Origin of the sequence: Enterococcus sp. DIV2449a (assembly GCF_051711225.1) — a bacterium.
In the GTDB taxonomy this organism is placed as follows: domain Bacteria; phylum Bacillota; class Bacilli; order Lactobacillales; family Enterococcaceae; genus Enterococcus_D; species Enterococcus_D casseliflavus.
In genome coordinates this window covers 1023466-1254151 of the sequence record NZ_JBIOME010000001.1, presented here as the reverse complement: position 1 = coordinate 1254151, position 230686 = coordinate 1023466, and the positions used below count along the sequence as shown (strand labels likewise).

General features: G+C 43.1%; 195 protein-coding genes, 1 pseudogene, 1 riboswitch and 1 other annotated feature (2 of these 198 running past the window's edge). Of the genes and pseudogenes, 46 read left to right on the top strand and 150 right to left on the bottom strand.

From position 1 onward, the window contains the following. The 18 genes from IGI76_RS05875 to IGI76_RS05790 form a co-directional block, all read right to left on the bottom strand. On the bottom strand, window positions 1-143 hold the beginning of the coding sequence (locus IGI76_RS05875; protein ID WP_074535111.1) for a PRD domain-containing protein. Its footprint begins 697 nt before the window's first position; 143 of the gene's 840 nt are visible here — the first part of the coding sequence; it begins with the start codon at window positions 141-143; the stop codon falls past the left edge of the window. 228 nt (window positions 144-371) lie between these two features. Further along, window positions 372-1682, bottom strand: a complete 1311-nt coding sequence (locus IGI76_RS05870; RefSeq protein WP_167826747.1) for an alpha-glucosidase/alpha-galactosidase — start codon at window positions 1680-1682, stop codon at window positions 372-374. Window positions 1683-1701: 19 nt separating this feature from the next. Continuing rightward, on the bottom strand, window positions 1702-2523 hold the full coding sequence (locus tag IGI76_RS05865) for a carbohydrate ABC transporter permease (RefSeq protein WP_270266556.1): 822 nt from the start codon (window positions 2521-2523) through the stop codon (window positions 1702-1704). 14 nt (window positions 2524-2537) lie between these two features. Beyond that, window positions 2538-3434 carry a carbohydrate ABC transporter permease gene (locus IGI76_RS05860; RefSeq protein WP_074535109.1) on the bottom strand — a complete coding sequence of 299 codons (897 nt, stop codon included), beginning with the start codon at window positions 3432-3434 and terminating at the stop codon, window positions 2538-2540. Window positions 3435-3484: 50 nt separating this feature from the next. Next, window positions 3485-4750 carry an ABC transporter substrate-binding protein gene (locus tag IGI76_RS05855; RefSeq protein WP_167826748.1) on the bottom strand — a complete coding sequence of 422 codons (1266 nt, stop codon included), beginning with the start codon at window positions 4748-4750 and terminating at the stop codon, window positions 3485-3487. Window positions 4751-4886: 136 nt separating this feature from the next. Continuing rightward, a complete protein-coding gene (locus tag IGI76_RS05850) occupies window positions 4887-5909 on the bottom strand; it encodes a LacI family DNA-binding transcriptional regulator (RefSeq protein WP_194192993.1) in 1023 nt (340 codons plus the stop codon). Between the two features lie 219 nt (window positions 5910-6128). Then, entirely contained in the window at window positions 6129-6821 is a 693-nt protein-coding gene (locus IGI76_RS05845; protein ID WP_270266555.1) for a response regulator transcription factor, read from the bottom strand. Between the two features lie 11 nt (window positions 6822-6832). Continuing rightward, window positions 6833-9433, bottom strand: coding sequence for a sensor histidine kinase (locus IGI76_RS05840; RefSeq protein ID WP_194192994.1), 2601 nt, complete (start codon window positions 9431-9433; stop codon window positions 6833-6835). A 12-nt stretch (window positions 9434-9445) separates the two neighbouring features. Further along, window positions 9446-9982, bottom strand: a complete 537-nt coding sequence (locus tag IGI76_RS05835) for a potassium-transporting ATPase subunit C (protein ID WP_194192995.1) — start codon at window positions 9980-9982, stop codon at window positions 9446-9448. Window positions 9983-10023: 41 nt separating this feature from the next. Next, on the bottom strand, window positions 10024-12054 hold the full coding sequence (kdpB, locus tag IGI76_RS05830; protein WP_194192996.1) for a potassium-transporting ATPase subunit KdpB: 2031 nt from the start codon (window positions 12052-12054) through the stop codon (window positions 10024-10026). A 12-nt stretch (window positions 12055-12066) separates the two neighbouring features. Beyond that, window positions 12067-13743, bottom strand: a complete 1677-nt coding sequence (kdpA, locus tag IGI76_RS05825; protein ID WP_194192997.1) for a potassium-transporting ATPase subunit KdpA — start codon at window positions 13741-13743, stop codon at window positions 12067-12069. A gap of 265 nt (window positions 13744-14008) precedes the next feature. Then, the gene (locus tag IGI76_RS05820) at window positions 14009-19936 is read right to left on the bottom strand and encodes a bacterial Ig-like domain-containing protein (protein ID WP_270266554.1); all 5928 of its coding nucleotides are present in this window, start codon (window positions 19934-19936) and stop codon (window positions 14009-14011) included. A gap of 27 nt (window positions 19937-19963) precedes the next feature. After that, the gene (locus IGI76_RS05815) at window positions 19964-20692 is read right to left on the bottom strand and encodes a LytTR family transcriptional regulator DNA-binding domain-containing protein (RefSeq protein ID WP_194192999.1); all 729 of its coding nucleotides are present in this window, start codon (window positions 20690-20692) and stop codon (window positions 19964-19966) included. A 616-nt stretch (window positions 20693-21308) separates the two neighbouring features. Further along, on the bottom strand, window positions 21309-22343 hold the full coding sequence (locus tag IGI76_RS05810) for a DUF916 and DUF3324 domain-containing protein (protein ID WP_194193000.1): 1035 nt from the start codon (window positions 22341-22343) through the stop codon (window positions 21309-21311). Between the two features lie 111 nt (window positions 22344-22454). Further along, window positions 22455-23102, bottom strand: a complete 648-nt coding sequence (locus tag IGI76_RS05805) for a WxL domain-containing protein (protein ID WP_167823390.1) — start codon at window positions 23100-23102, stop codon at window positions 22455-22457. Next, window positions 23099-23407 carry a hypothetical protein gene (locus IGI76_RS05800; protein ID WP_194193002.1) on the bottom strand — a complete coding sequence of 103 codons (309 nt, stop codon included), beginning with the start codon at window positions 23405-23407 and terminating at the stop codon, window positions 23099-23101. The genes IGI76_RS05805 and IGI76_RS05800 overlap by 4 nt, the downstream gene beginning before the upstream one ends. 14 nt (window positions 23408-23421) lie before the next feature. Further along, window positions 23422-24891 (bottom strand): adhesive domain-containing protein, encoded by a 1470-nt coding sequence (locus tag IGI76_RS05795; protein WP_194193003.1) that lies wholly within the window; start codon window positions 24889-24891, stop codon window positions 23422-23424. A 102-nt stretch (window positions 24892-24993) separates the two neighbouring features. Next, the gene (locus IGI76_RS05790; RefSeq protein WP_438781207.1) at window positions 24994-34359 is read right to left on the bottom strand and encodes an Ig-like domain-containing protein; all 9366 of its coding nucleotides are present in this window, start codon (window positions 34357-34359) and stop codon (window positions 24994-24996) included. Between the two features lie 987 nt (window positions 34360-35346). On the opposite strand from IGI76_RS05790, the gene IGI76_RS05785 reads away from it, so the two are divergent. Together IGI76_RS05785 and IGI76_RS05780 are read left to right on the top strand one after the other, a co-directional pair. Further along, window positions 35347-36801 carry an LPXTG cell wall anchor domain-containing protein gene (locus IGI76_RS05785; RefSeq protein WP_270266552.1) on the top strand — a complete coding sequence of 485 codons (1455 nt, stop codon included), beginning with the start codon at window positions 35347-35349 and terminating at the stop codon, window positions 36799-36801. 216 nt (window positions 36802-37017) lie between these two features. Further along, window positions 37018-37902, top strand: a complete 885-nt coding sequence (locus tag IGI76_RS05780) for a helix-turn-helix domain-containing protein (protein WP_142962533.1) — start codon at window positions 37018-37020, stop codon at window positions 37900-37902. A 70-nt stretch (window positions 37903-37972) separates the two neighbouring features. Here IGI76_RS05780 and IGI76_RS05775 read toward each other — a convergent pair whose 3' ends face one another. After that, window positions 37973-39535 carry a polysaccharide deacetylase family protein gene (locus IGI76_RS05775; RefSeq protein ID WP_270266551.1) on the bottom strand — a complete coding sequence of 521 codons (1563 nt, stop codon included), beginning with the start codon at window positions 39533-39535 and terminating at the stop codon, window positions 37973-37975. A gap of 291 nt (window positions 39536-39826) precedes the next feature. On the opposite strand from IGI76_RS05775, the gene IGI76_RS05770 reads away from it, so the two are divergent. Beyond that, window positions 39827-40444: a CPBP family intramembrane glutamic endopeptidase gene (locus IGI76_RS05770; protein WP_270266550.1), complete on the top strand. Its 618-nt coding sequence runs from the start codon at window positions 39827-39829 to the stop codon at window positions 40442-40444. A gap of 78 nt (window positions 40445-40522) precedes the next feature. On the opposite strand, the gene IGI76_RS05765 is transcribed toward IGI76_RS05770, so the two are convergent. After that, entirely contained in the window at window positions 40523-44125 is a 3603-nt protein-coding gene (locus IGI76_RS05765) for a MucBP domain-containing protein (protein WP_438781203.1), read from the bottom strand. Between the two features lie 636 nt (window positions 44126-44761). Here IGI76_RS05765 and IGI76_RS05760 point away from each other — a divergent pair. After that, window positions 44762-45376 (top strand): helix-turn-helix domain-containing protein, encoded by a 615-nt coding sequence (locus IGI76_RS05760; protein ID WP_270266549.1) that lies wholly within the window; start codon window positions 44762-44764, stop codon window positions 45374-45376. A 45-nt stretch (window positions 45377-45421) separates the two neighbouring features. Here the strand turns inward: IGI76_RS05760 and rfbB (IGI76_RS05755) are convergent, their stop codons facing one another. The 24 genes from rfbB (IGI76_RS05755) to IGI76_RS05640 form a co-directional block, all read right to left on the bottom strand. Next, a complete protein-coding gene (rfbB, locus tag IGI76_RS05755) occupies window positions 45422-46366 on the bottom strand; it encodes a dTDP-glucose 4,6-dehydratase (RefSeq protein ID WP_438781201.1) in 945 nt (314 codons plus the stop codon). Window positions 46367-46517: 151 nt separating this feature from the next. Further along, a complete protein-coding gene (gene galU, locus IGI76_RS05750; RefSeq protein ID WP_086338432.1) occupies window positions 46518-47390 on the bottom strand; it encodes a UTP--glucose-1-phosphate uridylyltransferase GalU in 873 nt (290 codons plus the stop codon). A gap of 21 nt (window positions 47391-47411) precedes the next feature. Further along, window positions 47412-48578, bottom strand: a complete 1167-nt coding sequence (locus tag IGI76_RS05745) for a nucleotide sugar dehydrogenase (RefSeq protein ID WP_270266547.1) — start codon at window positions 48576-48578, stop codon at window positions 47412-47414. 52 nt (window positions 48579-48630) lie between these two features. Beyond that, window positions 48631-49461 (bottom strand): dTDP-4-dehydrorhamnose reductase, encoded by an 831-nt coding sequence (rfbD, locus tag IGI76_RS05740; protein WP_270266546.1) that lies wholly within the window; start codon window positions 49459-49461, stop codon window positions 48631-48633. Window positions 49462-49511: 50 nt separating this feature from the next. Continuing rightward, a complete protein-coding gene (rfbB, locus tag IGI76_RS05735; RefSeq protein ID WP_270266545.1) occupies window positions 49512-50540 on the bottom strand; it encodes a dTDP-glucose 4,6-dehydratase in 1029 nt (342 codons plus the stop codon). Between the two features lie 14 nt (window positions 50541-50554). After that, window positions 50555-51136 carry a dTDP-4-dehydrorhamnose 3,5-epimerase gene (gene rfbC / locus IGI76_RS05730; protein WP_010747884.1) on the bottom strand — a complete coding sequence of 194 codons (582 nt, stop codon included), beginning with the start codon at window positions 51134-51136 and terminating at the stop codon, window positions 50555-50557. A gap of 2 nt (window positions 51137-51138) precedes the next feature. Continuing rightward, entirely contained in the window at window positions 51139-52008 is an 870-nt protein-coding gene (rfbA, locus tag IGI76_RS05725; RefSeq protein ID WP_010747883.1) for a glucose-1-phosphate thymidylyltransferase RfbA, read from the bottom strand. Between the two features lie 31 nt (window positions 52009-52039). Further along, complete coding sequence (locus IGI76_RS05720; protein ID WP_270266544.1) at window positions 52040-52981, bottom strand: glycosyltransferase domain-containing protein; 942 nt, start codon at window positions 52979-52981, stop codon at window positions 52040-52042. 36 nt (window positions 52982-53017) lie between these two features. Then, window positions 53018-54247: a hypothetical protein gene (locus tag IGI76_RS05715; RefSeq protein ID WP_270266543.1), complete on the bottom strand. Its 1230-nt coding sequence runs from the start codon at window positions 54245-54247 to the stop codon at window positions 53018-53020. 24 nt (window positions 54248-54271) lie between these two features. Then, complete coding sequence (locus tag IGI76_RS05710) at window positions 54272-55171, bottom strand: glycosyltransferase family 2 protein (RefSeq protein WP_270266542.1); 900 nt, start codon at window positions 55169-55171, stop codon at window positions 54272-54274. Window positions 55172-55246: 75 nt separating this feature from the next. Continuing rightward, window positions 55247-56377, bottom strand: coding sequence for a glycosyltransferase family 4 protein (locus IGI76_RS05705; protein WP_270266541.1), 1131 nt, complete (start codon window positions 56375-56377; stop codon window positions 55247-55249). 51 nt (window positions 56378-56428) lie between these two features. Continuing rightward, window positions 56429-57025 carry an acyltransferase gene (locus tag IGI76_RS05700; protein ID WP_438781195.1) on the bottom strand — a complete coding sequence of 199 codons (597 nt, stop codon included), beginning with the start codon at window positions 57023-57025 and terminating at the stop codon, window positions 56429-56431. A 78-nt stretch (window positions 57026-57103) separates the two neighbouring features. Further along, on the bottom strand, window positions 57104-58264 hold the full coding sequence (locus tag IGI76_RS05695) for a glycosyltransferase family 4 protein (protein WP_010747877.1): 1161 nt from the start codon (window positions 58262-58264) through the stop codon (window positions 57104-57106). 32 nt (window positions 58265-58296) lie between these two features. Next, complete coding sequence (locus IGI76_RS05690) at window positions 58297-59223, bottom strand: NAD-dependent epimerase/dehydratase family protein (protein WP_010747876.1); 927 nt, start codon at window positions 59221-59223, stop codon at window positions 58297-58299. A gap of 24 nt (window positions 59224-59247) precedes the next feature. Beyond that, window positions 59248-60492: a beta 1-4 rhamnosyltransferase Cps2T gene (gene cps2T, locus IGI76_RS05685; RefSeq protein ID WP_010747875.1), complete on the bottom strand. Its 1245-nt coding sequence runs from the start codon at window positions 60490-60492 to the stop codon at window positions 59248-59250. Window positions 60493-60535: 43 nt separating this feature from the next. Continuing rightward, complete coding sequence (locus IGI76_RS05680) at window positions 60536-61585, bottom strand: GDP-mannose 4,6-dehydratase (protein ID WP_010747874.1); 1050 nt, start codon at window positions 61583-61585, stop codon at window positions 60536-60538. Between the two features lie 21 nt (window positions 61586-61606). Then, window positions 61607-62086 carry a hypothetical protein gene (locus IGI76_RS05675; RefSeq protein WP_010747873.1) on the bottom strand — a complete coding sequence of 160 codons (480 nt, stop codon included), beginning with the start codon at window positions 62084-62086 and terminating at the stop codon, window positions 61607-61609. A gap of 77 nt (window positions 62087-62163) precedes the next feature. After that, a complete protein-coding gene (locus tag IGI76_RS05670; RefSeq protein ID WP_010747872.1) occupies window positions 62164-63573 on the bottom strand; it encodes a lipopolysaccharide biosynthesis protein in 1410 nt (469 codons plus the stop codon). Between the two features lie 47 nt (window positions 63574-63620). Then, window positions 63621-64322 (bottom strand): sugar transferase, encoded by a 702-nt coding sequence (locus IGI76_RS05665; RefSeq protein WP_228074072.1) that lies wholly within the window; start codon window positions 64320-64322, stop codon window positions 63621-63623. Between the two features lie 11 nt (window positions 64323-64333). Beyond that, entirely contained in the window at window positions 64334-65098 is a 765-nt protein-coding gene (locus IGI76_RS05660) for a tyrosine-protein phosphatase (protein WP_010747870.1), read from the bottom strand. A gap of 23 nt (window positions 65099-65121) precedes the next feature. After that, window positions 65122-65829, bottom strand: coding sequence for a CpsD/CapB family tyrosine-protein kinase (locus IGI76_RS05655; protein WP_010747869.1), 708 nt, complete (start codon window positions 65827-65829; stop codon window positions 65122-65124). A gap of 9 nt (window positions 65830-65838) precedes the next feature. Then, on the bottom strand, window positions 65839-66618 hold the full coding sequence (locus IGI76_RS05650; RefSeq protein WP_008378786.1) for a YveK family protein: 780 nt from the start codon (window positions 66616-66618) through the stop codon (window positions 65839-65841). 15 nt (window positions 66619-66633) lie between these two features. Beyond that, window positions 66634-67566 (bottom strand): LCP family glycopolymer transferase, encoded by a 933-nt coding sequence (locus tag IGI76_RS05645; protein WP_416242378.1) that lies wholly within the window; start codon window positions 67564-67566, stop codon window positions 66634-66636. 49 nt (window positions 67567-67615) lie between these two features. Beyond that, complete coding sequence (locus tag IGI76_RS05640; RefSeq protein ID WP_270266538.1) at window positions 67616-68485, bottom strand: hypothetical protein; 870 nt, start codon at window positions 68483-68485, stop codon at window positions 67616-67618. Between the two features lie 862 nt (window positions 68486-69347). On the opposite strand from IGI76_RS05640, the gene IGI76_RS05635 reads away from it, so the two are divergent. Beyond that, window positions 69348-70817 carry a helix-turn-helix domain-containing protein gene (locus IGI76_RS05635; protein WP_438781191.1) on the top strand — a complete coding sequence of 490 codons (1470 nt, stop codon included), beginning with the start codon at window positions 69348-69350 and terminating at the stop codon, window positions 70815-70817. 223 nt (window positions 70818-71040) lie between these two features. On the opposite strand, the gene IGI76_RS05630 is transcribed toward IGI76_RS05635, so the two are convergent. The 3 genes from IGI76_RS05630 to IGI76_RS05620 form a co-directional block, all read right to left on the bottom strand. After that, window positions 71041-72240 (bottom strand): 3D domain-containing protein, encoded by a 1200-nt coding sequence (locus IGI76_RS05630; RefSeq protein WP_270266536.1) that lies wholly within the window; start codon window positions 72238-72240, stop codon window positions 71041-71043. 205 nt (window positions 72241-72445) lie between these two features. Beyond that, window positions 72446-73213, bottom strand: a complete 768-nt coding sequence (locus IGI76_RS05625) for a putative ABC transporter permease (protein WP_086294928.1) — start codon at window positions 73211-73213, stop codon at window positions 72446-72448. 137 nt (window positions 73214-73350) lie between these two features. Beyond that, complete coding sequence (locus IGI76_RS05620) at window positions 73351-73728, bottom strand: DUF7006 family protein (protein ID WP_005234961.1); 378 nt, start codon at window positions 73726-73728, stop codon at window positions 73351-73353. Between the two features lie 487 nt (window positions 73729-74215). Here IGI76_RS05620 and IGI76_RS05615 point away from each other — a divergent pair, with 487 nt between their 5' ends. Further along, complete coding sequence (locus IGI76_RS05615) at window positions 74216-74839, top strand: hypothetical protein (RefSeq protein WP_270266535.1); 624 nt, start codon at window positions 74216-74218, stop codon at window positions 74837-74839. 62 nt (window positions 74840-74901) lie between these two features. Here the strand turns inward: IGI76_RS05615 and IGI76_RS05610 are convergent, their stop codons facing one another. The 3 genes from IGI76_RS05610 to IGI76_RS05600 all read right to left on the bottom strand — a co-directional run bounded on the left by IGI76_RS05610 (window position 74902) and on the right by IGI76_RS05600 (window position 79261). Next, window positions 74902-76788, bottom strand: coding sequence for a glucosaminidase domain-containing protein (locus IGI76_RS05610; protein WP_167823039.1), 1887 nt, complete (start codon window positions 76786-76788; stop codon window positions 74902-74904). 33 nt (window positions 76789-76821) lie between these two features. Beyond that, the gene (locus IGI76_RS05605) at window positions 76822-78273 is read right to left on the bottom strand and encodes a C40 family peptidase (protein WP_270266533.1); all 1452 of its coding nucleotides are present in this window, start codon (window positions 78271-78273) and stop codon (window positions 76822-76824) included. Between the two features lie 367 nt (window positions 78274-78640). Then, window positions 78641-79261 (bottom strand): TetR/AcrR family transcriptional regulator, encoded by a 621-nt coding sequence (locus IGI76_RS05600; protein ID WP_015509375.1) that lies wholly within the window; start codon window positions 79259-79261, stop codon window positions 78641-78643. 109 nt (window positions 79262-79370) lie between these two features. Here IGI76_RS05600 and IGI76_RS05595 point away from each other — a divergent pair, with 109 nt between their 5' ends. Beyond that, window positions 79371-79973 (top strand): ECF transporter S component, encoded by a 603-nt coding sequence (locus tag IGI76_RS05595; RefSeq protein WP_142962512.1) that lies wholly within the window; start codon window positions 79371-79373, stop codon window positions 79971-79973. Window positions 79974-80105: 132 nt separating this feature from the next. Here the strand turns inward: IGI76_RS05595 and IGI76_RS05590 are convergent, their stop codons facing one another. The 8 genes from IGI76_RS05590 to IGI76_RS05555 form a co-directional block, all read right to left on the bottom strand. Next, entirely contained in the window at window positions 80106-80465 is a 360-nt protein-coding gene (locus IGI76_RS05590; RefSeq protein ID WP_270266532.1) for a DUF1304 domain-containing protein, read from the bottom strand. Between the two features lie 2 nt (window positions 80466-80467). Continuing rightward, window positions 80468-80755 (bottom strand): putative quinol monooxygenase, encoded by a 288-nt coding sequence (locus IGI76_RS05585; protein ID WP_016608137.1) that lies wholly within the window; start codon window positions 80753-80755, stop codon window positions 80468-80470. 14 nt (window positions 80756-80769) lie between these two features. Further along, on the bottom strand, window positions 80770-81405 hold the full coding sequence (locus IGI76_RS05580) for a nitroreductase family protein (protein WP_240937507.1): 636 nt from the start codon (window positions 81403-81405) through the stop codon (window positions 80770-80772). 14 nt (window positions 81406-81419) lie between these two features. After that, on the bottom strand, window positions 81420-81827 hold the full coding sequence (locus IGI76_RS05575; protein WP_008378808.1) for a MarR family winged helix-turn-helix transcriptional regulator: 408 nt from the start codon (window positions 81825-81827) through the stop codon (window positions 81420-81422). Window positions 81828-82038: 211 nt separating this feature from the next. Beyond that, entirely contained in the window at window positions 82039-84705 is a 2667-nt protein-coding gene (locus tag IGI76_RS05570; RefSeq protein ID WP_270266531.1) for a cation-translocating P-type ATPase, read from the bottom strand. Window positions 84706-85470: 765 nt separating this feature from the next. Beyond that, window positions 85471-86385: a cation diffusion facilitator family transporter gene (locus IGI76_RS05565; protein ID WP_194185480.1), complete on the bottom strand. Its 915-nt coding sequence runs from the start codon at window positions 86383-86385 to the stop codon at window positions 85471-85473. A 175-nt stretch (window positions 86386-86560) separates the two neighbouring features. Then, window positions 86561-87715 (bottom strand): LCP family protein, encoded by a 1155-nt coding sequence (locus IGI76_RS05560; protein WP_034868433.1) that lies wholly within the window; start codon window positions 87713-87715, stop codon window positions 86561-86563. 192 nt (window positions 87716-87907) lie between these two features. Beyond that, a complete protein-coding gene (locus IGI76_RS05555; RefSeq protein WP_121261829.1) occupies window positions 87908-88372 on the bottom strand; it encodes a VOC family protein in 465 nt (154 codons plus the stop codon). 77 nt (window positions 88373-88449) lie between these two features. Between IGI76_RS05555 and IGI76_RS05550 the strand changes: the two genes are divergently transcribed. From IGI76_RS05550 to IGI76_RS05530, 5 genes are all read left to right on the top strand, one after another. Continuing rightward, a complete protein-coding gene (locus tag IGI76_RS05550; protein ID WP_438781186.1) occupies window positions 88450-89382 on the top strand; it encodes a helix-turn-helix transcriptional regulator in 933 nt (310 codons plus the stop codon). Window positions 89383-89452: 70 nt separating this feature from the next. Continuing rightward, on the top strand, window positions 89453-89812 hold the full coding sequence (locus IGI76_RS05545; RefSeq protein WP_270266529.1) for a hypothetical protein: 360 nt from the start codon (window positions 89453-89455) through the stop codon (window positions 89810-89812). A 150-nt stretch (window positions 89813-89962) separates the two neighbouring features. Then, entirely contained in the window at window positions 89963-90502 is a 540-nt protein-coding gene (locus IGI76_RS05540) for a GNAT family N-acetyltransferase (RefSeq protein WP_270266528.1), read from the top strand. 15 nt (window positions 90503-90517) lie between these two features. Then, window positions 90518-92248 carry an ABC transporter ATP-binding protein gene (locus tag IGI76_RS05535; protein ID WP_270266527.1) on the top strand — a complete coding sequence of 577 codons (1731 nt, stop codon included), beginning with the start codon at window positions 90518-90520 and terminating at the stop codon, window positions 92246-92248. After that, window positions 92245-93999 (top strand): ABC transporter ATP-binding protein, encoded by a 1755-nt coding sequence (locus tag IGI76_RS05530; RefSeq protein WP_010747846.1) that lies wholly within the window; start codon window positions 92245-92247, stop codon window positions 93997-93999. Before IGI76_RS05535 ends, IGI76_RS05530 begins: the two co-directional genes overlap by 4 nt. 66 nt (window positions 94000-94065) lie before the next feature. Here the strand turns inward: IGI76_RS05530 and IGI76_RS05525 are convergent, their stop codons facing one another. The 6 genes and pseudogenes from IGI76_RS05525 to IGI76_RS05500 all read right to left on the bottom strand — a co-directional run bounded on the left by IGI76_RS05525 (window position 94066) and on the right by IGI76_RS05500 (window position 100073). Further along, window positions 94066-94338, bottom strand: a complete 273-nt coding sequence (locus IGI76_RS05525; protein ID WP_010747845.1) for a GNAT family N-acetyltransferase — start codon at window positions 94336-94338, stop codon at window positions 94066-94068. Next, window positions 94326-94604: a (4Fe-4S)-binding protein gene (locus tag IGI76_RS05520; protein ID WP_015509363.1), complete on the bottom strand. Its 279-nt coding sequence runs from the start codon at window positions 94602-94604 to the stop codon at window positions 94326-94328. The genes IGI76_RS05525 and IGI76_RS05520 overlap by 13 nt, the downstream gene beginning before the upstream one ends. A 191-nt stretch (window positions 94605-94795) precedes the next feature. Continuing rightward, on the bottom strand, window positions 94796-96988 hold the full coding sequence (locus IGI76_RS05515; RefSeq protein WP_142964367.1) for an alpha-galactosidase: 2193 nt from the start codon (window positions 96986-96988) through the stop codon (window positions 94796-94798). A gap of 40 nt (window positions 96989-97028) precedes the next feature. Further along, window positions 97029-97844 (bottom strand): annotated as a pseudogene (locus tag IGI76_RS05510) (carbohydrate ABC transporter permease); the annotation flags it as partial. 2 nt (window positions 97845-97846) lie between these two features. Beyond that, window positions 97847-98722 (bottom strand): carbohydrate ABC transporter permease, encoded by an 876-nt coding sequence (locus IGI76_RS05505; RefSeq protein ID WP_005225588.1) that lies wholly within the window; start codon window positions 98720-98722, stop codon window positions 97847-97849. Window positions 98723-98783: 61 nt separating this feature from the next. Continuing rightward, on the bottom strand, window positions 98784-100073 hold the full coding sequence (locus IGI76_RS05500) for an ABC transporter substrate-binding protein (RefSeq protein WP_005234924.1): 1290 nt from the start codon (window positions 100071-100073) through the stop codon (window positions 98784-98786). A gap of 168 nt (window positions 100074-100241) precedes the next feature. Between IGI76_RS05500 and IGI76_RS05495 the strand changes: the two genes are divergently transcribed. Both IGI76_RS05495 and IGI76_RS05490 read left to right on the top strand, forming a co-directional pair. Next, window positions 100242-101765, top strand: coding sequence for a response regulator transcription factor (locus tag IGI76_RS05495; protein ID WP_121261843.1), 1524 nt, complete (start codon window positions 100242-100244; stop codon window positions 101763-101765). Then, window positions 101762-103465: a sensor histidine kinase gene (locus IGI76_RS05490; protein WP_142423666.1), complete on the top strand. Its 1704-nt coding sequence runs from the start codon at window positions 101762-101764 to the stop codon at window positions 103463-103465. The genes IGI76_RS05495 and IGI76_RS05490 overlap by 4 nt, the downstream gene beginning before the upstream one ends. Before the next feature lie 106 nt (window positions 103466-103571). On the opposite strand, the gene IGI76_RS05485 is transcribed toward IGI76_RS05490, so the two are convergent. From IGI76_RS05485 to IGI76_RS05445, 9 genes are all read right to left on the bottom strand, one after another. Further along, window positions 103572-104999, bottom strand: a complete 1428-nt coding sequence (locus IGI76_RS05485; protein ID WP_270266517.1) for a 6-phospho-beta-glucosidase — start codon at window positions 104997-104999, stop codon at window positions 103572-103574. A gap of 16 nt (window positions 105000-105015) precedes the next feature. After that, window positions 105016-106887, bottom strand: a complete 1872-nt coding sequence (locus IGI76_RS05480) for a beta-glucoside-specific PTS transporter subunit IIABC (RefSeq protein ID WP_194193043.1) — start codon at window positions 106885-106887, stop codon at window positions 105016-105018. Between the two features lie 115 nt (window positions 106888-107002). Then, on the bottom strand, window positions 107003-107839 hold the full coding sequence (licT, locus tag IGI76_RS05475; RefSeq protein ID WP_194193044.1) for a BglG family transcription antiterminator LicT: 837 nt from the start codon (window positions 107837-107839) through the stop codon (window positions 107003-107005). A 228-nt stretch (window positions 107840-108067) separates the two neighbouring features. Beyond that, window positions 108068-109114 (bottom strand): hypothetical protein, encoded by a 1047-nt coding sequence (locus IGI76_RS05470; RefSeq protein ID WP_333493946.1) that lies wholly within the window; start codon window positions 109112-109114, stop codon window positions 108068-108070. A gap of 241 nt (window positions 109115-109355) precedes the next feature. After that, complete coding sequence (locus IGI76_RS05465; protein WP_375852454.1) at window positions 109356-110090, bottom strand: carbohydrate ABC transporter permease; 735 nt, start codon at window positions 110088-110090, stop codon at window positions 109356-109358. A gap of 102 nt (window positions 110091-110192) precedes the next feature. Continuing rightward, window positions 110193-111077: a carbohydrate ABC transporter permease gene (locus IGI76_RS05460; protein WP_270266511.1), complete on the bottom strand. Its 885-nt coding sequence runs from the start codon at window positions 111075-111077 to the stop codon at window positions 110193-110195. 30 nt (window positions 111078-111107) lie between these two features. Next, window positions 111108-112418, bottom strand: coding sequence for an ABC transporter substrate-binding protein (locus IGI76_RS05455; protein WP_194193047.1), 1311 nt, complete (start codon window positions 112416-112418; stop codon window positions 111108-111110). Between the two features lie 170 nt (window positions 112419-112588). Then, window positions 112589-113701: an NADH-dependent flavin oxidoreductase gene (locus IGI76_RS05450; RefSeq protein ID WP_086294906.1), complete on the bottom strand. Its 1113-nt coding sequence runs from the start codon at window positions 113699-113701 to the stop codon at window positions 112589-112591. A gap of 172 nt (window positions 113702-113873) precedes the next feature. Then, window positions 113874-114245, bottom strand: a complete 372-nt coding sequence (locus IGI76_RS05445; RefSeq protein WP_010747832.1) for a MarR family winged helix-turn-helix transcriptional regulator — start codon at window positions 114243-114245, stop codon at window positions 113874-113876. Between the two features lie 308 nt (window positions 114246-114553). On the opposite strand from IGI76_RS05445, the gene IGI76_RS05440 reads away from it, so the two are divergent. Further along, complete coding sequence (locus tag IGI76_RS05440; protein WP_034868420.1) at window positions 114554-115210, top strand: hypothetical protein; 657 nt, start codon at window positions 114554-114556, stop codon at window positions 115208-115210. A gap of 43 nt (window positions 115211-115253) precedes the next feature. On the opposite strand, the gene IGI76_RS05435 is transcribed toward IGI76_RS05440, so the two are convergent. From IGI76_RS05435 to IGI76_RS05390, 10 genes are all read right to left on the bottom strand, one after another. Beyond that, window positions 115254-116630, bottom strand: a complete 1377-nt coding sequence (locus IGI76_RS05435) for a TrkH family potassium uptake protein (protein WP_270266506.1) — start codon at window positions 116628-116630, stop codon at window positions 115254-115256. Between the two features lie 78 nt (window positions 116631-116708). Continuing rightward, window positions 116709-117338: a V-type ATP synthase subunit D gene (locus IGI76_RS05430; RefSeq protein ID WP_270266504.1), complete on the bottom strand. Its 630-nt coding sequence runs from the start codon at window positions 117336-117338 to the stop codon at window positions 116709-116711. Beyond that, complete coding sequence (locus IGI76_RS05425) at window positions 117319-118716, bottom strand: V-type ATP synthase subunit B (RefSeq protein ID WP_010747828.1); 1398 nt, start codon at window positions 118714-118716, stop codon at window positions 117319-117321. The genes IGI76_RS05430 and IGI76_RS05425 overlap by 20 nt, the downstream gene beginning before the upstream one ends. Next, on the bottom strand, window positions 118700-120487 hold the full coding sequence (locus tag IGI76_RS05420; RefSeq protein ID WP_086292067.1) for a V-type ATP synthase subunit A: 1788 nt from the start codon (window positions 120485-120487) through the stop codon (window positions 118700-118702). Before IGI76_RS05420 ends, IGI76_RS05425 begins: the two co-directional genes overlap by 17 nt. A 15-nt stretch (window positions 120488-120502) precedes the next feature. Further along, on the bottom strand, window positions 120503-120811 hold the full coding sequence (locus IGI76_RS05415) for a V-type ATP synthase subunit F (protein WP_005225570.1): 309 nt from the start codon (window positions 120809-120811) through the stop codon (window positions 120503-120505). Then, the gene (locus IGI76_RS05410; protein WP_074535045.1) at window positions 120801-121787 is read right to left on the bottom strand and encodes a V-type ATPase subunit; all 987 of its coding nucleotides are present in this window, start codon (window positions 121785-121787) and stop codon (window positions 120801-120803) included. The genes IGI76_RS05415 and IGI76_RS05410 overlap by 11 nt, the downstream gene beginning before the upstream one ends. Before the next feature lie 3 nt (window positions 121788-121790). Beyond that, complete coding sequence (locus tag IGI76_RS05405) at window positions 121791-122375, bottom strand: hypothetical protein (protein ID WP_005225568.1); 585 nt, start codon at window positions 122373-122375, stop codon at window positions 121791-121793. Window positions 122376-122388: 13 nt separating this feature from the next. Then, window positions 122389-122859 carry a V-type ATP synthase subunit K gene (locus tag IGI76_RS05400; protein WP_005225567.1) on the bottom strand — a complete coding sequence of 157 codons (471 nt, stop codon included), beginning with the start codon at window positions 122857-122859 and terminating at the stop codon, window positions 122389-122391. Beyond that, window positions 122856-124817 (bottom strand): V-type ATP synthase subunit I, encoded by a 1962-nt coding sequence (locus tag IGI76_RS05395; RefSeq protein ID WP_413130522.1) that lies wholly within the window; start codon window positions 124815-124817, stop codon window positions 122856-122858. Before IGI76_RS05395 ends, IGI76_RS05400 begins: the two co-directional genes overlap by 4 nt. Next, on the bottom strand, window positions 124795-125127 hold the full coding sequence (locus IGI76_RS05390) for a V-type ATPase, subunit F family protein (protein WP_172462566.1): 333 nt from the start codon (window positions 125125-125127) through the stop codon (window positions 124795-124797). The genes IGI76_RS05395 and IGI76_RS05390 overlap by 23 nt, the downstream gene beginning before the upstream one ends. Window positions 125128-125237: 110 nt before the next feature. After that, window positions 125238-125291 (bottom strand) — a sequence feature (sodium ion sensor (DUF1646 type); this cis-regulatory element may regulate processes involved in with the transportation of sodium ions). Window positions 125292-125966: 675 nt separating this feature from the next. Between IGI76_RS05390 and IGI76_RS05385 the strand changes: the two genes are divergently transcribed. The 8 genes from IGI76_RS05385 to IGI76_RS05350 all read left to right on the top strand — a co-directional run bounded on the left by IGI76_RS05385 (window position 125967) and on the right by IGI76_RS05350 (window position 130765). Beyond that, window positions 125967-126179 (top strand): hypothetical protein, encoded by a 213-nt coding sequence (locus IGI76_RS05385; protein WP_005225563.1) that lies wholly within the window; start codon window positions 125967-125969, stop codon window positions 126177-126179. A gap of 24 nt (window positions 126180-126203) precedes the next feature. Beyond that, window positions 126204-126731 (top strand): GNAT family N-acetyltransferase, encoded by a 528-nt coding sequence (locus IGI76_RS05380; RefSeq protein WP_333493945.1) that lies wholly within the window; start codon window positions 126204-126206, stop codon window positions 126729-126731. 57 nt (window positions 126732-126788) lie between these two features. Continuing rightward, window positions 126789-127274, top strand: coding sequence for a tetratricopeptide repeat protein (locus tag IGI76_RS05375; protein ID WP_270266490.1), 486 nt, complete (start codon window positions 126789-126791; stop codon window positions 127272-127274). Between the two features lie 228 nt (window positions 127275-127502). Further along, window positions 127503-127874 (top strand): hypothetical protein, encoded by a 372-nt coding sequence (locus tag IGI76_RS05370; protein ID WP_270266488.1) that lies wholly within the window; start codon window positions 127503-127505, stop codon window positions 127872-127874. Between the two features lie 118 nt (window positions 127875-127992). Next, complete coding sequence (locus IGI76_RS05365; RefSeq protein ID WP_270266486.1) at window positions 127993-128577, top strand: hypothetical protein; 585 nt, start codon at window positions 127993-127995, stop codon at window positions 128575-128577. Window positions 128578-128680: 103 nt separating this feature from the next. Then, the gene (locus IGI76_RS05360) at window positions 128681-129103 is read left to right on the top strand and encodes a VOC family protein (RefSeq protein ID WP_270266484.1); all 423 of its coding nucleotides are present in this window, start codon (window positions 128681-128683) and stop codon (window positions 129101-129103) included. Between the two features lie 217 nt (window positions 129104-129320). Then, window positions 129321-129509 carry a hypothetical protein gene (locus IGI76_RS05355; protein WP_005225554.1) on the top strand — a complete coding sequence of 63 codons (189 nt, stop codon included), beginning with the start codon at window positions 129321-129323 and terminating at the stop codon, window positions 129507-129509. 404 nt (window positions 129510-129913) lie between these two features. Beyond that, window positions 129914-130765, top strand: coding sequence for an Rgg/GadR/MutR family transcriptional regulator (locus tag IGI76_RS05350; protein ID WP_074535038.1), 852 nt, complete (start codon window positions 129914-129916; stop codon window positions 130763-130765). A 73-nt stretch (window positions 130766-130838) separates the two neighbouring features. On the opposite strand, the gene IGI76_RS05345 is transcribed toward IGI76_RS05350, so the two are convergent. The 4 genes from IGI76_RS05345 to IGI76_RS05330 all read right to left on the bottom strand — a co-directional run bounded on the left by IGI76_RS05345 (window position 130839) and on the right by IGI76_RS05330 (window position 134566). After that, window positions 130839-132065: a glycoside hydrolase family 3 protein gene (locus IGI76_RS05345; protein WP_270266479.1), complete on the bottom strand. Its 1227-nt coding sequence runs from the start codon at window positions 132063-132065 to the stop codon at window positions 130839-130841. Between the two features lie 130 nt (window positions 132066-132195). Then, a complete protein-coding gene (locus IGI76_RS05340) occupies window positions 132196-132726 on the bottom strand; it encodes a folate family ECF transporter S component (RefSeq protein WP_005225551.1) in 531 nt (176 codons plus the stop codon). Between the two features lie 26 nt (window positions 132727-132752). Next, window positions 132753-132854, bottom strand: a riboswitch (THF riboswitch). Between the two features lie 232 nt (window positions 132855-133086). Then, the gene (locus IGI76_RS05335; protein WP_005225550.1) at window positions 133087-133269 is read right to left on the bottom strand and encodes a hypothetical protein; all 183 of its coding nucleotides are present in this window, start codon (window positions 133267-133269) and stop codon (window positions 133087-133089) included. Between the two features lie 31 nt (window positions 133270-133300). Continuing rightward, complete coding sequence (locus tag IGI76_RS05330) at window positions 133301-134566, bottom strand: MFS transporter (protein ID WP_144808338.1); 1266 nt, start codon at window positions 134564-134566, stop codon at window positions 133301-133303. A gap of 222 nt (window positions 134567-134788) precedes the next feature. Between IGI76_RS05330 and IGI76_RS05325 the strand changes: the two genes are divergently transcribed. Next, window positions 134789-135445 carry a Crp/Fnr family transcriptional regulator gene (locus IGI76_RS05325; RefSeq protein ID WP_008378905.1) on the top strand — a complete coding sequence of 219 codons (657 nt, stop codon included), beginning with the start codon at window positions 134789-134791 and terminating at the stop codon, window positions 135443-135445. 55 nt (window positions 135446-135500) lie between these two features. On the opposite strand, the gene IGI76_RS05320 is transcribed toward IGI76_RS05325, so the two are convergent. From IGI76_RS05320 to IGI76_RS05250, 15 genes are all read right to left on the bottom strand, one after another. Next, window positions 135501-135893, bottom strand: coding sequence for an OsmC family protein (locus IGI76_RS05320; RefSeq protein ID WP_010747810.1), 393 nt, complete (start codon window positions 135891-135893; stop codon window positions 135501-135503). Beyond that, window positions 135890-136780 (bottom strand): ATP-binding cassette domain-containing protein, encoded by an 891-nt coding sequence (locus IGI76_RS05315; protein WP_002316738.1) that lies wholly within the window; start codon window positions 136778-136780, stop codon window positions 135890-135892. The genes IGI76_RS05320 and IGI76_RS05315 overlap by 4 nt, the downstream gene beginning before the upstream one ends. After that, window positions 136780-137658, bottom strand: coding sequence for an ABC transporter ATP-binding protein (locus IGI76_RS05310; RefSeq protein WP_060791841.1), 879 nt, complete (start codon window positions 137656-137658; stop codon window positions 136780-136782). The genes IGI76_RS05315 and IGI76_RS05310 overlap by 1 nt, the downstream gene beginning before the upstream one ends. Before the next feature lie 3 nt (window positions 137659-137661). Beyond that, entirely contained in the window at window positions 137662-138492 is an 831-nt protein-coding gene (locus tag IGI76_RS05305) for an ABC transporter permease (RefSeq protein ID WP_005234832.1), read from the bottom strand. Continuing rightward, window positions 138492-139451, bottom strand: a complete 960-nt coding sequence (locus IGI76_RS05300; protein WP_167823003.1) for an ABC transporter permease — start codon at window positions 139449-139451, stop codon at window positions 138492-138494. Before IGI76_RS05300 ends, IGI76_RS05305 begins: the two co-directional genes overlap by 1 nt. A gap of 72 nt (window positions 139452-139523) precedes the next feature. Continuing rightward, window positions 139524-141104 carry an ABC transporter substrate-binding protein gene (locus tag IGI76_RS05295; protein ID WP_270266468.1) on the bottom strand — a complete coding sequence of 527 codons (1581 nt, stop codon included), beginning with the start codon at window positions 141102-141104 and terminating at the stop codon, window positions 139524-139526. Window positions 141105-141155: 51 nt separating this feature from the next. Next, the gene (locus IGI76_RS05290; RefSeq protein ID WP_167823002.1) at window positions 141156-141986 is read right to left on the bottom strand and encodes a MetQ/NlpA family ABC transporter substrate-binding protein; all 831 of its coding nucleotides are present in this window, start codon (window positions 141984-141986) and stop codon (window positions 141156-141158) included. Between the two features lie 256 nt (window positions 141987-142242). After that, a complete protein-coding gene (locus tag IGI76_RS05285) occupies window positions 142243-143337 on the bottom strand; it encodes an aminotransferase class I/II-fold pyridoxal phosphate-dependent enzyme (protein WP_194193059.1) in 1095 nt (364 codons plus the stop codon). Next, window positions 143327-144526 carry a MalY/PatB family protein gene (locus IGI76_RS05280; RefSeq protein ID WP_270266462.1) on the bottom strand — a complete coding sequence of 400 codons (1200 nt, stop codon included), beginning with the start codon at window positions 144524-144526 and terminating at the stop codon, window positions 143327-143329. Before IGI76_RS05280 ends, IGI76_RS05285 begins: the two co-directional genes overlap by 11 nt. After that, window positions 144516-145484 (bottom strand): homoserine O-succinyltransferase, encoded by a 969-nt coding sequence (locus IGI76_RS05275; RefSeq protein WP_270266460.1) that lies wholly within the window; start codon window positions 145482-145484, stop codon window positions 144516-144518. Before IGI76_RS05275 ends, IGI76_RS05280 begins: the two co-directional genes overlap by 11 nt. Window positions 145485-145883: 399 nt before the next feature. Next, complete coding sequence (locus tag IGI76_RS05270; RefSeq protein ID WP_270266458.1) at window positions 145884-146654, bottom strand: C39 family peptidase; 771 nt, start codon at window positions 146652-146654, stop codon at window positions 145884-145886. Window positions 146655-146792: 138 nt separating this feature from the next. Beyond that, the gene (locus IGI76_RS05265; RefSeq protein WP_005225537.1) at window positions 146793-147404 is read right to left on the bottom strand and encodes a hypothetical protein; all 612 of its coding nucleotides are present in this window, start codon (window positions 147402-147404) and stop codon (window positions 146793-146795) included. A 118-nt stretch (window positions 147405-147522) separates the two neighbouring features. After that, complete coding sequence (gene rsmA, locus IGI76_RS05260) at window positions 147523-148410, bottom strand: 16S rRNA (adenine(1518)-N(6)/adenine(1519)-N(6))-dimethyltransferase RsmA (protein WP_270266455.1); 888 nt, start codon at window positions 148408-148410, stop codon at window positions 147523-147525. Beyond that, window positions 148407-148979 carry a ribonuclease M5 gene (rnmV, locus tag IGI76_RS05255; protein ID WP_270266454.1) on the bottom strand — a complete coding sequence of 191 codons (573 nt, stop codon included), beginning with the start codon at window positions 148977-148979 and terminating at the stop codon, window positions 148407-148409. Before rnmV ends, rsmA begins: the two co-directional genes overlap by 4 nt. Then, window positions 148972-149742, bottom strand: coding sequence for a TatD family hydrolase (locus tag IGI76_RS05250; RefSeq protein WP_270266452.1), 771 nt, complete (start codon window positions 149740-149742; stop codon window positions 148972-148974). Before IGI76_RS05250 ends, rnmV begins: the two co-directional genes overlap by 8 nt. Before the next feature lie 185 nt (window positions 149743-149927). Here IGI76_RS05250 and IGI76_RS05245 point away from each other — a divergent pair, with 185 nt between their 5' ends. The 3 genes from IGI76_RS05245 (at window position 149928) to IGI76_RS05235 (ending at window position 151986) form a co-directional block, all read left to right on the top strand. After that, entirely contained in the window at window positions 149928-150644 is a 717-nt protein-coding gene (locus IGI76_RS05245) for a hypothetical protein (protein ID WP_270266450.1), read from the top strand. Window positions 150645-150817: 173 nt separating this feature from the next. Further along, on the top strand, window positions 150818-151678 hold the full coding sequence (locus tag IGI76_RS05240; protein ID WP_016608229.1) for a metallophosphoesterase: 861 nt from the start codon (window positions 150818-150820) through the stop codon (window positions 151676-151678). A 134-nt stretch (window positions 151679-151812) separates the two neighbouring features. Next, complete coding sequence (locus IGI76_RS05235; protein ID WP_270266447.1) at window positions 151813-151986, top strand: hypothetical protein; 174 nt, start codon at window positions 151813-151815, stop codon at window positions 151984-151986. A gap of 28 nt (window positions 151987-152014) precedes the next feature. On the opposite strand, the gene IGI76_RS05230 is transcribed toward IGI76_RS05235, so the two are convergent. Together IGI76_RS05230 and IGI76_RS05225 are read right to left on the bottom strand one after the other, a co-directional pair. Beyond that, entirely contained in the window at window positions 152015-153772 is a 1758-nt protein-coding gene (locus IGI76_RS05230; protein ID WP_270266445.1) for a metal ABC transporter permease subunit, read from the bottom strand. Window position 153773: 1 nt separating this feature from the next. Next, complete coding sequence (locus IGI76_RS05225) at window positions 153774-154496, bottom strand: metal ABC transporter ATP-binding protein (RefSeq protein WP_060791832.1); 723 nt, start codon at window positions 154494-154496, stop codon at window positions 153774-153776. Window positions 154497-155068: 572 nt separating this feature from the next. On the opposite strand from IGI76_RS05225, the gene IGI76_RS05220 reads away from it, so the two are divergent. Next, on the top strand, window positions 155069-156583 hold the full coding sequence (locus tag IGI76_RS05220) for a flavocytochrome c (protein ID WP_034857667.1): 1515 nt from the start codon (window positions 155069-155071) through the stop codon (window positions 156581-156583). An 82-nt stretch (window positions 156584-156665) separates the two neighbouring features. Here the strand turns inward: IGI76_RS05220 and IGI76_RS05215 are convergent, their stop codons facing one another. The 4 genes from IGI76_RS05215 to IGI76_RS05200 form a co-directional block, all read right to left on the bottom strand. Beyond that, window positions 156666-158732 (bottom strand): beta-galactosidase, encoded by a 2067-nt coding sequence (locus IGI76_RS05215; protein ID WP_270266441.1) that lies wholly within the window; start codon window positions 158730-158732, stop codon window positions 156666-156668. Between the two features lie 9 nt (window positions 158733-158741). Continuing rightward, window positions 158742-159596, bottom strand: a complete 855-nt coding sequence (locus tag IGI76_RS05210; protein ID WP_081116596.1) for a sugar ABC transporter permease — start codon at window positions 159594-159596, stop codon at window positions 158742-158744. Window positions 159597-159599: 3 nt separating this feature from the next. After that, window positions 159600-160835: a carbohydrate ABC transporter permease gene (locus IGI76_RS05205; protein WP_270266589.1), complete on the bottom strand. Its 1236-nt coding sequence runs from the start codon at window positions 160833-160835 to the stop codon at window positions 159600-159602. Between the two features lie 138 nt (window positions 160836-160973). Continuing rightward, complete coding sequence (locus IGI76_RS05200) at window positions 160974-162245, bottom strand: extracellular solute-binding protein (protein ID WP_201688730.1); 1272 nt, start codon at window positions 162243-162245, stop codon at window positions 160974-160976. Window positions 162246-162499: 254 nt separating this feature from the next. Here IGI76_RS05200 and IGI76_RS05195 point away from each other — a divergent pair, with 254 nt between their 5' ends. Further along, window positions 162500-163498 carry a LacI family DNA-binding transcriptional regulator gene (locus tag IGI76_RS05195; RefSeq protein ID WP_270266436.1) on the top strand — a complete coding sequence of 333 codons (999 nt, stop codon included), beginning with the start codon at window positions 162500-162502 and terminating at the stop codon, window positions 163496-163498. Between the two features lie 82 nt (window positions 163499-163580). Here the strand turns inward: IGI76_RS05195 and IGI76_RS05190 are convergent, their stop codons facing one another. From IGI76_RS05190 to IGI76_RS05110, 17 genes are all read right to left on the bottom strand, one after another. Beyond that, complete coding sequence (locus IGI76_RS05190) at window positions 163581-164102, bottom strand: GNAT family N-acetyltransferase (protein ID WP_086294879.1); 522 nt, start codon at window positions 164100-164102, stop codon at window positions 163581-163583. Between the two features lie 17 nt (window positions 164103-164119). Beyond that, window positions 164120-164881, bottom strand: coding sequence for a YibE/F family protein (locus IGI76_RS05185; protein ID WP_167822994.1), 762 nt, complete (start codon window positions 164879-164881; stop codon window positions 164120-164122). After that, entirely contained in the window at window positions 164878-165909 is a 1032-nt protein-coding gene (locus IGI76_RS05180) for a YibE/F family protein (protein WP_005225525.1), read from the bottom strand. The genes IGI76_RS05185 and IGI76_RS05180 overlap by 4 nt, the downstream gene beginning before the upstream one ends. Window positions 165910-166077: 168 nt before the next feature. Further along, window positions 166078-167037 (bottom strand): D-2-hydroxyacid dehydrogenase, encoded by a 960-nt coding sequence (locus IGI76_RS05175; RefSeq protein WP_270266428.1) that lies wholly within the window; start codon window positions 167035-167037, stop codon window positions 166078-166080. After that, on the bottom strand, window positions 167034-168365 hold the full coding sequence (locus IGI76_RS05170) for an APC family permease (RefSeq protein WP_010747783.1): 1332 nt from the start codon (window positions 168363-168365) through the stop codon (window positions 167034-167036). The genes IGI76_RS05175 and IGI76_RS05170 overlap by 4 nt, the downstream gene beginning before the upstream one ends. 123 nt (window positions 168366-168488) lie before the next feature. Beyond that, window positions 168489-169709, bottom strand: coding sequence for an MFS transporter (locus tag IGI76_RS05165; protein WP_010747782.1), 1221 nt, complete (start codon window positions 169707-169709; stop codon window positions 168489-168491). Between the two features lie 188 nt (window positions 169710-169897). After that, window positions 169898-170497, bottom strand: coding sequence for a YczE/YyaS/YitT family protein (locus IGI76_RS05160; RefSeq protein ID WP_005225521.1), 600 nt, complete (start codon window positions 170495-170497; stop codon window positions 169898-169900). A gap of 107 nt (window positions 170498-170604) precedes the next feature. Then, on the bottom strand, window positions 170605-172089 hold the full coding sequence (locus IGI76_RS05155; RefSeq protein ID WP_270266423.1) for a response regulator transcription factor: 1485 nt from the start codon (window positions 172087-172089) through the stop codon (window positions 170605-170607). Continuing rightward, window positions 172082-173830, bottom strand: coding sequence for a sensor histidine kinase (locus IGI76_RS05150; RefSeq protein WP_270266421.1), 1749 nt, complete (start codon window positions 173828-173830; stop codon window positions 172082-172084). The genes IGI76_RS05155 and IGI76_RS05150 overlap by 8 nt, the downstream gene beginning before the upstream one ends. Beyond that, the gene (locus IGI76_RS05145) at window positions 173823-174443 is read right to left on the bottom strand and encodes a DUF624 domain-containing protein (RefSeq protein ID WP_060791823.1); all 621 of its coding nucleotides are present in this window, start codon (window positions 174441-174443) and stop codon (window positions 173823-173825) included. The genes IGI76_RS05150 and IGI76_RS05145 overlap by 8 nt, the downstream gene beginning before the upstream one ends. A gap of 278 nt (window positions 174444-174721) precedes the next feature. Then, on the bottom strand, window positions 174722-176191 hold the full coding sequence (locus IGI76_RS05140; protein ID WP_005225517.1) for an ABC transporter substrate-binding protein: 1470 nt from the start codon (window positions 176189-176191) through the stop codon (window positions 174722-174724). Between the two features lie 27 nt (window positions 176192-176218). Further along, window positions 176219-177139, bottom strand: coding sequence for a carbohydrate ABC transporter permease (locus IGI76_RS05135; RefSeq protein WP_005225516.1), 921 nt, complete (start codon window positions 177137-177139; stop codon window positions 176219-176221). A gap of 13 nt (window positions 177140-177152) precedes the next feature. Further along, window positions 177153-178034, bottom strand: coding sequence for an ABC transporter permease (locus tag IGI76_RS05130; protein WP_086294872.1), 882 nt, complete (start codon window positions 178032-178034; stop codon window positions 177153-177155). Window positions 178035-178274: 240 nt separating this feature from the next. Further along, window positions 178275-179666 carry a glycoside hydrolase family 1 protein gene (locus tag IGI76_RS05125; RefSeq protein ID WP_016608260.1) on the bottom strand — a complete coding sequence of 464 codons (1392 nt, stop codon included), beginning with the start codon at window positions 179664-179666 and terminating at the stop codon, window positions 178275-178277. After that, window positions 179659-180534, bottom strand: a complete 876-nt coding sequence (locus IGI76_RS05120) for an ROK family protein (RefSeq protein ID WP_270266416.1) — start codon at window positions 180532-180534, stop codon at window positions 179659-179661. The genes IGI76_RS05125 and IGI76_RS05120 overlap by 8 nt, the downstream gene beginning before the upstream one ends. 3 nt (window positions 180535-180537) lie before the next feature. Then, complete coding sequence (locus IGI76_RS05115) at window positions 180538-183216, bottom strand: alpha-mannosidase (RefSeq protein ID WP_270266414.1); 2679 nt, start codon at window positions 183214-183216, stop codon at window positions 180538-180540. 73 nt (window positions 183217-183289) lie between these two features. Further along, window positions 183290-184579: a glycoside hydrolase family 125 protein gene (locus IGI76_RS05110; protein ID WP_270266412.1), complete on the bottom strand. Its 1290-nt coding sequence runs from the start codon at window positions 184577-184579 to the stop codon at window positions 183290-183292. Between the two features lie 155 nt (window positions 184580-184734). Here IGI76_RS05110 and IGI76_RS05105 point away from each other — a divergent pair, with 155 nt between their 5' ends. Both IGI76_RS05105 and IGI76_RS05100 read left to right on the top strand, forming a co-directional pair. Beyond that, window positions 184735-185787: a GntR family transcriptional regulator gene (locus tag IGI76_RS05105; RefSeq protein WP_074535011.1), complete on the top strand. Its 1053-nt coding sequence runs from the start codon at window positions 184735-184737 to the stop codon at window positions 185785-185787. A gap of 5 nt (window positions 185788-185792) precedes the next feature. Beyond that, entirely contained in the window at window positions 185793-187943 is a 2151-nt protein-coding gene (locus IGI76_RS05100; RefSeq protein WP_074535010.1) for a GH92 family glycosyl hydrolase, read from the top strand. A gap of 85 nt (window positions 187944-188028) precedes the next feature. On the opposite strand, the gene IGI76_RS05095 is transcribed toward IGI76_RS05100, so the two are convergent. Beyond that, on the bottom strand, window positions 188029-188835 hold the full coding sequence (locus IGI76_RS05095) for a Cof-type HAD-IIB family hydrolase (protein WP_074535009.1): 807 nt from the start codon (window positions 188833-188835) through the stop codon (window positions 188029-188031). A 172-nt stretch (window positions 188836-189007) separates the two neighbouring features. Here IGI76_RS05095 and IGI76_RS05090 point away from each other — a divergent pair, with 172 nt between their 5' ends. The 5 genes from IGI76_RS05090 (at window position 189008) to IGI76_RS05070 (ending at window position 196193) form a co-directional block, all read left to right on the top strand. Next, the gene (locus IGI76_RS05090; protein WP_005225505.1) at window positions 189008-190003 is read left to right on the top strand and encodes an ROK family protein; all 996 of its coding nucleotides are present in this window, start codon (window positions 189008-189010) and stop codon (window positions 190001-190003) included. A gap of 37 nt (window positions 190004-190040) precedes the next feature. Then, window positions 190041-191882: an FAD/NAD(P)-binding protein gene (locus tag IGI76_RS05085; RefSeq protein WP_074535008.1), complete on the top strand. Its 1842-nt coding sequence runs from the start codon at window positions 190041-190043 to the stop codon at window positions 191880-191882. 191 nt (window positions 191883-192073) lie between these two features. Beyond that, complete coding sequence (locus tag IGI76_RS05080; protein ID WP_005225502.1) at window positions 192074-193012, top strand: AAA family ATPase; 939 nt, start codon at window positions 192074-192076, stop codon at window positions 193010-193012. A gap of 2 nt (window positions 193013-193014) precedes the next feature. Continuing rightward, entirely contained in the window at window positions 193015-194058 is a 1044-nt protein-coding gene (locus tag IGI76_RS05075; protein ID WP_167826819.1) for a DUF58 domain-containing protein, read from the top strand. Further along, complete coding sequence (locus IGI76_RS05070) at window positions 194055-196193, top strand: transglutaminase-like domain-containing protein (RefSeq protein WP_167826820.1); 2139 nt, start codon at window positions 194055-194057, stop codon at window positions 196191-196193. The genes IGI76_RS05075 and IGI76_RS05070 overlap by 4 nt, the downstream gene beginning before the upstream one ends. Before the next feature lie 58 nt (window positions 196194-196251). Here IGI76_RS05070 and IGI76_RS05065 read toward each other — a convergent pair whose 3' ends face one another. Then, window positions 196252-198903, bottom strand: coding sequence for a cation-translocating P-type ATPase (locus IGI76_RS05065; protein WP_167826882.1), 2652 nt, complete (start codon window positions 198901-198903; stop codon window positions 196252-196254). Window positions 198904-199252: 349 nt separating this feature from the next. Between IGI76_RS05065 and IGI76_RS05060 the strand changes: the two genes are divergently transcribed. Beyond that, window positions 199253-199996 (top strand): NADPH-dependent oxidoreductase, encoded by a 744-nt coding sequence (locus IGI76_RS05060; RefSeq protein WP_005225498.1) that lies wholly within the window; start codon window positions 199253-199255, stop codon window positions 199994-199996. Window positions 199997-200115: 119 nt separating this feature from the next. Here IGI76_RS05060 and IGI76_RS05055 read toward each other — a convergent pair whose 3' ends face one another. After that, window positions 200116-200466, bottom strand: a complete 351-nt coding sequence (locus tag IGI76_RS05055; RefSeq protein ID WP_270266405.1) for a hypothetical protein — start codon at window positions 200464-200466, stop codon at window positions 200116-200118. Between the two features lie 160 nt (window positions 200467-200626). Between IGI76_RS05055 and IGI76_RS05050 the strand changes: the two genes are divergently transcribed. Beyond that, window positions 200627-200935, top strand: a complete 309-nt coding sequence (locus IGI76_RS05050) for a DUF5960 family protein (protein ID WP_008378984.1) — start codon at window positions 200627-200629, stop codon at window positions 200933-200935. Window positions 200936-201063: 128 nt separating this feature from the next. Further along, complete coding sequence (locus IGI76_RS05045; protein WP_034857684.1) at window positions 201064-201270, top strand: hypothetical protein; 207 nt, start codon at window positions 201064-201066, stop codon at window positions 201268-201270. Between the two features lie 143 nt (window positions 201271-201413). On the opposite strand, the gene IGI76_RS05040 is transcribed toward IGI76_RS05045, so the two are convergent. Beyond that, window positions 201414-201707: a hypothetical protein gene (locus IGI76_RS05040; protein ID WP_005234725.1), complete on the bottom strand. Its 294-nt coding sequence runs from the start codon at window positions 201705-201707 to the stop codon at window positions 201414-201416. 310 nt (window positions 201708-202017) lie between these two features. Here IGI76_RS05040 and IGI76_RS05035 point away from each other — a divergent pair, with 310 nt between their 5' ends. Then, entirely contained in the window at window positions 202018-202473 is a 456-nt protein-coding gene (locus IGI76_RS05035; protein WP_016608275.1) for a type II toxin-antitoxin system HicB family antitoxin, read from the top strand. A gap of 162 nt (window positions 202474-202635) precedes the next feature. Here IGI76_RS05035 and pepV read toward each other — a convergent pair whose 3' ends face one another. Further along, window positions 202636-204060, bottom strand: coding sequence for a dipeptidase PepV (gene pepV, locus IGI76_RS05030; RefSeq protein WP_005225493.1), 1425 nt, complete (start codon window positions 204058-204060; stop codon window positions 202636-202638). A gap of 159 nt (window positions 204061-204219) precedes the next feature. On the opposite strand from pepV, the gene IGI76_RS05025 reads away from it, so the two are divergent. Further along, complete coding sequence (locus tag IGI76_RS05025; RefSeq protein WP_081116578.1) at window positions 204220-205056, top strand: NAD(P)H-hydrate dehydratase; 837 nt, start codon at window positions 204220-204222, stop codon at window positions 205054-205056. Window positions 205057-205130: 74 nt separating this feature from the next. Here the strand turns inward: IGI76_RS05025 and IGI76_RS05020 are convergent, their stop codons facing one another. The 9 genes from IGI76_RS05020 to IGI76_RS04980 form a co-directional block, all read right to left on the bottom strand. Beyond that, window positions 205131-207185 (bottom strand): beta-galactosidase, encoded by a 2055-nt coding sequence (locus IGI76_RS05020; RefSeq protein WP_270266395.1) that lies wholly within the window; start codon window positions 207183-207185, stop codon window positions 205131-205133. Next, on the bottom strand, window positions 207182-209419 hold the full coding sequence (locus IGI76_RS05015) for an alpha-galactosidase (protein WP_270266393.1): 2238 nt from the start codon (window positions 209417-209419) through the stop codon (window positions 207182-207184). Before IGI76_RS05015 ends, IGI76_RS05020 begins: the two co-directional genes overlap by 4 nt. An 8-nt stretch (window positions 209420-209427) precedes the next feature. Next, window positions 209428-209895 carry a hypothetical protein gene (locus IGI76_RS05010; protein ID WP_015509293.1) on the bottom strand — a complete coding sequence of 156 codons (468 nt, stop codon included), beginning with the start codon at window positions 209893-209895 and terminating at the stop codon, window positions 209428-209430. A gap of 53 nt (window positions 209896-209948) precedes the next feature. Next, window positions 209949-211283, bottom strand: coding sequence for a PTS sugar transporter subunit IIC (locus IGI76_RS05005; RefSeq protein ID WP_015509292.1), 1335 nt, complete (start codon window positions 211281-211283; stop codon window positions 209949-209951). A 100-nt stretch (window positions 211284-211383) separates the two neighbouring features. After that, entirely contained in the window at window positions 211384-212418 is a 1035-nt protein-coding gene (locus tag IGI76_RS05000) for a LacI family DNA-binding transcriptional regulator (RefSeq protein ID WP_438781167.1), read from the bottom strand. 141 nt (window positions 212419-212559) lie between these two features. Continuing rightward, complete coding sequence (locus IGI76_RS04995; protein WP_270266388.1) at window positions 212560-213162, bottom strand: hypothetical protein; 603 nt, start codon at window positions 213160-213162, stop codon at window positions 212560-212562. After that, window positions 213159-214019, bottom strand: a complete 861-nt coding sequence (locus IGI76_RS04990; RefSeq protein WP_005225484.1) for a carbohydrate ABC transporter permease — start codon at window positions 214017-214019, stop codon at window positions 213159-213161. The genes IGI76_RS04995 and IGI76_RS04990 overlap by 4 nt, the downstream gene beginning before the upstream one ends. Then, complete coding sequence (locus IGI76_RS04985) at window positions 214019-214930, bottom strand: carbohydrate ABC transporter permease (protein WP_005234717.1); 912 nt, start codon at window positions 214928-214930, stop codon at window positions 214019-214021. Before IGI76_RS04985 ends, IGI76_RS04990 begins: the two co-directional genes overlap by 1 nt. A 132-nt stretch (window positions 214931-215062) precedes the next feature. Next, window positions 215063-216379 carry an ABC transporter substrate-binding protein gene (locus IGI76_RS04980; protein ID WP_008379010.1) on the bottom strand — a complete coding sequence of 439 codons (1317 nt, stop codon included), beginning with the start codon at window positions 216377-216379 and terminating at the stop codon, window positions 215063-215065. Between the two features lie 242 nt (window positions 216380-216621). Here IGI76_RS04980 and IGI76_RS04975 point away from each other — a divergent pair, with 242 nt between their 5' ends. Next, window positions 216622-217140, top strand: a complete 519-nt coding sequence (locus IGI76_RS04975) for an isochorismatase family cysteine hydrolase (RefSeq protein ID WP_086338495.1) — start codon at window positions 216622-216624, stop codon at window positions 217138-217140. Between the two features lie 55 nt (window positions 217141-217195). On the opposite strand, the gene IGI76_RS04970 is transcribed toward IGI76_RS04975, so the two are convergent. Then, window positions 217196-217480: a hypothetical protein gene (locus IGI76_RS04970; RefSeq protein ID WP_005225480.1), complete on the bottom strand. Its 285-nt coding sequence runs from the start codon at window positions 217478-217480 to the stop codon at window positions 217196-217198. Window positions 217481-217767: 287 nt separating this feature from the next. Between IGI76_RS04970 and IGI76_RS04965 the strand changes: the two genes are divergently transcribed. From IGI76_RS04965 to IGI76_RS04950, 4 genes are all read left to right on the top strand, one after another. Continuing rightward, on the top strand, window positions 217768-218901 hold the full coding sequence (locus IGI76_RS04965) for an alcohol dehydrogenase catalytic domain-containing protein (RefSeq protein ID WP_074534994.1): 1134 nt from the start codon (window positions 217768-217770) through the stop codon (window positions 218899-218901). Window positions 218902-218920: 19 nt separating this feature from the next. Then, window positions 218921-219265: a YrhK family protein gene (locus IGI76_RS04960; protein ID WP_086338496.1), complete on the top strand. Its 345-nt coding sequence runs from the start codon at window positions 218921-218923 to the stop codon at window positions 219263-219265. Window positions 219266-219293: 28 nt separating this feature from the next. Continuing rightward, window positions 219294-219509, top strand: coding sequence for a DUF378 domain-containing protein (locus IGI76_RS04955; RefSeq protein WP_008379021.1), 216 nt, complete (start codon window positions 219294-219296; stop codon window positions 219507-219509). Window positions 219510-219689: 180 nt separating this feature from the next. Then, window positions 219690-220532, top strand: a complete 843-nt coding sequence (locus tag IGI76_RS04950; protein ID WP_086338497.1) for a hypothetical protein — start codon at window positions 219690-219692, stop codon at window positions 220530-220532. Between the two features lie 51 nt (window positions 220533-220583). On the opposite strand, the gene IGI76_RS04945 is transcribed toward IGI76_RS04950, so the two are convergent. From IGI76_RS04945 to IGI76_RS04900, 10 genes are all read right to left on the bottom strand, one after another. Then, complete coding sequence (locus tag IGI76_RS04945; RefSeq protein WP_086338498.1) at window positions 220584-221447, bottom strand: formylglycine-generating enzyme family protein; 864 nt, start codon at window positions 221445-221447, stop codon at window positions 220584-220586. A gap of 15 nt (window positions 221448-221462) precedes the next feature. Continuing rightward, window positions 221463-222239, bottom strand: a complete 777-nt coding sequence (locus IGI76_RS04940; protein ID WP_074534991.1) for a sulfite exporter TauE/SafE family protein — start codon at window positions 222237-222239, stop codon at window positions 221463-221465. Further along, complete coding sequence (locus IGI76_RS04935; RefSeq protein WP_270266372.1) at window positions 222236-223348, bottom strand: radical SAM/SPASM domain-containing protein; 1113 nt, start codon at window positions 223346-223348, stop codon at window positions 222236-222238. The genes IGI76_RS04940 and IGI76_RS04935 overlap by 4 nt, the downstream gene beginning before the upstream one ends. Window positions 223349-223377: 29 nt before the next feature. Further along, complete coding sequence (locus tag IGI76_RS04930; protein WP_270266370.1) at window positions 223378-224865, bottom strand: sulfatase-like hydrolase/transferase; 1488 nt, start codon at window positions 224863-224865, stop codon at window positions 223378-223380. 13 nt (window positions 224866-224878) lie between these two features. Further along, window positions 224879-226813: a beta-glucoside-specific PTS transporter subunit IIABC gene (locus tag IGI76_RS04925; RefSeq protein WP_270266588.1), complete on the bottom strand. Its 1935-nt coding sequence runs from the start codon at window positions 226811-226813 to the stop codon at window positions 224879-224881. Between the two features lie 111 nt (window positions 226814-226924). Then, window positions 226925-227746, bottom strand: coding sequence for a PRD domain-containing protein (locus IGI76_RS04920; protein ID WP_010747748.1), 822 nt, complete (start codon window positions 227744-227746; stop codon window positions 226925-226927). Window positions 227747-227960: 214 nt separating this feature from the next. Continuing rightward, window positions 227961-229274, bottom strand: a complete 1314-nt coding sequence (locus IGI76_RS04915; protein WP_438781162.1) for a DUF438 domain-containing protein — start codon at window positions 229272-229274, stop codon at window positions 227961-227963. Beyond that, the gene (locus IGI76_RS04910) at window positions 229271-229504 is read right to left on the bottom strand and encodes a DUF1858 domain-containing protein (RefSeq protein WP_010747746.1); all 234 of its coding nucleotides are present in this window, start codon (window positions 229502-229504) and stop codon (window positions 229271-229273) included. Before IGI76_RS04910 ends, IGI76_RS04915 begins: the two co-directional genes overlap by 4 nt. Window positions 229505-229616: 112 nt before the next feature. Then, complete coding sequence (locus IGI76_RS04905; RefSeq protein WP_128488147.1) at window positions 229617-230351, bottom strand: ABC transporter permease; 735 nt, start codon at window positions 230349-230351, stop codon at window positions 229617-229619. Continuing rightward, on the bottom strand, window positions 230348-230686 hold the end of the coding sequence (locus IGI76_RS04900) for an ABC transporter ATP-binding protein (RefSeq protein WP_241656060.1). Its footprint extends 381 nt past the window's final position; the window shows 339 of its 720 coding nt (coding positions 382-720); its start codon lies off the right edge, out of view; the stop codon is at window positions 230348-230350. Before IGI76_RS04900 ends, IGI76_RS04905 begins: the two co-directional genes overlap by 4 nt.

Below are 230686 nucleotides of genomic sequence, written 5' to 3'. Positions count from 1 at the left end.
ACATATTTTTTATCAATTTTCGTTTGATCAATCACCCCACTGCCTTTTACACCGAAACCAACACCGTTGCCAATCACTACACATTCTGTGCCATTATCCTCCACGAGGACGGCATTGTTATTGTAGATCGTGATTGGTTTCATCTTTTCTCCCCCCTTCAAACAGACAAAAAAACCGACAAAAATATACACTCCGAGCATAAATAAGCTAGTGTATATTTTGTCGGTGTCGCCTTTTCAGTAGCAATCCTAAGTCCGATTATAGCTTTGACCAATTTGGTTGTCAACAACTCTTTTGCCATATCTTTTCAAAAAAACCAAAGAAATGTTGGCGCTATCAGTATTCGTAAAAAAATGAGCGTCCATTTTTTATCAGTGATAATCTGGTAAATAATCCCCATGGGCTTCGATCAAATCATCGACTAATTGGGTAATGTCTGCCAATGATAGTTCTGATGATAAATGAGGATCGAGGTAAGCTGCTTGATAAATTTTGTCTTTCTCAAGGGTCAACGCTGCTTCGACAGTCAATTCTTGCACATTGATGTTGGTTCGGTTCAATGCAGCAAGCTGCGTTGGTAAAGCGCCGACGTAGGTTGGTTGGATGCCGTTCTTATCCACCAAACATGGAACTTCCACACAGACATCCTCTGGTAAATTGGTGATCAAGCCTTTATTCAATACGTTTCCAGCAATAACGGTTGGATTGCCAGTCTTAATGGCATCCATGATATAAGAGGCGTATTCCCGACTTCTCTTATGGGTCAAATCGCCATTATCGACGATATCCTCCCGCATCGTTTCCCAATCGCGAATCTGATTTTCGCAACGGGTTAAATATTCATCCAACGGAATCCCCAGTTCGTCGATCAATTCTGGGTATTTTGATTTAATGAAATAAGGGTGATACTCGGCATTGTGCTCACTAGATTCTGTAATATAATAGCCAAAACGTTTCATCAATTCAAAGCGGACTGAATCACGGTGGGGATTTTCTTTCTCTTCAGCCAACTGACGGATCGTTGGATAGAAATCTTCCCCATCTTTGGTAATTTCCAATAAAAATGCCATATGATTGATCCCAGCAATTTTCCACTGGAAGTCAGCCAGATCATATTGTTCTTTGATCCCTAAATGCTCGAATAATTCTGGAACACATACTTGCACACTATGACAAAGCCCAACCGTTTTGATGGATGTTGCTTTCAATACCCCCATCGTCAGCATCGCCATCGGGTTCGTATAATTCAGCAACCATGCATTTGGACAAACTTCCTCCATTTCTCGAGCAAATTCCAACATGACTGGTAACGTACGCAACGTCCGAAATATTCCGCCAATGCCCATCGTGTCACCTATTGTTTGGCGTAAGCCATATTTCTTCGGTATCTCAAAGTCAATGACGGTGGAAGGTTTGTAGCCACCTACTTGAATGGCGTTTACTACAAAGTCGGCATCTCTTAGTGCTTCTTTGCGGTCATGATAGACCTGTATTGCTGCTCGGTTTTGATTGGCATTTTTATTGATCGTCTTTAACATTGCCTCGGATTCACGAAGTCGTTTCTCATCGATGTCGTAAAGGGCGATGTGGGAATCTGCTAAGCTCGGGGTCAACATTGCATCTCCTAGAACATTTTTAGCGAAAATAGTGCTTCCTGCTCCGATAAAGGTGATTTTTGTCATTTTCTATTGCTCCATTCTTTTATAATTTACCGCCAGTAGTGGCAATTCCTTCAATAAATTTACGTTGAAAAATGATAAAGACAGCAACCATGGGCCAAATCGCTAGTAGCGAGCCTGCCATCAATTGTGGGAAATTGGTCGCATATTGTCCCTGAAGATTGGCTAACCCTGCTGCCAATGGCATTTGTCGAATTGATGTATTGACGATCAGTGGCCACATTAAATCTTTGAAAGCAAAGAGGGTTGTAAAAATACCTAGTGCGATCAACCCGGTTTTCGCCAATGGCAGCATGATTTTGAAAAAGATCGTCCATACATTTGCTCCTTCAAGGTGGGCTGCTTCCTCCAGCTCACTTGGTAAGCCTAGAAAAAACTGTCTAAGTAAAAAGGTTCCAAAAGCGCTGACAACACCTGGCAATATCAATGCCGGTACTGAATTTAGAATTCCTAATCTTTGCGCTAATAAATATTGGGGTGTGATAAAGATTGATGCGGGAATCATCATTTGGATAAGGACTAGAGCAAAAAAAAGATCTCGTCCAGGGAAGCGCAAGCGTGCGCAGGCATATGCTGCCATCGCTGAAAATAAAACGGAACCGATCACACGTCCAATGACCATCAAAAAAGTATTGAGATAGAAGGCACCAAAGGGTAAAAGATTTAAAACTGCCTGATAATTTGAAAGTTGAAAGGATTTAGGAAACCATGTTGGTGGAATCTGAGTCGATTCAACAAGTGTTTTTCCAGAAGTCAGAATCATCCATACAAAAGGCAATGCCATAATTATTCCGCCACTGATCAAAAGTAGATGGATAAGCCAATTCTTGCTAATTCGTTGCATCAAGAAACCTCCTTTTAGTAGTTGACCCATTTTTTTTGCAACTTCATTTGTAGTGCTGTGATCAGCAAAATAATACATAGAAGAAAGACGACGATTGCTGAACCATACCCTTTATCATTTAAAATAAAGGAATGTTTGTAAAACAAGTATGCTAATGATTGTGTCTTCAGCATTGCCTCACTTGAAGGTGCGATCATCATAAAAATCACATCAAATACTTGAAAGGCATTGATAACCGTTGTGACCACGACAAAGAATAGCGTTGGTGTCACAAGAGGTAAAGTGATTTGAAAAAATTGTTGCCATGAAGAAGCACCATCGATATCGGCTGCCTCATAATAATCTTTGGGAATCTCCTGTAGCCCCGCTAAGAAAAGCACCATGTTGTAGCCAATAGCACTCCATATGCCGACAATAATGACGGAATAAATCGCAACATTCGGATCGCTAAGCCATGCAGGACCCGTTAGACCAATTTTTGATAATAGCTCGTTGACTAATCCATAATCATCATTGAACATCCAACGCCAGATCATGGCGACTGCAGAGGGGGCTGCAACTACAGGTAGAAAATAAATCGTTCGATAAATCGACACGCCTTTGATTTTCTTATTCATTAGGACCGCGACTAAAAGTGATAACACTATGATTGATGGAATTGATACCACTGCATAGATCAAGGTATTGATCAAGGATTGCAACACCTCTCGATCCGTCAAAAGTTTCTGATAGTTGGCTAAGCCGATCCACTCGGTGTTACCAAAACCAATTGTTCGTTGAAAACTTAGAATGATTGTTTGGATCGCTGGCCAAATATTCAATAAAATCAATCCGACTGCTGTTGGGAGAATAAATAAGTATCCCCAGAAAAGGTGGTCTTTCTGGTAATTTCCAAGCATACGATTTTTCATAGAGGTCTCCTTTTGTTTAGGTGAGTTGATTAGCTAATTTTCCGTTTTGATCAATTACTTTCAGCTAAAATTGCATCAACTTCTTCCGCAATCTGTGCAGTCCCTTCCTCGACACTTAATTCTCCAGAAAATACCCGGTTCATAATTTCTGTCTCTATTTTTTCCGCATTCAAGCCATTTTTGTTATAGGGACGAGGCACGCCATACTCTAGCATTTCTGCAAAAACACTTAAATTGAAAGTATCCGCAGAACTTGCCCAAACTTCCTCAAATCCTTTTAGCGCTGGGATCGATGCCCCTGTTTCTGCTTGAATTTGGTTGGCTTCTTCACTTGCCAAGAATGCTAATAATTTTTTTGTTTCTTCAGGATGCTTGGTATTGGCACTAGCTGCCCAACCTAAACCATTTGTGATCGTCGCATTTTCTTTTCCTTTAGGTAAAACGGCAACATCCGCATGTTCAGCCAAGTATTCATTCTTTAAAAAACCTGGTGTTTGCCAGTTGCCCTCCACGATCATCGCCAATCTTCCTGCTTGAAAACGACCCACTTTATTCGTATCTTGCAATTCTTTCGCTGAAGGTGATGACTGATCATTTAGATAAAAATCAATATAATATCTTAATGCCTCTTGTACTTCTTCGCTATTCATTCCCGATTTCGTATTCTCATCAATAAAGACTTCTCCACCATTTTGATAAATAAATGGCCAATAGCCCCCCTCTGTTGAATTGTCCGCAGCAAATCCATAAATACCTGCTTCTTCATCTGTTAACTGAACAGCTGCTTCCTTCAATGTATCCCATGTCCACGTTGCGTCTGGATATGCAATTCCTGCTTGATCAAAGAGCTCTTTGTTGTACCACAATCCAATAACGGAGGCATCTTTAGGAATCGCGTAAAGTTCTTCTTCATACGTATAAGACTCTGCGATTCCTTCGGTGAAGTTTGTCATGTCAATGTTATTTTCTGCAATCAATTCATTTAGACCCATCAGCATCGATTGAGACATATATTTGTATGATTCAGTTGAATGCATCGTGACAATATCAGGCATATTTCCTCCAGTAGTAGCAGCTTCAAGCTTCACCCAATATTGATCCCATGGGGTGGTTTCCATTTCGACTTTAATATCTGGGTTTTGTTCTTCAAAAGCATCAAGCATTTTTCGCAGCCCCGGTGCTTGTTCAGTATCCCAACTCGCATAACTTAACGTGACCTGACCACCACTATCACCGTTGCCATTACCACAAGCTCCTAAAACCAAAGTTCCTAAAAGACTCAAACTAACAAGTGTTACTCTCTTGAAACAATTCATCTTTCATTCCTCCTCTAGTTCTGATTCATGTATCCGCTTTCTTTTCACAAAACAAATATACTGTTTACTAATAAATTTGTCAATACTTTTTAACTAAAATAAAAAGGTAAACACATTAAAGTGTTTACCTCGAACATTAATCTCTTTCTTTTTCACTTTCTCTGACGATCATCTTACTGGCTACCATGATTTTAACAGGTACTTGACGAATGCCTTTGATCCGCTCTTCTACCATCCGTAAAGCAATTTTTCCCAGTTCTTCCATATCGATGGCAACGGTACTTAAAGACGGGGTCAAAAATTCTGCAACTTCGATATTGTTGAAACTGACTACTGAAATATCTTCTGGTATCCGATACCCACGTTTTTGCAAGGAGCGATATGTACCAACTGCAATCGAATCATTGGCGACCATAATAGCTGAAGGAAGGCTCTCTTTGCATTGTTCAAGCAATTGCTCAGTGGCTTTGATACCGTCTAATGTGTTCCATCCTTCTAGGTAGACATTGATGTATTCTTCCAATCCTTTTTCTTTCATCCAATACACATAAGTGTTCATCCGCATATCATCTGGCGATTGATGTTTCTCACTGGATGCATCCAAACGTACCCGATATCCCCCAATAAAAGCGATATTTCGATGCCCTTTTTTATACAAACGCTCTAAGTGCTCGGTTGCTGCTATAGAGAAATCCGTATATACCGCATCCCATTCTGAAGACAAAGATGGATCATCGATCACAACGATATGAGGATTGACTGCTGCGATCTTTGCTAAAAAAGTTGGCAAGACTTGACCAATGACAAGGACTCCCTGATACTCTCTTAGCTCCTCAATGGCAACGGGGCGTTCAGACATATAATACGTTTTTTTTATGCGAAACTTATTTTGCTCTGCTTGTGCTTGAATGCCACGACGAATCGCCCGAAAATAGGGATCTTCTAGTTCAGCTTCTTCCGAAACAGTGGATACCACTGCAATATTCATTGCCTTTTTCACAGGTACTTTCTTCTTACTATAGTGAAAAAATTCCACGGCTTCATTGATCTTATTTTTTGTTTCTTGCGTGACAGATAACGTAGGATCTTCATTGAGCACCCTCGATACAGTTGCGATCGATACACCCGCTCGTTTTGCGACGTCTCTAATTCCTGCCATAATACTCTCCTTTTTTACTTTATACTATGATATAAACACAAAATGATCAGAATGAAAAGAAATTTTAGTTAACAACCTACCTACTTGTTTACCTACAGTTTCAAATCATCTATGGAGAAGCAATCAGTTCAACGTCTCTTCCCAATTAACAAAAAATAGAAACGTGCAGCGACCAAAGAGCCGCTGCACGTTTTTCCTCCTTATTTCCAATGACGACCGCTACTCTGCTGGATACTCCCGCAAGCGATACCCAACACCGATTTCAGTGATCAAATATTCTGGCTGCAGCGTATTGGTTTCGATTTTTTTGCGAATGTTTGAGATATTGACTCGCAAGGTTTGTGCATCCGCTGCAAAAGGTCCCCAGACTTCGCTAGTCAGGGTATCGTAAGTGACGACTTTGCCTAAATTCTTGAACATAACTGCCATGATGCGGTATTCGTTTTTGGTCAAATGGATCTCATTTTGATTCTTGTACAGGATTTTTTTCTCAAAATCGATCGTTAACTCCTTGTTTACGAGAATCGGGCTGCTGCTAAAGGCAGTTGTCTCCTTGTGCCGCAATGCCGTGCGAATGCGGGCAAATAATTCATTGGTACTGAAGGGCTTCGTTACATAATCATCGGCACCGAGGTCTAATGCTTGCACTTTGTCTTGTTCATCTTTGCGGGCAGAGATCACGATGATCGGTGTGTTCATGCGCTTACGAATGATTTTCAACAGCTCCATGCCGTCAATGTCCGGTAAGCCCAGATCCAGCAAGATGAACTCGATGGTTTCTTCCTGCAAGAGCATCAATGCCTCCATGCCAGTGCCGACTGACGTAAAGTTGTAATGCTCTCTTTGCAAGACGACCTCCATAAAATCAACAATATTCGAATCATCTTCAATCAATAAAAAATGTCGCTGCATGTTCTCCCTCCTTACTGCTTTAAATAAATACGAAAGATCGTACTGCCTGCTTTCGTTTCGATCGCCAATTTGCCTTCATGGGCATGGATGATGGTTTTGACGATACTCAGTCCGATACCTAATCCATTTTTTGAATCCACCGGCACTTCGGTGTCATTGGTCAAATTCGCTTGGATTTTTTGGTATTGTCCTAAGGGGATCTCCCCTTGGTTTTCGATTTCAATGACCACATCCTGCTCTTGAGAAACTCGCAAGAAAATCGGTGTATCGGCGGTTCCATGGCGAACCCCATTTTCAATCAAATTAAACAAGGCTTGTTCGATCAAGATGGGATCGACTTGAACAAAAATCAGCTGATCAGGCATTTTCACGATGATTTTTTGTTGCGGATAGACTTTTTTTAGGTGTGTCAAAACCGCTTCGATAATTTCTTCGATTGGTTCTTCACTGCGCTTGACCGCCATATTGGTCAAGTTGATGCGGGTCACCGACAATAAGTTTTCGACCATGCGAATCAACCACTGGGATTCACTTTGGATGTCTCCTAGCAGCTTTTGTTTCGTTTCCTTTTTGATCACGCCTTCGGTTTCGCTCAATGTTTCGGCAATGCCAGAAATTGTCGTCAAGGGGGTCCGCAAGTCATGAGAGACCGCACGCAGTAGATTGCTGCGGACTTTTTCCCGTTCGTTTTCTAATTGGATCTGTTCTTTCTCACTCGCTAATGAGACTTGTTCCAACACGGTCGCGATTTGGGTGATCACAAGGCGCAAGTAATTCAATTGACTATTGGCCAACTGATGTTCCTCGTTGCGTTCTACCCCAAGGGCGCCTAGTGGTTTGCCGTTTAAAACGATCGGCAAGTAGAACCCATTGGCACCAATCAGAGTATCTGTGCCGCGACCAGCTTCTTTTTGATTTTTCACGACCCAAAAAGCGACGGCTTTCTCATCCTTACCAGTCAGTTGAGACAGTGTTTCTCTTGAAGAATGCAGACTTCTCAAGTGGCCTTCTCTGTCATATAACGCCACTTCTCGCTGGAGTAAGCGTGCCAAATAGGTGGTCGTACTTTCATAGATTTCTTGCTCATTCCGCGTTTCCATGTATTGTTTGTTCAGTTCATACAATATCTCCATTTGATGCTCTTTTTCCTTGGCATTTTCTGCTTGGGTCTTCAATCGAACCATCAAGTTACTGATCATCAAGGCAACGATCAGCATGATCACTAATGTGATTGGATAGCCTGCTTTATAGACCGTCAAGGAATACAATGGTTCGACAAAGAACCAGTTGTAAGAAAGGACACTAATGATCGATGCCATGGCACTCCATAGATAGCCACTCGTGTAACGGGCCACTAAGAGAACAAAAAAGATATAAACTAGCATCAAATTCTGATCGCCGAAATGTAAGTACTGCATGCCTTCTGTCACTAAGGTGGCGAGCATGATCAGCCCAAAGGTCAAGGTGAAATCTCGACCGCCGCCTTCAAATAATTGCGAAAACGTCAGCCGTGGTCGCTGCATTTTTTCTTTAAAAGGAATCAAATGGATCTCAATATCATCTAGGCGCCGAATCAAGCGGTCTTCTAAATCCTCGACAAACAATTTTTGAAACCACTTTTGAGAAACCTGTTTCCCCATGATAATGTCACTGGCACCCGTCATTTTGGCATACTCTACGATGGTTTCAAAACTGTCATCCGCTTCAATGTTGATGACTTCTGCACCCAAACGCTCTGCCAACGGCACTTCGGTAGGTGTATCATCTAACGATCGAACTTGGATGACCGTCCATTCGGCACCGACTCCTTGGGCTAAGCGAGCGGTCCAACGAATGCATTTTTCTGCCATTTTCGGCAAGCGATCATCAATGATGGTCAAAAGCTTGCTTTGAACTCGTTTTCGACCGCCGTTCATTTGATTGATATGATTGGAAGCTTTTTGGATCGCTAATCCCCGCAGATGATCAAGTTTTTCTGGCGTAAAAAAATTTTTTAGCGCTCGTTTGGCATTTTCATCAGCATAGATTTTTCCTTGTTCCAATCGATCGATCAGTTCGTCTGGTTCAACATCCACCACCCGCAAGCTGGCATGCTGGAAAAAGGTGTCGGGGACTGTTTCTCTGACTTCCACTTCCGTGACCTTTTCCACGATATCATTCAGACTTTCGATATGCTGGACATTGATGGTCGTGTAGACGGTGATTCCTGCATTCAATAGTTCATCGACATCTTGGTAACGTTTTTTGTTTCGCGCACCAATGGGATTGGTATGTGCCAACTCATCGATCAAGACGATATCTGGTTTTAGTTGGATCAGTCGATCGATATCTGGCTCATAAAGGGTCAATTGCTTGTGCTGGTATTGCTTTAATGGTACTTGTGGTAACCCTTCAAGCAATCGATTGGTATCGGGACGTTTGTGAGGTTCGATATAGCCGATCACCACATTTTTGCCCATGAGTAAACACTCATGGGCTTCTGTTAACATCGTATAGGTTTTTCCAACACCGGCAGCAAAACCGAAAAATACCCGTAGCTTGCCACGTTTAGGTCCAAAGCCCGCTTGCAGCAGCATCTCTTCTGGGATCGTCTGCTGGTTGTTTTCACTCATAGATGCTTCCCCCTATTCTTCGGGTAATTGATCGAGCTGCTGATTCAAGGTCATGATATTGACATATTCTCTCGTGGAGAACAGATCAGCTACTTTATTCCTGTTTATTATATCATGAATTGTTTGTTCATCGATGCCTCTTGTGTCAGCGATCCGCGGCAGTTGAAAAAGTGCCGCTTCGACACTGATATCAGGATCAACGCCACTACCCGAAGCGGTCACGAGATCGATCGGCACACTGGTTTGGGTTGGGTTTTCTGCCAGTAACGCCGCTGTCCGCTCAGCTACAGTCTTTTTTTGGGTCGGATCATAGGGCGACAATTGCGAAACGGTTTGATCACGGCCTTGGAAGTAACCTGCTTGGTCAAAGGGTTGCGCAATTAGCTCAGACCCCTTGACCGCTCCATCTTCCACGATTTGACTGCCGTTGGCTTGATGGGCAAAAAAGACTTGTCCGACACCGGTGACCAACAATGTATAGAGACCGCCAAATAGCACGGTACTAACTAGTAAAAATTTGATACTGGCAAAGAGGGTGTTCTTCATCATGTTTTCCTCCTAAATGACTCTTTGACTCTGATGGACTTCTCTTATAGTAGAACAGCTGACAAAAGCAAATCTACTAGCTTGATACAAATGAATGGTGCGATGATGCCGCCTAGGCCGTAGACGACAAGATTGTGCCGCAGCATTTGGCTGGCTGGTTTTTCTTGGTACTTGACCCCTTTCAACGCCAGAGGGATCAAGGCGATGATCACGACTGCATTGTAGATGACTGCGGACAAAATCGCCGTTAAGGGACTACCAAGATTCATGATATTCAGCGCTGCGAGTTCTGGATAAATCGCATAAAACAGAACAGGGATCACTGCGAAATATTTGGCGATATCATTTGCGATACTAAAGGTCGTCAAAGCCCCACGGGTCATCAGCAGTTGTTTACCAATTTGGACTACTTGCAGTAATTTGGTAGGGCTGGAATCAAGGTCGATCATATTGCCCGCTTCTTTGGCTGCTTGCGTACCAGTGTTCATCGCCATTGCCACATCGGCTTGGGCGAGTGCGGGTGCATCGTTGGTTCCATCCCCCGTCATCGCCACCAAATGCCCCTTTTCCTGATATTCCCGAATCAGGTTCATTTTGTTTTCTGGTGTTGCTTCGGCTAAGAAATCATCGACGCCTGCTTCGGCAGCAATAGCAGCTGCCGTCAAAGGGTTGTCTCCGGTGATCATGATCGTCTTGATGCCCATTTTTCGCATGTCGGCAAATTTTTCTTTGACGCCGTTTTTCACGATGTCTTTTAAATAAACGACCCCGAGTACTTGGCCATTTTTCACTACGACCAATGGGGTTCCACCAGCTTTAGCGACTTTTTCTACGATCTCGTCACACGCAGTGGGATAGGTCTGACCTTTTACCGTCACATATTGCTTGATCGTATCCGCAGCTCCTTTACGGATCTCATCACCACGATAGTCGATCCCAGACATCCGTGTTTTGGCACTAAAATCGATCCAATGGACATCGGCTTGCTGAAATTCTCGTTCACGAATATTGAAGGCTTCTTTGGCTAAAATCACGATACTGCGGCCTTCCGCCGTTTCATCGGCAAAGGATGCCAACTGCGCTGCATCTGCCAACTCTTTGGCGGTGACCCCTGGTACTGGCAAGAACTCACTGGCACGGCGGTTCCCCAGAGTAATGGTTCCTGTTTTATCCAGTAGCAAAACATCCACATCTCCTGCAGCTTCAATCGCACGCCCACTCATGGCGATGACATTTTCTTTGGTCAAACGACTCATTCCAGCGATCCCAATCGAGGAAATCAAGGCGCCGATCGTGGTCGGTGCAAGACAAATCAATAAAGCGATCACGATCACACTGGAAATCGCCGTTCCCCGACCAGATAACTGACTGCTAAAATCGGTAAAAGGAATCAATGTGATGGAAACTGCCAAGAAGATGATGGTCAGTGTCACTAAGAACAACTGCAAGCCAATCTCATTGGGTGTTTTTTTCCGCTGTGTCCCTTCCACCATCGCAATCATCTTATCCAAAAAAGAATGACCATTTTCAGCGGTCACTTTGATGACCAAGTAATCGGAAACGACTAACGTTCCTCCGGTGACTGCACTGCGGTCGCCGCCAGATTCACGAATGACAGGTGCTGATTCTCCTGTGATGGCACTTTCGTCCACCGAAGCAGCACCTTCCACGACATCCCCATCGGCAGGAATTTGTTCGCCAGATGGAACATACACCAAGTCGCCTTTTTTCAAATCGGAGGAACGGACTTCGATAAAAGCTTCTTTGGCGACATCTTCCAGGGACATGACTTTGTAGGTCATGATTTCTTTTTTGGCTTGCTTCAAACTATCCGCTTGTGCTTTGCCGCGCCCTTCTGCCACTGCTTCGGCAAAATTGGCAAACAACAAGGTCAACCATAAGAAGACGGTCACACTGATGCTAAACCACAACGGGACTGTTTGTTCTTGAAAACATAAAACGGTTGTCAAGATCGCCCCTAAATAAACCACAAACATCACGGGGTTTTTGATTTGTTGGCGAGGATCCAATTTCTTAAAGGATTCGCCGATCGCCCATTGATAGATTTTTTTCATTTTTTCTCTCTCCTATTTCGTTGTAAAGAAGTCTGCGATTGGGCCTAAAGCCATCGCTGGTAAAAAGCTCAGTGCACCGATCACGATGATCACAATGATCAGCATCGTGACAAAGACTGGACTCGTGGTTGACAAGGTTCCTTCATTACGAACGGTTTTCTTTTTGGCCCCCATGTTTTCTGCCAGATACAAGATGGCTGCGATGGGAACGAAACGTGAAACGAACATCAAGATACTACCCAAACTATTCAGGAAAACAGTATCTGCGGTCAAGCCGCCAAAGGCACTCCCGTTGTTGTTGCTGAAGGAAGTTGCTGCATACAACAGTTCGCTAAAGCCATGGGCGCCTTGGTTGGTTAGCCAGCTCATGATGTCAGGATGCAAGGTCATCAACATAGCCCCGAAAAGCGTCAGTAGCAATGGCGTCAAAATAACGATGCTCGTCATTTTAATGTCAAAGGCTTCGATTTTTTTGCCGATATATTCGGGTGTTCGTCCGACTAATAAACCAGCGATAAAGACCGTCAATAATAGAAAAGCGATCATGCCATAAAGCCCGCTACCGACACCGCCAAAGATGATTTCTCCCAGCTGCATCAAGAACATCGGGATCGCACCCCCGAGTGGTGTGAAACTATCCAGCATGGCATTGACTGATCCACTGGAAGCGGCGGTGGTACTCACTGCCCAGAGACTCGACCAACCGACACCGAAGCGTACTTCTTTGCCTTCTAGATTGGCATTCCCAAGCACTTGACTGAATTGCGGTCCATAAGCTTCACTGATCACTACGCCAATAAAAGCTAGGATCAAAAAGACGGTTGCGGTGATCAAGATCGTACGTCCTTGTTTCCACTCTTTGATCCAAAAGCCAAAGGCAAAAATCAAAGCAGCTGGTAGCAACAAGATCGCTAAGTTTTCTATAAAATTACTGAACATCGTTGGATTTTCAAATGGATGGGCAGAGTTGGCACCAAAGAAACCGCCGCCGTTGGTCCCTAATTGCTTGATGGCGATTTGACTCGCTACTGGTCCGAGCGCCATCCAAAAGGATTCCCCCTCAAATCCATTGACTTCCACGCCGCTGCTCAACGTTTGGACAACGCCTTGAGACAGGAGCAAGATCGCTAAAATCAATGAAAGTGGCAAAAGGATATAGAGCAAGGAACGGGTGATGTCTTGCCAAAAATTCCCTACCGTACGTTTTTGTTTTTGCTGCAGCCCACGAATCAAGGCACACAGTACGGCTAATCCTACTGCCGCAGATAAGAAATTTTGCACTGTTAATCCTAATGCTTGGGAAAGATTGGTCAGTGCTTCTTCCCCAGCGTAAGCTTGCCAGTTCGTGTTCGTCACAAAACTGACGGCTGTGTTCAATGCTAAGTCAAAGGACATATTCTCAACGGCTGCCCCTTGCGGTAACCAGTGCTGAACCATCAATAATCCGGTCAAGCCGATGATGGAAAAGACACTGACGGCCAAGACGGAAAATAGATAGGTTTTGGCGGTCATTTCTTTTTTGCTGACCGAACCAATCACTCGATAGGTCAACCGTTCAATGGGTTGAATAAAGCGGACAAACCGCGGTGTTTTTCCTTGCATGATTTCTTTGATATACCAGCCCAAAGGAACCGCTGCTGCTAGTAAGATCAGTAAAAATAAAAAGCCTTGCACAAAATAGCTACTCATCGTTCTCCCCCCTCAAACAAGTACCAAAAGAGATAGATCATTACGATCACTCCGATTATTCCTAAAATAAGATTCATATTCTTCACTCCTTCATGACGTAAGCATACGCAAAAAGAAATAAAAATAGTGTAAATCTTCTGCTAGCATCTTTATATCTTCTTTATACGGCTGCTTATCGGACAAGAAAACCGCAATACAGCAGGTATTTTAAAAAACAAAAACAGCGGATATCCTTCACGATATCCGCTGTTAGAGTCATTGAGACTTATTTCGTTCTTCTGCTTTTGTTCGTGTGTTTCTTACGAAAGAAGACGATCCCCGCTAGTGCAACAAGGCTCACTCCTGCAATCGAATAGCCTTGAGTGATGGCTGTACCGGTCTTTGGTAACATCCGTTTGTCCTTTGCGGTCGCTTTGCTTTGTTTACCAGGCTGTCCTGCATCCGTTGGTTTTTCTTGCCCTTTATTAGAATCATCTTTCTCTGGCTGCTTATCGTTCTCCTCTGGTTCTTCTGCTTTTTCAACGACTTTGATCGTCGCTGTGGCGGTGACTGCTTCTTGTGAGCGAGTACCAAATAAACGTGCGAAAAAGTTAGGGGTTGCTGCTTCATCAGTGACGATTGAATAAGTGACTTGATAGGTGCCCGTTTTCTTCGTATCCACCGAACCGTCCACCAGCAGTTGCTCCAATGCGAGTGACTTACCGTCACGATCTGTAGCGGAGACAAAATTGTCGGCTGCTGTCCAGTTGTCACCGACATAAATCACGCTATCTTTCACAGTCACAGACGTTTGATCTGCCAACACGGTGATCGTGGCAGTTGCTTCGGCTTTGCCATTTCGATAGATGACTTGATATTTTCCAGGCACATCAGTATTGACTGTACCGCTAATCAATACTTGATCATAATCGACTGCTTGTCCGCTTTTATCTGTTGCCGAGACAAAATTATCGACGGCTTGCCACTTCTCTCCTTCATAGATTGTACTATCTTTTGCTACGACCGTTTCTTCGTGAGCAACCACAGTGATTGTCGCTATGTCGCTGACTTTTCCATTCGTATAAGTGACTTCGTATGTGCCTTCTTGATTGGTATCGACGGTACCAGTAACCATTACTCCTGATAATTCAACCGTTACTCCCGTTTTGTCTGTGGCTGAGACAAAGTTGTCGGCAGCTTGCCAGTCATCGCCGACATACAAGGTACTGTCTTTGGCTTTGACACTCGTTTGATCTGCCAACACGGTGATCGTGGCAGTCGCTTCGGCTTTGCCGTTGCGATAAATCACTTCATATTTCCCTGGTGTGGCGCTATCGACTGTACCTACTGTTGTGATATCAGCCAGTTTTACTGCGTTGCCGTCTTTGTCTTTTGCCGACACAAAGTTGTCGGCGGCTTGCCAGTCATCGCCTTCATAAATCGTACTGTCTTTAGCAACTACTGTTTCTTGGTTGGCAACAACCGTAATCGTCGCCGTTACTTTTACCTTGCCATTTTGGTAAACCACTGGATACTCGGCTTCTTTGGAGGTATCCACTGTTCCACTAACAACTACACTTGAAAATGGAACATTCGCTCCCGTTTTGTCTGTGGCTGAGACAAAGTTGTCGATTGCTTGCCAGTCGTCACCAACATACAAGGTGCTATCTTTGGCTTTAACTGATGTTTGATCAGCTAACACGGTGATCGTGGCTTTCGCTTCAGTTTTGCCGTTGCGATAAATCACTTCGTATTTCCCTGGTGTGGCGCTATCGACTGTACCTACTGTTGTGATATCAGCCAGTTTTACTGTGTTGCCGTCTTTGTCTTTTGCCGACACAAAGTTGTCGGCGGCTTGCCAGTCATCGCCTTCATAAATCGTACTGTCTTTAGCAACTACTGTTTCTTGGTTGGCAACAACCGTAATCGTGGCAATAGCTTCCGTTTTACCATTGCTATAAGTAACTTTGTACTGACCTTCTTTACTCGTATCAACTGAGCCACTAACGGTTAAATTTGAAAATGGTACATTCGCTCCTGCTTTGTCCGTTGCCGAAACAAAGTTATCAACCGCATGCCAATCGTCACCAACATACAAGGTGCTATCTTTGGCTTTAACTGATGTTTGATCAGCTAATACGGTAATCGTGGCAGTCGCTTCGGCTTTACCATTGCGATAAATGACTTGGTATTCTCCTGGTACTTTCGTATCCACGTCACCACTGGTGGTGAGCTCTGCCAAGCTTAACGGTTGCCCCTTCTTATCCGTTGCTGAAACAAAATTATCCGCAAGTTCCCATGAATCTCCAACATAAAGTGTACTATCCTTGGCAACGACTGTTTCTTGATTGGCAACCACGGTGATCGTCGCTGTTGCTTTTTGATTGCCGTTTTGATAAACCACTGGATATTGACCTTCTTTGGAAGTATCCACGGCTCCACTAACTGTCACTCCTGAAAATGGTACATTCGCTCCTGTTTTGTCCGTTGCCGAAACAAAGTTATCAACCGCATGCCAGTCGTCCCCGACGTATAAGGTGCTATCTTTTACCTTGATTGATGTTTGATCAGCTAACACGGTAATCGTCGCTGTCGCTTCGGCTTTGCCATTGCGATAAATGACTTGGTATTCTCCTGGTATGTCCGTATCAACTTCGCCGTTGATGGTCACTTCTGCGATTGTCACTGCGTTGCCGTCTTTATCCGTTGCCGATAGAAAATTATCAGCTGCTGTCCATGCATCGCCTACATATAACGTGCTGTCTTTGGCTGCTACCGTTTCTTGGTTGGCAACCACGGTGATCGTCGCTGTTTGGCTAACACTACCGTTGATGTATTTGACCTCATAGGTGCCAACGTTTGTCGTGTCGACCTCGCCATTGACTGTGATTTCCGAGAAAGTCAACGCATTGCCGTGTTTGTCTGTCGCTGAAACAAAGTTGTCTTCAGCATGCCATTCATCTCCCACGTAGATCGTGCTATCTTTGGCGTCGATCGTCGACAAGTCTTCTTCTGGTGTGATACCGACAGAAAGATGATTGCCCGTCCGATTCACTTGCACCTCTTTACCAAGTTGAAGTTCCTGTGGTATGACGTAACCTTCTGGGACGTAGGAAACATAAAGCGTATAGTTCCCCGTATAAATATCCGTTAATTGGTATTCTCCATTTTCATCCGTTACGACAGAAACGATATCTCCTGTCAATTGATTCCAAAGCGTCAAAGTAACCCCCGCAATCTTCTCAGTCGGCTCTTCGGTATTATAAACATCAAGCGTCGCATTGGTTTTGTAGATGATCCCGCTGGAATCGCCTGCCGAAAATTGCAGATTGGTCACCGTCGAGGTAGCCGTCCGTTTGGCTTCCGACAAGGTATCGATCGTATCAGAAACGATCGTGGCTGAGGCTGAGATTTGGCCGGCGTTTTGTGAAAGAACGTTGTAACTGATTTCGATATTTTTCGTTAGAACATAGTTTGAAAAGACAAGCTGTACGTTCCCATCAACTTCTTTGACTTCATAGCTGTCATCTGGCACATTCGAAACAGTGATCGATCCTAAATCGATTTCCCCATTAGTATTTCCTAACGATTTTAGAAGGATCGTTGGATTTGCAACCTTTTTCGAGCCATCATCGATATTTTTTGTCGTGACCTTGACCTGCGTCATGTTTTTCGTATTGTTCACGGTATTTTGCGTAATGCCAATAATATCTGTCGCTGTATTGGAAACGGAAACGGTAGTTGAGCCTTGCTGATTATTTGATAACGGTTCTTTTGCATAACCAGGTACATAAATCGTACTCATTTCCTGCCATCCATTGGCGTATTGATAGGAAATAATGTAGCGTCGATTGGTCGTCCCAAAGTCAAAGGTGTAATAGTTGGTTTCTTCATCATGGGTGATCGTTGGATAATTCGGATCGCTTTCCTTCATGGCTTGGTTATCATAATAGCCACGATCCCAATACTGTGGATAAATGCCACTGACTTGTTCATTGGAAACATCGATGATCGAAAACACGACATCGGTATTTTTCGGTACATGAGTTTCAACGGTCAAATCACTGATGGTATCTTGACGCGCGTTGACTAAAAACTGATTTTTACTACTTTGGAGCGTACGTTCAGAATACAGTTTTCTTCCGGTATAGACGGAGGTATTAACCGTGTCAAGTCCCGTTGCGGAAATCGTGATTGGAATTGTATCGTTAGGAATCGATTTTGTCGGTGCTAAACTGTCTGGCACGTAATTGAAGCCAATATCAAATTGAACGGAATAGGTAATGGGCGACGTAAAGGTGACCATCGTTCCGCCTGCTACTTCTTCAATCGTATAATCTTTTCCTAATGTGTAGTAAAAACTGACTTTTGGTACCTTTCTCAAAGAAAGATACTCTGGATGTTCAATAAACATTTGTAAATTTTCGATTGGTTGTGAGTTACTGCCTTCGATGTTGATGGAGGTATCACTCATGTAAGCACCATTTTGATCATAATTTCCCCAAGCCGTTTCAGCATTGTTGGGATTAAGAACACTGATTGGTTCGACATAGTTGTCTTCAACAATTTTGAATTCTCTATTGGCGATCAACGGTGTCGAGACATTGAGAATGATATCTTTCTGATCAAAGGGTACGGTTGTTTCCATCGAACCGAAAGTGAGGTTACTGTCTTTTGTTGCGGTCACAATCAGCTTATCCCCGGTATTTTCAACAGAAAAATAATCCGAAAAGGTCACATTTTGATAAAAAGCGTCTCTTGCTGTCAACTGCTTCGCCGTGATCGGCTGCCCGTTTTGACTCGAAAGAATGATTTGCTGACCCGCTTTCATCTCAGTCGGCATTTGATGGAAAGAAACATAATAGTTCCCCTTAGAAAGACCATTCTTAAAACTGGCAGAAGCAACACTCATAAAATACCTTGAATCGACTTCTTTTTCATCTTTGCTGGTTTTTGCTATAAAGGAGAACCCTCTGCTTTGGGCAGTTGTTTGCTTCAGTTGCACCGAACCAAAACCGGTCGTCGGATACCCTTTTGAAAAAGGAGAAGAGTAATCCGTCAGTTCGGTCAGGCTCATCGTAAATTGATAAGAAATGCCATACGCCTTTTGCTTGTCCATTTGTTTGACTTCAACGGCAGTATTGTAGAGACTATTTGAAGTGATCGTATAATCAGTCCCTTCAGCTAATGCTGTCTGCGTTTCTGGCTTGATTTTCCCATTGATATCGACCTCATAGCTGAAAACTTCTAATGGTTGAGTGTCAATCTTTTTGAACACTGCTCCCGGTGTATCAACCAATCGCAATGAGAGGGTCTCTGTCCCAGACAACATCCGATCGGTATTGTAGTAGACCATTCCTTCCATCCCAAAGACATTTTTTTCTGACACATATTGAATCGGATCGACCTCTTCATACAAATCAATCGCATAGCTTGTCTGGTTTTGATCGCCGATCTCAATCGTTAGCTGAGGCTTATCTTCTGAATATAGATAACTAGTCAACTCGATCGAAAAAGAGGCATCATGAACCGATTGATTAAACGTGATCATCAGTTGATGAGCTGCACTATCTACAGCCCACGATGCATTGATCGCTTCATTGGTTCCTTGCACATCACTAAAGCCAAGGCCTTGCGGCAAGTCAAAAACAGCAGTGGTGCCAGCGAAATAATCTTTGTCATTGATTTCAAAATCCAATTTCAGTTTCACTGGACTATTGTTTAAGATTCGTGTTTCTTCCGTTCGGCTGAATTCTTCGCCAGCAATTGTCAGCAGGGTGCCTTTTTCCAAAAGTTCTTGGTCATTGATGCGGGTGCTGACACGAGGTGTGTGTTGCTCTTCTTTGGTTTCTTTTGAATCGGATGTTGAAGAACTTTCTTGTATCGCATGGCTAGAATCTTCCGTTTTATTTGAGGAATCGGATGTGCTCGTTTCACTTGGTTTCGTGTTTTCTGAACCTGCTGATGATTCCTCTTTGCTCGCTTCGGAAGAATAATCTGTTTGAGCATCCTCAGCTGCTTGTGCTTCGTTTCCGTTAGCTTCATTTGTCGATTCAGTCATCGTTTCTAGTAGTTGATCGGATTTGTCTAGCGTGTTGACGGTCTGTTCTTGTTCGGTTGTTTCCGCTATCGCCATGATCGGAGTGATCACTTGAGTGATTCCTAGTGCGGTAACAACGATTCCATGACGAATTCTTTTGCTTCTCTTATTCATTTTTTCCTCCAGTAAATGTATGTAGTTTTAACTGATTGCCTTACGGATTTTTTTCCCGACTTCTAACTCTTCTCCATTAAAAAAGCACAAAACATTGTTTGTTCGATCGATCATTTTGATTTGTCGCACATTGATAATATAGGATTTGAAGACGTTATAATACTCTGGCAGCTCTAATTGTTTGATCACCTTCAAGGAAGTTTCGAGGAATTCGATCGACTTTTTTTGGTGAAAAGCGATTCGGTTTCGCTCTCCTTTGATCGTTGTAATATAGTTGATTGCTTCTGCATCAACCACCATCAACTCTCTTTTACTGACGATTTTTAATAAGTGCTTTTTTCCGAGTAATGATCGTTTGACTTCGATCGCTTCCCTTAATAAATTTCTTAGTTGCATTGCCACCTCCTTTTCTTTTGTATCGATGATCCCTAAAGGACAGATAAGATTCAGCTTCTTGATTTCGATTTTGGAGGCATAGGCACCATAAAAAGCAATTTGACACTTTTTGCATTGTTCCCTCAAGCTTCCCGCTAATTGAAAACTTCGATCAAATCCTTTCATTTCAATGGAAAATAAGAAGAGATCGTTCACATCTGTTAAGTATCCATCAAGAAAAGGGTTTAGTTCCTCCGGCGAAAGAATCTCAACTAAAGAATGCGGAACACGACTTTCCGTAATCATTTTCTTCATCAAATTCCCATTAAAAAAGTTGTCATCTACTATATAAACAGCGAAATTGCTCAAATTTGCAGACATCTTAATTCTCCTTTTTGCATCATTTCTAATTGTATTCTTAATCAAAAATGCCTGCTTGCACTTTCAAACGAATTAAAGAAACATTCATGCAAAAAAGGTAGTTTAAATTAAAAACAAAGTAAGAAAAGACGCTGTAATTGGTCTAAACCTATTATAGATAAAAAGACACGCTAAAGAGTTTTTTTAAAGCTTTTATAAAGGAGTAAGCGCAGTCAACAGAAAAATATTATGTTTTTTTAACAATATCTACGACAGACTTTTAGGGAAGCGGAAACATTATTATGTAAAGTTTTATGATAATTTCATGTGAAAAAAAACGATCAGAACCCAACATCACAAGCGTTATTTATTTTCCACTGGATGCTTCTTTCCTTTCAACGATTGAAGAACAATTATTCATCAGTCATGACATGACCTCCTATTGGTGAATGTCAAAATTTCCCCTTCACTGTTCTCAACAAAATGTGCGGAACACGAAAAAACCATTTATTCTCAATGATAAATGGTTTTTTTTACTGATTCTTTTTTATGAGAGGTGCTACTTTTAACTTTTTGAAAACATTTCTTACTATAATAGTAGACTTTTCCTGCAACCACCTTTGATTTCCGCTACCTGCTAATCATCACTTTTATTCAATGCTCGCTTCAGCTTGCGATTATGCCAAATCAAATAGGCGATGATCAGACATAAAACACCACCAATCGATAAATAGAGAAGGATCGGCGAAGAGGTTTCTTCAATACTGACATCTTGCTCGTTTCTTTCTTGCGCTTCTTGACTTGCAACTTGGAAGGTAGGCTCTCCTTGCCATTGTTGATCAGCTGCTTTGAGGGTCGTTTTTATTTCATACTCTCCTGATTGCAGTTCATTTCCATCTAATGGCAGTGCGTAATTCATTAACGCATTTGGCGCTAATTGGATCTCTTTTTCTCCTTTGATCGCTGTTGCTTGTCCATCATGAAACACTTCATAAGCAAGCGTGGCCTTACTAAGATAATTTGCCGCTGTATTTTCCACCGCTACGATGATGACATTGCGGCGATTGATTTCTTCCAGATGGGCTTCCTCAATTCGGACCGCTGGTGGGATGTCGGTCTCTTTGTTACGGAGCAACACCGCCACTTCTCTGGCTAGTAGATTTTGGACATTTCCTTGAAATTCTTCACTGCCGGTTTGCTGGACGTATAGTCCCCCTGCCAAAATCCCATCAAAGGATTCAGATGGCATCTGGACTGTTAAGTTGATTTCTTTTTGCTCATTAGGGGCTAACGAAAGAGTTTCATCACTTAAAGTGACGAGTTCTTCGATCGCGTATGGAGCAGAAGGCGTTGCTTCTTCATTTGCCCCAGAGTACTCAACGACACCCGTCATGTTCGTGACTGCTCGATTAAAGGATAGCTGTAGATTGATTGGTTGCTCGCTTTTATTGGAAACCATGACCGCTAGTTTTTCTTCTGCCTTGGGCTCCAGCAACAAATCATAGTACATCAGCTCTTTGTCCCGTTGTGACTCTGGCAATTTGATTTGAACATCGAAGGTATCAAGTGAATCTGCTGCCCCCGTACTGCTCGTACCAATGAAAAATAAGACCGTTAGAATACTTACTACCCAATACTGAAATCCTTTGCCTCGAACTTTCTTCTGATGCATCCTGTCAGATCCTTTCTACACAAAATAGGAAAGAAAAATCAGCTAGCATAAAAAGCAGCCGCTCAGGCAAGCTGCTTTTTTTCTGCTAACTGTTACGCAATGACTACTGCCCTATGGGGTCGTCGGCGCACTGCTGATCGTCCAAACGAGGGTCGTTTGGTAGGTTGCTGATTGTTTTTCCGTATTGGCTGGGATCGAAAGGGTAAATTGTTCTAAAGGCATCGACGTTTCACCGATCCCTTCGCCAGCATTGGCGGTCAAGAACGCATACTCATTGTTGATCGCCGCAAAATCAAGCTCGCCATTGGCAATATCACTGGTTCCTGTTGGCGGCGAACTCAAGTTATTGGTCAACGTCCCCGTATCTACCGTTAATACCGCACCGTCCAACGTGCTGTCTCCTGCTGTAAATTGGGTTGCTTGCCGTACTTTGATCGCCCAAGAAGAGTTCGCCTGTCCTCGATTATCGCTGACCGCAACTGCCCCTCTTTGCAGCGTTGACCCATCCCCAGGTAGTCCAGTCCCATCCGTAGTAGCCACCCACGTTTCGGCATTTTCTGTTTGGATTTCATGGGCACCAAAATCTAAATTCGTTGGTAGCTGCGTATTGGGATCACTCCCGCCTTTGTCAGGGTCAAACACGATGCCCCCAGAGGTATATTCTACGACACCAGTCGTGTCATCTGCTTGCACTGTCGCACCGAAGCTAAGTGCAGTCAATACCCCCAATGCGCCTATTATCGATTTCTTTGAAATCATTTTGCCATCCTCCTTTTTTTGATGCAAATGATCAATGTCAGACTAATGAAGAATCCGCCTATTACGGGCAGCCAAAAGTGATTGGTTTCTGCAAGCTGTGGCAGCGGTTCTTCTGCGTTAGTGACCGTTTCTTGACTGGTCGGTGGTTCAATTTCTTCATCAATGGAATCACTGCTAGCTGTTTCCGTTGGTCCTTCATAAAACTCAATGTTGCCAGTCGTCGTATTGGCTACTGCTGATGGAACGAAACTGCAGAAACTGCCGATCATCAAAATCAGAAGCAGCACAAGGGATTTTTTTTTCATTCTGCTCTTCCTTTTTAAGGTGTATCGGAAACGGTCCACACGACTGTGGCGCGATACTGACCTTGAAATTTAGGTGTTTTCTCAGGTACAAATAAATTGAACTGGGAAAAATTAACAGTCAGTCCACCAGTCGATGCCGCATTTTCCAACGTCACCACATTTTTTTCGACATTTTGCTGCAGGGCAATCGTTGCATTATCAGGTAAAACCACTCGACCGTCTGTAAATGTCGAATTGACAGTTCCAAGCTGAACCCTTAATTCGGCAGCTGGCAATGTTCGCGTGCCATTGACCCAATTGGTGGATTGTCTGACCTTGACTTGCCATTTTTTCTGCCGATTGCGGGTATCGTTGATCCGTAAAATCCCGGTTGTAGCAGCTGCGCTTTGGTCGCCGTTGGCGGTTGCCCGCCACGTCTCACTCTTTTTCGTTTGAATGGCATGTCGGCCAAAATTCAGCTGAGTCGGCAGATTCGTCCGATCCATCGTCAGTGCTTCGACCATGAAATAAATCATGGTTTGGCGACTGCTGATATTTAGCGCACTAAAGTTCAAGAGATTGATGTCCGTCGGCTTTGCCTTCAAAACAGAAGCGGAAAAATTAGCGGTCCAATTTGCAGTCAACTGACCCGGACCTGAAAGTAACGTCGGAATTTGAACATCCGTTGCTCCTAAAACAGCTGCATCCGCCAGCTGTTCTTGGACAGTTGCCAAATTGTTTAACGCTGACGTTACGGTGCTAAGCAGAGTATTGAGCAACCCTTGCAGCAAGGCGCGAACGACGCCGCCAATATCGATGCCGATCACTCGGATCTGGATATTTTGGATCGCCGTGCTTAAATTCCGTAAAATTTGCGGGACATTGGTTCCTAAAACGACACCGAGGTTTGAACTCATATTGGCATACAACGCTTCTCTTTGGGTAGTAAACTGCAACGGGCTAGTCATTTCTACATTTCCTAAATTACCAACGGTTTTTAGCAAGGAAATTTGCTGATTGACAGCCGTTAAATCGATTTGCACGATCCCGAGATTGAGATTTAAGGAGCTGGTCAAGGAATCAAGCGCTGTTAAAATCGCATTCAAAAGCGGGACATTGGCAATATTGACTGTGGTCGACGTTTTGATAGCTGCTGGCCCATTGGCACTGATGCTAGTTCTCAACTCTGTGGGGATCGCCAACAAAGCAAATTTATCCTCACCGTTGACATTCACAGAAGCATTCAAACCCCCGTTCCCTTTGATCGAAAAAGTCACTGGTCGATTTGTCACACTGCCTGGCCAAGGTGCACTTGCTGAAGTACCACTTGTATTGGCACTCGTTAAATTGCTTAAAATTTCCACATCTAATACGTTCACTGCCGCCTCAGCTTCTTTGGTCGTTGTTAAAAAATACAAATTGACGAAACTGATGCTGGTCAACAAGAAAATCACCTGAGCAATCGTCCATTTGTAAAAACGTTTTTCCCTCCTTCTGCTTTCCATACCATTTCTAACCCTTTCTTTACGAAACGATGATCAATGCTTCAAAGTTTTGATTCACTAGATATACCAGCGGAGGATGTCCACTCCGCTGGTAAAGTCATGCTATTTTTGCTGATCTTTTTTCTTTCTTGCTTTGAAGAACAAGCCGATTCCTCCGACAACGAAGACTGCTGCTCCGATTACTGAAGCGTACCAGGTTCCTTCTGATCCCGTTTTCGGTAAGAATTTACTTCCCCACCAGCTTTGGTTGTTATTGTTGCTGTTCCAGTTATTGTTTCCCCAATTGCCCCAGTTGCCCCAAGCGCCGTTGCTTCCGTCGGTACCATTCGTACCATCAGAACCATTGGTGCCATCCGTGCCATCGCTGCCATCCGTGCCATTGTCACCCGTTGGTACCACGATTGGTGTTGCAGCACTGCGGTATTCTCTGCCACCTGCTGTAACGATCGCCACAACGTTAAGGGTTTCTTCTGGTGAAACATCCTCTGGATCTAATGTGATGCTAAACGCACCATTTCCATTGGTCGTTCCAGTTCCGACAACATCACCTGCTTCATTCAAGATTTCGATCGCCGCATTGGCTGGTCCATTCCCGAAAACTGGATAGCCATCGGTAGGATTGCCAGTGATTGTAGCAACCGGTGCATCAACCGTCAAAGCATCGACTACGGTCGTCGTCGGATCACTTAGGGTTTCGCCATCTGCTAAAGCAAGAACCGTAACGGTTTCACCTTCCGTCGCTTCCGCGGATAGCTCAACACGCCAGTCGCCATTTTGATCGGCGATCGTTGTGATTGGTCCTTCAGCCGCGAAGATGGTCAGGAATCTACTTGTTAACGGATCGCTGATGGTAACGGTGATCGTAGCACCTGGCTCACTCGTTCCGCTGATCGTTGTATCACCAGCTGTAACTGGGTCAATAGTTGGTGTATCTGTCTTGATGATTTCATCATCGACAGGTACGACGATTGGTGTCGCATTACTGCGGTAGTCATCCCCGCCAGCAGTAATGATCGCCACAACCGATAAGTTTTCTTCTGGTGCGACATCCTCACTACTCAATGTGATCGTATAGTCACCATTTTCATCGGTAGTGCCTGTTCCAACAACATCCCCCGCTTCATTCAAAATTTCAATCGCTGCATTGGCAGGACCGTTCCCGGTTACTGGATAGCCTTCTTGGGAATTCCCAGTAATGGATGCTGAAGGTGCGTTGACCGTGATGCCATTAACAACGGTCGTTGCTGGTTCACTGGCGGTTTCTCCTTCGCTTTGCGCCACTGCTGTTACGATTTCATCTCGAGAAACTTCGGCAACGTCCACTGACCAATTTCCTGCTTCATCTGCTTCGGTTTCAACCGCTTCTTCGCCCGTTACCGTCACGGTGACCATCGCTCCCGGTACAGCAGTACCAGTGATAGTCGTGTCACCAGCTGTGACTGGTTCGATGATTGGTGTAGCGGTTTGATCGATCGTATTCTCAACGGGCACTACGATTGGTGTCGCATTACTCCGATAGTCTTTGCCACCAGCGGTGATGATCGCAACGACGTTCAGTGATTCTTCAGGAGACACTGCTTCACCAGAGAGCGTGATCGTGTAGTTGCCATTTTCATCGGTAGTGCCTGATCCAACGACGTCTCCCGCTTCATTCAAGATTTCAATCGCCGCATTTGGTGCTGCCATCCCTGTCACTGGGTAACCATCCTCTGGATTGCCAGTGATGGACGCGGTCGGTGCTGAAACCGTGATGCCATCCACACTCACTGTGATTGGTGCACTAGGATCTTTTTCAGGTGATTGTGCCACAACAGTGACGGTATCACCCTCCGCAACTTCAGGTACCTCGACTGTCCAATTGCCCTCTTCGTCCGTTTCGGTCGTGATCGGTTCATTTTCACCAATCGTTACCGTCACCGTTGAACCTGGTTCGGCAGTCCCGCTGATCGTCGTATCGCCAGCTTTGACTGGATCGATCGTTGGTGTTGCAGTTTGTTGCTCTTCTTGATCCAAAGGTACCACGATCGGTGTCGCGTTACTGCGGTATTCTTTGCCGCCAGCTGTCAGAACTGCAACGACGGTTAAGCTTTCCGCTGGTGCAACAGCTGTTGGTTCAAGAGTGATACTGTAGTTTCCTTCCGCATCTGCAGTTCCTGAACCGACGATTTGTCCATCGCTATTCAAGATTTGTACGGTGGCATTGGCTGGTGCCGTTCCAGTTACTGGATAGCCCTCCGTGCTATTCCCTGTGATAGTTGCACTAGGAGCAGTGACCGTCAACGCACCCACGCCAACTGTGACTGGAGCGCTTGGCTCTTTGTCAGGTGATTGTGCCACAACAGTGACTGCATCGCCTTCAGAAACTTCTGGTACTTCTGCCGTCCAATTGCCTTCGTCATCCGTTTCAGCCGTGATTGGTTCCGCATCTGGTACGGTGATCGTCACGGTTGAACCTGGTTCAGCCGTTCCGCTGATGCTGGTATCCCCCGCCGTGATTGGATCGATCGTTGGTGCAGCTGTCTGATCCACTACCGCATCTGCTGGTACGATGACCGCTGTTGGATTACTGCGATACTCTTTCCCACCAGCTGTAACGATGGCAACGACGTTTAAGGTTTCTTCTGGATCGACAGTTTCAGCAGTTAACTCCACTGTATAGTTGCCGTCTCCATCGGCAGTGCCTGTGCCAACGACTTCATTGGCTGCATTCAAGATCTCGATCGCTGCATTGGCTGGCGCTGTACCAGTCACTGGGTAACCATCCGTGCTGTTGCCGCTGATGGAAGCTGTTGGTGCTGCGACAGTCACTCCTTCAACGATGACAGTGATTGGATCACTTGGGTCTTTGCCGTCACTGTCTGCGACGACTGTGATGGTATCCCCTTCAGACAATTCAGGCACATCGACACTCCAGTTGCCTTCGTCATCTGTTTCGGCGGTCTCTTCTGTGCCATCAGGTAGTGTCACAGTTACAGTTGAGCCAGGTTCGGCCGTTCCGCTAACTGTTTCATCGCCTGCTATGATTGGATCAACCGTTGGTACTGTTGTTTGATTTTCACCCGGTTCAGTTGGCACCATGATCGGTGTCGCTGGACTGCGATAATCTGTACCACCAGCTGTGACCACCGCAACAACCGTCAAGTTTTCTTCAGGAGAGACATCTTCACTAGTCAAATCGATCGTGTAAAGCCCTGCATCATCGGTCGTACCCGTTCCAACTGTCTCGCCAGCTTCATTCAAGATTTCGATGGTCGCATTCGCTGGTCCTGTTCCGGTCACTGGATAGCCATCGGCTGCATTGCCGGTGATAGACGCACTAGGAGCCGCCACCGTTAATGCACCGACTGTGATCGTTGCTGGTGTACTTGGTGTTTCATTTTCTACTTCTGCCACTGCCGTAACAGTCGTCCCTTCGGAAAGCTCTGGCACATCAACTTGCCAATTGCCCTCTTCGTCAACTTCGGCTGAGATTGGGTCTTGCTCACCGACCGTCACGTTGACTATTGCTCCTGGTTCGGCTGTCCCGCTGATTTCTGTCGCGCCAGCCACTGCTGGATTGATCGTTGGTGTCGCCGTTTGATCCGCAGGTACCACGACAGCCGTTGGTTGACTACGGAAGTCATCCCCACCTGCTGAAACGATTGCAATGACACGGACCGTTTCTCCTGCTGATGCCTCTTCACTGGTCAAGGTAACGGTGTAAACACCATTCTCATTGGCCGTCCCTGTGCCAATCACTTGATCATCAGCATTTAAGATTTCGATTGACGCATTAGCTGGTGCTGTACCAGTTACTGGATAGCCATCTGCACTATTGCCAGAAATCGTTGCCGTTGGTGCTGCCACGATCAGCCCTTGCACCGTCACTGTTACTGGTAAACTTTCTGTTTTGCCGTCTGCCAAGGCAGTAACTGTCAAGACATCATCCAGAGAAACCGTCGGCACAGTTGCCGTCCACTCACCTTCGTCATTCGCTGCCACTGTAACAGTATCGCCGTTTGGTAGTTCCACCGTTACATCTGCCCCAGGTTCAGCCGTTCCGCTAACGGTTGTAGCCCCAGCAACCACGGGTGCGACAGTCGGTGCTGCTGTTTGGTCTTCTGCGTTATCTTCTGGCACCACGATAGTAGTTGCTGGACTGCGGTATTCTTGACCGCCAGCAGTTACCACTGCTACCACTCGCAAGTTTTCTGCTGGAGAAACACCTTCTGTCAAGGTGATCGTATACTCACCGTCTCCATTGGCAGTCCCACTGCCCACCACTTCATTGTCATCATTTAAGATTTCAATGGCTGCGTTGGCTGGTGCTGTCCCTGTGACTGGATAGCCGTCAGTACTGTTGCCAGTGATCGTTGCCGTTGGTGCTGCCACGTTCAAGGCACCGACACCGACACTGATTGGTTCACTTGGGTCTTTGCCTTCAGCTTCAGCAACCACTGTGACCGTGTCGACTTCTGAAAGCTCTGGTACGGTGACCGTCCAATTGCCTTCCTCATCCGTTTCGGCAGTCACTGGATCTTCTCCAGGAATCTCCACCGTTACCGTTGAACCAGGTTCGGCCGTTCCTCCGACTGATGTATCCCCTGCTTGCACTGGCTCGATCGTTGGTGTGGTCGTCTGGTCTGCTGGTACCACGATGGAAAGCGGCGCACTGCGGTATTCATCGCCGCCAGCTGTTACCACTGCCACCACCTGAAGTGGTTCTGAAGGATCAACATCACTACTGCTCAAGGTGATGTTGTAGGCACCTTCCTCATTTGCTTCGCCACTGCCGACAACCTCACCGGCTGCATTTAAGATCTCAATCGCTGCATTTGGCGTTGCCGTTCCTGTAACTGGATACCCCTCTGTACTATTGCCGCTGATCGCTGCTGTCGGTGTCGCCACACTGAGTGGATTTACGACGACCGTTGCTGCGTCACTTGGTGTTTCCCCATCAAGGGTCGCTACCACGGAAACTGTTTCACCTTGAGAAACCTCGGGCACCGTTGCCGTCCAATTGCCTTCGTCATCTGCTTCGGCAGTGACTGGCTCTGCGTCACCAATCGTTACCGAAACTGTCGCCCCAGGTTCAGCCGTTCCACTGATCGTAGTGTCGCCGGCTGTCACCGCTTCAATGGTTGGCACTGCGGTTTGATCCAATGGTACTGTGATTGGTGCAGCCGCACTGCGGTAGGCTTGACCACCGGCTGTGACTACCGCCACCACCCGTAAGGTTTCAGCTGGAGACGCATCATCACTCGTCAACGTGATCGTGTATTGGCCTTCGTCATTGGCGGTGCCAGTACCTACGACCTCGTCATCGGCATTCAAGATTTCGATGGCTGCATTGGCTGGTGCCGTTCCCGTTACTGGGTACCCATCGGTACTATTTCCGCTGATCGTCGCGGTTGGTGTAGCGATCGTCAACCCATTGACCCCAACACTGATTGGTGCACTTGGGTCTTTGTCTGGTGCTTGTGCGACCACTGTGACGGTTTCTCCTTCAGAAACTTCAGGAACTTCAACCGTCCAGTTGCCCTCGTCATCGGCTTCACCAGTCACCGGTTCTTCACCTGGGATCGTTACCGTCACCGTAGCGCCTGGTTCGGCAGTCCCACTGATCGTCGTATCCCCGGCGTTGATTGGGTCGATCGTTGGTAATTCTGTTTGTTCAAGCTCATCTGCTGGGACCGTCACTGGTGTGGCAGGACTGCGGTACTCATCCCCGCCAGCTGTTACGATCGCAACGACAGACAAGGTTTCTTCTGGTGCTGCATCGGCTGGTGTGATGGTTACCGTATAGTTTCCATCTCCATCGGCTGTGCCAGTACCAATCACATCGCCTGCTTCATTCAGCACTTCGATCGCTGCATTCGCTGGAGCAGTCCCCGTGATTGGATAGCCATCGGTACTATTGCCGCTGATGATCGCTGTCGGTGCTGCTACGGTCACTCCTGCGACTCCAACGCTGATTGGCGCGCTTGGCTCTTTGCCTTCGGCTTCCGCAACGACCGTAACTGTATCGCCACCAGAGACTGCCGGCACTTCTGCAAGCCAGTTTCCTTCGTCATCCGTTTCAGCCGTTACTGGTTCTTGATCGGTGATCGTCACAGTAACAGTCGACCCTGGTTCTGCCGTTCCGCTAATCGAGGTATCACCTGCTGTGACCGGATCGATCGTTGGTGTCCCTGTTTGTTCGATGTCTGCTGGCACCGTGATTGGCGTGGCATTACTGCGGTAGTCTTGACCGCCTGCTGTCACAACTGCCACTACCTGCAAGGCTTCTTCTGGCGTCACATCGGCTGGATCTAAGGTCACGGTATAAGCACCCGTGTCATCCGCCGTCGTGCTACCAACAACATCGCCTGCTTCATTCAAAATCTCAATGGCCGCATTCGGTGTCGTTGTTCCGCTGACTGGATAGCCATCCGTGCTATTGCCTGTGATGGAAGCGCTCGGTGCACTGACCGTAACACCATCAACGGTCACGGTAATCGGTGCACTTGGATCTTTGCCTTCGGCTTCCGCAACGACTGTTACCGTATCGCCTTCTGATAATTCAGGAACCGTCGCTTCCCAGTTGCCTTCGTCATCGGCTTCTGCCGTGATTGGATCGCCTTCAGGCAGCGTGATCGTCACTGTTGCCCCTGGTTCAGCCGTTCCGCTGATGGTCGTATCTCCAGCTGTTACTGGGTCGATCGTTGGTGTTTCCGTCAAGTTTTCTACATCATCTGCAGGAACTACAAGTGGTGTGCCTGTACTGCGGTAGTCTTCACCACCAGCCGTCACGATCGCTTCCACCCGCAAGTTGTCGCCAGCTGCCACCTCTTGAGGATCAAGAGTGATCGTAAAGTTGCCCTCGTCATCGGCTGTTCCACTACCAACAACATCGCCTGCTTCATTCAAAATTTCAATCGCTGCATTGGCAGTCGCTGTTCCCGTTACTGGATACCCATCTGTGCTATTTCCAGTGATCGTAGCTGTTGGCGCCGCCACGGTTAAACCGTTTACACTCACGGTGATTGGGGCACTCGGGTCTTTGCCCTCAGACTCGGCTACGACCGTCACGGAATCGCCTTCTGACAATTCAGGAACCGTTGTTTCCCAGTTGCCTTCATCATCGGCTTCAGCCGTGATTGGGTCGCCTTCAGGAAGCGTGATCGTTATCGTTGCCCCCGGTTCGGCTGTCCCACTAACGGTCGTATCTCCAGCACTGACTGGATCGATCGTTGGTGTTTCCGTCTGCAGGATATCTGCAGGCACCACAACAGGTGTCGGGTTGCTTCGATAGGTTTCGCCGCCAGCGGTCACAACCGCCGTCACATTCAGGGTTTCTTCCGCGGCAACATCTGCTGGATCTAACGTCACCGTATAAACGCCATTCTCGTTGGCAGTACCTGTTCCAACAATTTCGCCATCTGCATTGGTGATCTCAATGGCCGCATTTGGTGCAGTTGTTCCAGTCACTGGATAGCCTTCTTGACTATTTCCTGTGATTGAAGCCGTCGGAGCATTGACCGTTAAGGCGGACACGGTGGTGCTTGCTGGCTGACTTGGTGTTTGTCCTGCTAGTTCGGCAACAGCTGAAACTGTATCGCCCTCTGACACTTCGTCCACATCAACACGCCAATTGCCCTCTTCATCGGCTTCCGTCACGATCGGATCTGCCCCGTTGACGGTCACAGTAATCGAGGCACCAGGCTCAGCCGTTCCGCTGACGCTTGTATCCCCAGCAGTCACTGGTTGGATCGTTGGTGTTCCTGTTTGTTGCTCGGCATCGTCTGCTGGAACGACGATTGGCGTATTGCCACTGCGGTACGTTTGGCCGCCAGCAGTGACGATTGCAGCAACATTCAAGTTTTCATTTTCTGCTACATCTGCTGGGTTCAATGTGATACTGTAGTTGCCGTTCTCATTTGCCGTCCCAGTGCCAACGACTTCACCCTCGGCATTAGTGATTTCAATGGCTGCATTTGCTGCGGCTGTCCCCGTCACAGGATACCCATCGGTGCTGTTTCCTGTTATCGAAGCCGTTGGGGCATTGACCACTGGAGCCGCTACCGTTGCCGTCGCAGGTTCACTCGCCGATTCCCCATCCGCTTCCGCTACGGCTGTGACTGTAGCGCCTTCCACCAATTCAGGGACCTCCGCCGTCCAATTGCCGTCACCATCTGCGGTTGTGGTAATAGGTGCACCGCCGTTGATCGCCAATGTGATGGCTGCGCCTGGCTCAGCTGTTCCGCTGATCGTCGTTTCCCCTGCTGTCAATGGATTGATCGTTGGTGTATCGGTTTGATCTTCTGGTGTGTCTGGTGCAAACCAAATCGAGTTATTGCCGTCAGCATCCGTAAATAAATCAATGGTGATGAGGTCAAGCTGAGACATCGTTGCTTCGAAGCGAGCTTCGTAAGGAGTGGATGGATTCGCCACACCATTTTCAACCAATTGCGCATAGGTCGGACTGGTAACATTCGTTGGAATCACCACGTTGGTTTGACCTAAAACAGAAGCAGAAGCAACCTGATCTGCTAGATCTGTCGTAGCATTCAAGACATTTTGAGCAGTTTCAACCGTGCCATTTAAAGTCGCTTTGGCGGTATTGACCGTCGTTTGAACCAGTGTATTGATCCCGCTGATCAAGGTACCAATTCCTGGGATGCCGCTGGCACCATCTAGAATACTGACTTGGATCTGTGCCGCTTGTAAATTATCAAGAATTTGATTGATGCGCTGATTGACAACGATAAATAAACCATCATCCACATTGGCAATCAGGGCACGTTCGTTATCGGTTAGTCCAGCTGGAACTTCAAAATTCGCTTGGCCGAATTGTCCAAGTTGATTTAATAAGTCTAACTGGGTAGCAATTTCACTTAAATTGACGGTGATCACTTGGCTGACATCCACGATTGAAGCCGCCGTATACAACGGATTCGGCAAGCCCCCAACGATTGTTGGCGGAATATCCAATGCGTCAGCTAAATTTTGATTGACGATCCCATCCACCGTGCTGATCAAGGTATTGACTGCTGGTGTGACTGTCCCGATCAATGTTTGCAAGGCTGGGAAATTTCCCAATTGTAGTGTCACATTGGTGGAAATCGATGCATTTCCTGCCGGTTGAACCAAACCAGTAAGCCCTTGAGGAACCCCAACAACTGCGACTTTATCCCCATTCAAGACATCAACCGTTACTGCATTTGATCCAGAAATCGAGAAATTGACTTGGTTCGTTGCACCAGGAGTTGCGTAAGGTGCAGACGCACTCGTGCCTGAGTTATTAGACGCTGTGATGTCTGAGAAAAGTTCAGCTGAAACCAAAGCAGCTTCAACCGTCGTTGGTGCCCATAATAAACTTGCTGGCACGACCACGGTACTCGTCAACAACATCCCACTGACAGTTAAATTCGCAATAATATTTTTCTTTGTTCGAACGCGTGTGTTTTTCTTTGAATCCATGAGCTTTTTGTAATTTATGCCTTTCATTCATTCTCCTCCTGTTCGAAATAATTTAACCGACAAAAGATAAAACTGATGATCTCTGGAATGATTCCTGCCCCCTTTTAAACCAGATGAAAATCTATTTCAACCCAACACCCAAAGGCATAGAGAGAAAACAAAAGTTACCGATAGCCCAGCGAAGATTTTTTCGCATGCTTTCTGAAAAACCCAGTGATTTTTGTTCAAATCGTTTCACAGCACATTAGAATGCGCTTGTGAAAACCGAGAGATAAAATAACTAATCGAACACACTGTGTAACAAAATTCTAGCAAATTTATTTCTTTCCAACAAATTATAAACACGATAAATAATTAAAAAAACACTGAAATTAACCTTACATAACATAAAACATTTATTTTATAAACGAGCAAAAATTATTTATATTTCTCTGACAAATAAGTGCATATCTATAAAAAAACTATCATTTTTTATCATAAAATCATTTCATTTTTTATATTTAATCAACATAATGAATACGATTACATTTGTATGCTTATGCATTAAAAACGAGAAAAACGATGATGTTGTTTTTTCTTGTCTTCAACCTCGTTTTTTACCTCTGCAAATAAAAAAACAAAAATATTTAAGCCGTTTTTCACGATATCCCCTAAAATAACTCTTACTAATGATAAAAAGGAATCGAAACGCTCGTAAAAAGTTCTGTGAAAAAAGGAATGAAAATCCCCAATTAAAATTGAGCATGCGCCATCATGAAATAGAATTTCTTCAGATATCATTTGCTTCTTGTTTATCTGTGCTAAATTTTTCAGTAGCTATTTGGTCTTACATTTTGGACCTAAGCATTTATTAGATTCTTTTTGATTATACTTGCTGGTAAGAAGGAAACGCAGCTGCCCAATCGTCTTCTTCTAATATCACATAAGGAGCATAAGAAGATGGATTGGCTAGTAATGATTCTTGTATTGATATGTCTTAGCTTTGTCTGAGAAAGAAATGTAAGGGAGAAGATTATGAAAAAAGAAATAGTAACAAGTTTAGTGACCACTGCAATTTTAGGAACCTTCACTGTTGAAACCTGCTTCGCACAGGAAAAAGATCCATCCTATTTGACCGATCCAACCACCCATCATGTCTTATTAAAAGATGGTGACTATTGGTATGACGAAGGCAAAGCCGTTCCTAAGGAATACGCGGAGCAATTGATTGCAAACGAGCAATTAAGCAAACCTGCACAGGCGCCCGATCCTCATCCGACTTTGCAAGTTCCTTCGCAAAGACAACCAGCATGTGAACCGCAACAGATACCAGCGCTGAAAAAACAAAACGAGCAAACAGTTCCCCTTTCAAAAGAACCATTCCCCGTTCCAGAAATAAAACCTGACAATCCAGAGCAACAAGGATCGACTGAAGAACCCAGAAGAACACCACAAGCCGTACCTCCTGCTGTTCCAAAACCCTCAGGAAAAGTAGAGCAAGAGGTAGTACCTACGAGCGCTCCCTATGCTGTACCTGATGAACCAGCGGTATCTTCAATAAAAAAGAAAGACGATTCTGTCCCGACAAAAGCTCCGATAGCCGTACCTGAGAAAATTCCTGTTCCTTTAGTAACCTTTGATTCCTTAGTGTCGAATAAAGTGCCTTATGCTGTACCTGGTGCTACACCAACTGCGATTAACCAGAATCAGGAATTTCTGGTTCCGACGAAAATTCCGATGGCTGTACCTGAGAAAATTCCTGCTCCTTTAGTAACCTTTGATTCTTTAGTGCCGAATAAAGTGCCTTATGCTGTACCTGGTGCTACACCAACTGCGATCAACCAGAAGCAGGAATTTCTTGTACCGACAAAAGCTCCTATGACCGTACCTGAGAAAAGTCCGACTCCTTTAGTAACCTTTGATTCCTTGATGCCGAATAAAATACCTTATGCTGTACCTGGTGCTACACCAACTGCGATCAACCAGAATCAGGAATTTCTGGTTCCGACGAAAATTCCGATGGCTGTACCTAGTAAGATACCGACACCTTTAAGCCAAACGGAATTCCCGCAACCTGGAATTCCTGTCAATGCTGAACCTAAAGCATTGACGATTGTTCACCCTAACGGAAAAGAACAGATTGCAGCCCTTCCGTCATCTGAAGCAATGAAAACGAAAAATTTGGATAACGGCATTCATAGACAACAGAAAAGCAACACTCCTTCTAGAGTCAAATCGATCAGAAAAAAACTTGTTCAACAAAAACCTAAAGAACCATCTAAGAAAAACTTTGACAATAATGAAGAGCGCGAAAAAACCCGACTAAATCATAAGCAACAGATCAATTCATACACTGCAGCTGACAATCGCTATTTACCCAAAACAGGCGAAGATAGACTTTTATCCTTTTTGATGCAAGCTGTCGGGATAATGGTCATTGGAATTGCTGGTCTACTTTTCTTTCGAAAGAAAGGTCGCCATGAGAAATAAAAAAAACGTGAGAACCCAGCGTTCTCACGTTTTTACATTGGCTTAGTTTATTTTTGTATCTGTCTAACCAACAATCATCACAAAAATTGCCAACTGTTTTCTCATGAAACCGGAAGCGATCTGAAATATAAGACCTTTTTAATTTCTACACTGGACTTGTTTTACTATAATGGGGATACATGATTTCATTAATTCAATGAGAGCGGAGGCTTTCTTATGTATGGCGAAACGATCAGACAAATCCGATTGAAAAAAGGCTTCACCCAAAAAGAAGTCTATGGCACGATTATTTCAAAGTCTTATGCCATCGAATTTGAAAAAGGCAAGCATCAGATTGCTGCCAACCTGCTGTTGCAAATCTTAGAAAATCTATCAATGGATATCGATGAATTTCTCTATATCGCGAATGGCTATCGGCTGGATGAGCAAAACAGCTACAACCATCGGTACACGCAATATTCAAACAAGCACGATATCAACCAGTTACAAATTCTATTACAGGAACTACAACAAACCTCTAGCCGACTGAACAATGTTCGCATCGCAGAGGTCCGCTCACGGATTCGCATGTTGCAATGCTTGGCAGAGCATGGCGTCTATCGGAAACGAGCGGTTTTGGAATGTGATCGTCAAACGATTATCTCCTATCTCGTTGATGTTGAGAGCTGGACGTTACAAGAAATCCAACTATTTGGCAACACCATCGACCTGTTGGACAACGACCATAATTTCCTCTTCTTCAAAAAAGTATCCAAGATGCTCGAATACTACATCGATATGGAAAAAGGTCGGGAAATCTATTGCGCACTACTGATCAATTTGATCGAATATACGCTAAAACACCAGCAATACGATGCGACGGAAGTTCTCGTCGTCCAATTAAAACTTTTGGCGACAGACTACAAAGAATTTTTCCACCAAGCCGTCTGCAAGTTTTTCCAAGGCGTGTTGCTCTTAAGAACCGGTGACAAAAAAGCAGGCAAAAGGATTACCACAAAGATGCTAGCTATCATGCGAGAATTGGATCAAGGTGCCCTTGCCGATGATTTTGCTTTGCTGCTGGATGATGACTACCTCCGAGCATTTGCCTCCTCCGAGTGATAAAGCGGCAACTGCTGCGTTTGTTTAATAAAAAGGAAGTGATGATTGCCATCACTTCCTTTTTCAGCTATTAGCTAACACTGCGTTCATCTGTTGCACCAAAGTATTGATACATTGGTTTTTGGTTGCCATTGAGCAATTGATCGACCGTCACAAATTCATAGCCTTGCGCTTTGAGTGCTTTGATGATACCCGGCACGGCTTGAACAGATTTCGGATGAATATCATGTAGCAAAATAATCGATCCATCGTAAACATTGTTTTGGACGACCTTCAAAATCTTGTTTGGATCTTTTAGCTTCCAATCCTCGGTATCAACACTCCATTGAATGATTGATTTTCCTGCCGCTTGGGCGCTTTGTTGATCGATCGCCCCATATGGCGGGCGCAAATTCTTAGGCAAGACCCCTGTCGCCTGATAGATGGCTTTGTCCGTTTTGGTTATTTCCGCTTTGACCTCCTCTGGCGACAACGCATTTAATTGGGGATGAGAATAGGAGTGACTGGCAATTTCATGCCCTTCCTCATGGACTTTTTTCGCGACTTCAGGGTATCGATCCACCATTTGGCCTAATTCAAAAAACGTTGCCTTCACATCATTGTCTTTCAAGATTTTTAAGAGATCCAATGTCGAAGTATCATTTGGTCCATCATCAAAAGTCAACGCAACATATTTTTTGTTTTCGTCTAACATCGCTTGTCGCTCTTTCAATTGATCCGCATTGACCAGCTCTGGATCAATAAACGGCGCAATCTCTTTGTAAGCCAAAGTGATCTCGGATACGCCTGTTTGATTTTGCGGCAACTGGAGCGTTATTTTTTCAGGATCATAAGTAAACTTTGAATCATAGGTGATTCGGTCCATCCCCAAGACCGCATCAAGGATTTTAGTCGGTTCTTTGGCTTGATCCAAAAGCTTTTGTTGAATCACTTGCTGGATTCCTAGCAAGCTGCCTTCATCTGGAACCAAGTCTTTCAAGGATAATTCATTGCCGGTTTTCTCGGAAATAAAAATTGGATCGGCAACCACGCTATCCGCATCTTCAAACCGCCCAGTCTCCCGATTCCAAACATAGCTGTCCGCTTTTAAGGAATAGGTTGACACTTTTGATGCAACTGCTTGTGCTTGAATCCGAGCGATCGTAACGGTCTCTTTGTCGGCGTGCTTTTTGCATAGCTTGTTCGCCATGGTCGATAATTTCTGACTTGCATCCTTTACCGGGATGGCACTTTCTTCTTTTGGTCGGAAAATCAATTCTTTTTTGTCCCCATCAGACAATGTTTCAAGTTTTGCGGGAATTCCCTCTTTGGCCTGCTCTTCTTGGATGGATGCTAATAGCTTTTGCGCGGCAGCTTCATATTTTTCTCGTGCCAATTCTTCTTGCTGCTTCAAAGTAAAAGCGATATAGCCGCCAGTGGCGATAATGACGATTGTCAACAGCGTCATCAATGAAAAGAGATACTTGCGATGGGCTGGCTTCTTTTTAGAAACTTGACGATTGGCGGTTGGCGTGCGTCTTGTCGTTCCCGTTGTTTGCTTCTGATGTGATTCGACCCTTGAAATAGGTGCTTGTTTTTCAGAAGTCGCTTCTCTATGTTGTGAATTATTTGAATCATTGCTTGATTTCTTCATAAACATTCTCCCTCAAACATAATAACGTAAACAAAATGTAACATAAGCGTAATAATATTTCAACAGTGTTACAGTGATTCTTATAAACTTCTCTTTTTGTTCACAAATTTTGAGAATTGCTCTTAGAAATCCTTTATTCTGCTTTTAATAAAACCAATTCTGCCAAGTATGATATCGTGTTCACTGCTTTTTCTTTTTGTTTAAAAATAATGAGAGATATCTTTTTGTACATTGAAGTTTTTTCTGTTTATAATTCAGCATGTGGCAATTACTATGAAGGATGTGTTCAAAATGAAACACAAATCAGCAGTTTATTTATTCGTTCTTACCTTAATCATTGGGTTAACCTATCAATTACTTCCATATACTCCACTAAACGATTCCGTGTTATCGATCGTCGGTACCATCTGGAACCTGGTCTTCGCATTTAGCGCAGGGTATTTTCTCTTACGAACGACCTTTTTGGAGCAGTTCAAACATTTTGGTTTCACCGTTTTATTGTGGGGTATCCCTTTCGTCATTTTGACTGGCGTGTTCTTTTCCTTTATTTATGCCGCTATTTTTGGACAACCAACAACCAACTCGATCAGCGAAACCATCACTGTCCAAATGGTCTTTTTGCAAGTCCCCTTTATGCTGATGGGAGAAGAATTGCTTAGTACCAACCTCTTGTTGGCGTTGCAGAAAAGAGGCCTTTCTTTTGCCTGGTCATCCATCATTTGCAGTGTGCTGTTCGCTTTATGGCACATCCCAGCGTACGGCTTTCATCCAGCTCAATTATTGATCACCTTGATGCCTGCCAGATTGGCACTCAACTACGTTTGGAAAAAATCCAATAGCGTATGGGTCAGCTGGATTTGCCATTTTCTCTATGACTCTCTGGGATTCATTTCATTTTTAGGTAAATAAGCAACAAAAAGGACAGCTGAAGCCTAGCTGTCCTTTTTGATAGTTAGTAATGCCTTTACCCAAAGGCTTACTTGATCACTATTTACGCTTTCTGAAATAAAGCCAGCTTGCCGTGGCGATAAAGCACAAACCAACTACAAATGGGAACAACGTCCCCTGTTCATCGGTCTGCGGCAATCTTTGTGCAGAAGCGCTTTTTTTCGAAGTAACAGTCGCCGTTGGTTCTTTTTTATCAGAAATAACGACGGTTGCTGCATTTTCTTTTGTATAAACATACGTCACAGTTGCCTCTTCCTTACCGAATGTACCTTTGGCATTTTGCGGCAGCCGACTTTCGTCTAATATGTAGCCTTCGATTGTTAGCTGATATTTTTTTGTGCTGGCATCGTAAGACTCGCCCACGTTTCCACTAATTGTTTGTGAAGCGTGAATTTCTTTAGCTTCCGTATCCACGTACTCCACAGTGACATCCGTTGCTGGTATCGGATTTTTTGTGTAGATATACGTTACTGTTTGCGTTGTTTCGCTAAATATTCCTTTACTATTTTCTGGCAATTGGCTTTCGTCTAGTGTATAGCCATGGATTTTTAGTTGGTATTGATCTGTGCTTGCATCATAAGACTCGCCTACGTTTCCATTGATCTTTTGCGAAGAGCGAATTTCGTTGCCTTCTGTATCCACGTACTCGACCGTTATATCTGCTGCTGGTACGGGATTTTTTGTGTAGATATAAGTGACTGTTTGTACCGTTTCTCCAAACACACCCTTATTGTTTTCTGGTAATTGGGTTTTATCTAAGGTGTAGCCTTCGATTGTTAGTTGATATTTTTCTGTGCTAGCATCGTAAGAGTCGCCTACGTTTCCACTAATCGTTTGTGAAGCGTGAATTTCGTTGCCTTCTGTATCTGCGTACTCGACCGTTACGTCAGCTGCGGGGATCGGATTTTTTGTATAGATGTAAGTGATGGTTTGTGCTGTTTCACTAAACACACCTTTAAGATTTTCTGGTAATTGGCTTTCATCCAATGTGTAGCCTTCGATTGCTAGTTGATATGTTTCTGTACTAGCATCATAAGAGTCGCCTACGTTTCCACTGATCGTTTGGCTAGCGTGAATCTCGTTGCCTTCTGTATCCACATACTCGACCGTTACATCCGCTGCTGGTATCGGATTTTTTGTGTAGATATAGGTGACGGTTTGTGCCGTTTCGCTAAATACGCCTTTACTATTTTCTGGCAATTGGCTTTCGTCTAAGGTGTAATCTTCGATTGTAAGCTGATATTTTTCTGTACTTGCATCATAAGAGTCGCCCACGTTTCCACTGATCGTTTGTGAAGCGTGAATTTCTTCGCCTTCTGTATCCACATATTTGACCGTTATATCTGCTGCGGGTACGGGATTTTTTGTGTAAATGTAGGTAACGGTTTGCGCTGTTTCTCCAAACACACCCTTACTATTTTCTGGCAATTGGCTTTCATCCAATGTATAGCCATCGATTTTTAGTTTATATTGATCTGTACTAGCATCGAAAGTGTCGCCCACATTACCGCTAATCGTTTGAGAGGAGTGTATTTCGTTGCCTTCTGTATCCACATATTCAACAGTTACATCCGCTGCGGGTATCGGATTTTTTTTGTAGATGTAGGTGACTGTTTGCGCTGTTTCGCCAAATACACCCTTACTGTTTTCTGGTAATTGGCTTTCGTCTAAAGTGTAGCCTTCAATCACTAATTGATAGTTCTTCGTGCTGACATCGTATGGTTCGCCTACGTTTCCACTTATAATTTGAGAAGGATGAATTTCGTTGCCTTCTGTATCTACGTACTCGACTGTTATATCCGCTGCTGGTATCGGATTTTTTGTGTAGATATAGGTGACGGTTTGTGCTGTTTCGCTAAATACACCTTTACTATTTTCTGGTAATTGGCTTTCGTCTAGTGTATAGCCATCGATTTTTAGTTGGTATTGTTCTGTGCTAGCATCATATGAATCACCCACATTACCGCTAATCGTTTGGCTAGCGTGTATTTCGTTGCCTTCTGTATCCAAATACTCAATCGTTACATCCGCAGCTTGTATCGGATTTTTTGTGTAAATGTAGGTGACTGTTTGCGCTGTTTCGCTAAATACGCCTTTACTATTTTCTGGTAATTGGCTTTCGTCTAGTGTATAGCCATCGATTGATAGTTTATATTGATCTGTGCTTGCATCGTAAGAGTCGCCAACATTCCCGCTAATCGTTTGGCTAGCGTGGATTTCGTTGCCTTCTAAATCCACGTATTCCACTACTATATCAGCTGCGGGTATCGGATTTTTCGTGTAGATGTAGGTGACTGTTTGCGCTGTTTCGCTAAACACACCTTTATGATTTTCTGGTAATTGGCTTTCGTCTAAAGTGTAGCCATCGATCGATAGTTTATATTGATCTGTGCTTGCATCGAAAGAGTCGCCCACATTGCCGCTAATCGTTTGAGAGGAGTGTATTTCTTTGCCTTCTGTATCCACATATTCAACAGTTACATCCGCAGCTTGTATCGGATTTTTTGTGTAAATGTAGGTGATGATTTGTGCTGTTTCACTAAATACGCCAGTACTGTTTTCTGGTAATTGGCTTTCTTCTAGGGTGTAACCGTCAATTGATAACTTATACTCATTCGTATTAGCATCATATGAAGCACCAATGGTACCAGATAAAGTCTTCGTTTCATGGATTTCTTGCCCTTGAGTATCAAGATATCTGACAGTTACCTCTCCCACCTGCTCCGGATCAACAATGACATTGACTACATGGGTTGTATATACACTATATGAAGCTTGTCTAGCCATAAAAATTGCTACGTAAGTCCCCGGTTTGCTTGGATCAACATTTGTATAGTAAGGAATGATCTGTGAATCAGAAATACTTTTTTCTATGTTGCCGCTAAAATTTAACTTAAACGCCTCGATCCCTAATGCCTGTGTTGAGAAATCGAAGGTACTGTTTACAGGAATATGAATCGTATCGGGGCTATCTCCAAAAGCATACTCGCCTACAATTTGACGCTCATAAAGTGCCAATGTTTTGGTTTCTCCTGCTTGCAAATTGATAGAATTTCCAATCGATGTAAATGCGTAGTTCAATCTTTGATTCGTTGTACCCACTTGCTTAATAAAGTAGCCCCCTGAAGGAACCTGAATCGTTACCTTTCCTGAACTGTCCGTGACTAACAACGTCACTTCACCAGATGTCGAGGAGGTCAATGTGAAATAAGCGCCTTGGATTGGCTGGTTTGAATTACTATCTAAAACTTGAACCGTCAGTTGCGCATTGGTAGCTCTTGCAGACAATGCATTAACAGAAGATGGTACATTATCTAGATGGCTTGCAGCATATTCATCCTTATTTCCTGATCCAGTAATGGCTTCTTCACTGTCACTACTTGCTTGTGTTTGCTCATTCTTAGCATCCACGCGCGCTGAGGTCGTTGTTGTTAGCGTAGGATTTTCTACTTGAAAGGTAGCTTGTCCAGCATCCGCAGAAGCATTCGTATCATCAGATTGTACAGTTTTCACTTCTTCCTGATCCACCTGCGGAGATTCTGAAAACACTTGGCTTTCCGCCACTACCTGAAATGCTGGTGTTACCACCGCAGCACTTAATAAGATTACTAAAGATAGAATATATTTAAACTTCTTTTTCACAAACTTTCACCTTAACCTTCTTTTTCAAAATTAAAACCTTTTTATCCAAACTTTTTTCACGTCTAAAAATCATTATAATTTATTAATTTTTAATTTACAAACAATTTTTTATTTAGCGTATAATCCACTCCTATCAAAAATTTTTTATGCGGACACATGAAATACCATTGAGCGTATGTATACTTAATTCACTTGTCATCGCATTGCATCACCTCTTCAGAATTTTATAATTCAAGCACCCTTACCTTCAAGCAAATCCAGTGCAAATCAGCGCAAATCTTCTTTGCATCCTTGTTTTATCAACGATTTCATTTTCAAAAAAGGAAACTATTTTTTACTTGATCGTGGCTTTCTTTTTTGAATGATTCGAGTAAGACTGTCTTCTACTCTGAATATGTGCTATCTTTGAACATTTATCAGTTCATATATGACAATTGTTACTTATTACAGGTGAAGGATTCACTGAAAAAAATCGAGTAATTCCAAAAATTTTTTTAGAAACATCTGAAGGAATCTCATTTTAATTTAATCTTATAGGAACAAAGAAAATGACTTGTGCATTTTTTCGTTAAATCGAGCTTTACAATTGTTTCTTTGAACCGCTTTATGATAGGATAGGTCAGAAGGAGCATTGAAATGACTATAGCTAAAAAAATAAAAGAGAGTCGCTTGAAATTAGGACTCACCCAACAAGAAGTTTCCGAAAAATTATTTGTTACTAGACAAACGATCTCAAATTGGGAAAACAATCGAAGTACCCCAGACATCGATACATTGATCAAATTAAGTGATCTCTACCAAATCGATTTAGAGTCACTGCTAAAACCAGAACAATTAGCAGACGAACCAGAAATAAAGAGTGACGAAAAGAAACCAACCTTTCGCCTTCCTCTATACTTGCTCAATTTAACTGCAGTCGTCGCTTGCGTTTTCACCGACTTCTTAACACCTACAGGAACAATAACCTTATGGACAGCTGTTGCACATTTTTTGTTACTAGTTAACTTTGTCCTTTTATTCGGCTTTTTCCTCACAAAAAAAAAACCCCTCCCTGCAAAAACAATTGTCTTTGCATTAGGAAAAGGTCTGCTGATCTTAGCCATTATATTAGTTTTTACTCTTTGGTCGAATAAAGGAGCTTCCGCTGATGCGTTACATCTGATTGGCCATAATTATGGTCATTTTGTCTATTTGACGTTTAAAGCAATAGGAGTGATTTATTTGTTTGATTGGCGGAAGTTTGAGATGTAAGCCATGAAGGATTATCCAATGAAAGTCATGATATTATATGCTATTTCAACTTTCCAACCGTTTGGTTTCAGAGTACCACTTTACAGTTTTGATCAACCCTTCTTCTAGTTTTGTTTTTGGTTTCCAGCCAAGTGATTCTATCTTTGATGTTTCCATGGCATAACGATAATCATGACCTAATCGATCTTCAACAAATTCAATCATGCGTTCATCATATGAGCATAAGTGACATAACTTCTTTACTAAAGTAAGATTATCAATTTCTTCATGGGCGCTAACATTATAAATTTCACCCGTTTTTCCGCATTCTAATATGATGAAGATTGCCCTGCAAAAGTCTTCAACATATAGCCAGTCACGTTTATTCAAACCATTGTCATATACCGGCAATGGTTTATTATTGCTTATTTGATGTAACATCAACGGGATCAATTTTTCTTTGTATTGATTTGGACCGTAATTATTTGCTGCTCTAACAATATTGACATTCAAGTCGTAGGTTTTATGATAGGACATAACAAGATGATCTGCAGCAGCCTTCGATGCAGAATATGGCGAACTAGGATTCAAAAATGTATTCTCATCAGCATATCCTTCTGTTAAACTACCATAAACTTCATCCGTCGATATCTGTAAACATCTAATTTTGGATAATCTAGCACATTCTAACAAACTGGCAGTGCCAACTATATTGGTTTGAATAAAGTCTTCCGCATTTTTTATTGAATTATCTACATGAGACTCTGCGGCAAAATTTATTATACAATCAATTTTAAATTTTTGGATGGTCATCATAACCAACGTACTATCTTTAATATTTCCCTGAATAAAATGGTAATTAGGTAATTGTTGGATTTCTTTTAAAAATTCCAGATTTGCAGCATATGTCAATAAGTCTAAATTAACGATCGTACTCTCCGTTTTTTCCATTACAAATCTGATAAAATTACTCCCAATAAATCCAGCACCACCTGTAATTAATACGTTCATGTTTGTAGCCTCCTTTCTCTATAATCAATGCTGCCTGAGAAATATTCATTCAGAAACAGAATATCATATTACAATAGATAACATTTTTATAAGCAATCTTCAATATTATTATAAATAAAAAGCAATCAGTTTCATCTGATTGCTTTTTATTTTATATTCGCTCAGCTAACTCTTTGATATAACTCCGAAGTTCATCTTTGATTTCAGGATGTTTTAATCCGTATTCAATGTTTGCTTCCACCATTCCTAGCTTGTCACCAACATCATAGCGTTTGCCTTTAAATTCATGAGCAAATACCCGTTGGATCTTGTTTAGTGAATCGATCGCATCAGTAAGTTGAATTTCATTTCCTGCTCCTGGTTCTTGATCCTCTAGTATTCCAAAGATTTCTGGCCGCAAAAGGTAGCGACCAATAATTGCTAAATCACTCGGAGCATCTGCAGGTGATGGTTTTTCGATAAATTCGCTCACGCTATATAAATCTTTTGCGGCTTCTTCACTGGGATTAATGATGCCATATTTTGACGTGTCTTCATGAGGAACTTTCATGACCGCAAGAGTGGATGCGTTCGTTTTCTCGTAATTGTTGATCAGCTGCTTTGTTAATGGAACATCATCTTCCATAATATCATCTCCCAGCATGACGATAAATGGTTCATCGCCTACAAAAGCTTTTGCTTGGAGAACCGCATGTCCTAAACCTAAAGGACGTTTTTGACGAATAAAATGCAAATTGATTCCTGTCGTCTCTTCAACAAGTGCCAAAAGCTCTTTTTTTCCTTTTGATGATAGGTTTGATTCCAATTCAAAGTTTGAATCGAAATGATCTTCAATTGGACGTTTCGCTTTTCCTGTGACAACTAAAATATCTTCAATTCCTGAAGCAATTGCTTCTTCAACAATGAATTGAATCGTTGGCTTATCAACGATTGGTAACATTTCTTTTGCGATTGCTTTTGTTGCTGGTAAAAATCTGGTCCCTAACCCTGCTGCAGGAATAACAGCTTTACGAACTTTTTTCATTTTTGCCCCTCCAAAAGAATATTAGTTATCTCCAAAAATATCTCTCGTATATACCTTTTCTTTAACATCTTCGAGAATACTTTCAAAACGATTACTTACAATGATATCCGAAATGTCTTTAAATTCTTCAAAATCCTTAATCACTTTAGAATTAAAGAACGTTTCCTCGTTAAGGGATGGTTCATACACCACCACCTCGATTCCTTTTGCTTTAATACGCTTCATAATACCTTGAATCGATGAATATCTAAAATTATCAGAATTAGCTTTCATTGTTAAGCGATAAATCCCTACAGTTTTGGGGTTTTTAGCCAGAATCTGATTAGCTATAAAATCTTTTCTAGTTGTATTGGCATCGACAATTGCGCCAATAATATTACTTGGCACATCTTCATAATTTGCACGCAACTGCTTCGTATCTTTAGGTAAGCAATAACCACCGTAACCAAACGAAGGATTGTTGTAATGAGTACCTATCCTTGGGTCTAAACCTACCCCTTCGATAATTTGTCGACTATCTAAACCACGAGATTCAGCGTACGTATCTAATTCATTGAAATAAGCAACTCGCAAAGCTAGGTACGTATTTGAAAAGAGCTTAATTGCCTCCGCCTCAGTAGAGTTTGTTAGCAAAACAGTTACATCCTCATCCCACGCATTCTCTTTGAACAAACTGGCTACTTCTGCTCCCCGATCAGAAACTTCTCCTACAACGATACGAGAAGGATGCAAGTTATCATAAAGAGCTTTGCCTTCTCGAAGGAATTCTGGAGAGAAAATAATATTTTCAGTTTTAAATTTTTCTTTGACATCAAGGGTATATCCAACAGGAACAGTGGATTTTATGATAAACGTTGCATCAGGACGAATCTCCAAAGCTTTTTCTATAACATCTTCAACTGTAGATGTATTAAAATAATTCTTAACTTCGTCATAATCAGTTGGTGTTGCAATAATTAGATAGTCTGCAAAGTTTACAGCATCTTCAAAATCATTCGTAAATTCGAGATTTAAGTCATCACGTTTTAAAAATTCGTGTATCTCTTTATCTTCTAATGGTGATTTGGATTGACTTAAAAGATCAATTTTTTCTTTTACAATATCATATGCTTTAACCTGTTCATTTTGGGACAATAATAAAGCATTTGCTAGACCAACATAGCCTAGACCAAAAACAGAAATATTCATTTTCATTCCACCAATACATAAAATTTGGACTAATAGATTCAAAGCTATTAGTTTACTTTAGCATTTCTTTTAAAGCCTCTTGCCATGTTGGGATTTCAAATCCCAACTCTTTTGCTTTTGAAAGATTCATCACCGAATATTGTGGTCGCTTCGCCTTTTGTGGGAACTCGGAAGAAGGAATCGGCTTGACAACTACATCTGAATTTTTTAGTATTTCGCACGCAAATTCATGCCATGAGCAGCTGTTATCATTCGAAAGATGATAAATTCCAGTCGGTGCTTGCTTTTCGATAACATAAAGCATAAATTCTGCTAATGTTCGTGTCCAAGTTGGGCGCCCATATTGATCATTTACTACTGTTAAAGTCTTATGTTCCTTAGCTAATCGCTGCATGGTATAGACAAAATTGTGTCCGTACCGTCCAAAGACCCAAGAAGTACGAATAATATAGTAATCATCCAATATTTCTTGAACTGCTTGTTCCCCTAATAATTTGGTTCTTCCGTATTCATTTTGGGGATTTACTTGATCATCGACTTGGTATTCACCAACTTGCTTTTCTCCATCAAAAACATAGTCAGTACTGATATAAACAAGTTTTGCACCTATAGCTTTTGCAGCGAGGGCCACATTTCTTGTGCCAGTGACATTGATTAACTCATCTAATTCTTTGCCTTCTTCTTCTGCCTTATCAACTGCGGTATACGCAGCACAATGAAAGATAACTGATGGGCGGATTTCTTTTACTTTCTCCATCGTGACCGTTTCATCTGTGATATCCATCTCTTTTGCATCTGTAGACACGAAGTCAATTCCTTTTTCATCAAATAGATGACGTAATTCACTGCCTAATTGGCCATTTCCTCCTGTGATTAAGTACATAAATGATCGCTTCCTTTCAAAAAAGCAGGATCTCTCCTGCTTTTGATTCCTTATTGTCCTTGTTCTGCGTAACTTTTCTCTACTTGTGCTTTTTCATCTTGCCACCAAGAAGGATTGTTTCGATACCAGTCGATCGTATCAGCTAGACCTTCTTCAAAATCCGTGAAAATCGGCAGCCAACCCAATTCTTTTTTTAATTTTGAGGCATCAATGGCATACCGCAAGTCATGACCGGGGCGATCAGTCACATGATCATAAGCATCTTTTGGCTCTCCCATCAATGTTAAAATCGTTTCAATGACTGATTTGTTGTCTGCTTCTCCATCAGCACCAATCAAGTAAGTCTCGCCAATTCGACCTTTTGTTAAAATTGTCCATACCGCTGAAGAATGATCATTTGTATGGATCCAATCGCGAACATTTTTTCCTTCACCATATAATTTTGGTCGAATGCCACTCAGTATATTCGTAATTTGTCGTGGAATAAATTTTTCAATATGTTGGTACGGACCATAATTATTGGAACAGTTAGAAAGTGTTGCCCGCAAACCAAACGAACGAACCCAAGCTTTGACTAATAAATCAGAGCCAGCCTTTGTGGAAGAATAGGGACTAGATGGGTTATAGGGTGTTTGGTCGGTAAACTTCTCCCCTGGTCCTTCCCCATGCCCTGGAAGATCTTTTCGTAACGGCAGATCTCCGTACACTTCATCGGTTGATACGTGGTGATAACGCACATCGTATTTTCGACAAGCTTCAATCAATGTATAGGTACCAATAAGATTTGTCTGAACAAAAGGAAATGGATCTTTCAATGAGTTATCGTTATGAGACTCAGCCGCATAATGAACCACAGCATCTGCCTGTTTAACTAGTTCATCGACTAATGAAGCATCGGCGATATCACCTACCACTAGTTCAACACGATCTTCCGGTAGTCCCTCTAAATTTTCTTTGTTTCCCGCATATGTCAATTTATCCAAAACAGTAACATGAACATGCGGTTGATATTTTACAACATAATGAACAAAATTTGATCCGATAAAACCAGCTCCGCCGGTCACGATGATTCTTTTCATTCAATGAACACTCCTTAAATTTTTCCGTAAACAAATGGATTTTCAGCTTCAAACTCTTTTAACGTTGGATGGTGTTTATCCTTCTCAGAAAGAATTGCTTGTTCTTTGGCAATCGACCAATCAATTGCTAAATCTGGATCGTCAAACGCAATTCCTGCATCTGCATCTGCATTATAATAATTATCACATTTATAGAAAAAGTTAACGTTTGGGGTCAATGTAACAAATCCATGAGCAAACCCTTTCGGTACCAATAATTGACGATGGTTGATTTCAGATAAAATGAAGCCTTCCCATTTACCATAAGTGGAGCTTCCTTTTCGGATATCCACAATTACATCCAGCACAGCTCCTGTAATAACACGAATCAATTTCGTTTGAGCAGCTTCTCCTTTTTGAAAGTGTAACCCCCGTAATACTCCTGCTTCTACTGACAATGAATGATTATCTTGGACAAACTTATATTCTAAGCCTGCAGCGTTGAAGTCTTCTTGCGAATAACTTTCAGTAAAATAGCCTCGGTGATCACCAAAGACTTCTGGTTCAATAATTACAACATCTTTTAAATTTGTTTTTGTGATACGTAGTTTTCCCATGCTTATCCCTCACTTGCTAGGCGCAATAAATATTGACCATATTGATTTTTCTTTAATGGTTGCGCTAACTCAATCAAAGCTTCACAACTAATATAACCCATGCGATAAGCAATCTCTTCCAAACAGGCGACTTTTAAATTTTGACGTTTTTCAATTGTTTCAATGAAAGTCGATGCCTCTAATAAAGATTCATGGGTTCCAGTATCCAACCATGCGAAGCCTCTCCCCATTACCTCAACAGAAAGTTTCCCTAATTCAAGGTATCTCTGATTGACATCCGTGATCTCTAACTCACCACGCTCAGAAGGTTTAATCTGTTTTGCAATCTCAACCACCTCATTGTCATAAAAATACAGCCCTGTCACTGCATAATTAGATTTAGGTTTTGCTGGCTTTTCTTCAATTGAAACAGCTTGCATCTGCTCATTAAATTCGACCACACCAAAGCGTTCTGGATCATTGACATGATAACCAAACACCGTTGCACCTATGTCATTTTTCGCAGCACGTTGCAGCATTTTAGATAAGCCGCCACCGTAATAAATATTATCCCCAAGAATCAGACAAACACTATCATTTCCGATAAATTTTTCTCCAATCAAAAATGCTTGTGCTAAACCATCTGGATTTGGTTGTATCGCATATTCCAGACGGATCCCTAATTCCTGTCCGTCCCCAAATAACTCTTTAAATCGCGGTGTATCTTGTGGCGTAGATATAATCATAATCTCTCTGATTCCTGCTAACATCAGTGTGGACAGGGGATAGTAAATCATTGGTTTATCATAGATGGGCATTAATTGTTTAGATGTAGCTTTCGTTAATGGATACAGACGTGTGCCTGATCCTCCTGCTAAAATGATTCCTTTCATAATAACAATCTCCTCAACAAAATAATATTCTTCAATTGTGAAACAATACTCTAACTAATGGATTTTCATATACATTAGTTCCTAAGGTCGTAACTTCATCTACTTTAATAGAACATTTTTTTAAAGCAATCGGTAAATAAAGTTGATCTCTTTTCACATCACCATTGATAAATTCTTCCCACCATTCATTCATAGCTTTCAAACAAAGCGCGTTCGAATGCTGTCTAGCAATTATGTTACATTCTGCGAGACCTATATGCTTAGGTATATTTAAATTTTTCAAATAAGAATAAAATTTTTTTTCTGTTTTCTTATCAATTTTATTAAGCATTTCAGCAGCTTTTGCTTCTGAATATACACAATTTCTATGTCTATGAGCATGGAATGCCATCCCGCTTCTTCCTATTTTATTCACCATTGCAGTAAGATCACCAACAACCAATATATTCGAATCTAAGTAAATAGAATATTTATAATCAGAAAATAAAAGATCCGGTCTCATTTTAAAAAATCTATTCTTTTCAATATTATTAAAATAATGAATCTTAGATTCCAGGAAAGAAATATCAAGTTTATTCCAATGACTATTTGGGGGAATTTCTTGATCAGTTATGATATAGAAATCACAATTATCTGGCTGAAAAACCGGTTCATTTATGCAGTCATAATTCCCAAACAGCACACTATAAACTGCAATTCTTTCAGTGGAAAAATAATTATTTTTTTCTAGGTCATGCTTTTGATCCTTTTTAGAATCAATGGGTAATTTACTTATATTTCTTCTAACTCTTATCCTATTAAGAATATGTTTAAAATTTTTGGCTCTAAAATGCTTTTTAAAATTTTTAATCATAATATTCTTTCTTATAACTTGAGAATTTTCCAATACTAATAGTTCTTTATTTAATTCAACAATAGAATTTAATAGTGCATTAATATTTGATTCATATTTTTTATTATCACTGTTAAACACAATCTCACCAAATTTCTAATTAATAACTAACCTATATTACTTCAACATTTTTCTATTTGTTATCAAAGATAATTTTGCCCCAATTAAAAAGAAAAATATCAAAGCCGTTACTTGATATCCAAAACTTTCATAAACTAGAGACATTATAAAATTACAAATAAAAAGACTACTAATAATTCTAGATAATTTGTTTTCGGACGTTACAAATTCCTTAAGGGAATCAAAGAATAAATAAAAAATGAAAACGAACGCAATTAATCCAAAATCATATCCTAATGAAATAATTTGATTATCAACAACATACCTAAAACCGCTCAACGATATTCCGTTTTTTGCAAGAGCAACAGATGTTGATCCATAACCTGATCCAAACAACCAGTGAACTAAGTTAATGTTTTCAAGTCTGTCAAATAAAAGTGCTTGGATTGCTCTCAATCTATAGTTAGCCTCACCTTTGAATAAATAAAAGAAATGAGAAAAAATAGAATCAATTAGAGAATATACTCTTTGATTTAAACTAGGCATAAAAAGTATGAAACATGTCAGTAAGCAAAGTACAATTATAAAATTTAGCACTCTAAGCTTAGTTAATTTAATCTTATAATTTTGCTTTTTTAACTTATATAAAAAATTCAATGCTAAAAAAATTACTAAGGTTAACCATGCAGATCTTGCTTGACTCCAATAAAGGTTGGCAAGAAAAAGAACCCTTAGAACATTCTTTATATTCCCCTTATTAAAAAATTCATTTACTACAAATCCCAGTACTAGTACATGTCCCCAAACTATGTGCTGAAGAAAGATACTTACAGTCCCTTGATGCAACCCATCTCCCCAATAATTTAGGTAGTTTACAAATGTTATTTCTCCTGAGAAAAACTGAATCGTACCCTCAATACTTGAAAGAAATAATACAAAAAGAAATACACAAGCTAAGGAACTTTTATAGTCATGTTCTCTTGCCAATAATTTCCTTTTAATAAAATAATATCCTATTATTCCTTCAAAGATCCAAACAATAAATTTAAAGAGATCAGATGAATTCTGCTGAATAACTGATAATACAAAAATCGTTAGTATCGCTAAAATTATCACAAATAGTTTTCTGTTTATTTCGTGCATTTCTTTAATATTAAAAAGTAACGTTATAATTACAGTGATAATAAGAGTGAAGTTAAAAATTGAGTATTCACCGAAATTAGTCAAAACACAAGCGATTAGTGACAAACACATCAGTAAATCTAGAATTCTATACTTACTTTTCATTGAAAAATCCTCACTATATCGAAATTATTTATATTCATACACGTTTTCTAACAAAATTCTCCTAGCAGCAACATGATGTGTTAACGTGAACTTTGCTTTACTTAAATTATCACTATTTATTTTTTTCATAGTTGAACTGTCTTCATGCCATACTTGTACTGAAGGGTTATATTGAATATTATAATTTTTTTTCAAACATTTGTGATATAGAAGAATTTCTTCACAATAAAGAAAAGTTGCTGGTGAAAATAGCTCTTCTTCGCTATTCAAAAATTCTTTAGAAAGAATTATGCAGGCACCTTGTATACAACAATTGTGTGAAATTTTTGAGTAATTAATACTCTCTTTTTTTCTTAGATAATCATATACTTTTTTTACTATACTATTTGACTGATAGAATTTGTTTTTTATATCTTGTAATCTTCTTCTTACAACCCATCTTTCCGGGTGATTTAGATAATGTTCATACATTGATAATTCTTTTTTTAAACTTTCCAAAGAAGGAAAAGAAAGCATCATAGGGCTTTGGTGTACATTATTTGCTCGAACATAAATATCAGGTCCAAGAACATGAAATTTATATTGCTCATAAATTTTTTTTATACGAACATCTAAATCATTTTGGGGAAATAATACATCATTGTTTGTAACTATCAAGAAATCAGCATCCAAATTATCTCTTACATATTTATATCCTAAGTTATTTCCATTGGAAAATCCCAAGTTATACTTCGACTTTATTAAATGAATATTTTTTTTATCGTCATAAAGTGTTTCCATCTTCTTATAAGAATCATCAGTAGAACCGTTATCAACTATAACAGCTTCCCAATTTAATACTTTTGTTTGTGTGATTGAATCAATACACTTTTGTGTCTCTTCCATATTATTATAATTGAGTATTAAAAAAACTATTCTCACCATACCTTTTCTCCTATTTATATATTTTAAAAAATTCATAGAACGATCGATTACATGAGCAAACAATACAAGATCGTTCTAATCAACATCAAATTGGGATATCATTTTACCTACTATATGATTCCAAAGAAAATTTTCTTTTATCCGATTTGTAGCAGATTCTCCTATTTTTTTACTTAATTTTTGGTTGGAGAGCACTAAATGAATCAACTTAACCCACTCGTTTTCATCAAATGAATCAACAATGTAACCATTTTTCCCATTTTCTATTAATGTTTTTGCTCCCGCACTAGGGCTAGCTATTGTTGGTAGTCCAAAGTACATTGCCTCTAACAACACCATACCAAAAATTTCTTGTCGTGAAGGTAATAAAAATAGTTCCGCTCTCTTATAAAGGTATCTTAGCTGCGAATTACTCATACTAGAAATATTAAAAACAGAGCCTAGAGATTGTTTCTCAATTAATTTCATACATGTTTGTAAATATCCAGCTTCATCTGAACCTATCAAATAAAGTTGTAGATCATCGTTGTTTGGATCTAATTTCAATATATTAAATACCTTAATGATTAATTCTACGTTTTTCCTTTTACTTATTCTTCCAACATAAAGAAGTACTCGATTGTTAGCCATAGTTTGTAATATAATTTCAGTTTGGATATTTATTGTTACATCATCAGAAAAAGCACTTATATCTAATCCAACTCCGACTACACTTGTTTTTTTTAACCCTTTATCATTCAAAAAGTCTTGAGACATTTTAGTTTTGCAAAAAATATGTTTAACTTTTCTATTTAATAAATTCAAGAATAATTTATCATATATTTTTTCAGTTATTGGAATTTTAAATAAATTATAGTAAGGTCCGTTGTATAAATAAACATTTGGATGTATATTACTAATAATGACAGACATTATTTGACTATATTCAGAAATAATAATAGCATCATATTCCATTAAAAAATCTTTTTTTATTATTTGCGGATAAATTCCACTTCGTAATAATCGTATACCTTTTCTCCAAAAAATGTTTATCATATTTCCATTATGTTCAATTATTTGATCAAAATTTTTGTTTTGGTGATAGAATAGAACATCGCAAACTACTCCCACTTCTGCAAAAGCACTAGCAAGACCAATCTCTTGGATATTATACTTATCTAAATCTATTTGATAAGGACCACTCCGTATATATAGGACTTTTTTCATTTCTTCTCCTTAAATTCAAGTGATTTAGAACTTGATTCTTTTATATTAATATTAGTTAAGAACTCTACTACGGATTTGCTTATTCTTTTTATCTATTACTAGACTTCTTTGAGGAATACTTTTTGTAATAACAGCACCCGCAGCAATCACTGAACCTTTTCCGATAGTAACTCCATCGAGAATAATAACATTACTCCCAATCCAACAATCATCTTCAATTGTGATACCTTCATTGCGAACCCCTTGGCTTTTTATTGTACTATTATTATCCGAAAAAACATGATTCTCTGCAAATAAACTACACTTGGGTCCAAGCATTACATTTTCTCCGATAGTAATTTTTCCAGAACAACCAATATATCCATGAGGACCAATAGAACTATTTTTTCCGATATAAACACCTCGCCCTAAATCTTTTCCATAATAACTAGAGGGGCGAATCATAGTACCTCTGCTGATTGTAACATTATCCTCCAAAATTATACCATCTCTAGAAAGCCCATGTACCTCAACATAGTCTTCCAGTTTAACATTTTTCCCCATAAATATGTTCTTTGCATGAGAAATTCGTACATTTTTTCCTATAAATACAAAACCACTAACTTTCCCCAAAAAAACACTTTTTAGAATACCACGAAAAAGTTTCATAGAGATATTTTTTATTATGATTACTTTATCATAATATCTAATTTGTTTGTGAAACCACATTTAATCCTCACATCCCATTTATTTACGAACTAACTTGTTATATTCTCGTGAATAATTATCAATATATGCTTCCAAAGAAAATTTTTCTAATAGTCTCTCTCTTGAATTCTTTCCCATATTATTTCGTAATTTATCATTTATTAGTAAGATTTCAATCTTTTCTGCAAGATCATTAATATCACCAACTTCAGCCAATAAACCATTTGAATGATCATTTACCATTTCGCAAACTCCACCATGTCTATATCCCACGATTGGCTTTCCTGATGCCATAGATTCTAAAACAACTGTAGGAAGTGGATCAGGGTTAGTACTAGGCAAAACAAAAATATCAAATAAATTGTAAAAAGCTTCACTGTCAGTTCTATAACCCTTATTGATAATTCTTTCTTTAAACTTTGATTTTTTTATATCGCTTGCTAATTTATCTTCTCTCCACTCTTCTCCTTCAAATGCTGAACCGATAAAAACAGTGTAAACATTTGGATATTTTTCCATAACTATATTAGCAGCTTTAAGAAAATCTCCCTGTCCTTTCCAGCTATTCACTCTACCTGTCATACCGATTATTGTTGATTCTTTGGGTATACCAAACTCTTCATACAGATAATCGTAATTCTTTTGAGGTTTAAATCTGGTACTATCTACGCCATTATAAATAACTTTTATATCATTATCTTTAAAATATCCAGACGATAACAAGTGTCTTTTTACTGCCATAGAATCAGTAATAGTAATACTTGAAAACTTAGAAATACACTTACTTGTCATTTTAAACATGAAATTGGGTGTAACAATAATCTCGTGTATACTCCATAATAAAGGCACTTTTAATTTTCTGCTCACATAACACCCTTCCATAGTAGCAGCTGTATTTGCATGAACAATATCTACATTATTTTGTTTCGCCTTATTTGTTATAATTTTTGAATACTTCAAAAAATCTGCGCAATATTTTAATACACCTACAGGATTAAAATATTTCCTCCTCATAATCGGATATGGAACAACTTCTACATGAATATTTTCCTTCTCTAACGCCTCTAATAAAACACCTTGCGAAGGCAAAATTACATAAGGTTTAAATTTTTTTTTATCTAAGTGCTTCAACAGATCCAATAGAACTTTATCCGCTCCATACATCTCTGCCCCGGCATGCAAAAAAAGTATATTAATCATTTATTTCTCCTCTAGATTAAGACCATTAATTTTTAAATTCCATAATATTCACTCATAAAATCAGATGTTTTTAAAACTCCTTCATTAAGAGTTAATCCTTTTAATAATCCAAAATTGCGTTCATATCTCGTCATATCTAAAAAATTAATTGGCACATCAACTTTTCTGCCTGGAATATATGAAACATTCAAAGATTTATTTAAACATGATTCAATTGTTTTTATAACTTGATTAATACTTGTTCCATATCCACTTCCGAGATTATATAGTTTATCTTTATGTTCTCCAAAAGTAATTTTTATCATAGCAGTAATAGCATCTTCTATATAGATAAAGTCTCTAATGATAGAACCGTCACCATAGACAACTATTTCCTCATCTTTAAGAGCCTTATATACAAATGTTGTAACTACTCCTAATAAGCCATTGGGCCTTTGATAAGGGCCATAAGGATTAGCCATTCTAATTATTCTGTAATCTAGACCGTACATTTCATAGTAGAGATACAACAATTTTTCAATTGTTAATTTTTGTACACCATAAGATGTGATAGGGTTAGTTTCCATAGTTTCAGATAGCGGACAATTTGATGATTTACCATACACTGTTCCCCCGGAAGAAATAAAAACAATTTTTTTAGTTCCAGTTTTAACGCATGCATCTAATAATTTTGCAGTCATTAAAACGTTGGCATCTAATTCTTCAAGAATATGTTGGTTTGATGTAGTTGGAACTGTAGTACTAACTAGATGATAGATTATTTCATGATCATTAATTAATTTTTCAAAATCAGTATTTGAGTTTAATTGCGACTCTTTAAAAATAACATTCCCTTTTTTCAAATGAAAAAACTCTTTCTTTGCATCCACCACAGTTATTCTATCTCTTGAATTTCGAGCAAGACTTTCAGCTAGATTGGTACCTAAAAATCCTGCTCCGCCTAATAATAGTATATTCATTCATTAATCCCCTACAAAGTTGGTTTAAGTATTTGTTAATTTTGTGAAAACTTTTTCATATTGATCACTAATTATTTCCCAAGTATAAAAATTTGATACTCTATTTTTTGCTTTGCGTCCCAAATCAATGATTTCTTCATCACCTAATCTCTCTACTTCATTTATTAGTTCTGATAAAGATCCTTCTTCTTTTTTCCAGTATAATGCACAATCTTCTGCAACTTCCCTATTAAATCCAACTTCAACAAGCAAATTTAGATTGGTACTGCCTAATGCTTCTATAAGTGAGGGATTTGTCCCACCAACAGTATGTCCATGGAGGTAAGCAAAAGCATTCTCTCGAATTTTTTTTAATAATTGTTGATCATAAAGAGTTCCAACAAATTGAATTCTTTTATCATTCTTAAAATGAAGTTTTTGTTCTAATTGATTTAGAAATTTCTCATTTGCAGTAGTAATAATAGCAAGCTTCTTATTTGAATTTGAAATCATAAACTCTCTAATCATCTCTTCAAAAGAATTCTCTGGTACAAATCTTCCAACCACAAGATAATAATCTTTAACAGTTAAATTTTTTTCTTTATACCAATTAATTAACTTAAAATCATTTGAATCCAATTTACTTAGCGACAAGTCAGCCCCGTAAGCTATATAAGTTGTCTTCGGATTCGCTTTTTTTATCCCTTTTCCATCATAATTCTCATGTATATATTTTTCGATATTAATGGAATCACAAATAACCAGGTCAGAAAACTTAACCATTCTTTTTTCCGAAAACTTCCAATACCTACGTATTGGAAGAGACCATTTTTCACGCATCCACTCATGACCATCTGGATTCAAGAAAAGTTGACCACCAAGTTCATGGATTTTTTTATAAAAATAGCCAATAAAAGGTCCCACTCGACAAGCTAAAATGTACACAATAGGTTTTTCGATGTTGTGCTTATCAATATATTGACAGCAATTTGATAAAGCTTTCAAGTCATAATATATTGCTTGAGCGGACCCAATATTAGGTATTTTTATTTTGAAACATCTTGCGTTGTGATATAGAAATTCTGATGAAGAGATCTTTGTGACCCCATTAAGTTTGCTTTCGTCCATACTTCCGTCACCATTACCTTTACAATAAACAAAATAGTTAATTTTGCTATTATTTTGATGATATTCAGTTAACTTATCAACAAACGTTTCGTATCCCCCATATGCACCTAAACTTTTTGCACCAATAATAAAAACATTTTGTGCACCCTGATCATGTTTCATAATAAAACTCCTAATCTATATGATTTTTTCCAAATGCAAAAGTTTAATTATTTAGGCTTTCCTGATAATACGAGAAATACCATTCGGCAAATTTTTTCAAACCTTCTCTTAAACTTGTCTGAGGTCGATAATCAAAGTTACTCTCAAAGTCTGACATATCAGCATAAGTAACTGCTACATCACCAGGTTGCATAGGCACAAGATCCATATAGTTATTTAATTCAAAATCTTTATCTATAACTCCTGCCAAAATCAGTTCCTCTGATAAAATGTTTACAAAATCCATTAGATTTACAGGTTCATGATTTCCTATGTTATATAGTGAATAAGGAGGTATTGGTAACCCATCTTTGCCTAAATTTTTCTTGGGAGGGGCTGAGATTACACGAAATACTCCTTCAATAATATCGTCTATATAGGTAAAGTCTCTCTGACAATCCCCATAGTTAAAAATTTTAATTCTATTCTTATTGATAAGATTATTTGTAAAATTGAAATATGCCATATCAGGTCTACCAGCTGGACCATAAACAGTAAAAAATCTTAGACCAGTTACTGGAATATTATAAAGTTTTGAGTATGAATGTGCCATTAACTCATTAGACTTTTTTGTAGCCGCATAAAGACTGACTGGACTATCTGCTTTATCCTTTACGCTATAGGGTACTTTATTGTTCAACCCGTAAACACTTGAGGAACTAGCAAATATTAAATGCTTAATGTTTTCTGCATATTCCCTACAACTTTCTAAAATATTTTGAAAACCAAGTATATTCGATTCGATATAAACATTTGGGTTAGTTATTGAATAGCGAACACCTGCTTGAGCAGCGAGATTAACAACCACAGTTGGTTTCCATTTCTCGAAAGCATAGCTTACAATTTCTTTATCTGCTATATTTCCTTTTACAAAAACAAAATTATTGTATTTTTTCAAGTTAGCTAATCGATATTCTTTTAGCGACACGTCATAATAATCGTTCAAATTATCTATACCAACTATAATACAATCCTCATATTCTTTTAAAAGGCGTTCAACAAGATTTGAACCAATAAATCCAGCGGCTCCCGTAATTAAAATCGATTTTCTCATATAATTCTTCCTCTACTAATTTTAAATTTCCAAAATTGATCGTGCAGGATTTCCAGCATAAATCATTTTATCTGGAACATCTTTATTTACAAATGAATTTGCTCCTATAACAGAATATTCCCCGATACAAATTCCACCTGCAACTACAGAATTCGTATAGATAGTGGCCTTTTTTTTTATATAGGGATAATAATTATTTAGCTCATCTTCGTGAATAACTATAGTGCCATTTGAAGCACCGATAGTCACACCTTGGTAGATAACTACTTCATCTTCAATTACTACTCCTCTTCCTATAACAATATTTTGAGGATGAGGAAACTTCACAGAAGGAGATATTATAGCACCTGAAGAAATAGAAATTGACCACTTTTTTAGTCTTCTGATACAAATACTTTTCACTAAAACATTTTTTGTAGACCCATATAGCCAAATTAATCTTCTGGGATTTATAAAAGGTATCAGTAATATAAAAAGAAAATATTTTATATGGTATTTCATTATTTACCTCTCCTTGGATAGTTTTAAAATCCATTCACTTCTATTTTTAACGTGAACTAGATAACATTTATATAAAACTACCTATTTAATTTGTTTCTAATTTGATTAATTTCATATTTGATCCAGTTTTTATAAAGAAAACATACACTCGAAGAAGAAATAAAAAAGACAATGAACTGAATCCAGAGATTTCTCGTAAGTACAATTAAAGATACTAACAAAAACAGTAACGAATTAATAATCATTTTTTTCCAGTCAATTTCATATCTATTAATGGATCTGCCATAAAAATATCTTGTAAAGAACAAAACACTAGATCCCAAAATTTGACTGATAATAATACCCCACAGTCCAAAAAGATGTCCTAAAGCGACTGCACCCAGTATATTTACAAATCCAGAAAGTAATGTTGTCAGGAAAATTCTTGAGGTTTTATTGAATACAGAAAAAACATTACCTATAAGAGTTGAGGCGTTATTCATTAAAGTTGAGTACATAAGAATAGGTACCAAGACAAGAGATTTAGAAAAATCATTGTTGGTTACCGTATGAAAATATATGCCTATTAATGGGAGAAATATAAACGCAGCTCGAAAAAAAATATTGGTGACATCTACAATATTTTTCTCAAAACGTTTTGTCCAGTTTTCTGCCCCCGCAGTTTCTACAGCATCTTCTATCATTGTCATATTTACGATAGATGAAATTTGCAAAATAATGGTTGAAAATTTCATCGCAAAAGCGTAGATACCATTCTCTGTAGACCCGATCGTTGTGTTAATATAAAATCTAGAAAAACTTGATGTAAACCAACCAAATACTAAATTCAAAATTAGAGGCATAGAATAAGTTAGTAATATGATAGCTTGTTTTCTAGAAAAATTCCGGAAAGATATATAATTATATAGTTTAGATCCCAAAAATAAACTTAGGGCATTGCAAATATTTGCAGCTATTGTGGATAATAACATTCCCATTAAACCAAAATCTTTCCAAATCACAAATACCAGTATTCCCAATAAATTTATAAAGGAAGAAATAACGCCAGAGAATGCAAACACTGCTGTATTTCTAGTAGCTCTTGTCATATAACCTAATAGTGTAATAATTGGCATGAAAATAATCATTAATACATACAGAAAGCTTATAATATTAGTGCCGTATATATTAAAATACATCCCTAGCATTATTATAAAAGCGATACTTAAAGTTCCACAAGAAATAAAAGCTGCTGTAGAAATAATTTGATTTAATTCTTTTTTCTCTGCTTTTAGTCCAAATCTAAGTACTGCTTCCCAAATAGCAAGAGCAATAACTGGTTGAAGCAATCCAGCAATTGTTTGTTGAAAATCATATTCCCCTAACTGACTCGCACTTAGATATGTTGCATATATTGGTATAATGATAAACCCAAAAATTTTCGACGAAAAATTTCCTGCTAAATAAATAAGTGTTTTTTTTACCAAATTATCAGTCTTATGTTCCAACGAAATGCCTCCATACACTATACTTCCTATATTTGAAATACATAATCTTAAAAAGCCCCATTCGGTTTAAAGATCACGTTTATAGTCTTCACTATGATGCTTAAATCAGTTAAGAAGCTACATGTTTTGATATACTTTAAATCTAAGTAGACCATCTCATTAAATCCAACATGATTTCTACCACTCACTTGCCAGAATCCCGTGCAACCAGGTTTAATCAACAATCGCTGACGATCATAATCCGTATAATCTAAAACCTCTCTTGGCAACGGTGGTCTTGGTCCGACTAAACTCATTTCTCCTTTTAGTACATTCAAAAGTTGTGGTAATTCATCAATACTAGTTTTACGAATGAATTTTCCTATCTTAGTGATTCTAGGATCATCTTTCATTTTAAACATAGCACCTTCTACTTCATTATGTTGTAGTAGCATCTCTAATTTTTCTTCAGCATCCACACACATAGAGCGAAACTTGTACATCTTAAATAATTTTCCATTTTTTCCCACACGTTCCTGCGAAAAAAAAACGGGTCCTTCTGGTTCTTCTTTTTTTATTTTATAAGCAATAACTAAAAAAAGAGGTGATAAAAGCATCATACCGACAATACTACCAATGATATCAATGATTCTTTTTATGAAAAAGTATAAATATTTTGATTCAACGTCATCTTTGCAAAGGTAGATTTGATGTTTACCTTTTCTTATTACTTTCCCCTCATTAAGGTTAGATGCATCCAACTCATCCATTATTTTACCCCCTAAAATAATCCAAACTTTTTCTTTTTTATTATTGCGTATTCCGGATACTCAATTTGATCTCCATTTATCAAATCTTTTGCTACTTGTTTCATTAAAGCAACTTTGCTTTTATCAAAATCTTTTGCGATTTGCTCATAGGTTTCTTTCATATAAAAAGAACGTTTCTTGACTCCGTGAGCATCGGAAGCTACCATCTGTACCAAATTGTGCTCAACCATTATTTTAGATGTTCTTTGAATGTCTTTCCCAAAGACACCCACATAACTGGGAGCGGTCAGTTGTGCCAAACATCCCATTTCTAAAAACGGGATCAGGTTGTTTGGATCTTTTCTGAAATAAGCATTTCTTTCTGGATGTACGATAACTGGAATTTTACCAAGGCTGTTCAACTCAAAAAAGACTTGTTCGGAATAAGTTGGTACTTCCATTGTAGGAAACTCTATCAAAATATACGTATCGTAAAGATCCGTAAATAGAATATTACCGTTACGAATATCCTCAATTAAATCTCCCGTTATCCTAACCTCCTGCCCCTCAAGTACAGTCAAAGGCAAGTTCCGCGCATCCAATTCTTCTTGTAAATAAGTAACGAGAGAAATGACCTCAGACTTTGGATTGCGGTATTTTCCATTATTATGATGCGGGGTACAAAGGATATGCGTGATTCCTTGGCTAATCGCTTTTTCGGCCATAGCGATGCTCGCACTGATGTCTTCGGCCCCATCATCAATTCCTGGTAAAATGTGGCAATGTAAATCAATCATTTCTCTCGTCTCCTTTAAACTATTTAATTTCCATAATAATAGTAGTAACCTGAATCTTTCGAATGTTCGGCACCGTTATAAACGACACCAACAATTCTTGCTTGAACCATATTTAAAAGATCTCTCGCCTTTGTTAAGGATTCTTTACGAGCAACGTTTTCTCGAACCACTAAGATCGTCCCATCTGCTTTAGATGCCATAATTTGTGCATCGGTAACTGCTACAACTGGTGGCATATCAAAGATAACCACGTCGTAAAGATTTTTCGCTTCTTCGATTACTTGGTTCATTCGTGCTGACCCAAGTAGCTCGGATGGATTTGGTGGTTTTGGTCCGCTGGTTAAGACAGACAAATTATCGATCACCGTTTTTTGAGCCGCTTCGAGGACGCTCGTTGAGGTACTTAATACGGTACTCAATCCACTCGCATTGTTTAAGCTAAATGTCTTGTATACAGTAGGCTTCCGCATATCCGCATCAACTAACAATACCCGTTGTCCTGATTTTGCAAAAACAACCGCTAGATTAGCTGAAGTTGTCGATTTGCCTTCCCCTGGACCAGAAGAAGTAACAACAATGGTCTTAATTTGTTTATCTGCTGAAGATGCAAATTGAATGTTTGTACGAATCGTACGATATTGCTCTGAGATTGGCGAAGAAGGATCAATTAGCGTGATCAAACTTACTGCATGTGTCTGTGTCCCAGTACGTTCTTGTTTTTTTGCCATCATTGTTCCCTCCTAGACCCGACTACGACTTCGGCGTGATTCTGCCGTTTTGTCGCCTTGCGGTTTCTTAATAAATGGTGCACTTGGTTTTTTCTGAATGGTTGCAGCTAATTCTTTTGGTGACATTTGCGGAACAGTACCTAATACAGTGAAGCCTAATGTTTCGGTTACAAATTTATCATCTTTGACAGTTCGATCTAGTAGCTCCAATAAGAAGGCTAAACCGACACCGACCATGATACCTAATACCAGACCAATGGCTAAATTTAGTTTGTTATTAGGTGAAACTGGTGTAGTGCTAGCTACCGCACTTGAAATGATTGAGATTTTATCAACATTCATGACATCTTGGGCATTTTCTTGAAAGACTAATGCAGTCGTGTTGGCAATATTTTGTGCTGACACTGCATTGGTACTGGTTGCCTGAATGGAAAACATTTGTGAGTTCTGTGATTGGTTGATTGAAATGGACTCCTTCAATTGTCCTACAGTCAAATCAAGATTATTTTCAGACTCCAGACGATCTTTTACTTGTGTCATAACTAGATCACTGACGATCATATCCTTATAGGTGTTGATCATTTGCAGGTTTGTATTCACATCGTTGGCATTGGTAGTTTCGGATTGAGGCAATGTCACAATCAACTGGGCTTGTGAACTGTATTTTGGTGTAATGACAAAGAAGGTAAATATCCCTGCTAAAGCTAAACCAGCAAACATTGAAATAAAAATAGCAGCTAAGTGTTTCCGTAGAATTGCGAATATTTCTTTCAAGCTAATTGTTTCTTCCATCTTTTCTCCACTTTCCTATTCATTCTCTAGATTTAGTTGAGCTTTCAACTCTTTTTGAACTCTTGCTAGTTCCTCATCACTCACACGCTGATACGAGATACCATCTTGCATGAATCCTTCACCTTGAAGCTGGTCTTGTTTGATCGTTTGAAACGCACTGCGATAATTCATTGCCAATGTCCGCATATCATCAAAACTCATATCAGTTTTCATATTGTTCTCAACTGCATTCAAGATAGTCTGATATTGACTAACCCCATCTAGACTAAGAACTTTCTTTACGATTGCTTCAACCATCTTACGTTGTCGGTCTTGTCGCCCATAGTCTCCATTGGGATCATCATATCTCATTCTTGAATAAGCGAGTGCTTGTTCTCCGTTTAATTTTGTACGACCAATTGTAAAATCAAAGCCATCTTTTGAAAAAGTCAAATCATTATCAACTTCAATACCGCCGACTGCGTCAACTAATTCTTTCAAGCCTTCCATATTAAGGGACACGTAATGATCAATTGGAATATCTAAAAACTTCTCAACCGTGTTCATAGACATGGCTGCCCCTCCAAAGGCATAGGCATGATTGATTTTATCTGTTGTTCCATGTCCTACGATATCAACATAGGTATCGCGAGCAATACTCACCACCGTCGTCTGATTGTCTTGAGGACTGATGGTCGCCACCATCATGGTATCAGAACGGCCTTGTTCGACTCTGCCTAAATCACCGGTATCGATCCCCATCAGTAAAACCGAGAAGGACTCTTGTTGGGATAGATTGACATCATTTTCACGTAGGCGATCTTCTCGATCACGCTCAACTGATTGATAGGTTTCGTTAATTGAGTTTGACACATCAAAATATAGTTTAGCAGCAACACCGATCAATCCGATGACTAACACTGCAACGATTGTAAAGATAATTAAAAAGATTTTTTTTCCTTTTGACATTTGCTTTCCTCCAGTTATCTAAAATTTCCTTCAGCACGATTCAACTTATCTAATAGTAAGACGCTGAACTCATGTCTGTTCCAGTACCGTCTCCTGTTGATGTATCGTCAGAATAACTTTCAGTTGAAGCTGAGGGAATATAACTGGTATAGCCTGTATACCCCATTTGTGCCGCAATTGAATTAGCGGATTCTGTAAAAGAATCTTTGAGTACTTGATTTCGCACTTGATTGATGCTATCAATCAGAGCTAAATAGCCATCCAAAGTCACTTCGCTAGTTACAACATTTTCTTGCAGCATAGCATTCAAGCTGGCTTGAATTTGAGTAATGCGATCCAATTGAGCGGTCGCAAACTCTAAATAAGCAGAAACAAGGTCTTTCCATGGACCATCTTCAAGAAAATTTAAATCCTCACGTACATTCCCTAAGTCCGTTTCTTTTAAATCCTCTTTAATAGTGACATTGTTCTCAGCAGCTTGCCAATTCGAAACACCTTCAGTAAACAACGCTGCTGTCTTAGCTTGTACTTTCACTTTTGCCTCGATCTCTTTTAGTTGATCATCCAGCGCTTGTTTCTTTTCTTGAATCTCAACAGATTCGCTCGGCAATGCGCTCTCTTCGATTCCGTAATCATCTGCAGATACTTTTACTGCTGATAGTTTCGCGACAGTTTTCAAAACCTCTTCTTCGCTAAGATCACTTCGTAAAAACGTTTGCTCTTCGTTGCTGTACATACCAGCAATTTCTCCGGACAGTTCATTTAAGCGCTCTCGCTCGCTTGCAATCGCTGTCTGTGCGTATTCGACTCGTTGCTGATATTGTCTTTGGTTATTTTGTCGGTAACCTATCAAACATATTGCGATGGCTCCGATTCCCACAGCTAACACAGTCAAAGTCTTTATTAACGGCTTTCCCATGAACACACTCCCTAATTCAATTGTGCTTGTTTAAGCATTCTGCCTTCGTCTCACATAATAAAGGCAATTCTAGTTTATTATAAGAGAAATGTATCATTAAATAAAGGAAATTCCTGTTTTTTCTTTTTTAAGGTATATTTTTCATCAATAAAAGGCTTATTTAATGGCAAATATCAGTTATTTTAAATATACATAAATAACGTGTAGCATACTTGACAGTTTTTTTAAACCCTCATTTTAAATAATAAATAATTCAGTGATAATCGTTATTCTCATCGTCTTTGAGAGTTGTCACATCATAGAAAAATAACCTCGAGTGATTATATTCATTCATTTTCTCAACATCTTTTCATTATAAATAGAAAACATGAGAATTTCAGAAAGAAAAGTTAAATACTTTTGTTGTTATTATAAATCGGTTTGGCAAAATTGGATAATTTTCTTGGGGCACTTAGGGTTTCCTTCGCGGTTACTATTTATTTACACCAATCGTTCCTGTAAAAATTATAAGTTATCTTCCGTAAAGTGACTTTCCTCTTCACTTCCGTCCCCTTTCATCTTCTATTGGTTCCCCCGAAACATAATTAATCATTCAACTTTTATTTTTACGCCAAAAAGTTATTTCCTTGACACCTCTTTTGCTATTTAATTTCAATTTATTTTATTTTAGATGCTGAAAAAACGTGTTTCTACCTATATATATGCCGAACGACAGTTGATTTATAGAAAATGCACAAAATCTTGCACAGGAACAGGTATAGATTTCACCAACCGATGAAATACGTGATTTGTTTTTTCTTCCCTATCTTCATTAAGATGAATAAGTAAGATTTGCGATTTTATTCATGAAAGGAGCCACGTCTTGAGAAATTTTCAAATTAATTTTATTACCAACACTGCAACGATTCGATGGCTGAAAATTTTGATGGCATTCGAGAAAAATTATCAATGTTCGACTCAAGGTTTGGCAAAGATTTCAGGAAGTACCACGCGAACAATCGTTACGGACGTGACGGATCTAAAAGAGTATTTTGGCGACTGTTTATCGATCGACTCTTCTCACAAGGGGTATATTTTTTCAATCAAACATTCCGCTGTGTATTTAACGAAAAAACGTGCGCTGATTGCCGATGAGATTTTGTTCCATATCATCGAAAGTATTTTCCACAACGATCTTTATAGCTCATCAGAATGGGCCGAGAAGTACCATATATCAGAAAGCACTGTTCTTCGCTATTTGCGGAAAGTACAACCTATTTTTTCTTTCTATCGTTTGGAGATCCAAACCAATCCTATTTGCTTTATTGGTGAGGAAATCAATATTCGTAAGTTTTTCCATGATTTCTATTATGAATCGGAGATTACTGCTCATACGATTTTTCCACCGATCGCCATCCAAAATATCACTGCCAGTGCTTTTTCAAGATGTTACCAACTTGACCAGCATGCTTGTTCATTTGGTGAATTCAATTATTACTTGTATATCACCTTTGAGCGCCATTGTGCAGGTCAACGTATCGAGTTGCCTAAGCAAATTAAAAAAATATTTGAACAGTATAATGATTTTCGGCTATTTTCTGAAATCAATGAGACTGTGAGTGAGCAATACCAAAAAGAGCTTCCCTATGAGGAAGTCCTTTATTTGTTCTTACTAGTGAAAACCCGTCGCTCAATCAGCAATTTAGCGATCGAGCAGACCTTTTGTAGAGAGTATAATCATTGGCCTGAAATCAAGCAGCTTGCGGCAACCTTTGTCAAGGATTGCTTGCCAGATACACAAGATAGCGCTCGTGACCGACTCTTAGTGGAGTCCTTTTTTACGGTAGCAAAAATCAAGCAATTATTATCCCCCTTATTAAATCATATGATTTCTGATACCGTTCAATTTGTCGAAGAGGCATATACGGATGATTACCATCTATTTAAAAACTATCTGTTGACGCAACCATTAGCCAGAGAAATTTGGGACAGTAACACACTGGAACACTTAGGAACGAGTCTTACGATGTATGTTACTTCTATTAAATCTTTGTACTGGCAAGCAAAGAAAAATATCGCTTTTTTATTCGAAGGCCCCTTTTATTTATGCCAATTATTAAAATGCAAATCTGTTCGTTATTTGCGCAGCTCTCGGACCTTTTATTTTCCGGACTCCAATGAATTGTCCGCAGGCTATTTGGAAAAAAATCAAATTGATTTGATCGTTACCAACTATACGGAATATATTACCGAATATGCCCAAGACATTGATTATTTGCTATTCAAAACCTTTCCCGATGAGCACGACTGGGAAGCATTAGAAGAGAAATTGAATGCCAATTTCAATCCTTGATAATCGTGCACCCTCTGTTCTCCTCCTTCTGACCAAGCTGTTCAAAAAATGCTCCTGAGAACGATCGTAAGAGCTTGTGAGCAGTTTAACAATAAATCCAGAGCGGTATCGATCGTGTCAGCACTGACGCAGCGATACGCTCTCTTCTTATGCCTTCCTCCATTAAAAGCAAAAAAAGAAGCAGCCACTTCATTCAGTGAGCTGCTTCTTGCTAGTTGATTGATTAATCGAGGATCGTTACTTTTACTTGACGACGGCCCCACTGGATACATTGTGCGACGTTATCAAAGTGAACATCAATGATGTTTCCTTTGATCGCGCCACCAGTATCAAGCGCTAGTGCTACGCCATAGCCTTCAACATTGACTAAGGTTCCTAAGGGAATCACGCTTGGATCAACGGCAACTGCCATTGGATTTTTACGTAAGTCTGTACCACTTGCTGTAAAGAAACTAGAGCCAGCTTCTTTATACGAGTAAGCAGTTGATTCCATCATCAATGTCCGACCGCTGCTTGTATTGCTGTTGTTGCTATTGTTATTACTGTTGTTACTTGTATTGCTTGAGCTGTTAGTTGAGCTATTGTTACTGCTTGAAGAGCTGCTCGATGATGAGCTGCTGCTTCCAGTCGTATTGCTGCTCGATGAAGCAGACGCTTGTGATTCAGAAGCGCTTGAACGTTCGGCAGCCTGGGCTGCTTCTTTTTCAGCTTTTTCTTTCGCTGCTTGTTCCGCCGCTTCTTTGGCTGCTCGTTCTTCTGCTGCTTTTTCAGCAGCTAAGCGAGCTGTTTCAGCTTCTTTGCTGGAAGCAATTTGTGCCAAAGTTGCTTCGTTTTCTTTCAATTGGGCTTGTAGATTCGCAATTTTTGAATCCAGTGTTTTGGCTTCTGATTCTAATGCGGTTTGATTTTCTTTCAATGATTGCTGTGTTGACTGTGCTTTTTCTTCTAAAGCTTCCAGCTTTTCTTTTTCTGCTGTCAATGAATCGATCTTTTCTTTTTCCAAGTTTTGTAACATCGTCATCGCATAGGCACGATTGATAAAATCTTGGATGTTGGATGATTCTAACAGTACCGTCCAGTCTCTGGTTGCCCCGCCATTGACTTGGATGTCTTTCATACGTTCCGCAACGACTGCTTCACGCTTTTCAATTGTTTCTTGTGCAGTTTTGATTTCTGCTTTGGTTGTTGCTAATGATTCTTCATTTTCAGCGATTTGAGCTTTTAGCTCTTCTACCTCACTGTATTTCGCATTCACATCAGTCAATGCAATCTGTACTTCCGTACTGATTTCCTGACTTTGCTGCATGACGGCACTTTCTTGCTCTTGCAATGATTCAAGTGACTCAGCCTGCGCAAAGATTGGAGAAACGATTCCTGCCGCAAAGACAGCGACAACGATTGTTCGTAGTTTCTTTGCCTTCAAAAAATTCCCTCACTTCTCACTATGGTTTCCAACATATCCTATTATACAAATTCTTAAGAAGAATTTTATTGCAGGACCTTTACAATTTGTTACAAATTATCGTAAAAGTGGGTGTTTTAATCGTCTTTTTCAACTGAAATCAGTCAGAAGTGGGAAGAATCAGCATTGATAAGGGTTTATTTTTTGTAATCTAACCGTAACAAACCTATTTTTTCTTACGAATGGCTTCAATAAATCGAGACAATTCCTGACTGCTTTTTATCTGATTGATTTCTAACTTTTGAAAGTTTTTTAAGAGTCTTCTTTGATGGAAATTCAATCTCGGTAGATTTTGTTTTAAAACGCGCCATTCTTCTGGAAACGCTGCGAAGCGCCCTTGCCAATCGTTTTTATATTGCTCAATATTTTCAGCCAATTCTTTTTTGTGCTGTTCAAAGGCTTGATTGACCTGTTGCACCGCTTTCTGAAAGGCAACCAAGTTAGCTAGGGTATAGCCCATATCAAAAGAGAGAACCATTAATAAGAAAACTGGCAATAAGAATCCTACTCGAGCACTCAATGTTTGAACAATCTCCAGCATTTGCGGATGAACAAATCGAACAATCAGCACACAGCACACGCCCCAAAAAAGAGAAATCGGCAATGCCACCCGTCCATTGATATTCAATGGGACTTCTTTATAATCCCACCATGAGGCATGAAAAAAACGCTCAAGTAAATAACTTGTCACATATTCAAGCACGGTAACCAACAACGCTGCCGCAAAGAACAGTGGAATCACTTGCTCATGCAATGGCCGTAAAAAATAGACAACGCCAAGAATCCCAAAGCCGTAGATGGGTGTGATCGGACCAATAAGGAAGCCCCGATACACAAAGTGCTTGGCTTTTAGTGAGCAATAAATGGTTTCCCAAAGCCATCCGATAAATGAGTACAAGAAAAACAATAAAATGATCCGTTCAAATTGAACCATACCTCTCCGCTCCTTTTCAAACTGTTGCAATGATCTGTGCAATCGTACTTGTCATCACAATCATACCACAAATCAATCGGTCTTATTTTGAATCAGTGTAGGAGCTTATTCCTCGTTTGAACGGTCTTTTTTGTTGCTTATTGATCACCAAAAATAATTGATGGGTGCACCTGTTCTTTCAAACTATAGCCACACAGTTCTTTGTTAAAGGTAAAATGATCTTGTTCCACATTGGCAATGATCTCATCTTCGGAAAATCCGTGAAAATCGTAGTCATTGATGTAACTGCGAAGTAATACTAATTTTGCATCGATCAAGAGAACTCGTTGGATGTCCATCCAAAAAGCCATGTCTTTGTTTTTCAATATTTTTTTCAATTCTGCTTCCTGTGCTAACCAGTACGCATAGACTGATGGCATTTCACCTTTAATGGTTTCAGCAGATAATCCTTCTCTCATTTTTACTAGATACTCATTCACTGATTGATAAAACAATTTCCTTCCCCCTAGTTCCATTATTTTTAAACGTTGATCCTATGTTTCTTCTATTTCCTCGCCGCTTTGAGCTATCTTTCTCTATCCGACTGTTGCTGATGTCGCCTTTTTTGTATCGAAAGAAGCCATAGTATTTCGCAACAAAATTCTGACAATTATTCAAAACAAATAGATATATAAAAAACACACTATTATTTTATAGATATAACCGACACAATTTTTAACTTCACTATTCTTTTAATGCTTCCTTTCTTTTCTAAAGCATAGCAAAAGTCGCCCCGTATTTATAATCAACTTTTGCATCAATCTAAGAAAAAAGTGAAAATAAGCGGTAATAGTCAGTTATTTCCGCTTCATTTTTTTAAATTTACTATTTAATATTCCTTTCTTTTTTTCGATTCATGCAATAACTAAGAATATTTTATTGCGTTATTTCCTTTCCTATTATACGATTAACTAAATAATGTTGGTTATTTGAAAATAAAAAACAAAGGGGAACGTGAGAATAATGAGAAAAAGTGTTGTTTTTAGTTTATTGGGGTTCACACTTCTTTTTGCTGGCTGCACGCCAAAAGAGGAGCAACCAACTTCAGAAAGTACGGAAAATGCAAGCGCTACAAGCTTATCTATGACTTCGTCAACAGAAGTCGCCCAAGAATCTACGGTCTCTTCCAGCGAAGCGGCTTTACCGAGTTCGGAGCAAACTATCACAGGCGTGAGCGGAACAAACTATACCATCGATTTACCTAGCAATTGGCAAGAGGTACCTGATTTCACTTCATTGAATCCTGACAATGATTTCATGTTGTCCGATGCGTTAGAAACAAAATACTTAGCTGCAGTCGTTGAATCGAAACAAGATTTTGCCGATTTAGAAACTTATCTCGGATTGGTTCAAGAAAATTTGGCAACGAGCTTCGATACGACTGCCACCTTTTTACCAATTCCTGACACAAAGGCCTATTTCGTTGATTTCCCAGCGACAGTTGAAGGGCTAAATATCCACTATATTTATTATGTACTTGAAACCGAAAATAATTACGTTCAGTTGTATGGTTGGACGTTAGAAAGCTTATACGACTCTTCAAAAGAGGAACTAACAGCGATCATGAACAGCTTCAAAGAAGAATAAACAAAACATCTGTAACCATTTTGGCAAATAGCCGCAAAAATGGTTGCAGATGTTTTTTCTTTTTATCTACGGACTACAAGTCGTTGCCCTACAAGAATCAATGAGCCAGAAAGATTATTCCACTGCATCAACTGATTGACAGTCACACCATAGCGTTGCGAAATCCCCCATAGAGTGTCTCCCGAACGCACGGTATAGGTGGTGCTGTTTGATGAGGAAGCGTTCGTTTCTTGAACATACGCTGCACTTACCCAGCCACGCCCTTCAATTCGATACCAGACATTGTTACCATTGACGCTGGTTCCGGTCTTTTGCGCAACTGCGCGAAAAGAGGAGTTGTTTAACAAAGAACCAACAATTCTAGCACTGGTAGACGCATCAGAGCGAATATTCAATGTTGCGGTGGTGCGAAACTCTTTATTGATGCTTTGTTCAGAGCTATTACTTCCAGCGGTCACTTCTGTCACGTACGCAGCGCTCACCCAGCCGCGTCCTTGGATTCGATACCACACATTGTTGCCGTTGACACTCGTTCCGGTCTTTTGAGCGACTGCTCGAAATGTTGCATTGCTTGCCAAGGAGCCGACAACAGAAGCGCTAGTCGATGCGTCGGAACGGATGTTCAAGGCGGTGGTGGTGCGAAACTCTTTGTTGATGCTTTGTTCGGCACTGTTGTTATTGTTATTATTATCGTTATTGTTATTATTATCGTTGTTATTATCATTATTATTGTTGTTATCATTCCCACCCGTATTCGATGAGATCTCCGTCACGTGAGCGGCACTTACCCAACCACGTCCTTGAATTCGATACCACGTCGTATTGCCGTTCACACTGGTGCCGCTTTTTTGCGCTACTGCTTCAAATGTTGCGTTGGCAGCCAATGAACCCACGATCGAGGCGCTGGTGGAAGCATCTGAACGGATATTGAGTGCTGCATTTGTTCTGAATTGCTTATTGATCGCCTGTTCAGAATTATTATTGTTGTTATCGTTTGAACCGCCACCACTTGATGTATCGTACTGGGTCAAATTGTACGTTTCAATCAAGTTGTTTAGCTTACTTGCATAAGCCGTGTCGGTGGCATAGCGTCCTTGCAGCCATTGTGTCGCGTCACGATAAGAATTCGTATTAGACTTCCATGCCCCATGGTAGAAGAAAACACCCGGCGAAAATGAGGTGGTTCTCAAAACGTGCGCATTGTCTTGAAAAGATTCTTTTAATGAAGGGTATTTACGAAACTTCGCAATAATCGGATAGAGGTTGCCATTCCCGTCATCTTCCAAGGTTTGCATCTCTACAAATTGTCCATTGTAAGATCCCTTGATACCAAACATATTATTGGCAAGAGTAGTCAGCGTGGATTGCCCCCAACCTGATTCTAAGATCGCTTGCGCAATCATGACTGAAGCGTAGAGGTCATTTGCCCCCGCCACTTCTTGTGCCATTGGTCCTACTTGCTGAATAAATGCTTGCTGATTATTAGAACGTGCCATTGGATTGTTGTAGTTGGGCATGACCTTCGTTTCAATGGCGATCCGCTCTTCTTCTGACAGAACAGGAATGTCACGATCGATTTCTGCTTCATTCTGTTCAGAAGCATCATCTGCTGGTTCATTTTCGGGTACATCTTGAATTTCTACTACATCCGCACTTTCAGCTTCTGATGGTTCGGTACTATCTTGCGTTGCTGGTGATCCCTCGTTCACTTCTTGATCTTCTACAATGCTCACGGAATCTTGCGTCGATGTGTCTTGGGTTGACTCTGCTGTTTCAACTACTTGAACACCATTTTGGGTTTCTGCTGACTCAAGTGTATCTGCTAAGACATTCATCGGCAAAATATTCACCGTACTAACAAGTGCAGCGGTTGCCGCCGCACTTTTACGGTAAAGAAGCCCTCTTTTTTGTTTCTTCGCACGATAACGAAGCTGTTTTCTTTCTTCCATTTGTCTCTCCTTAAAACTACAGCTAGCTATTTCTTACATTCTTACTGCAAAGCTAGGTGTAAAATGAGCGGTACTGCCAACAGAAACATTTTGTCCTGGGCGTGGTGCATGAATGTATTGTCCGCCACCTAAAGCAATGGCTACATGATAGGTGCTGCCTGATGAACCCCAGAATAATAGATCTCCTGGTTGTGCTTGGCTAACGGAAATCACTGTACCTGCTGTTTCTTGTGGTACCGTCCATCCACCAATATCTCTCCCTGTTACTTGTAAAAAGACATAGCGAGTAAACCCAGAACAGTCAAAGCTGTCCGGTCCTTTGGCACCCCAAACATAGGGTTTTCCGATATGCTTATAAGCTTCTGCCACGATTGCAGCCCCATTTGTTGATGCTGGTGCAGAAGGTGCTGGCGGCGTCACGATCGGTGCAGGTGACGGAGCTGGCGTTGGTGCAGGAACTGCAGGTGCACTGTCCGCTGGCGTCTCTGGTGCTGCAGGTGTCACTGGTGTTTCTGGCTCTTGAATTTCTGGTGTATCTACTGGTGCTTCTTCTGGAGCCTCTGGTGTTTCAACTGGTTCAGATTCTTGCGTTTCCTCTGGCTGCGTTTCTGCTGGTGCTTCTGGCTCTTCCACTGGCGTTGGGCTCTCTGCTTCTGCGTCAGATTCGGTGCCCTCTGCTTGAACAGCCGCTTCATTCAAGGCTGCTGCTTCTGCTGCAGCTTGTTCTGCCTGCTGTTGCGCCGCTTGTTCCGCTTGGGCTTGTAAAGCAGCAACACGGGCAGCTTCTTCACGAATTCTTGCTTGCTCCGCTTCATAGGCTTCTTTTTCTGCACGCAGCTGTTCTTTTTCTTCTTCTTTCGTTGCTTCTTCGTAGGCTAAATTACTAACTAAGACATTTAATTCTGCTTGGCTTGCTTCCAAGACACCTTTTTGTGCTTCCAGATGGCTCTGTGCTGCTTGCAATTCTGCCACTTTTTCTTGTGATTCCGCACGCTTTTGTTCAACTGCTTGTTGGTCGGCTTTTTGCTGTTCGATCACTTCATTATTTGCTCGAATGATCGTCGTCATGGCATGTACCCGACCCACTAGATCACTGACAGAATCAGCTTCTAGTACGGCTGTTAAAAAATTGTCGCCTTTCCCATTGACTTGTGTTTCTCTGGCTTGTTTTTCAATGTTTTCTGAGCGTTTGGCGATGCGCTCTTCTAACTGACTGATTTCCTGATCCAATCCTTCGATCGCTTGCAACAAATCACTTTGCTGCGCTAAAATGATTGCTGCTTCTTGATTTAATGAATCAATTTCTGCAGACAATCCATCAATTTCCCCTTGTACGCTTTGACGTTGCTGTCTCAAATGATCAATTTCGTTATTTTTTTGTTCGATCAATTGATCGTGATTCGTAGCAAAAACGGTCACAGGTCCGCCGAATGATGACAATACAATGCCGCACATACACACTGTTGCAAAGATTTTCTTCTTCATCTGATCCTCCAAATTAAATTTTAAAACTTTTTTTTCATTTATTTGACCATTTTCATTTTACCATAGTTCAGTAGCAAACCCAATCCGTAAGCGATTTACATTTTAGTTACATAAATAAGATCTGTTTTTTTATTACATGTTCCCCACTACTATCCCACCAACACGCCGAGTGAATCCCTATGTATCAACTGTTCAAGAAAATTTCATAGAAAAAGTCCTTTTTCTTAAGAAAAAATAAATAATGTTGTAGATTTCACTTTTATTACATTAATTTTCTGCAAAATATGCTTGATTCACAAAGTTATAAACAGACGAAAAAAGCTCCTTCCTAGTGTTAACTAGAAAAGAGCGAGTTTTTTTGTCTTAGTTATTCGCGATAAGGGAGTAGTTGTCTCATTACAGCGATTTGGTCATCAATGGTCTGTTCTGTGATGTGACCGGTCAGAGCCAAAATCCCCAATCCTTCAATCACGAACATATAGTTTTCTGCAATCACTGCCAAGTTTTCATCTTTTAACACGCCTTGCTGAACGCCAACTTGAAAGATCTCATGGATCGTCCGTTTCGTCTCAGAAAGTTGTGCTTGCTGCAGGGAACTGGAGGCTTCGGTTTTATGCGTATAGTAATACTCGTAGACGGCTCGCAGCATACCGTCAGAAATGCTGTGGAGTAGACGCTTGCGATGGTCGGAAAAATATTTGTTTAAAATCGTTTCAAAGGGTACTTGCTCCATGATCATCTCTCGTACATCATCAAATTTACGTTTGGAACGCTGCTCTAACACTGCCAAAAAAATCTCATCCACCGAACGAAAATATAAATAAATGCCACCACGACTAATGCCACACTCTTCGATAATGTCCTTCATTGTCGCATCGATCAAGCCTTTCTTACTAAAGACGACTTTGGCACTTTCAAGAATCAAATCACGCTTTTGTTGTTTTTTCTTTTCCGCTGTAGTCAATTCGCTCTGTTGCTTCTTTGCCATTTTTTTGGCTCCTTTCATCACATTATGAATGACACTCGTGTCATTTTGTTGTATAATCAACCTAACTTAAAAATGACACGAGTGTCATTATAAAAAAGGAGTTTTTACAATGAATACAAAAAGCAAAACCTATCGCCTTGTCATTCGTGCCATTTTGACTGCTATTATTATTTTACAAACGATGGTACCTTTCCTTGGATTTATTCCGATCGGTATCACTAGTTTAACGATCATCCATATCACGGTGATCGTCGCTGCCATCGTTTTAGGGACAAAAGACGGGATGTTCATCGGCTTAGTCTGGGGGATTTTTACCATGATCCGTGCGTTTACCTCTCCGACAACGCCCTTAGACATTGCTGTTTTCACCAACCCAATCATCTCGGTGGTTCCCCGTGTGTTGGTTGGCTTAGTGGCTGGTCTCTTGTTTACGATCATTTACAAAAAGACCAAAAAAGTCGTCGCTGCTTCGATTGTTGCAGCAATCTTTGGGACCATCACCAATACAGTTTTGGTCTTGACGTTAATGGGAACCTTATATACTAGCTTAGTTGCCACTACCTATGGTGTCGATGCTTCGGCTTTATTCGTGACCCTCGGTGGAATTGCTGTAACGAATGGAATCTCTGAGGTGATCACAGCTGCGATTTTAACACCCATTCTAGTAAAAGCCTTATTTGCAGCAACCAGCTTACGTCCAGAAAATCGTTAGTCCCTTCTCTTATCCTATCATTTTTTTCACGTTCTGAGTACTCTTTGTCCAAACATTAAAAGCCCCCGATCGAAGAAAGCTTCTATTGGATAGAAAAGCTTTCTTCGATCGGGGGACTTCTTCTTTCATTGGTTAAAAAAAGGTGGACAGCAAGGCAAGGATCGCTAGACCGCCTTGGGTCAAAATAATTTTCTTGTCGCTAGTCACACTGCCATATGCAGCTACTAAGATAATGTAGATCAACAGCAAGCGACTGATTTCCAATGGCGCTGAAGCAAAGGTAATACTATACAGTAACCCCAAACCAATCAGCCCATTGTAAACTCCTTGATTTTTGAACAAGGTCACAACAATCGGTCGCTCAAGTTCTGTCTTCGTCACGTTGAAGACTCGCGCTGTTGCTTTGGACGTAGTGGCAAATGTTTCTAAATAGAGAATATAGAAAAACTCTAAGGCAACCAGTACAATCAAAACCGTCGATAAAATCGTCATCCTTATTCTCCTTGATGAGCGACAACGATCTCGCTCGGTTTGGCTGCAAAGTCAGGCATTTGTTGGAATAATTGTTGCAGCAGCGGGTTTTGATTGTGGGCGGTGATCGCTTCTTGATTCGCCCATTTTTCGACCATGACAAACCGATTGTTCTCTTCCAATGATTCATAGAGATGATAGCCGTGGCAGCCTTCCTCAGCTCTCGCCGATGCTAATAATGGCGTAACAGCGGCTAAAAAATCTGCCCGCTTTTCTTCTTTGATGTAAAACGTTGCATTAATGATTTCCATCGTTTTCCCTCCTCTTATAGAAATGTCGTAATTTTTTCTGCGTCTAACCGAACGGATTCATAGCCTAATTCTTTGGCTTTTCCGACTGAAAGGATCATGACAGGAACATAACGTTCTTTGTCTAAGCCAAAAGCTTCGGCTAATTGATCTGCTTCAAAGCCGCCGATTGGGTTGGTTTCATAGCCATGCGCCCGCGCAACTAACATAAATTGCATGGCAGCTAAACTAGCGTCGATCTTCACCACATCATTCATTTGTTCTTTTGTAAGATTTTCGTAATGAGGAATGATCGCTGCTAATTGTTGGTCACGTACTTCTGCTGGCATTTTGCCTTCTGCTACTGCTTTGTTATAGATTTCTTCTCCTAGTTCATGACAAAGCATATCACCAAAAATCAAGACCATTGCAGAAGAGGTATCATTTTGTCGGACGTTGAAACGAATCAACGGTTTCAATTTTGCTTTTTGCTCATCGCTTTCCACAACGACAAAGCGCCAAGGCTGCATATTGACTGAGGAAGGTGCTGTCGTTGACTCTTGGATCATGGTCAACATTTCTTCATGGGGGATTTTGTAGGTTTCATCATAGACACGGACCGATTTTCGGCCAAAGGTGATCTCTGAAAAATTGTTGTTGCTGTATTCTGTCATGGGTTTTCCTTCTTTCATGGAACTAATTTCATAAGTAATGTTAGAAGCTGTGCTTCTTCTTCTTCGGTCAAATTGATGCCTAGCGACTCCTCAGAGCTGGCATGCTTTGAAGCACAACTAGCCAAATCGGCTTGTGCTTTCGGTGTCAAAGAAACAAAAATCTCGCGGTTATTGTCTTTGTTACGTTCCCGTGTCACAAATTGTTTTTCTTCGAGAATCTTCAAATGCCGCGTGACCGCTGCACTATCGATCTTCAATTCATTCTGTACTTGATTTTGGGTACAGCGTCCTTGCTCATTTAAAAACTGCAGCAACTGATAACGGGTCAGACTAAAGCCAGTCTCTTTTTCAAAGATCGCCGTTAATTCTTGATTCACGATTTTCATCCGATACAGCAATCCGCTTAGCTCACGTAAATTCATTGCATCAACCGCTCCTTTCATCATTGACTAGTCAACTGTTGACTAGTCAAGTATAAGTCATTTTCTTTTGCTTGTAAAGAGTAAGCAAAAAAAAGACCCGCAGTTAGGCGAACTTCATCAAGGATCGAATCAGAAATCCTTTTATGAAGTTGCACCATTAGGCTGCGGGTCTTCGTTACTCCAGTATTGAGTCAATACTGGAGAATTTATTTTATTTTAATTGGAAGAGTTTCTTCAAGCCCATCACGATCAGTGTAGAGATCGCAGCAGCAGCAAAGATAATGCCCCACGTGCCAGCTTGAATTGGCATCGTGTCTAATAGCTCATTCATAAACGGTACATAGACTGCTGAAAGCTGCAAGCCGACGGAAAGGAGCAAGGCTCCCATCAACGGTTTGTTTTTCAAGAGGGTTTTGTCTAAACCAAAGCCGCTGCTCTTACGAACGTTGAAAATATGCATCAATTGCGCCACTGCCATAAAGGTAAAGGTTGCTGTTTGTGCATAAAGCAACTCGTGATCCGTCAGCATCAGGAAGTTGAAGAAGCCAAACGCCACCAAACCAATCACGACCCCACTTAAAATAATGCGTCCTAAGAAGCGCTTGTTGACGAGGCCATCAGCTTTCGACCGTGGCTGACGTTTCATGATGTCGTCTTCTGCTGGTTCAAAGGCTAACGCCATGGCTGGAGCAATATCGATAACTAGATTCAAGAAAAGGATATGCAGCGGTTGGATTGGCATTGGCATCAAGAAGATGACACTTAAAAAGATCGTCACGATCTCAACCATATTACAAGAGAACAGGAAGGAAACATATTTTTTGATGTTGTCAAAAATGATGCGTCCTTCTTTGATGGCATCGACGATCGTTCCAAAACGGTCATCCGTCAAAATCATATCGGAAGATTCTTTGGCTACTTCTGTGCCGCGGATCCCCATGGCGATCCCGATGTCAGCGCCGTTGAGTGCCGGCGCATCGTTGACCCCATCGCCAGTCATTGAAACGATATCGCCTTCTTCACGCAACGCTTCCACAAGCTGTAATTTATTTTTTGGTGAAACTCGAGCAAAGACAGCAACTTCTTCGATTTTTTCGTTAAAGCCTTCCTGCCCTGCCAATTCATCGATCTCACGCCCCGTCATGGTTTTTTCATGATCCTTTAAGCCAATTTCTTTGGCGATCATGGACGCCGTCTTCGGATGGTCCCCCGTGATCATTTTCACTCGGATCCCCGCTTCTTGGGCGACCTTCACTGCTTCTTTGACATCTGTTCGCGGCGGATCGACGATGCCCGCAAAGCCTTGGATCTTGATTTCCTGCAGTGCTGCTTTCAGCTCTGCTTCGGCCGTTCCACCTTGATAATCCTCGATGCAACCGACAGCGATCACCCGCTGCCCATGACTGGCTAACGTGTCATTGTATGCATGAAGCTGTTCTTTTTCTTTGGCATCCGCATCGGCTAAATCAATCAAGACATCTGGTGCCCCTTTGATGATCAATGTCCGTTGCTCTCCTTCATACACGGTCACCATGTATTTGTTGTCGGAATCAAAGGGCATTTCTGCGATTTTCTTCAGCCCGCTGTCCTGCTCTTTTTGGCGATCGATGCCGATTTTTTGACCTAAAACGACGAACGCCCCATCTGTTGGATCACCGAGGATCTCGTATTGCCCTTCGTTTTCACGTAAAGTAGCGGTGGTACATAAAGCACCGTTTTCGATCATCCCTTGCAGTGCATCATGATTGGCTGCATCGATCTCGGTGTCATCCTCCGAGTCTGCCTTGTAAAATTTCCCGTTGGGTTCATACCCATTTCCTGTTACTTTGAACATTTCTCCTGAACCTAAAATGATCTCAGCAACCGTCATTTGGTTTTCTGTCAGCGTCCCCGTTTTGTCACTGGCAATGATACTGGTGGCGCCCAGGGTCTCAACAGCTGATAACGATTTGACCAGTGCTTTGTGCTCGGCCATCGTCCGCATGCCTCGGGACAATGTGATCGTCGAAACGGCTGGCATTGCCTCAGGTATCGCTGCGACCGCCAAAATAATCGAGATATGGATCATTTCGACAAATGGTTGATTCGTCAAGACCCCAGCGATCAAAACTGCCACCGCAGCAAAAAGCGCGGCAATAATGATTGCTTTTCCTAGCTTGTCCAATTCGATATCTAACGGCGTTTGACGCTTTTTGTCACCCGTCAGCATGTCACTGATTTTTCCGACCTCGGTCTTCATACCGGTTTCTGTCACTACAGCATAGGCATTTCCCCGAGTTGCCGCAGTTCCTGCGAAAACGACATTGCGGCGATCGCCTAGTGGAACATCTTCTTCAAAGGTTTCTCGTGCATCTTTTTCAACAGCTTCTGACTCACCGGTCAGCGCTGATTCGATGCAGGCAAAGTTGCTCGTTTCAAGTAAGCGGCCATCTGCCGCAATGGCATCCCCTTCTTCCAGAACGAGAATATCGCCTGGAACGATTTTTGCCGACTCGATCTCCATTACTTCTCCATCACGAATCACTTTTGCGGTAGTGTAAATCATGCTTTGAAGAGAATCAATTGATTTTTGTGCTCGTAATTCTGTGATAAAACCTGTCATTACAGCAATCACCACGGCAATCAATACTGCAATTCCTTCAATCGTTTCCCCCATCGCAAAAGAGAGTAACGCAGCTGCTAGCAATAAATAAACAATCAAGTTGTTCAAGTTATGCCACAGCAATTCCCATACAGAAAGGGATTCTTGTTGCTGGATCGTGTTTTCTCCGTATTTTTCTAAGCGTTTGTCGGCTTCTTTCCCGCTTAGGCCTTGCTTGCGGTCACTTTCAAAATGTTTCAAGGTCTCTTCAGTCTTTTGCTGGTAAAATTTTTCCATCAAATTCCTCCTTTAAATTATAAACTTCTTGCCGAGGGTTTCCACGTTTCTGAAGGGATAAATCGGTACAGATACCTTGCACAGTCATTTTTTGATTTGAATCGGTTCAGGCAATTGCTGAGTGAAGGGAATATAACCAATAAGAAAAGCAAGCGCAGGTTGACTGGCTGAGGGAATAGGTATGTGTGTTGAGCATCGATCATTTTGCGAGCAATGAAGTCGCTTCTTTTAAACGTCGCAAGTGATCTTTCTATGTACGTACTTTGTGAAAAAACCATCCGGCCTACTTCTAACCTATCATGGATGAAGATGTTCGCAAAGGATTTTGCTTCACAAGTGGTGTAAAAAAACAGTCGTAACAAAATTAGCACCACCGCTTTTGGTGACGATTGGGCAGCATGTCAGTAATGCCAAACAGGTACTCGTTTCGGTGTTTTCTTAATAAACTAAGCTTCTGCTATGTTGTGATTTACAATGTTACAACTCTAGCAAAAAAATAACTTTAAAAAGAGAACGCTTGCTGTCCTTACTTTATTTTAACAAAAAACAACAAACTTTTGAACAAAAAAAGTGTTTATTGCTAAAAAACAATTAAATTGCGACCTCTCGCTGACATTCTCCTTCCTGATCGCCAGAAAAGGTTGAAGCAAAACAAGCCATTGATCCATTGTGTTCATATAAAACAAGCACGCCAATACCCCAAAAAAGCATTCCTCGTTTGAATGATAAATCACCAACCGAAGAATGCTTCGTATTTATTCTACTTTATGAGGGAACTTCCTCACTCTCGATGTAGCAATAAACTCGCAGATCAGGCAAAGCCTGTTTGATCCGCTGTTCGATGGTATCGATAAATACGCTTGGTTCTTCGGGTCCTAGCTTCAAGGTAAGGTCGGCGACGATCAAAAGTTCTTCTGGGCTTAGATGGAGGGTTCGCAAATCTTTGATTTGAATGATGGCAGGGTCGGCTAAAATTTGTTTGATCGCCATTAAATCAGAAGCAGAAGCGCCTTCTCCAATCAAGAGGCTATAAAATTCTTTGGCTAAAAAGACAGCAGCAGCAATCAGCAACAATCCACCCAAAATGCCGCCGAGGGAATCAAATATCGGATTATCCGTCAATGCGGTCAATAAGATTCCTGCGATGGCGATCGTCACACTACCTAAGGCAAACAAATTTTCCGTGAAGCCTAAAAGCAGATCGGAATCGCGGCTTTCTTTTAAGAAACGGACGAGGGGCTGATTTTGCTTGTTTTGTTCTTTGACTTCTTGCCATCCCTCTTGTACAGCCGTCACTTCAATGAACAAACTGACAAATAAGATCGCTGCCACCAGCTGGAGCTGTTCCACTTCGTGGGTGGGGTCTAGCAGATCACGGCTGGCTTCAACAACCGCTAAAATTCCACCACCTAAAAAAACTGTCATGGCAACTACAGTACTAAAAAAATAGGTCGCTCGTCCTTCACCAAACTGATGCAGTTCGCTGCGTCCTCGCTGTGCTCGGTTTTCACCGATGGCTAGAAGTCCTTGATTGATGCAATCGATCAGACTATGGATACTTTCATTCATCAAGACTGCACTGCCGCTAAAGAAGTAGCCGATGGCTTTCATGATCAACCCTAAGACATGGGTCAGCAAAACGATTCTACGGGCTTTTTGTTCTTGCTGTTTTTCCATCATGGTTCCTCCTTCGGTGTCGGACTCGCTGTAACAAGCTGTCTCTTTTCTTAAGCATAGCACTGCACTTCCTAGATGAAAACGAAAGTGGCTCGTGATATAGATTTACCATTTACTCCCCTCTTGAACGCAAAAAAACCAGGATTTCTCCTGGCTTGCTTCTGACAATAATACTTCATTAATAATTTGAATCTGATCCATACTCCGTGCCATAGCCCGTTCCGTTGTCAGTACCGTACTCGCTGCCATAGCCTGTGCCTTGAGACCCATCGTCGTATCCTGTCTGAGCATCTGTATTTTGATTTTGGGTACTCTGTTCTTCTGTCTGCTTGCCTAATGCCTTAAGCATGTCGTTTCGGATTTCATTGTAAGAGTAGTCTTGGATGTACACAATGGACTGACCATCGTAAGACTCCCCATCATACCATTCAAAGGTATGACTATTGATTTCAAATCCCGAAATCATATTTCCAGCAAGGGAAACTAAATCTTCAAATTTAAAGTTTGTATTTACGTCATTACTTACAGAATCTAAAATTTCTTGATATTTCGTCACGTTATTAATTTTTAAAGCCTGATGAATTGCTGCTTCAATGACTTCTTGCTGACGATTTCCCCGATCAACATCGGTATCCATTTTTCGAATACGCGCAAAAATCAAAGCTTGCTCACCGTTCAACAACTGACGACCTTCCGGAATCAATGTTTCCCCAGAGTTATCTGCGGCATAATCTTGATTTATGTCGTAAGGGACATTTACAGTTACACCACCAATTGCATCAATAATTTTTTTAAAACTAATAAAATTCACGTTTACGTAGTAATCGATTGGGAGCTGCAAATAATTTTGAACGGTTTCGATTGTTGCATCCTCTTCACCGACTGTATAGGCACTATTGATTTTTGCTGTCGTATAAATTGTACCCGTTCCAGTTCCATCATAGATATTCGTCCAAATATCCCGCGGGATGCTCACCATATCGATTTTTTTGTTTTCGCCATCATAAACCATGTAAATCAAGCTGTCTGTACGTGCACTGTCTAAATGATCTGTTTGTTCACGTTCCTCATCATTATCGACACCCATCAATAAAACTCCGAATTTGGAACTTACATCGGATGTTTTGAGTGATCCATCCTCTTTTTCTTTGTTAGAGGTTATCACAGCGGATTCTTTAAACATTTTATCCACTGAATTTTTTGCTGCATAATACGTATAGCCGGCAAATAAAACGATGCCTGCAATGGCGAAAAGAAAGATTCCTCCAATAATCACGCGTTTGTTGCGCGCTTTGTGGGCTCTTTGCTGTTTATATCTCGTCTTTCTATCCATAGTGCCTCCTTCATTTCTCCTGAATTGCTCTCCCCGATTGTACCAGAATTTTTACGATCCGCCTATTTTTTTAAGAAGTTTTATTCTTTTTCTGTGAAGTCCTTTAAACATTCCTTAAAAATAATTCTGGGATTGAAAGAAACTTGGATAATTAGTCAACTTCTATGGATATTTTATTAAAAAACGATTTTTTCATTCACCCTTTTTGGAGGGATCAACTTCTTTTTCGACAGTAAGCTGAATAATTACACCAAATGGATCGCGAACACTTGCATAAAAAAACGCAAAAGCATTCTCACTTGGTGATTGGATCGTCTGACTGCCTTTTTGCATCAATCGCTGATAAAGCTTCTGAGCTATTTGTGTCTCCGCTAGCGTCAAACTCAGTGACAAGTGATTGCCTCGCTGAATCGCCTCTCCTTCAACTAGTGGATTGTCTGCCAGCTGCAACTGGAAATCTCCGATCTGTAGGATGGAGTGAGAAAGATACTGTTCTTGTCCCGCAAGAATCTCCAGCGTTGGATCAAGTCTCTCACGATACTCCTGGTTGGTGATGGCAAATAAGAGGGTTGCGTCTAGTGTTTCTTGATAAAATTGAATGGCTTCTTGGGCTTTACCGTCTAACGTTAAAAACAAAGCGATTTTTGGTTCGATCATTTGTTGGTTCCTCCTTTTCTTGTTACCATAAGTGTAACTGTGAATATTGCCAAAACTTGGCACCATTGGAGAAAGAAATGAAAAAATCAGAACGCTTAACACAGGAACTATTGTATTTACAAGGAAAAACCACTTTTCATCTAGCCGATTTGATGGAAACCTTCGCAATCTCAAAACGTACAGCCGTCCGTGATGTCCAATCATTGGAAGAGCTGGGCTTGCCTCTCGTGGTAGAAACCGGTCGTTATGGCGGCTATCAGATTTTGAAAAATCAACTAACCCCGTTGTACTTTGACAAAAATGAACGGTATACTCTTTTCTTTGCTTTACAGCTCTTACAAAAATTAACCGATTCTCCTTTTGATCGGAGCTATAAAGGGCTACGGCGAAAACTGTTGCAGTCTTTTTATCAAGGAGACACCGAGTGGTTAGAAAAAATGGAGACGGCGGTTTCGTTTCAAGGGGTGCCTCAATTGACGAGTGCCCCGATCCTCTCAGCGCTTTTTTCAGCGATTGTACAAGAACAGGTCATCCAATTTACCTATCAGCGTTATCAAAAAACGAACAAGACCGTCCAACCCTATCAGCTGGATTTTCGTGCTGGCTACTGGTACTGTTTGGCCTATGATTGTCAAAAGCAGGCTTTTCGCCGCTATCGCTGTGATGCAATGCAGGGACTTGCTCCGACTGAAAAAACAGGCTATACCTTGCAGCAGTTAGCTGAAAAACAGCTGCAGCAACAAGTGTTGACACAAACACTGGGCTATCACATCCGCTTTGATCTATCGGCAAAGGAACGCTTGTGGCAAGAAAAATATCCTGACATGGCAGTGGTGGAACGTCCTAGTGAGCTTTGCTTAGAGGGGCACATTGCCGACAATGAGCTGGGTTTTCTGGCTGATTTTCTCTTGCAATTTGGTCCAACCATCAAAGAAATCCACCCGTTAGTCCTCAAACAAGCGTATACTGAAAACGTTCGGCGGATGCTGCAACCATTTACACCTGACTGACCGCTTTCCTGCATTGGTTGTTGATTGCTTGCGCCGAAACTGATTCTAATTGATAAGGAGTTTTCTACCTATGTTTCTTTTAAATAAAAAAACCTTCCAAACATTGGCGGCCCCCTATAGGACAGAAGGGGCTGCCATCGGCTATGCAAAATGGCAGTCCTTCAACGCCATCACCAGCCGTATTTTGCTCATCTTGGATGATCAGCAATTGACGATTTTGGCATTGAATCTTTTCTCGACAAAGGTCGTGCAGCACAAAATCGTGCCGCTTACTGAGCTGAAAAAACAGCACAAAGATCCTGTTGTAGGGATGCTCGTCCCGATTCGCTTTACTTATAAAGGGGAAACCTACCGTTTTCAAATGCAGCGAGTGATTTTGCCCTTGGGAGATTGGCAAAAAACCTTTCTTGCCCGCTGGCAGTCGTTGTAAATGAGCAGCAACTGGCAAGGTTCGTTTTCTTAGAAAAAGACTTTTCAAGTGATTTAAATTTTTTTTGCAAGAAAATGAATAGATTTTTCAAGGGATGTTTTCGGCTATTTCGTTCTATGGTAAGATGTCCCTAAAGAAATGGAGGCTGTTATGGGTTTTATTGAAAGCGAACGTTTACTGCTCCGTCCGTTTCAAGAAAGTGATTTTGCCGATACCTTTGCTATTTATCAGCAAGCGGAAGTCTGCCGATTCTTACTTCATGAGCCTTGGCAGACAGAAACGGCAGCTGCGGCTTTTGCCAAAAAATGCCAACAGCACACCTTGGCGGACCAAGCAGGTCTTTCTTTGGCGGTACTACACGACCAAACGGTCATCGGCGATTTGTCGGTGTGGTCTACTGGTCAGCCGTCTTCCGTTGAAATCGGCTATGCCTTCCATCCGTCATTTGGCGGACAAGGGTTTGCTCAAGAAGCATTGAATGAATTGTTGGGCTGGTTGTTTACCAGTCAGAAGATCCATCGGGTCCAAGCGACGCTAGATGCCCGCAATCAGGCCTCAGCCAAGCTTTGCCAACGCATTGGATTACGCCAAGAAGCACATTTTATCCAAGACTGGTGGAACAAGGGGGAATGGACCGATAGTTTGGTTTTTGCCTGTTTAGCCAGTGAACATCCTGCTCATCCGAAATAATTTAGGAGGTTTTTTATGATTAGCTTGTTACGCTATGCCAAGGATTATCGCAAACAGATTATTCTTGGTCCGTTTTTCAAATTTTTAGAAGCGGTGTTTGAATTGGTCCTGCCTTTGCAGATGGCCGCTTTAGTCGATGAGGGGCTACGGCAAAATAATTGGTCGAAGGTCGTTGAAATGACGATCTGGATGATCGTGATGTCCGTGGTAGGCATGATCTGTGCCGTCATCTGTCAGTATTATGCTTCCGTCGCTTCTCAAGGCTTCGGGACGGAATTACGCAATCGCTTGATGAAAAAAATCAACACCCTTTCCCATAGCGAACTGAACTTATTCGGGACGGATACCTTGATCACCCGAATGACCAACGATATCAACCAGATGCAGATTGCTTTGGCGATGCTGATTCGGCTGGTGGTCCGTGCGCCCTTCTTAAGTATCGGTTCGGTGATTATGGCCTTTGTCATTGATTGGCAAGCTGGCTTGATATTCCTACTCGTCTTACCGCTCTTTTGTATCGTCTTATTCTGGATCATCGCCAAAACCGTGCCATTGTATAAGAAAGTTCAAATTCATCTCGACGAATTGAACGAACTAGTGAGTCAAAATTTAAGCGGGATTCGGGTGATTCGTGCCTTTGCCCGCACAAAAACGGAAACAAAACGCTTTGATAAAGCAACTGATGATTTAAGTGATGTCTATTTACGGGTCACAAATCTCTCTGCTTTATTGACGCCTGCCACCACCTTGATCATGAATGTCGGCATTATCGCGTTGTTTTATATCGGTGGATTCAAGGTCAATATTGGCAATTTGCAGCAAGGACAAGTGTTGGCACTGGTCAATTACATGAATCAAATGCTCTTAGCGTTGATCGTGGTTTCCAACTTAGTGATCATCTTTACCCGTGCCGCAGCATCTGGTTCACGGATCAACGAAGTGTTAGCCACTGAGCCGTCGATCGGCGACGAACTTTCAGAAGTCTTTATGGATCAGCCGAAAAACAACGTCGGAGCGATTCGCTTTGAGCACGTTGATTTCCGCTTTTCAAGAGAATACGGATTAGCCTTGAAAAACATTGATTTCCAAGTCGCACCGGGGTCTATTTTAGGTATCACTGGACCAACCGGGAGTGGGAAATCTGCCTTGACCCAATTGATCCCCCGCTTCTACGATGTGGCAGATGGCAAAGTGATCGTTGACGGACACGATGTGCGGAAATGGCCTTTACAGCAATTACGCCAAAAAATCGCCATGGTGCCTCAAACCGCCGTGCTGTTTACGGGAACGATTCGAGAAAACTTGCAATGGGGCAAAAAAGATGCCACCGATGAAGAGTGCTGGCGTGCACTAGAAATCGCTCAAAGCCGCGACTTCGTTGAAGCCTTGCCGCAGCAATTGGACACCCCGATTTTTGAAGGTGGCAAGAACTTTTCTGGAGGACAAAAACAACGGTTAACGATTGCCAGAGCATTGATCGCTAAACCAGATATCTTGATTTTGGATGATTCTCTAAGCGCCCTTGACTATCAAACCGATCTTGATTTGCGGATGGCTTTAAAAGAAAGCATTCGTGGTACGGTCATCATCATCTCCCAACGGGTTCGCTCCATCCAAGATGCGCAGCAGATCTTAGTCTTAGACCAAGGGAATTTGGTAGGCAAAGGGACCCATGAAGAGCTACTGGCAACGTCAAAAGAATACCAAGAAATCGTGGCATCACAGGCAGAGGAGGAAGAAGCATGAAAAAGAAATCATTCGATTGGTCGGCCTTTCGTCGCTACCTCCCTTATTTGACTGCCTACGCGAAGGAAACTTGGGCAGCAGTTGTCCTCGGGATCGCTGCTGGTGTTTCCTCGGTTTATATGACGTATCAGATTGGTCAAGCCGTCGATCAGCTGATAGGTGCCGATCAAGTGCAGTTCAGCGCCCTCTATCGCATTTTGCTTTTGTTTGCCGGAGTGGTTTTAGTGACTGTGGTCAGTCAATGGTTGATCCAGCGACTGGGCAACCGCGTGGCGTATTTATCCGTTGCCGACTTACGTAAAAAAGGCTTTGCCCATCTCAATACATTGCCGTTGCGCTATTATGACCAAAACTCCCACGGCAACATCGTCAGTCGTTTTACCAACGACATGGACAATATTTCCATTGCCGTCGCTGCAGTCTTTAACCAGCTGTTCTCTGGTATTTCGGTCGTCTTGATCGCCTTAGTCGTCATGCTGCAAATGAGTGTGCCCTTAACGTTGGTCGTATTGGTTTCGACCCCGATCATCTTTTTGGTCAACTGGATCGTGGCACGAACGTCTCAATCGCATTTTGCTCGCCAACAAGAAATCGTCGGGGAAATTTCTGGCTTTGTTACGGAAATGATCGGCAATCAAAAAATCGTCAAAGCCTTTGATCGAGAAACCATCAACCAAAACCGTTTTGAAACGATCAACCAAGAATTGAATGTCCGGGGGCAAAAAGCACAGTTTTCTTCTTCTTTGACCAATCCCCTTTCACGATTCGTCGATCACTTGGCGTATCTGTCAGTCGGCTTTGTCGGCGGTCTGCTTTACTTTTCTGGTTCAGGTGCTGTCACGGTTGGGGTGATCTCCAGCTTTACGATCTACTCCAGTCAGTTTTCGAAACCGTTCATTGAATTGTCGGGAATTACCACCCAGATCCAAACGGCATTAGCTGGACTTTCAAGAACCTTTGAGCTATTGGATCAAGAGCCAGAAACAGCCGATGACCAAGAATCTCAATCACTGGGTGAGATCAAAGGCGAGATTGCCTTTGAGGAGGTTTCTTTTGCTTATGATCCTGGTCAAAAATTGATTGAAGATTTCACTTTTACCGCAAAACCTGGAGAAACCGTCGCGATCGTTGGAAAAACTGGTGCTGGTAAATCGACGTTGGTCAATTTATTGATGCGTTTCTATGATGTCGATAAAGGGGCAATCAAGATCGATGGCACCGATATTCGTCAGTTGAAACGAGAAGAATTACGGCAAAGCTTCGGAATGGTCTTGCAGGATACGTGGCTCTTTGATGCCTCTTTACGAGAAAACCTGCAATACGGCAATGACACTGCCACAGATGAAGAAATCTACGATGCCTTAAAGCATGCCTATATGTATGAGTATGTGATGCGCCTACCAGAAACACTTGATACACCGATCGGTCATCAAGGGATCAAGATCTCTGACGGGCAACGGCAGCTCTTGACGATCGCCCGCACGATGATCAGCAACCCACCCATGCTGATTTTGGATGAGGCAACCAGTTCGGTTGATACTCTGACTGAGAAAAAAATCCAAGATGCTTTCTTGAAAATGATGGAAGGCAAAACCAGCTTTGTGATCGCCCATCGCTTATCAACGATTCGAGCAGCAGACAAGATCCTGGTGATGGATGCCGGTCAAATCGTGGAGCAAGGAACCCATGAAGAACTACTAGCAGAACAAGGCTATTACTATCGCCTGTACCATGCACAATTCCAACATTGATCAGCCATACCACAAACCCCCATCAGCTCAAAGGTACCTGCTTGAGCTGACGGGGGTCTTTTTTATTTATTGGTTCCAAACATCGGCATATTCTGGTTTGCGTTCAAATTCTTTTTTGGCAAAGGGACACAAAGGAATGATTTTCTTTTGTTCTTTGCGGGCTTTTTCCACCCCTTTTGCCACTAATTTTTCGGCCAGACCTTGGCCCCGATAAGCGGGATCGACAAAGGTATGGTCAATGATCAAGCGTGTTTCGCCCGCTTCCGACCAGGTCATTTCACCGATTTCTTTGTCGCCGTCTTTTAACACAAATCGAGTGTTTTCTTCTAAGATTTCCATGGTTCTTCCTCCTTTAATATGTACTTTAATGCACCGCTGGGGCAAGTGTGGATCACTTGTGCCGCTTGCGCTGCTTCCCCGTTATCAGGAATCACCCATGGGCGCCGTCCAACTTCAAAAATAGCGGGATTGCCCCGCACACAGTTGCCGCTGTGGGTGCAGATTTCTTTGTTGTAATAAATATCGATCGCTTCGCCACGATACTTCCGATATCCTGCAGCGATCAACCCTGCTTCTGTTTCCTTGCCTAGTGGCTGTTCGTCCATGTTGAACACCCTCCTCTTATTGATTGTCAGAAGCAATCTGCCTGCCTCCTCCTTCATCATACGACTTCTCGAGAAAAAAATAAATCATTTGTTCAAAAATAACCTCTCAGTTGCCGATCATTAGCCAAAAGCTTGCGGCAGCACAATAAAGCGTCCCGTCAAAACATATTGCTTTGACGGGACGCTGATTTTCATTCGTAAGGCGCTTTTGCAACAAAATGGAACCGCTGTGTGGCGTAATCCCCTGCTAAATGAGGATCGATATACAACCCGAGCTGCATCAATTCATCGCCACCGAAGGTCTCTCCTCCACTTTGATAGGTCAGGTCAGGATCTAAGCCAGCCAGTTTTAAAGTAACCAATGGTGCAGAGGCTTCGGCCAAGACTCGGAAGTAAAAGACGATCGCTTCTTTTTTATCTGGAGAAACATACAGCCAGGCGGCGTCATTGCCTTCATAAGGGCTGAGCAGTCGAACAAAGCGGCCCAACTGCAGCAGGCGCCGATGTTTTTTATAAAAAGCGATTTGTTCTTTGATCTGCGCTTTTTCCTCTTGTGTCAGCTGTGTCAAGTCAAGCTCATAGCCCAGCAAGCCAGACATCGCAGCATTGCCGCGAATCGCTAGATCCGTTGCCCGTTGGGTCTGATGGTTCGGGATCGCTGAGACATGGGCACCCATGGTGGATGGCGGATAGACCAGACTGGTTCCGTATTGGATCTTCAGGCGGGCGATGGCATCGGTGTTGTCGCTGGTCCAAATCTGCGGCATATAATACAAGAAGCCAGCATCAAAGCGCCCACCGCCACCAGAACAGCCTTCAAACAGGATCGTTGGATAGGCAGTGGTCAGTTTTTCCAGAAATTCATACAAGCCCAGCAGATAGCGATGTGCAACCTCCCCTTGTTGGGCAGGATCGAGGAGCAAGGAATAGACATCCGACAGACTGCGGTTCATGTCCCATTTGATATAGTCGATGGCAACCGTATCAAACAGTTGGGTTAACTGGTGATAGAGATGGTCTCTGACATCTTGTCGAGAAAAGTCCAACACATACTGACTGCGGCTAAGCGCTGGCTTGCGATTGGGTACTTGTAACAGCCAATCGGGGTGCTGTCGGTTTAGTTCACTGTCACCAGAAATCATTTCTGGTTCCAGCCAAAGCCCGAATTGCAGCCCTTTGTCATGGACTTTTTGGGCAAATCCTGCCAAGCCAGAAGCCAGCTTGCCTTCGTTTTCAAACCAATCGCCTAATGAGGTTTGGTCATCTTCTCGCTGACCAAACCAGCCGTCATCCAAAACAAACAGTTCGATTCCCAGCTCCTTGGCTTCATCAACGAGGGCATCTAGCTTTTCTTCATTGAAATCAAAGTACGTTGCTTCCCAGTTATTGATCAGGATCGGCCGTTCTTGCTTTTTGTATTTACCCCGAATCAAATGCTCATCATAAAAATCATGATAGGTGGCTGACAGCTGATTCAAGCCAGCCTCACTATAAGCAATCACGGCTTCTGGGGCTTGAAAGCTTTCAGTTGGCGGCAATTGCCAGGCAAATTGATGGCTGTTGATCCCCATGATCACACGAGTCTGATGGTAAGGATCTTTTTCGATGATAATTTCATGGTTGCCACTATACAGCAAACTAAAACCAAAACACTCCCCAGCAAACTCCGTAGCATTAGGTTCCAGCAAGGCGGCAAAGGGATTTTGCTGATGGCTGCTGGAACCCCGCTTGCTGTCTAAACGCTTGATGCCGCGATGGATGGGTTCTCGGGTCACTTGACGTTCCTTCGCCCACGCCCCTGGCAAGTGGATCAAATCAAAGGGCCGGTTAGGAAAATCGAGCGCTTGACTCGCCAGCTGCTCGATCGTAACAGGCTGGATTCCGTGGTTGATTATTTTACTTGAGCGAACGATCACTGCCGCATCCTCAAAAATCGTGTAAAACAACTGCAGTTCGAGTCCCGCCACATCATCTTTTAAGGACAGAATCAGTGTTTCGATGCCGTCGTCGGCCCCATGGGTCTGAGGCAATCCTGCTAAGGCTGGTTTGCCTTGTTGAATCTGGTAATCACTAAAGACAAAATGGCTGACTCGGCTGCCGTCAGACTGGCGAATCGTGTAGGCAGCTTCTCGAAAGTCCCCGAAGCCATTACCAGGAAACTCCAGCATCAAGGTGTCTAATGAGAAAAGCCGATCGCTGCTGTCTGGGGGATTGGGTGAAAAGGAGCGATCAAGGCGTGGGTAGCGATAGCCGCCAGAATAATGGGCGATTTTTTTCCCAAAATAAAGGTGCGCCACATTGCCCCCTTCCTCTATCTGTAAGAGATAGCTGATTTGATCGTTGCTTAAATGAAAGACGTTTAAATGTTTGTCAAAAAGAATCATATCGTACCCTCTACTTTGTATTTGTTTGCTGATGCCCCGCTTATTTCACGGATCCCAGCATCCCTTGGACAAATTGTTTTTGTAAAACGAAGAAAATGATGGCCATCGGCAGTGTGGCGATCACGATGCCGCACATCATCATGCCATAATCAGGTGTATAAGAAGCACCCATAGCCGAAAGAACCAGTGGAACGGTCCGTTTGTCTGGTGATTGCAGGGCAACTAATGGCCATAAATAATTGTTCCAGCTGCCCATAAACGTAATGATCGCAGCAGCTGCATAAGTATTTTTAGCCGTCGGCATGTAGACTCTAAAGAAAATGCTCAGTTCATTCAAGCCATCGATCCGAGCAGCTTCGACTAATTCTCTAGGGAATGCCTTGATATTTTGGCGAAAAAAGAAAATCAAAAAGGCGGTACAGACTGAGGGCAAAATCACGACAGCGAAGGTATTGATCCCGATCGGTGTGCCGCTAAGCTTGCTGAACATCCGATAGAGCGGGATCATTAGCGCGGCAAAAGGCACCATCATCGACAGCAGGAGAATATTAAAGATGCGGTCTTTGGTTTTCGTCCGATAGATCTCAAATCCATACCCTGCCATGGAGGAGAACAACAGCGCAAAGACGGTCGTAATCACGGCAATCACTGCGGAATTGCCTAATGCCCGAGTAAAATTCAAGTCGGAAGAAAAGAGATTTTGGAAGTTGATGACCAATTGATCGCCAATCATGATTTTTCCAGCAACGATATCAAAGGTTTGATTGGTCATCCCTAGAATCATCCAAACAAATGGAAAAATAGAGATGAAAGCCAAAATCGCCAGAAAGACGTATTTTAAAGTGAGTGAGATTGTTTTCAATTTTCTTTTCCTCCTATTTTCGTTTGGATGATCGATAAGATCACGATCGCAATCACGATAACAAAGGAGACCGCAGCGGCGTACCCAAAGTTTGGCGTGAATTTGTAACTCAAATTGTAGATATATTGCGACAAGGTCGTCGTAGCATTGGCTGGTCCACCGCCAGTGATATTTTGAACTTCATCGAATAATTGCAGCGTACCGATCGTTGAGGTGATCGTGGTAAATAGGATGATTGGACGCAAGTTGGGAATCGTGATTTTGAAGAACTGATCCCATTTTGAAGCACCATCGATCTCTGCCGCTTCATAGATACTTGGATCGATATTCTGCATGCCTGAGATGAAAAAGATCATATTGTAGCCGGTCCAACGCCACGTAATGGCAAAAATGATCAGTACTTTTGCCCAAAAAGGATCTGTCAACCATTGGATTGGTGCATCGATCAAGTGTAGCTGTGTCAAAAAGTTATTGACTAACCCATTTGCCGAAAAGAGACTTTTCATGATCAAGGAATAAGAAACCAAGGATGTGATACAGGGTAAAAACAAGGCGGTGCGGAACAGCCCTTTAAATTTCAATTTTTTGTCATTCAATATGTTCGATACGATCAGCGCCAAAAAGAGCATGATCGGAACTTGGACTAATAAGTATAAAAACGTATTGCCAAAGGCTTTTTTAAAGGTTGAGTCGCTCAACATCCGCTGATAGTTGCCAAGACCGTTAAAGGTCATCGCTGTTGGTGGTCCTGATTGGAATGACGTGAACAATGCCGAGACCATCGGAATAAAGACCAGCATCGTGATCAAAATGACGGGTAAGGTAATAAAGGCATTGCCGTTTGCAAACCAATTTTTTGTTTTGTTTTTCATTGTAATTCCCCCTTAACACAGAAACTCGCGATCGCTCACGAGTTTCTGCAAAGTTGTTCGATTAGTTTGCAATTTGTGCTTCCACTTGTGATTGTGCTTCTTCTAATACTTTATCGATGTCTTCGCCGTTGATTACTCGTTGCAAGCTTTCAGTCAAGACAGATTCAATGGCATAGGTGTGATTGCCGTAGTTCACGGCTGGAATTTCTTGTGACCATTGAGAGAAATCTTGGAAGACTTTTTGACCGCCATAGAAATCAAGCCCCGACGTATATTCTTCCGTTTCTTCTGCAGCATTCATGGTTGAAACCAAACCAATCTCGGTAGCTAATGTACCCATCAATTCTTTATTTGAAGCAAAGGTATTGGCTAAAAAGTCTTTGGCATTTTCTTCGCCGTCAACCCCTTTGATCACGTACCAGCCTGCTCCGCCGATGCTGGAAGCATTGACTGAATTGCTGTCGCCAGCGATAGATGGGATTGGAGCGATCGCCCATTTGCCGCTTTGGTCTTCCGCGCCTTGAATCGTGCTGGAATACCACGCACCAGTTGGCGCAGAGGCGACATTCCCCGATTGAACGGCATTGACCCCGCCATCCCAATCAGAAACTTGTTCAACTAAGCCTTCATTCAACAATGTTGCTAAGACAGTTAGACCGGCTTTAAAGGATTCATTGTCTTTGATGGTTACGGTGGAGCCATCTTCACCGGTATACCATTCGCCTGCCGATTGCATAATGATTCGTGCCAAGCCAAGATCGCTTGGGTCTAACGACATCATAGCGTGACCCGTTTTTTCTTTGACGTCTTTGGCGATGCTGATAAAATCATCCCAAGTAATATCTTGGAGATCAGCCTGCTCATAGCCTGCATCGGTCAAATAATCTGTGCGGTAAAATAGTCCTGCGACGCCACTGTCAAATGGCACCCCATAAATGACATCGTCGACTTTATTGACCGCAAATTTATAGCTGGAGAAATCCTCCTCATTCACGATATCCGTTAGATCACTAAACGCATCTGGATAAGAAGAAAGGTATCCTTGGATGCGGTAGTCTTCGATCAAAACGATATTTGGTAGTCCGTCCGTATTTCCAGATGCCAGACTCGTATTTAATTTTTGAACGATATCATCTTGTGACATCGTCACGACTTCCACATCGACATCTTGATTTTCATACACTTTTTTGGCTTCATTGACTGCCTTGATGTTGAAGGTCTCATCCCATGCCCAGACCGTGACTTTGTTTGAGGACTCGCCAGAATCCCCAGAGCTTGTGTTGCTGTTTCCGCAAGCCGCCAAAGTCAGCACTGCAGCCGCCGTTACCATCGATGCAAGTAGTTTTTTCATTTTTATCCCTCTTTCCTTTTATTTACATGGCTAACTATACACTGATTTTGTAACCGTATTCAATGATTATGAAAGAGCTTACTAAATTTGTCCAAAAATAGAAAAAAGTTACAATACCTTTCTTTTTTGAAAGCGTTTATAATAAAGAAGAGATATAGGGGGGATACCATGACTATTTTACGCACGGTCTTAGTCGTTGATGATGAGGCAACGATCCGAGATGGATTGAAACATATGATACGTTGGGAGCAAGAAGGGTTCCGTCTCTTAGGCGATGCAGCGAACGGGCAAGAAGCATTGGCGCTGATTCATGAACTGAATCCCGACATCGTGATCACGGATTTGAAAATGCCACAAATGGACGGTCTTCAACTCACAACGATCATTCAACAACAATATCCAGAAGTCCATTTTTTGGTCTTGAGCAGCTACGATGATTTCCAATACGTCAGTCAGTCTTTTAGAAATGGTGCCGTAGATTATCTTTTAAAACCGACACTGACACCGACACTCTTGTTGAAGACGCTGCACAACATCTCACAAAAGCTGTCACATACAAAAGGCTCCGTGACTGAGGAGACGCAGCTGCAAGAATCGTTGAATCGCTATTTAGCAGGGTATGAAGAACCGTTGGCTCCTTTGGCGGACTACCTTGCATTAGATCAGTCGCAACAGCAAGCCCAAATTTTGACCACCAATTTTAGCGGCTTTCGTGCCAATGATCAGCTGCTACATGCATTGACGGAATTTACTCAATCACAACCGCAGGTAAAGACGCTCTTTTTTCAAACCAGTAACAAAGATGCCGGCTTAGTGATCAGTTATCCAGAAGGAACGAATTTTTATTCTTCTTTGAAAGAAACGTTGGAACAATTGCGTTTTACCGAGCCAGACGCCTTCTTTACTCTCAGTGTGCCCTTTCAAAAGATTGAACAGTTGCGGGACAATTTTGTGACCCTTAAAGCCAAAAGCCAAGGACAATCGTTTTTTTATAAAAGACAACGGCTGGTGCCAGAACAAGAACTCTTTTTGTACATCGAAAGTGATCGCTTTGATACGAAGAAGTTCTTACGGGCTTTGTTAGACAACAACTTTTTGTTAGGAATCACCAGAATCGAGGAATATTTTAATGACATGATTTTATCCAATGTCGATCCGACATTCTTAAAACAACAGGCCAGCAGTATTTTTTACACGTTACTGTCCCGATTGGAAGAAGAATTTCCCACTGCTCCACGCTTTAGCCGCTTAAAAGCCGAATTTTTGCATGCCATCGGTCACGTGCAGTATTTGGAAGATTTTTCTGATTTGTTGTTGGCGACCATTGATGATATTCGTCAACAGTTGACGACCTTATCACCGCTGGATGAAGATGATCTACTCGTTGCGATTCAGCGCTTTATTCAAGACAACTACACCAAAAGTCTGTCTTTGTCTGAACTAGCTGAAACCTTTCATTTTAGTTACACCTATCTTTCGGCTTTTCTTTCTGCGAAACTGAAAATGAGCTTTTCTGAGTATGTAAAGAAAACCCGCTTGGATAAAGCCAAAGAACTACTGACACAATCTGATCTGAATCTATCTGAAATCAGTGAAGCGGTCGGGTATTCGGATATCAGCTATTTCTCTCGCATCTTTAAGAAAGAATGTCAGGTCACCCCATCGAAGTATCGGCGGTTGAATCAATTATGAAAATCAACCAATGGATTCAGAAAAATGAATTATTCAGTCGGATCTTCCTCTTTGTTGTCGTCGGGGTCATTAGTGTTTGTCTGCTAACTGTCGTCGTGATCTATGGTCGCTCGAAAGATGCCTATGTTGCTTCGTACCAGAGTTCCAATCAGCTGCTACTGGAAAAAATCCAAGAAGATTATGAGCGTCTGAACGAGAATATCCATCGAATTTTTGATATCGTCGATGAAAGCAAAGCCGTTGAAACTTACTTAGAAGGCGACATGAATCAAGGCCGTACGATTTTAGAATTAAACGAGCAATTAAAAGACACTCGCTCTTTGTTTCAAGACATCCCCTCGAATTTAGTGTTGATTGGGGTCAACGGGGGCACTTTCTTTCAAAACGATGCGGTTCGCAATCAATCAGTAGATGATTTTCTCGCCAGTGCCTTTATCCAGCAGATCAATGACAATGACGCCATCAGTCAATATTATTTCTTGGACCAAGGATTAAGTACCTCCACCAGCGACTCCCCTGGCTTGATGTACGTGCGCAAATTAATGAAAGAAGAAACGATTTTCGGCTATGCCCTGATTTTCTTAAAAGAATCCGATTTTTCTTCGATCTATCGTCAACTCTTAGATACCAGTCTCCACTCGATCTATATCGTCAATGAACAAAATCAAATTCTTTCCACTTCTGATCCGAGCCTTTTAGGCAAGCCGTTTGAAGATCGCCTCGTCACGGTCAAAAGAGATACTAGCATCAATCAGCTGCCCCTTTATTCGTATCATTTTACTTTTTACGATGTTTTGGATGAATCGCATCTAGTACGCAATATGAATCTGATCAAGCCAGCTCTGTTGATTTCTGTCGTCAGTATTTTACTCTTTAGTCTGCTGGCATTTTGGATCATCCGCAACATCACCCAACCGATTTATCAGCTGATTGCCAAGCTGCCTGCGGTCACACAAGGCGATTTCAGCGACAAGGTTACCATCAACGGGACGTACGAAACGCGAGAATTGGGGCGTGCGTATAACTTGATGCTAGAGGACTTGGAATCTTATGTCGATCATTTAATGGTTACAGAAGCCGAAAAACGCAAGTTCGAGATCCGCTCGTTGCAAATGCAGATCCAACCGCATTTTGTCTACAACACATTGACTGCCATCAAGTTTTTGATCTGGCAAAACGAGCAAGAAGCCGCCACCCAAGCGATTGAAAGCTTTGTCCAATTGTTGCGGCACACCTTTAACCGCAAAGAGATCGTCCCCTTAAAGGATGAGCTAGCGATCGTGGAAGAATACCTCGTGTTAATGAACGTACGTTACGGCAATCGCATCCAATCGACGATTTTTTCAGAAGATGGCTGTGAAGATATTCTTGTACCGAAGATGATTTTGCAACCGATTATCGAAAATGCCTACCTGCATGCCTTTCCCGAAGAGGATTCAGGATTGATCCAGATTTTTTCTCGCGTCAGTAAGGAAGGCCTGAAAATTGAGATCATCGATACGGGCATCGGGTTCAATGAAGAGCACCCAACCAGCACCGCCAACCATTTTGAACACTATTCGGGTATTGGCTTGGACAATATTGATCAGCGTATCAAGCTGCTCTATGGGGAGAAATATGGATTGACTGTAGAATCACGCCTCAACGAAGGAACCACCGTTCGCTTGCTGCTGCCGATCCAGCGGGAGGAAGCAGCATAATTTCTTTCATTAAATAAGAAAAACGCCAACAGAACCAGACTGCTTCCATGAGCAGTTCTGTTCCGCTGGCGTTTCTTTCCTTAAAAATAATCGTTTGTTAACTGGCTTAAGCCAAATCTTCCCCATTTGAGGCAATCACTTTTTTGTACCAATAAAAGGATTGCTTTTTGCTGCGGGCTAATGTGCCATTGCCTTCATTGTCGCGATCGACATAGATATAGCCATAGCGTTTCTTCATTTCTCCGGTTCCTGCAGAAACCAAATCGATACAGCCCCATGAAGTATAGCCCAACAGTTCCACACCGTCTTGGTCAATGGCTTCTTTCATCGCAGCGATGTGCGCACGTAAATACTCGATGCGATACACATCATTGATTTTTCCATCTTCGTTTGGTGTATCCACCGCTCCTAGACCATTTTCGACGATGAAAAGCGGTTTTTGGTAACGATCATAAAGATCATTCATCGTGATCCGCAAACCAAGCGGATCAATCTGCCAGCCCCATTCCGACGCTTCTAAATACGGATTTTTAATGGTCGGGAACAAGTTGCCTTCCGTTTTCTCAACACCGGAATCTTCTGAAGCAGCGACCCGAGAGGCATAGTAAGAAAAGGAAATAAAATCGACGGTATGGGCTTTTAATAAAGCCGTATCTTCGGCGGTTTGTTCCAAAGTGATTCCTTTTTCCGCTAGCATCTTCAAACCATAATTTGGATATTCTCCTCGCGATTGCACATCGATAAAGAAATAGTTGCCGCGATCGCTTTTTTTGCTTTCCCAGACATCTTTCGGATTGCAGCTGTAAGGATAATAACTAGCCGCTGCCAGCATACAGCCTACTTTGTTTTCTGGATCGATCTCGTGGGCGATTTTTGTTGCCAACGCACTAGCGACTAACTCATGATGAGCAGCTTGATATTTGATTTGTTCTTCATTTTCGCCCTCAGCAAAGGTCAGCCCTGCACCGAGAAACGGGGCATGCAAGATCATATTGATTTCATTAAAGGTCAGCCAGTACTTCACCAATCCTTTGTATCGAGTGAAGATCGCCCGACAAAGGTTTTCGTAAAAGGCAATCATCTTACGGTTGCGCCAACCGCCATATTCTTTGATCAGATGGATCGGACAGTCAAAATGCGTGATCGTCACCAAAGGTTCGATTTGGTATTTGCGGCACTCCAAAAACAGTTCTTCATAAAAGCGCAAGCCTTCTTCATTAGGGGTTTCTTCGTCGCCCTTCGGAAAAATTCTTGACCAAGCAATCGATAAACGATAGGTTTTAAAGCCCATCTCCGCAAACAAGGCGATATCTTCTTTGAAATGATGGTACATATCGATCGCTTTTTTGGCTGGATAGAAATACCCTTCTTCAAAGGCAAGCATCTCACGCTTGCCGGTAATGACTGCTCGTCGCTCCTTGCCAGTCGGAATCACATCGACATTAGCAAGTCCACGTCCTCCTTGATCAAACCCGCCTTCACATTGATTAGCGGCTGTTGCGCCGCCCCATAAAAAGTTTTCTGGAAATCCCATGTCTTATTCTCCTTTTTTAGCCAATCACTTTGATGATTTGATCGCCAAACGTGATCGGACCACTGTTTGCCGTCAAAATGTCGCCAACTTCTGCACTGTTGGTGATAACGATCGGCGTGATCACTGGATAACCTTTTTCTTTGATAAACTCGATATCAAACGTAATCAAAGGATCGCCAACTGTCACCTTTTGTCCTTTTTCTACTTGATAGGCATAGCCTTCGCCATTCAATTGCACTGTATCGATCCCCACGTGAATCAGCAGCTCAATGCCTTCCTCACTGGTCAATCCAATGGCATGTTTGGAATCAAAGACTGCTGTGACAGTCCCGTTGACTGGTGCTAGCACTTCTCCAACGGTTGGCTCGATCGCTACCCCTTGTCCAAGAATTTCTTCTGAAAACATGCCGTCATTGACTGCTTGCAGGCTTTTTAGTTCCCCTTTTAAAGGTGCTTTGATCTCCGCGCCGATGATTTGATGGGTTGGTTCTTGCTCTTTGTCTGCTGGTGTTGCTTCAGGTGCTTCTTCTGTGACAGGGTCTTTGTATAAGAATAATGTCGCAATAAATGTGACCACGATACTGATTGCCGCACCGATACAGGCATTGGTCAAATGACGTAAGGTGTCATCGCCGATATAGCTTGGCAAAGTCAACAGGCCTGGTGACCCTCCTGAGAAATTGCGGACACGCATGATCCCCATAAATAGACCACCAAATCCGCCACCGATCATTGCTGCATACAAGGGTGTTTTAAACCGCAAATTGACCCCATACAACGCCGGTTCAGTAATGCCGAATAGCCCAGTCAGACCAGCAGAAAATGCCAATTGTTTGATCGTAGAATCTTTTGATTTAAAACCAACGCCGATAGCTGCAGCTCCCTGACTGACGTTTGAAGCCAGCATGCCAGGGTAGATCACTGTGTCATAACCTGTGGTCATCCGGTTGTTGATGCCGATAGGAACCAATCCATAGTGGGTACCCGTTGCCACGAACAATGGCGTGAAGGCACCAATCAGTAATGGAACGATCCATGGGCTGACCGTTTCTAGGGCTTGGATCCCTGCAGAGATCGCTTCACTGATCATGTAGCCTAGAGGGCCTAAAGCAACTAATGCGACTGTTCCTACGACGAAGATCGTTAGCAACGGTTTGCTGAAGAATTTGATTGCTTTTGGCGAGACTTTATCGGCGATCGGTTCAACGTAAGACATGAACCAAACACTCAAGATGATTGGGATCACCGATGATGAGTAACTCACTGGTGAAATCGGCAAGCCGAATAAATGGATGCCGCCGCCTGTCTCATTGACTGCTGTCACCATCGCGATAAAGTTCGGATGGAGTAAAATCCCCCCCACCATCATAGCTAAGTACATATTGGCTTTGAATTTTTGTGCAGAAGAAGCAGCCAGCAAAATCGGCAAGAAGTAGAACGCAGCATCTGCCATAAAGTTTAGGATTTGGTAACTTTGACTTTCTGCCGTCAAGACATTGAAGACCACCAGCAACGAAAGGACCGCTTTTAACATCCCAGCTGCCGTGATGGCTGGCAAAATCGGGGTGAAGATCCCAGTGATCGTATCGATAATTTTCGCTACACGTCCGCGATCGTCTTCTTCTGTTTCTTGATCACTAGTCAAATTGGTTTGGGCAGTGATTTCGTTGTAGACATTGCCAACATCACTGCCGATGATCACTTGGTACTGTCCGCCCTTGTTGACCACACCCATGATGCCTGGTGTGTGTTTTAAAGTGCTTTCTTGTGTTTTGCTGTCATCTTTCAAGTTGAAGCGCAAGCGTGTCGCACAATGGGTCAAGCTTTGGATATTTTCTTCCCCACCAACATTGGTGATGATCGTTTTTGCTAATTCTTTGTAATTCATGTCGTTCCTCCTATTTTGGTCTTTCGCTTGTTTTTGTGTGTCAAACCATAAAAAAATACCTAAACAAACCCCTTGGGAGTTCATTTAGGTATAGCCTGCCAATCCAGTAACAATCCTAAGCACTTGTTATTCGTTTGATGTGTATAGTTAAATAGATCAATTCGTCTTCTTCTAACGGTCTACCGAATTCTTTGTTGATGTAGTCACTGATTTTCAACGCACACGCATATTCCTTCATGTAGCGGTCTTTCAACATAAAAATAAAACTGCCGGTTCCTGCATCATCGAGCTTTGTACCGCTGAATAAGCGCTGGACAAAAAATTTCAAATGGGTCACAAAGCGTTCGTAGTTCAATGAATACTCATCAACCTCCATTGAAAAATGATATTTGACGATGTTTAGGATATGCTGAATGATCTTCGCCATTTCCGATACTTGACTGACCTGCGCCATATCCAACTCAGCATTGACAATGTGCAGAGCAATGAAGCCGGCTTCATCTTCCGGCAGCTCGATCGCCAAGCGATTTTTAATGATCGATAACGCTTCTTTGCCAATGAGGTATTCATGGTTATAAAACCGCTTGATCTCCCATAGCAAGGCATTTTTAATTTCCATGCCGTTTTGATAGCGCTCGATAGCATAATTGATATGATCGGTCAGCGTCAGAAACAATTTTTCGCTCAACTTTTTCCCAAGGGAAACTTTTGCAAAACTGATGATCTCATTCGCTGCTTGAATATGTTCGATAGGGATAGAAGAAAGTAATTGGGTTAGTTTTGTGACATTCCACTCTTGTGTACTGAGATAGACTTTTTCAATCTTGGTATCGTCGATCGCATCGCCCGGCTTTTTCTTAAAGCCTAAGCCTTTGCCCATGACGACCAATTCTTGTTTTTCCTCATTCTCAGAAATCACAATGTTGTTATTGATCACTTTTGTTACGTTCATTTTAACGACCCTATTCTTCTTTAGATTTCTTCACACAAAAAAATAGGTATAGCCCGCCTAAAGCGGTAACAATCCTCAGAGCCAGTGTAGCATGAGAAAAATCACTCGTCAATGGGGATTTTTAACCGCTTGTTTAAAAGCAGAAAACAGCGCTGCTGCCATTTGAATCTTTGACAGAACGCTGTTCACTGGTTTATGAATCACTAGCTCTCTTGATGAGAGGTAAAATTAGATACGGTTTTCGTGGTCAGCAGTTTTGACTAAGTTTGCTCCCACCAACCCACCGATTGACGTAAGAACGAGTCCTAAGACCATTGCCACAAAGCCCCAAATGGACGCTTTGGCTGTTGCATCACTTGCTTCTTCCGCTTTTTGACGAGCGTCTTCCACTGCTTGGTCAATGTCTTGTTTGGCTTGTTCAAGATTTTGTTGTGCATTTTCGATTTGTTTTTGTGCTTCATCAGAAGCATCTTGTAAGCCGTTCACGATATTGTTCGTTGCTTCTTCCGCTTCTTGTTGGCTTAGATCTGTGTTTTGAGCCACTGCATTTGAGATTGCTTCTTTATCGACTGAATCACCGATCGTTGTAGCACGATCTTGTAATTTGCTTGCTAAATCATCAATGATTTTATCAGCATCATTTGGATTCGTTGCAATGTCTTTGCCGGCATCTTTGATGTCGTTCGTCGCATCAGACAATTGATTTTGCAAGTAGTCTGGTTGTAATTCAGGAACATCGGTATCTTGTAAAACATCATTGACATTCGCTTGTAATTCATCTGTATTGACGTCTTCCATGTTTCCTGTTATTTCATCGAAGGCTTTTGAAGCGACATCGCCAGCACCTGAGGCAACTGTTTCAACGCCACTGCCAACAGCAGAAGCAACGTTCCCTAAAAGTGAACCGACTACAGAAAATGCACCGATCGTTAAGTAAGAGAGCATAACCATCATCACGATCATACTAGTTGCCCATGTTAAGAAACCATGAACCAATCCAACACGTCGAGCCGCCACACCTGAAACAAAACCAGCACCGAATAATGCCAAGACAAAGGTAATGACTGTCCAAATCAATAATCCTGTACCAACACCATCTAATGGATTATTTGATGTTGGTTCCACCAAACCAAAACCGATTGCTGAGCCGATCATTGACAGTGTCATGAACAATGCGATAAATGTTACGACCCCTGCAAAGATAGACCCCCAAGACAAATTGTAGCCTGCCTCCCGCTCATCTGAACCTAAATAATTTCTGAATCCTCTTTTCATCATTACATCCCCTTTTTGTTTTTTTAACCTGTATTCAGTCTAACAACTGATTGTTTTTTTATCAATCAACTCGACTTGCGCTATCTTTTTGTAAGAAAAATGAATGATTCTGAATTATTTGACTATTTATTAAAATAGTGCCTCTCAAGGCAATTGTTTTTTATCTGAGGAAAGCTATTTCATCCCCTACGTCAAGCCTTCCCCAACCTTATGGAAAAGTAGCCAAGCTGGTTATTGCTACTTATAGTTTCAAAGAACCGGTCATGCCTTTCACAAAGCCTTTTTGCATAAACAAAAACAATACCAACGTTGGGATCGTTGCAATCACGATCGCCAGCATTTGAACGCCATAATTTGGTACGTAACTGGCTGACGATAAATTGGAAATCAGCAATGTCATGGTTTGACGACTTTCCGTTTGCAAAAAGACCAAGGGTAGCAAATAACTGTTCCATGCGTTCATAAAGGCATAGATGGCAGCGGCAGCATAGGTCGAGCGCATCATAGGAAAAACGATCCGAAAAAATATCGTGTACTCTGTTGCCCCCTCGATGCGACTCGCATCTAAAATACCGTCAGGGAAAGACTTGAAGTTCTGGCGAAAAAAGAAAATCAGAAACAGGTTATTGACCAATGGCAAAATGACCGCCACGTGCTGATTGACTAGCTGCATTCCTGCCATCATCTTAAACAACGGGATCACCAAAGTTGCCAGCGGCACCATCATACATAACAGAAAAACCGCATAAATCCCTTCACTCGCCCGCGTTCGAAACTTCTCAAATCCAAAGGCAGCCAAAGAAGTGACCAGTAGACTGACAAGGACGGTGATCAATGAAATCTTGATGGAATTCCACATGATCAATGGGATGTCGTAATTGCTGAACAGCACCTGAAAATTGCTTGCTAGCTGATTCCCAAAAGTCAGCTTCCCTTCGGCAACTTGATTGGCGGTATTGGTAGAGCCCACCATCATCCAGTAAAACGGAAAAATCGAAAAAAACGAGACGATCAGTAAAAAACCATATTTTATGCATCCACTTAAAGTAACTTTCATAGCTGCTCCTTTCTATCGCTTTTATTGATTCGTTTTCGAGAGTTTCAACTGGATCACAGATAAAAGAGCGATGATGATCACTAAGACCCACGACAGCGTAGCCGAATACCCAAAATTTGACGTATAGACAAAGGAGTGATTATAGATCAGTTGGGCGACAGTCAACGTCTCATTGGATGGGCCACCACCTGTTAGATTCACCACTTCATCAAAGAGCTGGATCGTCCCAATGGTGGAGGTGATGGTCGTAAAAACGATCACCGGCTTCAGCTGTGGGATCACTACGAAAAAGAACTTTTGAAACCCATTCGCCCCATCGATCGCAGCAGCTTCTAAGGTGTCATCAGAGATATTTTGCAATCCTGCCAAATAAAAAATCATGTTATAGCCTGTCCAACGCCAGCACAGGGCAATAATAACGGTCAGTTTTGCTAAAAGCGGATTATTTAGCCAATCTAGCGGTTGCGTGATCAAGCCAATGTTCAGTAGCCCTTGATTAACGATCCCGCCAATTTGAAACATCATTTTAAATAAAACTGCATAGGAAACCAGCGAGGTGACACAAGGTAGAAACAACGCCAATTTAAAGAAGGAGCGTCCTACAAGCTTCGGCGTGTTCAAAACAAACGCCAGCAGAAGACCCAATAACACCATGATTGGTACTTGAAAGATCAGAAAGATAAAATTATTGAGTAAGGCTTTTTGAAAAATCGTATCCTGCAGCATGCGCAGGTAATTGCCGAAACCGACAAAAACCGATTGCAGCCCCTGCATACCATGCAGGGAAAGGTATAAGGAATAGACGATGGGATACAGCAAAAAGACACTACTGAATACTAAAGAAAGGCCAATAAATCCCCATACTTGTTGGTTTTTGGGGCGCTTTTTTCTGATCGAATTTTGCATATTCATCACTCCTTAAGCAACACAAGTCGGCTATTCGCCGACTTGCATCTTGTAGGTGTTTTCTGCTTCCGTCAACATATCATCTAAGGACATAGCACCATCAAAATAGCTTTGCATTCCCCCACGCAAGGCATCCACTGCCGCTTGGGTATTTACCCCGTAATCAACGGCGGGGATGTCCGCCATCCAACTGGAAAAATCTTTATAGATTGAGGCGTCATTAAAGAAAGGATCTTCATATTGATAAGCTTCTCCTTCTTGTGAGGGTAGGTAAGTCCCCACTGCCCCATTTTCTACTAAAATCTCTTGATAGAATTCATCATTCCCAGCAAATTCTTGTTTAAGAAAATCAATGGCCAACGCTTTATTTGGTGAGTCATTGAGCACCAACCAGCTAGAACCACCCAAGTTCGAGTAAGGTGTCGCTCCAGACACTGTCTCTAATTGAGGAAGGTTCGTATAGCCCCATTTTCCTTTTTGATCTTCTGCGGATCGGATTGTCGCAGAAAACCAGATGGCTGAATTGACTGCTGCCACTTCTCCACTCGTCACTGCACCGATCCCTTCTGGCGCAAAATAATCTACTGGTTTTGCCAACTCTTTTTCTTCGATCGTCTTCAGAATCGGCAGCATTTCACGAATAGCAGGATTGTCTTTCAAGAATATGTTTCCGTCTTCATCAAAATACCATAATCCGGCTGACTGCATTGCCATCTGGATATAATGAGTGCCGCGATTTGGAATAAACGCGACGAACCATTTCCCCGTTTTTTCTTTGACTGTCTCACCAATCTCCACAAATTTAGACCAGGTTAGATTGGTGAGTTCCCTTTCATCGATCCCCGCTTCACTTAAATAATCTTTGCGGTAGTAGAGTCCAGCAGAACCTGAATCAAAGGGAACCGCATAAACGCCTTCTTGATAGGTCGCATTCGTTACTTTGTAAGGAGCAAATTGGTCAAAGTCCATGTCTTCCGATAATTCTGCAAATTTTCCTTCGTAGTTTAGCAAATAGTTCTGCACATCATAGTCATCCATCAAAACGATGTCTGGCAAACCTTCGGAGACCCCTGAAGTAAAGGATGAAACCATTTTTTGCTTGGTATCCTCGTTGGACATCTCGACGACATTAAGGTCGATTGCATCATTGTCCGCATTGTAATATTCCCCGGCTTTTTCCATAATTGGAATATTAAAATTTGTGTCCCAAGCCCAAACAGTCAGCGTATTCTCATCTGTACTGGCAAAATCTTGTGAATCTGCTGTTTCTTGATTTCCTCCACAACCTGCAAATAACAACCCTGTGAAAAATACTAGCAAGAACAAGCCACTTTTTTTCATTTTTCTCCCTCCAATATGATTCTCTCCTCATCCCCATCAGCATAAAAATAAAGTAAGCGCTTTCCGTTACACCAATTATAAAGAATGATGGTCATAATTGAAAATAATCGGATCGTTCCTCTCGTTTTACCAAAAAACCACCTTCGCCCAAGGCGAAGGTGGTTGTCTGCTTATTTTTCTTCATTTAGTCGATCTGGCATCATGTTTTCCATAAAACCCCAAACGCCGTTTTGTAATACGAGTTCCTCACGTTCGTAAGTAGAAACCGTGGTGCGGATCAACTCATCTTGACCGTCTAAGACTTTTTGTCCCCAATGAGGATCGATCAACAATGCCCGGCCCACTGCTACAAAGTCTGCATGTTCTAGCAAGCCCGCGGCATCTTTCGATGTTCGGACATCCCCTACACCAATCAAAGGAACCCGCTGAGCGATTTTTTCATAGACATACGCCAACATCGATTTTTCTTGGTACGTTTTTGAAATCGATTTGCGGGTATAATCCGCAAGGGAGATGTGCAGATAGTCTAATCCTTTTTCTGCCAGTTGGTCCACTAAGAACAACGTATCTTCAAAGCGAATCCCTGGTTCTTCGAATTCTTCCGGTGAAAAACGATAACCGACGATAAACTCCTTCACACCTGATTGGTCCACTGTTTCCAATACTTCATCGACGAGCTTCTCAATAAAACGATAACGGTTCTCTAGTGAGCCACCCCATTCATCGGATCGACGATTTGAGTGCGGAGAAAAGAATTGTTGGATCAAATACGTATTGGCTCCGTGGAGTTCTACGCCATCAAACCCCGCCTTGATCGCCCGTTCGGTAGCTTTTTTAAAGTTTTCAATAATCGTTAAAATCTCATCCACTGTGACTTCTCGGGGAACTTGGGCATTTGGACGTTCGGCAGCAACTGCGCTGGCAGAAATCGGTTGTGTCCCTCGTAGGACCGAGTCATCCGTCATCCGACCGGCATGAAAAATCTGTAAAATGGCTTTGGTCCCATTTGTTTTGATGGTGCTGGCTAATTTACTTAATCCAGGTAAAAAGGCATCGTCGTAAGCGCCTAATTCCCCTTCCCAGCCCTTGCCATCTTCTTGGACATTGGCTGCCGCTGTGATGACTGCTCCGACTTCCCCAGAGCGTAAGCCATAGTAAGCCAACTCATCTTTCGTAATCACCCCATCAAAGAAGGACATCTTGGTCGTCATTGGTGCCATAATGATTCGATTTTTCAACTGCAATCCGCGCTTAAATGTTGCTTTGTCTGTTACATTTCGCATGGGTTTCCCACCTTTTCCATTGGATTCATTTCGCTTTGTGGATCTGACTGGCTTAGTTGCCCAAGGAGATCCTTAAAGCAAATCGGTGCATCTTTTTTCCCTTTATCAAAACATACATGCACATGCATCTATATTACAAAAGAATCAAGGAGAAAACAAGTGAAAAACATCATTAGTCTAGCATTTCCTCCAAGACTTTTTCAAAAACGACTTTTGAACGCTGCAGTTTCTTTTCCCCTGATTGGGTCAAATCAATATAGATCCCCCGCTTATCATCTTGACAAGAATGCCGTTCGATCACACCGCACAGCTTGTCTTCCATGCGCATGATCATACGTGACATCGCACTTTGACTCAGATCAAAATGGGCGATCAAATCATTGAGGCGCATGCTATGATTGGGGGTCTTTTCTAAGTAATAAAGCACGTAATACTCATTCAAAGACAGATTGCTTTCTGCTTTGAGGGCTTGCTCCAAACGAGCTTCGATCGCTTGATGCTGATTCGTAAAGGCTAACCATTGCCCCATCCGTTCTTTTTCCATCCTCTTCACCACCCATTCTTCTATACCAAGGTATTTTAATCTAGATCCCTGCGTTACGCAAGTCGCCAGAAAAGGTTAACACTTTATTATACAAAATTAGACAGCTACTGCGGGCGTTCATGAATGTTTTATGATAGAATTGACGAAAAATTCAGCAAAAACTTCCTGTTCTTTCTCAATATTCTATACTACAATAGCTTTAACACCAAAGAATATTTAAGCACTATATCAGCAAAATTGTGCATTCCGACACAATAATTTGCTTGTTTTAGATGTTCTAATATTCTAAGGAAAGGATGAAGCAAACGATGAAAAAAACATTTTCTTTGATTGGGGCACTAACACTCGTCAGTTTGGGGCTTTTGACAGGTTGTAACAACGAAAAAGATACTGCTCAGTCAACCAGCGAGCTAAGCCAGAGTCGTGTGTCTACTGAAAGCAAACAAAGTACGTCGACGCAAACGACTGAAAGCAGCTCCTTAGCGTCAACCTCTACTTCAAAAACTTCGACCACAAGCCAGCAATCGACGGACCACTCTGACACAATGCAAACGACAGCAAGCTCAGCTTCCAACGAGTTTCCATATGCCGTTGATCTTTCCCAATATGGCCCTACACTGACTTTTCACTTCAACGGTTTCAATGTACCAGATACTGTCACGATTCAAAATACGACTCCAATGATCATTTCGATTCCCGACAGAATTAGTTATGAAGCACAAGTCGATACGATCGCGACAAAGGAGATTCGCATCTTTTCAGCAAATGACAATGGGATTCGTACAGTAAAAGTGAATACCCAGTTGACCTTTGCAAAAGAGATCACACCCAATAGCAATCCTGATTTTAACCAAAACCTGTACCTATTTACAAATAAGGAGGGTGGTCTATCTTTGATCACGCCGAACTATGCGGGAAATGTCAGCGATGACCAACGAGATGTGATGTTAGAAGTACTTCAATAAACGAAAAACAGGGAAACGAAGCACGCTTCGTTTCCCTGTTTCGTTACCCGATCATCACGGTTTCATCAGGATATTTGTAGCCAGCTTCTTGTTTGTTGGCTTTTTTCATCAATGAAAAAGCAACGGTCATGATGCCGACTCGACCAATGAACATCAAAAAAATGATCAAAAGTTTGCCAAAAACCGACAAGTAAGGCGTCAACCCCATGGTCAATCCCACCGTTCCAAAAGCGGAAAAAACTTCAAAGGCAATGGTTGGCAACCCAAAGTTTGGGGTTTGCGGCATACTCTCAGTGATCGACAATAAGAAAATCGCTACGAAGCATAACGTCAAGGTAAGAAAGAACAACGTAAAGGCACGCGATACAGCAGATTCTTTGATCGTGCGACCAAAAACTTCCGCTCGACTGCGCCCTTTCAATAAGCTGCGGATCTTGATGATCAAGACCGCAAATGTCGTTGTCTTCAATCCCCCAGCAGTTGATCCAGAAGTGCCGCCGATATACATTAAAATCATCGTCAGCATCAGGCCTGCTTGACTCATTTGTCCGTAATCAATACTGAAAAATCCAGCGGTTCTTGGGGTGACCGCTAAGAAGAAGTATTGGAAAAAACGTTCGATGACCGAGTCACCCGTGATCAACTGTGAATTGGCTTCGGTCAAAAAGAACCCTGCCGTTCCAAAAACCACCAAAACGATCATAGCGATCCATGCCAAGCGGCTATGCAGGGACCTTTTTTTGGACGCCGTATGCAGGAGATCGAACCAAACGAGAAACCCCAGACCACCTGCGATGATCAAGAAACTGACGACCCCCAGCACAAATGGGTCGTTTTGAAACCCTAACATGCTGTTGCCGAACAAATCAAACCCAGCATTACAAAAGGCCGAGATCGCATGAAAAACACTGTACCAAAGGCCTTGCTCCCAACCAAAACGGGGCACGAATGCAAAAGCCAGCAAGATGATCCCACTGACTTGGATCAAAAAGGCGATCCGAATCAGGTACCATGCCAAATGGATTTCTCCAGACATTCGGTCCAGATTCAATGATTCCCGCAAAATCATCCGAGTACTAAGATGGACTCTTTTTCTCGCCAAGATGTAAAAGAAGACGGGAATCGACATGAAGCCGATCCCACCGATCTCAATCAGCATCAGCAAGATCCCTTGGCCCCACAGGTTGTAATGATCGGCTACGGTCAAGGTCGAAAGACCCGTCACGCAAACAGCCGATGTGGCAGTAAACAGCGCATCTAAAAAGTTGGTGCCTTCACCACTTTGGGTGACAGCCGGCAGCATCAGCAAGCCAGTTCCTGCCAATATCAGCAAAACGAAGACCAGTGTGACGATCTGCGGAATCAAAAAGCGTTGCGATGCCAGCTTTTTTTTCAAACGATTTCTTTTTTTCATTTTCATTTCCTTTGACCTTTTGCAAAAACCAATGTCTTAGTAATCCAAGTTTATTGCATTTGTTTTTTCTCTTATCATACCATTTTATTTTGATTTATTCTTCACTTTGATCATTCTTGTTACGTTTGCTCGTTCATTTTCTTCCAGCCGCATTTTGATTCCATAAATGGCTTCTTCCAGCTCGGGAATCGTCAAATATTCTAAGGCATTGACGCGTCGGCGCGTCCGTTCGATTTCCCCTGCCATCAATTGACAGGTCTTTTCGATTTCCGTTAGCTCCAACAGCTTCGGCATGACGTCAGTAAAACGGGCGACAGCATTATCTAACGGAACATTGGAATTCAAAAAGCCGTACTCGATCGGCGCTTGCATCACCGTATCGTCGTAATCAAAATGCATCACTGGCACTTCCACACTCATGATGTTTTTCGTGGACAATTCAAGGGAGACTTCAGTTGCTGGTAAAATAAACATTTCTTCAATGTATTTTTCATTGATTGTGGCATTGGCTAAGCGAAATGCCTTCATGGCACGCTGCAATTGTTCTTCGACTTCTTTACGCAAGCGGTCATTCTTTTTGATCAATTCAATAAATTGACGCATGAGTTCGTCTTGTTTGTCTTTTAATAATTTGTGTCCGCGTTTGGCTGTCGCCAATTGTTTGCTGAGGCGCGACAGCTCTATGCGGGTTGGATTAACGGTTTTTTGCGCCATTGTTCTCCTCTCCCGGTAAGTATTCCGCCAGTAGGGCATCGCTGATCCGCTTCAGTTCGACTTTTGGCAGCATCGCCAATAATTCCCAGCCTAATTCCAAGGTTTCGATAATCGAACGGTTGGTGCGATACCCTTGGTTCAAGTATTCATTTTCGAAGCGTTCCGCAAATTTGGCATAGGTTTTATCTACTTCCGACAATGCCGATTCTCCTAAAACGACTGCCAATTCCTTGGCTTGCTTTCCTTGAGCATAGGCAGAAAACAACTGGTTCATCGTTGCGGCATGGTCTTTACGGGTTTTTCCTTCACCGGTCCCTTTATCTTTTAACCGTGACAATGACGGCAAGACATCGATGGGTGGCTGGATGCCGTTTTTATACAAATCACGAGACAAGATGATTTGTCCTTCGGTGATATAGCCGGTCAAATCGGGAATCGGATGGGTTTTGTCATCTTCTGGCATGGTCAAAATCGGTAGCTGGGTCACTGAACCTTTCAAGCCGCGAATCCGTCCCGCACGTTCATATAACGTGGATAGATTGGTATAAAGATACCCAGGATAACCCCGACGTCCTGGCACTTCACGACGAGCAGAGGAGATCTCCCGCAAAGCTTCACAGTAGTTGGTCATATCCGTCATGATCACCAAGACATGCATGCCCTTTTCATAAGCCAAGTATTCGGCTGCTGTCAGTGCCATTCGGGGAGTAGCGATCCGCTCGATCGCTGGGTCATTGGCTAGATTCATAAAGACGACAGAATGGTCGATGGCGCCAGTTTGACGAAAATCTTCCATGAAATATTCTGCTTCTTCAAAGGTGATCCCGATGCCAGCAAACACAACAGCGAAATCGTCTTCCGAGTTCAACACTTGTGCTTGACGCGCAATTTGCGAAGCCAATTCTTTATGAGGCAGACCAGAACCAGAAAAAATCGGCAGTTTTTGTCCCCGAACGAGCGTATTCAAGTGGTCGATCGATGAGATCCCCGTTTGAATAAACTCATCAGGATAATCCCGCGCTGCTGGATTGATCACTTCGCCGTTGATGTCCATAAATTTTTCTGGGACGATCTCTACTCCGCCATCTTTAACCCGACCTAAACCGTCAAAGACTCGCCCGATCATTTGCTCGGAAACGCCTAATTCCAAAGGATGTCCTAAGAAACGCACCGCAGATTCCCGCAAATTGATCCCGCCGGTTCCTTCAAAAATTTGGACCAACGCTTTGTCTTCTTGGATCTCCAGTACTTGTCCTTGCCGCGTTTCGCCGTTTTGCATGCGGACTTCGATCAACTCTTCGTATTTGACACCGGAGACGCGATCGACGGCCATCAATGGTCCGACGACTTCTCCAATCGTTTTATATTCCTTGATCATCGGTGCGGTCTCCTTTCTGTAAAATTTCTTTCATCGTTGCTTTGATCTCTTGATGTAAAGCAGGAATTTTTGCTAATTCCGTTTCAGGCAAGTACTTCATACGTGCCACTTTGTCTCGCAATTCTTCGGTTCCTGCATAGATTTCTGAAAGATACGCACCTAGTGTCAACGCATCTTCCGCTTCTTTGTGGAGCAGCAAGATCGTTTCCAGCATTTTGAACTGCTTTTCACGAGAGGTAAACGTATCGACGTCGTCAAAAGCGTTTTGCTGCAAGAAATCTTCTCGCAATGATTTGGTGGTTTCCAGCAATAACTGATCTTTTTCGGACAAAGCGTCGATGCCGACAAGTCGAACGATCTCTGACAACTCAGATTCTTTTTGCAGCATCCGCATGGCTTCTGTTACTTGTTTGGACCAATCCACTTGCATTTGTTGGTCCAAAAAGGCACCCAATTCGTTTTCGTATAATGAATAGCTCTTCAACCAATCGATCGATGGAAAATGACGCTTTTGCGCTAAAGTGGCATCTAAGCCCCAAAAGACTTTTACGACCCGCAACGTATTTTGGGTAACTGGTTCTGAAATATCGCCGCCTGATGGTGAAACGGCGCTGATGGCAGTGATACTGCCTTCTTGATCAGAACCTAAGCAAATCGCTTTTCCAGAACGCTCATAATACTCTGCCAAGCGGCTGCCTAAGTAAGCTGGATACCCTTCATCCCCAGGCATTTCTTCCAGACGACCAGACATTTCTCGCAGTGCTTCTGCCCAACGTGAGGTGGAATCCGCCATGATCGCCACTGAATACCCCATGTCTCGGAAGTATTCCGCAATCGTGATCCCAGTATAAATCGACGCTTCCCGAGCGGCTACCGGCATATTGGAGGTGTTAGCGATCAACACGGTTCTCGCCATTAAAGATTCACCACTACGAGGGTCGATCAACTCTGGAAACTCGTTCATTACATCGGTCATTTCATTGCCGCGTTCGCCGCAGCCGACATAGACGACCAGATCGACATCCGCCCATTTGGCGATTTGGTGCTGAACGACAGTTTTCCCTGCACCAAAAGGTCCTGGAACGGCTGACGCCCCGCCTTTAGCGATTGGAAAGAAGGTGTCGATCACTCGCTGACCAGTAATCATTGGTTCGACTGGATTCAGTTTTTGCTTTACTGGACGGCTATGACGAACGGGCCATTTTTGCAGCATCGTGAAAGACCGTTCTCCTTTGGGTGTATCTAAAACATAAATCGTTTCATCGATGGTAAATTCCCCCGCATAAACAGCCTTGACTGTTCCTGAAACGCCATGAGGAACCATGATCTTGTGATTGATCAACGGTGTTTCTTGCACGGTGCCGATGACCATCCCGGTACTGACTACTTCGCCGACTTCGACTGTCGGTACAAAGGGCCACTTTTTCTCATGATCCAACGCAGGCAATTGCACCCCACGCGTCAAGAAGTTGCTTTGGGTGACAGACATGAAGGTTTCTAAGGGACGTTGGATGCCATCAAACATTTGTGACATGATCCCAGGCGCCAATTCGACGGATAGCGGTTCACCGGTGGTTTCGACTGGTTCACCAGGTCCGATCCCAGACGTTTCTTCATAGACTTGGATCGAAGCGACGTCGCCGCGCATTTCGATGATCTCACCGACCACGCCTAAATCTCCTACATAACAGATATCTTCTAAACTTGCATGGCCCATATTTTTGGCTAGCACCAATGGACCAGATACTTTAATAATTGTTCCTTTTTCCACAACATCGGCTCCTCTCTATAGTATGTTTTGTCCAACTGCTTTTTCGACATTTTCTTGAATCATTCGCTTGCCGATTCCTCGGGAACCATCATAATCAGGAATCAAGATGACTGCAGGTGTCATTTTTTGTTGGACTTTTGCTAATTCATCGGGAATCAGCTCGGCACATTTTTCAGTCAGGTAGATGATCGTACTGTTCTTCATTAATTTTGCCAGCGCCTGCTTCACTTCTTTTTCTTCCGAGGCATAGCAGACCTGAAAGCCAAATAGTTGAAAAGGAATGACGGATTCTTTCTCGCCGATTACGCCGATTTTATGAGTCATAGTGCCGCATCCTTTCTCTGAGTTGTTCTTCCGTAAAGCCACTGCGTTTGCCTACTAGCAAGATACGCAGATTTTGCAGTTCCAAAACCTTAGCATTCAAAAATGCGAGTAAAGGCAGTGGTCCTAAAGCATCCGTTTGGGCTTGGCCATAGCTTTCTGTGATCAAATTGTCTTGTAAAAGTGCCAAGCCAGCAAAGTCGATCACCTGTTCATGAATCAAAGGCCGCAATACTTCCTGATAATCACTTTCTAATAAGAAGGCTAAAAAGTCACTATAGGACGCATCCGCAAACGCTAAAAATTCTTCTTTCGGGATACTACCGACACTCACTAAGACTGCCTCCATAAAACTACGCGATCGTTTTTGAAGTACACAACGAGCGGCAATCGTTATATTGGTCAGATCGATCATCTTGATGACAGCTTCTTGTAGCTCAGGGATCTTGATTTCATCTGCCAGTCGCCGTTGTTCATGTAAATACCGGCGATCGTAAATGATATCGATGCCTTGCAGCACGGCGCCGCCTTCTAAGTACTCCCGCACTTCTTGGATCGTAGTCACGATTTTCTCAGGCAATACCTCTGAGGTTCCCGTTTTGATGGCGGTCCGACACTCATCGATCGTGTAAAAACCGTCTTCGATCAGTAGATGATCATAATCTTTTCCAGTGACTGACTCTTTGGTCAAGACTTTTAGATTATGGAAAGTAAAAGGCATCATATACAGTCGGAGGATCTCTTGATCAGGAACCAGCTCGGCCAATTCTTTGATCGTCTTTAACAATTCTTCATCGAGATAGGTTTCGAATCGTTCATGAAAATCTGGCTTTAAATAGCGTTGATAATGGGTCTGCTGCAAGACAGCTTCGACTTCAGCAAACCCTTCTGCCGCAATCATTTGCTCGACTTCTTGCGGCTTTAGCAACGTCATCTCTTTCAGCCGAATGATTGGATTCAATTGATGATAGTTCCTCATGGATCAACCTCCTTGTTGTATGATCTGCAACCACCGTTCCCGGGTTTCTTTCTTGTATTCATCAAGCAGTACCTGATAGGTAAAATTGTATTGAATGCCGTTGTCATCCACCAAAAAGCCTGCTTCTGTCAATGGTGCGCCTGCTTTGATTTGATACGGTAGTTTTGATTGACAAGACGTAAGCCAAGCGGCATCTAGATGGGCTGCTTGCTCAGGACCAGCGTGGAAGGTCACCGTCCCGCTGATCGGCAGCTGTTGCAGCACATTTTCAGCAAATGACTGCAGCTCTTCTGGCGTCCAGGCAACCATTTGTTGATACGCTTGCTCAAAAAGTTGTGTCAGGTATTCGTTTTGTTTCACCATTTGCTGCTGCTTAGCGGCACTTGCTTGGCGATTCAGTGCTTGCTGATAATTTTTTTCGGCTTGCTTTTTTGCTTGCTGGGCACGAAGCTGCAAGTCCGACTCTTTTTTCGCCCAGTCACGTGCCATCGTTTCACTGATCCTAGCACGTTCAGCGGCAGCCAAACGTTCCCGTTTTGTCTGCGCTTCTTGGTCTAGTTCAGCAATCATTTTGTCGATTGCATCCATACCTTCGCCCCCTTTAAATCGTTCCTAAAAGTAAGAAAGAAATAACAAAGCCTAAGATGGCATACATCTCAACCATTACTGAGAACATGACCCCTTTAAAGAAATGCTCTGGTTTCTTCGCTAAAATTTGAATCCCAGCTGCAGCGACCTTCCCTTGGGCCATTCCTGAGAATAAGCCAGTAAAGGCAACTGGCAGTGAGGCCATCAAGTACGCCATACCAGTCACTGTAGACATTTCACCACTTAAGCTACCATAGATCATAAACGCAATAACGAATCCGTATAGTCCTTGCGTTCCGGGAAGCAATTGTAAAATCAAGGCTTGTCCAAACTTCTCCGGCTGATTCGTCGTTAAGGCTGCCGCTGCTTCACCAGTTTGGCCCACCCCTTTGGCTGAACCGATCCCAGAAAAGATCGTAGCGATCCCCATTCCGATAATTGCAAACACCATACCACCATTATTATTAATTAAGTAATCAATCATTTATTGTCTCCTCCATTTTCTTTATCAAAATCAACGTATTTCTCACTTGGCTTAAAGGTTTCAAATTGGCGCCCCCCACCAGTGAAAAATTTTCCGAAAAACTCTACATATTGTAAACGAGCGGCATGCACATACGCACTCAGTAACGATAAAAAGATGTTTAAAGCTTGTAGGACAACCAATAAGAGAATGCCTACAGAAAAACGAGCGGCTGGCGGCAAATAGCCCACCAATAAGTTGAAGGCTGCTGCGATACTCCCACCAGAGATCCCTAATGCCATCAAGCGGCTATAGCTGACAAAGTCGCCGATGTAACTGGTCACACCGTATAAGTCATACAAGCCTAAAAAGAAGCCGCCCACTTTGGTTTTCCCTTTCAGAATCGGTACCACGATGATCAATAAGGCACTAAAGCCTGCTAAAATCAAGCCGACGGTTGTTAGTGCAGGGACATCGATCAAAAGATTGCCTGCGGCTGCCACTAAAAGACCACTCAAAAGTCCTAGCCACGCAAAGCCTTCGTTGACTGCACCTAAAAGATCCTTTTTGCGGATATTTTCTTTGGTTGCTAAATAAAGGCCTGTAAACAGTTGAATGCCACCAAAAATCATGGATAGACCAAAGATCGCCATAAAATCTTCGGAGGGCGATAAAAGTTGGAAGGGCAATGTAGCACCAAAGAAGGAGCCGTAGATTGCGCCCCAAATCATAGTTGGCACAGACAAAATTTGGAACAATTTCAGAAACCGTTTGGTCCCTTTGGGCAAACGCAAGGCGTGTAGCCCAATCGTGGTCGCGACAGCCATTAATGCACCATAACCTAAGTCAGCCACCATCATACCAAAGAAAACATAGTAAAAAGGCGTCATCCATGGGGTTGGATCGATCTCATCGTATTTTGGCAAGCTGTACATTTCCGTCAACATTTCAAAGGGTTGAATAAACGAGGCGTTTTTTAGCTTCGTTGGCACTTGATTGGCAGCGATCTCCTCTGCAGTGGGTTCTTCAAATGAATAGTAAATCTCGTTGGCAAAGGATTCTTGGACCATTTCCGCCACTAACGGCTGATCCTTTTCTTCGATCCAGCCGCGCAAGAGGGCAAAGGTCTGACCAGCTGCTAAGCGCTGTTGCATCATTGCCCGATTCTCACGAGTCAAAAACAGTTCTTCCGCTTGCTGCAGCAGGATCAGCCGTTGTTTGTGCTGACTGATTTCTGTAATCAGTTCTTTGCGCTGCTGCGTCAAGGAAGTCAACGCTTGTTTCGCATTTTGCAAAACCACTTTTGGTGATTCGGATGTCAGGCCAGTTTCTTTCTTCACCCCATATCGGTGAAACAATTGGAACACTTGCTCTTCGATCGCTGTTAAAAACAGGCAGCTGAAATTGACTTTTTTGGGTTCAGAATAGATCACTTCGATATGAATCTCTTCCAATTGACGCAAGGCTTCAGCTAGATCTTCCCAGCGCGGGCCTTCGACACTCCCAGCAAAAAAACTTGTATGTGCAGGCGCTTCGATCTCCAAGGGTACGTCAAGATTTTGCCATTGTGACGCCCATTCTTCCGACTGCGTCGCTGCTTCGATCGCTTCGATCGTCTCTACCCAGCGCTCCTGCAAATTCTCGACTTCAACCAGCTCCGTTAATGCTGCGGCTTCATCGAAGCTTGTTTCAAAGTCCGACAGCCGCAAGGCATCTCGTTGCCATTCCGTGCCTTTTTTCGCATCACCATTTTGACGAATAAAGCGGATCGCTTCTTGCAGTCGACGAATCATTGGTTGATGAGAAGCACCTTCTGGGGTGGCTCCTGCAAAAAATTCCTGCAGCCAAGTTTCGTTGGCTTCCTGCTCAAATACGTTCTCGATTTCAACAAACTGCATCGTTTGCAGCTTCGTCAATAACCTTTCTTGGTAGTGCTTCGGGGTGATCAACGTTAGTTTATTTAGTTTGGTTACTGCCATAAGTCCCGATCACTCCTTCAACGATCTGTTGAACCGCTTGCTCTTGGAAGCTTTGCATATTTTTTTGGTAACGATCTAACACTTGCTGGTTCTCTTTTGCCAGCTGCTGCTTTTGTGCTGCTAGTGACTGTTGCAACTGCTCTTCGATTGTTGCTTGTTCTTGAGCAAGCGCCTCTTCCAAAGCGGCTGATCGCTCTTGCAATACTTGTTGCTGCTGCGCTTCTTCCGACTGCAATTCTTTTTTCAAAGCGCGCAATTGCTGTTCATTGGCTTCTTCTGCTTCTCGTAAACGAGTCAAAGCTTCTCTCATCGATTCCCCTCCTATAATGATTTGTATTCTCAACTGAAAAATAAACAAAAAAAGCATACCTCACGAAGAAGTATGCTGATATGAAAAAAGGCCAGCATTCCTCCAAGAATGTTTGCCTCACCCCTTGGCAAACCTGATCCTTGAAGCATAAAAAATGCTCAACCTTTGTCTATTTTATTTTTCAATTCCTGAACTATTATAGCAAAAAACGGCGTTCTATTCAAGTAAAATCATCTTTTGTGAGAAAAAAGTGTTTTTCACCTATTACTGATCCACTTGCTACCTGCCCAACTTTCCACCTAACATTTGCCAGGGATCGGATTGTTCTTACTAAATTGAAATCGGTCAAAATCAATTTAAGACTTAGAATGGTATGAATGAAGAACGTTGAGATTTTTTGAAAATGCTAGACATCATTTGATTGGTACCCAAAAGGAGATAACAGTTCCAACAACCCATTCGATCCCTGACAAATCTTAAGTGAGAAGTTCGCTTATTTCACTTCTCTTTTTATCGGTGGCAGAGGTTGGCCCTTTTCTTCACAAATGAAATAACCGCCTCGATATAGGCATGTGTAAATTTTACCTGGTTCCATTATTAATGGAAGCCCATTTTTTAAATACATCGGTTTTCTTTCCATTGTGCTCACCTTGTCTTTCGTGGGAAAATCAGTCAAAATAAAAAACAACAGCTATTTCTAATCTTATCTTCAAGATTACCAAAAAATAAATCAATTTTCTAGTTTTTTAATCAAAATATCGCAACTCTATCGATTATTTTATATAAAGATGGAGATTTAACGAAGTGTGTGTGTAAAGAATGAACAGGAGGAAAAAAGGATGTCAGATGAACGTTGGTTTCAAATTAGAAGAAAGCGAAACATCGAATTGGTTCTTTGTTTGCTTGTCGTCCTGCCGATGGTCTATGGCTTATGGTTTCAGCTCGCTTTTTTGATCCACTACATGTCGTTTTTGTTTCTGGTAGCTGTCTTCACTGCAATCTATGAAGGAATTCGTTGGATCTGGGCTTTTATTAGAAAAAAACGAGCGTGAAAAAGCTTGGCTCTGCTATAATAAATGAAACGAGCAGAGAGGAGTGCTTCTATGAAACGAATCATTATGGCTTGTGACTTACAACATGCCCCCAAAGCTTTACAAGAATCCGCCCTTTCTTTTGAGCCTTTTCTCCCGAATTCTCGAAGTGTCGCAGAGCTTTTTTATTCCGCCTATCATGAAACGACAGATGACGAAGGGGAATCGCTTGCTGACTGGCAAAGAGAGCTGAGAGAGACCGCTGACGGAAAATACGGTCCCTTGATTCCAGAGCTTTCTTTTCAGTTGCAAAAGGATGATCACCCTATCGGTGCCGTAGTAACCAGCACGTTTCAAGAGCTTCCCCTGCTATTATTTGTTGTTATGGGCGCAGCCTTTAAAGGCAACGGCTTATCCAAGTTGCTGATGAATGAAGTGATCCAACGAGCAAAAGCCATGGGGCTCACTCACCTTTACTTGGTAGTGACGGTTGAAAACCAGCCAGCCTACAAGCTGTATGAAGCATGCGGTTTTTCTTTTGCGGGTGAAAGCTGGGCAGATCTTTCTCCTTAGCTAAGCTTGCAAGTTATCTAAGTCATTTTCTACTATTTGAAAAGGAGCTTCCAACCAATGAATGAACGACTAGCTGCTGCGATCCAACTGCGGACTGAAAAAAAACTGCAACAATCAAATGAACAATTGATTCAATTAGCTGCCGAAAATCCCCAAGATGCCTTTGTGCAGTACCAAACGGCTTGGAGCTATGATCTTTTAGGGGAAGAACAACAGGCAATTCCTTATTATGAACAAGCAATCGCGTTAGGTTTATCAGAAAATGACTTGCCAGATGCCTACCTAGGTCTAGGCAGCACCTATCGTGCCCTCGGCAATTATCAAAAAGCCGAAGACGTGTTTTTACAAGCGATGAAGCTATTTCCAAAAAATCATGCTTTGCAAACCTTCTATGCCATGACACTGTTTAATCTCGCCGAGTATGAGCAAGCCACTAAACGATTAATGACCCTGCTTGCCGAAACCTCTAGCGATCCAGACATCCAGTCTTACCGACAGGCAATTTTGTTTTATGCGGATAAACTCAATGAGACATGGACATAAATATACCCCATGAAGCAGCTCCTCCGCTCCCTTTTCTCGTAAAAGGGAGTCTTTCTTTTTTCATTTTCCCACGATCATCCTTTGCTACCACCGACCGTCCTTTGAACCTTTTCCTCCAAGCAACGCTACCCATCATTATCGAATTTTTCGATAAAAAACCAGTTGACGGCTCTCAATAAATCTGTTAGTTTATCTATGTTTTTTTAATAACAGATCGGAGGAATGACTATGCCCTTTATTGTCTATTTTTTCCTATCCTTATTGATCATTTATATTCCGACACCAACCCTTTTGCTGTTTTTTCAAAAACTCGCCTCGCAGCATGACAATCTGACGGCTTTCAGTAAACTTTTTCTATTATTGATGATCTTGCTGGATTATTACTTAAGCTATTATTGGTTAAAAAACTGCAAAGTCAAAAAAGCGCACTACCTTTATTTAGTCTTTGTCAATGTCTTCGAATGGCTGATCCACTACTATCTTTATTCACGATTTGAAACGATCAATCTACTAGTCATTTTGTTGTTCCAGACTGTGCTTTTGTGCTGCATGGTTTTCTTCCCTTTGTCGGAGAAGTTCCGCTCATTCCTTTTTACCTAAAAAAGAGCATCTTTGGTTTCCGCATATGAAAATTTCCAGTTTCTCAATCGTTTCTTTCTAAGAACCAATTTACACGATAGCTCACCTTTGTTACGATTGATAAAAAGGATGTGTTGTGATGTCATTGATCGTCTTGATTGGCGCACAAGCCGCAGGGAAAATGACTGTGGGCATAGAACTGGAAAAACGATTGGATGCAAAGCTTTTATTCAATCACCAGACCATTGATCTTTTTGCGAACTTTCTTGGCTATAGCCCCGCAGCATTCGCTTTGTCTAATCAAACACGGATCGAACTCTTCAAAGCCTTTGTTCAAAATGAAGCCAATAATACGACAAAATCAATCATTTTTACGGTCTTGATTGGTTTCGATCAAGCGGGAGATTTAGCTTTTTTACAAGAGATCGCCCAACTATTTACCGATGCCCAGCAAAAGGTCTATTTTATCGAACTAGTGGCTGATATTGAGGAACGCTTAAAGCGCAATTGCCATGAGGACCGTTTAGCCGCAAAGCCGTCAAAAAGAGCGCTGGATTTTTCTAGAAACGAGCTTTTGTCTTCGTTTGAAAACTATCGCTTAGAAAGCCTGCCACAGGAATTAACTACCCTTTTCCCAACGATTCCTTCGCTGAAAATCAACAATACCCACTTATCACCTGATGAAGTGAGCCAAATAATTATTGCCCATTTTTCCTTGACTTAAGTCTAAAAGAAACGCCATTTTCAAGCTTTGCTTCAATACGAAATTGTCTATTGACTTTGACGCTGCGTCAAGCGGTATCCTCTAATCAAGAGGAGGTGTCAAAATGAACGTTTATGTTATGCCAATGTTTTATCAATTGAAGACAAAAGATATTGAACAATCATCAAAATGGTTTGCAGAAATCTTGGGTTTCCAGTCATTGTATCAGTTTCGCAATCAAGAAAATCAAGTGACGATGGACCATCTGCGTCTTGCTGACTACCAAGATTTGATGCTGATTGCCGCAGACTCGTTCACTGTTGGCGATGGGGCAATTTTGAATGTAGCGATGATTGATCTTCAGAATATCGCTCAGAAAATTCCCGAAAAGTGGATCGTGGAACCTTTAATTGAAAAGCCGTGGAATGCCCTTGAAATGACCATCAAAGACCCCAACGGTTATTTGTTTACCCTAACAGAGGCGATAAGAAAAAACGAATCAGACTTTCAAACCTTGATGGACCAAACCAAGGATTACTTACAATAAAAGGAACCGAGTAAGAAGGATGGCTTTCTTACTCGGTTCCTTTTTTATAAAAACTTGATTCTGGCAACAATGACAAAAACGAACGCTCCCTAGATTTACCTAGCGAAACTTTTTATCCCATCAGATATACCGTTTTAGTATATTTTTAAATATTGAAGATAATTATTAACACACTTAACTCAGAACATGCTACACTATTTAAAAAGGAGGAGTTCCTATGGAAAAGAAATCGCAGCTTCCGTGGTACAAGCGCAAAAAGTTCTACCTTCCAGTTGCCGTCGTCCTCGGCGTGATTGGGGTTCTTCCCAGTCTCGTCTCTCTTTTCGGGGTCTCGATCGATGATGAATTCAATCCTGATTACTATTCTGATCCGAATGAACCAATGTTCAAGAAAAAACAAAACTGACTGTTGGGATGCCGTATGCAGGTTTTTTGACCAACAAAAAAAGAGCAATCACTCGCTGTTGTGTTTGCTCCTTTTTTAAAAGGGATTCGGCAGACCTACGCACCTTGACAGGGTAAGCTGTTTGGGGAGAGGGCGTTTGAATGCGCGAATGAACAGTAACTTATTACGTGAAACCACTTATACTTTTTTCCTGTTAAAAAATCAATTGCTAACCAATCACAAAGGATCGATTATTTGAAGAAAGAAAAAACGTTAGCCATTAGTTCTACAACTTCCCAGGGAAAACTAAAAAAATCAAACATCCATTTCTCCTCCTTTAATTGACTTTCTTCAAGTTTACCCGCAAAATAAAGCTGTAACATATTTGGACTATTTTTCCGTCCACTTTTTTTAGGAGGGATTTTTTGAAGGCCAATGACTTGTTAAAAGAGTTACGAACGGAACGAAATATCTCACAGCGAAAATTGGTTGAGAACATTTCAGAACGCAGTACACTGGCAACCTTTGAACAAAAAGGGCACCGCATCGCCTTTGATATTTTGCACCAGTATTTGGACCGCTTAAATGTCACTTTGGAGGAATTTGAGTATCGCTTGGATGACAATCAAGTCAGCGAGAAAAAGCAGCTATCCAAACAGTTGACCACCGCTTACTATGAAAGCAAGTATTCTGAAGTCCTCTCTTTGATTAACAAAGCCCAAGCGCTGTATAAAACCACGAAGGATTTCTTCTATTATGTCCTGTATAGTCAATTCTTTTTGATTTTAGAGAAAAAAGGCGTGGTTACCGACGAGGAAGAACGGTGCATCATCGAAGCGACCATCAAGAAATACTTGGAACGCATCGACACGTGGGGAAAATTTGAAATCTCCTTATTTACCAATCTGCTCTTCCTCTTTTCTGACGAGTACATCTTGTATCAAATGAAACACCTGAATAAAAAAATTTTTTACAGCAATGCGTTAAGTATCAATTATCAAATCTACACAAAATTGCTGACGAATGCGGCTTTCTTGTTTATCGATCGCAAAAAACCTGCCGAGTTGGCGCATGTGCTGACGTATCTAGCCGATCACCTGCCGCCGGACAATGATCGTATCCGCTTGATGATTCGTTATTTCGAAGGCATCTACGCCTTGTTTCAAGGAGATCGTACGCTGGGAATGGCCACGATTGAAAAAGCACTGGATTATCTGCGTTTTATTGGGCAAGAAGCCTTTGCCAAAGAATTAGAGGCACTGGCTCAGAGTATCTAAAAAAAACCTGCTGCTTCCTCTCAGTAAGAGAACGACTCTCTTACACGGAGGAAACAGCAGGTTTATTTTTTTCTTAAAGTAAATGCAATGCTTCTTTCCAGAGCAAGACCCGTTTGACGGAAGCATTCAAATCAGCTTCTAAATAGCGGCCATCTTCAACCGCTTGTACCACAAAAGGAATCTGTTCTTGATAGGTAGAGGAGATCACTAGATCATTTCCCGCCTGCAACGCCTGTAATGCGGCTTCTTTTTGCGGAATGAACTCAGAAAGTCCTGCCATATCCAAGTCATCCGTCATGATGACCCCTTTAAAATGCAATTCATTTCGCAGCAGCTCATGCACGGGTTTTGAAATAGAGGCGGGTACGGTCTTATCGATACTATTGACGATCGTATGGGCGACCAAAATACTATCGGCACCAGCTTTGATCCCTGCGGCAAAAGGCAGAAAATCCGTTTCCCGCAGTGCAGATAGCGGGCGGTCATCGGTGACGATTTCGACATGCGAGTCACGATTATTGCCATAGCCAGGAAAATGCTTCAAGGTAGACCCAACGTGGTGTTTCTGTAAAACTTGAACCACACGTTCTACAAACGCACTCGTGCCCTGCGCATCCATGCCAATGGTTCGGTCGTAGATAAAGGACTGCGGATCAGTGGAAACATCGGCAACGGGAAACAGCCCAGCATTGATGCCGTAAGCTTTTAAAATTTCCGCTTTCTTTGCTGTATCTTCTTCGATCGCTGACCATCCACCTTGGGCATACAGCTGTTGTGGTGAGAGAAAACGCTGATCCGTAAGGTTCGGATTGCGGCTGATGCGAGTCACTGTGCCCCCTTCTTCATCCATACCGATTAACAGCGGGATGGCGCTGGCTGCTTGGTAATCTGAAATTTTCTGTTTCAAGCTCGCCGCCGTCTCATTTTCGGTATCACGGCCGAATAACAGATAGCCACCAAAGTGATACTTTTGAAGCTCTTCGATTTGATTGCTTTCTGGCACACGCACAAAAAACAATTGCCCGACCTTTTCCTCCAAACTCATCGTGGCGATTTTTTCTGCTATTGCCTCTTCTGGCTGTTCTTGCGTGGAAGTTGAAACAGAAGTTGACGTGGAAACTGAGGCGGGTTCCTGACTTTCCCTGCTTTCTTCCTGTGTTTCGTCCCTCAAGCTACTTTGCTGGATCATGGCTGGCTCTTCGGTTTGCTGTTTTTGCTGTTCTATCATCCACTTCATCCCTCCCATTGCTGCTAAGACCAAGAAAAGAAACAGTCCCATAGCGAGTCCTTTTTTATTCATAGGTTCCCCTTCCCCTCTAAACAAGTTATTGAGAATGATTAAGCCAATCCTTAGAAAGAAAAAAGTGAACCACTGACGAAATATTCGCAGATGATTCACTTCAATGGATGTTATCGTTCTTTTTTACTCGTTAAACGAACCGTCGGATCAGCCGTTTGTATGGTACCGCACGCCCTACGATGTAAATCAACGCAGTTTGTATCGGGAACATGATGACTGCTTTTAGCAAGCGGACCGACCAGATCGCCCAGCTTGTCAAAGGAATATTCAGCATCATAGCTAACCAGATCGGTGTTAAGATCAAGGTTATTAAAAGTGTATTTAACAAGACGACCATCGCCGCTCGTTTTAATGTGACTTCTTTCCGATAAAAGAAGTAGCCATAAATCAGTCCACCAACGAAGGCATTGATGGTAAAGCCGAAAAAGTAGGCTGATTTTGGAAAAATCACCATTCCTGCGATATCGGCTAATGAGGAGCCAACTGCTGTCCAGAACGGACCAAACAGCATACCCATGATCAGCTGTGGTACAAAGGAAAATGTGATTTTGATATAGGAGGTTTCAAACCCCAAGATTTGCGACAAGACGACCATTAAGGCAATCAAAAGTCCCATGACCGCAATCATGTGTGCATCGACTTTTCTTTTCATAGCGAGCATCTCCTTTTAGAGTTGCTACAAATTCATGCAGCGAATGCGAAAATAAAACCGCGAACGAATGATCGTTCTTCGTCCGAAAGGCAACATCCCATCCTTTCAGCACTTAACGCTTTATTTCCTACTCTGATTTTTTTTAGGTATTGCTACCCAGACACACTATAGCATACAAGCGCGGACTGCTACAATTTTTCTTGCTTATTTTCTTGTACAAAATCTGCCAATGTTCGCTTTTCTTTTTTTGTGCATCAAAAAAACGCTTTTCTCATGTGAATCTTTCTACCACCAGTAAGTGAGCAGGAAACATTCTCAAAAAAAAGCGTTCATTCCTGTTTCTTGTTTCCTTTCAAGCCTTATGACAATTTACCCAATCAGATTGTCATTGATCAATACCGATTTGATGTCGCGTAATTGATGATCGATAGCAAGCTGTTCATGGGTCATTGTTGCGGTAACCTCTTTCATGGCATGCATTTCTTCATTCAATTCGTTGATATTCGTTACTAATTTGTTCAATGCTTCAATAATCAATTGATTGTTATCCATGGTGAAACACTCCTTTTTGTAATGGTTGAGGTTAGTCTTCTTCGTTGATTGGCTGCTTCATCGTACCAACTGCGGCAACTGCGCGTTTCGTTTTATAAAACAATTTGTATAAAACAAGAACGACGACTGGGATCAGTCCGCATAAGATGTAGATTTGCGAATAATCAAACAGACCGTGTAAGCTTCCTAGTGCATAGGGACCTACGCCTAAGCCGAGATCCAGCCCGATGAAATAAGTGGAGAGCGCTACGCCGACTCGGTGAGGATCGACTTCTTTCAGACAGACAGCTTGGCCATTGGACATGAAGGTGCCATAGCCCAAGCCGACAAAGCAACCCGCAAGCAACAACATCCAGCTGTTGCCAGTAATACTCAATAAGAAAAGACCCAGGGTCAAGAATAGAAAGCTGGGATACATGACTGCATCTGCGCCATGGCGGTCAAACAGTTTGCCCGTCATTGGCCGTGTGAAGGTCACAGAAAGTGCATAGACGATGAAGAAAAAGGCACCGGCCGTTTCCAACCCAAGGTCACTGGCGTAGATCGACAAGAAGCCGAGAACGCTTGAATAAGCCAACCCGATCAAAAAGGCAATCCCAGAAATGAAAAAAACTTTTGGTTCGACAAAACTTTTGACGGACCATTTTTGCAGCTGTGCTTTGTGTTCTTCCGTCAATGGGATGTTTTTGACCGGGAACCAGAAACAAGCGATGGCTGTTGCGATCGATAAAATAGTTGCTAACCAAATAATGAAATCAAAGCCGACCGTCGGTAGTAATAGCATACCAATAAAAGGTCCGACCGCCGCTGCTAAACTAGTACTTAATCCATAGTAATTGATCCCTTCGCCATGTTTGGAAGCTGGGATATAAGCGGTGACGATCGCATTAGCCGCAGTCGAGACGGCACCATAAGCAAAGCCATTGAAAAAGCGCACCGCATCTAAAATATAAATGTTGACTGAGACCAAATAAGCAGCGGTGGTAATGACATAAAACAATATCCCCCAGCGCAAAACGGCTTTACGACCAACTAATTCTAAAATTTTCCCAACATACAAGCGAGCGATCAAGGTCCCGATAATATAGATCCCCGCTGCCAAGCCAGCTTGTGCAGTGGATGCCCCTAACTCCTGCGTGGCAAATTTCGCGGTGATGACGACAAAACAATAATACACGAGAAAGACGATAAAATTGATCAAGGTAATCGTGATAAACCCTTTGTTCCATAGTTTTTCATTTTTAGTTGTCGGCAACGAGCTGACGACTCCTTCTTGATTGGTTTCCCTATCTGACATGTTTCTTCCATTCCTCCTGTTTGTGCTGTGATGCGTTTTACTATACCGAAACTTCCTCTGCTTGAAATGCGCTTTTGCTGTTAAAAAAGAGCATTAACAAGAAACATTAACATTTGTTATTGCTTTTTCACCAGAAATGTCTTTTAATGAAGCATGAATAGAGGAAATTTCAGATTTTTTTCAGAAAATGTTGGGTTGGCATGAAGTGAAGGAGTAACGTGGGTGGAGAAACAGATATTACGTGATTATTTAGAAAAACAAGCAATACCGGTCGTTATCCGTAAGAAAAAGAGTTACTTGACATATGAAGGCATCCCGGATCGGTACGTCTATATTTTAAAAAAAGGCATCATCAAAACTAGCGTAGTGACCCATGAAGGGCGCGAATTCAACTTGCGCTATTTGACGGATTTTGAGATCGTCTCTTTGTTTAAAGACGAATCCTCTCAAGAAGTCGAAGCCCCTTTTAATGTGCGGGTTGAATCAGAAGAAGCCGAATTATACAAAATCGTGCGGGATCAATTTTGGGCAGATGTCAATCGTGACCGTCTGCTGCAGGATTATGTCAAAGAGTATTATCGAAGAAACTTGATGGATACGATGAAAAAGATGCAGCAAATGCTGATGAACGGCAAATTTGGTGCTGTCTGTACCCAAATCAATGAGCTGTATGAAACGTTCGGAATCCAGACAACAGATGGTGTCTTGATTGACTTTGAAGTCACCAATGAGGAGATCGCTCGCTTTTGCGGCATTACCTCTGCCAGCAGTGTCAATCGAATGATGCAAAAATTACGAGAATCTGGCGCCCTAAAAAGTGTCGATCGCAAACTATTAGTGACAGATATCGACTTTATTCGGGAGAATATTATTTATTGATCAAAAAAAAGACTTTGTACGCCTATTGGTTTCAGGCACACAAAGTCTTTTTCGATTAAATAAACGTCACTGTTTCCGTCACTTCGATCGCTGGATCTAATGATTGGATCACGGGACAATTTGGTGAAACGAGTTTTAGGCAACGGGTCGCTTTGTCATGGTCGGCTTCAGCGATTTTCGCATAAAACTGAATGTGGATAGCACTGACTGGTTGGGCTTTTTTGTTGTCGTCTCGGTCATAGCTGACTTCGATCTTTTCGATTTCTGCTGTGATTTTTGAATTCTCTAAGACGGATGCGTATACATAGCCGCCGCAAGCAGCGACCGCACTCACTAGCATTTGGACTGGCGAATAGCCTTTTTCCCGTGCTAACACCCAATTGCCAGTTGGGGTCGTCATTTCAAATTTGTCGCTTCCTTGATGGATCGTCAATGTTTCTACTGTCATCGTTTTTCTCTCCTCACAAAATGATCTGGTTCAACTTCGACCCATTCATACAATGGTGTCAAAGTAATCGTGCTTTGAATTTCCGTTTGTTCCATCGCACCTCTTGCTAACACAGGATCAGCGATCGGCGCTGCTGCTAATAATTTCTTCGTGTAAGGATGCAGCGGATTGTCAAACAAACGGTCGGTGGGTGCCAATTCAACTAGTTTCCCTTGATACATGACGGCTGTTCGGTCACTGATATGACGAATCACGGACAAGTCATGGGAAATGAACAAATAAGACAACGAAAACTCTTTTTGCAGACGCAGTAGCAATTGGATGATCTGAGCCTGAATGGAGACATCTAATGCCGAAGTCGGTTCATCACACAAGACGAACGCCGGGCGATTGACCACCGCACGAGCGATGCCGATCCGTTGCCGTTGTCCGCCGCTGAAACTGCGGGGCAGTTTATGGACATCATCACCCGTGATCCCGACGATCGCTAAGATTTCTTTGGCTTTCGCTCGGGCAGCATCTTTCGTTTCATGATACAAGGGCTCCATCACCAGTTCAAGTGCCGTCATGCGGGGATTCAATGATGAATACGGATCTTGGAAAATGATCTGCATTTGCTGATACGCTGCTTTGCGATCTTCTGCCGTCAATGCTGTTAGCTCTTTGCCTTCGAAGAAAATCTCCCCGCTTGTTAAGGTCTCTAAATTTAAAATACTGCGTCCTAAAGTGGTTTTCCCACTCCCAGATTCCCCTACTAGCCCCAATGTCTCGCCCCGATGGATCGTTAGACTGACATCTTCGACCGCTCGGACTTCACTGACAGTGCCGCGCCAGTTTTTGCTGCGAAAGGTTTTCGTCGCATGTTCTACGCGAATCAGTTCTTCCATTATTCTGTCACCTCCTGATTGCGCCAAACGCGATGGGTCTTAGATAACTGCGTTTCTTGCAACTCATCTGCCAATGTCTCATGATAGTCAAAGACTTTTAATTCGGCATGCTTGTCGCCTAAATGGGCCGCTTGCAATAATTGTTTCGTATAAGGATGCGCAGGTTGATAAAAGATTTCTTCTGTGGTGCCTTCTTCCACGACTCGACCTTGATACATCACTTTAATAAAGTCGCACATTCCTGCAACGACCCCAAAGTCATGGGTCACAAGGACGACGGAAAGCTGGTTCTCTCTTTGCAGGTTTTTGATCAATGCCAAAATCTGTGCTTGGATCGTCACATCTAAAGCCGTCGTCGGTTCATCTGCGATCAGCAATTTCGGTTGCGCCAATAAAGCCATGGCGATCATCACCCGCTGACGCATCCCTCCTGATAACTCGTGGGGATATTGTTTCATGCGTTGTGCTGGAAAAGGTATGCCGACTTTTTCTAACTCTTTGACGGCAATTTCTTGTGCTGCTTTTTTCGATACGTTTTGTGAGCGGCGAATCACTTCGATCAAATGATAGCCAATCGTACGCAAAGGATTCAACGAAGTCATCGGGTCTTGAAAAATCATGGCGATCGGTAATGTTCGACGATCGGTCACTGCTGCTCCTTCAAATGTATAACTGGCATAGTGATCGGTCACCTTATCAGGCAAAAGATCCATGACACTTTTCATGGTCATACTTTTACCACTACCAGATTCGCCGACGATCCCAACCACTTTGCCTTTTGGAATCACTAGATCCAGCTTTTTGACTAACGGTTTCGGACCGGTTTTGCTGTGAAACGTCACATTCAACGCCTCGATCGCTAATAATTCTGTCTTCATCGGTCACACCTCCCTTTGCAAGACATGTTTGATCATGTCGCCGATGTTGTTGAAGGAATAGATGGTGAAAATAACAAAGAGCCCTGGAAGGATCGCCATGTATGGTGCCCGCTGCAAGCTGTTTTGCGCATTTTGCAACAGACTGCCCCACGAAGCCATCGGCTGCTGAATCCCTAATCCGAGGAAGCTCAACGCTGATTCGGTCATGATCGCTCCTGAAATACTTGCAGATGCCGCAACGATCAAGGTAGGCAGCACTGCTGGGAAAACATGCTTCACGATAATACTAAATGAAGAACGTCCGATAAATTTCCCGTAAGCGACATATTCCCGTTCTTTCGCCGCTAACGTTTCACCACGAATCAAACGAGCGATGTTCATCCAGGAGAAGCCGCCGATCACAATAATAATCGTGGTTAGTCCGGGACGTAAAAAGACGCTCAAAACGATCACTAACACCAACCAAGGAATCGATGACAATACATCGACGAGGCGCATCAGCAAGTTGTCGATCCAACCGCCAAAGTAGCCAGAAACAAGACCGACAAGAGTCCCAATAAACGTCGCAGTGATCATTGCCAAAACACCTACAAACAATGATACCCGACCGCCGTAGACGACCCGAATAAAGTAATCTCGCCCCACTTCATCGGTTCCAAATAAATGAGACCAACTCGGCGGCTGTGACATGTTGCTGACATCCGTTGCATTAGGATCGATGGGGATCAAAGGTGCAACAAGCGACAAAATAATCAATAACGTCAGGAAAACGACAGAAAAGGTATAGATGGGTGAAGCAAGCATGACTTCACTGATTTTTTTGAAACGTTTCATTACTTGCTCCCTCCTTTACGGATACGTGGATCAACCACGGAGTACAGAACATCCGCTAACAAATTCCCTAAGATGACCAGTGTTGCTGACAACAGCATGATGGCCATGATCACAGGATAATCGAGGCTTTTCGTCGCACTCATCAAGTAAGGTCCGACGCCCGGCCAGCCGTAGATCGTTTCTGTAATGATCGCACCGGTAACTAACATCGGCAACGCCAAGCCGATTTGGGTGACAACGGGAATCAAAATATTGCGACTGATGTGCCGACTGAAAATCTGCCATTTGCTGGCATGAAATGCCCGTTGCACCATCACGTAGTCTTCTGAAACTTGTTGTGTCGCTGATGCGCGGATATACCGCGTCAAATCTGGAAAGAAGGCGACTGTCAATGTGGTATAAGGCAAAATAAAATGCTGCAGAAAATCGCCAAAATCCCCTTCTTTACCGACCGTATACATGCCAATGATTGGAAACATATTTAATAAGTAACCAAACACATAAATCAAGATCATCGCAAACCAGAAGGTCGGCACAGCGATCCCTAGAGATGCCACAGCGTCAATGATCCGATCCCAAATCTTTCCTTTGTTGGCAGCGGCTAACAGACCCAAAATGATCGCCAGCAATAAAGCCGTCAAATATGCAGGGATCACTAGCCGCATCGTATTCGGGATCCGAGTCGCAAGTTCTTGTGAAATGCTGCTTTGAGAAACCAACGAAAAGCCAAGATTACCAGTAAGAACATTTCTGATCCAAAGAAAATATTGAACCAAAAAGGGTTGATCCAAGCCATAGCGCTGCCGCAACAGATCGATTTGCTCTTGTGACATATTCGGTGTCGTGATGGAATCGATCACATCATACGGGGCGATATGTATTAGTGAAAATACGATAAAAGAGATCACAAATAGCAAAGGGATTGCTTGCAATACTCGTTTTGCAATATATCGAAACATAATTGACCTTCTTTCTTTTTCATAGAAAAAAGCTGTGATAAAAAAGATTCCTCTTTATCACAGCCAATTGATTTACTTGATTGTCAATTTAGACATATCTTCGAATGTATAGATTGGGATCAAGCCTGCATCTTCTACATTACCAATTCGGTTATTGACCGCTAAGATTTTCTTGTTGTCAACGATTGGGTAAATGATCGCTTCGTCAGCAATGGCTTTTTGCAGATCATCGTACAATGCTTCACGCTTGTCTGTGTCCAATTCAACTGCTGCTTGCGCAAACAAATTGTCAATGGTTTCGCTATTGCTTTGGAAGTAGTTGGCACTGCCGCCAGTTTCGAATAAACTGCCGTATAAGTCAGGGTCATTCCCCATGATATACCCGCCAAGGAACAGGTTGTATTTCGTTGAATCAGGTTTTTTCAACTCAGTGAAGATCGCAGTACCATCGCCCCCTTCAAGGGTAACTGTAATGCCTGCTTGTTGCAATTGTTGTTGAATCAACGTAGCTTGGATCGTTTGAGCTGGGTCAGTTGAGTTGAACGCCAAGTTCAATGACAAATCAGTGACACCTGCTTCTTGTAAAAGCTCTTTTGCTTTTTCAGCATTTGTTTCATATTTCTCGACATCTTCGGTGACGTATGGATTGTTCGGTGGTAAGAATGAATACGGTGTTGCATAATAGTCTTCATCTAAATACGCTGCTTGATTTAATTCATCTTTGTTCAAAGCATACAAGACTGCTTGACGGACCTTCACATCTTGTAATGCATCTGAATGAGTATTTAAGCCTAAGTATCCGATGCGGTTTTCTGTATAGGGATAAACAGAAATTTGCGTATCATCTAAGTCTTCGATATCTGAAGGCAAAACAACGGCTGCGTCAACTTCCCCTTTTTGCAAAGCAACTTTGGCCGTATCAGTACTTTCAATGATCCGCAAGGTCACGTTTTGAATCGAAGGCTTGCCGCCATAATAGTTTTCATTGGCTTCAAAAGTAAAGTACTCACCACGTTTGTATTCTTTCAATTGATATGGACCCGTACCAACTGGTTTTTCAGGCAGTTCACTGACCGAAAAGTCGCTAACATCTTTAAAGATGTGCTCTGGAATGATGTATGTTTCGGTTGCGATATTGCTGATTGCTGCTGCACTCGGTGTTGGCAACACAAATTTCACGGTGTATTCATCCACTTTTTCGATCGCGATCGGCTGGTCGTCGACCCAAAGCGAATCGGCATTGCCGTTTTCTTTTTTGACTTTTTGTTCATACGTGAAAACAACGTCATCGGCAGTAAAATCTTCGCCATCTGACCATTTGACATCTTGTTTCAAATGCACGGTCAATGAAAGGCCGTCTTCCGCCGGTTCCACTGATTCTGCTAACGCATTTTGTGTTGTTCCATCTGCTTCCACTGTAACGAGTGGAGAATAGATCATGTTTGTCACTGTCAAGCCCCAGCGATCACTGGTGTTGATCGGGTTGGTGGACGATGGGTCCCCGCTGATGGCATAAGTGAATGTTGCATCATCGCCAGTACCAGCTGCACTACTGGCTGCCGTTTCCTCTGTATTTGATCCACCGCAGGCTGCTAGAACGAATCCTAGTCCGACGACGGCAACACTTGCTAAACCTTTTTTCCAATTGATCATTTTTCCATCCTACTTCCTGTTCCTATATATTTATAGTAGATTTTTTGCTTTTTATTCCCAAACAGGGATACTTGATTTCTTGGTAACTTCGTCAATAATTGCTTTTACTTCATCGGTCTGATAATACGCTACGACCGTTTGGTACACATCATTTTCTGCTTCGTCTGCTCGCGCAGCAATGACATTATAATAGGGCGTGGAGGAGTCAGCCACAGGTTCTAAGAAAATCGCATCTTCTGTAGGAACCAAGCCAGCATCGACTGCCATGCCGTTGTTGATCAAAGAGATGTCGACATCGGTCATTGCCCGAGCCGTTTGATTGGAGTCAAGCAGCTCAAATTTCAAGGCTTTGGGATTGTCAATGACATCACTAGTTGTTGGCAGTAAACCTTTTGATTCATCCAAAGTGATCAAACCGGCGGTCTGTAAGAGTAATAGTGCGCGGCTCTCATTTGACACATCATTGGGTAAAGCCACCGTAGCACCATCTGCCAATTCGCTGACATCAGTGATTTTATCGGAATAAATACCAAGTGGGTTTAATGTCGTATACGCAATCGTCGTGTTGGAATAACCACTTTCTTCGTTGACATTATCCATAAAAATTTCCGTCAATGCTGCGTGTAGATCGATTGACCCATCCTCTAGTGCGACGATTGGTTGGCGATAATCGGTGAACTTCACCAGTTGCAAGTCGATATTTTCGTTTTCCTTCAATTCTTCCTGCACATGTTCCCAGGCTTCATTTTGTTCGCCAACGACACCTAATTTGACGACGGTCGTTTCTTCATCCGCTTGGTTGTTGCCACAGGCAGCCAAGCTAAACAAGGCAAGCAGCCCAATCACTCCTGTCGTCAACACATTTACTACATTTCTTTTCATCCCTTTTTTCCCCTTTTGTTCCCTCCTCAGATCAATCATCCTATTTCCTTGTCGAATGGCCCAACTAGACCAATTTCCCCTCTGTTTCTCAAAACAACCTACTTTTTCAAAGGAGAAATGGTTAATCCCTGTTGCCGTCAACCGAAAACATCGGACTCACTATTCATATGTAGTGTAACTTTATCCTATACAACTAAAACTGTCAATAAAATTACTCTACAAAAGTAAGTTTTTCACTAGCTGATCTGTGGTTGGGTTATTTGAATATCTTTAGTGCATTTTCTAAGTCATCGATCAAATCTTTACTACTTTCGATCCCAATGGAGATCCGTAAAAGATCCGGCATCAATCCATAAGATTCTCGTACCTCTTGAGGAATATCTGCGTGGGTCTGTGTCGTTGGATACGTGATGAGACTTTCCACACCACCCAGGCTTTCCGCAAAGGTAAAAACCTTTAATGCCGCTAAAAAGCCGCTGATTTTGGTTTCATCAAGCACCCGAATACTGATCATCGCCCCTGCATTTGGGTACAGCACCTCTTTGATCGCCGGATGGGCTCGTAAAAAGCGGCCAACTTCCTTGGCGTTGGCTTCCTGTCGTTCAAAGCGCAACGGCAGCGTCTTTAAACTTCGGATGAATAACCATGTATCAAAGCTGCTCAAGGTCGGGCCTGAAGTATTGGCTAAATAATTCAAGCGCTCCCCTACTTGCGCATCTTTGGCGATCACGACGCCTGCCAAAATATCGTTGTGACCTGATAAGAACTTGGTGCCTGAATGGATCACCAGATCCGCGCCTTCTTCTAATGGCAACTGCCGTAACGGCGTCAAAAAGGTGTTATCTACGATCAGTAGTGCCCCATGGTCGTGAGCAAGCCTGGCGGTTTCAGCAATATCCGTCACGGTCATCAAAGGATTCGTTGGGGTCTCTAAAAAGACAGCCGTTACCTCGTCAGTTAGTTTTTCACTTAATTCTGTTACAGTGCTGAAGGTATCGAAGAATGCCCGTTGGCTTTTTTCCATTTCCGCAAAATAGCGAAAGCTGCCGCCATACAAATCACGAGAAACCAAAAAGCGACTCCCGCTGGCAAATAAGTCAAAAATCAAAGCGATCGCACTCATGCCAGAGCTGGTCACTACTGCCCGAGCTCCTTTTTCTAATTCAGCAAGACCTGCTTCTAAGATATCACGGGTCGGGTTTTTGGTACGGGTATAATCATAGCCTGTACTTTGCCCTAACTCGGGATGAGCAAAGGTCGTGGAAAGATAGATCGGTGGGCTGATCGCCCCAGTTTGCTGATCCGAATGATTGCCTAATTGTGCCAGAAAAGTTGCTGTATCAATCGTCATGTCGTTCCTCCTTTTTGATTGCCTCGATCATGCGATCAAGGGCTTCTTGAATGATCGTCGGTGTTGTCGCAAGATTCAGACGAATCAAGCCCTGACCGTCTTGTGAAAACCATTCCCCATAGTCGACTGCCAGACCGGCAGTATCTTGGATCACGTGCTTGGTTCGTTCTTTGGCAATGACTTGCCGCAGATCGACCCAGAGAAGATAGGTTCCTTCTAATGGCAGGACCTCAATTTTGGGAAATGCTTCTTGCAGTTGCTGGCGGACCATTTGTTCATTGGCAGCAATCACCAAAAGTAGGTCAGCTAGCCATTGATCCCCCGATTCATAAGCGGCTTTGGCAGCAGTTAGACCAAAACAATTAACTTCCGTCTGCTTGTATTGCCGACACCACGCGTGATAGGTTGTGCGCATCTCTAAATCTGGAATCCAAACGTGAGACAGCAATAATCCTGCTAAGTTGAAAGTTTTTGAGGGCGAATCGACAACAATCAGTTTTTCAAAACCTAAACGCTGCGCCACTGTTATTGCCGAAACAAATTGCTGCTCACCGAGTATCAGCTCACGATGGATCTCGTCGGCGATCACGACAACCTCATGTTTTTGGCAAATGGCCAATAATTGATGCAGTTCTTTCTCTTGCCAGACCCGCCCTACTGGATTGTGGGGGGAGCAGAGAATAAATAGTTTCGCTTTTTCTTCAATGATTTTGGCTTCAAAAGTAGCAAAATCGATTTGATAGGAATTCCCCACCTTTTGCAAGGGTGCTTCTATCAAGCGCCTTTTCGTCTCTTTGATGCTGTCAAAAAAGGGATAATAGACGGGCGGCTGGATCAAGATGCCATCGTCTGGTTCTGTGAAACAATGAAGCAAATCAACCAAAGATTGGACGACCCCTGTGGAAAACGAGAGCCATTTTTCTTCGAATTTCGTCCCCCAGTGGCGATCTTGCCAAGCTTGATAGGCTAAAAAATAGCCTGAGGGGGGAATCGCATAGCCAAAGGTTCCTTGATCAACCAGTTGCTGCAAGGCTTCTTCCACTGCCTTTGGTGCAGCAAAATCCATATCAGCTACCCATAAAGGCAAAAGCTTTTCTCCTTGGAACCGTTGATCCACAAGATCCCATTTTAAAGAATCAGTGCCTTTTCGCTGTCTAGCATAGTGGGAGAGAAAATGCTCAATCGTCATTGATACTCACCCGACCTTCTGGCTCACTGCCAATTCGGTAACCTTCTTTCGTCGGCGTGACGGACAGGTCATACGGCGTTCGCAAATAGGTTTCATTGATCCAATTGCTGAAAAACAAAGAGGCATGTCCCCGCCAACGGTTGGTGATTTTTCCCCCTAAACGGTCATAGGCAAAGTAATTTTTAGGCAATGCGGTAGCTAAGCCCCGTTCCATGTCTCGCAAGTACTCTTCATTCAAGGTCGTTGTGTGGTATTCAAAATGCCCTAGCAAGAAGGCATTTTTATGATCTTCTGATACGAAGATGGAAGGCCCTGTTTCAACACCCGCTGCCAAGATTTCTAAAGGCGCCTGGGCGAGCTGGCCTTCATCGATGCCAGTATAGCGCGAATGCGGTGTATAAAAGACGTCGTCAAAGCCCCGAACCAGTGGATGAAAATGCGTGACTGCTTGTTCGAAGACGCCAAACAATTTGCTTGGGTACAACACTTTGTCGATACCATAATGGTAATAAAGACCAGCTTGTGCCCCCCAACAAATATGCAGGACTGAAGTGCAATTCGTCTGGCTCCAATCCATGATCTCTTGCAGTTCTTGCCAATAATCAATGGTTTCAAAGGCCATTTTTTCAACAGGGGCACCAGTGATGATCAAGCCGTCGAATCGTTGGGACTGGATCACTGAGAATTCTTGATAGAACTTTTCCATGTGATCGACAGACGTGTTTTTACTTTCGTGGTACTTCATTTTCAGTAAAGTTACTTCAATTTGCAGCGGACTTTGGGAAAGCAGGCGCAGCAATTGATTTTCTGTGGCGATCTTTTTCGGCATTAAATTGACGATTGCGATCTTCAAGGGACGAATCTCTTGTTTCGCCGCTTTATGCTGCAGTAAGGCAAAGACATTTTCTTTTTGCAGGACCGCTGCAGCGGGTAGTTCTTTGGGAATAATGATCGGCATTGCTTCAACTCCTTACAGTTAAATTTCTTGTTGAAGAGAAGGCGAATAGTTTCAGCTGTGAAAAACAAAAAAAGCCGCCCTTTTATCCTTACGGATAAAAGGGACGACTTGATGCGCGTTACCACCCTAATTCGTGCTATTCTCACAAATAACACCTCAACAGTACACTATGATACTTGGCGCTGTAACGGGCGCATGCCGTTTTGCTGGCGTGAACCAACAAAAAAACTCAGAGCTCATCTTCACTGATCACCGCATGTCTCCTTTTTCACCAACCGGAGTCTCTGTACCTTTGTTGATCTGCTACTCTTCTCTTCAACGTTATCGATTTCTTTGTTTAATTTTAAAAAATTATAATTGTTTTTTCATTTACTGTCAACGGCAAGTTAGGGGTTTTTCTTAGATTTCTTCTAAATATAAGTATTGCTGACCCATTTTTTCATAGATCGCTGCTAAATCTTCTTTGCTGACTTCACGATCCTTATGCCCATAAGGGTCGTTGACATACATCGTATCACCATCGATGCCTGTGATCACCACCGAATGGATCAATGCCGTCACAAGGATTTCGCCATTTTGGGTATTCCATTGAAAGAAATCAGCATCGGTAGGTACTTGTAATTCTAACGTCGCAATCATCCAAACTGGTTTCCCAGATTGTAGTACTTTGACGATCTCATCAAAGCTTTTGTCTCGTCCACTAACGACTTCATATTGCTCTTTCACAATCCTTTCGGCGACATCGGTGATTGGTTCTACGTCAACACCCATCGCGCTATCACCGCCATAGATGTTTCCAACAAAGCCTTCTCGCGGATCTCCATGGTGATAATAATCCTCATAAAGCGGGACATACGCTAATTCTTCCGCCAATTGATTTTTATTGGTATCAAATCCGTAAAAATTCAAGAGCATCGATAAAGCCGTTACCTCACAGCCATTCCCTAGCGCCACTTCATCGAATTGATTTTCTAACGGAACATCTAGTTGAATTACCTCACTGTATTCAGGTTCTGGAGCTTGTTCTTCATCCGAAAGTGCTAGTGTCAATTCATCCTCTATCTTTTCAAAGGGGGACTGCCCGTTCTTACTGTCATAAAAAATCACCAGAAAGAAGAGCATCAAGACGAACATACCTAAAAGTAACCGTTTTAACTTTTTCTTCTTCATCTACTTCCTCCTCTTGTATATTATAACTTATTTCTGTTTATTATTTCACTATAATAAACTTTTTAGTAAGGAGTATTTTCTTAATCTAAACACAAAAAAATAGACCCGTTTACGCAGCGGGTCTATTCAAACTGGCGCTTATGCCGCTTTCTTCTGTTTCTGAATAAAGCGTCCTTTTGCTTTTGAAAATGAACGAATATCAAATTGTTTGCTTAAGGCACCTGCAACAAAATAAGCCAAATTGAAATCGATCAAGCTATGGATCAACCCGCCGATCCCCATCAAAACGAACAAGAAATAGTAGAAATTACCATCGAATGCGGTCCCTGGTACATTTCCTGTGAAGTAAAAGGCGGCAACGACTGCCATTTCAACGGCAGAATGGATCAGTCCGATAATCAAGTTAAAGCTCTGAAATTTGATATTCAATAAAGAGGGTTTGCCATTTTTTAGTAAAATATCTGGGTGCTTCTGTAAATAAAAGGCACCGATGACGGCAAAAACAACATGGGACAATGCCCGTAAAGCAATGATTGGTGGCAGTGTTAAGAAAAAGCCAAAGGTCGTTCCTAAAGCTACCGCGATTGCCATCGCAGGTGAAAAGAACATCGCCACAAAGACGGGCACATGGCTAGCTAAGGTAAAAGATGCTGGTCCGATGACGATTTTGGGCATTACCATGGGAATGACGATCCCCATGCCGATCAACAATGCAGCGATCGTTAAATGGCGGATGGAATGATTTTTCATTTATACTCTCTCCTTCAATGTGTCATGACAGTTCTGTCTTGCTTATTCTACTGGTATTTCCACAAGGTGTCAAGACACAAAAAAACGAATGTTTATTCAACATCCGTTTATATTGAAGTTATCCTTTACGCGCTTGCATTTCATTGCTTAATTTGGCAAATTCCGCTAACGACAGCGTTTCTCCACGTCGTTTCGGATCGATCCCGCTTGCTTCTAAACTGTCTGCCAACCACTGTTTGGTTGTTTCATCTTTTCCATAGCTATTTTGCAAATTGTTCCAAAGGGTTTTACGACGCAGCTGAAAGGCTGCTTTCGTTAATTTGAAAAACTCTTTTTCATCGGTGACTGCGACCGCTGGTTGTGATCGACGCGTCAATTTCAAAATAGCCGAATCAACATTCGGTTGGGGTACAAAAACGGTTTTCGGGACGATGAATGCCAGTTTTGCTTCCATGTAGTATTGCACAGCGATCGACAACGAGCCATAGGCTTTAGTCCCGGGAACTGCTGAGATTCGATCTGCCACTTCTTTTTGCATCATCACGACCATTTCATCTACTTTTACCTGAGACTCTAAAAAGTGCATCATAATTGGCGTAGTGATGTAGTAGGGCAAATTTGCGACAACTTTTAATGAAGCAGCCGTATCGCTGAATGCTGACTGAATGGTCGTTGCCAGATCTGCTTGCAAGACATCTTGATGAATGATCTTTACGTTTGCGTACGGCTGCATCGTATCAGCTAATACAGGGATCAACCGATCATCGATTTCAAACGCCAACACTTGCTTGGCGTGTTTTGCCAACTGTTCGGTCAGCGCACCAATTCCAGGACCAACCTCAATGACGTTTGTCGTCTCGTCAATGCCTGCAGTTTCTACGATTTTCCGTAAAATATTCGGTTCTGTTAAGAAGTTTTGTCCTAAACTTTTTTTAAAGGTAAAGCCATGTTTCGCTAAAATCTCTTTGGTTCTTGAGGGGGTTGCTATATCCCGTTCTTCCTTCACAATTCTTCCTCCACTATTTTCATTGCTTCTGCCAACTCTGCATCGGTGATACGAAACATTGCCAGCCGCTTCTCTAATTGTTTGCCGTTCGTATAGCCGATGCGTAAAAGATCTCCTAGCCGCTCTCGTTTCTCTTTTGCTCCAGCGCCTGCGATCAAGCCATACGCTAATAACTGTTGGCGATCAATGGTTCCTTCACTGACTTCATTTGAAGCAATCGGGGTTACGACTTTTCGCAAGGCTTCTTTCAATGCTTCATGGCTGGCGTGTTCCACGCCTAAACTGCCCTTGCTTTTCGGTGCTGCCTGACTGCGCGGTAAAAAGGCATGCTTGGCATCCGGAACCACTTCCATAATGATTTTGCGGATCTTTTCTCCCGAAAAATCGGGATCGGTAAACACGATAACCCCTCGTGTCTCTTGGGCATGCTCGATTTGATCAAGGATCGTGTCATCGATCGCCGAACCGATCGTTTCGATAGTATCTACTTCGAACACTTCTTGCAATCGGCGGGTGTCGTCTTTGCCTTCGACGACAATGATTTCTTCGATTTTCGGTTTATCAGTCATTGATCCTAAACAAGCGATGGGCATTTTTTGTCGTGTAGGCCGCAACGTCAGCGGCCGCTTCTTGCCGCAGCTCCGCGATTTTATCCACTACATAATGAGTATAGCCCGGTTCATTGCGCTTGCCGCGATAAGGAACAGGGGCTAAATACGGCGCGTCAGTCTCAACAAGTAGCCGATCTTGTGGCACGACTTGCGCAGCTTCTTGTACCTCCGTCGCCTTTTTGAAGGTCACGACACCACTAAAGGAAATATACATTCCTAGGTCCAAGAACTTTTTCGCCCATTCACCGTCCCCACTAAAGCTGTGCATGATGCCGCCGATCGTTTGGACTTTTTCATCCTTTAAAATCGCATAGGTATCTTCTAAGGCTTCACGGGTATGAATACTGATAGGCAGTTGATGTTCACGGGCGATCGCCATTTGCCGACGAAAGACCTTTTCTTGAACTTCCTTCGGATCTTCCATCCAGTGATAGTCTAAACCGATTTCACCTAGGGCAACGACTTTTGGTCGTTCCAAGCGCTCTTGCAAATAGGTTTCCACTTGTGGGGTATAAGAACCAGCTTCGGTTGGATGCCAACCGATAATACTGTAAATGCCAGGATATTCTTTGCTTATTGCTAACGATTTTTCAATCGTTGGCTGATCGAAACCGACGACCGCCATCTCCGTTACTCCTAGTTCTTGCGCACGGGCGACCGTTTCGGGAATGTCTTCGTTAAACTGTTCTGCATTCAAATGTGTATGAGAATCAAAAATCATGAAATCTCCTCCTTAGTCCTTCTATACTCTAGCATATTTTGACGGTTTAAGAAACGAATCCTCTCCGCTTTTTTCAGCAGTTTAAGAAAACTTTCAGCAAGCAAAAAAAATCCGCCCAAAGTTGGAGGACGCCGAAGCTGATTTTCTCTATACTGAGGATAACGAAATCGTATGGAGGTGGAAATATGGAACGATCAAAAATTGATCCCGGCCGCTTTTTTTCTGGCCAAAAAGCAGCACCGAAAGGCACGTTAAAACATCAATATCATTACTATCGGCAGCAAAATGCCCATCAAGCATTCAACAGCGATTTTCAGCGAAATTTCCAGCATGATTTCCCGAATTTTGCTACCTGGCTAAAATTGCAGCAACAGACACCACAAAAGAATCAAACAGCGACTTTTTCTCACTGGTTATTGGTTGGTTTCTTCGGCCTTTTGACAGCAGCAAGTTTTTCGCAACAGCTCTTATTCCTACTTTTTGTCTTTGTCTTAGCCGCTCTCGTCAAAGGACCTGGCATGATCGTATGGGGCATCATTTATTCCTTCTTAGTTAGTCTGTTCCCGCCATTGGGTATCGTTCTTTCTGGCTTATTTTTCTTACTGACCCTGCGTCAATTAACCAAAAATGTCACTTTCGTTTTGACTGCATTGTACTTTTACGGCTATCCGTTTGTCATCACAGCCCTCCAACATTTTACGAATTGGGACCCGCAATGGCTGTGGGTCGGTAGTATCGGTTTTGCCTTGATCAGTGGCCATTTTGTCTTAAAGCAAAACTATCCCTTTGCTTCAAGTAAAAGTCTCGTATGGGCGATCATCTCCGTCCCTTATGATTGTGTCATGGCTTTGATCCCCGTCAAACACAAAGCACGCTTCAAACGTTTGGTGAAAATCAAATAATTACGAACTAGGATACAAAAGTCGGCTATTACAGCCCCTTTTGTATCTTTTTTTCATGGAAGAAACAAACGAAATACGATGGATATTTTTTGTTATTTTTGCTTTCGCATGATTGCTTTTTTTGTAAGAATCTACTATGCTAGAAACTAGCAAATCAAAAAAGGAGCCACGCCATGTACACCCTCATTCTTATTGCATTCCTCCTTACGGGCTTGCTAGTTTACTCCTTTATTATTGAACCGCATCTTCTCAAACAACGGCACTACCTCATAAAAAAAGACAAGCGCACCGTCTTAGATATTTCAAAGGCTTACGATCTTTATCAAGCAGAAAGCAATCTCGTGATTGCCCATATCAGCGACCTTCATTTTTCTCGTTGGTACAAACCACGGCGAATGAATCGCATCATTCGATCAACGATCCAAAACAAGCCGGATCTGATCATCATCACGGGGGATCTGATCGATAATTATAAAAAATGGCCGCATCGTTCAACCAAGCGACTGATCGAAAAGCTGAAAAAATTGCAAGCGCCTCTGGGTAAGATCGCAGTTATGGGGAACCATGACCATTTGAATGACGGGCATTACTTTGTTAAGGAAATATACCAGCATGCAGGGTTTACCTTACTTGATAATGAGTCGGTTTTTGGTTCTGATGACAAGACGTCGATGAATATTGTCGGTATCGATATAGAAAGTCCGAAAGTCAGTTTTACCTATGAAGCAACCTTAGCAGAATGGCAGCTGCTTTTGCTCCATGAACCCGATTATGTTGCTCGGATCACCAATCTGCCAAACTACGACTTGATTCTTTCTGGCCATAGCCATGGCGGGCAGATTCGCTTGCCTTTTTATTATGCGAAAACAAAGGGCGCGTTGAAATATACCGATGGGCTCTACCTTTTAGGCAATGAGACCTTATTAAGTGTTTCCAGCGGGGTTGGTATGACCAAGATTCCCGCCCGACTCGGTGTCCCACCTGAGATCCTTTATTACCATTTAGAACCGCAACAGCAATTGAACGTTTCTTAACTGTTCATCGGTGCAATTGGGAAAAAATCAGCGACTCGTTTCAGCAAACGTTCGATTCGCTGATTTTCTTTTTGCGCCCACCGTGTTAAAATATACTAAATAAACACTTTTCAACAATTAGGAGGAACCAAAAAATGCTCATCTCGGAAACGCTTTGGTTTTTGATCGCCTTCTTCGCTTATACAGCCTATGTATACGGTCAGGGGTTGTACTTTCCTGTCATCGCTTTTCTTGCTGCTTTGATGGGCTGCGGATTTTATCTCTTTGCTTTTCTCCAGCACAAAAATACGACGAAAAAACATCCTTAGCCAGAACGAGCTAAGGATGTTTTTTGCATTATTGATTCAAGCCCTGATAAATCGTATCGAGATTCCACTTCATCATGTTATAGTAGCTGTCACCTTCTTCTCCCGGTTCTGCAATCGAATCGGTAAAGACGGTTCCGAATATCGGAATACCTGCATCACGAGAAACACTTTGCATCGGACGAGTATTGACGCTGCTTTCGACAAACAAGGAAGCGACGGCTGAGTTTTGCAGCTGATCCACTAAGTTCTTGATTTGCGCAGGGGTTCCTTCTTCTTCGGTATTGATTTCCCAGATATAGGCAGACGTTACACCGTAGGCTTTGGAGAAGTATTTGAAGGCTCCCTCACTGGTGACGATCAATTTCTTCTCTTCGGGAATCGATTGGAAGTTTTCCTTCGCTTGCTGATCGAGTTCTTCTAATGAAGCCAAGTAGCGTTCAAGGTTTTCTTCATAGAAAGAGCGATTGTCAGGGTCCTTTTCGCTCAAGCGTTGAGCAATGTTGCGGGCATAGATCATACCGTTTTCTAGATTTAACCAGGCATGAGGATCGGCTTTGCTGTGGTCTTCATCATCAGAAAGATAAAGCACATCCACGCCATCACTGACGGCAAAGTAATCTTCATTTTCTACCTTATTGGCATTGTTCATCAATTTGGTAAACCAGCCATTGCCGCCAGTTTCTAGATTCAAGCCGTTGTAAAGGATAAGATCGGCATCGGTCGCTTTTCGAACATCTTCCACTAAAGGTTCATATTCATGGGGATCACGCCCCACTGGTACGATACTGTGAAGATCGATTCGATCACCGGCAATGTTTTCCGTAATATCAGCAATGATCGAATTGGTCGCTACTACTGAAAGTTTCCCTTCTGTTTGGGCCATCTGTCCGTTTTGCTGTGCCAAAAAGAAGCCACCAGCTACAGCTGCCGTTGCTAAAACCGCCGTCGCTGACCAGCGTTTGACTGGACTGGTCTTTTGTTTTGGTGAGAACAAGAAACCGATCACGAAAAAGGCTCCTGCGGTCAAAACGATACTTGATCCTGCGGCAATATTAAAGCTATACCCGATAAACAAGCCGATAAATGAGGCGAAACCACCTAAAACCCCTGCGATGACCATCATATGCTTCAATTGTTTTGTATAAAGATAAGCCGTTGCTGCTGGAGTGACTAACAGAGCCACGATCAAGATCGTTCCGACGCTTTGCATCGCTGTCACTGAAACCAAAGTCAACAAGAACATCAATAAATAGTGATAGGCTTGCACTTTCATCCCAAAGGCCTTTGCCATCATCGGATCAAAAGACGTGATCAACAGTGGACGGAAGAAGAGGATGATCACTGCCAGCACAAGGATAGCGATAGCGATCGTCAGCCATTTGTCGCTGTCTTGCACCGCTAGCACATTCCCAAACAAAATGTGAAACAAATCAGTCGAACTATTTGCTACTCCAATCAAGATAACCCCTAAAGCTAGAAACGAACTAAAGGTGATACCGATCGCTGTATCGCTTTTGATTAGGCTGTTATTGGCGATATAGGTAATGATCATGGAAGCCAAGATCCCAAAGAAGATCGCCCCGACAAAAAAATGAACGCCGAAGATATAAGACAAGGCTACCCCTGGTAAGACCGCATGAGAGATTGCATCCCCCATCAAGGACATCCCTCGTAAGATAATAAAACAACCGATCACCCCTGCCACGATCCCGATCGCGACTGCCGTGATCAAGGCATTTTGCAAGAAATGATAGTTACTTAAACTCGTAAAAAAGCTTGTCAACATGTTAAACGCCTCCTTTCACGATGATCGCATCGCCAAATGTTTGCTTCAAATTGCTCTCGGTAAAGACTTCACTGACTGGTCCCGCAGCGATCAGGGTTTGATTGAGCAGAACCAAGTAATCAAAGTATTCGGTGATTTTCCCCAGATCATGGTGAACGATAAAAATCGTCTTGCCAGCATCTCGCAAGTTACGCAACAGGCCGACGATGATCGCTTCACTGGTGGCATCGATCCCTACAAAGGGCTCATCGAGGAAAATATAGTTGGCATCTTGCACCAACGTTCGAGCAATCAAGACCCGCTGAAACTGCCCGCCGGACAATTCCCCAATCTGACGTTCCGCAAAGGATTCCATTTCTACCGCTGCCAGAGCGGCTGTCACTTTCTGCCAATCGTTTGCCGACATCCTTTGGAACATGCGCATCTTAGGATACAAGCCTAAAGATACGACTTCTTTGACTGTGATCGGAAACGTGTAATCAACCGCGGTCTTTTGTTCGACATAGGCAATTTCCTTTTGAAAGTCTTTTAACGCTTTTTTGTCGACACTCATGTTCCCACTGGAAGGGATCAATTTCAACGCCGCTTTGATCAGCGTTGACTTCCCTGCCCCATTTGGACCAATGATCCCTACGATCGACGGTTTTTCTACTTGAAACGACAAATCCGAGATCACTTGATGATCGCCATCATAGGCTGCGGATATTTCTGAAAAAGTAATCATTATTTTCACTCCATTTCCATAGTTAAGGATAGTTTATTTATTTTTTAGGTAGACCTAACTTATTTTTATTATACAAGAAAGGATTGGTTTTGCAAGACAGTTCTCTTGATTTTTTAAGAAACACCACAGTTTCTTGGCAATGACTCTTGAAAACTAAGATTCTATCTTTATTTATTGAGTAAAAGTTGGTGCCCACAAACACGGATGCCATCAATTTCTTTCTATCTTTTGAGCGCAAAGCATTTGATTTATTCTTAATAAAAGAGATCATTCCTCGGCACCTCAGTGACGTACGTTTTTTCAATAACAGAAGAGAGGCGAATCAAAGCCTCTTCGCTTTCTCCCTTTATGATTAATACCAAACAAATCAAAGAATCAACAATTCTTCTATTTCCATAAATTCACGAATTCACTCTCTTTTATGATGACCAAGAAACCCTTTCATCTCGACTAAAACGCTTTATAAATTAAACTTTTCTAATTATTATGTGATTTTTCGAACAAAAGCTAAAAATAACATGACAACTATGTTAGTCTTTGATTTGGAAAAAGTTTTAGGAGGAATAAAAACAATGAAGAAAATTTTCCAAACACTATTAGTCCTAACCTCGTTAGCAACTTTGAGTGCTTGTGGCGCTGATTCACAAACAAGCAGCAGCTCAAGTACTGGTTCATCTGCTAATGAAGAAACAGATGCAACTTCTGCTGCATCTGGTCAAGAATACACAGACCCTAGCGAACTTGCAGACAGCTACGATGTCGTGATCGTCGGTGCAGGTGGCGCTGGAATGGCCGCTGCGATCCAAGCAAAAGAAGCTGGCGCAAACCCAGTTATTTTAGAAAAAATGCCAATTTCTGGTGGAAATACATTGAAATCTTCAGCAGGAATGAACGCTTCAGAAACCAAATTCCAAGAAGCAGAAGGCATCGAAGATTCAAACGATCTATTTTATGAAGAAACATTAGCTGGCGGTCACAACACCAATGATGAAGAATTGTTGCGCTACTTTGTGGATCATTCAGCAGAAGCGATCGATTGGTTAGATTCCATGGGTATCACTTTAGACAACTTAACAACGACTGGCGGGATGAGTGAAAAAAGAACGCACCGTCCATCGGATGGTTCTGCTGTTGGGGAATACTTAGTTGATGGCTTGATGCGCAACATCCACGAATTGGAAATCCCAATTTTTGTGAATGCCGATGTCAAAGAAATCAATGAAGAAGATGGCCAAGTCAACGGGGTGACCGTTGAAGTAGAAGGAACCGAACAAACCATTGATGCCAAAGCAGTTGTCGTTACAACAGGCGGTTTCGGTGCCAATTTCGACATGATCACCGAATACAAACCAGAATTGGCAGACTACGTGACAACGAACCAAGAGGGTTCGACTGGTGATGGGATCAAAATGATCGAAGCATTAGGTGGACAAACGGTTGATTTAGAGCAAATCCAAATCCACCCAACAGTGGATCAGTCGAAATCACTGTTAATCACTGAAGCTGTCCGTGGAGAAGGCGCGATCTTGGTCAATCAAGAAGGCGAACGATTCTTCAATGAAATGGAAACACGAGACAAAGTCTCTGAAGCGATCATTGCCCTACCTGAAAAATCAGCAACGTTAGTTTTTGATGCAGGTGTCAAAGAACGCGTGACAGCCATTGATTTTTACGAGCAACAAGGGTTAGTCAAATCCGCTGACACGATCGAAGAATTAGCAAAAGAATTGGACATGCCTGAAGCAGCGCTTGCTGACACGATCGCTACGTGGAACAGCAGTGTGGCTGCTGGTGAAGACGAAGCCTTTGGACGCAGCACAGCAATGGACAACGATTTGTCAACAGGACCTTACTATGCCATTGCCATCGCTCCTGGTATCCACCACACGATGGGCGGCGTGAAGATCAACACCAACACAGAAGTGATCGCTACGGATAACGAGATCATTCCAGGTCTTTTTGCAGCCGGTGAAGTAACTGGTGGGTTGCATGGTGAAAACCGAATTGGCGGTAATGCCGTTGCCGATATCATCATCTTCGGACGCCAAGCAGGAACAAAAGCTGCCGAATTTGCGCAAGAAAATTAAAACACTCTCTATAAAAAAGAAGTACTTACGTTTTTTCATCAACGTAAGTACTTCTTTTTTCATATAATTGACACAATAGTTTTTATTGTTCTGGTGCTGTCACTTTGATAATCTGCACCTCATAAGGCGCCAACTGAAGCTTTTGGTTTGTCGTTTTTCCAGTAAGCAAATCGACTCCTGTAGTTGCTACCTCTACTTCTTGATTTTCTTCGGAAAAATTCATCACAAAATAATAGGTAGTCGGAGTAAGCTGCTCTTGCTGACTTTCTCTACTTTGGATCGACACGTTCGTTGAACCTTGACGGACCCACTCATTTTGTATGCGAAGCTGTTGTGTTACTTCTTGATAGAAGTCTTCCAAAAAGGCTTGATCCGTCCGTCCCCCAAGATAGTAGGCACTTCCTTCACCATAATCATTTACGGTCACTGCAGCTTGACCTTGGTAAAAATCAGCACCGTAGACCCCTAACGTTTGGGCAGTGTTTGTTTGAACAACACTACAATAATCATGAATTTGGTACTGCTGCTCCTTCATTAAAAGCAAATTTTTTTGTTTCGGATATAACGTATCGATTTCTTTCACAGACACACCAAACAGTTCTTCTAACTCTTGGGGCCAGCCCCCTAAATAGGTCAAGTCCGTTTCATTCACGATCCCCGTCAAATAAGTGGAAACCAGCGTCCCGCCATTTTTCGTATACTGTTGAAACTTTTTCATAGTTTCTTTTGGTAAAAGGTAAAGCATCGGAGCGATGATCAATTGGTAAGAGTCAAAGTCATGGTCTTTCGTGATGACATCAACCGCGATGTCATGATCCCAAAAATAGCGATAATGCTCTTGCAACGTTTGTGGGTAGCGTTTGCTCTCCAAACCAAAACCTTGCGCATCATTGAGCGCCCAATTGTTATCCCAATCATAGATGATCGCCACTTTGGCTTTTTTGTGCAATCCTTTGATTTCTTTGATTTCTTCTAAGGCTTTTCCCACTTCGGCTACATCTTGAAAAACACGATTCTGTTCGTCGTTGTCATGGTCCACGACGGCCCCATGGAACTTCTCAGATGAGCCTCGAGATTTTCGCCATTGGAAATAAAGATTACTATCTGAACCGTGAGCAATAAATTGCATAGAAGACAACAGATGCATCCCGGGGCGTTTCGTGCGATTGACTGGATGCCAATTCACACCACTAGGGGTTGATTCCATGATCAAAAAGGGTTGCTTTTTCAAGCTACGGTACTGATCATTGATAAACCCAACCTTACTTGCCAAATCAGCGGTCGTTCCCCAATCATTATGCCAAGCAGGATAACAATCCCAACTAATGACATCCACATGCTGGGCAAATTTTCCATAATCAAGGCTATAAAAGGGAATCAAATCTCGGGTATCTGCCATGAAATTCGTTGTGATCGGCACATCTGGAGACAAACGACGAATGTCTTTGATCTCATGTTCATAGAAATCAATGGTCTGATCGGTCACAAAACGATGCCAGTCTAGATTTAGTCCATGAACTTGCATTTCGCCGATCGGTGAAGGAGATTCGATTTGCGACCAATCGGTGATCGTATGGCTCCAGAAAGGTCCCCACCAGGCCTCATTCAAGGCTGCTAATGTTTGGTACTTCTGCTTGACCCACTGACGAAAGTTTTCTTGGCAAATGGGACAATGACAATCTCCAGAATACTCATTGGAAATATGCCACATCAATAGTGCTGGGTGATCGTGGTAGCGTTCAGCTAATTTCCGATTGATGATCGCCACTTTCTCACGATAGATCGGTGAAGAAAAGCAGTGATTGTGACGCCCGCCGTGTATCATTTTTTCCCGTTTTTCATTGGTCCGTAGAACTTCAGGGTATGCTTTAGACAACCAGGCAGGACGCGCGCCGCTTGGCGTCGCTAAAATGACGTTGCTGTTTCGTTCGGCGAGCTCATCCATGATTTTGTCTAACCATTCAAATTGAAACACCCCTTCTGCTGGCTCTAAGGCACTCCAAGCAAAAATACCAAGGGAAAATGTATTAGCATGAGCTTTTTCCATTAGTTCTAAATCTTTAGCTAAGATCTCGGGATAATTTAGCCACTGGTCAGGATTATAATCCCCACCATGTAAAAAGCGTTCTTCTAAGTTATATCTTGTCATCTTCTCTTCCTATCCTTTTGTGCCACCAGCGGTCAAACCGGAGACAAAATGTTTTTGTAATGCAATAAAGACGAGCGCGATCGGAATACTGATCAAAATAGCCCCTGCCGCAAAAGTTGTATAGCTGGCTCCCATTTTATCCGTGACTAATTTGTATAACCCGATGGGTAATGTATAGTACTCAGGATTACGTAAAATCACAGAAGACAGGGCAAAGTCTCCAAGTGGTCCAGTAAAGCCATTCATGGCAACGACTGCCAGCATTGGTCGTGATAAAGGAATCAAAATTTGCCAGAATATTCGCGTATTGCTTGCGCCATCTATCTTGGCACTCTCGTCTAAATCTAACGGGATCGAGTCAAAATACCCTTTCAATAAGTACGTGTTCATGGGAATCTGGCCCCCAACGTAAATCAAGATCAGCAACCAATGGCTATTGATCAAGCCGAGCATTTGCGCCAATACAAAAATTGCGATCAAGGCAGAGAACTGCGGGATCATTTGTAGGAGTAAGAACAGCATCAACCCATTTTTACGGCCTGCAAAACGAAATCGTGAAAAGGAATACGCCGTCATGGAGACAAAAATCAGTGACAAGAACATGGTGCATACACTGATTTTTAATGAATTCAAATACCATTGACTATAATAAAGCGAGTTGTCACCAGCAAACAATTTCGTGTAGTGACTTAATGTCGGACTCGTCGGAATCAAACTCGTACTTACTAAACTGTTCCCAGGATTAAAACTAGCACCGATCGTCCAAAGTAAAGGGTAGACGATCACTACTACCGTAAAAATCAGTACGAGATACGTCAAGGATAGGCGGACAAATTTTTGTTTCTTCATACTTGCTGCCTTCATATCTTATCCAACCTCCTTGAATGAATTTGTTCGGCGGAATTGCCATAAAGCAATCGCGATCACGACGATCGATAAGAGAATCGTCAACGCTGCTGCTAATGCATATTGACTATTTTGCATCGTGAGCTTATAGATCCACGAAACCAAAATATCGGTACCACCAGCGGTCGAACCAGGAACTGCCGGTCCACCAGAATTAAACAGATAAATGATATTGAAATTGTTGAAGTTAAACGTATATTGCGTAATCAAAATCGGTGCCATTGCATAAAGCAGTAATGGCAATGTGATTCGGCGGAATTTTTGCATAGCTGAAGCACCATCGATGGTCGCCGCCTCATACAAATCATCCGGAATGGATTGCAGCGTCCCTGTAGTCACGATAAAAATATACGGAAAGCCTAGCCAGCCTTGAATCAGTAGCAAAGCTAAGCGGGTCCAATTCGCACTCGTTAGCCAAGGAATCGGTGAAATCTGGAAGAAATTCAAAATCGAATGATTGATCGCACCAAAGGAATCATTGAACATTCCTGAAAACACCAAGATCGTAACAAATCCCGGAACTGCCCATGGGAGGATCAAAATCGTTCGAAAGAACTTTTTGAGTCGTAATTCTTTTTGATGCACCAGCACCGCTAAAAATATTCCGATAGAAACTTGTAACGTTGAGGCGATCAAGGTCCAGATAACTGTCCAGCCCAGAACATTGAAGAAGGTACTACGCCAAATATCGACAGTAAAAATCTTCTTAAAGGTCTCTAATCCCACCCAATCTGCTAAATTGGCAGGTGCAGAATGATACAGATCATAGTTCGTAAAAGCTAACGCGATACTAAAGAGAATCGGAAAAATAACAGAAAACACGAGTAAGAAAAATGCTGGGCTACTCATTAAATAAGGATAACCTTCTCTTAATAGTGCCTGGTAGCTTTCACGGATAGAGTTGACTGGTAGCTCATTATCTCTTAATTCACCGTTTTTATAGGCATCACGGATGTTTAAATAATAGAACAACAGACCAAAACCGATGACGATCAAGGCAACTAATCCTTCTGCTAATAAAAAGATGGAATTGTCTCTCGGCACTTCCACGCCTAATGTCACGATGCCCCAAAGTCCCATATTAAATAAATCTTTAAAGACGACAAGATACATAGCAAAAAAGAAGAAAAATAAAGCGCCTTTGATTTTTTGCCGATTATAAAATTGACCGAATCCTGGTATGATCGAGAATAGCATTGCTCGTTTTGCATACGACTGCGTGTTTTTCACATTTTCGCCCCCTGTAAGAAAAAGCCGCTGACAAACGTTTCGTTCGGCCTTACTTGATTCCTAGTGATGAATGACCTCCGAAACGTTTGTCCTTGAGACGACTTTCTAGTTTTGAATTGCCGCAATGGCTGATTTGATCTGTTCGACTGCTTGTGGTAAAGCTGTTTTCGGTTCAGCCTTTCCAGTAGCAATGGTTTGCAATGCGGCATCCATTGGTTCCCATACTGAATTCATTTCAGTGATCCCAGGCGTTAGTTCTGCGTGTTGGGACTGAGCGGCAATGGCTGCAGCACTTTCACTTTCTTGAACTGCTGGATCATCTGCCAATGAAGCAACCGCTGGTACTTCCTGTGTTTTTTCATAACGACCTTTTGAATTTTCTTCATTGCTGATAAATTTGACGAATGCTTCAGCTAATTCAGGGTTTTGGGAATAGCTACTTACGTTGTAGCTTTTGACACCGATAAAGGAGCCCATATGTTCACCATTGCCTAATAATGGCAATTCTTTCACACCATAGTCGATGCCCGCTTCTTTATATGGAGACAAGTTCCATGGTCCCGAGATGACAGCGGCAGCTTTTCCTTCCGTAAATAAAGAGTCCAACACATTGATTCCTTGTTCACCGACCAATCCCGATGGAAAAACACCTGCATCATAAAATTGTTGGATATAGTCTGCTCCTTCGATCGCGCCTTCATTAGCTAATCCAATATCTTCAGGGTCATAGGATCCATCGGCATTCTCGCCAAAAACATAACCGCCATAACCGCTCAATACACCTTGTGCGTAATAAATTTGATCCCATAATGCCAGTAACCCATAACTGTCAGCATCTAAGACAGACTTGGAATACTCCAGCCACTCATCCGTTGTCTGTGGCAAGTCTTCTTCGGAAATTAGTTCTTTGTTATAATACAAAATTTGTGTTTCAACCGCTTTTGGTAAGCCGTAGACTTTGCCGTCAACGATTTGCGATTGCATTGCTGATTCTGTATACAGCTCTTGTAGCGTTTGATCGACTGTTAATTCTTTCAACAAACCTTCGGTAACGGCTGTACCGATTTGATCGCCAGGAATCGTGATGACATCCGCACCTGTACCAGCGGGTCCATCCAATCGTAAATCTTCGATCTGTCCACCATAGGCTTTTTCGACCACTTTGATCGTCACATCGTGTTCTTCTTCAAATTGTTTGACTGCCTCTTCAATCCCAGCTGATTTTGCTTGGTCTTCCCAGACCAATAGATCATAGTCCTTATCGCTGCCACTATTTGCTGCAGTACTATCTGTCCCTTCACTTTGTGGACCGCAAGCACCTAATCCTAAAGCTGCTACACTTAAAAAAAGAACTCGAGACATTTTTTTCATCATCATTTCTCCACCTTTTCTTTATTTTGCAAACGCTATCTTCTTGTTTATAATAAATTATTTTACTTAATATGTAAATAGTTTTACTAAATTAATTTCTTCAACGAAGTAAATAAACGGATAAAACCAAGGTTTATCTCACAAATATTTTTTCAAAATACCACCACGCTCTAAATTTTCACTATTCAGTAAATATATTTAGTAAATTCATTTACTTGGTAAAGTTGTTAGCGTATACTAGAAGAAAGAGGTGAAGAAGATTGGTTACAATAAAAAAAATTGCCGAGCAATCAGGCTTTTCACAAGCGACTGTTTCCCGATTATTGAAAGGCGACGAATCATTGTCGATCGCAGCCGATACGCGTCAAAAAATTATTCATACCGCTTTATCACTAGGTTATGATCGCTCAAAAATAAAAACAACACTAGAAAAAATCGCCGTCCTTTTCTGGCTGACAGAACAAGAAGAGCTGCAAGATGTCTATTTTCGACAATTGCGTATCTCTTTAGAAAAATATGCGAAAATCAACAATTTGGAAATTCAACTGATCACCCATGAAGATGATGTTTTAGAAACACTGCAAGAAGTCGCCGGATTTATTGGGATTGGCTCTTTCACTGAGAATGAAACGCAGCAGTTCAAATCCGTTTGCCCCTATGGCGTCCTTTTGGAAATCAACCCCTGTCCAGAGCTGTTCGATACGGTCAAACCTGATACTGATCGAATGACGCAACTGGCGATCGATCTATTTTTAACAAAAGGATACCGAAAGATCGGCTTTATTGGTGGTGCTTATCTAAATCCTGATACCCAATGTGCAGAAATGGATAGTCGCGAGGTCATCTTCCGTCAAACGCTGGCTCGTCGAGATGCGCTCGATGAGGCGTTCTTATTTAGTGGTGGCAATTTTTCCGTTGAAACCGGCTATCGTTTGGCGAAAAAAATGGTGGAATCCCTTGGTGACAATTTGCCAGAGGCGCTCTTTGTGGCTTCTGACACCATCGCAGTTGGTGTGCTCCAAGCGTTAAATGAACGATCCATCATCACTCCTGATCGCTTGGAATTAATCAGTATCAACGACAATGAGATCGCAAAATTTGTGGCTCCCCCTCTAACAACGTTTAAAATTGATGTGGAGGAAATCGCCAAAACCGCGATCGATTTATTGGTGGATCAGATCGTTCATCCTCGAGCGATCACCAAAACAGTCCTTTTAGGGGCTGAACTCATCGAACGAAAAAGCTTTACGCAAGCATAAAAAACGCCCCTAGAAAGTTAGAAAAAGCTAACTTTCTAAGGGCGTTTCATTGTCTAAATCGAAAAAAGCATTCTTACGTTTTTCACATCTCTTTCGCCACAGCATACACAAGATGCGGCATGTCCACTTGCCGATAGTGTTTGACAAAGCGATCCACCAGCTTCATTCCATTGCGCAATGCCACATTTATGGAGGCTTGATTGGTCTCACGAATGATCGAATAAACAATGGCGGCATTCAGCGTTGCAAACGCATAGCCTTTACAAGCCTGGGCGGCTTCTGTGGCAAACCCATGATGCCAGAAGTTCTTTTGAAACAAGTACCCAATTTCTAAAACGGCTTCTCCCTTGACGTCTTGCCATGTCAACCCGCATTGACCGATCGCTTGCCCGGATGCTTTCTCAATCACTAGCCACAAGCCAATGTGATCGTTTTGATAGCGTTGCAGCTGTTTGTCGATCCAACCAGTGACTTCTTGCTCACTGAAGGGTCCTTCATAGGCAATCATAACTTCTGGATCTTGCAAAATCTTTTCAATCGCTGGTCGATCGTCATGACTCATTTCTCGCAGGACTAATCGCTTAGTTTCAATTAGTGGTTCCATGGTGGTTGCGCCCCTTCCTATTCCATTCGGTTTCTTTTCAAAAAATACCAACTTGCTGCCCATGCGGTGATGGGTAAAATAATCACCGCTGCCAGACCCGTGACCAAACAAACGACCAATTCTGAGACGAACGCCTTCGAATTGACCATTTCACCAAAGGAGATCGACAAATCTTGAAACCACGCAATCAACGCCAGATTACTTCCCATAAAGGCAAACAATAAGGTATTGATCGTTGAAGACAATACGTCTGATACCACGGTCATACTACTTTTACTTAATGCCTTGATCGAGACTTGCGGGTTTGCTTGAAAAAGTTCATAGGTCGCAGTGCTGATTGCCATACTCCCATCTGCCACCGCCCCCGAAAAACTCATCAAAATGATCGCAGTCATCAATGTCTTAAAATCGATGGCTACATCAAAGGAATACATCGCCAACTCATCCAGTTCCTCTGCCGAAAACCCATGCAGATTCATTGCAGAGAGCACAAGCGGAAATAGTAGTAGAAAAAGCCCTAGGAAGACCAACACACAGACAAAGGCAATTTTGGTTTTCTGATTGACGCCGTTCACGAAAAACAAGGTGATCGCCGCCACGGCTAAAAAGGCAACACAAGCCGCTGGTATGATCGGTGCCCCTCGGTCAATCAGGACCAGAAGCGCTAGAAAGACAGCCACATTCATAAACAGACCAGTGACTTGAAACAGCCCTTCGATCCGAAAAACAGCGAAAGTCAGCAAGAGAAAAAGCAAGCTCAACACAAACAAAACATTCATCTTGCTTTCCTCCTTTGTAGTTCAAAGCAAAGGAGCGTCAACGGTACCGATAAAACCAGCGCAAAGCCGCCGCATAATGTACGCACTATTTCTAAAGAAAGATGCATCGGCAATGCTTGCGACAGCAGCCAGCCATTTGCTAGGTAAAACAATAGCGCTGGCATACTCCCACTTAAATAAGCAAACAACAAGACATTGATCATCGAAGAAGTCGTATCTTGCGCGATGGATCGACCGATCGCTAATCGTTCCTTGCGGCTAGTCTGGGGATTGATGCGCTGGATCTCATCTAGACTGGCAATCAGCATGACAATATTGTCCATGCTGGCACCAATCGCGCCAATCAGCAGACTCCCTAGATAGACACTGCGATACGGACGGGTCAGAAACGACATTTCTTCATAGCGCAACCCATGATCTTGCAAAAGATCCATGGCGAACCGACAGAGAAAAAACGCCAAGAGGACGCTGGCTAACGAGGCAATGATTTTACGGCTGTCGATCGTACGAAAGCCATAGGAAATCCCCATCGTCAAAACCAACGAGACGATCGTAAAAACGATCATCAAAAAGACCAATGAAAAGGAGCTGTTGCCTTTGTGAAACCACAGAAAAAGGAGCAGCAAGCCAGTATTCACAAAGATACTAAGTAAAGCCCGCAAGCCCTTTTTGCCACCAATTGCGACTACTGCCATCAAAAATAAGGCAAGGAAGAAAAAGAGATACCCATCCCGTTTTTGTGCTTGTACCTGCCAGCCATCCCCTTCTTTTTGCAAAAGCAGCTGTTGTCCGGTCTGATACAACGGATGAATCGCACCGTTGGGGGTGTATTGCGTAGTGACTGTCCGTAGTACCCCAGCTTCTTCTCCGTTACGAACGATCCCTTGGATCTGCTGCTGGTCGGCGGTGACTTGAACCGTTTGTACTTCTATGATCGGCTGTGCATAAAAGCGGCTACTTTGGGTTTGGATCAGCCAGCTTAAGACCAGCAAGCTAACAAAGGCCGCTAGATAATAATACTTTTTCAAGACCGTCTCCTTTCATTTTCAGCAAAAAAAGACTTAGACAAACCACCAGTCCTACGACCAATCACCTTGTGAGGCTGGATGACTGGTCGAAATGGTTACTGTGTCGGCGAGACTAACTGCTTTGCTAGTCGCCTGTTTTGTCAAAGTCCTTTTCCTTGCTCGTTTTGCTTACACGACATTTTGCGGTGTACCTGCTTTAAAGCCGCTTAAGTTCGCCACAGCAATCCCCATCAAACGACGCCGCGTTTCGACGGGTGCCCAAGCGATATGCGGTGTCAAATAGCAATTTGGCGCCTGTAATAAGGGATTGTCAGCTTCGATCGGTTCTTTTGAAACGACATCTGCCGCCAAGGCTGCGATCTGCCCAGTTTGCAGCGCTTCAGCAACTGCCGCTTCATCGATCAAGCCGCCACGGGCGGTATTGATCAGGATCGCAGAAGATTTCATTTGTGCCAATGCTGTGCGATCGATCATTTTTTCTGTCTCAGGAAACTGCGGAACATGAAGGCTGATGATATCTGCTTCTTGATACAATTCCGCCAGCGAAACTTGTTTTGCCCAATCTGCTTGTGCTGGTTTTGGTCGATGATTAAAGTAGATCACCTTCAACTGAAACGCATGAGCGATCGTGGCAACTGCTTGAGCAATCGCACCATATCCAATCAGCCCAATCGTTTTGCCTGCCAATTCCATCAATGGTGTCTGCCAATAAGAAAAATCTTTGCTGGTTTGCCAGTCGCCCTGATGCACGGAACGATTATGGTGTCCCACTTGATTCGTCACTTCCAGCAGCAAAGCAAAGGTCGCTTGTGCCACTGCATTGGTACTGTAGCTAGGAATATTGGTCACGGTGATTCCCTGTTCCTTCGCTGCTGCCAAATCAACGACATTGTATCCAGTTGCCAAGACCCCAATGTAGGTCAATTGCGGACATGCTTTGAGCACATCTGCGGTGATCGGCGTTTTATTTGTCAAAATTGCTTCGGCATCGCCGATTCGCTCAATAATTTCTTGTTTATCTGTATACAAGGTACGATCATACACCGTCACCTCTCCTAATTCTTCAAACCCTTGCCAAGACAAATCTCCTGGATTCAACGCATAGCCATCAAGTACAACGATCTTCATTCTTTCGCTCCTCTCGCTTTTCCTTTTGCTTTTCCATAAAAAACGGGAATTCCTAGTAACGTCACGCCAATTCCCACGACTGCTAACCACGTGTCAGTGATCAAGGTCATAATCAAGATAAAACAGCCACCTAAGATCGCAATCAAGGGAATGATTGGATAGAAGGGAACTTTATACGGACGCTTCATCTGCGGTTCTGTTTTTCGCAAACGAAAAACTCCTACAAATAATAATACACTAAAGAACCACATAACAAAAACCAGCATATCGGTCAAGAGATCAAAGGTGCCTAAAAGCATCATGATACACGCGATCCCTAATTGTAAAAAAGCCGCCGCATAGGGTGCATTGGTGGTTTTACTTAAAGTGGCAAAGGTCTTGCTGAAAGGAATCTCATCTTCCAACGCCATGGCATATGGGACCCGCAAGCCAGTCATTGTATAGCCGTTCAATGCGCCATACACAGAGATCAGGATACCGATCGTGACCAGTTTTCCGCCAAAGCTACCAAACAAGGCCATCGCAGTTTCTGAAGCACTGTTCAAATTACCAGCGATTTGATCGATCGGCAATGTTTTTAAAAAGGCAACATTGATCAACACATACACCAAGGTAACAAAACTCAACCCAAAGATGATGGCTTTTGGTAAATCTTTTTCGGGTCGCTTCATTTCCCCAGCGACATTACCGACTCCCATCCAGCCGTCATAAGCAAAAAGGGTTGCTAAGAGGGCACTACTGATGCCAGCTGCAAGCGATCCTTGAGTATTGGAAGAAAAATCCACCAATGAGACCGATACTTGCCCTGGTGTCAACAGGCCCGCCACGATGATCACCGCAATCGGAATCAGCTTGACTGCTAACGTGACGGACTGGACTTGAGCAGCGGCTTTTGTTCCCAAAAGATTGATCAAGGTCACACTCGTTCCGGTCAAAATCGATAAAGGAAGCAAATAATTGCTGGGTAGATGAAATAAGTTCAAACACTGGGTCGCAAAAATAATACTTAAAGCCGCCACGTTTGCTGGAAAGTAAATGATACTTTGTGCCCAGCCTAATAAAAAGGAGGGTAATTTCCCATAAATTCTTTCAATATATCGAATGGGTCCGCCAGTCTCAGGAATCGCCGTCGCTAACTCCGCCACCGTCAAACCGCCGCAAATCGTTAGAAAGCCGGCAAGCAGCCAGACCAACAAGGTCAAACCGGTGGATTGGGTCTGCTGGACCACAGCCGCTGCTTTGAAAAACACGCCGGCGCCGATCACCGTTCCCATTACTGTCGATAATGCCCCAAAAAAACTGATTTCTTTTTTCAATTGACTTTTCACAACATCACTTCCTTTTTAAATGAATAAGTCAAAGTATAGCGGATAGAAACTATCTTGACTAGAGGAATTTCAGAAAACAAAAAGCAAATACCATGAAAAGACGGCATTTGCTCCAAAATTTTTTTATTCTTTTGTGGATTCTTGAAAAACCAGCAACGGAAGCTGTCGTTTTTTGTGCATTTGTTGAACCAAATAAATTCCTGCCAGCAAGATGATCGGGAAAACGATCGCCCCTAGAATCCCAACCTGTAACTGTTGTCCCGTCCATTCGACGATACTGCCGACGACAGCGGGTCCGATTGAACACCCTAAATCTCCTGCTAATGCCAAATAAGCAAATAGCGCCGTTCCGCCGTTGCGAATGTATTGCGCAGAAAGACTAAAGACCCCTGGCCACATAATCCCTACGGCAAAACCGCTTAAGCCGCAGCCAAGGAACCCGATCAATGGCAATGAAGCAAAGCCGATCATCATATACGCCAGTAGGCAAAGCAAAACACTCAAAAACATAAAGCGTTTCAAATCGATGCGTTCCCCAAACTTGCCGTAAAGCAAACGGGAGATCCCCATCATCAAGGCAAAAACCATTGGCCCTGCTAAATCGCCTAGCGTCTTACTAACGCCTAAGCCCTGTTCGGCAAAGGTCGATGCCCATTGGCTGACTGCTTGTTCGCTGGCTCCAGCACAGACCATCATCACCAGAAACAGCCAAAAGCTTTTCAAGGAAAAGAGCTGCCGAGTGGTCAACCCTCGTTCTCCTTCGGCAACGATTGGCGCCAACGGGACTTTGGTAAAGAAAAACAAATTGACCAACGGGATCAGTGCCCAGATGATCGCCAAAATCGGCCACTGTTGAATACCGAACACCATGAAGAACGCCGTTGAGAACAAAACGACCCCCACGTACCCCCAGCAATAAAACGAGTGCAGCATGCTCATCGTTTTTTCCTTATGTTCCGTTGGACAGGCTTCAACGATGGGACTGACTAAGACTTCCAGCAAGCCACCGCCAATGGCATACAACAAAACCGCTGCTAACAATCCGCTAAACGGGGTCGGAAACCATAAGGGAAAAACGGCTAGACCAATCAAGCCGATCGCTGCAAAAAAATGCGCGGCTACGATCGACACTCGATAGCCGATGCGGTCTACAAAAAAGATTGCTGCAAAATCGACGGCTAACTGGGTCAAAAAGTTAAAACTAACCAGCAAAGTAATCTGGCTGATCGGTAGCTGGTATTGGCTTTGAAAGGTCAAAAATAATAAGGGGGCAAAATTATTGATGACGGCTTGAACGATGTACCCTACAAAGCAAGCCGCAATCGTCGAACGATAACTTTTCATTTTCACTTCTCCTTTACTCGTCTTATCAGTATACCAAGTCCAATAAGACACTAACCATGGAGAAAACACTTTTTTTACCCAGAGAATCTTAAGGAAATCAGGATTTTTCTTCCTTCAGATAATTCCCTTAAATGGAAGCAGCAAAAAAGCTGTCCTCACAGACAGCTTTTTCCGACTTATTCTCAAGGCTAGGCGTTTTTCTTTCGAGCAGCGATGGTTTTCATGGTGGCTTCAAAGATTGGGCCAATAAAGACGATACACAAGAGAGTACCTAACCCAACACTGGCGCCTAACGCAAAACCGATCAAGACCATGGCTGCATCCAAGCCGATACGGATCGTTTTTTGCGTCAATTTGCTTCGTTTGTAGATCAAGGCAGTCAAGGCTTCTAACGCCGCTGATCCTTTGTTGGAAGAAACGTAGATACCAGCGCCGATCCCAAATAAGATCGGTGCTGCGAAAATAGCGATCCAAGGATAAAAAGGCAAATGAATCGATACTTTGTCCATCACTGGTTCAAAGATACCGATCAACAGGCCTAATCCGATCCCGTTGATAAAACTGCCAATGCCTAATTCGGCACGATCAAAGACTGCAACGATCAACAAAACAATAATATTAAAACACAAACTGGCAATCCAAAAAGGGACATCAACAAAATTCAAAATTCCTAGTAAAAACGTACTGATCGTATCATAACCTTGATGGGCGGTGATCAATAAGGAAATGGCCAACGCAATCAGCCCGGTACCTATCAAAACTTGTGCAAATTTTTTGGTTTCTTTCACAACATCACGCTCTCTTCTTTATTTTTCCTCTCTTAGTTTACCGTGAAAGCGTCACAATTACTATCATTTAATCACAAAAACGAGATTTTTTTTGAAGAAATCTAAATTCAATCAAGGGATTCATAATGCTGTTCATAGGTATCGCGAAACTCTTTGGGGGTCAGACCATTCAATTTCTTAAACATTTTGGAAAAATAGTTGGTATTGTTGTAACCAATACGATCGCCGATCTCACTGATCGTGGCTTTCGAATGAAGCAGCAGCTGCTGGGCTTGCTTGATCCGCACCAGATTGACGTACTGATTAAAGCTCATTTCCGTTTCTTTCTTAAAGAGCTGCCCCAAATAAACGACGCTGACATGCAGTTCTTCTGCCGCTGATTTGACCGTCAAATCATGGGTATAGCCTTCTTCGATCAGTTGGATCGTCTTTTGAACGATCTCCGAATAGCGTTTTTGCGGTGGCTGCGATTTCGCCAGCTCCAGCACATCATCAAAGAGCTGCCGCAGATCTGCCAGTGTATTAGACTCACGAATCCGTGCCAAAATCTGTTCATGGTTTTCATGGGAAAGCACTGGCAGCTGCCGATAGATATCATTGAACAACAAGAACGAAACATAGCGAACATGTTCAGGGTCTGCTTGGGTTTGTTCCAAAATAGCGAACATTTTATCCAGCTCATGTTGGATCGTTTTGACATCCCCAATGGTCAATGCTTTGTTAAAAGACAGAAACGGGAGTTCTTCGTTTCGCTCTAAAATATCCACGTGGATCGTCTGTTCTTGTAAGAACAGATCTGGGTAGAAGGCTTGCAGTGACTGAACCTGTTTGATTTTTTCATAGGCTTTATACAAATTCTCCCACTCGTTGATGGTCTCGCTCATGATCAACTGCCAGTCTGTACTATTGAGCTGCTGTGCCAGTGCTTTTAGGTCAGCGTTGATTTGCTGCCTTGGTCCAGCAGCAGTAATGATCACTTGGTTTTCATCTAATCGACCTGGTAAGATCAATGGCTGATCGTGTTGCTGAAAAAACGTCGTGATTTTTTGTAAGATCTCAGCAGTCCCATTGAACTGCAAAACGGTAAAGGGTGCTGCTAGTGGCACCCGCTGTTGCGCCAGCAAATGGAGGTACTCGCTTTCGTTCAATTCATCATTCAACCAAAGCAGCAGGCTTGATTCTTGATACAGTTCTTTTTCTGCCAACAGTTTTTGCTGCTCCTCTAACTCAGCTGCAATCGCTTGTACACTGCTGCGTAGTTCTTCTTTGTTAACAGGTTTGACGAGATAATTACGCACACCTAACGCCATGCCTTGTTTGACAAAGGCAAACTCCTGATAGCCTGATAGAATGATCGAGAAAAATCGATTCCCATACGCTTGTGCTTGGCGGATCATATCGATGCCGTTCATTTCTGGCATCCGAATATCCGTGATCAGCAAATCAACAGAATGCTCTTGCAAGTACTCGAGGGCTTCACTAGCACTTTTCGCTGTATGCACCACTTCAAAGCCCAGTTCTTGCCAAGGCAAGATCATTTGCAGCCCCTGCAAGATCATGTATTCATCATCAACGAACATTGCTTTATACATCTGTCTCATGCCCCCTTTGCAAACGTTTCTCATCTAAGCGGATCTTGACCGTAAACCCAGCACCTGCCTGAGACGTAACGTCCATTTGATAGGCGCCGTTGAACATGCCCCGCAACCGTTCGTGAACATTTTTGATCCCGATCGAGGTTTGGGCTCCGATCTCCTGATTTTGCAGTTCTTCTTGGACCATCGCCAACTGCTGTGCATCTGCGCCTTTGCCGTTGTCTTTGACCTCAATCACGATCTGATCGGCTTCTTTATAAGCCTTGATACTGATGGCGTTATCGTTGCGCTGATAATCGATGCCGTGAACAAAATAGTTTTCGACAAGCGGCTGCAGCGTGAACTTCGGCAATTCCAACTGTTCTAATGCCGAATCGATGGTTACATGATAGGCGATCTTATCTGGGTAGCGCATCTGAAACAAGTAGACATATTTTTCACAAAAATCGATTTCTTCTTTTAAGGTCTTCGTCTTTTCTTGCGTCGTATTGTTCCGTAGCAGTGCCGAAAAGGCATAGACGACATCCGCCAGCTCTTCTTGGTTGCGACTCAAGGCATACATTCGAATGTATTCTAACGTGTTATACAGAAAATGCGGATTGATCTGTGCTTGCAGCGCCCGCATATCGGCGTCTCGCTGCTTGATCTCTAACGTGTAAATGTCTTTGATATACTCGTTGATACTGTAAGTCATTTGATTGATGGCTTCTGCGATTTCTTTCAGCTCTTGTTGGACATTGGCGGTATCGATCCGCTTATCAAAATTTCCTTGACTGACTTCTTTCGTCGCATAGACGATCTGCTGTACTTGCGATGTATAGCGCTTGAAGGTCCGATGGAGCACCCATAGGACCAACAAGAGAATCCCAATCCCAAAGCTAAAAATCCAAATGGCGCTGAAAAAAATATCCCGCCAGATCACGCCTTTTGACAACAAGATCAGTGACAACTCTCCGCTAACGGTCGTTTGTTTTTTGATATAAAAGTCTTTCGACAGAGTGTCGTGAATAGTTCCATGAGCCACCGCCTGATCAATTGTCGCTAAGGTCTGCTTGCTAAGGTTCGCGGCATCCTTGTATAGCCGCTGACCATTGGAGGTATACAAAAAACTGTTGATACCATGCGCTTGGTTGTCTTCTTGTCGATTGGCTAAGACATCGTCTGAGTGAAAAATCACGTAGACTTGTCCTAACGGTTGCGCATAATTACTTGGTTGGGCGATCGAACGAACAAAAAACAGACGATTTTTCAAATCGATCTGCTTGCCGTTGCGTTTTTCTCCATAAGGGGTATCTGGGGTTGCCACTAGTGTCTCATTGCTTTCATCTAGTTGAATGATGATCTCTTCGATACTAGGATGATTACGGATCAAGCGATAGAGGATGTTTGGCAAATACACACTTTGTCCCGTCTGGCGAAAAATATCATTACTATAGGAAAAATAGTCTGGCAATGAAAGCTGTAAATAATTGCGCAGCGATTCAAAAGCAGTATCCGAACTGGTAAATTCGCCTAATACCGTTGAGACGACCGCGTTTTGATCCTGCACGTATGCATCCAGCTGCATACTGGTGGCTTCCACGAGGCGTTCGCTGCTATTGAAGCGGTCTGCCCCAGTATATGCCGTCAGAACCAGCATGATAATAATCGAGATGATCACCAAAAGGACACTATACAACTGCATCAACTGATTGATCAAAAAATCATGTTTAAACAAACGAAAGCGCTGCTTAGTCATGTGCCAAATCCCGATCAATGACGGTTTTTTCCTGACTGATTGCCACATGGCACCACAAAATCAATAGACTGAAGGTTCCAAAGAGCAAGAGCCCTTTCATCATCCAAGTAAAAGCGAAAATACTGGCAATCCCCACTAACAATTTTAGAAAGGTCGCCATATGAAGAAACAGACACACGAAGGACAATTTCAGGTTATTCCACAGGGAAATCTCATAGGATGTGTCAAAAACCACACTTAGTAAGTACAGTAAGATACTCAATCCGCTGACGACAACTAAAACAAAAGAGATCATCAGCCAAATCAAGCCTTGGATCTGGGTAGCTAAATACAAGTTATACACTAAGAAACCTGTCAGTAGGAAGAAAAGATAAAACTGTTTATTGGCTTTGACAAAGACGCTGCGCCAAATGCGCCATGCGCTGCGAAAGCTTTGATGCTCATAATTTAGTCCGTCTTCACGGATCAAGGTACTAATGGTATGAAACGCTGGACCGATCCCTAAGATTCCGCCACCTGCCAATGTCAATACGACGAAAAACAAATTCAACTTCACGATCGCCCAAATCAAGCGAAAGCCCTTGACCAACCCACTATTTGCTGTTTCTTCCATTTAAAATTCCTCCCTTATTTGTTCCCTATCGAAAATGTAGCATGATTTTAGCTTCCTACTCAAGCTACCTGAGAATCTTTTAATGCTATGTACGTTTTAGAGGCACTATGCTTGCTGCTTGAAGGTTAAAAAACAAAAGTAACGTTATTTTTTCATCAAAGATTTCGCTACTTACTTTAAAGAAAAAGCAGCCAGAAGCTAGACGTGGGAACCATTGGTCCTGATGCGTTTAGCCTCCGGCTTACTTGATCTATTGATTTGTGAGAACCACCTGTTGCTTATTCTTGGCTTGCACGATACTCATCAAATTGTTTTTGCATTTCATCGCGGACCTTCTCCCAGCCAGCGGTTTTTAATTCTTCGTTTAGTTTCGGAACATTTTCTTCTGGATCGATCGTTCCCGTTGCTAAACTTGCTTTGTAACGGTTCATGACATTGGCGATATTCGTGATTTCTGTTTTCACATTATCAGTCTTGAAGTTGAACCCTAAGATTGGTGATGCTTCAGCGTTAGCAATATTTTCATCACGCTCTTTGATCATATCGTCTGTGATGGATTCTTGTGTATAAAGGATCATGTTGTTCCCAGTGTTCCAAGCAGCCATCCGAGTATTTGGCAAGTAGCCATCAAGGAGACGGATTTTGTTGTCTTCGCCCTCGATTTTTTCCCATGCTTCGCCTTCGACACCCCAAACCAATCCATTCAACAATTCAGGGTCGCTGTTCAACAAGCCCAACACTTCCACTGCTTTTTCTTTGTTTTTCGAAACATTCGCTACGACAAAGTTTGCCATTTGCGCTTGGCCTGTTGATTTTAATTGTTTCGTGATTGGACGTGAAACCAATTCATGACCTGCGGCATTGCTTAAGATCGTATCGCCGTAATCCATTGGTCCTTGGGTTTCTTCACGCATGAACCATGTGTTGCCTTCTAATGGGTAACCAGTCGTATTAGTGGCTGCATCAGTTGGGATCAAGCCTTCGTTGTACCATTTGTGCATCAATTTCAAGTTTTCCATTTGTTCATCATCTTCGTATTGATTGATGATCTTCGTTGTATCGCCGTCCAATTTAACAGCAAATGGGTAATCTTTCCCGATCACATAATCATAGTTTCCAGAAACATTAAAGGTTTGTCCGATCGCAAACGGTGCGATGTTTGGTTCTTCTTCTTTAAACTTCTTCAACACGTCTTCGGCATCTGCATAAGATTCGATCCCGCTAATATCCAAATCATATTTATCTAAATACTCTTTATTGAAGGTCAAGACTTGTTGGGCATAAATATTGCCGTTGACTGGAAAGGCATATAATTTTCCGTCGATCGTATTGCCTTTGATATAAGATTCGTCTAATTGATCATACGCTTCTTTGGCATATTTTGGTGCTAACTCCGTCAAATCTGCATACGCGCCTTTTTGCGCATTCGCAACATAGTTTGAGGCAAAGGAAATATCGTAGTTTTCACCCGATGAAATGATGGTACTCATTTTTTGATCCCAATCACCCCAGCCGATATACTGCAGATCGATGCGAGCGTTGGTTTTTTCTTCAATGCGTTTATTGGCGATCTCCATTAATTGATCAAAGTTTTCTGGCTTGTCCCCGACTTGATACATCAATAAAGTCGTTACGCCGTCTGCATTGTTTTCTGAATCGGATGTTGCGCCGTTCGACCCACAGGCAGCCATTCCCAAAGTTGCCGCTGCGGCCATCCCAGCAAAAGCTGTTTTTTTCCACAAATTCATTTTTGTTTCCTCCCTATACTTATTTGATTATTCTTTGACGCCACCAATTGTCAGACCACCGACAAAATACCGTTGGAAGAATGGATAGGTGATCGCAATCGGTAAGGTTGCAACAACAACGATTGCCATGCGAGCAGTTTCGCTTGGCAAAGCGGCCAAACCGCCTTGGATCTGGGCAGCCATACCAGAGCTTTTGGCTAGATAATCCAAGTTGCTTTGAATCCGCATCAAAAGTGCTTGTAACGGCACTAAAGAGTCTTTTTGAATATACAACAATGCATTGAACCAGTCATTCCAATAGCCAAGAGCGGCAAATAGACTGATCGTTGCGATCCCTGGAACGGCTAACGGCAACACGATGGACAGAAAAATCTTCATTTCGCTGGCACCGTCGATGCGCGCAGATTCTATAATACTATCTGGTACCGTCTTTTTAAAGAAGGTCCGCATAACAAGGATATTAAAAGGCCCTAAGGCAAGGGGCAAAATCAACGCCCAAATCGTGTCTTTCAATTGGATCAAGTTGACCATCACTAAGTAATTGGCAACCATCCCTGGCGCAAACAACATGGTGATCAAAGCGAAGATCGTAAAGAAACGACGGAATGGAAAATTTGAGCGAGAGATGACATAGGCATATAGCGAAGTCATCGTTGCATTGACGAAGGTACCAAAAACAGTGATAAAAATAGATACGCCAAATGCTTGGAAAATTTTGCTGCTCATTTGTCCGCTAAACAGGTAGGTATACGCTGCGAACGAAAATTCTTGTGGCCAAAAGCGATAGCCGTTTTCTGCCAAAGAGGTTTCACTGGTCAATGAGATCGCGATCACAAAGAGAAACGGCAAGACACAGGAAATCGCGAACAGACCGATCACGATATTAAAAATCAGGTTGACCGTTGGGTTAAAGGAGCGGATCTCGACTTTCGTTACTTTTTTCTTCATTTATCCATCCTCCTTAGAATAATGCTGAATCTGGTTCTAGTTTACGAACAACCAAATTCGCTGTTAGTAATAGTAATGCCCCAACCACTGATTGATAAAGGCCAGCAGCTGCGGTCATCCCGAAGTCGCCTGTGGCAGTCAGTCCATTATAAATGTACGTATCTAAAACGGAGGTGACTTGGTACAATGCCCCAGAGTTTCGTGGGACTTGATAGAAAAGTCCGAAGTCGGCACGGAAGATCCCACCGATGTTCAAAATCAACAAAACAGAAATCATTGGAATCAGCTGTGGCAACGTCACATTTTTGATCTGCTGCCATTTGCTGGCGCCATCGACCATCGCAGCTTCGTAATACGTCTGATCGATCCCGACCACTGACGCATAATAGATGATGCTGTTGTAGCCTAAGCTCTTCCAGACATTCATAAAGACGAAAATAAACGGCCACCATTTCGGATCAGCATACCAGTTGATTCCTTCACCGCCCATACCCGTGATCCATTGGTTGATGATCCCTTTGTCTGGACTCAAAAAGGCATAGACAAAGTACGAAATAACCACCCAAGAAAGGAAGTACGGCAACAGGGACATCGTGTGATACACTTTTACCAAGCGCTTATTGCGCAGCTCACTCATAATAATGGCAAAGGCAATCGCAAAGAATAGGTTGAATGCTAAAAATACGATATTGTAGAGTAGGGTATTTCTAGTAATCAGCCAAGCATCATTGGATGCAAATAAAAATTTAAAGTTATCAAAGCCGACCCATGGGCTTTGTTTCAAACTGGCAAAAAAGCCGTCTGGTGAAATGTGGAAATCTTTGAACGCCACCACATTTGCGAATACAGGTATATAGAAAAAAAAGATAAACCAGACAACACCTGGCAAAGCCATCAATATCAATGCTTTGTATTGCCAGACATTCCTCCAAAACCCCTTTTTCTTCACATCTCATCATCTCCTTCATGCTACTAGAATAACGCTTTCATCCCTAAAAAATAAGGAACAAACTAAAGATAAAATGAAACAAATTAAAGGTCTTTGTTTATATTTTGTTTTTATTCTCTAAAAACCTGAAAAACGTCCTACCTTTTGCAAGATAGGACGCTTCATTGATTTGTTTTTTATGAATGATCAGTCGACAAAGCCGTTTTGTAGAATCACTTCGTGGAACCACTCACCAGACTTTTTGATGGTCCGTTTTTGGGTAGCCAAATCGACAGCAATAAACCCGTAACGATTTTTGAATTCATTCAGCCAAGACCAATTGTCCATGCAGGTCCACATGTGATACCCGCGGCACTGGCTGCCTTCTTGGATCGCTTGGTGAACATACCGCAAATGATCTTTGATAAAGGTGATACGGTACTCATCTTGGATCTGACCGCTGGCATCGATAAAGCGTGTTTCATCTTCGACCCCCATCCCGTTTTCTGAAATATAACAGGGGATATTGCCGTAGTTGTCTCGTAGGTTGATCAAGGTATCATAGATGCCTCGTTCATAGATCTCCCAGCCTCGATGGGGATTGATCTTCTTTTCTGGCCAATCATACACATCGAAGTAATCTTCTGGCATTGGTGTGTCCGCTGTTTTGGCAGAACGCTTTTGCTGTACCCGCCGTGGCTGATAATAGTTGACCCCTAAGAGATCGACCGTGTTTTCTTTAATGATCTGCAAATCTTCTGCTCTGGTTTCTGGCATGATCGCCAACTCGTTTAAGACAGCGATCAATTCTACAGGAAAGGTGCCTTTGACCGCTGGATCTAAGAAGGATCGGTTAAAAAAGGCATCTGCCAGTTGCGCAGCTTGGACATCTTTTTCATCGTTCGGATCTTTCGGATAAGTCGGTGTCAAATTCAAGATGATGCCGATTTCGCCTGATTGCTGAGATTGACGGAAGCGTTGGATCGCTAAGGCGCTGGCGAGTGCTTCATGGTAGCCGACTTGCACCGCATGTGCCAAGTTGATTTCTGCTGGGTAATGCTGTTGATACAAATACCCCATCTCCACTGGCACGATCGGTTCATTTTGCGTGAACCAATGACGGACTTGATCACCGAACAACTCAAAACACAAAGCGGCATAATCTGCAAATGCTGTGACAGTCTCGCGATTGAGCCAGCCGCCTTCTTTTTGCAGTGCCATCGGCATATCAAAATGATACAAATTGATGAAAGGCTCGATGCCATTTTCGATCAAGGTGGCGAAGTACTCGCGATAAAACGCCACCGCTTGTTGATTGACCGCTCCTCTTCCTTCTGGCAGCAAGCGACTCCACTGGATCGAGGTTCGAAAAGAATTAAAGCCGATCTCTTTCATCAACGCCACATCTTCTGGGTAACGCTGCAGCAGCTGGACGGTATCTTTTGGTCCCCGTTTTTGATAAAAACGTTCTGGCTCCGTTGCGTACCAATAGTCCCAAATCGAATCGCCTTTGCCATCATCGGCCGTTCGTCCTTCAGTTTGCGGACCGCTGGCAGCGGCTCCCCACCAAAAATCTTTAGGAAAATGCAGGTTAGTCATGGGCAGTCACCTGCTCTTTGCCTAACAAGAGACAGCCGATGATGCCGCTTTTGTTCGGCAAGCCCCAAGTGACGATGTAGTCTTCCACTGGTGGTGTCTCCATATAGCCTGCCATTTGTTTCAGGAAGGCTTGTTGGATTTGAGCGAGTAGATGCGGCTGATTCATGACCCCACCGCCTAAAATAATTTTCTCAGGTGCTAAGGTCAACGTGATATTGACCAGCGCTTGCCCTAGATAAAAGGCCTGCAACCCCCAAATCTCGTGCGCTTGCGGCAAGTCTTGTCCTTTGATCCCCGTACGTCCTTCTAAAGAAGGCCCTGCGGCTAATCCTTCCAGACAGTCGCCGTGATACGGGCAAGTACCCGCATACGTATCTTCACTGTGGCGTTTGACATAGGTATGACCGATTTCTGGATGACCGATCCCCTCGAAAATCTTTCCTTCACGAACGACTCCTGCGCCAATGCCGGTTCCTACTGTCAAATAGACACAGCTGTCTTTGCCTTGCGCCGCTCCTTGACGTAATTCCCCATAAGCGGCAGCATTGACATCTGTTGTCCAAGCAAATGCTGTCTCTGGGTAGCGCTTCTTCAATGCACCGAGAAAATCGAACTGCTGCCAGCCCTGTTTCGGCGTCGCTAGTATGTGGCCATAGGTTGCTTGGGTTGGATCGATCCCGATCGGACCAAAGGAACCGACCCCTAATGACACGAGATCGTAGGGATCGAAAAAGGCAAAGATCGCCGCTAACGTTTCCTCTGGTGTTGTCGTTGGGATCGACTCTTGGGCGATGATCGTCAACTGTTCATCGGCAACGGCACAAATCATTTTTGTGCCGCCGGCTTCAATTCCTCCATAAACCATCATTACTCACTCCTTTACTCCAATGGTACGAATTTCATATGGGTGTAATTGCTCATTGACGGTCGATACTTGTTCTTCCTCTAAAAGGTTCATTAGACAGAGCGTCGCCTGCTCTTTTTGCACGTGAAAGGCAGTGGCTTGATCCGCTAAATTATAGCCCCGCAAAACGATCTGCTGGTCTTGGCGATTGCGTTTTAAGGCGGTGATAGCTACCGTCGATCCATGAGCTTCCATGTATTGGTTGCTGCTGGCTAGCTTGCCTTGATGCTTGTCGGTCTGACTTGCCGTCCAAGGAACTTGGGCAGCTTGTGCTTGGCGATACGTTTCATAACGTTCTTCAGGAGCCCCATGACAGGCTACGCCGTATTCAAAGGTGTGGCTGCCTAAGCATTGCGCTTCTGGTGTTGGGAAATAGCCCCAATCGCCTAGCTCTCCCGTACAGCGCAACAAGGTCAAGCAGATCTGATCCTTCACGATTTCATATTCGTTCAAACCAAAATTAGAAACCGTCATGCCGCTAGTTTCATCATGCAAGTTGACAAAGGCGTGCTGATGCTGCGGATTTGTTGGGTTTTCCCAATGACTGGAAACCTGATTTGGCCGTTTTACAACTTCATAAATGCTGTCAGCTTCATGGAAATCCGTGGTGATCCCTGTTGGGAATAACACCCGCAGTCGGTGATCTTTGCTTTGGTTGTTGACGGTGGTTTTAAATGCCAGGCGGTTGCTGGTTCGTTCTAAGCGAATCTCCGTCTCGATCTTGAAAGCAACCAATTCTTGACTCCGCTGTGCCTTACGGAAACGGAAATCGACAACAGCTTTTTGTTCTTCTAACAAACGGTCATCTGCTGAAACGGGAATCTGCAATTCTTGCGTCAGTCGCACGATCCCCACCAGTGGATCGTTTTGTTCGATCGTCACGTGATGCGGAAATTGTGTCGATAAGATTGCTTGATCCCCTTCTGGTTGTTTGAAGATGTACTCATTGGCGATATCCCCCACATCCTCGAAAACCAATAAATTGCGATACGTTTTTTGGGTTACTTTGTCTGTAATCGCCAAGCTGCCGTTTTCAGTAATGACGGCTTCCAAATGTGCGTTGGCAAGTTTACGCCCTCCTTCTGAAACGATCGGTGCGCTCTCTACTGGCGTAGCGGCTTTTTCCACTAGGGCAAAGGTCTGCCATGAAAATTCTGGCAACTGGTTTGCTTCTACTTGAACCGTGACAAAGCGTTTCATGAAAGGAATCCGAAAGGCATCTTTAGGCAATTCATAGTCAAAAAGGACCTCTTCTTCACTGATGATCGCAGCAACAGGGTTCCCCTGTTCATCGATCACCGAATAAGAACCTTTTGGCTTCGCCAATAATTCGTGGTAAAGCTTGCTTGGCAATCCTTCACGGAATGTTTTACGCTCAAGTTCGATCACGACTTCCACTAAACCAGAACGGGTGCTGCCAGTGGTGTTGAAGACCACAAAGGGACGACTCTCCTCAGGAAACTGGCTCGTGTCGATGGCGGCTACTAAATTGCGTAACGCTTCATCTGCCACGAACTTACCAATTTCATTGGCTTTTTCAAACCGCGGCATCATTTCTCGGTGTACCTCGTCCACTGAACAGCCGCAGATACTGTCGTGAGGATGATTTTGCATCAGGGTTTTCCACGCATGATCCAACATATCGTGAGGATAGCTGCCGCTTGCTTCATAAGCCATAGTTGCTAATGGTTCAGCGACATTTTCTAATTGGCGGGAAACCTTTGTATTCCATTGTTTCAGATAGACTCGGGAAGAGGCGGTATTGGCTAGAGTATACCAACCATCGGTTTCTTGACTGGTCAATTCACCTGTGACAGTTCCTAGGTCATCTGGCAGATCTGCTTGCACCGCTTCAAGGTATTCGGTAAAGCTGGCGTGTTTGAATTCATACTCTGGGAAAAGCTCGTTGGCTGTACGAATCGCTGCCGAAATGTCTTTTTGGACAGGTTGATGATCGACCCCATTCATCATTAAGTAATGATTGGTGGCACCAAATTTTTCTACATCTTGCAGTTTTTGTGTCCAAAAAGCTTTGGCTTCTGCTTTATCCACTGGAATCTCATTGCCATTGGAGTACCAGTTGGCAAAGAGTAGACCAAAGATTTGACTGCCATCTGGACCTTCCCAATGCATTTCAGAATATTGGGAAGTAAATTGATCATCGGGTAAAACTTCGTTGTCAAAGCCGATCGGTTTGACGCCACGTCCAAATGCAGCACTTTCAAGATTGGCTTGCAGCATCATTTGCGGGGTTTGCCCCATATTGCCGAAAGTATCTGGGAAATACCCCAACATAACAGGGGTGCCCCACTTTTTGCTTTCTGCCATTCCAATCAGCATATTACGGGTGTTTGATTCAGCACTGATCAAAAAGTCATCTTGCAAAATATAAAACGGACCGATCTGTAATTTTCCTTGTTTGATGGCCGCTTTGACCGCTTCGCGTTTTTCAGGTCGCACTTCTAAATAGTCATCCAAGATGATCGTCTGCCCATCTAGATGGAAGCTGTGGAACTCAGGGTCATTTTCAATTAACTCTAAAAGATCATCCATCAATTCAACTAGCCGCATGTGATGCTGTTCGTAAGGCATGTACCATTCCCGATCCCAGTGGCTGTGTGAGATGATATAAACTTGTTTCTTCATTGATTTTTACTCCTCGCTGTTTGCGTCGTTGGACTGCTTTTTGTGTCACTCGAATGGTGGTGGGTCGTGCTGCTTATTTTTCCACTCGGATATCGAAATAATCCATGACCAATTCACAAAACATCATATTCGCCCACGAGAACCATTCTCTCGTGTATTGCGAAGGATCATCGACATCGAACCCTTCATGCATCAAATTTGTACCCGCATCTGTCGCCACTAACTGATCCAAAATTCGTTTCTTTTCTTCTTTGTCAGTGGTGGTCATGCCTTCCATTGCCATGGCGATCGGCCACACATAATTTTCTGGCGTATGAGAGCTACCAATGCCTTTGGCGTATTTGCCTTCATAGAAATACGGATTTTCACTGCTCAACAACGTTTTACGGGTTTGAAGATAAAGGGGATCTTCCATGCTGCCATACCCCAAGTAAGGGGCGGCGATCAAATTCGGCACATTGCTGTCATCCATCAGGGTGCCATTGCCGAATCCATCCACTTCATAGGCGTAGACTTCTTCGCCAGCTTGGTTCGTGGTCAACCCATATGCTTTAATCCCTGCTTCGATGTCTGCTTGTAGTTTTTTCGCTTGTGCCACGACCGCTGTGTCTTCTAAAACTGTCGTAAAGATTTCTTGGATATAGCCTAAGACCACCACCGCAAACATATTGGAGGGAATCAAATAGCCGTATTTGCAGGCATCATCACTTGGTCGAAAGCCTGACCAAGTCAAGCCGACGGGTTTCACTGGTGCGCCTTTGCCGTCATGAGTCAAGGTATCTTCTTTTCGCCAGGTATCCCGTTCAAAGCGATATGGAGATTCCTCATGGTTTTGTTCTGTCACAAACACCTCTAAGGCTTTTTTGATGCCTGTTACAAAATCATCATTGAACTGATCGGTTCTGCCTGTGTTTTTATATAGCAGATAGGCCATTTGGATCGGATAACACAAAGAGTCGATCTCATATTTGCGTTCCCAGATCCAATCGTTCATTTCTGTATCGTCTGTTTGGTGGCCAGCGCCATTGGCTGATTCGTTAAAGGCATTTGCGTAAGGATCGATCGTAATATAGTAGAATTGCTTCTTGACTAACCCGCTGATCATGCTTGCTAAGTCTTCATCTTCTTTGGCGATCACCAAATACGGACGAACTTGTGCAGTGGAATCTCGCAGCCACATCGCTGGAATATCCCCCGTCAGTAAAAAGGTCGTGCCATCCTCATGACGCTTGACCGTCGTTAATAGTGTATTGGCGAAAGCTGCGTTAAAATTTTTCGCCCAATCGGCATGCGTTTCTCCGCATAGATCCGTAATCGTTTCCATAAATGTTGCTACTGAAGTTGGTATTTCTTTATAAACCATTCCATCACCTTCCCTGATTTGATATATCAATTTACGAACCTAGTATATCATGAATTAATTGAATGTCTAGAGCTTTTTCAAAATAATTAAAGGGTTTTCATTTTTATTGGTTTATGGTATGCTAACAAATATGATATATCAAAAGGGGTTTTCTTATGAAACAACCATTATATAAAAAAATTTACGCGGAGCTTCACGAAGCCATCGTTGAAGGGCGATTAGCGCCGGGCAGTCGTGTCCCTACTGAAAAAGAACTATCTGAACAATACCAAGTCAGTCGGATCACCTCTAAAAGAGCCTTGACGGAACTGGAACAAAATCAGCTGATCTATCGCGTGCAAGGCAGCGGTAGCTTTGTCCGAGAATTGAAGGAAAAAAAAGCGACTGGACGAATTTTGTTTGTCTTGCCCTTTGCCAATGATCTCTCTTTAGGAAACTTTACCGAAGGCATTTACCCTGTGATGCAAGAACACGGCTTTGAACTTTTGATGACACCAGTGGATTATTTGGAAAAAACGACGGCAGCTGAGCTGATGCAAGAATTCGACGGCCTGATCTATTACGCCAGCAATACGTTTTCTTACTATGACTTGCTGTTCGAATGTGCTGAAAAGCACTTTCCTATCGTGACCTTAGATAAAAAGCTGCATGAGTTTGATTTTCCAGCGGTGATGCCAGATAACTTTCAAGGTGGACAGCTAGCCACGGAGCATTTACTTGCGTTGGGGCATCAACGGATCGCTTATATTTTTGGTGATACCCATCATCCGCAATCCGTCCGTCAGCGTTATCTAGGTTACATCGATGCGCTGAAAAAAGCCCAAAGAACCTTTCGCACCAAGCTCGACGACACGGCTGCCAGCATCGCAAATGCGCTTGCCTACTTGGAAGAACATCAGGTCACGGCAGCCGTCTGTGAAAATGACTTGATCGCCATCGAATTGATGCGTGCTTTGCGCCAAGCAGATTTGCACGTCCCTGCCAACATTTCCCTGGTTGGTTTCGATAATATCCAAGCCGCTGGCCTCGTTGATCCAGCACTAACGACTATCGGGCAGAATTTTGCCGAGATGGGGCGCTTGGCAGGAAACCAAGTGATTGAGAAAATCAACGCTGCGAAGGCAGCAACCCCAGTACCAACGGAGACGACCACCCATCTAGTGGCGGTTTCTTTGATCAAAAGAGAATCAACCCAATTAAAGGAGTGAACCAAGTGAACGTATCAATGATCGACACACGACACGGAACAGACAACCAATATAGTTTTTCCCACGGCAACTGCCTGCCTTATACAGGGGTTCCTTTTGGCATGAACTACTTTGCCCCGCAAACCAGCGATCAACGCGGCAGTTGGTGGTTTCATCCAGAAGATCGAACCTTTCAGGGCTTTCGCATCACCCATCAGCCTAGCCCATGGATGGGAGATTTCAGCCATCTGACGATGCTGCCGATAAACGGCACGCTTTCTGAAAATACCCTTTTCCATGCGCAAAGCTCGTATCGTCCCGAAGAAAGCACCTTTAATCCAGCCTTTCTTAAAATCAAGACGCAGCGGTATTTAACAACAACGACTTTGATCCCCAGCATGTATGGCGGTGTGCTGACTATTGAAAACTGCGGGGATCAGCCGGGTCTTGGCTTGTCACTGCCGGGTGACTATGTCTTAGAGCAGTTGGATGAACAGACAGTGGCTGGTCAACTGATCGTATTTTCAGGGTGCGAAGATGAACGCTTCACCTTCCATTTCGTCTATCGTTTTGAAACACCCATCATGGCGATCGAAGGTGCCTTGACAGGCAAAGAAGCCTTCGTCGTTCTCCGCTTTGATGATTGCCAAACACAGACGATCCGTTTTGCGACCTCGTTTCTCAGCCGCGAACAAGCTTGTTTGAACTTGCAACGGGAACAGCAATGGGCTCCTGCCGATTATCTGGCTTCTGTCCAACAGCAATGGAATCATTTTTTGCAAAAAATCGAGATTGAGCATCACGATCAAACACAAGTTTCTACTTTTTATCATAATTTTTATCGCTTATTCTTGTTTCCTCAAACCTTCTTCGAAATCGATCAAGAGGGCCGCAAAATGCATTGGGATACCTTGGCAAAAGCGATCAAACCAGGACCACTGTATACAAACAACGGCTTTTGGGATACGTATAAAACTGTCTACCCGCTCTTTTCACTCTTGGCTGTCGAACAATTGGAAGACATGCTGGAAGGCTTTTTGAACAGTTATCGTGAAAGCGGCTTTTTACCAAAATGGCTATCGCCAGATGAGCGTGGATTGATGCCAGGGACGCTGATCGATGCCGTGATCGCTGATGCCGCAGTAAAAGGCATTCGTCCCGATTTGATGCCCGAATTTTTAGCAGCGATGAAAAAAGGCGCCACCGTCCAAAGTGAAAATCCCAATTATGGTCGGCGGGGCACGACGGACTATTTGACTTACGGGTATGTGCCATTGACGCATCATGAATCGGTCAATCACACCCTTGATTATTGTTACAGTGATTTTTGTATTTCACAAGTCGCGCAACAGCTGGGTGACGAGCAAGCAGACTATTATCAGCAGCAATCGCAAAACTACCGCAACATTTTCGATCAGGAAACTGGCTTTATGCGGGCAAAAGATCCCGATGGTGCCTTTCGTCCAGAATTCAGTGACACACGCTGGGGCTTGGATTATGCAGAAGGCAGTGCGTGGCAAAGCAGTTTTGCTGTTTACCATGATTTCGCTGGTTTGATCGCCGAACACGGCGGCAAAGCGGCTTTTGAAGCAAAACTGATCGACTTGTGCAATCAAGAACCTCGCTATACAACAGAAGGCTACGGCTTTGAGATCCATGAAATGAGCGAGATGGCCGCACTCGATTTTGGTCAGCTGGCGATCTCCAATCAACCAAGCTTCCACTATCCGTATCTATTCAGCTATTTGGGCAAACCAGAAATGGCACAGCCCTTGATTAAGCAGCTATTGACACAATGCTTCAATGACTCGCCCAAAGGCTTTCCTGGCGATGAAGACAACGGTAGCATGGCTGGTTGGTACATCTTCAACTCCTTGGGCTTTTATCCAGTCACACCAGGGACGGGGGAATATGTCATCGGCATGCCATTATTTGATCAAGCAACACTACATCTTGCTTCAGGCAAAGACTTAGTGATCAAGAGCACGCCCAATGCGCCGCAACAGCTCTTCGTGGATAAAATCACATTGAACGAAGACCCCTTCGAGCGATTGTTTTTCACCCACCAAGAATTGACTGCCGGTGGTACATTGAACTTCCAGCTAGGTATCGTCCCTCGCAGCAAAGAGTGGTCAGCCGATGCCTATCCTTATAGCGTCAGTCAACCACATGCATAACGAAAAAACCGCTCCTTAGCAACAGGCAGCACTCTACTTTCAGTCAAATGAAAGTACGTGCTATCCCTGCTAGGGAGCGGTTTTTTTATTGGTTCATTTGTAGCGGTAACAGACGTTCGATGGTTTTCAGCACGCCATTTTCATCGTTTGACTTGGTCACAAACGCTGCCGCTGCCTTGACTTCCTCAAAGGCATTGCTCATGGCGAAACTAAACGTGCCAGCTGCCATCAACTCCAAATCGTTCAAGCCATCGCCGAAGACCATAGTCTCTTCTGGTGTGACGTGCAGCAATTCTTGCAAGTGTGCCACAGTCGTTCCTTTGTGGACGCCTTGATTGGTGATATCGATCCAAGCGGCTTCCGAAGCCACGATGTAGGCGTCGTTTGTAAACTCGCCTAACTGTTGGACATGCTCAAAGCAACGTAGTTTGGGATCAAAAATAGTGAGCTTCACAAAATCTTCTGTGATGGTTTGATAATCCGCCACCGTTTTGACCACCCGATAAGAGCCCCGAACTTTCTGGGCATCTGCTTCATTGGTCGTTTCCGCAATGTACGCCGCAGTCGGTGTACAGGCGATGATCACATGATCTTGCGCAATCGCAGCGAGCCTCGCAATGATCCGCCGCCCTAATTCGTTTGGCAGCAGTGATTCAAAGATGTATTCGCCTTGATGTTTGATGCGGGTCGCGCTATCCCCAAGAATCCAAACATCCGCTGCTGCTTCACCAAACAGTTCTTCCACTCGTTCACACTGTTTGCCGGTACACGCAGCAAAAGCAACACCCGCTTCTTTCATTTGTTGGCTGACTTGTTCATAATAAGGCCGATCAAAACTGCCTTGGCTGTTCAAAAATGTGCCGTCTAAATCTGTGATGACTAATTTGATCATACGTTTCTCTTCCCCTCTACCTCGTGTCCTCTTTATGGCGAATCACTTAATTAACATTGTTAATTAAGTATACTTATTTTCAAGTTTTCCGTCAAGTCAGTCTTTTAAAAACTTTACATCGTTTCATCCCGTCGGTATACTTAATTAAATCACTTCATTAAGGAGAACACCTATGGCTTCTACCACCCATTCCATTCGCCAGCAAAACAAACAGCTGGTTTTAAAAACCTTATTTCAAAACGGGGCATTATTCGCCTCCGATTTAGTAAAGAAAACCGGCATCAGCATGGTCACCACTAACTCATTATTAAAAGAATTGTTGGCAGAGGAAGAAATCACTAAAGGTCCGCTGGAGCAAAAAGAGCTAGGGCGGCCTGCTGTGACCTATCAGCTCAACCAAGACCGAGGCCATTCTCTTTTGCTTAGCTTTATTGATCACGATGGTTCCTTGGCTCTTTGGTCCATGCTGATCGACCGCAAGGGGAAGGTTTTGGCAAAACACGACCAGCCGTTTCCTGATGTTGCCCCTCATCGCTTTCAAGAATGTGTAACGAACGAGCTAGCATTATTTCCCTCTGTGGAACAGATCGCCCTCTTTTTACCAGGAAAAATCAGTGGAGGAACCGTGACTTCCAGCTGGTATGAAAAATTCAATGGCTGGCAGCTGGCAGCTCTCGTGGCAGAGGTCACTGCACTGCCCTTCTACTGTCAAAACGATGCCCATATTTTAACGATCGGCTATTGCATCGCCCAACAGATCTCTTTGCAGCAAACCATCGTCGGCATGTACAATCCCGAAAAAAGCATGCCTGGTATCACGCTCCTGGTCAATGGTGCACTTTTAGAAGGAAAAGATGCCCTAGCAGGAGAAGCAAAATTTTTGCCCGGCTACTTGGATCAAGGGGCACCGCAAGACCGCACGGCTTTGGTTCAGCGTCTGACAAGCTTACTGCCATTTTACAATGCAGCTTTTGCCCCCCACTGTATTATTTTAGCCAGCAGTGATGCAGTAAAAACCGATCTCTTAGACGCGATCCAAAAAAATCCATTGCTGCAGCAACAACCCAATCAGCCTGCTTTCCATTATATCGATGCTATCGAGGAAGCCATGGTGCTAGGCATGCACTGGCTGATTTTCCGCAAGACACCTTTTGACTTAGCCCGTTGATGACACAAAGACCATAGAATAATTGAGGCGGTGTGATATGAAAATAGCTATCATTGGTGCTGGTCCTCGTGGACTTTCACTTTCAGAACGACTGATCGCTCATAGCAAACAAAACAAACAAGCCATCGACTTGCTGCTGTTTGATCCCTTTCTTCCTGGGGCAGTTTGGCGCACGGACCAATCGGCGGATCTGCTATTGAATTCTGTAACCAGTCAAGTCACCCTTTTCACGGATGACACATTAAGCACCGGCGGTCCCGTGGTCAAAGGACCTACCTTATACGAATGGGCAGTGACAGAAGGGAAACATTTCGCAGCCACGCATGCTCCTGAGCTCGTTGCGGAATGCACAGCACTTGATTCACTTGATCCTAACGGGCATTGCTCGCGGGCGTTATATGGCCTCTATCAGCAGTGGTTTTATCAGCAGCTATTAAAAGAGCTGCCTGAATCCATTACCGTCAACCATCTGTCAGACAGTGTCAGCTCCTTGACCCCTCTTTCCAAAAATCGCTACCAGTTGACGACGGCTCACCAAACATTTCTTGTTGATGCCGTCGTCTTAGCTACAGGCCATTCACAAGCCCAACTGTCAGCAGCAGAACAACGATTGGCGGCTGCCGCAGAAAATAATGGCTGGTTTTATGCACCGCCAGCCAATGCGGCAGATACGGATCTAACGGCGGTGAAAGCTGGCGAACCTGTGATTTTACGGGGACTAGGACTTGCCCTTTACGATTACGTCACCCGCTTGACCAGCGGTCGGGGCGGCACCTTCGTCAAAGTCAATGGATCCCTCGTCTATCAACCTTCTGGTGAAGAACCACAAATCATCGCAGGTTCTCGTCGGGGTGTCCCGTATCATCCTCGTGGCCGCAATCAAAAAACACCGACGCAGCAGCGAAAGCCCGTTTTTTTGACCCCTGAACGCCTCGCTGCTTGGCAAGCAGCCAAAACGGTTGCTGGCAAGACCCTGCTCTTCTATTTAAAAAAAGAGGCAGAACTCGTCTATTATCAGACGCTGCTTTTAGAAACACAGCTGCTGGACAAAGATCAGCTTGCCGCTTTTACCGCCGCCTTTGTTGCCTCTGAAGGATCTGAAGACTTGCTGAAAAAATGGCAGCTTCCTACGACGGAGTGGTGGTCATGGCAACAACTAGCCGACCCCTTTGCTCAGAAAAAGCAACAGTCGTTGCAAGACTTTTTCATTGCACTATTACGTACCCAAATCCAAGATGCCGAAAAAGGCAATCTAACAGGACCTATCAGCAGTGCCTTGGAAGTCTTCAAAGACCTGCGGGACCCGATTCGGTTTGTTCTCGATCATCAGCTAATGCCAGTACAAGACTTGAAAACACTCTTTTGGCAGTCTTTCGTTCCCTTGAACAGCTTTTTATCGATCGGTCCGCCGGTTCAGCGACTGCAGGAACTGGTGGCATTGATGGAAGCGGGAGTGGTGACCTTACTAGGTCCTGACATGACTGTTGAGATCGAGGAGGCTTACTGTACGTATTCAAAGCGATTTGACGACACACGCTATCACGCGACGCAACTAATTGAGGCTCGCATTCCATCGACAGCGATTCGTCGAACCAACAATTCCTTGTTGCGGCAACTGCTAAACGATCGGATTATTCACCCGCACCAGTTGGCGATCCCCAATGAGGTGCCTTTTGAGACGGGTGCGATCGCCATCGATCCTGAGACCAATCAGATCCTTGGACCAGATGACCGCCCTTACCCTACCCTCTATTGTTTTGGGATTCCCACAGAAGGCATCCACTGGCTGACGGCTGCCACTGCTCAGCCAGGAACCGATGCTTGGAATTTACGGCAGGCAGACCAGATCGCCGCTGACCTCTTGCACCACACCTTCTAGTCGCTTCTGTTCTATCAAACGCAAACTTCCGAGGAAACGCTTCGGAAGTTTTTTGTTTTTCTTTCGCAAATCCGCAGAAAGGATTTCTCTTTTTTGAATATTCTTGAAATTTTCTTTAATTGTTACACGAAAATTGCGACAGTCCTAGAAAACCGTTACAATGGAAGAAACGAACGTAGGGAGGTTATCAGATGACCGCTGAATTACAAAAAATAGATGCCTTGATCGCAGAAGTGGAAAAAGTGATTTTAGGCAAACGAGATGTGATCCAATTTACCGTGGCTGCGCTGCTTGCTGGCGGACACGTTTTATTCGAAGATATCCCTGGTGTTGGGAAAACGATGTTGGTCAAATCGTTAGCCAAAGCCATTCAAAGTGACTACAAACGGGTACAGTTTACCCCAGACCTTTTACCTAACGATGTGTTAGGTGTGTCGATTTTTAATTCCCAAAGCCACCAGTTCGAGTTTCGTCCTGGCCCGATCTTCACCTCCGTCCTCTTGGCAGATGAGATCAACCGAACCACACCAAGGACGCAAGCCTCACTCTTAGAAGCCATGTCAGAAAATCATGTCACCATCGACAATCAAACGTACCCATTGAGTCCCCACTTTTTTGTTTTAGCCACGCAAAATCCAATCGAGTATGAAGGAACGTATCCTTTGCCTGAAGCCCAATTGGATCGTTTTTTGTTCCGCCTGCATATCGGTTACCCAGATTTTCAAGATGAGCTCGCCCTCTTGACTGGAAAACGACAGCAAAGCTTGGATCAGATCCAAACCATTTTACATGCTGATGAAGTGACCGCTTTAAAAGCGATGGTCGATGACGTGTATGTCGATGAGCGGGTCGCCCGTTACGCATTGCAGCTGGTTCAAGCGAGCCGTCAGCATAATGCCATTGACCTTGGTATCAGCCCTCGTGGTGGGATCGCCTTCTTAAAAGGGGCCAAAGCGTTAGCATTGACGGAAGGTCGGACCTTTGTCACGCCGCAAGACTTGCAGCGAATTTTACCAGCAGTCTTCGGTCATCGTTTATTACTGAAAGGTGGCGTTCATGCCAGCACGGAGACCCTTTCAGACTTGATGAAACAGATGATCCAACGAGTGCCTGTCCCAACGAGGAGATAGCGATGAAGAAAAAGAAGCTTGAACGCCTGCTGCGCCTCCTGTTGTTTAGCGCTGCCTATTTTCTGCTGCTGGCTTATTGTGTGATCTTCAATAATAATGCTGGCTGGAGCCTTTGGTTTTTACTGACTTTGTTATTGTTGCTTGATGCAGTATTCTTGCTCCCCTCCCTCAAGAAGGTCCAAATCATTTTAGAAGAATCGATCCAAGCTGAAACACACACAGCGATCACCTTACCGCTGCAAGTCTTCAAGTATCGCCCGACGCTGCTGCCGCTGGTCGATTTCACCTTAAAATTTGACGATCGTTTCAAGGAAAGTCATCACAGCGCCTTTTATCGAGGCAATCTGATTCGGCTGCAGCTGCCTTGGACCCCAAAGGAGCGAGGCATCTATGAAGAATTGCCCGTTCAATTGTACAGCCATGATCTCTTTGGCTTTTTTGAAAAAAGCTACGCTACAGTTGCGAAACAATCGATTTTGATCCTGCCTAAATTGGCGCCAGAAGCCGTTACCCTGCTGCCATTTTTTAAACAGCAAGTCCGCAGCCAAACCCACGGGGAACCCAATTTTTCTATTCGACAGTTCCGTCAATACCAGTTAGGGGATTCCTTAAAAAATATCGATTGGAAATTATCCAGCAAACAACAGGAATTGATCTATCGCGAACGAGAACATGAAGAAGAACAAGACATCGTTCTGCTCTTTTGGGGAGAAGATCATCCTGCTTTTGAAGAGACTTTATCACTGTTTTATTCGATCCACCATTTCTCGCAAAATCAACGACTTTTTCAGCCGCTCTTGATTGGTGACGGATTGACTTCTCCTTACCAAACGGATGCCGCTGCCTATGCCCAGATCCTTCCCTTCGAGAAAGTTCCTGAAGGGGTACCGCTTTTGACTGGCAGCCATCTTGTCTTCATTACCCCGGTTTTTACCCCACAACTGGAAGACTACCTCAGTCAGTTGGAAGCAAAAAACAGCTGCCAAGTGTTTACCTACGCTGATTTAATGAGGCAGTTGAATAAACTTGAGGAGGCGGTAGGATGAGATTTATTAAGAAAGCGCTGATTGGTCTTCTGACCTTTCTCAGTCTATCACTGGTGATCTTGCCGTTTATCGCAGTTTATGACCTTGGCAATCAGTTCACCCTTTTAACTTATGCCTTTAGTGTCTGTTTGATTTTGACCGTGGTGCCGAAAGTCCGTTACAGTTTGCCTTTGCTGGCAGCCGCTTGGCTGATCGTCTTGTATCGGATCTTTCCTTATGGGACTGCCTTTTCTTTTGATTGGCTGCTACGTTTTTGGCTAGACCTGCACCGTGCCTTTCAAGAGATCCTCAGCGGTGAAGTCGGCTATATCACCGAACTGGCGGCGGTGACATTGATCGTTAGTTGGGTTTTGTTTTTAGCGATCTTACCGATCGCTTATCAACGCTTTTTCTTGATTTACGCTACCATGATCGGCTACTTGCTAACAGTCGTGATTTTTAATCAATTTGATCTGACGTGGCATTTGATGGGTATTTTTCTTTGTGCCTTGGCTTCTTCACTGATCCAGCGCAGCGTCTTTCAATCCAGTCAAACGATCGCTCCCTGGTTCGCTGTGATGCTATTGATTGGTGGACTAGCCGTCACTGCTGTCTACTTGCCGCAAACGAGCCTGCGGGAACAGTTGGCAGCCCGTTCCACGCCTATACGGACAAATCTGAATCAGCTGGGTTTTTATCAATTTATTGAAGATCATGGCACGCCCAGCGGCTCTCGCACTGGATTCAGTGAAAACGACCGTCAATTAGGCGGACCACTACTGGATGATGCGACGATTTTATTTGAAGCGCAACAAGAAACCCCGCATTACTGGCGGGTGGAAAGCAAAGATTTTTATTCTGGTAAGGGCTGGATCAGTACGAGCCGCGAAGAGGCTCGCTTAGAAGCAGAGGCCGTCACGATCGCGGATCAAAGCTATCAGCAAGCCTATCTTGAGAACGAATCCGTTCGGATCCAATTTCAAAACCATGGAGACTATGTCCCATTGCCCTATGGACGCAGCACGTTGTCCCTTGAAAACGGTGCTCGCGGTTTTCAGATCAGCGACGCCATCCAGCGGGTCGATCTCATTGATCCACTCCCAGACACCACCTTGACCTTCGATTGGGACCATCCAGATTTTGCCGCAGAAAATCTCCAAAATCTGCCTTTGATCTATCCGGATTCTCCGATCGATTATATCCAGTTACCCGATTCTTTGCCGCAGCGGGTACGAGATCTCGCAGCTGAGATCACCGCTGACAGCAACAGTCTGTTTGATCAAGTCACGGCGGTTGAAAGCTATTTGAAAGATCCGCTCGTATTCCGCTATTCCAAAACCGATGCCGTCGTGCCTGCAGAAGAGCAAGATTATGTTGATCAATTTTTATTTGAATCACAAGTCGGCTACTGTGACAATTTTTCCACGGCAATGGTCGTGCTACTACGGAGTTTAGAGATCCCTGCTCGCTGGGCAAAAGGCTTTTCTCCTGGATCTCCTGCGACAGAAAACGGCATCACTACCTATACCGTTCGCAACTTGAATGCCCACTCATGGGTGGAGGTCTACTTTGACGGATACGGTTGGGTGCCTTTTGAACCGACCCCTAGTTTCCAAAATCCAGATCGTCCCGTGTTGACTCAAGAATCTACTAGCTCCGAAGAAACGCCGACCGCTAGCAGTGAAACAACACCAACGAGCAGCAGGGAAACAGAAAGTAGCGAAACCACGACCAGCAGTTCTGCAACAGCCGCGGTTACCGATGACGTTTGGTTGACTGAGGAGCTGAAACAAACGCTGCGCAATGGTTTCTTTGGAAGCTTAGCTCTCCTAGGACTTGGCCTGCTTTTCTATTTCCGCCATTCGTTTTTCCGTATTCATTTATGGTTGATCTGCCGCTTTAACAAACAGCCGCTAGTTGCTGCCTATCCTTTGTTTTTACGGCAAACGACGAAAGTTCTGTACCGTAACGAGGCGGAGCCGTTGATCGATTATGCCCAACGACTCGAAGCATTCTATCCACTGTTTCATGGTGATTTTATCCGCTTGACGCAGCAATACGAAGCCTACCTTTACAGCCAAGAACAGCCGGCTGGCCAAGAAGCCTTCTTGAAGCAAGTCGCTGCCCAAATCAGTCAGCTGAAAAAAATCAACTAAGCGGTGAGGATAAACGACAAAAAAACGTATCGATCAAAGGATCGATACGTTTTTTGCTCTAGGCGTTTCCTTGACGTTTTTGAACGGCAATAATAATCAGCTTTGTGATTTCCATCAAAACAACTGCTACAGCAGCCATTGCGATACATAGACCGACATGTCCTAAAGTGAAGGTTGCTGGAATCGCAAAGACTTCACGGATTCCAGGAATCAAGGTAATGCTGTATAGTCCACCACAAACGACGATCGCCAACCACACCATTTTATTGGCAAAAAGGCCAGCTTGCCAAGCAGTCTCGGTATTTGAGCGTGCTGGCAATGTTTGCAATGTCCGGCTCCAGATAAGTGTTGAGAAGGCCATCGCTACACCTAACTCAGGTGATTGACTCATCCCTAACCATTGTGCCAAAATCACGACAGCGGCAATCAAAATACCGCGATACGTTACTGAGATCAATGTTTTTCCAGTGAAGATACCAGCATTTGGATCTCTAGGCTGACGTTGCATGATGGTTGGTTCGGCTTTTTCCATTCCCAGAGCAATTGCTGGTAATGAGTCGTTGACTAAGTTGATAAAGAGTAGCTGCAAGGCAGTAAATGGATTGTCCCAACCCATCACTAAGGCAAAGACGATCGCAATGATCGCACCTAAGTTTCCAGCAAACAAATACGAAATGGCTTTTTTGATGTTGTCAAAGACGTTTCGGCCAACTTCTACGGCACGAATGATCGAGGCAAAGTTATCATCCGTCAAGACCATCGCCGCTGCATCTTTGGCAACGTCCGTTCCGGTTCCCATTGCGATCCCGATATCCGCTTGTTTCAAGGCGGGTGCATCATTGACCCCATCTCCGGTCATGGCAGAGATCTTGCCTTTGTCTTGCCAAGCCCGCACGATACGGATTTTATTTTCAGGCGAAACACGAGCATAAACCGTGATTTTGTCTAATTGATCCGCTAGTTCGGTTTCAGAAAGAGCATCCAATTCCGTACCAGTCAAGGCTAAATCGCCCTCGGCTGAAATACCGATCTCTTGTGCGATCGCCACGGCTGTCGTTTTGTGGTCCCCTGTGATCATAACTGTTTTGATACCAGCAGATTTAGCATCCGCTACGGCTTGTTTGACTTCTTTACGAGGAGGATCGATCATTGCCATCAAACCAACCAAAATCAGCTCGTTTTCATCCTCAAGTGTCAATTCTCGTGATTGGGCATCGGTCAATGGACGGTAAGCAAACGCCAAGACCCGTAATGCCCGTTTTGAGAATTCTTCGTTTTGATGTTGCAATTTATTTCTGATTTCATCTGTTAAAGGAACGACTTGATCATCGATCAAGACTTTAGTACTGCGGCCAAAGACGATGTCTGGACCACCTTTGGTCAACAATAAATGTTCGCCATCGATCTCATGTAAGGTAGACATCAATTTACGATCAGAATCGAAAGGCAATTCTTGCAAACGAGGAAACTGTTGACGAATTGCCCGATAAGGCTGATTTAGTTTCTCACTGTAATCCAGAAAAGCAATTTCAGTAGGGTCTCCTAGCTTCGCCCCATCTTCACTGATGGCAGCATCATTGGCCAAGACACTGATCTCTACTAAGCGTTTTTCAGGCAATGACCAGGTAGTTGGCTCATCGGAGAACGTGCCCGTTTGCCCATTTGGTAAATAGTAGTCAACAACGGTCATTTTGTTTTGGGTCAAAGTCCCGGTCTTATCGGTACAAACGATACTCGTTGAACCCAATGTTTCAACCGCTGGTAGTTTTCGAATGATGGCATGACGCTTCGCCATTTGTTTTGTTCCGATCGAAAGAACGATCGTCACGATCGATTGCAAGGCTTCTGGAATCGCTGCAACGGCTACGGCTACCGCAAACATAAAGGCGTTGACTAAGTCTTGTGTCATATCACCTGTTCCGTCACCTAAGAACAACCGTGCGACTTGAACCCCTAAAATAATCAATGAAAGGACTAAGATCGCCAAGCTCAGTTTTTTACTGAAGCTGTCTAATCCTCTTTGCAATGGCGTTTTGTGTTCAACTGTACTTTCCAATAAGCCAGCCACTTGACCGATTTCCGTCACATTACCAGTCGCGGTTACAATAAACCGACCACGTCCATAAGTGACGATCGTTCCACTGAAGACCATGTTGTCACGGTCACCGATCGGTGCGGTACGATCGATCACACCTAATTCTTTTTCCGCTGGCGTTGATTCCCCAGTCAGCATTCCTTCATCGACCTTCAAAGAACCCTCTTCGATCAATCGACCATCTGCTGGTACATAGTCCCCAGCTTCTAAAATAACGATATCGCCGACAACCAATTCTTTCGCCAGCACACTTTGTTCTTTGCCATCCCGAATGACGTTAGCATCTGGTGCCGATAGGCTTTTCAAAGCGTCTAACGACCCTTCGGCTTTTTTCGTTTGAATCACACTGACGACGGAATTCAACAAGAGTACTGCGAAGATAACGATCGACTCAACGTGGGCACCCATAACCATTTGGATGATTGCCACGATCAGCAAGACGATCACCATCGCATCTTTGAAGGTATCTAAGAATAAGGCAAAGCTAGATTTCTTAGGTGCTTCCTTCAGCTGGTTCAAGCCATTTTCTAACCGCTTGGCTGCCTCTTGCTGCGTCAACCCCTCTGGACTGCTCTGGACCTCTGCCATAATTTCCGAGATTTCTTTTTGATACATTTCTTTCGCCAATTTTTTTGCCCCTTTTAATTTTATTTTCCTTAGGCACTCTGCTAGAAAAAAAGAGACCTAAGACAAGTATACGCTTGTCTTAGGTCTCACCATTTCAAATAATACCAGAAAGCTGTCGCCAGCTTACTTACTGTTGATATTATCGCAGCTTGCGCCACCGGTTACTCCCCTAAGGAATAATAATAAGAATGTATCATTATCATAACGGAAACTTTTGTGCTTGGCAACTATAAAACATCAATTTGAAAATTTTTTGAAAACATTCTTTTTGTTCCCATTCCTTTTTTTCTGTTACACTAAGGAAGAAAGAAATTTGTACGTTACAGGAGGAAAAACGATGGATCTTTTTGATACTTTTACCCGCCATAGCTCTGTCCGAGATTTTCAACCCCGGCCACTATCAAAGGAACTCAAGCAAAAATTAGTAACGGTTGCCCAGAGCGGTTCCAGTTCGAACTTTGTTCAAGCCTATTCAATCATTGAGGTCAGTGATCCTGAAAAACTGGCTGCCATCGAAGAAATTGCCGGTGCCCCAAATTACATCACTCGAACGGGCGTCTTCTATCTTTTTGTCGCCGACTTACATAAACACCAGCAGCTGCTGACCCAAGCAGGGGTGCCTGATACCCACTTAACCACGATGGAACCATTTATTGTGTCTGTCGTTGATACGACCATCGCTGCCCAAAATATGGTAGCTTACGCTGAAGCACAAGACTTAGGAATTTGTTACATCGGCGGCATCCGCAATGATTTGCCTCGTATCGCAGAACTTGTCGGCTTACCAAAATTGACGTTTCCGTTATTCGGTTTAACGATCGGCTATCCGCAACACAGAAATGAGCCGAAAGTCCGCTTGCCCCAAGAAGCGATCGTAAGTGTCGATCAGTATCAACCGCTGACGCAGGAGCAAACAGCCCAGTACAACCAAACGACAGAAGCCTATTATGCACAACGCAGCAGTAATCAACAGCAAACCAATTGGCAAACGAAAATGACGGAATTTTTCCGTGAACCGCGACGTCCAGATGTCGCTGCCTTTATGAAGCAACAAGGCTTCTCAGACCACTTCGGCGAATGAGGACACTAATTTCCACGGGAAAATAAAAAACGATCTTTGGCAAGGAATCTTGTCAGGATCGTTTTTTGCTTAGTGTAAAAAATCAAGTTCAGGCGGCTCTTGTATCTTTGTCGCGCTAATTAACGTGTGGCTTCTTGTGCGGCTTCGTTGACGGCAACTGCCTGCTCACATTTTTCCATTAATTCTACTAACGCTTTATCTAACACTGCTTCATTTTCGGAGGTTCGCTGACTGATTTGCGTCATAGGCTGCGCCGCAAGATCCAGCAAATAGGTAGGGATTGCTTCTTTTTCAGCAAAAGTGCCCTTGATCAGCGGCTGGTAGACAGACTCGCCACAGGGTCCGGTTTTGATAAAGGCTAGTTCGAACTGCGCCTTCCCTGACAAACGCAACCGATAGACCCCTTCTTTGGTCAGCAGTTTTTCATCGGCAAAGCGTGCATGCAATCGTGCGAAACGTTCGTAATCCATGGTATCTGCTCCTTTTTGATTCCTTCTTTTCTCTAGTGTAGCAAATTTCTTGTTAGCAAAACATCTTTTTCATAGAGAACGCCTCCTTTTTCCTCGTTTGGTGATTTATCACTTTACAAACAGAACAAACGTTCGTATAATTCAAGTGAGGTGAATGTGTATGCCAGCTGCAAAAATCGCTTATGCAAAACAAGAAACCTATGCATTTGAAAAACACTATTATGAATTGGTAAACTTTCCCACACCAGTGGCGCTTTTGTTTGATGAATTCGCACTGACGATGGAGCGCAATCAAAAATCGTATATTGCGATCCCCGCGCGCTATTCCGTCTTAAAGGTTCCGCTCGTCTTTGTTTTTCGACTAGAGACTAAGGATGCGCCTGTTTATTATTATGAGCACGTACTCGCTGAAAATAAGATCATTCGCCGCTACAACCCCGAGCGTAACTATTTGCCCGGCGGAAGATAGGCCAATGGTTCAACCCGTTTGCTATACTTAGCGGCTGCACTCTCCTGATGCATATCACTGAGCAGCAGTTCGAATATTTGTCATCCAAACGAAACCCCTCTATACTAAAAAGAAAGGGGTTTTTCACAATGACGAAAAAACCGCCGCAAACGTCTGAAGAAAAGGAAGCCGCTTCTAACAATATGGGACTGGGTATCGGTGTCGGAATGGCATTAGGTGCTGCATTTGGGCTGCTGTTTTTTGACAATCTAGCATTAGGCATGGGTTTAGGCATCGCACTAGGTGTAGCGATCGGTGCGGGCATGGATCAAAAAAGCAGCAAAGACAAGAAATAGCTGCAGCAAGGAGCTGTGTTTATCTGTTACAGCTTGCTGCCCAGTAAATACCAAAAAAGCCTAGGTTCTGCACTTGTTGTGCAGGACCTAGGCTTTTTTGCTACTTCGAGCAATATTCTCGAAAGCAGCTGCTTCACAGTTGGTTACAGCAGATTTCTTTTCGCCATTTCTGCGCGATACAGTTCATAGACCGCATCACTTTGCTTTGCATGGCTGCGGTAAAAGAGCCCATAAGAGAAAATCGCTTGGAAATTGCTTCCTTGATTTGCTCGTGCTACAGCGTGGTACAAATTCGCCAATTGCTGATCAGACATCTTCCCGCTTTTGATTCGTTTGGCAACTGCTTTTTGGGAAAGGGTAAATAAAATCGTCGTAAATACTTGATAAACCACCCAAATCGCCAGAATAACCAAAATAAATTTCACCAAATCAGGCATCACTTTTCAACTCCTTACAAAAAGTAAATCATTCAGATGATTTGATGTCAATAATAAAATAGAACATTTTCATTAATAATAGACACAAAGATTTTTAAATTACCACAAAAGATGATGTTCTTTCAATCATCAGAATTTCTGAATTGATACTCTCCTCTTAAAAAAAATTGCCTATTGTTCAGTATTTATGACACTGGTACAATTGAAAAAGCGACAACTCTTGCTTAAGACTACTGGGTACTAGTAAAAAATAAGAGCGCTACCATTGTAATCAGATCTGTAGAGAATCGCGAAAAAGGAGTTGTACACTATGTTAGCAAGTTACCCTGCATTGTTTTATTACACCGATACAGACGGAAGCGAAGTGAAGTATTTTATTTCTTTTCCTGATTTTCCTGAGCAAGTCGGCACTCAAGGCTTAGACATCGCCGATGCTTTATTCATGGCATCCGATTGGCTCGGAATCGTTTTGGCAGATTGTATTGAAAATAATCGGGAGATTCCGCTCTCTACCCCCATTAATTGTTTATCACTGGAAGCGAACAATCCATTTATAGACGATTTAGATTTTGAATTCGATTACGATAAAGAAAAATCATTTCTATCGATGGTCCTTGTCGATGTTTCAGAATATTTAGAGAATCAAACCTTCGTCGAGAAAAAACTGGCGATTCCTCAGTGGGCGGATAAACAAGGACGAACTATGCATTTAGATTTTTCAGAAATCCTCACTGACGCAATCCTAAAGAAAAAATGTAAAGACTGATTGCTTCTACGCCTCATCACTATGAGGTGTTTTTTACTACTCAGCCCGCTATTCTATACTAAAAAAGTGCGGCATTCTCTCACATGAAAAAGATACGAGAATGCCGCACGAAACGTTCAATTGTATTTATTTAGCGAGTGAACAGACCCAATCAATGTCTCTTTATTTCGCCAAACGATAGATAGCATCTGCATAGATCACCGCTGCGTTGAAGAGGTCATCCAAGCTCATGAATTCATTGGCTTGGTGCATGGTGTCAACATAGCCAGGGAACATTGCGCCATAAGCAACGCCGCGTTTCAAGAGACGGCCGTATGTGCCGCCACCGATGATTTGTTCAAAGCCTTTTTCACCGGTATGTTCTTCATAAACCGCCAATAAAGTTTCTACCAATGGATCATCTGCTGGTACGTAGTGAGGTTCCATGTTGCGGTCATTGCGGGTAACGGTTGCCCCTTCCATACCGACGGTGCGTTCCACACCGATTTCAAGTCCTTCCGCAGTTACCCCTTTAGGATAACGGAAGTTCAATGCGATAAAGTTGTCTGCTTGCGTTCCTGCTTGGTTCGCTTTAAAAGCAAACAAGCCAGCATTCATAGTCAATTTACCCATTTTTTCGTCTTCGTACGCCACACCTAATTTTTCACCGTAGAAATCTTCATGGACATAGGCTGCTGCTGCATGGATGAATTGTTTTGCGCCGCCGCCAAAGGCATAGTTATCTAAGAAGACTGCTAAGAAAGTCCCCGCATTGATTCCTGATTGTGGGCTGGCACCATGAGCACCTTTACCGACTAATTCGATCGTCACTTGTTCATTTTCTGTTTCAATCGTCCCCGTCACTGGATTGGCTTCAACGTAATCGAAAAAGGCTTTTTCGATTGCTAATGCTTCTTCTGTTGATGGAGCAATGAAGCTTGCTGTTGCCGTTCCTGGTACCATATTTTCTCGCAAGCCAGCAGTAAAGCTTTGCAGCGTGAAGTCTCCTTCATTGTTGCCTTGGAAATGGATACCTAATGTCACATTCCCTTTTTCTCCATTGATGATTGGGAAATTGGCATCTGGTGAGAAGCCAAAATCAGGCTTTTCTTCATGCTCAAAGTAGTAATCCATATCTGCCCAGCCGCTTTCTTCATCAGAACCAACGACAAAACGGATTTTTTTCGATAATGGCAAGCCCAATTCTTTGATGATCTTCATCCCATAATAGGCAGCCATTGAAGGACCTTTATCATCAGAAGAACCACGAGCATAGATTTTGTTGTCATTGATGACTGGATCATAAGGATCGGTTGACCAGCCGTCACCTGCAGGAACAACATCCATGTGGCCGAAGATCCCTAATGTTTCGTCTCCTTCACCAAATTCGATGTGACCAGCGTAGTTATCGACGTTTTTGACTGTGAAGCCATCACGTTCGCCATAAGCTAGCATGTGTAGCAACGCATCACGAGGTCCAGGACCAAATGGCGCATCCGCAGTCGCTTTATCATCTTCTCTTTCACTTTTCACTTTCAATAGATCAATCAAGTCGTTCAGCAAATCGTCTTTGCGGGCTTCGACCTCTTTTTTCCAATCGATTGTCATAGTGTTCCCTCCATTTCTGTTCTCGCTATTTATGATAACACTCTTAAACCAAAAAAGGAAAAAAAATTGCGCCTTTTTCCATGGGTCTTTTCTATGAAATTTCTAGGAAACAGGTATAATAAATATAACTCGATTTTGATTAACGAAAGGAGTCATTGCATGGAGCAACTTGATTCTGCAATTTTATCCAAAGTGATCCAACAGCGCCCGACAAAAAGCCACAAAGGCACTTTTGGCCGAGCCGTTTTAGTAGGGGGCAACCGCCAATTCGGTGGGGCGATCTTAATGGCTGCGCAAGCCTGTGTGTATGGGGGAACTGGTTTGACCACCGTGATCTCCGATGGCGTCAACCGAACCGCCCTGCACGCCCGCTTGCCTGAAGCGATGTTTGTCGATTGGCAGCAAACAGAACTGATCGATACGGTCACCGAATCGGCAGACGTCCTACTGATTGGTCCTGGATTAGGCGAAGGAAAAAGCAATTTTGATCTGCTGCAGCGGATCGTTTCTGCCCAAAAAGAACACCAATGGTTGGTGATCGATGGTTCGGCGATCAATTTGGCTGCCAAATATCCGCTGATCATCCCCTTTCCTGAACAAGTCGTCTTCACGCCGCATCAGATGGAATGGCAACGGCTCAGCGGACTGGCAATTGCCGACCAGACAGAAGAAAACAACCAGCAAGCCCAACAAAAACTCGGAAGTCTGGTAGTCTTAAAAAGCCATCGCACGCAAATTTACGGCAGCAGTATCGCCCAAAATCCCCTCGGAACACCCGCAATGGCGACTGGCGGCATGGGGGATACGCTGGCAGGCATGATCACCAGCTTTTTGGCACAGTTTGAAAAAACAGAGGAAACGATCCAAGCGGCTGTCTATCTCCATAGCCTGATTGGCGAAGCATTGGCAAAAGAGCACTATGTCGTTTTGCCGACACAAATTAGTGCCGCATTGCCTCAATGGATGAAAAAGCACCAAGCATCCGATCCAGAATGATTTCTGATAAACCATTCATCAAAAAAACGTCCCTTTCTGCATTTATCGAAAGGGACGTTTTTTCCAATAGTCAGCTAATTGTTAAAATAAACCACTCGCACTTTATACGGCGCCAAGGTTGCTGTTTGAGGGACTGCTTGATTGGTCTCTAAATCAACGACTTCTTTGATCAAGTCCAATGTCTGCTCTTTCTCAGAAAAATTCATGATGAAAAAGTACGTTCGTTCTGGACTGATCCTGCCTTGGATCGAGACTGCAGGGTTGGCATGCGCGATCCTTTCCTCTGCCAAGGACAACTCACGGACCAAAGAGGCATAAAACTGTTCGAAAAAGTCATAGTTGGTGCGAGCCGCCAGATAGTAGGCGGTGCCGGCACCAAAGGCATTTTTGGTGATCGCAGGTGTTCCTTGGTAAAAATCCGCTTGATACTCCCCTAATACCTCCGCTGTTTCGGCTTCGATGATTGCAGAATAGTCCCGTGTTTCAAAGGGCTGTCCTTGAAAAACCACTTGATTGTGTTCAGTGTCAAAAAGAGTTTCCAGCTCCAGCACGTTGATGCCTAATAACCCTCGCAACGGCTGTGGCAAGCCCCCCAGATACAACAGGTCGGTTTCATTGACCATGCCGCTAAAGTAACTGGAAATCAAGGTACCACCGGCTTGTGTATACTGGCAAAGTTTTGCCATCGTCTCTGATGTCATCAAGTAAAGCATTGGAGCGATCACCAACTGATAGTCAGAAAAATCTTGCTCTGGCGTCAAAATATCGACAGCGATGTCTTGTTCCCAGAAATAACGATAATGCTCCTGCAACGTTTGCGGATACCGTCTGGTTGGTCGACCAAACCCGCCGCCTCGCTTCAATGCCCAGTTGCTTTCCCAGTCAAAAAGGATCGCCACTGCTTTTTTTCTTGTGGTTCCTTGAATCTCTTTGATTTTTTCCAAGCGCTTGCCGTAAGCCGCAACTTCTTTGAAGACCCGATTCTCAGTGGAATCATCATGTCCCACGACTGCCCCATGGAATTTTTCTGAATTGCCGCGGGATTGGCGCCATTGAAAATACAAGGTACTATCTGAGCCGTGAGCGATCTGCTGCATGGCACTCAACTGATGGACACCAGGCTTTTTCGCTTTATTAAAGGAATGCCAGTTAACAAAACTCGGCGTGCATTCCATCACTAAAAAGGGCTGTTTCTTCAATGACCAGTATTGATCATGTACATAGGCGGATTTCATCGCTGTCGCTGCCAAGGATTCAAAGTTGTTGTTCCAATCAGGGTAACTATCCCAGCTAACGATGTCCACATGACAAGCGAACTTGCTGTAGTCAATGCCTTCTAAAGGAATAAAATCTTGGGTAGCATGTCCTTCCGCCATAAAATTCGTCGTCACAGGAATGTCCGGTGTCAGCTGACGGATCGGCGCACATTCATGCAAATAAAAATCGATCGTCCTATCTGTGACAAATCGTTTCCAATCAAGATCCATGCCATGCACTTTGTGTTCCCCTAAAGGTGAAGGCGGTAAAACCTGCGACCAATCAGAGTACGTACCGCCCCAAAAAGAAGTCCACCAGGCATGATTCAACGTGGCTAAATCACCATATTTTTTTTGCAGCCAGCTGCGCCAGTTTTCCTGGCAATAGGAGCAAAAGCATTCCCCAGAGTACTCATTGGAGATATGCCACATGGCTAATGCCGGATGCTTGCCGTAACGTTTTGCCAACTGCTGATTGATTTGCGTCACCTTTTCCCGATAGATCGGTGAAGAGTAACAGTGATTGTGGCGAAACCCATGGGTATGTTTTTGCCCTTGGTCGTTGGTCCGATTGACTTCGGGATACTTTTGGCTCAACCATTGAGGACGCCCACCGCTAGGAGTGGCCAAAATGACTTTGCCGCCGATGTCATGGATCTGATCAAACACACGATCCAACCAGTCAAACTGATAAACGCCTTCTTGCGGCTCTAAGGCACTCCAAGCAAATACCCCTAATGTGACGGTGTTGACATGGGCTTGCTGCATATAAGCAAGATCCTTTTGCAAGATTTCTGGATAAGCCAGCCATTGATCGGGGTTGTAATCCCCGCCATGCATAAACTGCTGATCAAACAATTGATTGCTCATCATTCTACTCCTTTTTTGGCTTGTAACTGGTAGACAAATGATTGAAAATCGCCAGTAACTTGTGCTGTTCCATGGTTGACGGCATTAAACTGATAGGGTTTACGCAACCCTAATTGCCTTAACAGCTGACCAGAGACAGTTTCGCCATTGACCTGGTACACCTGTTGGGCATTGAGAAAGGCTGCGGGCAAAAAGTCTTCCGCCGTCGGATTGGCTTGTGCCAACACGCGAAAGAAAGCAACCAAGGCTTCTTCATTTTGCGGATCATACACCGCCCAAGTCGTTTCATTGGCATGGTCCAACTGCTGCAGCTGGTAAAAAGTGCCAAAGGTCAGCAATTGCCGCTGTTTTTTATAAAAGACGATTTGGGATTTGATTGCCTGCTTTTCGGTTTCAGACAAGTGAAAGAGATCGAGTTCATACCCCAAAGGCCCAAACATTGCGACGGTTTGCCGAAAGGCTAAAGACGTTGACCTGCCGACTTGGTGGTTTGGTGCCGCCGACACGTGATTGCTGAAGGAGGACAAAGGATACCCTAACAACGTTCCGCTTTGGATGGCTAAACGTTCCACTGCATCACTATCATCACTAGGCCAAATCTGCGGACTGTAAAATAAGATCCCTAAATCGTATCTGCCCCCGCCGCCAGCACAGCCTTCGATCAAAAGGGTCGGAAACGCAGCTAAGATTTTTTCATATAAGCGATAAAGACCTAAAATGTAGCGATGATAAAACTCCGTCTGAGAAATACCCTGTTCCGCTAAATAGGGAGAGTAAGCTTCAGTGATATTGCGGTTCATATCCCATTTGATGTAATCCAGCTTGGTTTCAAGGATCACTTTTTGCATCGCTTCGAAAATCGCCTCGACCACTGCTGGATTGGCAAAATCCAACACGTATTGCCCGCGCCCCACAGAGATCCGCTCATAAGGATGCTTGACTACCCACTCAGGGTGCTCTTGGTACAACTGACTATCCGGCGAAACCATTTCTGGTTCAAACCAAATCCCCAGTTGCAGCTGCATGGCATGAATTTTCTCAGCAAAAGACCCGATTCCTTTTGGAAATTTGGCAGGGTCCGCCACCCAATCGCCTAATGAACTGCGATCGTCGTTGCGTTTTCCAAACCAACCATCATCCAGCACAAAGCACTCCATCCCTAACGCCTTGCTTTCTTGAGCTAAGGTCAACAGCTTTTCTTCATTAAAATCAAAATAAGTCGCTTCCCAGTTATTAAAGACGATCGGCCGCTGCCGCTTTTGCCAATAAGGAGCAATCACATGCTTTTCGATAAATTGGGCGGATTCTTGACTCAAGCCATTCAGACCAGCAGCGGTGAAGGTGAAGAGACATTCTGGGGCTTCAAAAGTTTCTCCTTGTGAAAGCTGCCAGCTGAAATGCTCAGGATGTATCCCCAACATCAATCGAACGTTGTCCCATTCATCCATTTCCGCTTGCGCCAAAAAGTTGCCCGAATAAATCAGGTTGGCACCATAGACGTGACCAGTGTCATTGGTGGCTTGCTGTTCTTTTAAGGCGACAAAAGGATTGTGCTGATGACCAGACGCTCCTTTTAACGAGCCGACACTGATCGTCCCTTGGGTCAAAGGGACCGTCTTGATATGCCGTTCTTTCAGCCATGCGCCTGAAAGATGCAGCAGTTCAAAATCGCGATTTTTCAGCTCCAAGACACCACTCAAAAAGCGCTGGATGGTTCTCGGCTTGCTCCCCCTATTGGTCAGTGTTTGCTGCCGCGTGATCGTTCCTGATCCTTTGAAGATCGTATAGGTGATTGCCATTTCCAGCTGTCGCTCTTGGTCTACTAATTCAAAGACGATGCTTTGGCTTTCATCGGCAGAAGCAAAGCTGGCTGGTTGTGCCAGCTTTCGTTCTTTGCCCTCAAAACAGTGAAAAGCTACAAGTTTAAAATCCACATAAAGAGGGGTTTCTTCCTCAAAAACCGACACTGCCCCTTCTCGAAAATCAGAAGTCCCATACGTTGGCAATTCTTGAAAACGGTCCGCCAAGGTAAAAAGATTGTCAGCTTCAAAAAACTTGACGGTTCCTGCCGATTTATTCTCTTTTTTCTCAAGGTACGCTTGATCAAATGGCGCCAGTGTGCCTAGAGATGGCCCAAAATAGACATGACCCAGTTGCTGATTTGGTAACACATTTATGATATAACTGATTTTTTCATTGTATAAGTGAAAGAGTTGTTCATTCCTAATTTCTATCATTGCTATCCTCAATTTTCCCCATTTTTTTCATTTGTCCCTGCTCGTTGACAAGCTGCTTCAAGATAACGCAAGCGTTTTTTGACGCCGCGATTGAAAAAGAATTTGTAAAACAGCGCCGCCAGCATAAAACTGTAGGTTGTTTTCTGCTGCGCAAAACGGCTTTGTTCCGAATACGTGACTTGCAGCTTCCCTTTTCGTCCTGGAGCAAAACTGTACCGTTGATCGATCACTCCTTCTTCATGGGTCGTACGAAGCCACAGCTCATCCGCGGCAATTTTTTTGACCGTCATGACGGCAGGTACCAACCGCGGGGCGGTTTTGGTTTGGATCATCGTTTCAATACGGCAGCCTTCCCCGAACGGTTCTTGGGCTTGTTTGGCTAGAAAGAATTTCTCTTGTTCCGCCAATAACACACGGGAAAAGTCCGTAGGTGTCGTATTCATTTGATAACTGCAAGACAATGTATCGGTTCTCATAACAAATTCCTTTCTAAAGGGTGCGCGTATTGCATTCCTTTCCGTTTCTGGGCTTATCTTTCTTCTACCCTTTGATTGATCGTTTCAGATGTCGCTTGTTCATTTAATGCCGCTTCCGCTTTTTCTTCTTTCAAGTACCCGCGATCCATTACGATCAAGAATGGCACCCAGATCAAGGTCATTACGGCAACCGTCACTAACTGTAAGATTGCGCCGGCAACAGAACCCGTGCCTAACCAACCAGATAAGAAAACAGGGGTCGTCCAAACAACCGTTGCTCCGATTGGCCGCGGCACTAAGCCTGCGGCAATCGCAAAGTAAGAGATCGTCGTACTGGCTAATGGCGCTAAGATCCATGGAACAAAAGCGATCGGGTTCAAGACGATCGGCAACCCAAAGGTCATCGGTTCAGATACGTTGAAAACAGATGGAGCGATCACCGTCTTCATTAATTTTTTCATCCGAATCGAACGAGCGATAAAGAAGGCCATTGTAATCGAGATCCCCAGCTGCATTCCTTGATTGACGAACACGCCCATAAACGTAGTGTTAATGATATGGGGCAGTTGTTCAGCCCCTGCTTTGTAGGCTTCATAGTTTTCGATCGCTAACGCATTCATGATTGGATCGATCACCGCATTGACCACTAGTGTTCCGTGAATCCCAAACCACCAGAAGAATTGGGTGAACAAGACGGCGATCAGTACTGCTGGCAAAGTACCGCCTAAGCCCATTAATGGTTTTTGCAAAATCTCATAAACGAAATCAACGGCATTGCCCCATGAAGTAAAGGTGAACAAGTAGCGAATCAAATTGAAAAGGAACAACGGTGCCGCACCAGGAATGATGGCGACAAATGATTCTGCGATCATTGGCGGAACCGAATCTGGCATTTTGATCGTCAGCCCAGCCGCACTGATTTTGCAATAGATCTGCGTAGCGATAATGGCCGTGATGATTCCGACAAACATTCCCTCAGCCCCTAATTTCGACAAGGGGATCACTGTACCTAACTCTTCGGATGAGCCAAAAGGCAGCAGCATCAAAAACGAAGACAGTGAGATGGCACCCGCAAATAATTTGGCTTGTCCATACTTGCCAGCCAATTGATAGCCGATCCCAAAAACAACGAAAATAGCGGTGATACTCATGGTCGCATTTCCGATAGGACCAAAAAAGTCGTTTAGAAACGTGATGAATCCCTCTGGAAGTTTTTCCGAGAGTCCGAAAGTAGCAGGCAGATTTTGAATAATAATCATAATTGACGCAAACATTGTTGCAGGAAAAGCGACCATAAACCCATCACGAAGACTTAACAAGTATTTGTTGTTGGCAATGATCTGAGCAAAAGGCACCATCTTTTCGGCTAATTTATCAATAAACTTCATTTCGTTTTCTCCTTTATTTTTAACTGTAAACGTTTACTACAATCAGTATAGTTGTTTAGTTAATGTTTACACAACCCCTAAAATAAAAAAAGATCAGACGTCACTGATCTTTTTTGGCAATCGATTCTCTAATGATCAATTCACTGCCACAAACGACGCGAACCGGCATCGTCCGCACCCCAAGGATTTTATTTTTCGCTAATTCGACACTCATCTGCCCCATCTCTTCGGCTTTCATCTTAACGGAGGACAATGCGGGCGTCATAAATTGCGCCATTTCGATATCATCAAAACTAACGACCGACACATCTTTAGGAATCGATAGCCCCGCTTCAGCGAGTGCCTTGTAAACCCCGACAGCCATAGGATCGCTGGCAACGACGATCGCTGTGGGGCGAGGATTCATTTGCGCGATCTGTTGACCAAAATGCAAACCAGTCTCTGGTGACCATTTCCCCTGCAGCACGGTTGTGAACTTTTCCAATTTATTGAGCAGCATCCATTGGCGGTAGTTTTCTGCTCGAATCTCATGTTCATCGTAAACGACTTCGCCAGAAATCGTCACTCGGCTGGCAACACCACCCACAAAGGCGATATTCTCATGGCCCTTCTCTTTTAACATCGTGAGGATCTGGTGGGTCTTTTGGGCAAAATCGGTTTGGATGCAATCGTAGCTGGGTGCTTCACTATAATTATCCACCAAGATAATATTGGCATTTTGCTGACTGATCTCTGCCAAAGCATCGCTGGTCATCTCTCCAATAATAATGACTGCGCCATACTTCGCCAATTGTGCCAAATCTTTTTGAGGCTCCCGCATGGAAAAGGCCCGAATCGTTTTTAAACGCCACTTCGCCGCTTCCTTTTCGATCCCATTGCGAATCATCATAAAGTACGGATCGTTTCTTTCCGACTCTCGATCGTGGCGGGTAATGATGGCAATCGTGTTTTGGTCGCCGACTTCACGGGAATGGGGTTGATTTTTTTCTTTTGAATAATTCATTTGGTTGGCGATCTCAATGACTCGTTGACGCGTATGTTCATTGATACTGAAGGTTTCATCATTGTTAAGGATTCTAGAAACACTTGCTACCGACACCCCGGCTAATTTCGCGATATCTCTCATACTTGCCATAGCTGCACCTCATCTGTTTACTGTTTACTAAATTTACATTCAGCATAGGCATAATTTTTGACCCTGTCAACCTTCTTTTCACAAAAAAACCGAAACTCCTTAGCTTTTCACTAAGGAAGTTTCGGGATACCCGTTTGTTTTCTATTTGAGCGCTTGGTCACAGAGCAAGACATTGACCAAATACAAGGTGCTGATTCCTAAGACCAATAAGTAGACTGGACCAAACAGCAAAAAGGTCAAGACAAGCGTCACCGTTGCTAAAATATGTGCCAATACTCGTTTGGGTGAACGAGCAAACTGATAATAACTATAAAACAATGAGCTGGGCTGCTGCGGATAGGTGTGAAGCAGCCTCGTTTGATAAAGTAAGACCAAGCAAAACAAGCCAAAGGTGAACGCTAACGCGTAACTAGCAATCTGAAACAGCGGGTGCTGCAAACGGCTAAAGATAAAGCTGTCCGCCAAAAGCAGCAGGAAGAATAGACTGAGCAAACGGTCTTGCCCTTTTCTTGTTGTCCACTGCTGATGAAATGCCTGCTGAAAACGAGCTTTGCTGCTTGCCTCCAAGCCATCGTTACGCAGTTCCGTCAACGTTTCGATCAATGCTCGACTAGCGGTGGTACTCGTGATCAAAGGCAAGGAATACAACAGCAACATGCCTTGTAAAACCAGTAAATGCGGAAGCCAGTTGATGCCAGTCAATAGCGCTTGGTTTAAGCGTTGCGGGGTAACTTTTGTTCTCATCCTTTGGAACCTCCCGTCAGATCCATTCCCTCAATAAAGTAACGTTGAGCGAGGAAGAACAGCAAGATCGTCGGCAATAGCACAAGCGTTGCTCCTGCCATCAAGTAGTTCCACTGGGTCGTTGATTGGTTTTGGAAAACTTGCAGGCCAATCTGCAGCGTGTACTTTTCTTGGTTTTGAATATACAGTAATGGTCCTAAGAAATCATTCCACGCCCCATTGAAGGAGTTGATGGCAATCGTGATCAGCGCGGGTTTCGTCAATGGGATCATTAGATGGCTCCAAATATAAAGATGATTGGCGCCATCGATCTTAGCGGCTTCGATCAATTCATTGTTGACGGACAAGTAAAACTGCCGCATCAAGAAAATGTTAAAGGCGTTGCCGAAAAACGCTGGAACGATCAGCGGCAGATAGGTGCCGACCCAGCCGATTTTGGAAAACAAAACATATTGCGGGATCATCGTCACAAAGCCAGGAATCATCATCGTAGACAAGACGAGGGCAAAGATCAGATTTTTTCCTGGAAAGGCCAATTTTGCAAACCCATAAGCAATGAAGGAATTTGATAAGACATTCCCGAAGACCACTAAGACGGTAATGAATAACGTATTTTTTGCATACTGCCAAAATGGAAAGGCGTTGATAGTCTCCAAATAATTGCCAAGATTGATTTCTTCTGGGAAAAAGGTCGGCGGGTAGCGCACGATCTCCTCCATCGGTTTCAATGACGTAAAGACCATCCACAGCAACGGAATCAGCAGCACGATCCCGATGATCGACATCACCACATAGCTGATGATTTTTTTGACTCGCTGTTGGCTTGATTTGCTTCGTGTTTTTGTCGTCATTTCCATTAGCTGCCACCTCCGGTATAGTGAACCCAGCGTGGTGCCAGCTTGAGATTGATAAAGGTCAAGACTAAGACGATCAAGAACAAGATCATCGACATGGCCATCGCATAGCCCATATCAAAGGCGACGAAGGCTTTGTTCCACATATGCAAATTATAGAAGAGCAGCGAATTTGCAGGACCGCCGGTACCATTTTTGGTCATCACGTATGCTTCTTGGAAAATTTGAAAAGAACCGATCGTTGAAGTAATCACATCATAGAAGATGATTGGCGTGATCAAAGGGATCGTAATATTTTTGAATTTCGCCCAAACTCCCGCCCCATCGATCTCAGCCGATTCATACAGCGTCGGTGAAATATTTTGCAAGGTAGCTAGATACAAGAGCATCGCGCCCCCCGAACTCCAAATCTTCATCAAAATCAACGCTGGTTTCGTCCATTCGGGATCAAACAGCCATGCTGGACCTTTGATATTGAACCAGCTCAAGAAGGTATTGATCAATCCTGCGGAAGGAGATAATAATTGCATCCATAAGACGTAGACGGCAACCCCTGAAAGGATCGCTGGTAAGTAAAAGGTGGTTCGGAAAAAACTGATTCCGCGGATTTTTTGATTCAATAAAGTGGCTAGGAAGACACTGAACAACGTGGTTAAGGGAACATTGAAGAGTACAAAATACGCCGTGTTATAGAGAGATTTCCAAAACAGGGTATCTTGCGTAAACATGCGGGTAAAGTTCTTAAAGCCGATAAAATTCATTTTCGACGTCAGATTGTAATCGGTAAAGCTTCCTACGAAGGAAAACAGCATGGGCCCTAACATAAACACCACGAACCCAAGCAAAAATGGTGCTACGAAGAAGTAGCCCCAAAGAGCTTCTTGCCGTTTACTTTTTGAACGCTTCTTTGGCATTCCTTCCACTCCATTCTATTTTTACTCATTGTTTGTTCAAGAAAACATGTCCGCTTCGCAAAGCAGAAAGCAAAGCCCAGTCCGCTAACCGACTGGACTTTCCTTCTTTTTTAAAAACGCTCGTTTTGAAGTTTATTTGTTTTGCTCAACAAGATCTTCCACCGCTTTTTGCGCATCTGCCAACCCTTCAGCCGGTGTTTTGCTGCCGAGCATGATTTGGTCGATCTGTTCATTGACAAGACTGCTGAAGTCAGGCGCTGTCAACGGCACAGGCGTGATCACCGTATTGGCAAAGTTTTCATCCGCCATTTGGTAGATCATTTGGCCGTTTTCATCTAGATTGTCGTTGTTGACCAAGTTTTCGTTGGCTGTCCGATTCGCCATGATATCAAAGCTCTTCTCACCAAATTTCTCTTGAACTTCTGGTGTCGACAAGTATTTGATAAACTCATAGGACGCTTCAGGATCTTTGGCACCGTATGGCACTTCTAGGACGAACCCGCCGCCCCATGACCAGTGACCAGAGCCGCTTTCTTTTTCAGGAATTTGAATGACCCCAAATTCAAAGTCATCTGGTGCATTTTCCGCCAAACTTGAGTAGTAGTTGATGTTTTGCGCACGCATCGCCACTAATCCAGAAATGAATGGATCGGCAACCCCTGAACCAAATTCAGCTTCTAAGCGATTGATGGTATCTTGACCATAATACTCTTGCCAGTCTAAGATCCATTCCAACGCTTCCACTTTGTTGTCTGTATCGATTTTGACGTTCTCATCCTTGTCAAACCAGCTGACGCCATCGTCGGCATTCAACGCCCACACGTCAGCGCCTAAATTCCACAATGGGTAAAAGCCGATTCGCTCAAAATCATCACCGTTTTTGACATCTAATTTACGAGCAACTGTTTCTAACTCCTCCCACGTTTGTGGCAGTTGCTCTTCACTGATACCAGCCTCTTTAAAGAGTGTCTTATTGTAGAAAATCACTTGCGTATCTGTATTGAATGGAACGGCATAGGCATCCCCTTCGTACTCCACCGTATCCCATAATTGCGGATAAAATTCATCAGAAAAGCCCTCTTCGATATACTCGCTTAAATTCGTTGCTTGCTGCGCTTCTGCCCGCTGAGCAACAGAATTGATATCTTGTACAATAACATCAGGCGGATTGCCAGCAGTGATCGACGACAGTGATTTTGTCCAAATATCGCCCCAAGGCTGGTAGCTGTATTTGACCTCGATTTTATCTTGTGACGCATTAAAATCATCAATAATTTCTTCAATTACTTCTTGTCTTGCACCAGACCCCCAGAAGGACCAAAAGTCCAACGTCGTTTTGCCATCTGCTGACTCATTCCCCGAGGAATCAGCGGTTTCACTGTTGCCGCATCCTGCCGCCAGTACACCAACTGAAAAAAGCAAAGTCCCCATATAAAATAACTTTCTCATTTAACCTAACCTACTTTCATTTATTTTTAATGTACTATTTAAAAGCTATCACTACTTCTTCTTTTCAGCAAATAAAAAGCATCGTGATTCGAATAAAAAAATAACGTTTTTACTGTTTATCGACAAGAAGAGCGTTTTCTTTGAAAATATAAAAAAAGTGGGGCATCATAGAAATAGCACCTATTTTTCATCCTCATGTCAGACCATTTAAAAAACGATGTTTATAGAAAGGGAGTAACCACATGCTAGTCATTGTCGATATGCAAAACCAAATTCTCGATGAAGAGAACGAAGCGTATGTGCCAGATGGCGCCGCTCTCGTCAAACGAATCGCCAAGCGCCTAGAACAAGCGAGGGCAAATGGGGAGTACATTTTACACACCCGCGACATTCCAATCGAAGTCAAAGGAACGCCTGATGAAGAAGCCGATGCCCTGCAGCTGATCCCAGAACTTAAGCCTCTCGAAAATGAAAAAGTCGTCAAAAAATACTATTACAGTATTCCACCTGAAGTCTTGATCGACATTAAGAAAAATCTATTTGAACCTGAAGAAGAAAAGAAAATCGAAATCACCGGTGTTGAAACCAACATCTGTGTCCTTTCCAATACGATCGAGATCCAAAGCGCCTTTCCTGACGCTGATTTCACTATCAATAAAACATTAGTCGCTGGTAAAAACCACGAGTCGCAAGGACTCGACATCTTACGAGACTTCAATGTCGAAATCATTGATGGCACAAAACAAACCAATGGCCAATAGGTAACGAAAGCTCCCTGTTCAAGGAACAGAGAGCTTTTTCAATTTGATTATTCATTTAATTCATTGAGCCATCTAATAGCTCGGTCGGAATTTCAATCCGAACCTCATTTTCAGTCTGACAGTTTGGACATATGAAGGTTCCTTCGATGGCTTCCTTCACTTCCCCGTAAGCATAATGAATAGCGATTTCATCTTCTGCCAATTCATTCGTTTCCAACGGTGGTACCATGGTTAATTGCCCCTCGCTGTCTTCTTGTAAATGAACGACCAGCTTCCCATCAAAGTTTTCATTGCAATTGGTGCAGGAAGCTTTTCCTCGAATCGTTAGATCCATGATCATCCCTCCTCATTTCTTGTCACTAGTTGATGCAGGTTTCGTTAGATACTCGTAACGCATGCATGCTTCACTTTAATAGTGTCACGCTTTCACTTTTTTAGCAAATCATCTGTTTTTCTTTTTTTAAACCATTGATGAAGAAAAAACAAATCAACCGTTTTGAGCGTTTTCGTTGTCAAATCCTTAAAATCCTTGCAGAATTAAATTAACTGTTACTAAAAAGTAAAAACGTGTTGTTGAAAAAATTAGTGATTGTCCGAACTTATCTGAACAAACAAGGAGGAAAAATGATGCAAGCAGTAACCTGGCAAGGAAATCAAAAAATGGACGTTCGCCGTGTAGAAGATCCAACGATTTTAGAACCGACGGATGCGATCATCCGAATCACCGCAACCGCAATCTGCGGCTCTGATCTCCACCTTTACCACCATGGCGGCTCGGTCTTGGAAGAAGGCTATGTTGTTGGTCACGAACCAATGGGTATTGTCGAAGAAGTTGGCAGTCAAGTACAGAAACTAAAAAAAGGCGACCGCGTCGTCATCCCTTTCAATATCGGTTGTGGCCATTGCCACTTTTGTCAAAATGAAATGGAAAGTCAATGCGACAATTCTTCAGAAGATACATTGTATGGCGGCTTATTCGGTTTTGGAAAAATGAACGGCAACCACTGGGGCGGTCAAGCCGAATTCTTGCGCGTTCCTTTCGCAGATTTCACCTCGTTTATCGTACCTGAATCAACGATCCCTGATGAAAAAGTATTGTTTTTATCTGACATCTTACCTACAGCGTATTGGAGCGTCCAAAATGCGGGCGTCAAAAAGGATGATACCGTGATCGTCTTAGGCTCAGGCCCAGTTGGGTTGTTTGCCCAAAAATTTGCCGTGATGGCAGGCGCTAAGCGGGTGATTGCCGTGGACCCTGTTGCTCATCGCTTAGAAAAAGCCAGCAGCTACAATCAAGTCGAAACATTCCAATTGGATGATTTGGCTACTAGTGCTGATGAACTGTATGAGCTGACCAAAGGTGGCGCTGATGTAATCATCGACTGTGTTGGGATGGATGGTTTAGAACCCGTCAAAGAAAAAGCCAAAAACCTAGTCAGCTTGCAAAGTGGAACGATCTCACCGATCCAGATGGCCGCCAAAGCAGTCAAAAAATTTGGTACCGTCCAAATCACTGGCGTTTACATGACACCTGCTTCTTCTTATCCATTGCAAGAATTCTTTATGCGCAACATTGATGTCAAACACGGGCAAGCACCTGTGATCCATTTGATGCCAAAAATTTATGACATGATTGCGGACGGACTCTTTGATCCGTCACAGATCATCACCCACACGATGCCTCTAGCAGATGCTGCCAAAGCGTATGAGATTTTTGACAAAAAAGAAGACAAGAATATCAAAGTTGTCTTGAAACCTTAGCACAAATAAAGGAGCAGTGATGGCACCTATGCCAAAAATCAAACGGAGTGAACATCAATTCGATCCGGGAAAAGAAGAAGATGTGATCATCAAGGCAAGCCGCTTTCGCATCTACTTTCAAAATCGCTACATGTTGATCTCACTTACGAATGATATTTTGACGGGCTTGTTTTATATTTTCGGAAGTATCGTTTCATTAACTAGCTTGCCTGCGATTTACGGAACGATTGCTTATTTGATCGGCGGAGTCTTTTTGACCATTCGCCCGCTGATTAAAATCGTTCGCCATGTCTATATCTATAATGAGCGCAATCAACAAGGCGAGAAAGAAAAAGATGTCACCATCACCGACGATGAACGTTGATGGGACGACAACTAGAGAGGAGTTTCCTATGTTAAAAACATTTGATGGGATCGCACTGACCTTATTGATCATCGGCGGTATCAATTGGCTGCTGGTCGGCGCCTTCGAGTTTGACCTTGTCGCAGCGATCACCGGCGGCAGCACGTCGATCATTGCCCGCGTCATTTATATTCTAGTTGGGATCAGCGCATTGTATAGCCTGAAATTCTTTCCAGCTATCGCCCGCCAACAAACACTCGACTAATTGAAAATAAAACCTGCATCTGCGGTGTCCTGACCCTAAAAAGTTAGATTTTTGGTCTAACTTTTTGAGGTCGCATCTGTGGATGCAGTTTTTTTGTCTACAATCATTGAAAAAAAACACCAGTTGTACTACTCTTGTATTTAACCTACTATTTTCGAAAAAACAAAAAGGACGTGACTCATGACCCCACCTACTAGACCCTCGCTGATACGTCGGATACTCGGCCGGATACTTTTGCTATTGATTTTCTTATTTATTCTAAGTATTATTGGCGGAATCATTGTTTTAAATAACCTCACCATCGCGGAAAATTGGTTTGGTCTGAATGAATACCAAGTCGTTGAAACCAGGCATCAGATCATTCGTTTGTTCCCCTACTTTTGGGTCGCAGGGATCCTGCTGGTCTTTTTGATTGGTTTGGTCATCGGCATCAAGAAACGGAAAAAATCGCCATTCTATTGGTTATTCTCATTGCTCTTGCTGCCAGTGATTCTCTTTTGTATTGGCGTAGTTTCCACCTTTTTACCTGTAGACCGCCAACTCTTTCGAGAAGAAGCCAGTGCCAAAGAAATTATGGCTGCGCTGCCGAATCAATCCTCATTCAAGGACAAAGAGCTGCAACTGGTAAGCTATAGTTTTCACATCCGCAATGTCCCGCTGAAAAGCGGCATTTATGCAGTTGCGCGAGTGATCAATCCAAACACAGGCCTGCAAGACGAGTATTGGTATTACCCAGAAAATCTGTTGACTAAATGGAAAAAAGACGACGATACGATCGAGCTTTCGATGGAAGATACCATTGCCTTTGATGCCATCGATTGGGGCGTCATTCCCAAGATCATCAAGGATTCTGAGGCACGAGCAGCTCAGCTGGATCACTATGTTCCTGGCGTCAGCATCGTCATTTTAAACGGCTTCCAAGGCGAATGGACTTGGACCGTTGGTTTAAATGGGATTCGTAATCGCACCGAGATCAATTATGTTTATGATCTCAAAGGAAATTATCAATCCGAATGGCAATAAAACAAGCGGCACCTATCCACGTGAATAGGTGCCGCTTTTGCTTTTATCGGTTTACTGATCCAAGTCTTTGACACACCGAAACCCTAGATTATTGGCTGCCGACATCCCAGAATTACCATTTCTAGCGGCAATTCGGTATCGTTTGCAATAGGATTCGTGGCACAAAAACGAACCGCCGCGAGTCGCATACAGTTGATCATCTTGTGTTTGATTCCTTGCCCAAAAGGTTTGTCCCGTCTGTTGTTGAAACTGTGTCAGCGGGATGCGGGCAGGATTGACGCACCATTCCCAGACGTTGCCGATCACTTGATAGAGACCAAAGCCGTTGGGCTCATACCATTTCGCTGGCGCTGTATTGGCAAAGCCGTCTGCTCGCGTGTTGCTTTTTGGAAACTCTCCTTGCCAAATATTGCAATGATAGGTATTTTCTGCCAAAAATTCCCTTCCCCAAGGATATTTTTCAAAACTTGTCCCGCCTTTTGCAGCGATCTCCCACTCTGCTTCTGTCGGGAGGCGTTTTTTTGCCCATTGGCAATAGGCGATCGCATCGTTGCGAGACACCTGAACCACTGGGTGATCCATCCGCTGGGCAATCGTTGAATCAGGTCCTTCAGGATGACGCCAATCTGCGCCGCTAACCGCGTACCACCAAGCCATATTTGGTACCTTTTGACTGCGGTGTTTCGTTTGCTCACTTAAAAAATAGTGAAAAACGAACGACCAGCCAAATCGCTCGGCTTCTGTGACATATCCTGTTGCTTCCACAAAAACTTGGAAAGCTTGGTTCGTCACCGTCGTGGCATCAATGGCAAATGCTGGGCTGTCGAGGCTGATTTGCGGTCCCTCAAGATCCTCGGCAAAGCCGTCCATCGTATTCGTGCCGATTCGATAAGTTCCTGCTGGAATCGTGGGCATCTGTTTGCCTCCTTTTTACAATAATTGATAGCCATTGTACAGATTGATCAGTAACACCAGCACGATCACAGTTTGAAATACCAGTGTCACTCGCTGCGGTGACAGGACGTTGCTGGCCTTGGCGCCTAACAGTCCTCCCACGATCGCGGCTGGAATAACAAACCACAAAATTTGCAGATCATACGCACCAAAACCTGTCGTAAAAGCGATCGTCAAAATTTTTGCCAGCTGTGAGAAAAAAATCGTACAAATTGAATAAATCGTCGCCTCTTTGATCGGCATGGCAAACAGCAGCATCAATAAAGAAACATTGATGGGTCCGCCGCCGATCCCCAGCAAACTGGCTAGAAAGCCGAGAATCAAGCCACAAGCTGCATACCAGCCGACTTTTTCCAGCGCAAACCCACGCCAGTTATATTTTGTATACAAAAAAGCAAACAATAGTGTTAGCACGGTCACAAGGATTTGGATCAGCTGAACCATCTTGTCGTCTCGAAAGACCAGCAATAGCTGTTCAAAGGCAACATTGCCTAAAACACCGCCTAACACAGCGCCGCCAGAAACCCACAAGGCAATCGACCAATTGATTTTCCGTCCACTGGCTAATTGTCTAGCTGTCGAAACGATGGACATCGTGAAGACCGCTGTCGCCGAGTAAAAAGAGATCGCAGCAACAGAATGGGCGCCGATAAAATCGAAAATCGGTTTGATCAGCACGCCGCCCCCCATGCCCGAAACTGCCCCTACGGCATTTGCTAAGACGATCACGAGAAAATAAATCAGTCCGATCATTGTCTCACCCCTTGCAAAAGTCCCAGTATCTCATTGATTCTAGGTGTAAAGTCTTTTAACAGCTCCTGATAGCCGCAAAAACCCTCACTATCCACGTACATTGCATCTTTCATTCGCTTACAGCCTCCTCGGCACATTTTTTGGAAAGGACATTGCGTACACTTCGAAGGCATGTCTTTTTTCTGGCACAAAAACTGCTGCGAACAGTCTTGAGAAAACAATTCCCGCAACGTTTGCTCTTGGATATAGCCCATGCGAAACTCATCTAATACATAGAAGTCACAAGGATAGACACTGCCGTCGGCTTCGATCACATACTGCACTTGGCAATTGCCTAGAATCCCACAGGCAGTTACTTGCTGCCGCACCAATAGATTCAATAAGTCATCGAACAGCTTGATACTTAGGTAGCGCCCTTGCTTCAATTCCTGCAGCCAAAACGCCAACAGCTGCTGATAAAAGCCAGCAAAGCTTCTTGGTGTCAAGGCATAGTCGTTGGTTGATGTGGCATCCAAATCAGCCAAACAAGGAATGAACTGCACAAAGGCAATCTGCTCTTCCTTGAGAAAATCAAACACACGCTGGGCTTCCTTTGCTAACGGGTTTGTCAACACGCACAAGACATTGTACTCGATCTGATAGGCATCCAATAACCGCTTGGTCTGTAAAACCCGCGCAAAGGTCCCCCGTCCTTTGGCGTCTAATCGATGCCGATCGTGCGCAAGCGGATGCCCATCCATCGACAGTCCGACTAAAAAGCGATGCTCTTTCAAAAAACGACACCACTTGTCATTGATCACCATGCCGTTGGTCTGGATCGCATAGTGTACTGTCACTTGCTTTTTTTGCGCCGCAACATAAGCCGTTAGTTTTCTAAAATAACTCAGCCCCGCCATCGTCGGCTCTCCGCCTTGAAATGCCAACGTCAAATGATCGCCAGCTTCTAAGTCTGCATAAATGTTTGCAATCATCTTTTCCATTACATCCTCTTTCATTTTGCCAAAGGAACGCACTTCGCGCAAGGAACTGACGTTGGCATAAAAGCAATAGGTGCAGCGCAGATTGCAAAGAGAGGATGCTGGCTTGATCAATACGGAGATGTGTTTCATGTGAAGGCCTCGATTCTTTTTTTACTTATTTAGCGTTTGTCCCGTTTCATCGGAACAAAATCAGTCGTTTCCATATAAAAACGAGTAACGCGTTGCTTCATTTTCTCGACAATTTCGGTGTATTCTTTTTCTAGCGCCAAGTTTTTGATTTCCATTGGGTCTTTTTCCAAATCATATAATTCGTCATGCTCATAAAGACGCATCACATATTTATAGTTCCCCATCTTGCACATAACTGCTTTAGTATGTTCCGGACCTTCGCTATACTGTGTCGCAAGCCGCGGCCAATACGGAGATTTCGGTCCATGCCCCAGCTCCATCGCTTGTGTCTCGCCATGAATGCGTCCGCCTTCGCAAAAAACAGCATCTTTGTGCTCTTCGGCTCCTTTGATCACAGGAACCAAGGATTTTCCAAATTGTGTATAGGAAAGATCGAACTCAGCCAGTTCAGCGATCGTTGCTGGTAAATCTAGCAATTCCGCTTGTGCTTTGGTGATTCGCGGCACACTTTCAATCGTTTTAGCAGGTTTGATGACCAATGGGACATTCGTGATCGGCTCTTCAAAACAGTTTTGGACTTTTTCAGTGATCGTGTAGTCACCAGTATAGTCTCCATGGTCACTGAAAACAATGAGGTTTGTTTCATCATAAAAGCCTGTTTCACGCAGCTTCTCTTTGATCATGCCCAGTTGATGATCAAAACGCGAAACCATTGCTAAATAGGTAGCTCGTAATTCATCAAAACGCTCTTCTGTCCAACCGTTCAAATTCTGTTTCTCATTGATGCCATACAGCATTGAGGCTTTGTTAGGAATATCTTTGATATTCGGCCGACGTTTCGGCAGTTTCTGACGATCAATACTCGAATACCATGGATCTTCGCAAGCATAGGGTGGATGTGGGAATGAGATCGTACAATAAACGAAAAATGGTTTGTCTGTCTTTTCCTGACTGCGGCGTTCAAGATAGTCCAACGCCTTTTTCACACAATTCCAGTCCGTTTTGCCATAGCCCTCACTGTCTGGTAATTTTCCCATATAAAATGAATAATACGTATCTCCTGAAAGCATCTGGTCGTACAGCTGTTTACTGGCTTCGTTCATATCAGCAGAATGATTGACTTCACTGTTTTGAGCATCCCGAGTGTTTTCATCTACCACACCGTCATAATATTCATCACAATAGTCTGTTTTTGGTTTATCCCCTGGAACCACATCATTTCTGCCGATCCAGATGACTTCATAACCTTGATTCTTCATTTCTTTCAAAATATTGGGTTCATCTTCTCTTTGCAAATAGTGCATCGTTCGATGCCCATTGACATGTGGATAAAAACCCGTCAGAAAACTATTTCTAGAAGGCACACAGACAGGGTTTTGGCAGTAGGCATTTTCAAATGAAACCCCTTCTTCTGCCAGTTCATCAAAGTTAGGGGTGATTGATGCGGGATTCCCCATATGTGCGAGTGCGTCATTTCTCATCTGATCTGCTACGAATAAAAAGATATTTTTTTTCAACTGGTCTTTCCTCCTAACCGATGACCGTTAATAAGGTATCTTGTTTTTCAACATCTTGTTTGTCTGTTTCAACAATATCTAGGTAATCCGCCGTGTTTGAAATAATAATCGGTGTCACGATGGAATAGCCTTTTTTTTCCAATGCGTCTTTATCAAAACTCAAAAGTAATTGTCCCTTCGTTACTGAGTCTCCTTGGGCAACGGCTGGTTGGAAATACTGTCCTTTCAAATTCACTGTATCCATCCCTACATGAATCAGAACTTCGACGCCATCTGCGGTCGTGATTCCCACTGCATGATTTGTCGGAAAAAGTGTTGAAACGATTCCATCTGCTGGTGCGTAGACCTTTCCTTCTGACGGAATGACAGCTAATCCTTTCCCTAACAATCCACTGGAAAACGCTTCGTCTTTTACTTCTTTTAGTGGGATGATCGTTCCTCTAACTGGTGTTGCTAAATCATAGAGAACAGTTTGTCCAAGTTCATGATTCAGTGTCGATGACTCCACGTTTTTTTCCTGAGTTCCTTCACTAGTTGGTTCGTCATCACTTTTAGGATTATAGGCATAAAAGAACGTGATCAAAAATCCTAATGCAAAGGCAACGGCACTAGCTAAGGCAAACCCGATAAAGCTGTTATCAATGCCATTTTCTGGGTGAATAAATCGTGGTAAAGCGAAAATACCTGTCCCGCCGTTGATGTAGACTCTCGTTTTGAACAATCCCATGATTCCTCCTGCAACAGCGACTGCGATGGAGGTAGTATAAAATGCTTTTTTCCTAGGTAAGGTTACCCCATACAGTGCAGGCTCCGTGATACCGAAGATTGCTGAAAGAAAAGCAGGGAAGGCGATTTCTTTTAATTTTTTGTTTCTAGTTTTCAAAAAGATTGCGAGGGTGACTCCCGCCATCGCCACGGGTGTTGCCAGACCAGCCATCATCACGACATCGTACCCTAGTGTGGCATAGTTGTTCAAAGCGATCGGCACAAAGCCCCAATGCAGGCCAAACATAATGAAGACTTGCCAAAATCCACCGATAACAACACCCGCGATAATCGGACTAAATTCGTAAGCAGCTGACAATGCTTGCCCTAGTAATAATCCTGCCCAAGTAGTAATCGGTCCAACGATTAGAAAGACTAATGGAACTGTGATGATCAAGGTCAGAAAAGAAACAAAGAAACTCCGCACTGCTCGTGGAATCAATAAAGAAAAGAAAGCTTCTAGTTTTGATGCCAAATAAGTAGCTGCAATAATTGGAATCACGCTTGAAGTATAGCTCATCAATATAACAGGGATTCCAAGAAAAGTAATATAGATTGGAGATTCTAAGACAGAACCTGCAAATAAGGTATACATCGCTTCGCTTCCGCCATTTGCTGCTACGATCGTCGGATAAACTAATGCTGCCCCGATCGCCATTCCGATAAAGGGTTTACCCCCAAATTTTTTCGAAGCAGTGTACCCTAGAAAGAGTGGGAAGAAATAAAACAATCCATCCCCTGTCGCATTTAAAATCAAATACGTCCCTGATGCTTTATCCAGCACTTCAAACGTTGTCAATAAAGCAAGTAACCCTTTGATCATCCCTGCTGCCATCAAGACATTGATGATCGGCGTAAAAATACCAGCGACAATATCGATAAATCGGTTTAAAATCCCTTTTGGTTCTTCCTCTTGTCCAGAAGTTTCTTCCGTATTCATATCGATCATGTCCGTAAATTCTTTATAAACTTCTGCTACGTGATTTCCGATAACTACTTGATACTGTCCCCCACTTTGGACGACGGTGACAACCCCCGGCAAATTTTTGATCGTTTGGGTCTGGGCTTTTGATTCATCTTTAAGTTTAAACCGAAGACGGGTAATACAATGCGTCAATCCAGCAATGTTTTCTTTTCCGCCGATATTCTTTAAAATTTGTTCATTCAATTCTTGGTATTGCATCTCATTCATTCCTTTCTCTACTATACAACCAATAAAAAAGGCAAGACCAAACAACACTACATTTCTTGTAGCCTTGTCAAGTCTTGCCTGCTTTACCAGTAACACCTTGAATTATTGATCGATCAATTTTTGTACATGAAGCGTTAAATACAATTGTTCATCGTCATATAATGTTTTATTTAAATATTCGCCAATCAAACGGGTGGTTTCATAGGCTTTAGGATATTTATCAATCACGTGGACTAACAGAGGATTCCCGACGCCTTCAACGATTTCCTTGTTTTCAATCCGTTTAAAAAAGAATCTCAAATGGGTGACGAAGCGATCGAAAGCTAAACTATTCTCATCAATGTGCACACGATTGTGAATACGAATAAGTGAAATAATGTCTTTGATTTTTTGTGTCAGCAATTCGATATCTTCCATCTTCTCTGAATCGTCATTGATTTGCGCATTAATAAAATGCATGGCGATATTACTGATCTCTGCCTCATTTAGGGAGAATTGCGTTTTGCTTTCAATCAATCGAACCGCATGCTCTCCTACTGCATACTCGTTGGGATAGAAACGCTTGATTTCCCAGGTCAAGCGATTGTTAATGCTGATCCCTTCTTCTTTCAAGCGAATCAAATTATAGATGTGATCCGTCAAAGAGATGTAAATGGAATCACTTAATTGGTAGGAAATGACTTGCTTGCCATAACGGATAATGTCATCCGCAAGAGACGCATATTGGATTGGAATGTTCTCTAGCAATTCCATCAAACGATCAGAGGATTTCTTATGAAGCACAAACACTTTTTCAATTTTTGATTCATCGGCGGTTTGTCCTGGTTTCATTTTGAAGCCAAGGCCGGTACCGATCCAGATAAAATCTTTGCCATCTTGTCCGACCAAAACTGCATTGTTGTTTAAGATTTTTTTGATCTTCAAGACGCTTCTCACCTCCTTAAAATGAAAAAAGGCGATACCTTAATACATGTGTAGGATCCATACACACGTAAAAAGGTATAGCCTGCATTATCAGTAACTACCCATTTGATTGCCTTTACTATACTATTTTTCTAGAAACGTTGCAAGCGTTTTATTGATTTTTCTTTTTTTGCTTCGTTTCAAATAGACACGGATCAGCCTTTCTCCAAACTGCTCACTGGTCCAGCAAACGGCTTTGCCCTTCGATTTTTTGGATCTCCGTAATGTCTTGCGTGACTTCTAGACAACCTAAATAGATGCCTGCTTCATTTTTTAATGCAAAATAGCGAATATAGATTTTACGGCCCCGCATATCGATCCAAAATTCAGCAGTCTCCCTTGTACCCGCTCGAAAATCATCCAAAATCTGTTGCACGAGATGCATGCTTTTCGGTGGATGGCAGTTGACGACTTCACGACCTAAAACCGAATTCGTTCGTGGAAAGACGCGCCTCTTGCCTTCTGAATAAAAGCGCACCCGCTCTTCATTATCTACAAAGGTCAAGTCCACTGGCAACGTTTGAAAAATTGCCACCAATTGCTCAAATTGCAGATTACCAGTAGGCAATGAAACGGTCGGCTGTTCAGCAATTTGCGGCGAATCTTCCGTTTCTGTGACTTGAAAGTCATTGAATCCTAAACCGGCTGCGATGCCAGCGGTTGTTTCTTGGGCTTGTTTGATCGCCGCTTGCCGTGCGGGTTCTGCCGCCTGTTCCTTTTCAAGGGCTTCTTGGCTCGGTTTCCAAGGAAGCGGTTCTGGGATAAAGGCAAAGCCGATGTCAAAACTGTCAGCCGCAATTTGTTCCCAATCTTTAAGACTGAAGACATCCAGCGTCATTGGCACCATGATTTCTTCTTCTTTGAAAATCATCTCTTCAATCTCGTTTTTGACTGCTTCCCATTGGACAGCGATTGGATTATAGGCAGCTTTTTCGGATGCCAAAAGCTCATTGAGCGCTTTGATCATAACCCGAATATCATCATCAACACCCCACATCACTTTTGGCGGTGCAGTGATGCCATACTTCTCCATGTAAGAAAAAATCAACGTTTCTTTTCGCGCATAGTGTTTGTCGATCTGCATTAAATCATTGCAGGAAGCTTGTAGACGCTTTTTAGGCGTCCAGTCACCGGTTTTGATTTTGGCTAAGAGGCTGTCGATCTCATCGGTCAACAGGGATTGCAGGACTTGGTTCTCCAATTTCAGGGTATGAACAGGATGGCCTGGTTGCCCATATTCTTCATTGGAGTGATGGATCTCGTTGATCGATCCTTTAAAAACAGCAGCATGAATATTGCACAAACGCTGAATCTCAGAAGGGTCCAACCCCGTTTGGATCAAAGCTTTTTCAGCAGCAGTGATCTCCGTCACATCCACACCATCAAATTCTTCGTTAAACAAGCGTTTAGCTTCTTCAAAGGAACCGCCTTGGTGAAGCAAACTCAGTATTTCGACGATCCGTTCTTGTCTTTGACTGTTGGTTTTCATTTCGTCGCTCCTTTCACAAGAAACCCTTGTTTTTCGAAAGCGAGACAAACCATTTCCAAGGGGATCTTCTTCATCTGAGCACCTTTGGGTATCGTCATATAACGTCCAGCAGTTTGCAGCATCCCTGGTTGATTGATCGCCGTAAACCCTAGTTGACTCATGATTTCTTGTATTTCAGGATATTGTGCCACAAGTTCATAGAGCGTTTTTGACAGATCGATTTCTTTCATAGTAAAGTCTTCCTTTCAGTGAGAATGATTCTCAATAAGATATCCTTAGTATAAATCATTTTGTTCAAAAATACACGAACTGCCGCAAACATTTATCAATCGATCATTTTTTTTAAGATTGTCGGTAACGGCACACCACTTTTTCCAACCAATCGATACTGGCAAAAAGCAGATAGCCCATCAAAGCAATCAGGAGGATACCCGAAAGCATTTGTGGGTAGTCCATTTTTGACCACGCACTTAAGATCAGATAGCCGACACCATACGTCGTGTTATAGTTTTCGGCAAAAAAGAGGGAAGCCAACGCGATCCCGATACTGACCCGCACACTGGCAAAAAGCGCGGGCATGAGCGCGGGCAAAATAACGAAGCGCAAGACATGGCGCCATTGATTGGTATAATTTTTCATGACCTGAAAATACGCTGGTGGGATCTTCGTGACTGCATCACGAATCGAGACGATCACTTGAATGACGATCACCGCAAAAATCAAGAGAATTTTTGAGAGATTGCCTAAGCCAAAGAAAATCATAAAGACGGGTAAAAACGCAACTTTCGGAATCGGATATAAAAAGTAAAGCAGTGGACCAAGCAGCCGATCCACTCTTTGGGATCGCCCAATCAAGATTCCTAACGGCACCCCGACTAGCAACGCCCCACTCAACGCCGCAAATACCCGCAACAAACTGGCACCTGCGTGGATCAGTGAGACTTCTCGCAGTGCCCAAAAACGTTCGGCCGTTTCTAAAGGATTAGGCAGTGAGCGATTGTTGGTCACCCAGCTTACGCCCCACCAAACCACGACAAACGAACAGAAGCCCCAAGCAAAAGATTTGATGGGTTTCATTGCCTCGCCTCCCTCATTTGTTCTTTCAACTGCAAGACGACTTCATAAAAAGCCAACGAGTCTCGTTCCATCTGGCTGCCGTAAAATGGATTACTGATCGGCGTAACGTCCTGATCTTTTAGCAACAAAATCGTCTGCCCCAAAAACACTGCCTCTTCTGGATCGTGGGTCACCACGATCAAGCTGTTTTGTCTGCGCTGCTGTTGGGCAGCGATCATGGCTTGGGCGTTTGCTTTGGTTTCTTGGTCCAGCGAAGCAGTCGGCTCATCCAATAATAAAACATCGGGCTGTGTGATCAGTCCCCGCCCCATGGCGGTCCGCTGTTTTTGACCGCC

Excerpts from the sequence above, each read along its gene's own strand:
- IGI76_RS05870 (WP_167826747.1), bottom strand. The coding sequence starts at position 1,682 with ATGACAAAAATCACCTTTATCGGAGCAGGAAGCACTATTTTCGCTAAA.
- IGI76_RS05865 (WP_270266556.1), bottom strand. The coding sequence starts at position 2,523 with ATGCAACGAATTAGCAAGAATTGGCTTATCCATCTACTTTTGATCAGT.
- IGI76_RS05860 (WP_074535109.1), bottom strand. The coding sequence starts at position 3,434 with ATGAAAAATCGTATGCTTGGAAATTACCAGAAAGACCACCTTTTCTGG.
- IGI76_RS05855 (WP_167826748.1), bottom strand. The coding sequence starts at position 4,750 with ATGAATTGTTTCAAGAGAGTAACACTTGTTAGTTTGAGTCTTTTAGGA.
- IGI76_RS05850 (WP_194192993.1), bottom strand. The coding sequence starts at position 5,909 with ATGGCAGGAATTAGAGACGTCGCAAAACGAGCGGGTGTATCGATCGCA.
- IGI76_RS05845 (WP_270266555.1), bottom strand. The coding sequence starts at position 6,821 with ATGCAGCGACATTTTTTATTGATTGAAGATGATTCGAATATTGTTGAT.
- IGI76_RS05840 (WP_194192994.1), bottom strand. The coding sequence starts at position 9,433 with ATGAGTGAAAACAACCAGCAGACGATCCCAGAAGAGATGCTGCTGCAA.
- IGI76_RS05835 (WP_194192995.1), bottom strand. The coding sequence starts at position 9,982 with ATGATGAAGAACACCCTCTTTGCCAGTATCAAATTTTTACTAGTTAGT.
- kdpB (WP_194192996.1), bottom strand. The coding sequence starts at position 12,054 with ATGAAAAAAATCTATCAATGGGCGATCGGCGAATCCTTTAAGAAATTG.
- kdpA (WP_194192997.1), bottom strand. The coding sequence starts at position 13,743 with ATGAGTAGCTATTTTGTGCAAGGCTTTTTATTTTTACTGATCTTACTA.
- IGI76_RS05820 (WP_270266554.1), bottom strand. The coding sequence starts at position 19,936 with ATGAATAAGAGAAGCAAAAGAATTCGTCATGGAATCGTTGTTACCGCA.
- IGI76_RS05815 (WP_194192999.1), bottom strand. The coding sequence starts at position 20,692 with ATGTCTGCAAATTTGAGCAATTTCGCTGTTTATATAGTAGATGACAAC.
- IGI76_RS05810 (WP_194193000.1), bottom strand. The coding sequence starts at position 22,343 with ATGCATCAGAAGAAAGTTCGAGGCAAAGGATTTCAGTATTGGGTAGTA.
- IGI76_RS05805 (WP_167823390.1), bottom strand. The coding sequence starts at position 23,102 with ATGATTTCAAAGAAATCGATAATAGGCGCATTGGGGGTATTGACTGCA.
- IGI76_RS05800 (WP_194193002.1), bottom strand. The coding sequence starts at position 23,407 with ATGAAAAAAAAATCCCTTGTGCTGCTTCTGATTTTGATGATCGGCAGT.
- IGI76_RS05795 (WP_194193003.1), bottom strand. The coding sequence starts at position 24,891 with ATGGAAAGCAGAAGGAGGGAAAAACGTTTTTACAAATGGACGATTGCT.
- IGI76_RS05790 (WP_438781207.1), bottom strand. The coding sequence starts at position 34,359 with ATGAAAGGCATAAATTACAAAAAGCTCATGGATTCAAAGAAAAACACA.
- IGI76_RS05785 (WP_270266552.1), top strand. The coding sequence starts at position 35,347 with ATGAAAAAAGAAATAGTAACAAGTTTAGTGACCACTGCAATTTTAGGA.
- IGI76_RS05780 (WP_142962533.1), top strand. The coding sequence starts at position 37,018 with ATGTATGGCGAAACGATCAGACAAATCCGATTGAAAAAAGGCTTCACC.
- IGI76_RS05775 (WP_270266551.1), bottom strand. The coding sequence starts at position 39,535 with ATGAAGAAATCAAGCAATGATTCAAATAATTCACAACATAGAGAAGCG.
- IGI76_RS05770 (WP_270266550.1), top strand. The coding sequence starts at position 39,827 with ATGAAACACAAATCAGCAGTTTATTTATTCGTTCTTACCTTAATCATT.
- IGI76_RS05760 (WP_270266549.1), top strand. The coding sequence starts at position 44,762 with ATGACTATAGCTAAAAAAATAAAAGAGAGTCGCTTGAAATTAGGACTC.
- rfbB (WP_438781201.1), bottom strand. The coding sequence starts at position 46,366 with ATGAACGTATTAATTACAGGTGGTGCTGGATTTATTGGGAGTAATTTT.
- galU (WP_086338432.1), bottom strand. The coding sequence starts at position 47,390 with ATGAAAAAAGTTCGTAAAGCTGTTATTCCTGCAGCAGGGTTAGGGACC.
- IGI76_RS05745 (WP_270266547.1), bottom strand. The coding sequence starts at position 48,578 with ATGAATATTTCTGTTTTTGGTCTAGGCTATGTTGGTCTAGCAAATGCT.
- rfbD (WP_270266546.1), bottom strand. The coding sequence starts at position 49,461 with ATGTACTTAATCACAGGAGGAAATGGCCAATTAGGCAGTGAATTACGT.
- rfbB (WP_270266545.1), bottom strand. The coding sequence starts at position 50,540 with ATGAAAAGAATCATCGTGACCGGCGGAGCTGGTTTTATCGGATCAAAT.
- rfbC (WP_010747884.1), bottom strand. The coding sequence starts at position 51,136 with ATGGGAAAACTACGTATCACAAAAACAAATTTAAAAGATGTTGTAATT.
- rfbA (WP_010747883.1), bottom strand. The coding sequence starts at position 52,008 with ATGAAAGGAATCATTTTAGCAGGAGGATCAGGCACACGTCTGTATCCA.
- IGI76_RS05715 (WP_270266543.1), bottom strand. The coding sequence starts at position 54,247 with ATGAAAAGTAAGTATAGAATTCTAGATTTACTGATGTGTTTGTCACTA.
- IGI76_RS05710 (WP_270266542.1), bottom strand. The coding sequence starts at position 55,171 with ATGGTGAGAATAGTTTTTTTAATACTCAATTATAATAATATGGAAGAG.
- IGI76_RS05705 (WP_270266541.1), bottom strand. The coding sequence starts at position 56,377 with ATGAAAAAAGTCCTATATATACGGAGTGGTCCTTATCAAATAGATTTA.
- IGI76_RS05700 (WP_438781195.1), bottom strand. The coding sequence starts at position 57,025 with ATGAAACTTTTTCGTGGTATTCTAAAAAGTGTTTTTTTGGGGAAAGTT.
- IGI76_RS05695 (WP_010747877.1), bottom strand. The coding sequence starts at position 58,264 with ATGATTAATATACTTTTTTTGCATGCCGGGGCAGAGATGTATGGAGCG.
- IGI76_RS05690 (WP_010747876.1), bottom strand. The coding sequence starts at position 59,223 with ATGAATATACTATTATTAGGCGGAGCAGGATTTTTAGGTACCAATCTA.
- cps2T (WP_010747875.1), bottom strand. The coding sequence starts at position 60,492 with ATGAAACATGATCAGGGTGCACAAAATGTTTTTATTATTGGTGCAAAA.
- IGI76_RS05680 (WP_010747874.1), bottom strand. The coding sequence starts at position 61,585 with ATGAGAAAATCGATTTTAATTACGGGAGCCGCTGGATTTATTGGTTCA.
- IGI76_RS05675 (WP_010747873.1), bottom strand. The coding sequence starts at position 62,086 with ATGAAATACCATATAAAATATTTTCTTTTTATATTACTGATACCTTTT.
- IGI76_RS05665 (WP_228074072.1), bottom strand. The coding sequence starts at position 64,322 with ATGGATGAGTTGGATGCATCTAACCTTAATGAGGGGAAAGTAATAAGA.
- IGI76_RS05660 (WP_010747870.1), bottom strand. The coding sequence starts at position 65,098 with ATGATTGATTTACATTGCCACATTTTACCAGGAATTGATGATGGGGCC.
- IGI76_RS05655 (WP_010747869.1), bottom strand. The coding sequence starts at position 65,829 with ATGATGGCAAAAAAACAAGAACGTACTGGGACACAGACACATGCAGTA.
- IGI76_RS05650 (WP_008378786.1), bottom strand. The coding sequence starts at position 66,618 with ATGGAAGAAACAATTAGCTTGAAAGAAATATTCGCAATTCTACGGAAA.
- IGI76_RS05645 (WP_416242378.1), bottom strand. The coding sequence starts at position 67,566 with ATGTCAAAAGGAAAAAAAATCTTTTTAATTATCTTTACAATCGTTGCA.
- IGI76_RS05640 (WP_270266538.1), bottom strand. The coding sequence starts at position 68,485 with ATGGGAAAGCCGTTAATAAAGACTTTGACTGTGTTAGCTGTGGGAATC.
- IGI76_RS05625 (WP_086294928.1), bottom strand. The coding sequence starts at position 73,213 with ATGGTTCAATTTGAACGGATCATTTTATTGTTTTTCTTGTACTCATTT.
- IGI76_RS05620 (WP_005234961.1), bottom strand. The coding sequence starts at position 73,728 with ATGGAACTAGGGGGAAGGAAATTGTTTTATCAATCAGTGAATGAGTAT.
- IGI76_RS05615 (WP_270266535.1), top strand. The coding sequence starts at position 74,216 with ATGAGAAAAAGTGTTGTTTTTAGTTTATTGGGGTTCACACTTCTTTTT.
- IGI76_RS05610 (WP_167823039.1), bottom strand. The coding sequence starts at position 76,788 with ATGGAAGAAAGAAAACAGCTTCGTTATCGTGCGAAGAAACAAAAAAGA.
- IGI76_RS05605 (WP_270266533.1), bottom strand. The coding sequence starts at position 78,273 with ATGAAGAAGAAAATCTTTGCAACAGTGTGTATGTGCGGCATTGTATTG.
- IGI76_RS05600 (WP_015509375.1), bottom strand. The coding sequence starts at position 79,261 with ATGGCAAAGAAGCAACAGAGCGAATTGACTACAGCGGAAAAGAAAAAA.
- IGI76_RS05595 (WP_142962512.1), top strand. The coding sequence starts at position 79,371 with ATGAATACAAAAAGCAAAACCTATCGCCTTGTCATTCGTGCCATTTTG.
- IGI76_RS05590 (WP_270266532.1), bottom strand. The coding sequence starts at position 80,465 with ATGACGATTTTATCGACGGTTTTGATTGTACTGGTTGCCTTAGAGTTT.
- IGI76_RS05585 (WP_016608137.1), bottom strand. The coding sequence starts at position 80,755 with ATGGAAATCATTAATGCAACGTTTTACATCAAAGAAGAAAAGCGGGCA.
- IGI76_RS05580 (WP_240937507.1), bottom strand. The coding sequence starts at position 81,405 with ATGACAGAATACAGCAACAACAATTTTTCAGAGATCACCTTTGGCCGA.
- IGI76_RS05575 (WP_008378808.1), bottom strand. The coding sequence starts at position 81,827 with ATGAATTTACGTGAGCTAAGCGGATTGCTGTATCGGATGAAAATCGTG.
- IGI76_RS05570 (WP_270266531.1), bottom strand. The coding sequence starts at position 84,705 with ATGGAAAAATTTTACCAGCAAAAGACTGAAGAGACCTTGAAACATTTT.
- IGI76_RS05565 (WP_194185480.1), bottom strand. The coding sequence starts at position 86,385 with ATGATGGAAAAACAGCAAGAACAAAAAGCCCGTAGAATCGTTTTGCTG.
- IGI76_RS05560 (WP_034868433.1), bottom strand. The coding sequence starts at position 87,715 with ATGGATAGAAAGACGAGATATAAACAGCAAAGAGCCCACAAAGCGCGC.
- IGI76_RS05555 (WP_121261829.1), bottom strand. The coding sequence starts at position 88,372 with ATGATCGAACCAAAAATCGCTTTGTTTTTAACGTTAGACGGTAAAGCC.
- IGI76_RS05550 (WP_438781186.1), top strand. The coding sequence starts at position 88,450 with ATGAAAAAATCAGAACGCTTAACACAGGAACTATTGTATTTACAAGGA.
- IGI76_RS05545 (WP_270266529.1), top strand. The coding sequence starts at position 89,453 with ATGTTTCTTTTAAATAAAAAAACCTTCCAAACATTGGCGGCCCCCTAT.
- IGI76_RS05540 (WP_270266528.1), top strand. The coding sequence starts at position 89,963 with ATGGGTTTTATTGAAAGCGAACGTTTACTGCTCCGTCCGTTTCAAGAA.
- IGI76_RS05535 (WP_270266527.1), top strand. The coding sequence starts at position 90,518 with ATGATTAGCTTGTTACGCTATGCCAAGGATTATCGCAAACAGATTATT.
- IGI76_RS05530 (WP_010747846.1), top strand. The coding sequence starts at position 92,245 with ATGAAAAAGAAATCATTCGATTGGTCGGCCTTTCGTCGCTACCTCCCT.
- IGI76_RS05525 (WP_010747845.1), bottom strand. The coding sequence starts at position 94,338 with ATGGAAATCTTAGAAGAAAACACTCGATTTGTGTTAAAAGACGGCGAC.
- IGI76_RS05520 (WP_015509363.1), bottom strand. The coding sequence starts at position 94,604 with ATGGACGAACAGCCACTAGGCAAGGAAACAGAAGCAGGGTTGATCGCT.
- IGI76_RS05515 (WP_142964367.1), bottom strand. The coding sequence starts at position 96,988 with ATGATTCTTTTTGACAAACATTTAAACGTCTTTCATTTAAGCAACGAT.
- IGI76_RS05505 (WP_005225588.1), bottom strand. The coding sequence starts at position 98,722 with ATGAAAAACAAAACAAAAAATTGGTTTGCAAACGGCAATGCCTTTATT.
- IGI76_RS05500 (WP_005234924.1), bottom strand. The coding sequence starts at position 100,073 with ATGAAAAAACTACTTGCATCGATGGTAACGGCGGCTGCAGTGCTGACT.
- IGI76_RS05495 (WP_121261843.1), top strand. The coding sequence starts at position 100,242 with ATGACTATTTTACGCACGGTCTTAGTCGTTGATGATGAGGCAACGATC.
- IGI76_RS05490 (WP_142423666.1), top strand. The coding sequence starts at position 101,762 with ATGAAAATCAACCAATGGATTCAGAAAAATGAATTATTCAGTCGGATC.
- IGI76_RS05485 (WP_270266517.1), bottom strand. The coding sequence starts at position 104,999 with ATGGGATTTCCAGAAAACTTTTTATGGGGCGGCGCAACAGCCGCTAAT.
- IGI76_RS05480 (WP_194193043.1), bottom strand. The coding sequence starts at position 106,887 with ATGAATTACAAAGAATTAGCAAAAACGATCATCACCAATGTTGGTGGG.
- licT (WP_194193044.1), bottom strand. The coding sequence starts at position 107,839 with ATGAACGTAACAAAAGTGATCAATAACAACATTGTGATTTCTGAGAAT.
- IGI76_RS05470 (WP_333493946.1), bottom strand. The coding sequence starts at position 109,114 with ATGAAAAGAGGATTCAGAAATTATTTAGGTTCAGATGAGCGGGAGGCA.
- IGI76_RS05465 (WP_375852454.1), bottom strand. The coding sequence starts at position 110,090 with ATGATGGTGGGCTCTACCAATACCGCCAATCAAGTTGCCGAAGGGAAG.
- IGI76_RS05460 (WP_270266511.1), bottom strand. The coding sequence starts at position 111,077 with ATGCAAAATTCGATCAGAAAAAAGCGCCCCAAAAACCAACAAGTATGG.
- IGI76_RS05455 (WP_194193047.1), bottom strand. The coding sequence starts at position 112,418 with ATGAAAAAAAGTGGCTTGTTCTTGCTAGTATTTTTCACAGGGTTGTTA.
- IGI76_RS05450 (WP_086294906.1), bottom strand. The coding sequence starts at position 113,701 with ATGCGAAATGTAACAGACAAAGCAACATTTAAGCGCGGATTGCAGTTG.
- IGI76_RS05445 (WP_010747832.1), bottom strand. The coding sequence starts at position 114,245 with ATGGAAAAAGAACGGATGGGGCAATGGTTAGCCTTTACGAATCAGCAT.
- IGI76_RS05440 (WP_034868420.1), top strand. The coding sequence starts at position 114,554 with ATGAAAAAAACATTTTCTTTGATTGGGGCACTAACACTCGTCAGTTTG.
- IGI76_RS05435 (WP_270266506.1), bottom strand. The coding sequence starts at position 116,630 with ATGAAAATGAAAAAAAGAAATCGTTTGAAAAAAAAGCTGGCATCGCAA.
- IGI76_RS05430 (WP_270266504.1), bottom strand. The coding sequence starts at position 117,338 with ATGGCGCAAAAAACCGTTAATCCAACCCGCATAGAGCTGTCGCGCCTC.
- IGI76_RS05425 (WP_010747828.1), bottom strand. The coding sequence starts at position 118,716 with ATGATCAAGGAATATAAAACGATTGGAGAAGTCGTCGGACCATTGATG.
- IGI76_RS05415 (WP_005225570.1), bottom strand. The coding sequence starts at position 120,811 with ATGACTCATAAAATCGGCGTAATCGGCGAGAAAGAATCCGTCATTCCT.
- IGI76_RS05410 (WP_074535045.1), bottom strand. The coding sequence starts at position 121,787 with ATGAGGAACTATCATCAATTGAATCCAATCATTCGGCTGAAAGAGATG.
- IGI76_RS05405 (WP_005225568.1), bottom strand. The coding sequence starts at position 122,375 with ATGGATGCAATCGACAAAATGATTGCTGAACTAGACCAAGAAGCGCAG.
- IGI76_RS05400 (WP_005225567.1), bottom strand. The coding sequence starts at position 122,859 with ATGATTGATTACTTAATTAATAATAATGGTGGTATGGTGTTTGCAATT.
- IGI76_RS05395 (WP_413130522.1), bottom strand. The coding sequence starts at position 124,817 with ATGGCAGTAACCAAACTAAATAAACTAACGTTGATCACCCCGAAGCAC.
- IGI76_RS05390 (WP_172462566.1), bottom strand. The coding sequence starts at position 125,127 with ATGAGAGAAGCTTTGACTCGTTTACGAGAAGCAGAAGAAGCCAATGAA.
- IGI76_RS05385 (WP_005225563.1), top strand. The coding sequence starts at position 125,967 with ATGTCAGATGAACGTTGGTTTCAAATTAGAAGAAAGCGAAACATCGAA.
- IGI76_RS05380 (WP_333493945.1), top strand. The coding sequence starts at position 126,204 with ATGAAACGAGCAGAGAGGAGTGCTTCTATGAAACGAATCATTATGGCT.
- IGI76_RS05375 (WP_270266490.1), top strand. The coding sequence starts at position 126,789 with ATGAATGAACGACTAGCTGCTGCGATCCAACTGCGGACTGAAAAAAAA.
- IGI76_RS05370 (WP_270266488.1), top strand. The coding sequence starts at position 127,503 with ATGCCCTTTATTGTCTATTTTTTCCTATCCTTATTGATCATTTATATT.
- IGI76_RS05365 (WP_270266486.1), top strand. The coding sequence starts at position 127,993 with ATGTCATTGATCGTCTTGATTGGCGCACAAGCCGCAGGGAAAATGACT.
- IGI76_RS05360 (WP_270266484.1), top strand. The coding sequence starts at position 128,681 with ATGAACGTTTATGTTATGCCAATGTTTTATCAATTGAAGACAAAAGAT.
- IGI76_RS05355 (WP_005225554.1), top strand. The coding sequence starts at position 129,321 with ATGGAAAAGAAATCGCAGCTTCCGTGGTACAAGCGCAAAAAGTTCTAC.
- IGI76_RS05345 (WP_270266479.1), bottom strand. The coding sequence starts at position 132,065 with ATGAATAAAAAAGGACTCGCTATGGGACTGTTTCTTTTCTTGGTCTTA.
- IGI76_RS05340 (WP_005225551.1), bottom strand. The coding sequence starts at position 132,726 with ATGCTCGCTATGAAAAGAAAAGTCGATGCACACATGATTGCGGTCATG.
- IGI76_RS05335 (WP_005225550.1), bottom strand. The coding sequence starts at position 133,269 with ATGGATAACAATCAATTGATTATTGAAGCATTGAACAAATTAGTAACG.
- IGI76_RS05330 (WP_144808338.1), bottom strand. The coding sequence starts at position 134,566 with ATGTCAGATAGGGAAACCAATCAAGAAGGAGTCGTCAGCTCGTTGCCG.
- IGI76_RS05320 (WP_010747810.1), bottom strand. The coding sequence starts at position 135,893 with ATGACAGTAGAAACATTGACGATCCATCAAGGAAGCGACAAATTTGAA.
- IGI76_RS05315 (WP_002316738.1), bottom strand. The coding sequence starts at position 136,780 with ATGGAAGAACTGATTCGCGTAGAACATGCGACGAAAACCTTTCGCAGC.
- IGI76_RS05310 (WP_060791841.1), bottom strand. The coding sequence starts at position 137,658 with ATGAAGACAGAATTATTAGCGATCGAGGCGTTGAATGTGACGTTTCAC.
- IGI76_RS05305 (WP_005234832.1), bottom strand. The coding sequence starts at position 138,492 with ATGAAACGTTTCAAAAAAATCAGTGAAGTCATGCTTGCTTCACCCATC.
- IGI76_RS05300 (WP_167823003.1), bottom strand. The coding sequence starts at position 139,451 with ATGTTTCGATATATTGCAAAACGAGTATTGCAAGCAATCCCTTTGCTA.
- IGI76_RS05295 (WP_270266468.1), bottom strand. The coding sequence starts at position 141,104 with ATGATCAATTGGAAAAAAGGTTTAGCAAGTGTTGCCGTCGTCGGACTA.
- IGI76_RS05290 (WP_167823002.1), bottom strand. The coding sequence starts at position 141,986 with ATGAAAAGAAATGTAGTAAATGTGTTGACGACAGGAGTGATTGGGCTG.
- IGI76_RS05285 (WP_194193059.1), bottom strand. The coding sequence starts at position 143,337 with ATGACGATTGATACAGCAACTTTTCTGGCACAATTAGGCAATCATTCG.
- IGI76_RS05280 (WP_270266462.1), bottom strand. The coding sequence starts at position 144,526 with ATGACGATTGAGCATTTTCTCTCCCACTATGCTAGACAGCGAAAAGGC.
- IGI76_RS05275 (WP_270266460.1), bottom strand. The coding sequence starts at position 145,484 with ATGCCGATCATTATTCCCAAAGAACTACCCGCTGCAGCGGTCCTGCAA.
- IGI76_RS05270 (WP_270266458.1), bottom strand. The coding sequence starts at position 146,654 with ATGAAGAAGAAAAAGTTAAAACGGTTACTTTTAGGTATGTTCGTCTTG.
- IGI76_RS05265 (WP_005225537.1), bottom strand. The coding sequence starts at position 147,404 with ATGAAAAATCATTCCATCCGCCATTTAACGATCGCTGCATTGTTGATC.
- rnmV (WP_270266454.1), bottom strand. The coding sequence starts at position 148,979 with ATGACTGATAAACCGAAAATCGAAGAAATCATTGTCGTCGAAGGCAAA.
- IGI76_RS05250 (WP_270266452.1), bottom strand. The coding sequence starts at position 149,742 with ATGATTTTTGATTCTCATACACATTTGAATGCAGAACAGTTTAACGAA.
- IGI76_RS05245 (WP_270266450.1), top strand. The coding sequence starts at position 149,928 with ATGGAACGATCAAAAATTGATCCCGGCCGCTTTTTTTCTGGCCAAAAA.
- IGI76_RS05240 (WP_016608229.1), top strand. The coding sequence starts at position 150,818 with ATGTACACCCTCATTCTTATTGCATTCCTCCTTACGGGCTTGCTAGTT.
- IGI76_RS05235 (WP_270266447.1), top strand. The coding sequence starts at position 151,813 with ATGCTCATCTCGGAAACGCTTTGGTTTTTGATCGCCTTCTTCGCTTAT.
- IGI76_RS05230 (WP_270266445.1), bottom strand. The coding sequence starts at position 153,772 with ATGTTGACAAGCTTTTTTACGAGTTTAAGTAACTATCATTTCTTGCAA.
- IGI76_RS05225 (WP_060791832.1), bottom strand. The coding sequence starts at position 154,496 with ATGATTACTTTTTCAGAAATATCCGCAGCCTATGATGGCGATCATCAA.
- IGI76_RS05220 (WP_034857667.1), top strand. The coding sequence starts at position 155,069 with ATGAAGAAAATTTTCCAAACACTATTAGTCCTAACCTCGTTAGCAACT.
- IGI76_RS05215 (WP_270266441.1), bottom strand. The coding sequence starts at position 158,732 with ATGACAAGATATAACTTAGAAGAACGCTTTTTACATGGTGGGGATTAT.
- IGI76_RS05210 (WP_081116596.1), bottom strand. The coding sequence starts at position 159,596 with ATGAAGGCAGCAAGTATGAAGAAACAAAAATTTGTCCGCCTATCCTTG.
- IGI76_RS05205 (WP_270266589.1), bottom strand. The coding sequence starts at position 160,835 with ATGCTATTCTCGATCATACCAGGATTCGGTCAATTTTATAATCGGCAA.
- IGI76_RS05200 (WP_201688730.1), bottom strand. The coding sequence starts at position 162,245 with ATGATGATGAAAAAAATGTCTCGAGTTCTTTTTTTAAGTGTAGCAGCT.
- IGI76_RS05190 (WP_086294879.1), bottom strand. The coding sequence starts at position 164,102 with ATGGAACCACTAATTGAAACTAAGCGATTAGTCCTGCGAGAAATGAGT.
- IGI76_RS05185 (WP_167822994.1), bottom strand. The coding sequence starts at position 164,881 with ATGAATGTTTTGTTTGTGTTGAGCTTGCTTTTTCTCTTGCTGACTTTC.
- IGI76_RS05175 (WP_270266428.1), bottom strand. The coding sequence starts at position 167,037 with ATGAAGATCGTTGTACTTGATGGCTATGCGTTGAATCCAGGAGATTTG.
- IGI76_RS05165 (WP_010747782.1), bottom strand. The coding sequence starts at position 169,709 with ATGAAAAGTTATCGTTCGACGATTGCGGCTTGCTTTGTAGGGTACATC.
- IGI76_RS05155 (WP_270266423.1), bottom strand. The coding sequence starts at position 172,089 with ATGTATAAAGCAATGTTCGTTGATGATGAATACATGATCTTGCAGGGG.
- IGI76_RS05150 (WP_270266421.1), bottom strand. The coding sequence starts at position 173,830 with ATGACTAAGCAGCGCTTTCGTTTGTTTAAACATGATTTTTTGATCAAT.
- IGI76_RS05145 (WP_060791823.1), bottom strand. The coding sequence starts at position 174,443 with ATGGAAGAAACAGCAAATAGTGGGTTGGTCAAGGGCTTTCGCTTGATT.
- IGI76_RS05140 (WP_005225517.1), bottom strand. The coding sequence starts at position 176,191 with ATGAATTTGTGGAAAAAAACAGCTTTTGCTGGGATGGCCGCAGCGGCA.
- IGI76_RS05135 (WP_005225516.1), bottom strand. The coding sequence starts at position 177,139 with ATGAAGAAAAAAGTAACGAAAGTCGAGATCCGCTCCTTTAACCCAACG.
- IGI76_RS05130 (WP_086294872.1), bottom strand. The coding sequence starts at position 178,034 with ATGGCTTTGCCAGGTGTTGTCTGGTTTATCTTTTTTTTCTATATACCT.
- IGI76_RS05125 (WP_016608260.1), bottom strand. The coding sequence starts at position 179,666 with ATGACTAACCTGCATTTTCCTAAAGATTTTTGGTGGGGAGCCGCTGCC.
- IGI76_RS05120 (WP_270266416.1), bottom strand. The coding sequence starts at position 180,534 with ATGATGGTTTATGGAGGAATTGAAGCCGGCGGCACAAAAATGATTTGT.
- IGI76_RS05115 (WP_270266414.1), bottom strand. The coding sequence starts at position 183,216 with ATGAAGAAACAAGTTTATATCATCTCACACAGCCACTGGGATCGGGAA.
- IGI76_RS05110 (WP_270266412.1), bottom strand. The coding sequence starts at position 184,579 with ATGGTTTATAAAGAAATACCAACTTCAGTAGCAACATTTATGGAAACG.
- IGI76_RS05105 (WP_074535011.1), top strand. The coding sequence starts at position 184,735 with ATGAAACAACCATTATATAAAAAAATTTACGCGGAGCTTCACGAAGCC.
- IGI76_RS05095 (WP_074535009.1), bottom strand. The coding sequence starts at position 188,835 with ATGATCAAATTAGTCATCACAGATTTAGACGGCACATTTTTGAACAGC.
- IGI76_RS05090 (WP_005225505.1), top strand. The coding sequence starts at position 189,008 with ATGGCTTCTACCACCCATTCCATTCGCCAGCAAAACAAACAGCTGGTT.
- IGI76_RS05085 (WP_074535008.1), top strand. The coding sequence starts at position 190,041 with ATGAAAATAGCTATCATTGGTGCTGGTCCTCGTGGACTTTCACTTTCA.
- IGI76_RS05080 (WP_005225502.1), top strand. The coding sequence starts at position 192,074 with ATGACCGCTGAATTACAAAAAATAGATGCCTTGATCGCAGAAGTGGAA.
- IGI76_RS05075 (WP_167826819.1), top strand. The coding sequence starts at position 193,015 with ATGAAGAAAAAGAAGCTTGAACGCCTGCTGCGCCTCCTGTTGTTTAGC.
- IGI76_RS05070 (WP_167826820.1), top strand. The coding sequence starts at position 194,055 with ATGAGATTTATTAAGAAAGCGCTGATTGGTCTTCTGACCTTTCTCAGT.
- IGI76_RS05065 (WP_167826882.1), bottom strand. The coding sequence starts at position 198,903 with ATGTATCAAAAAGAAATCTCGGAAATTATGGCAGAGGTCCAGAGCAGT.
- IGI76_RS05060 (WP_005225498.1), top strand. The coding sequence starts at position 199,253 with ATGGATCTTTTTGATACTTTTACCCGCCATAGCTCTGTCCGAGATTTT.
- IGI76_RS05055 (WP_270266405.1), bottom strand. The coding sequence starts at position 200,466 with ATGGATTACGAACGTTTCGCACGATTGCATGCACGCTTTGCCGATGAA.
- IGI76_RS05050 (WP_008378984.1), top strand. The coding sequence starts at position 200,627 with ATGCCAGCTGCAAAAATCGCTTATGCAAAACAAGAAACCTATGCATTT.
- IGI76_RS05045 (WP_034857684.1), top strand. The coding sequence starts at position 201,064 with ATGACGAAAAAACCGCCGCAAACGTCTGAAGAAAAGGAAGCCGCTTCT.
- IGI76_RS05040 (WP_005234725.1), bottom strand. The coding sequence starts at position 201,707 with ATGCCTGATTTGGTGAAATTTATTTTGGTTATTCTGGCGATTTGGGTG.
- IGI76_RS05035 (WP_016608275.1), top strand. The coding sequence starts at position 202,018 with ATGTTAGCAAGTTACCCTGCATTGTTTTATTACACCGATACAGACGGA.
- pepV (WP_005225493.1), bottom strand. The coding sequence starts at position 204,060 with ATGACAATCGATTGGAAAAAAGAGGTCGAAGCCCGCAAAGACGATTTG.
- IGI76_RS05025 (WP_081116578.1), top strand. The coding sequence starts at position 204,220 with ATGGAGCAACTTGATTCTGCAATTTTATCCAAAGTGATCCAACAGCGC.
- IGI76_RS05020 (WP_270266395.1), bottom strand. The coding sequence starts at position 207,185 with ATGATGAGCAATCAATTGTTTGATCAGCAGTTTATGCATGGCGGGGAT.
- IGI76_RS05015 (WP_270266393.1), bottom strand. The coding sequence starts at position 209,419 with ATGATAGAAATTAGGAATGAACAACTCTTTCACTTATACAATGAAAAA.
- IGI76_RS05010 (WP_015509293.1), bottom strand. The coding sequence starts at position 209,895 with ATGAGAACCGATACATTGTCTTGCAGTTATCAAATGAATACGACACCT.
- IGI76_RS05005 (WP_015509292.1), bottom strand. The coding sequence starts at position 211,283 with ATGAAGTTTATTGATAAATTAGCCGAAAAGATGGTGCCTTTTGCTCAG.
- IGI76_RS05000 (WP_438781167.1), bottom strand. The coding sequence starts at position 212,418 with ATGGCAAGTATGAGAGATATCGCGAAATTAGCCGGGGTGTCGGTAGCA.
- IGI76_RS04995 (WP_270266388.1), bottom strand. The coding sequence starts at position 213,162 with ATGAGAACAAAAGTTACCCCGCAACGCTTAAACCAAGCGCTATTGACT.
- IGI76_RS04990 (WP_005225484.1), bottom strand. The coding sequence starts at position 214,019 with ATGGAAATGACGACAAAAACACGAAGCAAATCAAGCCAACAGCGAGTC.
- IGI76_RS04985 (WP_005234717.1), bottom strand. The coding sequence starts at position 214,930 with ATGCCAAAGAAGCGTTCAAAAAGTAAACGGCAAGAAGCTCTTTGGGGC.
- IGI76_RS04980 (WP_008379010.1), bottom strand. The coding sequence starts at position 216,379 with ATGAGAAAGTTATTTTATATGGGGACTTTGCTTTTTTCAGTTGGTGTA.
- IGI76_RS04975 (WP_086338495.1), top strand. The coding sequence starts at position 216,622 with ATGCTAGTCATTGTCGATATGCAAAACCAAATTCTCGATGAAGAGAAC.
- IGI76_RS04970 (WP_005225480.1), bottom strand. The coding sequence starts at position 217,480 with ATGATCATGGATCTAACGATTCGAGGAAAAGCTTCCTGCACCAATTGC.
- IGI76_RS04965 (WP_074534994.1), top strand. The coding sequence starts at position 217,768 with ATGCAAGCAGTAACCTGGCAAGGAAATCAAAAAATGGACGTTCGCCGT.
- IGI76_RS04960 (WP_086338496.1), top strand. The coding sequence starts at position 218,921 with ATGGCACCTATGCCAAAAATCAAACGGAGTGAACATCAATTCGATCCG.
- IGI76_RS04955 (WP_008379021.1), top strand. The coding sequence starts at position 219,294 with ATGTTAAAAACATTTGATGGGATCGCACTGACCTTATTGATCATCGGC.
- IGI76_RS04950 (WP_086338497.1), top strand. The coding sequence starts at position 219,690 with ATGACCCCACCTACTAGACCCTCGCTGATACGTCGGATACTCGGCCGG.
- IGI76_RS04945 (WP_086338498.1), bottom strand. The coding sequence starts at position 221,447 with ATGCCCACGATTCCAGCAGGAACTTATCGAATCGGCACGAATACGATG.
- IGI76_RS04940 (WP_074534991.1), bottom strand. The coding sequence starts at position 222,239 with ATGATCGGACTGATTTATTTTCTCGTGATCGTCTTAGCAAATGCCGTA.
- IGI76_RS04935 (WP_270266372.1), bottom strand. The coding sequence starts at position 223,348 with ATGAAACACATCTCCGTATTGATCAAGCCAGCATCCTCTCTTTGCAAT.
- IGI76_RS04925 (WP_270266588.1), bottom strand. The coding sequence starts at position 226,813 with ATGCAATACCAAGAATTGAATGAACAAATTTTAAAGAATATCGGCGGA.
- IGI76_RS04915 (WP_438781162.1), bottom strand. The coding sequence starts at position 229,274 with ATGAAAACCAACAGTCAAAGACAAGAACGGATCGTCGAAATACTGAGT.
- IGI76_RS04910 (WP_010747746.1), bottom strand. The coding sequence starts at position 229,504 with ATGAAAGAAATCGATCTGTCAAAAACGCTCTATGAACTTGTGGCACAA.
- IGI76_RS04905 (WP_128488147.1), bottom strand. The coding sequence starts at position 230,351 with ATGAAACCCATCAAATCTTTTGCTTGGGGCTTCTGTTCGTTTGTCGTG.